Source organism: Pseudarthrobacter scleromae, from assembly GCF_014644515.1.
In the GTDB taxonomy this organism is placed as follows: Bacteria; Actinomycetota; Actinomycetes; order Actinomycetales; family Micrococcaceae; genus Arthrobacter; species Arthrobacter scleromae.
This window is the reverse complement of record NZ_BMKV01000003.1, coordinates 285,370-514,899: the sequence shown is the minus strand read 5'-3', so window position 1 is coordinate 514,899 and position 229,530 is coordinate 285,370. Positions and strand designations below refer to the sequence as shown.

General features: G+C 65.5%; 211 protein-coding genes, 1 tRNA gene and 1 pseudogene (2 of these 213 cut by a window edge). 118 read left to right on the top strand and 95 right to left on the bottom strand.

Annotated elements, in window-relative coordinates:
• The 10 genes from IEX33_RS10470 to IEX33_RS10425 form a co-directional block, all read right to left on the bottom strand.
• Nucleotides 1–223, bottom strand: partial view of an ABC transporter permease gene (locus IEX33_RS10470; RefSeq protein WP_188729899.1) — the beginning only. The gene continues 716 nt to the left of window position 1, outside the view; only the first 223 of its 939 coding nucleotides appear in the window; its start codon is at nt 221–223; its stop codon lies off the left edge, out of view.
• Nucleotides 224–234: 11 nt separating this feature from the next.
• Nucleotides 235–1,212, bottom strand: coding sequence for an ABC transporter permease (locus IEX33_RS10465; protein WP_188729897.1), 978 nt, complete (start codon nt 1,210–1,212; stop codon nt 235–237).
• A gap of 169 nt (nt 1,213–1,381) precedes the next feature.
• Entirely contained in the window at nt 1,382–3,058 is a 1,677-nt protein-coding gene (locus tag IEX33_RS10460) for an ABC transporter substrate-binding protein (protein ID WP_188729895.1), read from the bottom strand.
• Nucleotides 3,059–3,136: 78 nt separating this feature from the next.
• Nucleotides 3,137–4,207 (bottom strand): LacI family DNA-binding transcriptional regulator, encoded by a 1,071-nt coding sequence (locus IEX33_RS10455; RefSeq protein WP_188729892.1) that lies wholly within the window; start codon nt 4,205–4,207, stop codon nt 3,137–3,139.
• Between the two features lie 153 nt (nt 4,208–4,360).
• Nucleotides 4,361–5,317 carry a carbohydrate kinase family protein gene (locus IEX33_RS10450; RefSeq protein ID WP_188729890.1) on the bottom strand — a complete coding sequence of 319 codons (957 nt, stop codon included), beginning with the start codon at nt 5,315–5,317 and terminating at the stop codon, nt 4,361–4,363.
• A gap of 28 nt (nt 5,318–5,345) precedes the next feature.
• The gene (locus IEX33_RS10445) at nt 5,346–6,863 is read right to left on the bottom strand and encodes a glycoside hydrolase family 32 protein (RefSeq protein WP_188729888.1); all 1,518 of its coding nucleotides are present in this window, start codon (nt 6,861–6,863) and stop codon (nt 5,346–5,348) included.
• Nucleotides 6,864–6,886: 23 nt separating this feature from the next.
• Nucleotides 6,887–7,798, bottom strand: a complete 912-nt coding sequence (locus tag IEX33_RS10440) for a carbohydrate ABC transporter permease (RefSeq protein WP_188729886.1) — start codon at nt 7,796–7,798, stop codon at nt 6,887–6,889.
• Between the two features lie 8 nt (nt 7,799–7,806).
• Nucleotides 7,807–8,736 carry a carbohydrate ABC transporter permease gene (locus IEX33_RS10435; protein ID WP_188729884.1) on the bottom strand — a complete coding sequence of 310 codons (930 nt, stop codon included), beginning with the start codon at nt 8,734–8,736 and terminating at the stop codon, nt 7,807–7,809.
• Entirely contained in the window at nt 8,733–10,193 is a 1,461-nt protein-coding gene (locus IEX33_RS10430; protein ID WP_188729882.1) for an extracellular solute-binding protein, read from the bottom strand. The genes IEX33_RS10435 and IEX33_RS10430 overlap by 4 nt, the downstream gene beginning before the upstream one ends.
• 201 nt (nt 10,194–10,394) lie before the next feature.
• Nucleotides 10,395–11,438 (bottom strand): LacI family DNA-binding transcriptional regulator, encoded by a 1,044-nt coding sequence (locus IEX33_RS10425; protein WP_188729881.1) that lies wholly within the window; start codon nt 11,436–11,438, stop codon nt 10,395–10,397.
• Nucleotides 11,439–11,699: 261 nt separating this feature from the next.
• Here IEX33_RS10425 and IEX33_RS10420 point away from each other — a divergent pair, with 261 nt between their 5' ends.
• Nucleotides 11,700–12,416 (top strand): HNH endonuclease family protein, encoded by a 717-nt coding sequence (locus tag IEX33_RS10420; protein WP_377089476.1) that lies wholly within the window; start codon nt 11,700–11,702, stop codon nt 12,414–12,416.
• 29 nt (nt 12,417–12,445) lie between these two features.
• On the opposite strand, the gene IEX33_RS10415 is transcribed toward IEX33_RS10420, so the two are convergent.
• The 3 genes from IEX33_RS10415 to IEX33_RS10405 form a co-directional block, all read right to left on the bottom strand.
• Nucleotides 12,446–12,832, bottom strand: coding sequence for a hypothetical protein (locus IEX33_RS10415; protein ID WP_229675322.1), 387 nt, complete (start codon nt 12,830–12,832; stop codon nt 12,446–12,448).
• 276 nt (nt 12,833–13,108) lie between these two features.
• Complete coding sequence (locus IEX33_RS10410) at nt 13,109–15,325, bottom strand: DNA/RNA non-specific endonuclease (RefSeq protein WP_188729877.1); 2,217 nt, start codon at nt 15,323–15,325, stop codon at nt 13,109–13,111.
• A 65-nt stretch (nt 15,326–15,390) separates the two neighbouring features.
• Nucleotides 15,391–16,620, bottom strand: a complete 1,230-nt coding sequence (locus IEX33_RS10405) for a S8 family peptidase (protein WP_188729876.1) — start codon at nt 16,618–16,620, stop codon at nt 15,391–15,393.
• A 255-nt stretch (nt 16,621–16,875) separates the two neighbouring features.
• On the opposite strand from IEX33_RS10405, the gene IEX33_RS10400 reads away from it, so the two are divergent.
• The 5 genes from IEX33_RS10400 to IEX33_RS10380 all read left to right on the top strand — a co-directional run bounded on the left by IEX33_RS10400 (nt 16,876) and on the right by IEX33_RS10380 (nt 21,214).
• Nucleotides 16,876–17,766: an SMP-30/gluconolactonase/LRE family protein gene (locus IEX33_RS10400; RefSeq protein WP_377089453.1), complete on the top strand. Its 891-nt coding sequence runs from the start codon at nt 16,876–16,878 to the stop codon at nt 17,764–17,766.
• 16 nt (nt 17,767–17,782) lie between these two features.
• Nucleotides 17,783–18,814 (top strand): aldo/keto reductase, encoded by a 1,032-nt coding sequence (locus IEX33_RS10395; RefSeq protein ID WP_188729875.1) that lies wholly within the window; start codon nt 17,783–17,785, stop codon nt 18,812–18,814.
• A gap of 108 nt (nt 18,815–18,922) precedes the next feature.
• The gene (locus IEX33_RS10390; RefSeq protein WP_188729874.1) at nt 18,923–19,564 is read left to right on the top strand and encodes a dihydrofolate reductase family protein; all 642 of its coding nucleotides are present in this window, start codon (nt 18,923–18,925) and stop codon (nt 19,562–19,564) included.
• A gap of 77 nt (nt 19,565–19,641) precedes the next feature.
• A complete protein-coding gene (locus tag IEX33_RS10385) occupies nt 19,642–20,301 on the top strand; it encodes a cyclodeaminase/cyclohydrolase family protein (protein WP_188729873.1) in 660 nt (219 codons plus the stop codon).
• Nucleotides 20,270–21,214: an alpha/beta hydrolase gene (locus IEX33_RS10380; RefSeq protein WP_188729872.1), complete on the top strand. Its 945-nt coding sequence runs from the start codon at nt 20,270–20,272 to the stop codon at nt 21,212–21,214. Before IEX33_RS10385 ends, IEX33_RS10380 begins: the two co-directional genes overlap by 32 nt.
• A 257-nt stretch (nt 21,215–21,471) precedes the next feature.
• On the opposite strand, the gene IEX33_RS10375 is transcribed toward IEX33_RS10380, so the two are convergent.
• Nucleotides 21,472–22,293 carry a glycosyltransferase family 2 protein gene (locus tag IEX33_RS10375; protein WP_188729871.1) on the bottom strand — a complete coding sequence of 274 codons (822 nt, stop codon included), beginning with the start codon at nt 22,291–22,293 and terminating at the stop codon, nt 21,472–21,474.
• Between the two features lie 87 nt (nt 22,294–22,380).
• Between IEX33_RS10375 and IEX33_RS10370 the strand changes: the two genes are divergently transcribed.
• From IEX33_RS10370 to IEX33_RS10340, 7 genes are all read left to right on the top strand, one after another.
• Complete coding sequence (locus IEX33_RS10370; RefSeq protein WP_188729870.1) at nt 22,381–23,769, top strand: sigma 54-interacting transcriptional regulator; 1,389 nt, start codon at nt 22,381–22,383, stop codon at nt 23,767–23,769.
• Nucleotides 23,770–23,822: 53 nt separating this feature from the next.
• A complete protein-coding gene (locus IEX33_RS10365; protein WP_188729869.1) occupies nt 23,823–25,829 on the top strand; it encodes a vWA domain-containing protein in 2,007 nt (668 codons plus the stop codon).
• 68 nt (nt 25,830–25,897) lie between these two features.
• Nucleotides 25,898–26,836 carry a 5'-3' exonuclease gene (locus IEX33_RS10360; protein WP_188729868.1) on the top strand — a complete coding sequence of 313 codons (939 nt, stop codon included), beginning with the start codon at nt 25,898–25,900 and terminating at the stop codon, nt 26,834–26,836.
• Between the two features lie 118 nt (nt 26,837–26,954).
• Nucleotides 26,955–27,308: a hypothetical protein gene (locus IEX33_RS10355; protein WP_188729867.1), complete on the top strand. Its 354-nt coding sequence runs from the start codon at nt 26,955–26,957 to the stop codon at nt 27,306–27,308.
• Nucleotides 27,298–27,924 carry a hypothetical protein gene (locus tag IEX33_RS10350; protein WP_188729866.1) on the top strand — a complete coding sequence of 209 codons (627 nt, stop codon included), beginning with the start codon at nt 27,298–27,300 and terminating at the stop codon, nt 27,922–27,924. The genes IEX33_RS10355 and IEX33_RS10350 overlap by 11 nt, the downstream gene beginning before the upstream one ends.
• Nucleotides 27,925–28,006: 82 nt before the next feature.
• Nucleotides 28,007–30,661, top strand: a complete 2,655-nt coding sequence (hrpB, locus tag IEX33_RS10345) for an ATP-dependent helicase HrpB (protein ID WP_188729864.1) — start codon at nt 28,007–28,009, stop codon at nt 30,659–30,661.
• Nucleotides 30,662–30,816: 155 nt separating this feature from the next.
• Nucleotides 30,817–30,969, top strand: a complete 153-nt coding sequence (locus IEX33_RS10340) for a hypothetical protein (RefSeq protein ID WP_181038138.1) — start codon at nt 30,817–30,819, stop codon at nt 30,967–30,969.
• Between the two features lie 43 nt (nt 30,970–31,012).
• Here the strand turns inward: IEX33_RS10340 and IEX33_RS10335 are convergent, their stop codons facing one another.
• Nucleotides 31,013–31,690, bottom strand: coding sequence for an alpha/beta hydrolase family protein (locus tag IEX33_RS10335; protein ID WP_188729862.1), 678 nt, complete (start codon nt 31,688–31,690; stop codon nt 31,013–31,015).
• A gap of 68 nt (nt 31,691–31,758) precedes the next feature.
• Between IEX33_RS10335 and ligD the strand changes: the two genes are divergently transcribed.
• Nucleotides 31,759–32,781 carry a non-homologous end-joining DNA ligase gene (ligD, locus tag IEX33_RS10330; RefSeq protein WP_188729860.1) on the top strand — a complete coding sequence of 341 codons (1,023 nt, stop codon included), beginning with the start codon at nt 31,759–31,761 and terminating at the stop codon, nt 32,779–32,781.
• A gap of 63 nt (nt 32,782–32,844) precedes the next feature.
• On the opposite strand, the gene IEX33_RS10325 is transcribed toward ligD, so the two are convergent.
• Entirely contained in the window at nt 32,845–33,465 is a 621-nt protein-coding gene (locus tag IEX33_RS10325; protein WP_188729858.1) for an L-threonylcarbamoyladenylate synthase, read from the bottom strand.
• A 131-nt stretch (nt 33,466–33,596) separates the two neighbouring features.
• Here IEX33_RS10325 and IEX33_RS10320 point away from each other — a divergent pair, with 131 nt between their 5' ends.
• The 6 genes from IEX33_RS10320 (at nt 33,597) to IEX33_RS10295 (ending at nt 37,646) form a co-directional block, all read left to right on the top strand.
• Nucleotides 33,597–34,037 (top strand): VOC family protein, encoded by a 441-nt coding sequence (locus IEX33_RS10320; protein WP_188729856.1) that lies wholly within the window; start codon nt 33,597–33,599, stop codon nt 34,035–34,037.
• 77 nt (nt 34,038–34,114) lie between these two features.
• A complete protein-coding gene (locus IEX33_RS10315; protein ID WP_188729854.1) occupies nt 34,115–34,801 on the top strand; it encodes a hypothetical protein in 687 nt (228 codons plus the stop codon).
• Between the two features lie 18 nt (nt 34,802–34,819).
• Nucleotides 34,820–35,326 carry an HAD domain-containing protein gene (locus tag IEX33_RS10310; protein ID WP_188729852.1) on the top strand — a complete coding sequence of 169 codons (507 nt, stop codon included), beginning with the start codon at nt 34,820–34,822 and terminating at the stop codon, nt 35,324–35,326.
• Between the two features lie 153 nt (nt 35,327–35,479).
• Nucleotides 35,480–36,733 (top strand): inorganic phosphate transporter, encoded by a 1,254-nt coding sequence (locus IEX33_RS10305; RefSeq protein WP_188729851.1) that lies wholly within the window; start codon nt 35,480–35,482, stop codon nt 36,731–36,733.
• On the top strand, nt 36,730–36,951 hold the full coding sequence (locus IEX33_RS10300; RefSeq protein ID WP_104187371.1) for a hypothetical protein: 222 nt from the start codon (nt 36,730–36,732) through the stop codon (nt 36,949–36,951). Before IEX33_RS10305 ends, IEX33_RS10300 begins: the two co-directional genes overlap by 4 nt.
• Nucleotides 36,952–37,085: 134 nt before the next feature.
• Nucleotides 37,086–37,646, top strand: coding sequence for a dihydrofolate reductase family protein (locus IEX33_RS10295; RefSeq protein ID WP_188729849.1), 561 nt, complete (start codon nt 37,086–37,088; stop codon nt 37,644–37,646).
• Between the two features lie 53 nt (nt 37,647–37,699).
• On the opposite strand, the pseudogene IEX33_RS10290 reads toward IEX33_RS10295, so the two are convergent.
• The 3 genes and pseudogenes from IEX33_RS10290 to IEX33_RS10280 all read right to left on the bottom strand — a co-directional run bounded on the left by IEX33_RS10290 (nt 37,700) and on the right by IEX33_RS10280 (nt 40,461).
• Nucleotides 37,700–39,281: pseudogene (locus IEX33_RS10290) on the bottom strand (DUF222 domain-containing protein).
• A gap of 197 nt (nt 39,282–39,478) precedes the next feature.
• A complete protein-coding gene (locus tag IEX33_RS10285; RefSeq protein WP_188729847.1) occupies nt 39,479–39,781 on the bottom strand; it encodes a hypothetical protein in 303 nt (100 codons plus the stop codon).
• A 161-nt stretch (nt 39,782–39,942) separates the two neighbouring features.
• Entirely contained in the window at nt 39,943–40,461 is a 519-nt protein-coding gene (locus tag IEX33_RS10280; protein ID WP_188729845.1) for a hotdog fold thioesterase, read from the bottom strand.
• A 193-nt stretch (nt 40,462–40,654) separates the two neighbouring features.
• Here IEX33_RS10280 and polA point away from each other — a divergent pair, with 193 nt between their 5' ends.
• Nucleotides 40,655–43,339 (top strand): DNA polymerase I, encoded by a 2,685-nt coding sequence (gene polA, locus IEX33_RS10275; RefSeq protein ID WP_188730148.1) that lies wholly within the window; start codon nt 40,655–40,657, stop codon nt 43,337–43,339.
• A 109-nt stretch (nt 43,340–43,448) separates the two neighbouring features.
• Here polA and IEX33_RS10270 read toward each other — a convergent pair whose 3' ends face one another.
• Nucleotides 43,449–44,906 carry an APC family permease gene (locus IEX33_RS10270; RefSeq protein ID WP_188729843.1) on the bottom strand — a complete coding sequence of 486 codons (1,458 nt, stop codon included), beginning with the start codon at nt 44,904–44,906 and terminating at the stop codon, nt 43,449–43,451.
• 231 nt (nt 44,907–45,137) lie between these two features.
• On the opposite strand from IEX33_RS10270, the gene IEX33_RS10265 reads away from it, so the two are divergent.
• Nucleotides 45,138–46,454: a GNAT family N-acetyltransferase gene (locus IEX33_RS10265; protein ID WP_188729841.1), complete on the top strand. Its 1,317-nt coding sequence runs from the start codon at nt 45,138–45,140 to the stop codon at nt 46,452–46,454.
• Between the two features lie 219 nt (nt 46,455–46,673).
• Nucleotides 46,674–48,152, top strand: coding sequence for a 30S ribosomal protein S1 (rpsA, locus tag IEX33_RS10260; protein WP_013600871.1), 1,479 nt, complete (start codon nt 46,674–46,676; stop codon nt 48,150–48,152).
• A gap of 114 nt (nt 48,153–48,266) precedes the next feature.
• Here rpsA and IEX33_RS10255 read toward each other — a convergent pair whose 3' ends face one another.
• Both IEX33_RS10255 and IEX33_RS10250 read right to left on the bottom strand, forming a co-directional pair.
• Nucleotides 48,267–48,785, bottom strand: a complete 519-nt coding sequence (locus IEX33_RS10255) for a GNAT family N-acetyltransferase (protein WP_188729839.1) — start codon at nt 48,783–48,785, stop codon at nt 48,267–48,269.
• Entirely contained in the window at nt 48,769–49,458 is a 690-nt protein-coding gene (locus IEX33_RS10250) for an IMPACT family protein (protein WP_229675320.1), read from the bottom strand. Before IEX33_RS10250 ends, IEX33_RS10255 begins: the two co-directional genes overlap by 17 nt.
• Before the next feature lie 142 nt (nt 49,459–49,600).
• Here IEX33_RS10250 and coaE point away from each other — a divergent pair, with 142 nt between their 5' ends.
• From coaE to IEX33_RS10230, 4 genes are all read left to right on the top strand, one after another.
• Nucleotides 49,601–50,815: a dephospho-CoA kinase gene (gene coaE / locus IEX33_RS10245; protein WP_188729835.1), complete on the top strand. Its 1,215-nt coding sequence runs from the start codon at nt 49,601–49,603 to the stop codon at nt 50,813–50,815.
• Nucleotides 50,816–50,895: 80 nt separating this feature from the next.
• Complete coding sequence (uvrB, locus tag IEX33_RS10240; protein WP_188729833.1) at nt 50,896–52,992, top strand: excinuclease ABC subunit UvrB; 2,097 nt, start codon at nt 50,896–50,898, stop codon at nt 52,990–52,992.
• 203 nt (nt 52,993–53,195) lie between these two features.
• Nucleotides 53,196–54,224, top strand: coding sequence for a TerC family protein (locus IEX33_RS10235; protein ID WP_188729831.1), 1,029 nt, complete (start codon nt 53,196–53,198; stop codon nt 54,222–54,224).
• 105 nt (nt 54,225–54,329) lie between these two features.
• Nucleotides 54,330–55,724, top strand: a complete 1,395-nt coding sequence (locus IEX33_RS10230) for an MFS transporter (RefSeq protein WP_188729828.1) — start codon at nt 54,330–54,332, stop codon at nt 55,722–55,724.
• On the opposite strand, the gene IEX33_RS10225 is transcribed toward IEX33_RS10230, so the two are convergent.
• Genes IEX33_RS10225 through IEX33_RS10215 form a run of 3 tightly spaced genes read right to left on the bottom strand, consistent with a single transcriptional unit; the run spans nt 55,710 to nt 60,145 of the window.
• A complete protein-coding gene (locus IEX33_RS10225; RefSeq protein ID WP_188729827.1) occupies nt 55,710–57,065 on the bottom strand; it encodes an alpha/beta fold hydrolase in 1,356 nt (451 codons plus the stop codon). The two genes, IEX33_RS10230 and IEX33_RS10225, sit on opposite strands and share 15 nt — an antisense overlap.
• Entirely contained in the window at nt 57,058–57,558 is a 501-nt protein-coding gene (locus IEX33_RS10220) for a GNAT family N-acetyltransferase (protein ID WP_188729824.1), read from the bottom strand. Before IEX33_RS10220 ends, IEX33_RS10225 begins: the two co-directional genes overlap by 8 nt.
• Before the next feature lie 43 nt (nt 57,559–57,601).
• Nucleotides 57,602–60,145: a DEAD/DEAH box helicase gene (locus tag IEX33_RS10215; protein ID WP_188729822.1), complete on the bottom strand. Its 2,544-nt coding sequence runs from the start codon at nt 60,143–60,145 to the stop codon at nt 57,602–57,604.
• Nucleotides 60,146–60,242: 97 nt separating this feature from the next.
• Between IEX33_RS10215 and IEX33_RS10210 the strand changes: the two genes are divergently transcribed.
• The 17 genes from IEX33_RS10210 (at nt 60,243) to IEX33_RS10130 (ending at nt 79,651) form a co-directional block, all read left to right on the top strand.
• Entirely contained in the window at nt 60,243–61,022 is a 780-nt protein-coding gene (locus tag IEX33_RS10210) for a trans-aconitate 2-methyltransferase (RefSeq protein WP_188729820.1), read from the top strand.
• Nucleotides 61,023–61,186: 164 nt separating this feature from the next.
• A complete protein-coding gene (locus tag IEX33_RS10205; RefSeq protein ID WP_188730147.1) occupies nt 61,187–62,932 on the top strand; it encodes an ABC transporter ATP-binding protein in 1,746 nt (581 codons plus the stop codon).
• Nucleotides 62,929–64,749 carry an ABC transporter ATP-binding protein gene (locus tag IEX33_RS10200; protein ID WP_229675319.1) on the top strand — a complete coding sequence of 607 codons (1,821 nt, stop codon included), beginning with the start codon at nt 62,929–62,931 and terminating at the stop codon, nt 64,747–64,749. Before IEX33_RS10205 ends, IEX33_RS10200 begins: the two co-directional genes overlap by 4 nt.
• Entirely contained in the window at nt 64,746–65,126 is a 381-nt protein-coding gene (locus IEX33_RS10195; RefSeq protein ID WP_188729819.1) for a GntR family transcriptional regulator, read from the top strand. The genes IEX33_RS10200 and IEX33_RS10195 overlap by 4 nt, the downstream gene beginning before the upstream one ends.
• A gap of 47 nt (nt 65,127–65,173) precedes the next feature.
• On the top strand, nt 65,174–68,098 hold the full coding sequence (uvrA, locus tag IEX33_RS10190) for an excinuclease ABC subunit UvrA (RefSeq protein ID WP_188729817.1): 2,925 nt from the start codon (nt 65,174–65,176) through the stop codon (nt 68,096–68,098).
• Nucleotides 68,099–68,167: 69 nt separating this feature from the next.
• Nucleotides 68,168–68,884, top strand: coding sequence for an HAD hydrolase-like protein (locus IEX33_RS10185; protein WP_188729815.1), 717 nt, complete (start codon nt 68,168–68,170; stop codon nt 68,882–68,884).
• Nucleotides 68,871–69,539 (top strand): lysophospholipid acyltransferase family protein, encoded by a 669-nt coding sequence (locus IEX33_RS10180; protein WP_188729813.1) that lies wholly within the window; start codon nt 68,871–68,873, stop codon nt 69,537–69,539. The genes IEX33_RS10185 and IEX33_RS10180 overlap by 14 nt, the downstream gene beginning before the upstream one ends.
• A 60-nt stretch (nt 69,540–69,599) precedes the next feature.
• Nucleotides 69,600–71,645, top strand: coding sequence for an excinuclease ABC subunit UvrC (uvrC, locus tag IEX33_RS10175; RefSeq protein WP_188729811.1), 2,046 nt, complete (start codon nt 69,600–69,602; stop codon nt 71,643–71,645).
• A gap of 90 nt (nt 71,646–71,735) precedes the next feature.
• Entirely contained in the window at nt 71,736–72,659 is a 924-nt protein-coding gene (gene rapZ / locus IEX33_RS10170) for an RNase adapter RapZ (protein ID WP_104187314.1), read from the top strand.
• Nucleotides 72,659–73,675 (top strand): gluconeogenesis factor YvcK family protein, encoded by a 1,017-nt coding sequence (locus IEX33_RS10165; RefSeq protein ID WP_104187311.1) that lies wholly within the window; start codon nt 72,659–72,661, stop codon nt 73,673–73,675. Before rapZ ends, IEX33_RS10165 begins: the two co-directional genes overlap by 1 nt.
• Before the next feature lie 9 nt (nt 73,676–73,684).
• On the top strand, nt 73,685–74,665 hold the full coding sequence (gene whiA, locus IEX33_RS10160; protein ID WP_015937022.1) for a DNA-binding protein WhiA: 981 nt from the start codon (nt 73,685–73,687) through the stop codon (nt 74,663–74,665).
• Nucleotides 74,666–74,765: 100 nt separating this feature from the next.
• Complete coding sequence (locus tag IEX33_RS10155; protein ID WP_066280635.1) at nt 74,766–75,392, top strand: superoxide dismutase; 627 nt, start codon at nt 74,766–74,768, stop codon at nt 75,390–75,392.
• Nucleotides 75,393–75,654: 262 nt separating this feature from the next.
• Nucleotides 75,655–76,665 (top strand): type I glyceraldehyde-3-phosphate dehydrogenase, encoded by a 1,011-nt coding sequence (gene gap / locus IEX33_RS10150; protein ID WP_104187307.1) that lies wholly within the window; start codon nt 75,655–75,657, stop codon nt 76,663–76,665.
• A gap of 10 nt (nt 76,666–76,675) precedes the next feature.
• Nucleotides 76,676–77,902 (top strand): phosphoglycerate kinase, encoded by a 1,227-nt coding sequence (locus tag IEX33_RS10145; protein ID WP_188729809.1) that lies wholly within the window; start codon nt 76,676–76,678, stop codon nt 77,900–77,902.
• Between the two features lie 116 nt (nt 77,903–78,018).
• Nucleotides 78,019–78,834 (top strand): triose-phosphate isomerase, encoded by an 816-nt coding sequence (gene tpiA / locus IEX33_RS10140; RefSeq protein ID WP_188729807.1) that lies wholly within the window; start codon nt 78,019–78,021, stop codon nt 78,832–78,834.
• A 50-nt stretch (nt 78,835–78,884) separates the two neighbouring features.
• A complete protein-coding gene (gene secG, locus IEX33_RS10135; protein WP_104187299.1) occupies nt 78,885–79,139 on the top strand; it encodes a preprotein translocase subunit SecG in 255 nt (84 codons plus the stop codon).
• A gap of 119 nt (nt 79,140–79,258) precedes the next feature.
• A complete protein-coding gene (locus tag IEX33_RS10130) occupies nt 79,259–79,651 on the top strand; it encodes an RNA polymerase-binding protein RbpA (RefSeq protein ID WP_104187296.1) in 393 nt (130 codons plus the stop codon).
• Here IEX33_RS10130 and pgl read toward each other — a convergent pair.
• From pgl to tkt, 6 genes are read right to left on the bottom strand one after another with little or no spacing between them, the layout of a single operon-like run.
• The gene (pgl, locus tag IEX33_RS10125; protein ID WP_188729805.1) at nt 79,604–80,422 is read right to left on the bottom strand and encodes a 6-phosphogluconolactonase; all 819 of its coding nucleotides are present in this window, start codon (nt 80,420–80,422) and stop codon (nt 79,604–79,606) included. The genes IEX33_RS10130 and pgl overlap by 48 nt on opposite strands.
• Nucleotides 80,412–81,353, bottom strand: coding sequence for a glucose-6-phosphate dehydrogenase assembly protein OpcA (locus tag IEX33_RS10120; protein WP_188729804.1), 942 nt, complete (start codon nt 81,351–81,353; stop codon nt 80,412–80,414). Before IEX33_RS10120 ends, pgl begins: the two co-directional genes overlap by 11 nt.
• Nucleotides 81,350–82,909, bottom strand: coding sequence for a glucose-6-phosphate dehydrogenase (gene zwf, locus IEX33_RS10115; protein WP_174174572.1), 1,560 nt, complete (start codon nt 82,907–82,909; stop codon nt 81,350–81,352). Before zwf ends, IEX33_RS10120 begins: the two co-directional genes overlap by 4 nt.
• 15 nt (nt 82,910–82,924) lie before the next feature.
• Nucleotides 82,925–84,559, bottom strand: coding sequence for a glucose-6-phosphate isomerase (locus IEX33_RS10110; RefSeq protein ID WP_188729802.1), 1,635 nt, complete (start codon nt 84,557–84,559; stop codon nt 82,925–82,927).
• Nucleotides 84,560–84,565: 6 nt separating this feature from the next.
• A complete protein-coding gene (gene tal / locus IEX33_RS10105) occupies nt 84,566–85,681 on the bottom strand; it encodes a transaldolase (protein ID WP_188729800.1) in 1,116 nt (371 codons plus the stop codon).
• Nucleotides 85,682–85,708: 27 nt separating this feature from the next.
• The gene (tkt, locus tag IEX33_RS10100) at nt 85,709–87,826 is read right to left on the bottom strand and encodes a transketolase (protein ID WP_188730143.1); all 2,118 of its coding nucleotides are present in this window, start codon (nt 87,824–87,826) and stop codon (nt 85,709–85,711) included.
• 543 nt (nt 87,827–88,369) lie between these two features.
• Here tkt and IEX33_RS10095 point away from each other — a divergent pair.
• Together IEX33_RS10095 and IEX33_RS10090 are read left to right on the top strand one after the other, a co-directional pair.
• The gene (locus tag IEX33_RS10095; protein WP_174174566.1) at nt 88,370–89,329 is read left to right on the top strand and encodes a heme o synthase; all 960 of its coding nucleotides are present in this window, start codon (nt 88,370–88,372) and stop codon (nt 89,327–89,329) included.
• Nucleotides 89,330–89,533: 204 nt separating this feature from the next.
• Nucleotides 89,534–91,867, top strand: a complete 2,334-nt coding sequence (locus tag IEX33_RS10090; RefSeq protein WP_188729797.1) for a SulP family inorganic anion transporter — start codon at nt 89,534–89,536, stop codon at nt 91,865–91,867.
• Nucleotides 91,868–91,939: 72 nt separating this feature from the next.
• On the opposite strand, the gene IEX33_RS10085 is transcribed toward IEX33_RS10090, so the two are convergent.
• Genes IEX33_RS10085 through IEX33_RS10075 form a run of 3 tightly spaced genes read right to left on the bottom strand, consistent with a single transcriptional unit; the run spans nt 91,940 to nt 94,654 of the window.
• Nucleotides 91,940–92,884, bottom strand: coding sequence for a COX15/CtaA family protein (locus tag IEX33_RS10085; RefSeq protein WP_188729795.1), 945 nt, complete (start codon nt 92,882–92,884; stop codon nt 91,940–91,942).
• Nucleotides 92,885–92,891: 7 nt separating this feature from the next.
• Complete coding sequence (locus tag IEX33_RS10080; protein WP_188729792.1) at nt 92,892–93,689, bottom strand: ABC transporter permease; 798 nt, start codon at nt 93,687–93,689, stop codon at nt 92,892–92,894.
• Entirely contained in the window at nt 93,686–94,654 is a 969-nt protein-coding gene (locus tag IEX33_RS10075; RefSeq protein ID WP_188729790.1) for an ABC transporter ATP-binding protein, read from the bottom strand. The genes IEX33_RS10080 and IEX33_RS10075 overlap by 4 nt, the downstream gene beginning before the upstream one ends.
• A gap of 105 nt (nt 94,655–94,759) precedes the next feature.
• On the opposite strand from IEX33_RS10075, the gene IEX33_RS10070 reads away from it, so the two are divergent.
• The 6 genes from IEX33_RS10070 (at nt 94,760) to IEX33_RS10045 (ending at nt 99,952) form a co-directional block, all read left to right on the top strand.
• Nucleotides 94,760–95,602, top strand: a complete 843-nt coding sequence (locus tag IEX33_RS10070; protein ID WP_377089429.1) for a helix-turn-helix transcriptional regulator — start codon at nt 94,760–94,762, stop codon at nt 95,600–95,602.
• The gene (gene sufB, locus IEX33_RS10065; protein WP_104187272.1) at nt 95,602–97,065 is read left to right on the top strand and encodes a Fe-S cluster assembly protein SufB; all 1,464 of its coding nucleotides are present in this window, start codon (nt 95,602–95,604) and stop codon (nt 97,063–97,065) included. Before IEX33_RS10070 ends, sufB begins: the two co-directional genes overlap by 1 nt.
• A gap of 2 nt (nt 97,066–97,067) precedes the next feature.
• Complete coding sequence (gene sufD, locus IEX33_RS10060; RefSeq protein ID WP_188729788.1) at nt 97,068–98,354, top strand: Fe-S cluster assembly protein SufD; 1,287 nt, start codon at nt 97,068–97,070, stop codon at nt 98,352–98,354.
• 22 nt (nt 98,355–98,376) lie between these two features.
• A complete protein-coding gene (locus tag IEX33_RS10055; RefSeq protein ID WP_104187267.1) occupies nt 98,377–98,736 on the top strand; it encodes a non-heme iron oxygenase ferredoxin subunit in 360 nt (119 codons plus the stop codon).
• 80 nt (nt 98,737–98,816) lie between these two features.
• A complete protein-coding gene (gene sufC, locus IEX33_RS10050) occupies nt 98,817–99,605 on the top strand; it encodes a Fe-S cluster assembly ATPase SufC (protein WP_188729786.1) in 789 nt (262 codons plus the stop codon).
• Nucleotides 99,606–99,619: 14 nt separating this feature from the next.
• Nucleotides 99,620–99,952: a metal-sulfur cluster assembly factor gene (locus IEX33_RS10045; RefSeq protein ID WP_066275677.1), complete on the top strand. Its 333-nt coding sequence runs from the start codon at nt 99,620–99,622 to the stop codon at nt 99,950–99,952.
• 164 nt (nt 99,953–100,116) lie between these two features.
• Here IEX33_RS10045 and ypfJ read toward each other — a convergent pair whose 3' ends face one another.
• Complete coding sequence (gene ypfJ, locus IEX33_RS10040; RefSeq protein ID WP_188729784.1) at nt 100,117–100,995, bottom strand: KPN_02809 family neutral zinc metallopeptidase; 879 nt, start codon at nt 100,993–100,995, stop codon at nt 100,117–100,119.
• Between the two features lie 59 nt (nt 100,996–101,054).
• Between ypfJ and IEX33_RS10035 the strand changes: the two genes are divergently transcribed.
• The gene (locus tag IEX33_RS10035; protein WP_188729782.1) at nt 101,055–102,461 is read left to right on the top strand and encodes a class I adenylate-forming enzyme family protein; all 1,407 of its coding nucleotides are present in this window, start codon (nt 101,055–101,057) and stop codon (nt 102,459–102,461) included.
• Complete coding sequence (locus IEX33_RS10030; RefSeq protein ID WP_229675317.1) at nt 102,451–103,629, top strand: thiolase family protein; 1,179 nt, start codon at nt 102,451–102,453, stop codon at nt 103,627–103,629. Before IEX33_RS10035 ends, IEX33_RS10030 begins: the two co-directional genes overlap by 11 nt.
• 20 nt (nt 103,630–103,649) lie before the next feature.
• Here the strand turns inward: IEX33_RS10030 and IEX33_RS10025 are convergent, their stop codons facing one another.
• From IEX33_RS10025 to IEX33_RS10010, 4 genes are all read right to left on the bottom strand, one after another.
• Nucleotides 103,650–104,273 (bottom strand): energy-coupling factor transporter transmembrane component T family protein, encoded by a 624-nt coding sequence (locus IEX33_RS10025; RefSeq protein ID WP_188729780.1) that lies wholly within the window; start codon nt 104,271–104,273, stop codon nt 103,650–103,652.
• A complete protein-coding gene (locus IEX33_RS10020; protein ID WP_188729779.1) occupies nt 104,270–104,995 on the bottom strand; it encodes an energy-coupling factor ABC transporter ATP-binding protein in 726 nt (241 codons plus the stop codon). Before IEX33_RS10020 ends, IEX33_RS10025 begins: the two co-directional genes overlap by 4 nt.
• A gap of 10 nt (nt 104,996–105,005) precedes the next feature.
• Nucleotides 105,006–105,650, bottom strand: coding sequence for a biotin transporter BioY (locus IEX33_RS10015; RefSeq protein ID WP_188729776.1), 645 nt, complete (start codon nt 105,648–105,650; stop codon nt 105,006–105,008).
• Between the two features lie 181 nt (nt 105,651–105,831).
• Nucleotides 105,832–107,619 carry a multicopper oxidase family protein gene (locus IEX33_RS10010; protein WP_188729774.1) on the bottom strand — a complete coding sequence of 596 codons (1,788 nt, stop codon included), beginning with the start codon at nt 107,617–107,619 and terminating at the stop codon, nt 105,832–105,834.
• 290 nt (nt 107,620–107,909) lie between these two features.
• Here IEX33_RS10010 and IEX33_RS10005 point away from each other — a divergent pair, with 290 nt between their 5' ends.
• From IEX33_RS10005 to IEX33_RS09995, 3 genes are all read left to right on the top strand, one after another.
• Nucleotides 107,910–109,445, top strand: a complete 1,536-nt coding sequence (locus IEX33_RS10005; RefSeq protein WP_229675316.1) for an alkaline phosphatase — start codon at nt 107,910–107,912, stop codon at nt 109,443–109,445.
• An 84-nt stretch (nt 109,446–109,529) separates the two neighbouring features.
• Nucleotides 109,530–110,072, top strand: a complete 543-nt coding sequence (locus IEX33_RS10000; RefSeq protein ID WP_188729772.1) for a hypothetical protein — start codon at nt 109,530–109,532, stop codon at nt 110,070–110,072.
• Nucleotides 110,073–110,207: 135 nt separating this feature from the next.
• Nucleotides 110,208–111,581, top strand: a complete 1,374-nt coding sequence (locus IEX33_RS09995) for a right-handed parallel beta-helix repeat-containing protein (protein ID WP_188729770.1) — start codon at nt 110,208–110,210, stop codon at nt 111,579–111,581.
• Between the two features lie 390 nt (nt 111,582–111,971).
• Here the strand turns inward: IEX33_RS09995 and IEX33_RS09990 are convergent, their stop codons facing one another.
• Nucleotides 111,972–112,664, bottom strand: coding sequence for an LmeA family phospholipid-binding protein (locus tag IEX33_RS09990; RefSeq protein ID WP_188729768.1), 693 nt, complete (start codon nt 112,662–112,664; stop codon nt 111,972–111,974).
• A 69-nt stretch (nt 112,665–112,733) separates the two neighbouring features.
• Entirely contained in the window at nt 112,734–113,543 is an 810-nt protein-coding gene (locus IEX33_RS09985) for an alpha/beta fold hydrolase (RefSeq protein WP_229675315.1), read from the bottom strand.
• Nucleotides 113,544–113,705: 162 nt separating this feature from the next.
• On the opposite strand from IEX33_RS09985, the gene IEX33_RS09980 reads away from it, so the two are divergent.
• On the top strand, nt 113,706–115,304 hold the full coding sequence (locus IEX33_RS09980) for an ABC-F family ATP-binding cassette domain-containing protein (protein ID WP_188729765.1): 1,599 nt from the start codon (nt 113,706–113,708) through the stop codon (nt 115,302–115,304).
• A gap of 129 nt (nt 115,305–115,433) precedes the next feature.
• On the opposite strand, the gene IEX33_RS09975 is transcribed toward IEX33_RS09980, so the two are convergent.
• Genes IEX33_RS09975 through IEX33_RS09960 form a run of 4 tightly spaced genes read right to left on the bottom strand, consistent with a single transcriptional unit; the run spans nt 115,434 to nt 117,490 of the window.
• Nucleotides 115,434–115,910, bottom strand: coding sequence for a YbaK/EbsC family protein (locus tag IEX33_RS09975; protein WP_188729763.1), 477 nt, complete (start codon nt 115,908–115,910; stop codon nt 115,434–115,436).
• 3 nt (nt 115,911–115,913) lie between these two features.
• Nucleotides 115,914–116,789: an SURF1 family cytochrome oxidase biogenesis protein gene (locus IEX33_RS09970; RefSeq protein ID WP_188729761.1), complete on the bottom strand. Its 876-nt coding sequence runs from the start codon at nt 116,787–116,789 to the stop codon at nt 115,914–115,916.
• Nucleotides 116,790–117,059 carry a hypothetical protein gene (locus tag IEX33_RS09965; protein ID WP_188729759.1) on the bottom strand — a complete coding sequence of 90 codons (270 nt, stop codon included), beginning with the start codon at nt 117,057–117,059 and terminating at the stop codon, nt 116,790–116,792.
• Complete coding sequence (locus IEX33_RS09960; RefSeq protein ID WP_188729757.1) at nt 117,056–117,490, bottom strand: DUF3099 domain-containing protein; 435 nt, start codon at nt 117,488–117,490, stop codon at nt 117,056–117,058. The genes IEX33_RS09965 and IEX33_RS09960 overlap by 4 nt, the downstream gene beginning before the upstream one ends.
• A 154-nt stretch (nt 117,491–117,644) precedes the next feature.
• Between IEX33_RS09960 and IEX33_RS09955 the strand changes: the two genes are divergently transcribed.
• Together IEX33_RS09955 and IEX33_RS09950 are read left to right on the top strand one after the other, a co-directional pair.
• Nucleotides 117,645–118,370: a beta-ketoacyl-ACP reductase gene (locus IEX33_RS09955; RefSeq protein WP_066275721.1), complete on the top strand. Its 726-nt coding sequence runs from the start codon at nt 117,645–117,647 to the stop codon at nt 118,368–118,370.
• Nucleotides 118,371–118,497: 127 nt separating this feature from the next.
• Nucleotides 118,498–119,262: an SDR family oxidoreductase gene (locus tag IEX33_RS09950; RefSeq protein WP_104187223.1), complete on the top strand. Its 765-nt coding sequence runs from the start codon at nt 118,498–118,500 to the stop codon at nt 119,260–119,262.
• 142 nt (nt 119,263–119,404) lie between these two features.
• On the opposite strand, the gene serB is transcribed toward IEX33_RS09950, so the two are convergent.
• Complete coding sequence (gene serB / locus IEX33_RS09945; protein WP_188729755.1) at nt 119,405–120,298, bottom strand: phosphoserine phosphatase SerB; 894 nt, start codon at nt 120,296–120,298, stop codon at nt 119,405–119,407.
• Nucleotides 120,299–120,398: 100 nt separating this feature from the next.
• Between serB and map the strand changes: the two genes are divergently transcribed.
• From map to IEX33_RS09915, 6 genes are all read left to right on the top strand, one after another.
• Complete coding sequence (map, locus tag IEX33_RS09940; protein WP_188729753.1) at nt 120,399–121,169, top strand: type I methionyl aminopeptidase; 771 nt, start codon at nt 120,399–120,401, stop codon at nt 121,167–121,169.
• A 91-nt stretch (nt 121,170–121,260) separates the two neighbouring features.
• On the top strand, nt 121,261–122,046 hold the full coding sequence (locus IEX33_RS09935; protein ID WP_066275729.1) for an ABC transporter ATP-binding protein: 786 nt from the start codon (nt 121,261–121,263) through the stop codon (nt 122,044–122,046).
• An 18-nt stretch (nt 122,047–122,064) separates the two neighbouring features.
• Complete coding sequence (locus IEX33_RS09930; RefSeq protein WP_188729751.1) at nt 122,065–122,850, top strand: sulfite exporter TauE/SafE family protein; 786 nt, start codon at nt 122,065–122,067, stop codon at nt 122,848–122,850.
• A gap of 7 nt (nt 122,851–122,857) precedes the next feature.
• A complete protein-coding gene (locus IEX33_RS09925) occupies nt 122,858–123,667 on the top strand; it encodes a TrmH family RNA methyltransferase (RefSeq protein WP_188729749.1) in 810 nt (269 codons plus the stop codon).
• Nucleotides 123,668–123,819: 152 nt separating this feature from the next.
• A complete protein-coding gene (locus tag IEX33_RS09920) occupies nt 123,820–124,077 on the top strand; it encodes a type B 50S ribosomal protein L31 (protein ID WP_066275740.1) in 258 nt (85 codons plus the stop codon).
• Nucleotides 124,078–124,189: 112 nt separating this feature from the next.
• A complete protein-coding gene (locus IEX33_RS09915; protein WP_188729747.1) occupies nt 124,190–125,281 on the top strand; it encodes a lipoate--protein ligase family protein in 1,092 nt (363 codons plus the stop codon).
• A 102-nt stretch (nt 125,282–125,383) separates the two neighbouring features.
• Here the strand turns inward: IEX33_RS09915 and pepN are convergent, their stop codons facing one another.
• Nucleotides 125,384–128,080, bottom strand: coding sequence for an aminopeptidase N (gene pepN, locus IEX33_RS09910; RefSeq protein WP_188729745.1), 2,697 nt, complete (start codon nt 128,078–128,080; stop codon nt 125,384–125,386).
• A 20-nt stretch (nt 128,081–128,100) separates the two neighbouring features.
• Nucleotides 128,101–129,156, bottom strand: coding sequence for a YeiH family protein (locus IEX33_RS09905; RefSeq protein WP_377089418.1), 1,056 nt, complete (start codon nt 129,154–129,156; stop codon nt 128,101–128,103).
• 113 nt (nt 129,157–129,269) lie between these two features.
• Between IEX33_RS09905 and IEX33_RS09900 the strand changes: the two genes are divergently transcribed.
• The 3 genes from IEX33_RS09900 to IEX33_RS09890 are packed head-to-tail and all read left to right on the top strand — an operon-like array spanning nt 129,270 to nt 132,661.
• Nucleotides 129,270–130,826, top strand: coding sequence for a circularly permuted type 2 ATP-grasp protein (locus tag IEX33_RS09900; RefSeq protein ID WP_066275748.1), 1,557 nt, complete (start codon nt 129,270–129,272; stop codon nt 130,824–130,826).
• A gap of 60 nt (nt 130,827–130,886) precedes the next feature.
• On the top strand, nt 130,887–131,813 hold the full coding sequence (locus IEX33_RS09895) for an alpha-E domain-containing protein (RefSeq protein WP_066275749.1): 927 nt from the start codon (nt 130,887–130,889) through the stop codon (nt 131,811–131,813).
• Nucleotides 131,810–132,661: a transglutaminase family protein gene (locus tag IEX33_RS09890; RefSeq protein ID WP_174174509.1), complete on the top strand. Its 852-nt coding sequence runs from the start codon at nt 131,810–131,812 to the stop codon at nt 132,659–132,661. The genes IEX33_RS09895 and IEX33_RS09890 overlap by 4 nt, the downstream gene beginning before the upstream one ends.
• A 49-nt stretch (nt 132,662–132,710) precedes the next feature.
• Here the strand turns inward: IEX33_RS09890 and IEX33_RS09885 are convergent, their stop codons facing one another.
• The 6 genes from IEX33_RS09885 to glgC form a co-directional block, all read right to left on the bottom strand.
• On the bottom strand, nt 132,711–133,364 hold the full coding sequence (locus tag IEX33_RS09885) for a hypothetical protein (protein ID WP_188729743.1): 654 nt from the start codon (nt 133,362–133,364) through the stop codon (nt 132,711–132,713).
• Nucleotides 133,361–133,966 (bottom strand): RNA polymerase sigma factor, encoded by a 606-nt coding sequence (locus IEX33_RS09880; protein ID WP_188729740.1) that lies wholly within the window; start codon nt 133,964–133,966, stop codon nt 133,361–133,363. Before IEX33_RS09880 ends, IEX33_RS09885 begins: the two co-directional genes overlap by 4 nt.
• 152 nt (nt 133,967–134,118) lie before the next feature.
• Entirely contained in the window at nt 134,119–134,379 is a 261-nt protein-coding gene (locus tag IEX33_RS09875; protein WP_229675314.1) for a hypothetical protein, read from the bottom strand.
• A gap of 267 nt (nt 134,380–134,646) precedes the next feature.
• Nucleotides 134,647–135,114 carry a pyridoxamine 5'-phosphate oxidase family protein gene (locus tag IEX33_RS09870; protein WP_188729736.1) on the bottom strand — a complete coding sequence of 156 codons (468 nt, stop codon included), beginning with the start codon at nt 135,112–135,114 and terminating at the stop codon, nt 134,647–134,649.
• Between the two features lie 15 nt (nt 135,115–135,129).
• Nucleotides 135,130–136,581 carry an SDR family NAD(P)-dependent oxidoreductase gene (locus tag IEX33_RS09865; protein ID WP_188729734.1) on the bottom strand — a complete coding sequence of 484 codons (1,452 nt, stop codon included), beginning with the start codon at nt 136,579–136,581 and terminating at the stop codon, nt 135,130–135,132.
• A 71-nt stretch (nt 136,582–136,652) separates the two neighbouring features.
• Nucleotides 136,653–138,059 (bottom strand): glucose-1-phosphate adenylyltransferase, encoded by a 1,407-nt coding sequence (glgC, locus tag IEX33_RS09860; RefSeq protein WP_188729733.1) that lies wholly within the window; start codon nt 138,057–138,059, stop codon nt 136,653–136,655.
• 102 nt (nt 138,060–138,161) lie between these two features.
• On the opposite strand from glgC, the gene glgA reads away from it, so the two are divergent.
• Nucleotides 138,162–139,367: a glycogen synthase gene (gene glgA / locus IEX33_RS09855; RefSeq protein WP_104187191.1), complete on the top strand. Its 1,206-nt coding sequence runs from the start codon at nt 138,162–138,164 to the stop codon at nt 139,365–139,367.
• A 94-nt stretch (nt 139,368–139,461) separates the two neighbouring features.
• Here glgA and IEX33_RS09850 read toward each other — a convergent pair whose 3' ends face one another.
• Nucleotides 139,462–141,573 (bottom strand): acyl-CoA dehydrogenase family protein, encoded by a 2,112-nt coding sequence (locus tag IEX33_RS09850; RefSeq protein WP_188729731.1) that lies wholly within the window; start codon nt 141,571–141,573, stop codon nt 139,462–139,464.
• Between the two features lie 105 nt (nt 141,574–141,678).
• Nucleotides 141,679–142,263, bottom strand: coding sequence for a TetR/AcrR family transcriptional regulator (locus IEX33_RS09845; RefSeq protein ID WP_377089472.1), 585 nt, complete (start codon nt 142,261–142,263; stop codon nt 141,679–141,681).
• A 163-nt stretch (nt 142,264–142,426) separates the two neighbouring features.
• Here IEX33_RS09845 and IEX33_RS09840 point away from each other — a divergent pair, with 163 nt between their 5' ends.
• Genes IEX33_RS09840 through IEX33_RS09830 form a run of 3 tightly spaced genes read left to right on the top strand, consistent with a single transcriptional unit; the run spans nt 142,427 to nt 146,046 of the window.
• Entirely contained in the window at nt 142,427–143,788 is a 1,362-nt protein-coding gene (locus IEX33_RS09840; protein WP_188729729.1) for an acetyl-CoA C-acetyltransferase, read from the top strand.
• Nucleotides 143,789–143,797: 9 nt separating this feature from the next.
• Nucleotides 143,798–145,138: a 3-oxoacyl-ACP reductase gene (locus tag IEX33_RS09835; protein ID WP_188729727.1), complete on the top strand. Its 1,341-nt coding sequence runs from the start codon at nt 143,798–143,800 to the stop codon at nt 145,136–145,138.
• Nucleotides 145,135–146,046, top strand: coding sequence for a MaoC/PaaZ C-terminal domain-containing protein (locus tag IEX33_RS09830; RefSeq protein WP_188729725.1), 912 nt, complete (start codon nt 145,135–145,137; stop codon nt 146,044–146,046). Before IEX33_RS09835 ends, IEX33_RS09830 begins: the two co-directional genes overlap by 4 nt.
• Here IEX33_RS09830 and IEX33_RS09825 read toward each other — a convergent pair.
• The 5 genes from IEX33_RS09825 to IEX33_RS09805 all read right to left on the bottom strand — a co-directional run bounded on the left by IEX33_RS09825 (nt 146,043) and on the right by IEX33_RS09805 (nt 150,705).
• A complete protein-coding gene (locus IEX33_RS09825; protein WP_188729722.1) occupies nt 146,043–147,161 on the bottom strand; it encodes an FUSC family protein in 1,119 nt (372 codons plus the stop codon). The genes IEX33_RS09830 and IEX33_RS09825 overlap by 4 nt on opposite strands.
• 80 nt (nt 147,162–147,241) lie before the next feature.
• Nucleotides 147,242–148,351: a serine hydrolase domain-containing protein gene (locus IEX33_RS09820; RefSeq protein ID WP_188729720.1), complete on the bottom strand. Its 1,110-nt coding sequence runs from the start codon at nt 148,349–148,351 to the stop codon at nt 147,242–147,244.
• A gap of 41 nt (nt 148,352–148,392) precedes the next feature.
• On the bottom strand, nt 148,393–149,493 hold the full coding sequence (locus IEX33_RS09815) for a glutathione S-transferase family protein (protein WP_188729718.1): 1,101 nt from the start codon (nt 149,491–149,493) through the stop codon (nt 148,393–148,395).
• Between the two features lie 9 nt (nt 149,494–149,502).
• Nucleotides 149,503–150,243, bottom strand: coding sequence for a M50 family metallopeptidase (locus IEX33_RS09810; protein ID WP_188729717.1), 741 nt, complete (start codon nt 150,241–150,243; stop codon nt 149,503–149,505).
• A gap of 159 nt (nt 150,244–150,402) precedes the next feature.
• Nucleotides 150,403–150,705, bottom strand: coding sequence for a DUF4193 domain-containing protein (locus IEX33_RS09805; RefSeq protein ID WP_066275770.1), 303 nt, complete (start codon nt 150,703–150,705; stop codon nt 150,403–150,405).
• A 209-nt stretch (nt 150,706–150,914) separates the two neighbouring features.
• Between IEX33_RS09805 and IEX33_RS09800 the strand changes: the two genes are divergently transcribed.
• The 4 genes from IEX33_RS09800 (at nt 150,915) to IEX33_RS09785 (ending at nt 154,679) form a co-directional block, all read left to right on the top strand.
• On the top strand, nt 150,915–152,060 hold the full coding sequence (locus IEX33_RS09800) for a glycosyltransferase family 9 protein (protein ID WP_188729715.1): 1,146 nt from the start codon (nt 150,915–150,917) through the stop codon (nt 152,058–152,060).
• On the top strand, nt 152,057–153,028 hold the full coding sequence (locus IEX33_RS09795; protein WP_188729712.1) for a glycosyltransferase family 9 protein: 972 nt from the start codon (nt 152,057–152,059) through the stop codon (nt 153,026–153,028). The genes IEX33_RS09800 and IEX33_RS09795 overlap by 4 nt, the downstream gene beginning before the upstream one ends.
• A 74-nt stretch (nt 153,029–153,102) precedes the next feature.
• Nucleotides 153,103–153,327: a hypothetical protein gene (locus IEX33_RS09790; RefSeq protein WP_188729710.1), complete on the top strand. Its 225-nt coding sequence runs from the start codon at nt 153,103–153,105 to the stop codon at nt 153,325–153,327.
• Nucleotides 153,328–153,692: 365 nt separating this feature from the next.
• Nucleotides 153,693–154,679, top strand: coding sequence for a metallophosphoesterase (locus IEX33_RS09785; RefSeq protein ID WP_229675313.1), 987 nt, complete (start codon nt 153,693–153,695; stop codon nt 154,677–154,679).
• 281 nt (nt 154,680–154,960) lie between these two features.
• Here the strand turns inward: IEX33_RS09785 and IEX33_RS09780 are convergent.
• Nucleotides 154,961–155,043 (bottom strand) — tRNA-Leu (locus IEX33_RS09780).
• A 171-nt stretch (nt 155,044–155,214) separates the two neighbouring features.
• On the opposite strand from IEX33_RS09780, the gene IEX33_RS09775 reads away from it, so the two are divergent.
• Both IEX33_RS09775 and IEX33_RS09770 read left to right on the top strand, forming a co-directional pair.
• On the top strand, nt 155,215–156,519 hold the full coding sequence (locus IEX33_RS09775; protein ID WP_188729708.1) for a M20/M25/M40 family metallo-hydrolase: 1,305 nt from the start codon (nt 155,215–155,217) through the stop codon (nt 156,517–156,519).
• A 10-nt stretch (nt 156,520–156,529) separates the two neighbouring features.
• A complete protein-coding gene (locus IEX33_RS09770) occupies nt 156,530–157,690 on the top strand; it encodes an acyl-CoA dehydrogenase family protein (RefSeq protein ID WP_188729706.1) in 1,161 nt (386 codons plus the stop codon).
• Here the strand turns inward: IEX33_RS09770 and IEX33_RS09765 are convergent.
• On the bottom strand, nt 157,687–157,920 hold the full coding sequence (locus IEX33_RS09765; RefSeq protein ID WP_009358575.1) for a DUF5703 family protein: 234 nt from the start codon (nt 157,918–157,920) through the stop codon (nt 157,687–157,689). The genes IEX33_RS09770 and IEX33_RS09765 overlap by 4 nt on opposite strands.
• A gap of 39 nt (nt 157,921–157,959) precedes the next feature.
• Between IEX33_RS09765 and IEX33_RS09760 the strand changes: the two genes are divergently transcribed.
• A complete protein-coding gene (locus tag IEX33_RS09760) occupies nt 157,960–158,226 on the top strand; it encodes a hypothetical protein (RefSeq protein ID WP_104187157.1) in 267 nt (88 codons plus the stop codon).
• A gap of 10 nt (nt 158,227–158,236) precedes the next feature.
• Here IEX33_RS09760 and IEX33_RS09755 read toward each other — a convergent pair whose 3' ends face one another.
• The gene (locus IEX33_RS09755; RefSeq protein WP_188729704.1) at nt 158,237–159,172 is read right to left on the bottom strand and encodes an aldo/keto reductase; all 936 of its coding nucleotides are present in this window, start codon (nt 159,170–159,172) and stop codon (nt 158,237–158,239) included.
• Between the two features lie 52 nt (nt 159,173–159,224).
• Between IEX33_RS09755 and IEX33_RS09750 the strand changes: the two genes are divergently transcribed.
• Both IEX33_RS09750 and mshC read left to right on the top strand, forming a co-directional pair.
• Nucleotides 159,225–160,058: an undecaprenyl-diphosphate phosphatase gene (locus tag IEX33_RS09750; RefSeq protein WP_174174468.1), complete on the top strand. Its 834-nt coding sequence runs from the start codon at nt 159,225–159,227 to the stop codon at nt 160,056–160,058.
• 15 nt (nt 160,059–160,073) lie between these two features.
• Nucleotides 160,074–161,351, top strand: a complete 1,278-nt coding sequence (gene mshC, locus IEX33_RS09745) for a cysteine--1-D-myo-inosityl 2-amino-2-deoxy-alpha-D-glucopyranoside ligase (protein ID WP_188729702.1) — start codon at nt 160,074–160,076, stop codon at nt 161,349–161,351.
• A 49-nt stretch (nt 161,352–161,400) separates the two neighbouring features.
• Here mshC and IEX33_RS09740 read toward each other — a convergent pair whose 3' ends face one another.
• A complete protein-coding gene (locus IEX33_RS09740) occupies nt 161,401–162,306 on the bottom strand; it encodes a PAC2 family protein (protein WP_104187148.1) in 906 nt (301 codons plus the stop codon).
• Nucleotides 162,307–162,457: 151 nt separating this feature from the next.
• Between IEX33_RS09740 and IEX33_RS09735 the strand changes: the two genes are divergently transcribed.
• The 18 genes from IEX33_RS09735 (at nt 162,458) to IEX33_RS09650 (ending at nt 182,969) form a co-directional block, all read left to right on the top strand.
• On the top strand, nt 162,458–163,195 hold the full coding sequence (locus IEX33_RS09735; protein ID WP_188729700.1) for an HAD family hydrolase: 738 nt from the start codon (nt 162,458–162,460) through the stop codon (nt 163,193–163,195).
• Nucleotides 163,192–164,358 (top strand): site-2 protease family protein, encoded by a 1,167-nt coding sequence (locus IEX33_RS09730; protein WP_188729698.1) that lies wholly within the window; start codon nt 163,192–163,194, stop codon nt 164,356–164,358. The genes IEX33_RS09735 and IEX33_RS09730 overlap by 4 nt, the downstream gene beginning before the upstream one ends.
• 93 nt (nt 164,359–164,451) lie before the next feature.
• Entirely contained in the window at nt 164,452–165,519 is a 1,068-nt protein-coding gene (locus IEX33_RS09725) for a tRNA (adenine-N1)-methyltransferase (RefSeq protein ID WP_104187144.1), read from the top strand.
• Between the two features lie 82 nt (nt 165,520–165,601).
• Nucleotides 165,602–167,353, top strand: a complete 1,752-nt coding sequence (gene arc / locus IEX33_RS09720; RefSeq protein WP_104187141.1) for a proteasome ATPase — start codon at nt 165,602–165,604, stop codon at nt 167,351–167,353.
• Nucleotides 167,350–169,020, top strand: coding sequence for a depupylase/deamidase Dop (dop, locus tag IEX33_RS09715; protein WP_188729696.1), 1,671 nt, complete (start codon nt 167,350–167,352; stop codon nt 169,018–169,020). The genes arc and dop overlap by 4 nt, the downstream gene beginning before the upstream one ends.
• Before the next feature lie 85 nt (nt 169,021–169,105).
• On the top strand, nt 169,106–169,309 hold the full coding sequence (locus IEX33_RS09710; RefSeq protein ID WP_104187137.1) for a ubiquitin-like protein Pup: 204 nt from the start codon (nt 169,106–169,108) through the stop codon (nt 169,307–169,309).
• An 81-nt stretch (nt 169,310–169,390) separates the two neighbouring features.
• On the top strand, nt 169,391–170,212 hold the full coding sequence (prcB, locus tag IEX33_RS09705; protein ID WP_188729694.1) for a proteasome subunit beta: 822 nt from the start codon (nt 169,391–169,393) through the stop codon (nt 170,210–170,212).
• 1 nt (nt 170,213) lies between these two features.
• Nucleotides 170,214–170,924 carry a proteasome subunit alpha gene (gene prcA / locus IEX33_RS09700; protein ID WP_104187133.1) on the top strand — a complete coding sequence of 237 codons (711 nt, stop codon included), beginning with the start codon at nt 170,214–170,216 and terminating at the stop codon, nt 170,922–170,924.
• A 13-nt stretch (nt 170,925–170,937) separates the two neighbouring features.
• A complete protein-coding gene (gene pafA / locus IEX33_RS09695) occupies nt 170,938–172,302 on the top strand; it encodes a Pup--protein ligase (protein WP_188729692.1) in 1,365 nt (454 codons plus the stop codon).
• 111 nt (nt 172,303–172,413) lie between these two features.
• On the top strand, nt 172,414–173,370 hold the full coding sequence (locus tag IEX33_RS09690) for an FKBP-type peptidyl-prolyl cis-trans isomerase (RefSeq protein WP_188729689.1): 957 nt from the start codon (nt 172,414–172,416) through the stop codon (nt 173,368–173,370).
• Between the two features lie 108 nt (nt 173,371–173,478).
• Nucleotides 173,479–173,874, top strand: a complete 396-nt coding sequence (locus tag IEX33_RS09685; protein WP_066275847.1) for an FKBP-type peptidyl-prolyl cis-trans isomerase — start codon at nt 173,479–173,481, stop codon at nt 173,872–173,874.
• Between the two features lie 110 nt (nt 173,875–173,984).
• A complete protein-coding gene (locus tag IEX33_RS09680) occupies nt 173,985–175,964 on the top strand; it encodes a helix-turn-helix transcriptional regulator (protein WP_188729687.1) in 1,980 nt (659 codons plus the stop codon).
• 10 nt (nt 175,965–175,974) lie between these two features.
• Nucleotides 175,975–176,319, top strand: a complete 345-nt coding sequence (locus IEX33_RS09675; protein WP_188729686.1) for a hypothetical protein — start codon at nt 175,975–175,977, stop codon at nt 176,317–176,319.
• Nucleotides 176,320–176,351: 32 nt separating this feature from the next.
• Nucleotides 176,352–176,624 carry a Sec-independent protein translocase subunit TatA gene (tatA, locus tag IEX33_RS09670; protein WP_104187125.1) on the top strand — a complete coding sequence of 91 codons (273 nt, stop codon included), beginning with the start codon at nt 176,352–176,354 and terminating at the stop codon, nt 176,622–176,624.
• A gap of 48 nt (nt 176,625–176,672) precedes the next feature.
• On the top strand, nt 176,673–177,467 hold the full coding sequence (gene tatC, locus IEX33_RS09665; protein ID WP_104187123.1) for a twin-arginine translocase subunit TatC: 795 nt from the start codon (nt 176,673–176,675) through the stop codon (nt 177,465–177,467).
• 20 nt (nt 177,468–177,487) lie between these two features.
• The gene (locus IEX33_RS09660) at nt 177,488–180,421 is read left to right on the top strand and encodes a DEAD/DEAH box helicase (RefSeq protein ID WP_188729683.1); all 2,934 of its coding nucleotides are present in this window, start codon (nt 177,488–177,490) and stop codon (nt 180,419–180,421) included.
• A 54-nt stretch (nt 180,422–180,475) separates the two neighbouring features.
• Complete coding sequence (locus IEX33_RS09655; protein WP_188729681.1) at nt 180,476–182,131, top strand: amidohydrolase; 1,656 nt, start codon at nt 180,476–180,478, stop codon at nt 182,129–182,131.
• Nucleotides 182,132–182,225: 94 nt separating this feature from the next.
• On the top strand, nt 182,226–182,969 hold the full coding sequence (locus tag IEX33_RS09650) for a polyprenol monophosphomannose synthase (protein ID WP_188729679.1): 744 nt from the start codon (nt 182,226–182,228) through the stop codon (nt 182,967–182,969).
• Nucleotides 182,970–183,079: 110 nt separating this feature from the next.
• Here IEX33_RS09650 and IEX33_RS09645 read toward each other — a convergent pair whose 3' ends face one another.
• From IEX33_RS09645 to IEX33_RS09625, 5 genes are all read right to left on the bottom strand, one after another.
• Nucleotides 183,080–183,427, bottom strand: a complete 348-nt coding sequence (locus IEX33_RS09645; protein ID WP_013600997.1) for an RNA polymerase-binding protein RbpA — start codon at nt 183,425–183,427, stop codon at nt 183,080–183,082.
• A gap of 260 nt (nt 183,428–183,687) precedes the next feature.
• Nucleotides 183,688–184,629 carry an SPFH domain-containing protein gene (locus IEX33_RS09640; protein ID WP_188729678.1) on the bottom strand — a complete coding sequence of 314 codons (942 nt, stop codon included), beginning with the start codon at nt 184,627–184,629 and terminating at the stop codon, nt 183,688–183,690.
• Between the two features lie 33 nt (nt 184,630–184,662).
• Nucleotides 184,663–185,127 carry an NfeD family protein gene (locus IEX33_RS09635; protein WP_188730123.1) on the bottom strand — a complete coding sequence of 155 codons (465 nt, stop codon included), beginning with the start codon at nt 185,125–185,127 and terminating at the stop codon, nt 184,663–184,665.
• 124 nt (nt 185,128–185,251) lie between these two features.
• Nucleotides 185,252–186,136, bottom strand: coding sequence for a putative RNA methyltransferase (locus IEX33_RS09630; protein WP_188729677.1), 885 nt, complete (start codon nt 186,134–186,136; stop codon nt 185,252–185,254).
• A gap of 98 nt (nt 186,137–186,234) precedes the next feature.
• A complete protein-coding gene (locus IEX33_RS09625) occupies nt 186,235–186,909 on the bottom strand; it encodes a peptide deformylase (RefSeq protein WP_188729675.1) in 675 nt (224 codons plus the stop codon).
• A gap of 60 nt (nt 186,910–186,969) precedes the next feature.
• Here IEX33_RS09625 and IEX33_RS09620 point away from each other — a divergent pair, with 60 nt between their 5' ends.
• Nucleotides 186,970–187,392, top strand: coding sequence for a nuclear transport factor 2 family protein (locus IEX33_RS09620; protein WP_188729673.1), 423 nt, complete (start codon nt 186,970–186,972; stop codon nt 187,390–187,392).
• Here the strand turns inward: IEX33_RS09620 and IEX33_RS09615 are convergent.
• The 4 genes from IEX33_RS09615 to IEX33_RS09600 form a co-directional block, all read right to left on the bottom strand.
• Nucleotides 187,389–188,564 carry an FAD-dependent oxidoreductase gene (locus IEX33_RS09615; protein ID WP_188729671.1) on the bottom strand — a complete coding sequence of 392 codons (1,176 nt, stop codon included), beginning with the start codon at nt 188,562–188,564 and terminating at the stop codon, nt 187,389–187,391. The two genes, IEX33_RS09620 and IEX33_RS09615, sit on opposite strands and share 4 nt — an antisense overlap.
• A gap of 1 nt (nt 188,565) precedes the next feature.
• On the bottom strand, nt 188,566–189,261 hold the full coding sequence (locus IEX33_RS09610; protein WP_188729669.1) for a class I SAM-dependent methyltransferase: 696 nt from the start codon (nt 189,259–189,261) through the stop codon (nt 188,566–188,568).
• Between the two features lie 5 nt (nt 189,262–189,266).
• A complete protein-coding gene (locus IEX33_RS09605) occupies nt 189,267–190,463 on the bottom strand; it encodes a type III polyketide synthase (protein ID WP_188729667.1) in 1,197 nt (398 codons plus the stop codon).
• Between the two features lie 497 nt (nt 190,464–190,960).
• Nucleotides 190,961–192,544 (bottom strand): esterase/lipase family protein, encoded by a 1,584-nt coding sequence (locus IEX33_RS09600; protein ID WP_188729665.1) that lies wholly within the window; start codon nt 192,542–192,544, stop codon nt 190,961–190,963.
• A gap of 329 nt (nt 192,545–192,873) precedes the next feature.
• Between IEX33_RS09600 and IEX33_RS09595 the strand changes: the two genes are divergently transcribed.
• Nucleotides 192,874–193,800, top strand: coding sequence for a M12 family metallopeptidase (locus IEX33_RS09595; RefSeq protein ID WP_229675312.1), 927 nt, complete (start codon nt 192,874–192,876; stop codon nt 193,798–193,800).
• 382 nt (nt 193,801–194,182) lie between these two features.
• Here IEX33_RS09595 and IEX33_RS09590 read toward each other — a convergent pair whose 3' ends face one another.
• Entirely contained in the window at nt 194,183–194,995 is an 813-nt protein-coding gene (locus IEX33_RS09590; protein WP_229675311.1) for an AfsR/SARP family transcriptional regulator, read from the bottom strand.
• An 818-nt stretch (nt 194,996–195,813) separates the two neighbouring features.
• Between IEX33_RS09590 and IEX33_RS09585 the strand changes: the two genes are divergently transcribed.
• A complete protein-coding gene (locus IEX33_RS09585) occupies nt 195,814–196,050 on the top strand; it encodes a hypothetical protein (protein ID WP_188729662.1) in 237 nt (78 codons plus the stop codon).
• 90 nt (nt 196,051–196,140) lie between these two features.
• Here IEX33_RS09585 and IEX33_RS09580 read toward each other — a convergent pair whose 3' ends face one another.
• Together IEX33_RS09580 and IEX33_RS09575 are read right to left on the bottom strand one after the other, a co-directional pair.
• Nucleotides 196,141–196,290, bottom strand: coding sequence for a hypothetical protein (locus tag IEX33_RS09580; RefSeq protein WP_181038246.1), 150 nt, complete (start codon nt 196,288–196,290; stop codon nt 196,141–196,143).
• A gap of 33 nt (nt 196,291–196,323) precedes the next feature.
• Nucleotides 196,324–196,797: a VOC family protein gene (locus IEX33_RS09575; RefSeq protein ID WP_188729660.1), complete on the bottom strand. Its 474-nt coding sequence runs from the start codon at nt 196,795–196,797 to the stop codon at nt 196,324–196,326.
• A gap of 73 nt (nt 196,798–196,870) precedes the next feature.
• Between IEX33_RS09575 and IEX33_RS09570 the strand changes: the two genes are divergently transcribed.
• Nucleotides 196,871–197,272 (top strand): DUF3054 domain-containing protein, encoded by a 402-nt coding sequence (locus IEX33_RS09570; RefSeq protein ID WP_188729658.1) that lies wholly within the window; start codon nt 196,871–196,873, stop codon nt 197,270–197,272.
• Nucleotides 197,273–197,380: 108 nt separating this feature from the next.
• Entirely contained in the window at nt 197,381–197,662 is a 282-nt protein-coding gene (locus IEX33_RS09565) for an Lrp/AsnC family transcriptional regulator (protein WP_104190065.1), read from the top strand.
• Between the two features lie 11 nt (nt 197,663–197,673).
• On the opposite strand, the gene trpD is transcribed toward IEX33_RS09565, so the two are convergent.
• Nucleotides 197,674–198,729: an anthranilate phosphoribosyltransferase gene (gene trpD, locus IEX33_RS09560; protein WP_188729656.1), complete on the bottom strand. Its 1,056-nt coding sequence runs from the start codon at nt 198,727–198,729 to the stop codon at nt 197,674–197,676.
• Between the two features lie 148 nt (nt 198,730–198,877).
• On the opposite strand from trpD, the gene ctaE reads away from it, so the two are divergent.
• The 7 genes from ctaE to IEX33_RS09530 all read left to right on the top strand — a co-directional run bounded on the left by ctaE (nt 198,878) and on the right by IEX33_RS09530 (nt 204,999).
• Nucleotides 198,878–199,516, top strand: coding sequence for an aa3-type cytochrome oxidase subunit III (gene ctaE / locus IEX33_RS09555; protein ID WP_188729654.1), 639 nt, complete (start codon nt 198,878–198,880; stop codon nt 199,514–199,516).
• Nucleotides 199,517–199,602: 86 nt separating this feature from the next.
• A complete protein-coding gene (gene qcrC, locus IEX33_RS09550; protein WP_104190054.1) occupies nt 199,603–200,391 on the top strand; it encodes a cytochrome bc1 complex diheme cytochrome c subunit in 789 nt (262 codons plus the stop codon).
• Between the two features lie 96 nt (nt 200,392–200,487).
• Nucleotides 200,488–201,561 carry a cytochrome bc1 complex Rieske iron-sulfur subunit gene (qcrA, locus tag IEX33_RS09545; protein ID WP_188729652.1) on the top strand — a complete coding sequence of 358 codons (1,074 nt, stop codon included), beginning with the start codon at nt 200,488–200,490 and terminating at the stop codon, nt 201,559–201,561.
• On the top strand, nt 201,539–203,209 hold the full coding sequence (qcrB, locus tag IEX33_RS09540; RefSeq protein ID WP_188729650.1) for a cytochrome bc1 complex cytochrome b subunit: 1,671 nt from the start codon (nt 201,539–201,541) through the stop codon (nt 203,207–203,209). The genes qcrA and qcrB overlap by 23 nt, the downstream gene beginning before the upstream one ends.
• A gap of 255 nt (nt 203,210–203,464) precedes the next feature.
• A complete protein-coding gene (locus tag IEX33_RS19335) occupies nt 203,465–203,791 on the top strand; it encodes a helix-turn-helix domain-containing protein (RefSeq protein WP_229675310.1) in 327 nt (108 codons plus the stop codon).
• Between the two features lie 38 nt (nt 203,792–203,829).
• Nucleotides 203,830–204,642, top strand: a complete 813-nt coding sequence (locus IEX33_RS09535; RefSeq protein WP_229675309.1) for an IS3 family transposase — start codon at nt 203,830–203,832, stop codon at nt 204,640–204,642.
• A gap of 72 nt (nt 204,643–204,714) precedes the next feature.
• Complete coding sequence (locus IEX33_RS09530; protein ID WP_188729648.1) at nt 204,715–204,999, top strand: hypothetical protein; 285 nt, start codon at nt 204,715–204,717, stop codon at nt 204,997–204,999.
• Between the two features lie 260 nt (nt 205,000–205,259).
• Here IEX33_RS09530 and IEX33_RS09525 read toward each other — a convergent pair whose 3' ends face one another.
• Complete coding sequence (locus IEX33_RS09525) at nt 205,260–206,030, bottom strand: GntR family transcriptional regulator (RefSeq protein ID WP_104190057.1); 771 nt, start codon at nt 206,028–206,030, stop codon at nt 205,260–205,262.
• Nucleotides 206,031–206,192: 162 nt separating this feature from the next.
• Between IEX33_RS09525 and IEX33_RS09520 the strand changes: the two genes are divergently transcribed.
• Entirely contained in the window at nt 206,193–206,486 is a 294-nt protein-coding gene (locus IEX33_RS09520) for an HPr family phosphocarrier protein (protein WP_188729646.1), read from the top strand.
• Nucleotides 206,487–206,570: 84 nt separating this feature from the next.
• Here IEX33_RS09520 and IEX33_RS09515 read toward each other — a convergent pair whose 3' ends face one another.
• The 5 genes from IEX33_RS09515 to IEX33_RS09495 all read right to left on the bottom strand — a co-directional run bounded on the left by IEX33_RS09515 (nt 206,571) and on the right by IEX33_RS09495 (nt 211,803).
• The gene (locus IEX33_RS09515; RefSeq protein WP_066275919.1) at nt 206,571–206,972 is read right to left on the bottom strand and encodes a cytochrome c oxidase subunit 4; all 402 of its coding nucleotides are present in this window, start codon (nt 206,970–206,972) and stop codon (nt 206,571–206,573) included.
• 2 nt (nt 206,973–206,974) lie between these two features.
• A complete protein-coding gene (gene ctaD / locus IEX33_RS09510; protein ID WP_188729644.1) occupies nt 206,975–208,696 on the bottom strand; it encodes an aa3-type cytochrome oxidase subunit I in 1,722 nt (573 codons plus the stop codon).
• A gap of 10 nt (nt 208,697–208,706) precedes the next feature.
• Complete coding sequence (gene ctaC / locus IEX33_RS09505) at nt 208,707–209,579, bottom strand: aa3-type cytochrome oxidase subunit II (protein ID WP_188729642.1); 873 nt, start codon at nt 209,577–209,579, stop codon at nt 208,707–208,709.
• Nucleotides 209,580–209,765: 186 nt separating this feature from the next.
• On the bottom strand, nt 209,766–210,155 hold the full coding sequence (locus IEX33_RS09500) for a HesB/IscA family protein (protein ID WP_188729640.1): 390 nt from the start codon (nt 210,153–210,155) through the stop codon (nt 209,766–209,768).
• 205 nt (nt 210,156–210,360) lie between these two features.
• Nucleotides 210,361–211,803, bottom strand: a complete 1,443-nt coding sequence (locus IEX33_RS09495) for a dipeptidase (RefSeq protein WP_188729638.1) — start codon at nt 211,801–211,803, stop codon at nt 210,361–210,363.
• A gap of 93 nt (nt 211,804–211,896) precedes the next feature.
• Here IEX33_RS09495 and IEX33_RS09490 point away from each other — a divergent pair, with 93 nt between their 5' ends.
• Entirely contained in the window at nt 211,897–212,499 is a 603-nt protein-coding gene (locus tag IEX33_RS09490; protein ID WP_066275932.1) for a DUF3043 domain-containing protein, read from the top strand.
• A gap of 88 nt (nt 212,500–212,587) precedes the next feature.
• Here IEX33_RS09490 and IEX33_RS09485 read toward each other — a convergent pair whose 3' ends face one another.
• A complete protein-coding gene (locus IEX33_RS09485) occupies nt 212,588–213,658 on the bottom strand; it encodes a quinone-dependent dihydroorotate dehydrogenase (RefSeq protein WP_188729636.1) in 1,071 nt (356 codons plus the stop codon).
• A 74-nt stretch (nt 213,659–213,732) separates the two neighbouring features.
• Between IEX33_RS09485 and IEX33_RS09480 the strand changes: the two genes are divergently transcribed.
• Together IEX33_RS09480 and IEX33_RS09475 are read left to right on the top strand one after the other, a co-directional pair.
• Nucleotides 213,733–214,734 carry an alpha/beta hydrolase gene (locus tag IEX33_RS09480; RefSeq protein WP_188729635.1) on the top strand — a complete coding sequence of 334 codons (1,002 nt, stop codon included), beginning with the start codon at nt 213,733–213,735 and terminating at the stop codon, nt 214,732–214,734.
• Nucleotides 214,731–215,762 (top strand): alpha/beta hydrolase, encoded by a 1,032-nt coding sequence (locus tag IEX33_RS09475; protein ID WP_188729633.1) that lies wholly within the window; start codon nt 214,731–214,733, stop codon nt 215,760–215,762. Before IEX33_RS09480 ends, IEX33_RS09475 begins: the two co-directional genes overlap by 4 nt.
• Before the next feature lie 41 nt (nt 215,763–215,803).
• On the opposite strand, the gene IEX33_RS09470 is transcribed toward IEX33_RS09475, so the two are convergent.
• From IEX33_RS09470 to leuA, 3 genes are all read right to left on the bottom strand, one after another.
• Nucleotides 215,804–216,631 carry an isoprenyl transferase gene (locus IEX33_RS09470; RefSeq protein ID WP_188729630.1) on the bottom strand — a complete coding sequence of 276 codons (828 nt, stop codon included), beginning with the start codon at nt 216,629–216,631 and terminating at the stop codon, nt 215,804–215,806.
• A 2-nt stretch (nt 216,632–216,633) separates the two neighbouring features.
• A complete protein-coding gene (gene recO, locus IEX33_RS09465; RefSeq protein WP_188729629.1) occupies nt 216,634–217,386 on the bottom strand; it encodes a DNA repair protein RecO in 753 nt (250 codons plus the stop codon).
• An 88-nt stretch (nt 217,387–217,474) separates the two neighbouring features.
• Nucleotides 217,475–219,214, bottom strand: a complete 1,740-nt coding sequence (leuA, locus tag IEX33_RS09460) for a 2-isopropylmalate synthase (protein ID WP_188729627.1) — start codon at nt 219,212–219,214, stop codon at nt 217,475–217,477.
• A gap of 252 nt (nt 219,215–219,466) precedes the next feature.
• Between leuA and IEX33_RS09455 the strand changes: the two genes are divergently transcribed.
• Nucleotides 219,467–221,419, top strand: a complete 1,953-nt coding sequence (locus IEX33_RS09455) for a M13 family metallopeptidase (RefSeq protein ID WP_188729625.1) — start codon at nt 219,467–219,469, stop codon at nt 221,417–221,419.
• An 86-nt stretch (nt 221,420–221,505) separates the two neighbouring features.
• On the opposite strand, the gene IEX33_RS09450 is transcribed toward IEX33_RS09455, so the two are convergent.
• From IEX33_RS09450 to IEX33_RS09430, 5 genes are all read right to left on the bottom strand, one after another.
• Nucleotides 221,506–222,957: an LCP family protein gene (locus tag IEX33_RS09450; protein WP_188730119.1), complete on the bottom strand. Its 1,452-nt coding sequence runs from the start codon at nt 222,955–222,957 to the stop codon at nt 221,506–221,508.
• Between the two features lie 216 nt (nt 222,958–223,173).
• On the bottom strand, nt 223,174–224,133 hold the full coding sequence (era, locus tag IEX33_RS09445; RefSeq protein WP_188729623.1) for a GTPase Era: 960 nt from the start codon (nt 224,131–224,133) through the stop codon (nt 223,174–223,176).
• Nucleotides 224,117–225,448, bottom strand: a complete 1,332-nt coding sequence (locus tag IEX33_RS09440; RefSeq protein ID WP_188729621.1) for a hemolysin family protein — start codon at nt 225,446–225,448, stop codon at nt 224,117–224,119. Before IEX33_RS09440 ends, era begins: the two co-directional genes overlap by 17 nt.
• Nucleotides 225,445–225,918, bottom strand: coding sequence for an rRNA maturation RNase YbeY (gene ybeY, locus IEX33_RS09435; RefSeq protein WP_174174373.1), 474 nt, complete (start codon nt 225,916–225,918; stop codon nt 225,445–225,447). The genes IEX33_RS09440 and ybeY overlap by 4 nt, the downstream gene beginning before the upstream one ends.
• Nucleotides 225,915–227,003, bottom strand: a complete 1,089-nt coding sequence (locus IEX33_RS09430; protein ID WP_188729619.1) for a PhoH family protein — start codon at nt 227,001–227,003, stop codon at nt 225,915–225,917. Before IEX33_RS09430 ends, ybeY begins: the two co-directional genes overlap by 4 nt.
• A 369-nt stretch (nt 227,004–227,372) precedes the next feature.
• Between IEX33_RS09430 and IEX33_RS09425 the strand changes: the two genes are divergently transcribed.
• Nucleotides 227,373–228,320: a GerMN domain-containing protein gene (locus IEX33_RS09425; protein WP_229675307.1), complete on the top strand. Its 948-nt coding sequence runs from the start codon at nt 227,373–227,375 to the stop codon at nt 228,318–228,320.
• Between the two features lie 27 nt (nt 228,321–228,347).
• On the opposite strand, the gene IEX33_RS09420 is transcribed toward IEX33_RS09425, so the two are convergent.
• Together IEX33_RS09420 and dnaJ are read right to left on the bottom strand one after the other, a co-directional pair.
• Nucleotides 228,348–229,127, bottom strand: coding sequence for a 16S rRNA (uracil(1498)-N(3))-methyltransferase (locus IEX33_RS09420; RefSeq protein WP_188729615.1), 780 nt, complete (start codon nt 229,125–229,127; stop codon nt 228,348–228,350).
• Between the two features lie 2 nt (nt 229,128–229,129).
• Nucleotides 229,130–229,530 carry the end of a molecular chaperone DnaJ gene (gene dnaJ / locus IEX33_RS09415; RefSeq protein WP_188729614.1) on the bottom strand. It continues 727 nt past the right edge of the window, so only the last 401 of its 1,128 coding nucleotides appear in the window; its start codon lies off the right edge, out of view — the gene reads right to left on this strand; it ends in the stop codon at nt 229,130–229,132.

Genomic DNA, 229,530 nt, shown 5'->3' with positions numbered 1-229,530 from the left:
CGGCTGATGGTTCCAGGGAGGCCATGGCGGTGATCCGTGATGGGTCGCCGGGAAAAAGTACCGGTGCCAGCAGGGCAAGTGCGAGGAAGACGAGCATCACGGCCATGCCTGCCAGGGCTTTTTTGTTGGTGAGGAGGCCGTGGACGAAGCTGCGGTTCGGCTTGCGGGCAGCTGGGGTTTTGTCGGCCGTTGTGCCGGGTTGCTGCAGGATTGCGGTTGTCATGATCGCTCCCTCTAGTTGCTGCGCACGCGCGGGTCGAGGCGGACGTAGAGGATGTCCACCAGGAAGTTGGCCAGCAGCACGGCGGCGGTGATGGTCAGGAACAGGCCCTGCATGAGCGGGTAGTCGAGGCCCTGGACGGCGTTGAGGAGTTGGTATCCGACGCCGGGGTAGGCGAACACCACCTCGGTGAGCAGCGCACCGCCCACCACGAACCCCAGTCCCATGCCGAAGCTTGTGACCGAGGGGAGCATGGCGTTGCGTGCTGCGTAGCGGAGCATGATGCGGCCCGGGCGGAGTCCCTTGGCTTCGGCCATGGTGATGTAGTCCTCGGAGTTGGTGGCGATCATGGTGTTCCGCATGCCCAGCATCCAGCCGCCGATGGAGACCAGCACGATGGTCAGGGCCGGAAGCACCAGGTGCGCGCCGACGTCGCCGATGAACTCCCAGGTGACCCCGGGCTCCAGGCCGGCGGTGAAGGCGTGGCGGATGGGGAACCAGTTCAGTACGACGCCGAAAAGGTACAGGGCGCCCATCGCGAGCCAGAAGTACGGGAACGAGCCGATGAACACGAGCAGCGGCGGAAGCGCGGAGTCGATCGCGCCCCCGCGCCGCCAGGCGGCGAGGACACCCAGCAGGTTGCCCACGACGGCGGCAATCACCAGTGCAGTCCCGCCGAGCAGGAGGGTCCAGCCGATCTGGGACGCAATGACCTCGGTGACCGGGGTGGGGAAACGGGAGATGGAAACGCCCATTTGCCCGGTGAAGATGTTGGTCATGTAGCCGATGTACTGCTCCCAGAGGGGCCGGTCATCGACACCGAGCAGCTTGCGCAGGGCCTCGATCTGTTCCGGCTGCATTCTGTCCTGGGTGCGGGCGAACATACGCGAGACGGGGTCCCCGGGCATGAAGCGGGGGAGCAGGAAATTCAGGGTGATGGATGCCCAGAAGGCGATCAGGTAGAAACCCAGGCGGCGCAGGATAAAGCGCACGGTTTCCCTCCATTTCGGGAATTGCGGAAAGTTTGGGGGCTGGCCGCCGGATGATCCGGCGGCCAGCAGTGGTGCGTGATGGGCCCACGCCGCCGCGAAGCGGTGGATTGGCCCACGCCGCCGAGGGTTCCCTAGCCGCCGCGAAGCGAGGCTGGGGCGGCGGTGGGGACTACTTGCGCGGTTCCAGCGTGGTCAGCACCAGTACCGTTGAAGGTGAGCGGACCGAAAGGGTGGCGTAAGGGTTGTCCTCGGTGGGCCAACCTGTGAAGCGGGCGTCGTTGAAGGCGCCCCACTCCGGGCCGGAGAACAGCGGCACCAGCGGTGCGGACTCGTCGTACTCTTCCTGCAGCTTGTTGGCGATGTCCTTTTGCTTGGCCTCGTCGGCCTCTGCAGCGAACTCAGCCAGCAGGGCGTCGGCTGTGGTGTCGCCGAAGCGGTGGTAGTTGTCGAACGTCTTGGTGCCCACGGGCTTGACGGTCGCCGTGCCCATGGAGGAGTTGAAGTACTTGTACGGGCTGGGGTCGTTGGCGCTCCAGACGATGCCGGAGTCGAAGTCGCCCGTCTCGTAGCCGGCAACCACGGCAGCCCAGTCCGGGGACTCCACCTTTGCCGTGACGCCGACCTCTGCCAGGTTCTGCGCGATCACGTTGGCCACGGACAGCCAGTCGGAAGAAGACGCGCCCACGGAGATCTTGAATTCGAACGGTTCGCCGTCCTTGAGCGTGCGCTTGCCGTCAGCACCCTTCGGGTAGCCGGCCTTGTCCAGCAGCTCGTTGGCCTTTTGGACATCCAGCTTGGTCCAGGTGCAGTTGTCCTTGACCTCGTTGTTCTTCCAGGTCTCGTAGTTGCCGGACAGTCCGGTGCAGTCCGCAGGCTCGGCGTAGCCGCTCATGCCGATCGTGGTGACCTGCTCCCGGTCAACGGCCATGCTCAGGGCCTTGCGGACCTCGACGTCGTTGAAGGGGGCCTTGGTGGTGTTGAGCTGCCAGTTGATCATGGCGCCCGTGGCCGGGAACCAGTAGTGGCGGTGTTCCTTGTCCTTGGAAACGAACGTCTTTTCGATGTTCGGGATGTACTGCGGGGCCCAGTCCACGTCGCCGTTCACGGCGGCGAGGTTGGCGCCGTCGTTTCCTGCGAAAGCGAGCATCTTGATACCGGCGATCTTCTGCTTTTCCGGCTGCCAGTAGTTGGGGTTCTTCTTCAGCACAAACGACTGGGCCTGGAAACTGTCAACCTCGGTGTAAGGGCCTGTGCCGACGGGCTTTGCGTTGGCGTCCTTTTCCGGATCGGCAAGGGCGGACCATACGTGCTTGGGCAGGATGGTGAGGTGTCCGATGTCGTAGAGGGCCGGGGACCACGGCTTGTTGAAGGTGAAGGTCACTTTGTTGGTGCCTTCGGCGCTCACGGTGTCCAGGTACTCGAAGCCGCCCTTGATCTTCTTCTGGAGCTCAAAGGTGTAGGCGACGTCCTCGGCCACGAAGGGCTGGCCGTCGGACCACTCAACGCCGTCGCGCAGGGTGAAGGTGATGGACCTGCCGTCGTCGGCGGCCTCCCATTCAGTGGCCAGCCACGGCACGGTGTCACCCTTGGCCGGGTTGAAGATCAGCAGGGATTCGTAAATGGACTGCTGGACCATCGGGTTGACGGTGGGCGCGAACGGGTTGAAGTTCTGGACAAACGTGCCCATGTCCTCCCGCGGGATGGTGAGGAAGGCGCTGGCGTTCGCTGCGGCGTCGGTGCCGGCAGACTTGTTCTCAGTGGCTGCACAGCCGGTCAGCAGCAGTGCGCCTACCGCCAGCCCGGCCGCCGTGGTGCGGGCAGCCCTCAGGAATCGGGGTTGTGTCATGATGGTTATCTCTTTCCTATCTTCATCAGCAAGGTGAAGGGGTGGGGGAGGGGTGGCTCTTCGCTAGTGATTTCGCGGTCAGACCGAAGAGCGTTCTAGCAGCGGACAGCCGACTAATTGCTGGTCGGCAACAATCGGCTGTCCTGCTGTCAGAGCTGCGAGCGTCTGGACTCCCAGGGCGCCCATTTTTTCAAACGGCAACGCAACCGTGGTCAGCTTGGGCCTGAGATAGGCCGCAATCAGTTCCTGGTTGTCGAAGCCGATCACGGCGATGTCTCCGGGGATGGTCAGGCCCCGTTCCTTGATGGCGTCGTATGCGCCCATCGCCATGCGGTCGTTGAGGCAGAACAGCGCGGTTGGCCTGTCCTCCTGTGGGTAGCGGTCCAGGATGTGGCACGCGGCCTCATACCCGCCGTCCGCCGTGGCGTATCCGGGGACCACGAGCTCCGGGTCCAGGTCGAGCCCGGATTCGGCGAGTGCTTCGCGTGCACCCTCCAAACGCCCGACTGCTGCGGGAATGGCCGGGTCCAGGTTGATGACACCGATCCTGCGGTGGCCGGCCTGGAGCAAACGTTCGACGGCGATGCGGCCCCCGGCGCGTTCGTCCGGGACGATCGAGGGCAGCTTCCCGTCGGCGTCGAAGCAGTTGATCAGGACGGTGGGTACTTCCTTGGCGCTTTCGGGCACGTGCACGCCACGGTGGAATGTGGCTGCGTACAGAAGTCCTTCCACGCGCTGCTCCAGCAGCTTTTCCGTTGCGGCGTCTTCCAGGCCCTGGTTGGGTCCTACGGCATCGGCCTGGTCAGAGGGGGCGATGAGCAGGAACTTGCGGTCGAGCCAGGCCTGGTCTTGTGCACCTTTGATGATGTCGACGGCGAACGGTGCCGTGACGATCTCGGTGACAATTCCGTACCAGTCACTGCGCTGGGATGCCAGTGCACGTGCTCCGGCATTCGGGCGGTAGCCCAAGGCCTGGACAGCGTCGTTGATCCGGGTGCGGGTTTCCTCGGAGATACTGGCATTTTCGCGGTTGCTCAGCACGAACGAGACTGCGGTCCGGGAAACCCCCGCGTGCTTGGCAACATCATTCATGGTGACACCCCGCTGCCGCGCAGCCCCGGCATGGTTCGAGGTGGTGGTTTTCGCCATTGAATGCTCCGGTGATAGTCGGTGGTGCTGCCTCATAGGTAACGCGCGTTACTTGCGCATATAGAAGAGGTTACGCGCGTTACTAGATCTGTGTCAAGGGTTACATTTCCGGGCGTGACGTCCCGTGCGCAGGGCGCCGCACGGAGGTACGTGCTACGCGTGCGAATGCAGCTGGGGCTGATGCTGAAGCTGTGTGCGGAGTTCGTCTTCGGTGGGGGGCCGGGCGCCGGCCCGGGATACGGTGATCGCGGCCGCAGCGGCCGCCGTGCACCCCAGCTGGTGGAGGACGGAAGGCGCCAGGCCGCAGGTTCCGCGGGTGAGGAGTCCCAGGATCAGGGCCGACATGTAGGAGTCGCCGGCGCCGATGGTGTCAACCACGGAGGTCTTTTCTGCAGGAATGCTGAGGGTGGTGGTGGATGTGGCAAGCAATGAGCCCGATGAGCCCCTGGTAATGACTGCCAGCTCCGCCCCCAGACCCAGGATGTGCGTGGCGGTTTCCTCCAAGGCGTTCCTCGGGTAAAGCCATGCGGCGTCCTCGTCACTGAGTTTGACGACGCTGGTGAGGTGCACCAGTTCCTCGAAAGTGTGCCGTGCCTCGGCTTGTGTTCCGAGTAGGGCTGGCCTGATGTTGGGATCGTAGGTGATGATGCACTCGCTGCGGAGTTCCTCGAGCATGGCTTTGACGCCGACGGCGCCCGGTGACAGGAAACTCGCGATCGAACCGGTGTGGACGAGCTTGGGCGGAGTCTGGGTAAGATCCAGCGGTTCCACATCCCAGGTGATGTCGAAGGAGTAGCTCGCCGAGCCATCGCGGGCGATGGTGGCGGTCGCCGTCGACGTTCTCTCCAGCGACCGGGAGCCGGGCAAGAACATCACCCCGGCACCGGAGAGGTGCTCCTCGAGTGCATCACCACGGTCGTCAGTGCCCATGGACGTGAGCAGTCCGGTGCTCACCCCCAGGCGGGCCAGGCCGTAGGCGACATTGGCCGGTGACCCGCCGGGATGTTCATTGGTCCCCTCAGGCGTGGCGACGACGTCCATCAGGGCTTCCCCGATAACGACGACGTCCAACGCCTGCCCGGGAGCGTTCGGGTTCCCGTTGTTGTGCATGTCTGTTGTTCCTTGCTTTGGCGCTGCCCTACCCGAGCTGCGTGGTCTGGAGGCTGTTCATGGTCGCCGTGCCGCCGACGGCGTATACGGCGACGTCGGTGCTGTTCTCCGCCGGGAAGATCAGTTCGGTCATGGTGACCTGGCCGTCCTGGGCAAAGACTTCAACGGAACAGCGATCCACGTAGATGGTGAGGTCGTAGGTGCCCTGCTTGGCCAGGATGGGAGCGGTGTCAATGGAGCTGAAGGACGTGTGGAAGTCTGTCCTGCCGGATTCGCGCCGGTCCACGAAGAGTGTGGCCTGCCCGGGCCGGATACCCACGCGGGTTCCCTTCGCACCGTCTCCACGCAGGATGAGGCCGAATTCCTCTGCGCTTCCGGGGGTGAAGCTGACGTCGATGCGCTGGACGGCGCCGAACGCGCCCGCCAGGACCTGCGCGCCGTCGTGGATGGTGGTTCCGGAAAGGTGGAACGGCTCCGCGCCAGCCAGGTCATTCCAATCGCCCGCGGGCTGCTGGACCAGGCACAGTTCTCCGTCGCGGGCCTGGAGTGTAATTTCGCGGGCGAGGCTCATGGGGCTGCGCCAGGGCGTGGTGGGGATGTGGTTGGCGTATTCCCAGTTGTTCATCCAGCCGATCATGAGGCGGCGGTTGTCCGGAGCGTCGCTGAAGGAGACGGCGGCATAATAGTCGCGGCCCCGGTCCAGCCACTGGTATTCGCCGAGCCGGGCAGGGTCCTGGGTGCCCTCGGTGACGGTGCTGGCGGAGGTGAATGTGGTTCCGTCGAAGTCACCGATGAAGTATTGGCCGGCTGAGCCGTTGTTGGGACCGCCGGGGTTGAGGTTGACGGTGAGGACCCACTTAACGTTGTCCTGGTCGCCGTCCACGGGCAGGGGAAACAGGTCCGGGCATTCCCAGACCCCGCCGGTGGCGTTTGCCGGCCCGAAGGTGCTCAGCAGTTCCCAGGACTGCAGGTCGCGGGATTTGTAGAGCACCACCTGGAAGTCTGTGGCTTCGACGGCGACCATCACCCAGTAACTGTCCGCGCCGCCGTCGTACCAGATGACTTTGGGGTCCCGGAACTCGGCGGACCCGCGGTTAAGGACGGGGTTGCCCCCGTGTTTTGTCCAGCTGTAGCCCCCGTCCAGGCTGTAGGCCAGGGACTGGGCTTGGACGCCCTCGTGCAAGGAGCCCGGTTTGAAGGCGCTGGTATAGATCGCCACGAGGGGTCCAATGGATCCGTTGCCGAATCCGCTGGTGTTGTGACGGTCATGGACGATGCTGCCGGAGAAGATGTCTTCGTTTTCGTCGCAGGCGATGGCGACGGGGTGTTCGGTCCAGGTCAGCAGGTCGGTGGAGGTGGCGTGGCCCCAGGACATGTTTCCCCAGACGTTTCCCAGTGGATTGTTCTGGTAGTAGAGGTGGTAGACGCCGTCGTGAAAGATCAGGCCGTTGGGGTCGTTGAGCCAGGTGTCCTTGGCTGTGTAGTGCAGGACCGGGCGGTAGCTGTCTGTTGTGGCTGCCGTGCTGGTCGAGGTGAGTGTATCCATGGGGTTCCTTTTAGAAGTATGTGTTATTTGCTCGCGCCGGCCGTGAGGCCTTCGCGCAGGGTGCGTTGGCCGAAGATAAACACGACCAGTGCGGGCAGCATGGACAGGATTACGCCGGCGAGGACCACCGATATGCTCCCGGTGCCGAGGTTGCCTTGGAGCGTGACCAGGCCGAGGGGGAGGGTGAAGTTCTGTTCGCTGATAGTGAGGATCAGCGGCCGGAAGAACTCGTTCCAGTGGAAGTTGAAGGCGAGGATCCCAACGATGGCCATGCCCGGGACCGCCAAGGGTGCGTAGACGGAACGGAAGATCCGCCATGGTCCGGCACCGTCCAGGGCGGCCGCCTCCGCAAAGTCATTTGGCAGGCCCAGGAAGTATTGGCGCATCAGGAAGGTGCCGAAGGCGGTGGGAATGGCCGGCAGGATCAGGGCCAGCAGGGTATCGGACAGGCCCATCCCACGGATGAGTATGAACACCGGAACGATGGTGACCTGCACCGGAACCATCATCGTGGCCAGCACCAGCGAGAAGATGGCCTTCCTGCCGCGGAAGTCCAGGCGGGCGAAGGCGTAGCCGGCAAGCGTGGCGGAAGCCATCTGGCCAAGCGCGATCAGACCGGTCACCAAGGCGCTGTTCAGGACCAGGAGGCCGACGTTGATCTGCTTGAACACCTCCTGGTAGGCGGTGAAGTCAGGGTTGATGGGCAGGAAGGACGGTGGCAGGTTGAAGGATTCCGACGGCGTCCGCAGCGAAGTGGACAGGGTCCACAGGACAGGGCCGAGGGTCAGCGCCGCAGCCACCGCTAACGCGGCATACCTGCCGACGGTTCCTGCCGCGGGCAGGCGGCGGTTGCGGTAGGGCTTGCGGGTGGCCGGTGTGCCGGAGCTGGAACCCGAATGCGCGTCGGTCCCGGTGTGAAGGGTCTGGCTGGACATAAGGGACCTCACTGGTAGAAGACGAAGCGGCGGCTGAGGCGGAATTGCAGGGCGGTGACGGCAAGAATGAGCACGGTCAGGACCAAACCGATGGCCGAGGCTTCGCCGAATTCCAGTTGCTGGAAGGCGGATTCAAAGATCACCATGACGGCGGTGCGGGTGGAATCCCCTGGACCGCCGTTGGTCAGGACGTACGGCTGGTCGAAGACCTGCAGGGCACTGATGATCGCCATGACGGAGGCGACCAGCACGGTGGGGCTGATCAGCGGAAGGGTGACGTTGCTGAACTGTTTCCAGCCCGTGGCGCCGTCCAGGTTTGCTGCCTCGTGCAGTTCTTTCGGAATGTTGCTCAGGGCGCCGAGGAAGAGGAGGAAGGAGAACCCGAAGTTCTGCCAGACGTACACCAGGACGACGACGGCGGCGGAGGCCACGGGACTGGTCAGCCATGGGACGGCGGGAATGCCGATGAGCGACAGGAGCCAGTTCACCACGCCGAACTGTTCGTTGAACATGTACCGCATGAAGATTGACACCGACGCGGCGGACAGCACCAGGGGAAAGAAGAAGGTGGAACGGAGGAAGACCCTGAGCCAGGACGGCATCCTGGCCTGGAGCATGGAAGCCAGGCTGAGTGCGATGCCGAGTTGAAGGATTACTGCGACGACGACGAACATGATGGTGTTCACGAAGGACACCCGGACGGTGGGGTCCTGTGCCAAAGAGGCGAAGTTGGCGAAACCGACGAACTGGGGTGCCGAAATGATGTCCCAGCGGAAGAAGGCCAGGACCAGCGAGCCGATGATCGGCAGGAAGGTGAACAGGGCCATCCCCAGCAGCGTGGGTGCCAGGAAAATCATCGCCAGCCATCGCTCGACGAACGAGCGGCGCGCGGCCGGTGGCTGTACGGTGTGGCGCGTGGCGGCGGAAGTGGTGGTCATGTGTTCCTCCTGAGGGCCAGTTCGAGATCACGCTGCAGGGTGCCCATCGCTGTCCGTACGCCGGCGGAGCTGCCGCTGACAGCGGTGGAAACATTCTTCATCAGGGCAGTTTCCACGGCGGCCTGCTGCGGCGGCGCGGGGATCGGACCGGAGGTGGGGAACCTGTCCAGGGTGTCGTAGAAGACCTTCCAGTGCCGGGGCCCGGTGGCGGCATAAAAGGACTCGTTCACCATCGAGCGGCGGGTGGGAGTGGTGTTCGGCTTGGGAATGGCCAACTGCATCGCTTCGCGGCTGGAGCAGAACTTTACCCATTCCCAGGCTGCGTCCTTATCCTTCGCCGTGCGCATGATCGCATAGCCGGCAGCGCCGAACTGGTGCCGCTGGGTCCGCCAGCGGGGGAAGAACTGCACATCGAACTGATCGGCCGTCATGCCCGCATCATGCAGGCCCTGAGCCCAGTAGCCACCCGCCGGCGTGGTGCCGATGCGGTTGTTCCCGAACAAGCCAACCAGGGCGTTGCCGCCCCCGGATTCAGGCCGCACGCCCAGTCCTTCGGCAACAAGTTCGCGCAGGTAGTCGAAGGTCTCGACAACCCGCCCGTCCTCGGCGTTGGGGGCCAGCCACTGGTACCCGCCACCGCGGGTGGCCCGGGCAGGGTCCTTGGGGTAAAAGCGGTCCCACAGCCAGTCCCCGCCGGAAGCCTTGCTTTCAGTGAGGAAGCTGGTGTCGTTGGCGTACAGCCACGGCACTACTCCGCCAAAAAGACGGTTGGTCCAGTAGTACGGGGTGAAGTCCGCCGGCCGTGCTTTCCGCAGGGCGCGCAGGGTGGCGCTGAAGTCATCCTGCGTCCAGTCGTCCTTCGGCCGGTCAAGGCCGGCCTGGGCGAAGGTGGTGGTATTCAGGTACATGTTCGCTGCGTTCCAGTCCAGCGGAAGCTGGTACAGGCTTCCCTGGTACATGAAGGCTTCCAGCAGGCTCGGATGAACGTCATCAAAGTAGTCGCTCATGTCGGCTGCGTCCCGGCGGACATAATCATCCAGCGGCTCGGCGAGCTTGTCGGCGAACAGCTGTGCACCCTCGGTGGCCACGTAGACCACGTCCGGGGGCGTGCCGGCCGCCACCATGGTGAGGATTTTGGAAAAGAAATCCTTCCAGTCCGCGCCCTGGATGGCCTGCACCTGGACCGGGATATCCGGATTGGCGGCGGTAAAGGCCTGGACCAGGCCTTGGCGGGCCGCGGCATCCGCAGCGGTTCCAAGGATGGCGATGTTCAGGGCATTGCTGCCACGGCCCGGTATGTCAGTCCCGGTAAGTCGGGGCCAGGCCCCCATGGTGGCTCCCGCCACGGCGAGTCCCGTAAGGCCCAGCATGGAACGCCGCGTGATTTGTGAAAGCCCGCTGCGGGACCGCGGCGCAAACGAGGGGTCCGGCTGCCCCGGTGTCTTTTCAGACGTCATTGTCGGTTCCTCCTAACACGTGCTAAGTAGGGTAAATACCCGACCTAACACGTGTCAAGTAGTTCGGAGGCTGTTCCTGCGTGTCATCGGAAACATGCAGGAAGGGCAGGCAGTGTTAGGAAAAGAGAGATACAGGCCGGGGCTGGGAGCGGCCGTTCCTGCCGGGTTCAGCTGCGTCCTGGTTGTGGAAGCGTCCGCCGCTTAGCCGGCCGGGACGGCAGCGGTGGAAGCCCGAGGGATGATCCGGCAGGGCACGTGGAGCGTTCCTGCTTGCCCGCTGCCCGCTGCCGAGGCGGTCCCTTCGACCGCATCCAACAGCATGGACATGGCCATTTCTCCGATTTCAGCGTGCGGAAGTGCCACGGTGGTCAGGGCGGGAACCAGGTTCGCAGCCAGGTTCTGCTGGTCGTCGTAGCCAACCACGGACAGATCTTGCGGTACACGCAGCCCTGCGGCGGCCGCGTACAGCAGTACGCCGGTGGCCACCCTGTCGTTCGAGCAGACGATCGCCGTCGGCCGGTTGTTGCCGCCCAGCACGCAAGAAGCTGCCCGGTAGCCCTCATCGATGTCCCATCCGGTCGCGTGGACGTGCTGTTGTTCACGGCCCAGCCCCGCTGCTTCCATCGCCTCGCGGTAACCCTGTTCGCGCTGAGGGGCGGCAGGGGAGCTGAGGGTTCCGGTCAGCAGCGTGATGCGGCGGTGGCCCAGGTCGATCAGCAGCTGTGCCGCAGCCCGTCCACCTTCAACCTCTGCCGGTATAACCGACTGGAGCCGGGAGGCGTCATCCGTGCAATTGGCCAGAATGGCCGGCAAGGTAAGCATCGCCGGCGGGGCGGTGACTTCGCGCAGGCTGCCGGTGGCGTACATGATTCCGTCTACCTGCCGGTGGACGAGCTGCTGGGCCGCGGCGCTCTCGCGGGCCCGGTCATGTTCAGTGTCCACCACCAGGACCATGTATCCGCGGGCCAAGGCCGTGCGTGATGCGCCGCTGATCAGCCGGCCGGCGAAGGGGCTGGTGACGATGTCATCCGTGATGATGCCGATCGTTGATGTTTGCTGGTTGCGCAGGCTGAGGGCAACCGAGTTGGGCGTGTAGTCCAGCTCTGCCGCGGCGCGGAGCACGCGCTCCTGGCGTTCTGCGGTGACATTGCCGGTTGCCCTGCCGTTAAGCACCAGTGATACCGCACTGCGGGACACGCCCGCCCGCCGTGCCACGTCCAACGCCGTGGCTTTACGTTTGACCATACCGGGCCCCCTTGCTTTTCGGCCTAGCATACCTAACTCGTGTGAGGTGGGGGGTGCCTTGCTTGGGTGCTGCAGCTACCAGCAGGCTGATTCGTCAAGCGGCAATTGAAACCGAAGTGGTAATGACTTGGATTCATCACACGGCGCGGCCGCTGTTTCCAGGAGCGCGGCGTGTGGCTGGCACCACGGGCACGCCTCCCGGCCGCAGGCGATGGTCGAAGCTAGCGTGGAACAGCCCGCTGCAACAGAAGGACCGTTCACATCATCCGCTCCGCCGCCCAGACCCTAACCCTTTTAGCCTCCCTACTGCTGGCCGGCTCCCTCGTCAGTTGCGACGCTGCAGCCAGCGCCCTTGAGGTTCTTGAATCCGCTCAAGGCAGCGCAGCCGAGGCCCCAACCGACCCGTCCCTTGCCGTTGATGTTGCCCACGCCCTTGAGCAGCTGCAGGGCATCCCGGTGAAGGGCCGGGCCCCTAAGACGGGCTACAACCGGGACGAGTTCGGGCCAGCCTGGGCTGACGTCGACCGCAACGGCTGCGACACCCGCAATGACATTCTTGCCCGGGATCTGACCAACGAAACGTTCAAGCCCGGCACCAACAACTGCGTGGTCACCGCCGGCACCCTGGCCGATATGTACACCGGCGCGACTATCAATTTCACCCGCGGCCAGGACACCAGCTCCGACGTGCAGATTGATCACATCGTCCCGCTCAGCGACGCCTGGCAGAAGGGTGCGCAGCAGCTCAGCGCCGGCCAGCGCAAGGAACTCGCCAACGACCCACTGAACCTCATGGCTGCCGACGGGCCAACTAACAGCGCTAAGGGCGACAAGGACGCCGCCACGTGGCTGCCTCCGAACAAGGCCTTCCGATGCCAATACGTGGCACGCCAAACAGCCGTCAAGGCCACGTACAAACTCTGGGTCACACAAGCCGAACACGACGCGATCGTCAGCATCCTTGAGGGCTGCCGGTAGATCCCTTGGTGTTGGCTGCCTTCCAATTGCTATTCGGTGGGGAAGTGCTGGCGGATCCCATTCAGCGTGTCACCGGTTCCCGCCGGATACCCTATGTCGCTGGGCCCTATTCCAACGGTGTCATCGGGGGAGAAGATACTGATGGAGAACGTACCGCCGTCGAGGTCCCTGGCTTTGTTAAGGATCACCGGCAGGGCTTCCTTCAGGGATTCACCGAGAACGTCCGGATCCGCGCTCGTCCCAACCAGCTTTATTGTGATGAAGTTTCCCGAGGTGTTCATGTTCACATGGGCATTGGCTGACTGAACTCCAGGGATAGTGGTTGCGGCTTCCTCCATCTCAGTTTCCAGGGTGTCTGACTGGGCTGTCTGATCCAGCCCACAGGATGCTAAGGAGACCATGAGCAGGCCTGCCATGGTTGCTCCAGCGACTGACGTGAGGATACGGCTCATCTGACTGCTTTCATTTGAGGGTCTGAGCCGGGCAATCGCCCGATTCGATCCCAGTACCAGGCACCGTTGGAGCCTGCTGCGATGGAGATGCCGATGAGAGAAAAAATAACTGCCCCCAGCGACCAAATGAGCGTTGCTCCTCTGGTGTTATTCATAACCTCAGCCTAAAGGACCCCTGTGGGAAGGCCGCCGGAGGTTGACGGCTGAACCCGGCCCGCGCCAATTGGAGAGGCTGCGCGGCTACAACTGCACGTCCTCCAACGTACGGAGTTCACGGGCGGGAGTTGGTGTGGCCAGCGCTTCCTGGGCCCGGGGGAGCGGTTCGAATTCGTCGTTCATCGGGTCCCAGCCGAAGAGGTGGCCGAAGTCCAGTCCGGTGAGTTCGCTGATCCTGCGGATGGGTACCTGGAAGGTGACCGGTGTGAAGGCCTCCCTGAGAATGCCCTCCACCAGTTCATGCTGGCTGATCATGTAGGCGCTGGCGGAATGGCTGCCGTCCGGACGCTGGAAGACGGGGACCTTCCAGAACGACAGCGGGATGCGGGTGCCCTGGAACTTCGGGTCTCTGGCCGTGAAGACCGGGCCGGTGAACACAGTGAGCCGCAGCTTTTCAGCTTTCGCCGTGTCCAGCAGGTAGTCTTCCAGGCCGGCCCACAACGACGCCCCCTGGTTGAACTTCTTGTGCTGCGGGGAGCAGTTGGTGAAGTGGAACGTATCGTCGTTTGCTGCGCGGGCAACGGCGTCGGGACCCCAGGCCGGATCCAGGCGGCGGACGAGGTGGCCGCGGTCAAAGTCGTTGCCAGCGTAGAGGTCCCCGCCGGTCTGCTCCAACCGGTCCAGCCGGGGGTCGAAGTACCACTTGTCGCGGTCCCGCTTGGGGGACTGGCTGAGCCGGCCATCGACGTTCACGGCTGTGTAGAGGGCCAGCCGCCTGCTGCGGTTCATGACGAGGCTGAAGTGATGGTAGGTCAGCACTGTCGGGTCCTGCCCCTGGGCCGGGCGGCGGTTCTGCGCCGCCTCCGCACGTTGTTCCGCCGTGAGCACCGGCAGCGGAACAGGCACATCCAGGAAGTCGGGGTCGTAGCCCTTTCTTCCTTCGTAATCGGGGTCTATCGCCACGGCTTCCTCGACTACAGCGCCAGCCGTGCCAACCGCGTCCCCGCTCCCCGGGCCCGCGGTCCGGCCTGCGGACGAGGGGGCCGGTTCGTGTGCCGCCTGCACCGCACCGAGCCGGACTGTGATGTGCAGGGGGATGGTGAGGGACACGGCCCCCTCCGCCGTGGCGACTGGCTGCTTTACCGATTGAGGCAGTTGGACCTCCACCGGGCCCTGCCGTTCCACCACCGGGTCCAGTTTTACCGGGTCCAGAAGTTCCACCGGGTGGGGCGGGTCGGCCGGGAAGGCAGGCGGGTTCAGTGCTTCCTCCAGAAGGGCCCGTTCTTCGTTGGTCATGCCGTCGGCGTTCGCTCCCAGCCAGGCCAGGATGCTGCTGATCCGGATCCCCTCATTCGCCACCCACTGGATGCGCAGCTCATCCTGCGTCCTGTCCCACACGGTGCCGTCCACGGTCAGGATGTCTCCTGCCGCATTGCGGGCAGGGACGCCGGAATGGTGCAGGCCCAGGACTTCCCACTGGTTGTTGAAGAGCGGTGACCCGGACGAGCCTGGAGAGGTGTCCGTGTGGTAGTGCAGGAACTGGTCAAAGCGGTCAATGAGTTCGTTCTGCTGCAGCGCGAGCTGTTTCTCCTGGCCTTCCGGGTGCTGGATGATGTTGATGGACTCGCCCAGCAGGATCTTGCCCTGCTCCTTTGACGTCCGGTTGAAGCCGAAGCCGGCCAGCGGAACCGAGGCACCCGCCCCGTCGGGACGTGATGTCGCGGCCACCGCCACCACGGTGACATCCAGTCCGGCGTCCGTCCGGAAGAAGGTGTCCGGCTCCAGGTCGAACTGCGATGCAGCCAGGGGAAGGCCGCTGACGCCGTTCTGGAAGTTGAATTCCAGCCGGGAGAAGCGGGCGGACTGTGCGTCTGCCAGCACGTGGTTGTTCGTCAGGGCCAGGCGCGGCGAGATCATAAACCCCGTGCCGAAGGATCGGATCTGGAACCGGTCACGGACAATAACCCTGCCCACACTGCGTGCCACCGCCGTGCCTAACTCCAGGAAAGCGATGCCCAGCAGGTTGTTCCCGCCGATAATCCGCTCCAGCACCAGCTCGTCCCGAACCTGGCCCCGCACTGCCGGCGAGGTGTCCGCTGTCGCCTTGAGCGCGTCCATCACCATCGGCTGGCGCATGACCCGCCGGCTGCGCAGTTCCACCCGTTCCGGAGCGTCCACGTTGAGGATGCTTCCCTGCGGGGTATGTGCCTCCGCGATCTTCTCCTCCGTTCCCCGGCGTGGACCCTTGCGGGCCTGGAACCGCGCCTGGGTGGCGGTGAGCACGTCGTCCGGGATGACCATGTGTCCGCTCCTGGGGGGGATTTCAAGCCGGTCAATGACCGGCTCGGCCAAAGCTCCGGGCTGACCTAGTTTGCATTGGTGGGTGCCTGGACGAGGCCCGCCCCAACGTCCACGGGGTCCGTGCCGGGCTTGAGGGGCTTGAACGTTCCGGAAGCGATGAGTTTGGCCTGGAGGAGCACGGGGCTGAGGGGGCCCTGCGCCAGGAGCCGTTCAGCCCACAGGGCCGCCACGCCGGCCACGTGCGGGGTGGCCATGCTGGTGCCGCTGATCGTTTTCGTTCCGCCGTTGAGCCAGGCGCTGAAGACCCCGACGCCGGGACCGGCCACAGTCGCCATGGTGTTTGAGAAGGGGGCCACAGTGAGTCCGCCTCCGCCGTCGGCCAGGGCAGCCACTGACGTGATCCCGAACGCGGCAGCTGGAGGCGCCACGTTGATCTCGTATGCGGGGTTGCCGTTGCGTTCACTCTCATTGCCGGCGGCTGCGACCACGATCGTCGTCTGGGCGACGGAGGCCCGCGCATTGAGAAGGTTGGCGAGCTGTTCGAAAAGCCGGACGTTGGCGCGGTAGCCTTCGAGCGCTATGGACGTGGCGGCGGGGATGGTCAGGCCGTGCACGTTCACCAGCTCGTCCACCCATCCGGGGAAGTCAATGCCCAGCGACATGGAGATGACGTGGGCGCCGTTGTCGGTGGCCCACAGCATTGCGGAGGCAAGAATATCGCTGCTGCCGCCGTTGGGGCCTCCGAGGACTTTGCCGATGACCGCTTTCTGGACGCCGAGTGCGACGCCGATCCGCTGGCCTGAGAGGTCGCGGCCAAAGATCGTGCCTGCGCAGTGGGTGCCATGGCCGTTGTCGTCTTCTGCGCTGCCCGCGCCGGTGAAGTCTTTTGTGACCAGGTTGACGCCGGCGAAGGCCGGGTGGGTGGCCGCGATGCCGGTGTCCAGGACCGCGACTGTCACCCCGGCGCCGGAGAAGGGAGAGGTGTCTGCGCCCACAGCCTTGACGCCCCACGTTGCCGCAGCGGACGGTGCAGCATCGGCATCGAAGGGTTCGATGAGTTTCATGGGCATGGCGGGAGCAAAGCCAAGGACCGTGGGGTCGTTCCGCAGGGCGTTGAGGGTTGAAGCGGAGGGGTTCTCATCGCTCTCCACCGTCATGCTGACAGCGCGTTCGGCGATGTTCTGGGCGGTGCTTTCGAGCCCCGGGGACGCCCCCGGTCCATCGAACGGATCACGGGTGGCGCCGAGGGAAGGCGCACGCAGAATCATGATTTTCTGGTTGAACAGCTTGGACATCCTGGGCTCCTTGGCCTCTACACGAAACGGTCTGCGCCATTGGCGCAGCTGCGGCAGTGAACGTATCAGCGGCGTGGTGGTCCCACACGTCGCCAGTTCTACGCCCGGAAGCGTTACATCAGCGTTACTGCGTGCACGGCATGGACCGAAAATCGTCCACTCCGCGCTATCGTTTTCCGTAATGCGCGGGCCGGGCGGCGCGCCAGGCATTGGGCACTGCAACGGCTCCACAACCTGAATCGTGAAGGGACTCTGGTGGGCGTACTGACGGAAGGCCGGCTGGAGTGCCTGTCCACGGGCTCGGTGTGGGCGGAGGGGCCCGTGTGGGTTCCGTCCTCGCAGACCGTGCGGTGGAGCGATATTCCCAACAACCGCATCCTTGAGTTCGAGGCGGCCACGGGTACCACCCGTGAATACGCCACCGGAGCCGGGTTCACCAACGGCCGGACCCTCGACGCCGACGGCAGCGTGGTGCAGTGCAGCCACGGGCGCCGCCGCGTCGAGCGGGACGTCGAGGGGACCGTGACAGGACTCGTTGACTCCTTCCAGGGCAGGCGGCTGAACTCACCCAACGACGTCGTGGTTGCCCGCGACTCCAGCATCTGGTTCACAGACCCGCCCTACGGGATCCTTCCGGGAACACGGGAAGGGCACGAGGGGGAGCAGGAGTACGGGGGCTGCTCCGTGTTCCGGTTCGAGCCTGGCTCCGGGTCCGTCACGGCTGTGGTCACGGACCTCGTGTATCCGAACGGGCTGGCGTTTTCGCCTGATGAGGCGGTCCTTTACGTGACGGACACGGCCGGTCCGGACCATGGAGTGCCACTGCGGATCGCCTCCTACGACGTGCGGGGCGGCGCGTGCACACGCCGTGCACCCGCCGTCGAACTTGACGAAGACCATGCTGCCGACGGCTTGCGCGTGGACGTCCAGGGCCGGATCTGGACCTCAGCCGGGCCGGAAGTGCGTATCTATTCACCGTCATTCGAACTCCTGGACACGGTAGAAGTGCCTGAAAAGGTATCCAACGTGTGCTTCGGAGGTCCGGACGGCCAGGACATCTACATCACCGCAACCACCAGCCTCTACGGGATCCGCACCACCACCCGGGATGCAGCCGCCCGGGCCGCCACTCCCGCCGCCAACTGACCAAAAGAGGCCAACCATGCACTACAGAACCCTGGGAAACAGCGGCACCGTCGTGTCCACCCTCGCGCTCGGAACCATGACGTTCGGGGCGGAGGCCACCGAGGAATCGTCACACGCCATCCTGGACAGCTATTTCGACGCCGGCGGCAACTTCATCGACACCGCCGACGTCTACAGCACGGGAGTTTCGGAAGAGATCATCGGACGCTGGCTGGGCAGGCGCCCGCACCTCAGGGATACGGCGGTGATAGCTACCAAAGGCCGCTTTCCAATGGGGACGGGACCGAACGACGTCGGCACGTCCCGCCGGAGGTTGACCCGCGCCCTGGACGATTCGCTCCGGCGCCTGGGCGTGGAACAGATCGACCTGTACCAGCTGCATGCCTGGGACCCGATCACCCCGCTCGAGGAGACGCTGCGCTTCCTTGACGACTCGGTCAGCCGCGGAAAGATCGCCTATTACGGCTTCTCCAACTTCCTGGGGTGGCAGCTGACCAAGGCCGTCCACCTTGCCCGCGCCCACGGCTGGACTCCGGCGGTGACCCTCCAGCCCCAGTACAGCCTGCTGGTGCGGGACATTGAATCCGAAATCGTCCCCGCCGCGCTCGACGCCGGTATCGGGCTGCTGCCATGGTCACCCTTGGGAGGCGGCTGGTTGTCCGGCAAGTACAAGCGGGACCAGGCCCCCAAGGGTGCAACGCGGCTCGGCGAGAACCCCGAACGCGGCATGGAGGCCTGGAAGGCACGCAACAGCAATCCCGGCACCTGGGAGGTCATCGGTGCCGTGGAAGACATTGCGGCCGCCCGCGGAGTGAGTCCTTCCCAAGTGGCGCTGGCGTGGCTGCTGGACAGGCCGGCGGTGACCTCGGTGATTTTGGGTGCCCGCACCACGGAGCAGCTCGCCGACAACCTTGCCGCAGCGGGCCTGCAGCTCAGCCCGGAAGAGGCTGGCCATTTAACCCGGGTCAGCCAGCCCCGGACAGGGGTCTATCCGTACGGCCCGATGGCTGACGAGCAGCGCACCCGCAGGATCGAGGGTGGACGGTAGCGCCCGGCGGACCGTCTTGTAGCGCACGTGTGTCACCAACCGCGTGCCTTGAAGGTCCTGCCGGCACGGGGCTACGATTGCCGGCACCTGCCACCAAAGGAGACGGCCATGGGCGTGGCATCTGAACGGGAACCATCCCCGGTTGAGCTGATGGTTGACCTCATCATTTCCCTTGACGGCTGTGCCTCAGCGGAGGGATGGCCGGGCTGGTGGGGGCTTGAAGGGCCGGAGTACCTGGCCTGGCTCGAGCAGGAGGGCCACAAGGAATGCACGTACCTTCTTGGCGCGAACACCTACCGGCTGATGTCCGGCATGTCGGAGGAAGCCGCTGCAGAAGGCGCGGGGTTTTCCGAGGAAGAAGGGGCGAGCCTTACCGGCCTCGCAGCGGTGCCCAAGGTCGTCTTTTCCTCCACGCTGCAGGGGCCGCTGGGCTGGCCGAACTCGACGCTGGTCAGCGGGGACGCCGTGGAGGCCGTGAAGGACATGAAACGGAAAGGTACCGGTCGCCTGAGCACCCTCGGCAGCCTGAGCCTGTGCCGGTCGCTGCTGAACGCCGGCCTGGTGGACAGGTTCCGGTTGGTGGTCTTCCCCGTCATCACAGGCCGCACCGGCAGGGAACGGATCTTCGACGGCTATCCGGACGTTGCGCTCGAGATGGTGGACAGCCGGACCTTCGACGGGAGGCTGCAGCTGCTCGACTACGTCCCCACCGTCCTTGATGGGCCTCGACGGTCCGGGGGCAGCGCCTGACCCGCGGAGTGCCCCGGAGGCGGATGCCCCGCCAAATGAACCACGATGACGGGCCGGCACCGGGCACACTTGATGGCATGACTGATACCGATGCCGTGACCACCCAGCGCTCAACTGTTGAGGAGTGGACGCGTGCCCTGGCGGAGTCCAAAGGTTCACCGGGCGGAGGCGCCGGGACGGGCGTGATGCTTGCCATTGCCGCTTCACTGGCATCAATGGTTGCCGGCTACACGGAACCGCAGGAGGACCAGGGGGCAGAACTCGCCTCCCTTCATGCGCGTGCCCGTGCGCTTCGGGAGGCCGCCCTTAGATTGGCCGACGACGACGCTGCCGCCTCCGAAGCGTTCGGCGCCGCCTTTCGGCTCGAAAAGGGCCCGGAACGGGATCAGGCGATCCACCGCGCCTCCGTCGATGCAGCCAAGGCATCGGCCGTCCTGGGGGAGCGGGCTGTCGCTGCCATTGACGACCTTGGTTGGCTCGCCGGCAACGGCAACCCGGCCCTCATCGCCGATGTCGTCGTCGGATTCGGCGCCCTGAGGGCGGCAGTGGCGGGGGCGCGCACGAACGTCAGCTTCGACCTTGCCACCCTCAGGTCTGCCGGGGCCACGCTGGAGCAGATCAGGGAACAGCACCCGGGCCTGTGGTCGGCCGTTGAGCAGTTGACCGCAGCCCTCGAGCGCATTGACCACCTCACCGCAGCCGTGGATGACCGGGCAGCGCCCACCGACCTGGACTGACTTCCCGCACCACTGCCAGGCCGCTTGTGAAGGGTCCCGCCCGGTACCGGTGTGGAGCTGGCGGCTCCACGGCGGAGGGTGGACATCCGGGGATAAATCGGCCGTCACCAAGTACTGCGCCAACCAGGCGTCGGGCGGAATGGTGGTGGTCAACGTCAACTACCGCAGGCCGCCCCGCTTCCACATGGGCCATGTGCTCCATGACGCCAACGCCGCGGTAGCGTGGGTCCGCAGCAACATCGGGCGTTACGGCGGTGATCCCGAATGCGTGGTCCTGGGTGGCGACTCCGCCGGGGGACAGATCGCCGCTTTGCTCAGGGCTGCCACGTTGCGGCCCGAGCTCGCAGCACACTACTCCCTCCGCCCTGCCGTGGCCGGGCATCACCTGAAGGGCTTTGTGCAGCACTGCAGCGTGGTTGATTTTTCCGTGTTCTTCAAGAGCGGCTTTATCACGAGCCTGAACTTTGTCCGCATGCTGCTGCCTCCGGCAGGCACGTCACGGAGCCGGAGCCGAAACCCCTTCACCACGCCGGAAGCCATCGAACGGCTGAAGGCCCAGGCCGGCTTCATGTCCCCCATCGAGCGGCTCGACGGCCGGTTCCCGCCGGTATTCGTCACTACCTCGGAACGTGACTTCCTGTATGAGGCCAACGTCAATTTCATCAGCAGGCTCAAATTCCACGGCGTTCCGGTTGACACCCTGATCTACCAGTGGTCCAACGCCAACACCGAGCACACGTGGCAGCAGGACTACCGCTATCCGGAATCCCAGGAGGTGTACCTCCAGCTGCACGCCTTTGTCCGGAAGGTCTCGCAGCGCCCCGCGGCGCACGCCTCTCATGAAACGCGGGCCTCGGGGCTATCTTGGGACGATGGGAGCCCAGGACCAGCCGTCGTTGGGGGTCAGCCCTGACGAGTTCGGTTCGGCCATGGGCGACCCCTTGACCCCTGGATCTTCATGGTTCCGGGCGCCACGGGCTCCAAAGAGGACTTTTCGACGCTCACGCTCCTGAGCTGCCGGCCGTTGCAGCTGCACCGGCTGTTCGCGCAGGCCATTGGTGCCAGATCGCCGTTTACCGGGGCGGGCACAGTCCGTGCGAGACGTCGCCGCACCAGTTCAGCCGCGATCTTCTTGCCCTGTACGCGAAGGACAGCGGGCCTGCGTGAGTGCTATCCGCCGTCGCCTGTTCCTGCCCGCCTGCGCCGGGCCTCCCGGCTGCGCCGCGCCCGTGCCCGCTTCAGGCGGCGCCGCAGCGGCGGCTCTTCCTTGAACTCCACGCGGAAGGTAACCAGCGACATGCGGATATGGCGGCGGAAGGACGGCCAGCTGGTGAGTGGCCGGGCAGAGACGCCCATCGGCAGGGTGGGGTCGTAGATGACCGTCATCTCCGGGCGGAGGTGGTACGAGATGTCAAGGTCGTCGTGCACATCGGCGTTGTTCCTCACCACGCTGCCGCCGATCTCCTGCCACACTGCCCGCCGCAGCGCGAAGTTCGACCCGTAAACGGGCGTATGGCCCAGGAGGAATCCGAGCACCCTAAAGTAACCGCCCAGGAAGACATGCCTTCCGGCCCACCGGACCCAGCGGCGCCCGCCATAGAACTCGCCGGGTCCAGTCACCAGGGACAGCGGGCGCGCGGCGCCAAGGACGGCTTCCACCCGTTCCAGCCAATCTGCCGGGGGCCTGGAGTCCGTATCCAGCCGGGCGATGATGTCCCCCGCCGCCGCATCGAAGCCGGCAGCGGTGGTGGCCGGAATGCCTGGCACGTCCACAGGAATCCGCCGTACGCCGGCTGCGCTGCAAACGGCGGGGGTATCGTCGCTGCTGGCATTGTCCACCACGATGATCTCGTCCGCGGGCCGGGTTTGCCGGGACAGCAGGTGCAGGCACACCCTGAGCATTGCGGCGTCATTGCGGGTGGGAATCACCACCGAGACCGTTAACGCGCCCCCTGCGGGTTCCCCGGACACGCCATCACCTCCATGTTCCATGCGCCATCCTCTGGACCAATGCTGGTGGACGGAAGCACGGAACGGCAGGGGCTTTTGTCACCCATGGTGCGGGGCTACGGTGGAGGGGTGACTGATCGTCCCGATATCTTCACCGTTGGTGAATTGCGTGCCTCCGGCCACGTCCTCAAGGACCTGCGCCAGGAAATCCGCGGAAACCTGCTCGCCGCGCTCGCGGCCGGCAAGGATCCGTGGCCGGGGATCTACGGCTTCGGCCGGACGGTGCTTCCCCAGCTCGAGCGTGCGCTGCTTGCCGGGCATGACGTGGTCCTGCTCGGCGAGCGGGGGCAGGGCAAGACGCGGCTCCTGCGCACCCTGGCCGGGCTCTTGGATGAATGGTCACCCATCATCGAGGGGTCCGAACTGAATGAACACCCGTTCGATCCGATGACCGAGCATTCCCGCGCCCTTGCCCTGACCGAGGGCGACCGGCTGCGGGTAGCCTGGCGCCACCGGTCGGAACGCTACGTGGAGAAACTCGCGACGCCGGACACCTCCGTTGCGGACCTCATTGGCGACGTCGACCCGATGCGGGTGGCCGAGGGACGGCGTCTCGGGGACCCGGAAACCATCCACTACGGCCTTGTCCCGCGCTCCAACCGCGGCATCATCGCCATCAACGAACTGCCGGACCTTGCCGAACGGATCCAGGTGTCCATGCTCAACGTGATGGAGGAGCGGGACATCCAGATCCGTGGCTACGTGCTCCGGCTTCCGCTGGACGTGCTCGTTGTAGCGTCCGCCAACCCGGAGGACTACACCAATCGCGGCAGGATCATCACGCCGTTGAAGGACCGCTTCGGCGCGGAGATCAGGACGCATTACCCCATAGAGCTCGACGACGAGGTGTCCGTGATCCGGCAGGAGGGCCAGTTGGTGGCCGACGTCCCGACGGTGATCCTCGAAATCCTGGCCCGCTACACCCGTGCGCTGAGGCAGTCCCCGGCGATCAACCAGACCTCCGGGGTCTCGGCACGGTTCGCCATTGCCGGCGCAGAAACAGTGGCCGCCGCGGCCCTCCGCCGAGCCAGCATGCGCGGCGAAGCCGAGGCCGTCGCGCGGATCGTGGACCTGGACACCGCCGTTGAAGTCCTCAGCGGCAAGATCGAATTCGAATCCGGTGAGGAAGGGCGTGAACAGGCCGTCCTTGACCACCTCCTGCGCACGGCCACGGCCGAAGCCGTGCGGGCGCATTTCCAGGGCCTTGACCTGGGCCCGCTGGTGGCAGCGCTGGACGGGCACACCACCGTGACCACCGGGGAGCACGTGACAGCACGTGAATTCCTCCGGAACCTGCCGTCCTTGAATGGGTCCGGGCTCTACGACGAGATCGGCAGCCGCCTCGGCGCCGGGAACGAGGGCCAGCGGGCCGCCGCCATCGAACTGGCGCTGGAAGGGCTCTACCTGGCCCGGCGGATCTCCAAGGAGTCCGACGACGAAGAAACGGTGTACGGATAGGGCGCCACCGTGCGTGGCCGGGCAAATGGCTGAAGCGAGGGACGGGCGGCACCATGAACATCCATAACCATTCCGCGAGGTACGGCCGGTACACGGGCGGTCCGGATCCGCTTGCGCCGCCGGTTGACCTCTCCGAGGCGCTGGACGCCGTCGCCGAGGACGTCATGGCCGGGTACTCGCCCCGCCACGCCCTGCAGGAGTTCCTCCGGCGCGGCGGGCGGAACCGGGAAGGCCTGGACGACCTCGCCAGGCGCGTCCAGCAGCACCGCAATGACCTGCTGGCCCGCCACAACCTGGACGGCACCCTCAACGAGGTGAAGAAACTCCTGGACACTGCCGTCCTTGAGGAACGCAAGCAGCTGGCCCGCGATGCCATGATGGACAACACGGAGCGCGCCTTCCGGGAGCTGCAGCTGCAGAACCTGCCCACATCCACAGCTGCGGCGGTCAACGACCTGGCATCTTATGATTGGCAGTCCGGCACGGCACGGGAAGCCTACGAACGGATCAAGGACCTGCTGGGCCGCGAGGCCCTGGACCAGCGGTTCGCGGGCATGAAGCAGGCGCTGGAGGGTGCCTCGGAGCAGGACCGGGAAGCCGTCAGCGCTATGCTGCGCGACCTGAACACGCTGCTGGACAAACACCGGCGCGGCGAGGATACCGATGAAGACTTCCAGGAGTTCATTGCCCGCCACGGCGGCTTCTTCCCTGAAAACCCACAGTCGGTCGAGGAACTGATTGACGCCCTCGCCACGCGGGCCGCTGCTGCCCAGCGGCTCCTGCAGTCCATGTCCCCCGAGCAGCGGGAAGAGCTGATGAACCTCTCGGCCCAGGCCTTCGGATCGCCGGAACTCATGTCCCAGCTTGACCAGCTCGACGACAGCCTGCGCGCCCTGCGCCCCGGTGAAGACTGGACAGGCTCGGAACGCTTCGAGGGCCAGGAAGGGCTGGGCCTCGGCGACGGCACCGGCGTGCTCCAGGACATCGCCGAACTGGACGGGCTGGCCGAACAGCTTTCCCAGTCCTACAACGGCTCAACCCTCGGCGACCTGGACCTGGATGCCCTGGCGCGCCAGCTGGGACAGGACGCCGCCGTCACGGCCCGCACGCTGGCCGACATCGAACGGGCCATGCAGGACGGCGGGTACCTGAAACGGGGCGCGGACGGGGACCTGCGGCTCTCACCGCAGGCCATGCGGCGGCTGGGGAAGTCCCTGCTGCGGGACACTGCCAAGCAGCTGTCAGGGCGGCAGGGACGCCGGGATACCCGGGTCGCCGGCGCGGCAGGGGAGCAGACCGGATCCAGCCGCCAGTGGGAGTTCGGGGACGCCGAGCCCTGGGACGTCACGCGCACGCTGACCAACGCGATCAGCCGCACCGCAGCCGGCGGCGGAACCCCGGGCAGCAGCCTGCGCCTCACCCCGGCGGACATCGAAGTGAGCGAAACGGAAGCGCGCACGCAGGCCGCCGTCGTCCTTCTTGTTGACGTCTCGTTTTCGATGGCTGCCGAGGGGAGGTGGGTGCCGATGAAACGCACTGCCCTGGCGCTGCACCACCTGGTTTCCACCCGTTTCCGCGGCGACAGGCTGGAACTGATCACGTTCGGCCGCCATGCCCAGGCAATGGACATCGAGGGACTAACCGCCCTCCCGCCGCTGCGGGAGCAGGGCACCAACCTGCATCACGGATTGCTGCTTGCCGGCCGTTTCTTCCGCAGGCACCCGTCCATGCAGCCTGTCCTCCTGGTGGTGACCGACGGCGAACCTACAGCCCATCTGCTGCCGGAGGGCGAGGCGTGGTTCTGCTGGCCCTCCGACCCGGAAACCATCCGAGTGACGGTCGCGGAGCTCGACCGGCTGGGCAGGGCCGGCACGCAGGCCACATTCTTCCGGCTGGGGGCCGACCCCAGCCTGGAACGGTTCGTCCAGCGCATGGTGCGCAGGGTGGGCGGCCGGGTTGTCGCTCCCGAGGCAGGGAATCTTGGCGCCGCGGTGGTGGGGGAGTACCTGCGGGCACACTTCCGGGGACAGGCCTTCGGGGACTCCGACTGGGCCTCCTAGCCGGGGCAGCCTGCAAAGTGCCGGAGCCGTTGCCCCGTTACCGGGCTGATTCATGTGAGGATCGAAGCATGCCTGACCGCCTCATGCTGCTGGACACCGCATCGCTGTACTTCCGCGCCTACTACGGACTGCCGGACACGATCCGCCGCGGGGACGGCACACCGGTCAACGCCGTCCGCGGCCTGCTGGACATGATCGCCCGGCTCACCACGGACTATGGGGCAACGCACCTCATTGCCTGCTGGGACGACGACTGGCGGCCGCAGTGGCGGGTGGAGCTCCTGCCCACCTACAAGGCCCACCGGGTGGCGGAGGCCGTGGCGGGTGCCCCGGACGTCGAAGTTGTCCCGGACGCGCTGGAGGCGCAGCTTCCCATGATCCGCCGGGTTCTTGAGCTCGCCGGCATCGCCATTGTGGGCGCCCCCAACCATGAGGCCGACGACGTCGTGGGCACCTATGCGAGCCACGCGGACCTTCCCGTCGACGTGGTCACCGGCGACCGCGATCTCTTCCAGGTCTGCGACGACGAACGCCAGGTCCGCGTGATCTACACAGCCCGCGGCATGAAGAACCTGGAGGTCATTACCGAAGAAGTGGTGGTGGGCAAGTACCGGGTACTGCCGCAGCAGTACGCCGACTACGCAACACTGCGGGGTGACGCCTCCGATGGCCTGCCCGGGGTTGCAGGAATCGGCGAAAAAACCGCGGCCTCGCTGCTGCTGAAGTACGGCACCCTGGAGGGCCTGCTGGAAGCGGCCGGGCATCCCGGCAGCGGCATGGCTGCCCCCGTGAGGGCCAAGCTGGCCGCCGCCGCGGACTACCTTTCTGTGGCGCCCGCCGTGGTAAGGCTGGTGCGGGACCTGGACCTGCCCAGTCCCGAACAGGCGGGTGCGGAACTGAATCCCGTGCCGGACGAACCACGGGCCGAACTAGAACGGCTCGCCACCGAGTGGAACCTGGGCGGCTCGGTGAGGCGGCTCCTGACGGCCCTCGACCTGCGGCAGTAGGCCCGGCGGGTTACTGTTTTCCCGCCGCGTCACGCTTGCAACATCCAATTCAAGTAGTAAGCTTGCTGACCATTAGTACTAAGCTTGCTGATTAATTGGAGTGGCGGGAGCGGGTCGAATGAGTGCAGTTGTTGTTGCCATCTGGTCCCTGGTGGCCGCGGCCGGAGCGGCCCTGGCCGCCAGCGCCCCGTACGGCGCCGTGGGCCACGGGGGCCAGTACCTTGCCGGCCATGTGCTTCTGGGCCTGGGGCTTGGCCAGTTGCTGGCGGCTGTAGTCCGGTATGCCGTTCGGCGGATGGTTGCCGGAGCAGCCTGGACGACACCCGCGCCCCTCGCGGCGGTCCCGGCAGTGCAGACAGTTGCCGCGGCCGCGCCTGCTGGGGACAGACCTGCTGGGGACATTGCCGCCGTGACCGTTCTTTACCCCCGGCCTGCCGCCGTCGTTCCCTTGCGGGGCAGGCATGCCGCCTGACCATCTCCAGCCGGGTGGGGCGCAAGGCTCCCCGCCAGGGCGCCCGCACCGGAGGTCCTGGGCCGGACTGGCCGCGGCAGTGACGGCGGCCGCCCTTGTTACAGGCGCAGTCAGCATCTACCCGGGTCTAGGCACTGCCGGTTCAGATGAGGCCACCCTCCGCGGCTTCCAGATTCGCGTTCTCAACGTCACCCAGGCCGCCGCTGAGAACAGGCTGGACGGAGTCCTCGATGCCCTTGAGGCGCTTGAACGGGACCTCGACCTGGCCGCCGGCCAGGGTTCAATCTCAGCGGCCCGGTACCGGGGGATCGATGCGGCCCTGGAAGCGGTCCGGGCAGATGTCACCCGCACCATCACGGCCCAGTCAGCCTCGGCCGCGGACGCAAAAGCAGCTGTCACCACGGCGGAGGCGCCTGCGGTGATCGCGGCCACCCCTGAACCGGCGCCGGCGCCGGCGCCGGAACCGGAATATGTGCAGTCCCAGCCGGTCCAGCTTCAGCCGGAGGCACCTGCCGCCGCTCCGGGCCCGGCACCTGAACCCGCCCCGCAGCAACAGAACCTTCCAGACGCCGCCAAGGAAGCCAGGGAAAAAGGCAAGGGCGCCGGAAAGCCCTGACCCTTCGCTTTACAGGCCCGGAACCTGTGCCTGGCGGGGCTCGTCGTCCGCAGCTAACCGAAGGGCCGGGCAAAATGGAGGAATGACTTCCCTCAGCGGCCGGCAGGTGCCCCAACCTGGCCGGGCCTTCGATCTCCCGGCCATCGGCGCCGGCCTTCCCTTTGCCGGCTCGCTCGCGGCTTTGGCCGAAGCGCTGGGCGATGGCGTGACGGGAGGAACGGCGGTAGTCCAAGCGCCGCCGGGAACGGGCAAGACCACCCTGGTTCCACCACTTCTCGCCACCCTCGAGGCGCACCTGAAAGCCGGCGCCCCCATCCGGCCGCGCAGGATTGTTGTCACCCAGCCGCGCCGTGTAGCCGCCCGCGCCGCAGCCCGCCGGCTCGCTGACCTGGACGGCAGCCGTTTAGGCAGCCGTGTGGGTTATACGGTGCGGGGAGAGCGCCAGGCCGGCCCCCAAACGCTCATCGAATTCGTCACGCCCGGCATCCTGCTGCGCCGCCTGCTGGCCGATCCGGACCTGACGGCCGCAGGCGCAGTGGTTCTGGACGAGGTCCACGAACGCGGCCTGGAAACGGATCTCCTGTTTGGCATGCTCACCGAAGTCCGCCAGCTGCGCGGCGACCTCACCGTCGTCGCCATGTCCGCCACCCTGGACGCTCCCAGGTTCGCTGCCCTGCTGGGAGGCCACGACGGCGGCGGGCCGGCTCCGGTCGTTGGCTGCCCCTCGGCGCTCCATCCGCTGGAGACGGAGTGGCGTCCTGCCCCATTCCCTCGGCTGGACGGCAGGGGAGTGACGCGTCCTTTCCTGGATTTCATCGCAGACACCGCCGCAGGAGCCCACCGGCAGGCACTGGCAGCGGACGGCGCTGCCGACGCACTCGTCTTCGTTCCGGGGGCATGGGAAGTTTTACAGGTTGCGGCGGGGCTGCGACGCCGGGTGGGCCCGGGGACTGACGTGCTGGAGCTCCACGGCAGGGTAGGCCCAGCCGAGCAGGACCGGGCGGTATCCGGGCGCCGGCCGGGGGAGAACGCGAGGATCATCGTTTCCACGGACCTGGCCGAGTCGTCGCTGACCGTGCCGGGGGTCCGGCTGGTCGTCGACTCGGGGCTGTCCCGTGAGCCGCGGCGCGACGCCGCCCGGGGAATGAACGGGCTGGTAACGGTTTCCTGCTCCCGCGCCTCTGCCGACCAGCGTGCGGGACGCGCGGCCCGCCAGGGCCCCGGGACAGTGGTCCGCTGCTACAGCCAGCAGGCGTTCGGCGCCGCCCCGGCCCACGTGACGCCGGAAATCTCCGTGGCGGACCTTGCGGGCGCCGCCCTGGTGATGGCGTGCTGGGGGTCACCGCGAGGGAAGGGCCTCGCCCTGCCGGATGCCCCGCCGGAGCAGGCCATGGAAGATGCCATGGAAGTCCTGCACGAACTGGGTGCCGTGTCCGGGGATGGCCACGCTACCGCTGCCGGCAGGACCCTGGCGGGCCTCCCGGTTGATCCGCGGCTGGGCCGCGCCCTGCTCGACGGCGCCGCTGCCGCCGGTCCCAGGGCGGCAGCCGAGGTGGTGGCCGCCGTGGCCAGTGATGCGCGTGCTCCCGGTGCGGACCTGCCGCGCCTCCTGTCCGACCTCCGAAGCGATAAGGGACCTGCCGGCCGGCGCTGGGCTGACGAAGGCCGCCGCCTCCAGGTCTTGGCGCAGCAAGCAGGGCCACTGCCCGACGCTCCCGCACTCCCGTCCCTCACCGGCGGGAGCGCACTGGTGGGTGCCGTCGTCGCCCTTGCCTTCCCAGACCGGGTGGCACGCAGGGTTCCCGGCGACGGGCCGGAGCGGTATCTGCTGTCCTCCGGAACGCGTGCCGGACTCCCCGCCGGAAGCAGCCTTGCCGGGCACGAATGGCTGGCAGTGGCTGAGGTGTCCCGAGGCGAGGGCAGGGACTCGGCCGGTACCGGTGCCGTGATCCGCGCCGCCGCCCCGCTCTCCGCCGGCCTCGCCGAATCAGCCGCATCCCACCTCCTCGTCGAGACGGTGGAGGCGGCCTTGACCCAGGGCCGGGTCACCGCGCGCAAGGTCCGGCGGCTGGGCGCTATTGTCCTCGCGTCCACCCCCGTGCGGCCATCGCCCGCCGAAGGCCGGGCCGCGGTGGCAGCAGCGCTGCAGCAGGAAGGACTCGCCGTACTGGCCTGGTCGACGGCGGCAGAGGCCTTACGCAGGCGGCTCGCCTTCCTGCACCGCGAGCTGGGGGAGCCGTGGCCGGACGTGTCGGAGGCCGGACTCCTCGGCAGGCTGCAGGACTGGCTGGGACCCGAACTTGAGTCGCTTGCCGCCGGCGCTGACGTCAACACGATTAACCTTGCTGAGCCCCTTCGGCGGCTGCTTCCTTGGCCGGAGGCAGCCAGGATGGACGAGCTCGCGCCCGAATTGCTGGAAGTTCCCAGCGGCTCCAGGGTACGGATTGACTACCCCGAGTGGTCTGATGTGACGGCGCCGCCGGTAGTGGCCGTCAAACTCCAGGAGTGCTTTGGCCTGGACGCGACGCCCCGCCTGGTCAACGGCCGGGTGCCGGTGCTGTTCCATCTGCTCTCACCGGCCCGGCGCCCGCTGGCTGTCACCGGCGACCTGGCGTCATTCTGGTCCGGACCCTACGCCCAGGTCCGCGCCGAAATGCGGGGCCGCTACCCTAAGCATCCCTGGCCCGAAGATCCCTGGTCCGCGCCCGCCACTGCACGGACCAAACAGCGGAAATAGCGTCCCGCCGGGACGGCCTCCCCGCCCCGTGAACCGTGCGTGAGATGTCCGATACACGCTTGTTACTTCGCGTCGACGCGCTGAAACATGCGCCGCATAGGCTCGGTTCCACCTGGACAGAGTGGTCCACACGCAGACATGGAAGGACCTACAGAATGTTTCTCCTCAACAATCTCAATCTCCTGCTCGACGGCCGCCGGAGCGATGACAGCCGGTTCCACACAGGCGGAACCGGAAGCACGGAATTCCCCGAAGGGCAGCTCACCTCCGCAGCCTGGGAAGGCTGGTGGCACGAAGAAGCAGCCTGACAGCCGGTCTTCGGCCGGCCCGGCCCCTGGAACCCCTCCGGCGTCAGCCGGAGGCGCGGACAAAGCGGGCCACCGGCTCCGCCAGGGAGGCGCCCACCTCTGCCGCGGAACGCTTGAGGCCTGCCACCGCAAAGGAATGGTCACCGCCGTCCACCCACTGCAGGACGGCTGAGGGTCCGATCCTGCCCACCACATCCTCCAGAAGTTCGGGGGTAGCGAACGTGTCCCGGCTGCCCTGCAGGAAAAGCATGGGCGCGGTGATGCCGTAGAGGTGTTCGTCCCGGAGCTTGTCGGGCTTCCCCGGAGCATGCAGGGGGTAACCCAGGTACACCAGCCCGGCGGCTTCCATCCCCTCCGCCACGGCCATGGATGCCATCCGTCCGCCGAACGATTTGCCGGCCGCCCAGAGGGGGCCGGTGTCGCCGTGGTCCGCCGCCCGCTCCGCCGCAGCCGCAATCGCGGCCCGCCAGGCGGCAATGGCGGCAGGCGGACGGTCCGGAAATTTGCGCCCCGCCTCCCGGTAGGGGAAGTTGAAGCGCAGGGTGGCAATGCCCAGGGAGTTCAACCCATCGGTGAACCCGCGCAGGAAGGGGTGCTCCATGCCTGCGCCGGCACCATGGGCCACCACCACGGTGGCGGACGGACTGTCGGGGCGGGCGTACGCGGCAGACACCGTGCCCTCGCCCACAGCGATGGAAAAGTCTGATTCTGAAACGGACATGCCTCCATCTTGCCGGACCGGCTGCGCAAATCTGCCGGGCCTCCGATGCAGGGGTGTACGTTGTCCCCATGGCGAGTGAACAGACCACCCTGACAGTCCCGGGCCCGCACGGCGAGCGCGAAATGCGCATCTCGAGCCCCAGCAGGGTGATCTGGCCCGAACCCGGAATCACCAAACTCGACCTGGCGCGGTATATCACCGACGTCGGGGAAGCGTTCATCGCTGCCAACGGCGGCAGGCCGGTGGCGCTGCAGAGGTTCTCGGGCAGCATCGAGGGGGAGATGTTCTTCTCCAAGAACCCGCCCAAGGGTGCCCCGGAGTTCATCCGGTCCACCCCCGTGGTGTTCCCGAGTGCCCGGTCGCACCCCATGCTGATACTTGACGAACCTGCCGCTGCGGTGTGGGCAGTACAGATGAACACCATCGTGTTCCACCCCTGGCCTTCACGCGCGGACAACACGGACAACCCCGACCAGCTCCGCATCGATCTTGACCCCCAGCCTGGAACAGACTTCGACGACGCCGTCCCGGCTGCCCTGGCGCTGAAGGAGGTGCTGGCGGAGGCCGGGCTGGAATGCTTCATCAAGACCTCCGGCAACCGCGGCCTGCACGTCTATGCGCCCGTTGAACCCACCAGGGAATTCCTTGACGTCCGGCATGCCGTGATCGCCGCGGCCCGGGAGCTGGAACGCCGCATGCCGGACAAGGTCACCACGGCCTGGTGGAAGGAAGAGCGCGGCCAGCGGGTGTTCGTGGACTTCAACCAGGCGAACCGGGACCGGACCATCGCCGGCGCCTACAGCCCGCGGCCGCTGGCCCATGCTCCGGTGTCCTGCCCCATCACCTGGGATGAACTGGAACGCGTCGACCCGAAGGACTTCACCATCCTGACCGTGCCGGACCGGCTTAAAACGGCCGGTGACCCTTGGGCTGACATGCACAGCAAGCCGGGAACCATTGACACCCTGCTCGGATGGTGGGACCGCGACCTGAAGTCCGGGCTGGGAGAGCTCCCCTTCCCGCCGGATTACCCCAAAATGCCCGGCGAGCCGCCCCGGGTGCAGCCCAGCAGGGCGCGGAAGCAGGACTAGCCCACCCCGCAAGGGGCGGGCCGCCGTCGATATACCTGCGGCCTGACCGGAGAATCGGGCCGGCTATTCGAAGCGGGACGGGTCGCCGGTTCCGCGCCGGACCACCTCTGCCACCCCGGTGGAGTAGTCGACCACGGTGGTGGGTTCGGAACCACAGTCGCCGGCATCGATCACGGCGTCCACCTGGTGGTCCAGGCGTTCCTTGATTTCCCACCCCTGGGTCAGCGGGTCCTCCTCGTCGGGGAGCAGCAGGGTGCTTGAGAGCAGCGGCTCGCCCAGTTCTGCCAGCAGCGCCTGGACCACGCGGTTGTCCGGGATCCGCACACCCACGGTCTTCTTCTTGGGATGCAGCAGGCGCTTGGGAACTTCCTTCGTTGCCGGAAGGATGAACGTGTAGCCGCCGGGGGTGACGGCCTTGATGCTGCGGAAGACATCGTTCCCGATGTTCACGAACTGTCCCAGCTGGGCAAAGTCCCGGCAGACCAGCGTGAAGTGGTGCTTGTCGTCCAGACGGCGGATGCTCCTGATCCGGTCCAGTGCGTCCCGGTTGCCCACCTGGGCGCCCAGCGCGTAGCAGGAATCCGTGGGGTAGGCGATCAGTCCGCCGTCGAGCACTATCTTCACGGCCTGGGTGATGGCACGCGGCTGGGGGTCCTGGGGGTGAACGTCAAAGTATCTGGCCATGACCCAGAGCCTACGGCCCAGCCGGACACTTGTGCACCACCCGCCCCGTTTCCCCTACCACCTGCCCCTGCTTTGAGGCAGGATGGTGACTGGTTCCACCATGTTCCGTCCCCACGCCAAGGAGATCCATCATGCCGACCACCCTCAATCCCTACCTCAGCTTCCGCGACAACGCCCGCGAAGCAATGAACTTCTACCAGTCCGTCTTTGGCGGCGAGCTGACCCTGAGCACCTTCGGGGAGTTCCAGGCCAGCGATGATCCAGCGGAGTCGGAGAAGATCATGCACGGCATGCTCACCACCAGCAAGGGGATGGTGCTGATGGGCGCCGACACTCCGAACAGCATGGGGTACACGCCGGGGGCGTCCATTTCCATCTCCCTCAGCGGCGACGATGAAGCGGAACTTCGCGGCTATTACGAGAAGCTCAGCGGCGACGGCGGGACGATGACCGTGCCCATGGAGCAGTCACCCTGGGGTGACATTTTCGGCATGTGCACGGACCGCTTTGGCGTGGCCTGGCTGGTCAACGTCAACAGTGCCCAGGGCGCCGCGGGAACTCCCCAGGGCTGATCCGCCTTCTGGCGTGCGGCTTCCTGGGGTGGATGCGGGTTCTTGAGGAGGGTGCCCGGCGGTGCGAGGATTGAGGCGTGGAATCCCTCTTTGAGTTCCTTGACGACAAATGGTGGCTGGTCTTCCCCGCGATCGCCTTTGCCGGGCATTGGACCAACTCGCTGCGCAAGGCCGGCGAGCGGCGGCACCAGCGAAGAGTGGAGCTGTACACGCTCAAGAACCAGTCCCGCGAACTCGAAAGGGCCTCCGCAGCGGACGTTGAAGCGCTTGTTGCCACCCACGACGCCATCAACAAGCGCTGGCTGGACTACGAGCTGGACGTTGGGAAGCTCATCGATTTTCCGCTCATGACCGACGTCCGCGAACCGCTCACCGTGGCCTTCCTCCGGGCGAAAAGGGAGGCGGACGGCCAGCGCCCGGATTCCCCGGCGGACATGGCCTCGCCCTCGCGGCTGGAGGCCTACCGGAAGGCAGTCAACAGCTTCGCGGTGGCGCTGGACGTGGCAGAACGTGAAGCCCGCCGGATCCGGGACAGCAAGTTCACCGGCCCGGAACGCGAACGCCTTGCCACTGCCCGGCAGCTGCTCAGGATCGCCGGGGACCATGCCGCCACGCCAGCCGAACGGCAGGCGGCCTACAAGCGCGCCCGCCGTGAACTCGATGGCCTGATCGTCCTGCCGGATGCCACCGTTGCTGCCCTGGAGGGGCAGGTAGCGCCAGGGCTTGACGCCGGACGGGAACCGTCGGACTTCCGGCACCACTAGGTTTTCTGGACCCCGGCCGTGACACGCACCGTCTATATCGACGTCGATGGCGTTATTTGTCCCTTCGGACCGGAAGGCCCCACCGGCTGGGGAACCGGCTGGAAACATTCCAATGCGGGACTCCTGCCCGTCGCCTACGCACCGGAACTGGTGGACGCACTGAACGGAATCGCCGCAATGGCAGGGGTACGGTGCGTCTGGCTCACAAGCTGGGAAGAACTCGCCCCGCAGTATCTATGCCCCGCCATCGGCCTGGACGGCGCACGGTGGCCATACCTGACGGCGGATGGGGCAGGCGCGGGCGCCGGCTGGTGGAAGCTTCGGGCCATTCAGGATGATGTGGAAGATACCGGTCCGGAAGCCGTGGCCTGGATCGATGACCAGCTCGCGTTCGAGGCGGAAGCCCAGTCCTGGGCCAGGCTCCTTGGCCGCCGGATCCTGGCATTGTCCCCGGAACCGAGGCGCGGAATCTCGCCTGCCGAACTGCAGCGGGTGCAGTCGTTTCTGGTGCTGCCGTTGTTTTGACCTAATGCCGGGGACGCGTACGATCGATAAGGTTTCACGCCGGTTGTGTTAACGCCACAGGTCATTCCAAGCGAACAGCTGGTGAATTATGCTGTGCAAGGCAGCCGGGGGAGATGAAACTGCTGAACGTCGACTCTGCAGATTGGGCAACAGGTGGATATCACCTTCATGGTGGCGCTGGTCATCGCACTGGCACTATTTTTCGACTTCACGAACGGCTTCCATGACACCGCGAATGCCATGGCCACGCCCATTGCAACCGGCGCCATTAAGCCGAAGACAGCGGTGACCCTGGCGGCCATCCTGAACCTCGTGGGCGCCTTCCTCTCCACCGAGGTGGCCAAGACGGTCTCTGGCGGAATCATCCGGGAAGGGTCGGACGGGATCCAGATCACCCCGGACATCATTTTCGCCGGCCTCATGGGTGCCATCCTCTGGAACATGATCACGTGGCTCAAGGGCCTGCCGTCGAGTTCCTCGCACGCGCTGTTCGGCGGTCTGATCGGCGCCGCGATCGCCGGCATCGGCTTCAACTCGATCAACCTCGAGGGCCTGATGCAAAAGGTCATCCTCCCCGCCATCTTCGCCCCGCTGATCGCGGGCATTGTCGCCTACATCTGCACGCGCCTGGCATACGCCCTGACGTCCCGGCATGACCCGGAGACCGGCAGCAAGCTCACCCAGAAGCGTGGCGGCTTCCGGACCGGACAGATCTTCACCTCCAGCCTGGTGGCCCTGGCCCACGGCACCAACGACGCCCAGAAGACCATGGGTATCATCACCCTGGTCCTGATCGCCGCAGGCACTCAGGAGGCCGGATCCGGCCCCCAGTTCTGGGTCATTGCCGCTTGTGCCTTCGCCATCGCCATCGGCACCTACGCCGGCGGATGGCGCATCATCCGCACCATGGGTGCCGGCCTCACCGAGGTGAAGCCCGCCCAGGGTTTCGCGGCCGAGACCAGCACCGCGTCCGCGATCCTTGCGTCCTCGCACCTCGGCTTTGCCCTCTCCACCACCCAGGTGGCGTCCGGTTCCGTTATCGGATCCGGCATGGGCCGGAAGGGGACCAGCGTCCGCTGGAGCATGGTGGGAAAAATCGCCCTGGGTTGGCTTTTCACTCTTCCGGCAGCGGGCATTGTGGGGGCCCTGACCGCCCTGCTGGTGAAGACCGGTGTCATCGGCGTCCTGATCGCCGCCGTCGCCGGCACGGCAGCTGTCCTCTTTATGTTCTTCTACTCACGCAAGTCCGCCGTCGGCCACCACAACGCCATCGAGGTGGAGGAAGCCGGCCAGGCCGTGCGCTTCGCCAAGAAGAAGGCCATGGCGCGTGCGCGCGCCCACGCCAAAGCCAAAGCGCAGGCAGAGGCTGACGCTGACGCCAACAACCAGAAGGAGACTCAGCGATGAAGTGGTTGGAACTCCTGACCGTTGCCGGCGCCACCCTGACGGCCGCAGTAACAGTTGTAGTGCTGTACTCGCTCGGCGTGCGGCTCACGGCCATTGCCGCGGACGTCCAGCAGACGTCCCCGGGCATCAAGCGGTCCCTTGCCTACATCTGCTTCGGCCTGTGCAGCCTGGCGGTTCTCTTCGGGCTGTACCTGATCATCCCGTACTTCTCCGGCTGACCAGGCCCCCTGTCGCCGCGCCAGGTTAAAGCCGGCAAGCCCGTCACTGTCTTCGCTTGAGGCAGTTCCTGCTCCCCCTCCTCGGGTCCAACCAGTCTCTGGCAGGGGCAGGTGCGGTTGGCTAGGCTTGGCCCATGCCTCACATCCAGTACTACGTTGCCGCATCCCTGGACGGCTTTATTGCCACCCCCACTGATGACCTGGACTGGCTCCTGCAGTTCGACGGATTCGAAGGCGGTAAGGAAAGCTACGAGTCGTTCATGGCGGATGTGGGCTGCATTGTCATGGGTGGAGAAACCTATTCCTGGCTTCTGGAACACGAATCGGACAACTGGCCTTACCCCGCCACGCCGTCCTACGTGTTCACCCACCATGAGTACCCGGCCCCGGCAGGTGCTGACATCACGTTCGTCCGCGGGGATGTTACCGAGTTCGCAGCGGACTTCGAACGCGACGCGGGCGGAAAGAACGTCTGGGTGGTAGGCGGCGGCAACCTGGCCGCGCAGTTCGCCGGCGCCGGTCTGCTCCACGAAATCATCTTGTCCGTGATTCCCGTGGTGTTGGGAAGCGGCAAGCGGCTGCTCCCGCTGGAAGGGCCGACGCCGCCTCTCGAGCTGGTTGCCTCCCGCACCATGGGCAGGGGCATCGTTGAGCTGCGGTACCTTTTGGATGGCAGCGCGGCCAGCGGCACATAGGTCAACGGCGTAAAACGGTCGGCATGCAGATCAATGACCGCGCAGCCGCATGGTCAGCCGCTGCCATAGAAGAACTCCTCCAGCTCGACTTCTGCCTGGGATAGCCCGCGATGAAGCAGATCCGCGGGGCGGTGTGCCTGCCCCCTGTGACGTTCCCGGCGCTGCTCACCGGGTTTCAGGTTCGCGGGCATGGCGGACAGGGCAGACTCCGGCCAGTGGGGTGGTTGCCAGTCTTGGTGTTCGCTTTTGTAGTGGCGGCCGGTGGGTGAGGTCCAGCCGGGTGGCTGGTGTTGGTGTCCAGCCGGTGGTGTGCCGGAGTTTGTGGTGTTTCGGGCAGGGTTGTCCGAGGTTGCTGATTCCGGTGGTTCCGCCGTGGTGCCAGGCGAGGAGGTGGTCTGCCTCGTTATCCAGGGAGGGGTTGCTGCAGCCGGGGAAGGGGCACTGGCCGTCTCGCAGCCGGAGCCAGTTCCGCATGGCTTTGGTGACCCGGTAGCTGGTCCGGCCGATCTCCAGCGGGGCCCCGTCCCGCGGATCGACCAGGACGCGGTGGAACGAATCGGCCCCGTTGGCGACCAGGTCCCGTGCCATGGAGGCTGGGATGGGTCCGTATCCGTCGAGCATGGCTGGCTCGTCGGTCAGGCCCATGAGGGCGAAGACCGGGACGGTGACGAGGACCTGGGCCCGGATCGACGACGACGGGGCGGGATCCGTTCCTGCATCTGCCCCGCTGCTGGTATCTGCCGCGGCGCTGGTGCCCGCCGCGACGCTGGTGTCTGCAGGTATGCCGGGACTGTCGGCTCTCCCGTGGTTGCTGCCACTGTTGGTGCCGCTGGTGAGGATGGCGTCGGCGAAGTGGTCGGCGCGGAGTTGGGTGAGGGTGCGGGGTTCGTGGGGTCCTTGTGCGGCGCGGGCGAGGGCGTTGAGCCGGTTCCAGCCTGCCATTGCCTGGTGGGCCGGGAGGCAGGCGGAGAGCCAGGCCATGCCGTCCTGGTCCGGCCTGTAGTCGACCCGCCGGTCTGCCGCGGCGTTGGTATGGCGTTTCTCGAGGGATTCGGGATGGTGGCGTTCGCGCCAGGTGCGGGCTTTGTGCCGGAACCGGTGCGCGGGCATCTCCCCGATCGTGGCTGCGGCGGCTGGTCTTGGTGTGTCGGGGTCCAGGAAGTGGGCTTCCAGGGCGGTGGCGGCGGTGGGGTCGAGGGTGGCTGCCTCGTCTGCCATGACCTGGGCGTGCTGCCAGGAGAGCGTGCCGGCCTGCAGGGCAGAGAAGGTCAGGGGCAGGGTGGTGGTCAGGGCGTGGGATACGGACAGGAAGGCGCTGGCGGTCCGCGGCCCGATGGCCAGCACGCACCCGATCTCGGCGGCCACAGCCATTTCCTGCGCCTGCACCGGCATCCCGGGAGGGACCAGGGCATGGGCGGTGCCGGCGTACTTCATGGCAGCTCGGGCCTTCAGGCCCGCCACGCCGGCCTCCACAGCCGCCGCGCCGGCGAGGATGTCCAGGCTCCCGTCCGCCAGCCCGGCCAACGGATCAGCAGCAGAGAACGGCTCCGAACCGCACGCGTCCACCTCAGCGTTGAGCACGGCAAGGGCGGCCCTGATATCCGCAAACGCCCTCGCCACCGCTTCCCTGCCCATAAACCCATCATGCCAAGGGGGTCCGACAATGAGGCGGACAGCCCCCACGGCGGAGATTTTCTCAGCGGCGTTGCCACCGGAAATCGCCAATCCTGCCCCGCCTGCTGGCGCCCAGGTGACCCTGGCGGACCCTGATTGAGCCGGGAGCCGGGAGCCGGGAGCCGGGAGCCGGGAGTCAGGGGTCGGGAGCCGGTCGGCTACAGCGGCGGCAGCGCCACGGTGGTTTCGCCAAACAGGAGTGTCACCTGACGCGAACTGTCTATATCGGAAGGCGTCCTGATGATGTAGGTGCGTGGCGCCATGTCGGCTGTGCAGGCGGGTCCGCCGCGGGTGTCGAGGCCAAGCTTAATGGTGTAAGCATCGGCAACGTCGATGGAGGACGGAAATGCAGGGCAGCTCGAACTGCCGGCCAGCACAACGGCGAACCTGGCGCCGCCGTCCAGCCAGCCTGCCGTGGGAAAAGGGTATGCAAGGTCTCGGCCGGAGGAGTCTTGAGTCACGGTAATTGCTTCAGCAGGGAGCCCGCCCGTGTGTTCTGATTCAGCAATTGACGCCGGTGCAGCGGAACACGCGGTCAGCAGCAATGAGACACCGACAATCCAGATTCCGCTGATCCTTCCCATGGGTTGAGGTTACGCGGCCGCCGTCGGCATCGTCACTGTCAGCCGTCGTCAGTCGTTCCCTGCGATGGACTGATCGACCCCTTTTGGGCCGGGCTCGGGACGTTGTCCCGGATCATGTTGGTGATGCGTGCCGTGGACAGCCGCCTGCCCTGCTCGTCAGTCATCACGATCTCATGGGTGGCCAGGGTCCGGCCCAAATGGATGGCTGTGCACGTTCCCGTCACGGTTCCGGTGGAGATGGAGCGGTGATGGGTGGCGTTGACCTCGATGCCCACCGCATGGCGGCCCGGCCCGGCATGCATCCCGGCGGCGAAGGACCCCAGTGTTTCGGCGAGCACCACGTGTGCCCCGCCGTGGAGGATTCCCGCGACCTGCGTGTTGCCCTCCACCGGCATGGTGGCAACGCTGCGCTCGGGGCTCATCTCCTGGAACCGGATCCCCATTTTCACCACCAGGGCGCCGATCCCGAACCGCCCCAGCCAGGCGTGCAGGTGCTCAGGGATGCCGGCGGCGGAAAGCTCTTCGGCGAAGGGGCCGGGCGTGAAATTGTCCATCATGGCAACTAGGCTGGCACCTGTGAGTGAAACAACCAAACCGGCCCCTTTCCCGTCCCAAACCCTGCAGGAGGACAACGCCCCGCAGGGCTCAACCGCCCTCCAGGACGCTGCAGTCGGGGAAGGTGCAGGTCAGGACAACGCTGGGGTCCCGGCCGGCGGGTCCGTTTCAGCGACCGCCGCCCCCGTAGTCCCCATGACCGGCCAGCCGCGGCTGCTCGTCCTGGACGGCCACTCCATGGCATTCCGCGCTTTTTTCGCGCTCCCTGCGGACAAGTTCTCAACCACCAACGGGCAGCACACCAACGCCATCCACGGATTCACCTCCATGCTGATCAACCTCATCAAGGAGCAGCAGCCAACCCACATCGCCGTGGCCTTCGACGTCTCCGACGAGTCCACCCACCGCAAGACCGAATACAGCGAATACAAGGGTGGCAGGAACGAAACCCCCCGGGAGATGAACAACCAGATTGACCTCATTGGGCAGGTCATGGAGGCCTGGGGCATCAAGACCATCAAAATGCCCGGTTATGAGGCTGACGACATCCTGGCCACCCTCGCCGCCATGGGTGAAAAGGCCGGGTACGAGGTACTGCTGGTGTCAGGGGACCGGGACGCGTTCCAGCTCATCACGGACAACGTCTTTGTGCTTTACCCCAAAAAGGGCGTTAGCGATATTCCGCGGATGGATGCCGCCGCCATCGAGGCAAAGTACTTCGTCAGCCCCGGCAGGTACTCCGACCTCGCCGCACTGGTGGGCGAAACCGCGGACAACCTCCCGGGCGTGCCCGGCGTCGGGCCGAAGACCGCGGCAAAGTGGATCAACCTCTACGGGGGGCTCGAGGGCGTCCTGGAACACCTGGATTCCATTGGCGGGAAGGTGGGCGACGCGCTGCGCGAGAACGTCGACGCCGTGAAGCGGAACCGCCGGCTGAACCAGCTCCACACGGACCTTGAACTCCCCGTCACACTCGATGACCTGTACCAGCCGCGCCCGGACCAGGCAGCACTTGAGGACCTCTTCGACAAGCTCGAATTCAAGACCATCCGCAACAGGCTCTTCGCGTTGTACGGCGATGAGGACAAGCCCGCCGCCGAGCGGGAGAGCATCGACACTCCCGAGTACGTCACCCCGGCTGACGCCGCGGAACTGTCCGCATTCCTGGCCGCAGGCGCCGGACAACGCTCCGCCCTCGCTGTGGACCTCATCCCTGGCCGCATCGGCGAGGACGCCGCAGCGCTGGCCATCGTCCGGGACGGCGCCGCCGCCTACATTGACCTGTCCGGACAGGACGCCGACACGGAGAACGTCCTGGCTGCCTGGCTGCGCGACCCCGGCGCTCCGAAGGTCATGCACGGCTTCAAGGCCGCCCTCAAGGCCCTGACCTCCCTTGGGCTGGAGCTGGAAGGCGTCGTGGACGACACCTCCATCTCCGGCTACCTGATCCAGCCCGACCGGCGCACCTATGAACTCGCCGAGCTGGCCCAGCACCACCTGAACGTGGGCATCCCGGGCGCAACAGCCAAGGCAGGGCAGCTGGAGCTCTCCTTCGACGGCGAGGACGATGCCGCCGCCGACGCGCTGGTCCAGGCTGCCGCCGTCGTCCTTGCCCTCAGCGGCTACTTCGAATCGGAACTGAAGGAGCGCCGGGCCGAGGAACTCCTGTCCACCCTGGAGCTGCCCGTCAGCCGGGTCCTGGCGGACATGGAACTCGCCGGCATCGGCATCGACATGGCACGCATGGACGACCAGCTCGCCGACCTTGCCAGGGTCATCGACCAGGCGCAGGAGCAGGCGTTCGCGGCGATCGGCCACGAGGTCAACCTGGGCTCGCCCAAGCAGCTCCAGACGGTCCTGTTCGAGGAACTCCAGCTGCCCAAGACCAAGAAGATCAAGTCGGGCTACACCACGGATGCGGCCTCGCTGAAGAACCTGCTGGAAAAGACCGGGCACGAGTTCCTGGTGCAGCTGATGGCCCACCGGGAGGCCGCCAAGCTGCGCCAGATGCTTGAATCCCTGAAGAAATCGGTGGCAGAGGACGGCCGCATCCACACCACGTACGCACAGAACGTGGCAGCAACAGGCCGGATCTCCTCCAACAACCCCAACCTGCAGAACATCCCCATCCGCAGCGAGGAAGGCCGGCGCGTCCGCGGCATCTTCGTGGTGGGGGAGGGCTATGAATGCCTGCTGTCCGCAGACTACTCGCAGATTGAGATGCGCATCATGGCGCACCTGTCCGGCGACCAGGGCCTCATCCAGGCCTACAAGGACGGCGAGGACCTGCACCGGTTCGTTGGCTCGAACATCTTCCACGTGCCCACCGAAGAGGTCACCAGCGCCATGCGCTCCAAGGTGAAGGCCATGTCCTATGGCCTGGCCTACGGCCTGACGTCCTTCGGCCTGTCCAAGCAGCTGGAGATCTCCGTGGATGAGGCACGCACCCTCATGAAGGACTACTTCGACCGGTTCGGCGCCGTCCGGGACTACCTCCGCGGCGTCGTCGACCAGGCCCGCGTGGACGGCTACACGGCCACCATCGAGGGACGCAGGCGGTACCTGCCGGACCTGACCAGCACGGACAGGCAGCTGCGCGAAAACGCCGAGCGCATCGCACTGAACAGCCCCATCCAGGGCTCGGCGGCGGACATCATCAAGCGTGCCATGCTCGGTGTCCACGCTGAACTGAAGGCCCAGGGACTGAAGTCACGGATGCTGCTCCAGGTCCATGACGAACTCGTCCTGGAGGTCGCCACGGGCGAACGCGCAGCCGTGGAGAAACTGGTTACCGAGCAGATGGCCGCCGCGGCGGACCTCAGCGTTCCGCTGGAGGTCCAGATCGGCGTCGGACCCAGCTGGTACGACGCCGGGCACTAAGCCACGCGCAACGCGAAAGAGGTGGGACGGATAACCGTCCCACCTCTTTCGCGTTGTCAGCAGGCCCCCGGGCGGGGACAGTCTGGCAGGGACAACAGGGCAGGGATACTCAGCTGTTCCTTGCCGACTCCCGCCGCTGCCTGAGCCGCTCCAGCAGGTCGTGCTCAGCATCCGCGCCGGGCGTGATGCCGGACGGGATGCGGAACAGCAGGACCGCTCCGAGCACCCACCAGAGGCCGAACAGGATCCACGGCGGCGGGGTGAGGGCTGCGGGCATGCCGGGCATGTAGAGGCTGAGCAGTCCCAGGCAGAGGACCACCGCGGTAACGCCGATTATGACGCCGCCGTTGCCCTGGCCGCCCACGCGGAGCGGCCGGTCCATCCCGGGCTCGCGCCGGCGCAGGATCACAAACACCACGGCGACCAGGATGTAGGCAATAACGATGCTGGGCGCCCCCGAATCCACAAGCCAGCCGAGCATCGATACGCCGAAGAACGGCGCAACGAAGGACAGCACGCCAATGAACAGGAGCGCGTTGACCGGAGTGCGGTACTTCGGATGCAGCTTGGCGAACCACGCGGGCAGCATGCCGGAACGCGCCATCGAGAACATCAGGCGCGAGGCGCCCAGAAGCAGCGAGTTCCATGAGGTCAGGATTCCCGCGATTCCACCGGCAATCAGGATCTTCGCCATCACGTCACTGCCGAACAGCGCACCCATGGCATCGGCTGTTGCAATATCAGCCTGTGCGATCTCTCCCGCGGGCATCGCAGAGGACGTGGTCAAAACAGTCATGACGTACCAGATGGTTGCGAGGATGACGGCGACGACGACGAGCCTGCCTATTTGCCGGGCGGGGATGTTCACTTCTTCGGCTGACTGGGGGATGACGTCGAAGCCCACGAACAGGAACGGAACCACCACCAGGACGGCGAAGTAGCCGTTCAGGCCGCCCGTGAAGAAGGGCTCCATGTTCGTCGCCGAACCTCCAACGAAGGAACCGAACACCAGCATCAGGCCAATGACCAGCAGGAAGACCACCACGAACGTCTGGGCCACACCGGCAAGCTTCACACCGAGGATGTTGATTCCAGTGATCACTACCGCTGCGACAGCCCCCACCAGCGCCCAGGTCAGGTGCACCTGGTAGCCCGCCACTTCCCACAGCGGGATCTGGCTGAGGTTCGGGAAGAGGTATTGCGCAGTCCGGGGCAGGGCCACGGCCTCAAAGGCAACAATGGTGATGTATCCGCCGGTGATGGCCCAGGAGCCGATGAAGGACCACCGTGGGCCCATCCCACGGAGCAGGAAGTTGTGTTCACCGCCCGCCTTCGGCATGGCCGCAGTCAGCTCGGCGTAGGTCAGACCCACCACGCCCATGATGGCGCCACCGGTGATCATGGCCAGGACGGCCCCCATAGTGCCGGCGGACGCGATCCAGCCGCCGGTGAGGACCACCCAGCCGAAACCGATCATGGCTCCGAATCCGAGTGCCAGGGCGTCCCAGTTGCCCAGGACTTTCAGTAGGGATGCGTCCGGTGTTTGTTCCGCTTGGGAAACTTGCATGTGTCCTCGCTAGGGTCAGGTACTGCGGGCAGAAAATTTGCGTGGGCGCAGACCGCTTGTCCCACGCCTGTGAAGCGCGTCACGTCCTGCTCTAACTTAGACCCCCAAGGCTGACCGCGCACTGTGCATTGGCCCAGGATGCTGCAGCCCTGTTTGAACAGGATGCCGACGACGGTGCCTGTGGCGGAGCTGCGGATGGGGTGCGTGTGTGACTGGTGAAGGCCGCCGGCCATGACTAGGCTCGTAACCGTGGCTGAACTGAGTGGCAACTATGAAATCCGGCGCTTTGGCGCTGTCTCCGAGGGCAAGGACGGTTACGCGGAGGCGGAAGCCTGGTCGCGTGCTGTGTCCTTTGGCTTCCACGAATCCACCAGGACTCCTGAGCACGTGGCAAAAACGCTCGCCACATATGAAGCTGACGGCCGGGCGCTCACCGGCGTTTACCAGACCGGGGCGGTGGCGCCGTCCTCCATGCCGGCAACGGTGCCGGTGGCCACCTTCGCAACCTTCCGCAAGACCCTCAATATCGGATTTGGCCGGATGCTCGAATCCCAGATGGTCACGTCGGTGACCGTCCGCACGTCGCACCGGCGGCGGGGCCTCCTGCGGACGATGATGAGCGAGGACCTTCGCCTCGCCAAGGATGACGGCATCGCCATGGCCGCCCTTACCGCCTCGGAAGGGACCATTTACGGCCGTTTCGGTTACGGCGTGGCCAGCTTTGAACGCACCGTCAAGGTGGACACCACCGCGCGCTTCAACCTCCGCCACCAGCCTGCCGGAAGCGTGGAGATTGCCGATCCCAAAGCCCTGCTGCACCTGGCGCCGGAGGTCTTCGAGCGTGTGCACCGGCTTACCCCCGGGTCCCTGGGCAGGCAGGACTGGTACCGGCAGTTGGCGTCCGGGTCCTTGGGCCGTGACGGCAAGGAGGACCCTGCCGTCAAGGTTGCGCTCCACTACGGTCCGGGCGGCGACATTGACGGCTATGTCTCCTACAAGTTCCTGGGCTGGGATACGGAGCCCTACACCGTGGAGGTCGTGGACCTGGTGGCAGCCGGCAATGACGCCTACCTGGAACTGTGGCAGTTCCTCGGCGCCATCGACCTGGTGGAACGCGTCTCGTGGGACGAAGCGCCGGTTGACGACCCCCTGGCGTGGGCGCTCGACGACCCGCGCTGCATCGATTCGTCGGACAGCCGGGACATGCTGTGGCTCCGCCTCCTCGACGCCGGCAAGGCGCTGGAAGCCCGGCACTACCCGGCGGACGGCCGGCTTGTTTTCGGCATTGCGGACCCGCTGGACCTGACGGCAGGCAAGTACGCCCTGGACGTCGACGGCGGCCAGGCCGCCGTCGAGCGCTTGCCTGACACCGCCCCGGCGGACCTGGCGCTGGATGTCTCCGCCCTGTCCTCGATCTACCTGGGCGGGGTGTGTCCCGTCACGTTGGCCGCGGCGGGGCGGATCACCGAAACCACGCCCGGCGCCGCACTGAAAGCGCGGCAGATGTTCGCGGTGGAGCGGGCAACGCACTGCCTCACCCACTTCTGAACTGCAAGGACACGTCAAGCCCGCGTGCCTCGCTTTGACCCTCGTAACGGGCAACGACTAGAATGAACAGGCGTGTGTTACGTGTGCCCAGCTTTGGCTGCACGTAAACGCCGCGCAATCAGGATGACCCGGCAAATCCGCCGCGCTCCGCCTCCAGGTCAGTACCCGGAAGTGGTGGTCGCCTGATCAACTAACTATCCACAACGGAGCCCCTACTACATGACCATCACCTCCACCGAGAAGCCCGGTACCCCCGTAGTCGCTATTAACGACATCGGTACCGCTGAGGACTTCCTCGCAGCTGTCGACGCCACCATCAAGTACTTCAACGACGGAGACCTCGTCGAAGGTACCGTCGTCAAGGTCGACCGCGATGAAGTCCTGCTCGACATCGGTTACAAGACCGAAGGTGTCATCCCCTCCCGTGAGCTGTCCATCAAGCACGATGTTGATCCCGGAGACGTCGTCTCCGTTGGCGATCAGGTCGAAGCCCTGGTGCTCACCAAGGAAGACAAAGAAGGCCGCCTGATCCTCTCCAAGAAGCGCGCTCAGTACGAGCGTGCCTGGGGCGACATCGAGAAGGTCAAGGAAGAAGACGGTGTTGTCACCGGTACCGTCATCGAGGTCGTCAAGGGTGGTCTTATCCTCGACATCGGCCTGCGCGGCTTCCTGCCCGCATCCCTCGTCGAGATGCGCCGTGTGCGCGACCTGGCTCCGTACATCGGCCAGCAGATCGAAGCCAAGATCATCGAGCTGGACAAGAACCGCAACAACGTTGTGCTGTCCCGCCGTGCATGGCTCGAGCAGACCCAGTCCGAGGTCCGCTCCACGTTCCTCAACAAGCTGGAAAAGGGCCAGGTCCGTCCCGGCGTCGTTTCCTCCATCGTCAACTTCGGTGCCTTCGTGGACCTGGGCGGCGTAGACGGCCTGGTTCACGTTTCCGAGCTGTCCTGGAAGCACATCGACCACCCGTCCGAGGTTGTCGAAGTTGGCCAGGAAGTCACTGTCGAGGTTCTCGAAGTGGACCTGGACCGCGAGCGCGTTTCCCTGTCGCTCAAGGCTACGCAGGAAGATCCGTGGCAGACCTTCGCCCGCACCCACGCCCTGGGCCAGGTTGTTCCGGGTAAGGTCACCAAGCTGGTTCCGTTCGGTGCGTTCGTCCGCGTCGAAGACGGCATCGAAGGCCTGGTCCACATCTCCGAGCTGGCTGTCCGCCACGTGGAACTGGCCGAGCAGGTTGTCTCCGTTGGCGACGAGCTGTTCGTCAAGGTCATCGACATCGACCTGGAACGCCGCCGCATCTCGCTGTCCCTCAAGCAGGCCAACGAGGGCGTCGACGCCGACAGCACCGAATTCGATCCCGCTCTGTACGGCATGGCCGCAGAGTACGACGAAGAGGGCAACTACAAGTACCCCGAGGGCTTCGATCCCGAGTCCAACGAGTGGCTTGAAGGCTACGAGAACCAGCGCGCCGCCTGGGAGCAGCAGTACGCTGACGCCCAGACCCGCTGGGAAGCCCACAAGAAGCAGGTTGCCCAGCACGCTGCCGACGACGCTGCTGCTGCAACGTCCGGTGACAGCGATTCCGGCACCACCAGCTACTCCTCGGAGCCGGCTGCTGAGTCCAACGCCGGTGCAGGCACGCTTGCATCCGACGAGGCTCTCGCCGCCCTGCGCGAGAAGCTGACCGGCAACTAATTGCCACCGGCCCGGTTTTCCGGGCCCACGCAACAGACCCCCTGCCCACAAGGCAGGGGGTCTGTTGCTTTAACCCAACTGTTGGCTACAGTCGGTCAGGCGTCACCCAGCGCCTTAAAGTTCGACGACGGCGCGGACCGTCCCGTCGTCGTCGTGCGTCAGGACGGCCCCGGCTGAGGCCAGAATGCGCTGGGCGCCCACGTTTCCCGCCAGGGTGCGGGCAATCACCCGGGAAAGTCCCGCCCTTCGGGCCTCATCCAGCACCAGCCGCAACGCGGCGGCGCCAATGCCCCGGGACCGAAAGCTCCGGCCAAGCCAGATACCCGTATCGGCCGCCGCTCCGGCGGGTCCGGCTGCCGTGGTGCCGGATGCGATGCGGCGCAGCCGGATGGATCCGGCGAGGCTGCCATCGGCGAGAATTCCCCACGTCTTCTCCCCGGCAAGGCCGTCCAGGCCGTGGGCGGCGGCGCGGTGGTAACCGAAGAACCAGGCAGTCCGCTCAGGGTTCCAGCCCGGCCCGCCCAGCGGGGGAGCCACCTCATCGGGGGAGGCATCGCGCTTAGCGAGGGCAAGGAGCCCGTCCAGCACCGCCTCATCCACGTCCACCAGGGACACCTCAGGTGAAGGGGACATCCACCCACTCCGTTCCCTTCGCCACCAGCGAGGCACTGCCGGCCGTCAGCAACTGCACCCGTTCTGCGGCGTCCGCTATTGCGCCGGCGTTGTCCGGCACCGCCACCTGCAGGACGGTGTGCCGGGATCCGTAGCTGGTTCCGGCCATCACCAGGTTTGCGGCCCGCAGGTCGTTTTCGAGCTTCCCGGCCGCAGCATGCGGCACTTCCACCGAGCAGATTCGCAGGCGCCTGCGGCGCACCAGCGGCACAAGGGTTAGCGCCGAGGACACGGACTCGGAGTATGCCCGCACCAGTCCGCCCGCCCCGAGCAGGACACCGCCGAAGTAGCGGACGACGACGGCGCTTACGTCGCTGAGGTCGGCGGCCCCGGGCGTCGTCTCCCGTTTGGCCAAAGCTTCCAGCATGGGAAGGCCCGCTGTTCCGGACGGTTCGCCGTCGTCGTTGGAGCGCTGGATGCTCCGGTCGGGTCCGATGATAAACGCCGAGCAGTGGTGCCGGGCGTCGTGGAACTCGCGGCGGAGGCCTGCCACCAGGTCCCGTGCAGCGTCCTCGCTGTCTGCCCGGCGCAGCACAGTGATGAACCGGGAACGCTTGATCTCCAGCTCGTGGCGGAAATCGGAGCCCGCCGCCAGTGTGGTGTAGCTGGTGGCCCTGCTCTCTTCCCCTTGCACCCGCCCAAGTCTAGGCCCAGGCTCCCATGACCCGGCAAGCCATGGGCTGCCGCGCGTACTCGTCGTCGCCCGCGCTCTTGCGGCCAGCATGTGGCATTTAGGAGATGCACGTGGACCTGGGCCGGGCGATTAGGGTGGGGGGATGCTCAAGATCGGGTTGACGGGCGGCATCGCCTCCGGGAAGTCAGTGGTGGCCTCGCGCCTGAAAGAACGCGGCGCGGTGCTCGTGGATGCTGATGCGTTGGCCCGTGAAGTGGTGGAGCCCGGCACCGAGGGCCTGGACCGCGTTGTGGCGGAGTTTGGCAGAGATGTCCTTGGCGCCGACGGCCGGCTGGACCGCCCCAAACTCGGCACGTTGGTGTTTGGCAGCCCCGAGCGACTCGAGGCCCTCAACGGGATTGTCCACCCCCTGGTCCGTGCACGGGCCGCGGCTATTGTGGCGGGTGCGGCAGAAGATGCCGTGGTGGTGCAGGACATCCCCTTGCTTGTGGAAACCGGGCAGGGGAGCGACTTCCACCTGGTGGTGGTGGTGGATGCGCCGGACGACGTGCGGCTCCAGCGGATGCTGGAGCACCGTGGGATGACGCGGGAGGCTGCACTGTCGCGGATGGCCGCGCAGGCAACGCGGAAGGATCGGCTGGCTGCGGCCGACGTCGTCCTGGACAATTCTGCCAGCGTGCAGCACCTGCTGGTCCAGGTGGACCGGCTCTGGGACGACCGGCTGATGCCCTTCGCCCGCAACCTCGCTGCAGGCAAGCGTGCCGCGAGGAACTGCGGACCTGTCATGGAGCCGTATCGGGAGGAATGGGCCAAGGACGCGGCCCGGATCTCGGCAAGGCTGAAGTCCGCAGCCCACGGGCTCATCCTGGCGGTGGACCACATTGGCTCCACGTCCGTCCCCGGCCTGGCCGCCAAGGACGTCATAGACCTGCAGGTTGCCGTTTCCGGCCTGGACGCAGCAGACAGTGCGGCACCCCTGCTGGCGGCAGCCGGGTTCCCCCTGGTGCCCGGTGCCGGGTCCGATACGCCTAAACCTGGTGCGCCGGATCCCGGGCAGTGGCAGAAACGGTTCCACGCCAACGCGGACCCCGCGCGTCCAGTCAACATCCACGTCCGCGTTGCCGGCTCGCCCGGATGGCGCTATGCCCTGATGTTCCGGGACTGGCTGCGGGCCAACCCGTCCGCACGCATGCTTTACGCAGGGCATAAGGCAGACCTTGCGGGGCGCTTCGCCAGCTCGGCGGGTACGAGGGCATATGCGGAGGCCAAGGAACCGTGGTTCACGGACGTTGCATGGCCCCTGATGTCCGCCTGGGCTGACGAGACCGGCTGGGCGCCGCCGTCGTACGCGTCGTGAAGCCGGTTCCGCGGACCGGAGCTGTTCGCCCGTAACGGACGGGCCCTTATAGTGTCGGTGCCCGGTTGTAGATTAGATCCATGAGCCTTGCGCAGGATATCAACCGTGTTGTGGCGCCCTTTGAGGTCATCAGCGAATTCAAGCCCGCGGGCGATCAACCCGCCGCCATTGCCGAACTGACGGAGCGCATCAAGAACGGCGAAAAAGACGTGGTGCTTCTCGGCGCCACGGGTACCGGTAAGAGCGCCACCACGGCCTGGCTGATCGAACAGGTCCAGCGCCCCACCCTGGTGATGGTCCAGAACAAGACCCTCGCGGCACAGCTGGCCAACGAATTCCGCGAACTGCTGCCCAACAACGCGGTGGAATACTTCGTGTCCTACTACGACTACTACCAGCCCGAAGCGTATGTGGCGCAGACGGACACCTTCATCGAGAAGGACTCCTCCATTAACGAGGAAGTTGAAAGGCTCCGCCACTCCGCCACAAACGCCCTGCTGACCCGGCGGGATGTGATCGTCGTGGCTACAGTGTCCTGCATCTACGGCCTGGGTACGCCGGAGGAATACATCGCCGGCATGGTCACGCTGCGCAAGGGCGCGGAGATGAACCGGGACGACCTCCTCCGGAAGTTCGTGTCCATGCAGTACGCCCGCAATGACATGGACTTCCACCGGGGCACGTTCCGGGTCCGGGGGGACACCGTGGAGATCATCCCGATGTACGAGGAACTTGCCATCCGGATCGAGTTCTTCGGTGACGAAATCGAGAACATCCACACGCTCCACCCGCTCACCGGCGAGGTGATCCGGGACGAAGAGGAAATGTATGTCTTCCCCGCCTCCCACTACGTTGCCGGGCCGGAGCGCATGTCCAGGGCCATCAAGCGGATTGAGGACGAGCTCGCCGACCGGCTGAAGGTGCTGGAGGGCCAGAACAAGCTGGTGGAGGCGCAGCGCCTCCGCATGCGGACCAACTACGACCTCGAAATGATGCAGCAGATGGGCTTCTGCAACGGCATCGAGAACTACTCCTCGCACATTGACGGCCGCGCCCCCGGCACGGCGCCGCACTGCCTCCTCGACTACTTCCCGGACGACTTCCTGCTGGTGGTGGACGAATCCCATGTGACCATCCCGCAGATCGGCGCGATGTACGAGGGCGACATGTCACGCAAGCGGAACCTGGTGGACTTCGGCTTCCGGCTGCCCTCAGCCATGGACAACAGGCCGCTGAAATGGGACGAGTTCCTTCAGCGCGTCGGCCAGACCGTCTACCTGTCGGCCACCCCCGGCAAGTACGAGCTCGGCAAGGCCGACGGGTTCGTCCAGCAGATCATCCGGCCCACCGGGCTCATCGATCCCGAGGTGGTGGTCAAGCCCACCAAGGGCCAGATCGATGACCTGCTGGGGGAGATCAAGACCCGTACCGCCAAGGACGAGCGCATCCTGGTCACCACCCTCACCAAGCGGATGGCGGAGGACCTCACCGACTACCTCCTGGGCCACGGCATCAAGGTGGAGTACCTCCACTCCGACGTGGACACCCTGCGGCGCGTTGAGCTGCTGCGCGAACTCCGGATGGGAAAGTTCGACGTCCTGGTGGGCATCAACCTGCTTCGTGAGGGCCTGGACCTCCCGGAAGTGTCCCTGGTCAGCATCCTGGACGCGGACAAGGAAGGCTTCCTGCGCTCCTCAACCTCACTGATCCAGACCATCGGCCGCGCCGCCCGTAACGTCTCGGGCCAGGTGCACATGTACGCCGACCGCATCACGGACTCCATGGCGCATGCCATCGACGAGACCAACCGGCGCCGAGCCATCCAGGTGGCCTACAACACCGAGCATGGGGTGGACCCGCAGCCGCTGCGCAAGAAGATTGCGGACATCACCGACCAACTGGCCAAGGAAGATGCCGACACCCAGGAGCTGCTCAACAACAGCCGGCTGGCCAAGGGCGGCAAACGGAAGTCCGCGGCGAAGGGTGCCGCCCAAGTGCGCTCAGACGGCCTCGCAGCAGCACCGGCGGAGGATCTGGTGGGGCTGATCGAACAGTTGACGGAGCAGATGCACGGTGCTGCCGCCGAACTGCAGTTCGAGGTGGCAGCCAGGATCAGGGACGAAGTGGGCGAGCTGAAGAAGGAACTGCGGCAGATGCAGGCGGCCGGGCACGCCTGACACAAAGGTAACGGGGGGACGGGCGGCCTGGGTGACTGCGGTACAGTTAAGGTCACGTAGGGGAGTATCCCGAGCGCTACGATCGTCAACACGCAGGGCATAGTTGCCCGGCCGGGCGTAGCGGGCCGCCATTTCAGCACCAAGTGCACAGGCAGGCCGGAGAGACTTACACCGCATCTCTGTACCCTGCGAAAGGCTACCCTGTGCTCGAATTGCCCGTGTGGTTCGAAGTCGGCTCACTTGTCGTCCTCGGCCTGATCCTCCTGATCGACCTTCTTTTGGTGGTCCGGCGTCCCCATGAACCTTCCATGAAGGAAGCCGGACTGTGGGTAGCGTTTTATGTCAGCCTCGCCCTGGTGTTCGCCGGCGCCATGTTCGCCTTCACCGGCCCTGAGTACGGCGGCCAGTTCGTCGCCGGCTGGGTGACGGAATACAGCCTCAGCATCGACAACCTGTTTGTCTTCATCATTATCATGGCCCGCTTCTCCGTGCCCCGGAAGTACCAGCAGGAAGTGCTGATGGTGGGCATCATCATCGCCCTGATCCTGCGCGGCATCTTCATCCTGCTCGGCGCCATCGTCATTGAGCAGTTCAGCTGGGTGTTCTACATCTTCGGCGCGTTCCTGCTGTGGACTGCCTGGAAGCAGGCCCAGGACGAGGGCGAAGACGAAGAAGACCGGGAAAACCCGCTCATCGCGAAGATCCGCAAGGTCTTCCCCATGTCGGAGAACTTCGACGGCAACAAGCTGCGCACCACCGTGGATGGCAAGAGGGTATTCACCCCGATGCTGATCGTGTTTATCACCATCGGCCTGACGGACCTGCTCTTCGCCGTCGACTCCATCCCCGCAATCTTCGGCCTCACCCAGAGCCCGTTCATCGTGTTCACGGCCAACCTGTTTGCCCTGATGGGCCTGCGCCAGCTGTACTTCCTGCTTGGTGGCCTGATGAACCGCCTGATCTACCTGAAGCACGCGCTGTCCTTCATCCTGGCCTTCATCGGGGTCAAGCTGGTCCTTCATGCGATGCACGTGAACGAACTGCCGTTCATCAACGGCGGGCAGCACATCGAATGGGCTCCCGAAATCCCCACGTTCGTATCCCTGGCAGTGATCGTTGGCACCATCGTGATCGCCGTGATCGCCAGCCTGGTCAGCTCCAAGGCCAAGGAAGCGCACCTGGACCCCCGCCTCGAAGACGACATCCGGAAGAGCCACAGCGACGCCGAGTAGCCCTTTCCTCCCGATACCAGCAAGCAATCCCGGCCGCCGTGCGGCCGGGATTGCCTGCTTTAAACCGTTCCTGCTGCGCGGCGCGGCGAGGACTATGCTCGGTGCATGGGTCCAATCCTGATGACGGAACAAGGGGTGCGCCAGGTGCAGCGGCGCACTGTGGCGCTGCTGGGCACGGCCCAGGTTTTCGGCGGCATTGGTACCGGCGCCACGGTGTCCATCGGATCGATCCTCGCGGTCGAGCTGTCAGGGTCCAGCGCCTGGGCGGGTGCCGTGGCCACAGTAATGACGCTGGGCGCGGCGCTGGCAGCACTGCCTCTGGCCGCCCTGGCAGACCGCCGGGGACGCCGGATCGGGCAGGTAGCCGGGCTGTCCGCGGCACTGGCGGGTGCTGTGCTGATGGTGCTCGCGGTGGTGTCCGGCCTCTTCGTGCTGCTGGTGCTGGGGGCCGCCGGCATCGGAGTGGGCAGCGCTGCCAGCCTGCAGGCGCGCTTCGCCGCGGTGGACCTTGCCGACCCCGACCACCGCGGCCTGGCCCTGTCAACGGTGGTCTGGGCGGTCACCATCGGCGCCGTCACCGGACCCAACCTGATCCAGCCCGGCACCGTGGTGGGCCAGGCGCTGGGTCTTCCACCCGTTGCCGGGCCCTTCGTGATTTCCGGTGCCGGCCTGCTCCTGGCAGCCGTTCTGCTCTTTGTTGGGCTTCGGCCGGACCCGTTGCTGCTCGCCAGGGAACTCGCCGCCCAGCGGGCGCGTGAGGGTCTGCAGGCCGCGCAGGCCGTGGAGCTGCCGGCGGCGCCGCGGGTGGACGGCCGTTCAGGTAGCGGCCCTGCCGGACAGGGCGCGCACGACGGCGGGACGCTCGCCCGGGGCCTGCGCGCCATCCGCGGCTCCCGGACCGCGCTCCTGGCCGTGGCCGCCGTCGTCGGAGCCCACGCCGTGATGGTGGGCGTGATGTCCATGACGCCCCTGCACCTGCAGGAACTGGTGGAGGGCCCGGGCGCCAGCCATGCAGGCCACACGGCGTCCGGCGACGTACTGGTGATCATCGGGTTCACCATCTCGCTGCACATCGCCGGGATGTTCGCCCTGTCGCCCGTGATGGGCTGGCTGACGGACAAAGCGGGCAGGGCCCAGACCATCATGATCGGTTTCACCCTGCTGATGACGGCCGTGGCTGTCGCCGGGTTCGGCCAGGCATCCACCGCCGCCGTGGCGGTGGGCCTGGTCCTGCTGGGCCTGGGCTGGTCCGCGGCCACCGTGTCCGGCTCCACGCTGCTGGCCGAAAGCGTGGCGCAGCAGTCGCGGGTTGCGGTGCAGGGCGTTTCCGACATGCTGATGGGTGCTGCCGGCGCCGTGGGCGGGGCAGTGTCCGGCCTGGTCCTCAGCTGGATTGGCTACCTGGGGCTCAACCTCCTGGGAGGTGCCTTGGGCGCAGCTGTCCTGGCCGCGGCGTTCCTGACCGTCATGGCCGGGCGGCGGCAGTCAGCGGCCGCCTGAGCGTGCCATGCCCAGGAGCCGGGCGAAGATCACTTCCCCGTCGTCGGCGATGCCGTCGTGGTGGAAGTCCCCGGACTCCCACACCTGCAGCCCGCGGACGGCGGACGCCGTTTCCAGGGACAGCTTCCGGTCCACATAGATATCGTCCGAGTAGACGGCGGCGGCCACGGGAACCGTGTTGGCTGCCAGCTGCCCGCGGTCGTAGAGCTGTTTCCAGTCCTCTTTGGCGGCCAGCAGTTCCGCCACCTCCCGGAGGGGCTGAAGGGCCGGGTCCTGCTCGAAATACCAGGGATAGACCATTTCGCCGGTCAGGAGCAGCGGCTCAGCGTCAGGCTTGAACTCCGGATACTCGTCCAGGACGCGCCAGGCCGCCCACCCGGTGGCCTGCCCCTGGCCGTAGATGGACTCGTGCATCAGCGCGTAGAGGGGATTGGAACGGCGGGACACGATGCCCTGCACCTGGTCCAGGAAGGCGTCGGAAAGCCGTGGGCCTGCGGCGGTTTCCGTGAAGGCATCCTCCAGCAGGTGGTGCAGGCTGTCCACCCTGGTGTTGCCGCCGAGGAAAGCCCCCACCATCTGGAAGCGCTCCACGGTGAGCGGACCGCCGTCGGGCAGGTATTCCGGGGTGTGCCGCAGGTGGCTGGCAATCCGCTCAACGGCGGCACGGTCCTCCGGGTACCAGGCGAAGTATTCGGCGTTCCGGGCGGCCACGCGCTGGAATGTGGCGCGGTAGACGTCGTCGGCCGGGCCGGCCAGGGGCGCAAGGCCGCCGGTGACCAGTACTTCCCGAAGGCCCTGCGGGGCAAAGGACAGGTAGGTCAGGGCACAAAAGCCGCCGTAGCTCTGTCCGTACACCGTCCACGGGTCCGCCCCCAGGGCTTCCCGGACCAGCTCGGCGTCGGCCACGATGGAATCGGCCCGGAAGTGTTCCAGGTACGCGGCCTGGGCCGCGGCCGGTCCGCGCAGCGGAAGCGTGCTGCGGTCAATGGGCGAGGAGAGGCCGGTGCCCCGCTGGTCCAGCATCAGGATTCGGAAGTCCCTGGCGGCCGCCTTGCTCCAGCCGCCCAGGGATCCGAACCTGTTGCCGCGCCCGCCCGGGCCGCCCTGGAGGAAAAGCAGCCACGGAAGCTCGGAGGCCTGTTCCTCGGAGTGCGCGGCCGAGACGTACTCGCGGGCAAAAACGGTGATGGTTTCGCCATCGGGGAAGCCGCCGAAGTGGTCCAGTGGCACCCTGAAGAAGTGTTCAGCGGTGCGCATGCCACGGAACTCGTGCCGTGCCCTTACCTCGTGCTGGACCCGGACCGCCGGGCTGGCCGGAGCCGGCATCCGTGCGTCAGCCATTGGCGCGGGCCGGGACGGCACTGCCGAACTGTTCGAGCGCCTGGCCGGTGAGCCGGAACGTGGACCAGCCGTCCATGGGCCTGGCACCAAGGCTGCGGTAGAAGTTGATGGAGGGCTCGTTCCAGTCCAGGACGCTCCATTCCACCCTGGCGTATCCGTTGTCTACTGCGGTGGCGGCAAGGTGCTGGAGCAGCGCCTTGCCGTGCCCTTCGCCGCGGGCCTCCGGGCTGACGTAGAGGTCCTCCAGGTAGATCCCGTGGACGCCTTCCCAGGTGGAATAGTTCAGGAACCAGAGGGCGAAACCCTGGACTTCCCCTGCCTGGTTTTCGGCCATGGCTGCGAACACGCGCGGGTTCTCGCCGAACAGCACTTCCTGGAGCATTTCCGGTGTGTTCCGGACGGCGTCCGGCTCCTTCTCGTAGTGCGCCAGTTCGTGGATCATCCGAAGGATCGCGGGTACGTCTTGCCGGGTTGCGGGGCGGATTACACTCATTGTTCGAGCTTACCGTCAGGTTCCAGCGCTGGCGTGTGACCGCTCAGAGCCGGTTGACGTCCGTCACCTTGATCACGGCGGTGCCCGTCTCGTCGGAGGCGGCCAGGTCAACCTCGGCGGAAATTCCCCAGTCGTGGTTGCCGGCCGGATCCTCGAAGATCTGCCGGACCTTCCACTGGTCCCGTTCCTCGGTGATGATGAGCAGTGCCGGTCCGCGGGCATCAGGGCCGGTTCCGATGTCATCGTGTTCATCGAAGTAGTCGTCCAGGGCGTCTTCCCAGCGCTCGGCGTTCCAGCCTGCGGCGCCGTCGAGTTCGCCCAGCGCTGCCGCGTCCTCGTCAGCAAAGAGTTCCACGCGGCGGAACATCTCGTTGCGGACCATCACCCTGAAGGCGCGGATGTTGGACGTGAGCGACGGCGGGGGAGGCGGGGGAGCGTCATGCGGTGTGGGCGCCAGGCCGGACGCAAGTTCCTCCCATTCGTCCAGGAGGCTGGAGTCCACCTGCCGGACCAGTTCGCCGAGCCACGCGACGAGGTCCTCCAGGTCATCGCGGAGCATGTCCTGCGGCACAGTCTGGCGGAGGGCCTTGAAGGCGTCCGCGAGGTACCGCAGGACGATGCCCTCCGAACGGGCCAGTCCGTAGAACTGGACGAACTCGCCGAAGTTCATGGCGCGCTCGTACATGTCCCGGACCACGGACTTGGGCGCCAGCTCGAAGTCGCCCACCCAGGGCGCCGCCTTCCGGTACACCTCGAAGGCTTCGCCCAGGATTTCCGCCAGGGGCTGGGGGTAGGTGACGCTGTCCAGCATGGCCATCCGCTGGTCGTAGTCGATGCCGTCCGCCTTCATGGCCGCCACCGCTTCGCCGCGGGCCTTCTTCTGCTGGGCGGAGAGGATCTGGCGCGGTTTCTCCAGGGTCGCCTCGATCACGGACACCACGTCCAGTGCGTACGACGGCGACTCCGGATCCAGTAGTTCCAGTGCGGCAAGTGCGAAGGGGGACAGCGGCTGGTTGAGTGCGAAGTTCGGCTGGAGGTGCACGGTCAGCCGGACCGTGCGGCCATCCGCTCCCTGCTCATCGGCTGGGATCCGTTCCACGACTTCCGCCGCGAGCAACTCCCGGTAAATGCCCAGAGCCTTCTTCATGAGCTGCAGCTGGGAGGACCGGGACTCGTGGTTTTCGGTCAGCAGGCGGCGGGCAGCGGCAAACGGGTCGCCGGGCCGCTCCATCAGGTTCATCAGTATTGCGTGGGTCACGGTGAAACTCGATGTCAACGGGTCCGGCGCCGATTCGACGAGCCGTTTGAACGTTGGTTCGCCCCAGCTCACGAAGCCCTCCGGCGGCTTCTTTTTGACCACCTGGCGGAGCTTCTTCTGGTCGTCACCGAACTTGGCGACGGCCTTGGCCATGGCCTTCACATTTTCGGTCACGTGCTCGGGCGCCTGGACCACCACGGTCCCTGCGGTGTCGTACCCGGCCCGGCCTGCCCTGCCCGCAATCTGGTGGAACTCACGGGAGTTAAGCAGGCGGGTGCGGACGCCGTCGTACTTGCTCAGGGCGGTCAGCAGGACGGTGCGGATGGGCACGTTAATGCCCACCCCCAGCGTGTCAGTGCCGCAAATGACCTTCAAAAGTCCCGCCTGGGCGAGCTGTTCCACCAGACGGCGGTACTTCGGCAACATCCCCGCGTGGTGCACACCGATGCCGTGGCGGACCAGCCGGTTCAGTGTCTTGCCGAAGCCGGCCGCGAACCGGAAGTTCGCAATCAGCTCCGCGATCGCGTCCTTCTCCTCGCGGGTGCAGACGTTGATGCTCATCAGGGTCTGGGCGCGGTCGATCGCTTCGATCTGGCTGAAGTGCACCACATACACCGGCACCTGCTTGGTGGAAAGCAGTTCCTCCAGGGTCTCGTGGACCGGCGTCTCGTGGTAGTAGTAATGCAGCGGAATGGGCCGCTCCGCGGAGCTCACCGTGGTGGTGGGCCGCCCGGTCAGATGCGTCAGGCCTTCCTCGAACCGGCTGACGTCGCCGAGCGTGGCAGACATCAGGAGGAACTGTGCCTGCGGGAGCTCCAGCAGGGGCACCTGCCAGGCCCAGCCGCGCTGCGGGTCGGAGTAGAAATGGAACTCGTCCATGATGACGGTTCCCAGTTCCGCGGCCGCCCCTTCGCGGAGTGCGGTGTTGGCCAGGATCTCCGCCGTGCAGCAGATGATGGGCGCATCCTGGTTAACGCCGGAATCCCCCGTGATCATCCCCACGTTTTCAGCACCGAAAATGTCGCACAGGGCAAAAAACTTCTCGGAGACCAGCGCCTTGATGGGCGCAGTGTAATAACTGCGGCGGCCCTGGGCCATCGCCTGGAAGTGGGCGGCGATGGCCACCAGGGACTTCCCGGACCCGGTGGGCGTCGCCAAAATGACGTTGGCCCCGGTTGCCAGCTCCATGATTGCCTCGTCCTGCGCCGGATACAGGGCCAGTCCCCGGCTTTCTGTCCACTCCACAAACCGGGTGTAGAGGTCATCGGGGTCGACGCCGGCAGGCAGGCTGGGGGCGGAAATCTGGGTCAGCTGATCAACGAGTTTCATTGATTTCCAGCTTAGTGCCCGGCCGGGCCCGGGATTCCGCCGGGCCCGGGTTAGGCTTCGCCCGTAGACGTGACGGCTTCAAGACGTGGAGATGGACATGGAATGGGATCCGGCGAAATACGTCCAGTTCGGCGATTACCGGGACCGGCCCTTTTTCGACCTGACGGGGAGGGTCCACGCGGACCGTCCGGTACAGGTGGTGGACCTTGGCTGCGGACCGGGAAACCTGACAGCGACGCTGGCGGAGCGCTGGCCCTCCGCGGACGTGGTGGGGGTCGACTCCTCTGCCGAGATGCTGTCCAAAGCGGCGGCGCTGACCGGGGCAGGCGGGGGCCTGCGATTCGAGCAGGCTGACATCGCCGGCTGGAAGCCCTCCACGGAGACTGATGTGGTGGTGAGCAATGCCGCCCTCCAGTGGGTGCCGGGCCACCAGGAGATGATGCGTGCGTGGCTGGATGCCCTCCGGCCAGGCGCCTGGTTCGCCCTGCAGGTTCCCGGGAACTTCAACGCCCCGTCCCACGCACTGATGCGCGGGCTGGCCGCCTCTGCGACGTGGGAGCCACAACTTGGCGGCGTCCTGCGAGGCGGGGAGTCGGTGGGCGAGCCTGCGGACTACCTGCGTATCCTGCTCGACGCCGGGTATGCAGCCGATGCCTGGGAGACCACCTACCAGCAGGTCCTGCCGGGCAGGGACGCTGTCCTGGAGTGGGTCCGCGGCACGGCGCTGCGCCCCGTCCTGGCTGCCCTGTCCGCGCCCGATGCTGCCGAGTTCGAGGCGGAGTACGCAGCGGCGCTCCGGGAGGCCTACCCGCAGACCGGGCATGGCACGGTGTATCCCTTCCGCAGGGTTTTTGCCGTGGGCCGCAAGAACCCGTGACCAGGATCCAGCCGTATGAGTACCTCGACAATGCAGTCACGTGGTGTGACAACAGCAGAAAGTGATCTGGCTTACAATAACGGGGTGGCTGATGGGGGAGAGGCTACCGCCGGCTGCCCCCTCGGCTGACTGACCTGAGTGGAGGTACGTTGCTGATCGGACTAATGAGGCGGCTGCTCGGGGCCCACAAAGCCCCTGTGGTTGCCATCGTTGTTCTCCAGTTGGTCCAGGCGGCCGCCACGCTGATGCTGCCTACGGTCAACGCCGCGATCATCGACGACGGGATCGTGGCCGGGAACAATGCGGTCATCACCCGCCTGGGCGCCGTCATGGCGGCCGTGGCCGTCGTCCAGGCAGCGGCTGCCATAGCGGCAGGCTACCTCGCGGCCGTGGTGGCAATGAGGATCGGACACCAGCTTCGGGGCGAAATCTTTACCAAAATCCAGTCACTGTCCTCGCAGGAAGTGGCAGCCTTCGGCACCCAGAGCCTTACCACCCGGGCCACCAACGACACCCAGCAGATCCAGGCCTTCTCCGTGCTGGTGTTCACCATGCTGGTAGCGGGACCGGCAATGGGCCTGGGCGGCATCGTCCTTGCCCTCCAGCAGGACGTGGCACTGTCTGCGGTGGTGATCGTCATCGTGCCGGTGCTCCTGCTGATCATGTACCTCATCGTGCGGCGCCTCATTCCCCTCTACCGGGAGGGCCAGGACCTCCTGGACCGCGCTGGGGGCATCCTCCGCGAACAGATCATGGGAGCCAATGTCATCCGTGCCTTCGTCCGCCAGGACCACGAGGTCCGGCGCTTCGCCCGGACCAACAGCAGCCTGACGGCCAACAATCTCCAGTCAGCCCTCCTGGTGGCAGGAATGCTGCCGCTGATCATGCTCGTGGTGAACCTCTCGTCCGTGGCCGTTGTGTGGTTGGGCGGCCACCGGATCCAGGCGGGCCTCATGAACATTGGGGCGCTGGCCGCTTTCATCGCCTATATCCTGCAAATCCTGCTGGCCATCATGATGGCGATGTACGTCCTCATGACGGCGCCGCGGGCGGCAGTCTGCGCGGAGCGTATCGGAGCGGTCCTCACCACTGAACCTTCGGTACGCGATCCGCAGGACACCGGAGCCGGGCTACGGACGGCGGGCAGCGGCTTCCTGCAGGACGCCCGAGGGGTTGTGAAGTTCAATCGGGTGGGTTTTTCCTATCCCGGCGCGGAAGAGCCAGTCCTGGCGGAGATCACCTTCACTGCCGGGCCGGGAACCACCACGGCCATCGTGGGCTCTACAGGCAGTGGTAAGTCCACGCTGCTCAACCTGATTCCCCGGTTCCTCGATTCCACGGCAGGAACCATCAGCCTGGATGGTGTGGACATCAAGGACCTGCCGCTGGACACGCTGCGCGCAGCCATGTCGATAGTTCCCCAGCACTCCCACCTGTTTTCGGGCACCATTGCCGACAACCTCCGGATGGCCGCGCCGAATGCCACGGATGAAGAGTTATGGGACGCCCTCGAGGCGGCACAGACCATGCGGTTCATGCGTGAGCTGCCGCTGGGGCTTGCCACGCCCGTGGGCCAGGGCGGAACGAATCTTTCCGGCGGCCAGCGCCAGCGGCTGTGCATCACGCGGGCCCTTCTCCGCAAGAGTCCGCTTTACCTGTTCGACGACAGCTTCTCGGCCCTCGACTACGACACCGATACCAGGCTGCGGCAGGCGCTGGCAGCCCGGCTCGCTGGCGCCACGGTCATTGTGGTGGCGGAACGGATCTCCGCCGTCGAGAACGCGGACCTTATTTTGGTCCTCGACGGCGGTCAGCTGGTGGCGCAGGGTACGCACCTGGAGCTGCTGGAAGGTTCGTCAACCTACCGGGAGATTGCAGACTCGCAGCTGGCACTGGACGGACCGGCATGACGCCGCCGGCTGCAGCTCCCGGAGCGGCTGAAAAGTTCTGGCCTTCGGCCAGACGGCTCCTGGGCCGGCTGCGGCCGTTCAGGCGTTTCATGCTCGGCGCCGTGGCGGCCACGTGCGCCTTCGCGGGACTCAACGTGGCGGCGCCGAAATACCTGGGCGACGCCACGGACGTGGTGGTGGAAGGGGTGTTCCAGGGAGCTTTGGACCACGGGCGGCTTGGATTCCTGCTGGCCGGCGTTTCCCTGATGTATGTCCTTGCTTCACTGTTCAACTGGATCCAGGGCGCGCTGACGGCCCGTTCCGTCCAGGGGCTCATGTACGGCCTGCGGGCTGCTCTGGAGGACAAGCTGCACCGGCTGCCGTCCGCCTATTTCCGGGAACGGTCCCGGGGCGACGTCCTGAGCCGTGCGACGAACGACATCGACAATATTGCCCAGGCCATGAACCAGCTCCTGACGCAGCTGATCATGTCCGTCCTGATGCTGTGCGGGTCCCTGGCCATGATGCTCTGGATCTCGCCCCTGCTCGCAGCGATCGCCATTGCCACCGTGCCGCTGTCCACCCTGATCACCGTTCTCGTGGCCCGCCGTTCGCAGGCACACTTCGCAGGGCAGTGGACGGAGACCGGCGAGCTCAATGCGCACGTCGAGGAGTTTGTCTCAGGACACGAGGTCATCAAGGCCTTTGGGCACCAGGCCCAGGCCGCAGAGACCTTCGGCCGGAGCAATGACAGGCTTGCGCGCGCAGCCACGAAAGCCCAGTACTCGGCCGGTATGGTGCAGCCACTGATGGTGCTGATCTCCAACCTCAACTACATCGCCGTGGCCGTGGTGGGTGCCCTCCAGGTCATCGCCGGCGCCATGACTATCGGCGGGATCCAGGCCTTCATCCAGTTCAGCAGGCTCTTTACCCAGCCAGTGGGACAGATCGGCGGCATGCTGAACCTTATCCAGTCCTGCGTGGCCTCCGCGGCGCGCGTTTTTGCCCTCCTTGATACGGAGGAGGATCCCCCGGATCCCCCGGAACCCGCGGAGGCCAAAGCGGTACCGCCAGGCGGACGCATCGAGTTCAATGACGTCACCTTCGGCTACCCGGAATCTGCCCCGGCAGTACACAACCTCTCCTTTTCCGTGGAGCCCGGCCAGACGGTGGCCATCGTGGGGCATACAGGGGCGGGCAAGACCACCGTAGTGAACCTCCTGATGCGGTTCTACGAGCCCGGCTCCGGCCGGATAACCATGGGCGGGACGGACATTGCCGCCATGTCCCGGGACCGGCTCCGGGAGCAGTTCGGGGTAGTGCTGCAGGATGCGTGGCTCTTCGCGGGCACCATCCGGGAAAACATTGCCTACGGACGGCCGGGGGCTACGGAAAGCTGCATTACCGCGGCGGCAGAGGCCAGTTACGTGGACAGGTTCGTTAGGGCGCTGCCCTGCGGTTACGGCACAGTCCTTGAAAACGGTGGTGAGCCCCTGAGCCAGGGCCAGCGGCAACTGCTGACCATCGCCCGCGCGCAACTGGCGGGCAGGGCGGTCCTGATCCTGGACGAAGCCACCAGTACTGTTGACTCCAGGACCGAGCTCCTGATCCGCCAGGCCATGCAGCGCCTGCGGCAGGGCAGGACCAGCTTCGTCATAGCCCACCGTTTGTCCACCATCCGCAACGCTGATCTAATTCTGGTCATGGACCATGGACGCATCGTTGAACAGGGCACGCACCACAGCCTCCTGGCTGCCAACAGCTACTATGCCCGGCTGCACAACGCCCAGTTCTCCGCGGGCCCGGGCCGGACCGACGCACTCGAGGCTGGCATTTGACGCCGGCAGCAGGCTTTCCCGGAACGTGGAGGCCCAACACCGCCAGCACCGTGGCGTTATTCGAGCAGCTCCGGTTGCACGTCATCCACCTGGCGGACAACGGATCCCTGCCGCCCGGAACCAGGCTGCCCGCGGTCAGGGCGTTGGCCGAGGTCCTTGACGTTGCTCCGCACACGGTGGCCCGGGCCTATAAAGAGCTTGAGGCGGCCGGAGTGGTGGCCACCCGCGGCAGGAACGGTACGGTGGTATGCGCACGTGATGAACGTCTCGGCGGGCTTTCCGCCGCGGCCGCAACCTACGCAGCTGCAGCCAAGGCGCAGGGCGCCACGTTCGCCGAGGCAGTGAAGCTGCTGGCTGCTGCCTACGATGTTCCCTGAGGGCGGAACCGTGCAAGTTCGAAGAAGTTTTCGATTAGCATTATGGGGTGCCTAAAGCCGTAGCTGAAGAAACCTCCGCCCCCTCCACTGCATTATCTGTCCCCCCTGCGGCTGCCCCGCAGCGCCCGGACCTTTCCCGCCTTGTGGTGAAGGGCGCCCGCGAGCACAACCTCCGCAACGTGGACCTCGATCTGCCCCGGGACGCGATGATCGTCTTCACCGGGCTCTCCGGATCCGGGAAGTCCTCCCTTGCTTTCGACACCATCTTCGCGGAGGGCCAGCGGCGCTACGTCGAATCGCTGTCCGCCTACGCCCGCCAGTTCCTGGGCCAGGTGGACAAGCCCGACGTCGACTTCATCGAAGGCTTGTCGCCGGCAGTCTCCATCGACCAGAAGTCCACCAGCAAGAACCCCCGGTCCACAGTGGGCACCATCACCGAAATTTACGACTACATGCGCCTGCTCTGGGCCCGTGTAGGCCGTCCGCACTGTCCTGTGTGCGGCGAGCCCGTGGCCAAGCAGACGCCCCAGCAGATCGTGGACCAGCTGCTGGAGCTTGACGAGGGCACGCGCTTCCAGGTGCTTGCTCCCGTGGTGCGCGGACGCAAGGGCGAGTTTGTCGATCTTTTCAAGGAACTGACCGCCAAGGGCTACTCACGCGCACGAGTGGACGGAAACCTGGTGCAGCTGAGCGATCCGCCCAAGCTGGGCAAGCAGTTCAAGCACACCATCGAGGTGGTGGTGGACCGCCTGGTGGTCAAGGAAGGCATCAGCCAGCGGCTCACGGACTCCATCGAGACGGCCCTGGGCCTGGCCGAGGGCCGCGTCGTGGCAGAGTTCGTGGACCTTGAGGCGGACGATCCCGGCCGGCTGCGCGCTTTCTCGGAAAACCTGGCCTGCCCCAACGAACACCCCCTTGCCATCGACGAGATCGAGCCGCGCTCCTTCTCGTTCAACAACCCCTTCGGCGCCTGCGCGGCCTGCAGCGGCATCGGCACAAAGCTGGAAGTGGACGAGGAACTGATCGTTCCCAACCCGGAACTCTCCCTGGGCGAGGGCGCCATTGCACCGTGGTCGCTGGGCACGGCCACCACGGAATACTGGAACAGGCTGCTTGAGGGCCTGGCCAAGGAGCTCGGCTTCTCCATGGACACCCCGTGGGAGAAACTGGGCAAGGACGTGCGCCAGACTGTCCTGCACGGCAAGGACCACAACGTGGTGGTGCAGTACCGGAACCGGTTTGGCCGGGAACGCAAGTACAGCACCGGTTTCGAAGGCGCCATCCAGTACGTCCACCGCAAGCACGGCGAGACGGACTCGGACTGGGCCCGCGACCGCTACGAAGAGTACATGCGGCAGGTTCCCTGCCCTGCCTGCAACGGTGCCCGCCTCAACCCGGCATCGTTGTCCGTGCTGATCAACGGCAAGTCGATTGCCGATGTCGCCGCCCTTCCCATGCGCGACTGCGCCGACTTCCTGAACAACCTGGTGCTGACCGGGCGCGAAGCGCAGATCGCCCACCAGGTGCTCAAGGAGATCCAGGCGCGCCTGACGTTCCTCCTGGACGTTGGCCTTGAATACCTGAACCTGGAACGTCCGTCCGCGACGCTTTCCGGCGGGGAGGCGCAGCGCATCCGCCTGGCCACCCAGATCGGTTCCGGCCTGGTGGGAGTCCTCTATGTGCTGGACGAGCCGTCCATCGGCCTGCACCAGCGCGACAACCGGCGGCTGATTGACACCCTCACCAGGCTGCGGGACATGGGCAACACGCTCATCGTTGTTGAACACGACGAGGACACCATCCATGTTGCGGACTGGATTGTGGACATCGGACCCGGTGCGGGGGAGCACGGCGGCCAGGTGGTCCACTCCGGCTCCTACGAGGAGCTGCTGGAGAACACTGCGTCACTGACCGGCGACTACCTGTCCGGGCGCAAGAAGATCGAAGTCCCCAAGAAGCGCCGCAAGTATGACAAGAAGCGCGAGCTGAAGGTTGTGGGTGCGCGCGAGAACAACCTCGTGAACGTGGACGCAGCCTTCCCGCTGGGCCTCTTCACTGCTGTTACCGGGGTGAGCGGCTCGGGCAAGTCCACCCTGGTCAACGAGATCCTGTACAAGGTCCTGGCCAACAAGCTCAACGGCGCCAAGCAGGTGGCCGGGCGGCACAAGACTGTCCAGGGCCTGGAACACCTGGACAAGGTTGTCCACGTGGACCAGAGCCCCATCGGCCGCACCCCGCGCTCCAACCCCGCCACGTACACGGGCGTCTTCGACAACATCCGGAAACTCTTTGCCGAAACCACCGAAGCCAAGGTGCGCGGCTACCTCCCGGGCAGGTTCTCGTTCAACGTCAAGGGCGGCCGCTGCGAGGCCTGCTCCGGTGACGGCACCCTGAAGATCGAGATGAACTTCCTGCCGGACGTCTACGTCCCGTGCGAGGTATGCCACGGTGCGCGCTACAACCGGGAAACCCTTGAGGTGCATTACAAGGGCAAGACCATCGCGGACGTCCTGAACATGCCCATTGAGGAGGGGGCGGAGTTCTTCGCTGCCTTCTCGCCCATTGCCCGGCACCTCAACACGCTGGTGGACGTGGGGCTGGGCTATGTCCGGCTGGGCCAGCCCGCCACCACGCTGTCCGGTGGCGAGGCCCAGCGCGTCAAGTTGGCCGCGGAGCTGCAGAAGCGCTCCAACGGACGGAGTGTATACGTCCTGGACGAGCCCACCACCGGGCTCCACTTCGAGGACATCCGCAAGCTGCTGATGGTCCTGCAGGGGCTGGTGGACAAGGGCAACACCGTGATCACCATCGAACACAACCTGGACGTCATCAAGAGCGCGGACTGGATCGTGGACCTCGGACCTGACGGCGGCTCCGGCGGTGGCCAGGTGGTTGCGTCGGGAACACCTGAGCAGCTTGCCAAGTCCACCGCCAGCCACACTGCTGCATTCCTGGCTGAAATCCTGGAGTAGGACCGCACAAGTATTCCGTTCCGCGTATGCGAGTTTCAGGCATGAGTGCTGACATGAGAAACTAACCCGGTGACTCAAACAACAGTGCCCGTGATCTTTGACCTGGACGGCACTCTTGTCGATCCGGCCGGTGGGATAACAGACGGAATTGCCTCGGCACTGCGTGCCGTGGGGCTGCCGGTTCCAGGCCAGGACCTGCTCCACTCGATGATCGGGCCGAAGCTCAGTGATGCCCTGCTGAACGTGGCACAGGTGCCGGCGGACCTGCTGGATGAAGTCATCCGCCTCTACCGCGAGTACTACGTTGCCACCGGGATCGCGCAGAGCCGGATTTACCCGGGCGTCCGCGAAGTCCTGGAGTCCTTTGCCGCAGCAGGGCTGCCGGTGGCTGTTGCCACCCAGAAACCGCAGCGCCTGGCCCGCACGGTACTGGAGCATCACGGCGTGGACGGGCTTTTCCACGGCATCCACGGTTCCGCGGATGACGAGAGCGCCGTGCAGGGGATTCCGCTGGGCAAAACCGAAATCATCGCCGCCGCACTCAAGGACCTGGACACGCAGCATGCGGTGATGGTGGGGGACCGGGCCCAGGACGTTTCCGGTGCCATCGCCAACGGCCTGGACTGCATCGGGGTGTCATGGGGATTCGCCCCGGACGGCGAACTGGAAGAGGCAGGTGCCGTGGCGATCGTGGACACCGCGGAAGGCCTTGAGGAGCTGATCGGACGGATGCAGGCTGTTCACGCGGCCGCCATGAGCGGGGTGACCAACGATGGCAATGTTTGATGCCGTACGCTGGACCACCCGCAGCCTGATCTCAGGCACATGCCGGCCCACCGTCGTCGGACTTGAAAACGTCCCAACCGACGGGCCGTTCATCGTGGCCCCCAACCACCTCTCATTCTTCGACAGCGTCATTGTCCAGGCATTGATGCCGCGTCCCGTCGCTTTCTTCGCGAAAGCCGAATACTTCACCACCGGGGGCGTCAAGGGCAGGGTCATGAAGGCCTTCTTCGAATCCGTCGGTTCAATCCCCGTGGAACGGGGCGAGCAGGCAGCCAGCGTGCAGGCGCTCAAGACGCTGCTGGACATCCTGGAATCCGGGAAAGGCATCGGCATCTACCCGGAAGGCACTCGCTCCCGGGACGGCATCCTCTACCGCGGCCGCACCGGCGTTGGCTGGCTTGCCCTGACTACCGGGGCGCCGGTCATACCCGTTGGCCTGATCGGAACCGAGAACCTCCAGCGCGCGGGCGAAAGCGGCGTGCGGCCCCAGCATTTCACCATGAAGGTGGGGGAGCCGCTGTACTTCGACAAGACGGGCCCCGACCATTCGCTGCCGGCCCGGCGCGAAGTGACTGACCGCATCATGGACGCAATCGCCGAACTCAGCGGCCAGGAACGGTCCACCAGCTACAACCAGAGCAAAACCGTGGAATAAGTCCTGCCCGCCGCCGGGCCGTTGTCCGCGGCCGGACACCCGCCTCAGTAGACTGTATAGGTGGCAAATCCAGCAAGTTACAGGCCGAAGACGGGTGAAATTCCCACCAACCCCGGGGTGTACCGGTTCCGCGACCAGCACGGCCGGGTGATCTACGTGGGGAAGGCGAAAAGCCTGCGCTCCCGCCTGAACTCCTACTTTGCCAACCCCGCCGGGCTGCTGCCCAAGACCTACGCCATGGTCCATGCGGCCAGCAGCGTCGAGTGGACCGTGGTGGGCAGCGAGCTTGAGTCGCTGCAGCTGGAGTACACCTGGATCAAGGAATTCAAGCCGCGCTTCAACGTCGTCTTCCGGGACGATAAAACCTACCCCTACCTGGCCGTGACCCTGAACGAGAAGTATCCGCGCGTCCAGGTGATGCGCGGCGACAAACGGAAGGGCACCCGCTACTTCGGCCCCTACACCGCCGGTGCCATCCGCGAAACCATGGACACCCTGCTCCGCGTCTTTCCGGTGCGGAGCTGCAGCGCGGGTGTGTTCAAGCGCGCGGAAGCCAGCGGCCGGCCCTGCCTCCTGGGCTACATCGACAAGTGTTCAGCCCCCTGCGTGGGCCGGATTTCCCCGCCGGACCACCGTGCCCTGGCCGAGGACTTCTGCGCCTTCATGGGCGGGGAAGCCAAGCGCTTCATCGTCAAGCTGGAAAAGCAGATGGCCGAAGCCGTGGCCGAGCTTGACTATGAGCGCGCCGCCCGGGTCCGCGATGACATCACCGCCCTGCGCAAGGTCTTTGAACGCAACGCCGTTGTGCTCGCAGACGAGACCGACGCCGATATCTTCGCGCTGCACGAGGACGAACTCGAAGCCGCCGTCCAGGTGTTCCACGTCCGCGGCGGCCGGATCCGCGGCCAGCGTGGCTGGGTGGTTGAAAAGGTGGAGGATTCCACCACTCCGGACCTTGTGGAGCATCTGCTGCAGCAGGTTTACGGTGAAGACGGCGACAGCCACGGAAGGCTTCCCCGCGAGGTACTGGTGCCCGTCACCCCAAGCAACGCCGACGAGCTGGCGCAATGGCTCAGCGGACTCCGGGGTGCCAAGGTTGATATCCGCGTGCCGCAGCGGGGGGACAAGGCCACATTGCTGTCCACGGTGAGGGAGAACGCCGAACACGCCCTGAAACTGCACAAGACCCGGCGCGCCGGGGACCTGACCGTGAGGTCCCAGGCGCTCCAGGAACTGCAGGAGGCGCTGGACCTTCCAGTCCCGCTCCTGCGGATCGAATGCTTCGACGTCTCGCACGTGCAGGGCACCAACGTGGTGGCCTCAATGGTGGTGGTGGAGGACGGACTGCCCAAGAAATCCGACTACCGGAAGTTCTCGGTCACCGGACCCGCCGCGGCGGACGACACCGCGGCCATGCACGACGTGCTGACGCGCCGGTTCCGCCACTATCTCCAGGACAAGTCGGCGCAGGTGGATGAGGCCGCCCTGGCCGGTGCCGCTAACGGGCCTGACCTGGGGCAGGACCCGGCCCAGGACCCGGCCCAGGACCCGGCACAGGGCCAGGACAGCTCCCTGGACACCACCACGCCGGCACCGCGGGCGAAGTTCGCCTATCCGCCCAACCTGGTGGTGGTGGACGGCGGCAAGCCCCAGGTCAACGCTGCAGCCCGCGCCCTCGCGGACCTGGGCATCGTGGACGTCTACGTGGTGGGCCTGGCCAAGCGCCTGGAGGAAGTGTGGCTGCCGGACAGCGACTTCCCGGTGATCCTGCCCAGGACATCGCAGGGGCTGTACCTGCTGCAGCGGATCCGGGACGAGGCGCACCGTTTCGCCATTTCCTTCCACCGGCAAAAGCGGGGGAAAGCGATGACCGTCTCCGCACTGGACGGGGTGCCGGGCCTCGGCGCGTCCAAGCGCAAGGCACTGCTGGCGCACTTCGGCTCGGTCAAGGGCGTCAAGGCAGCCTCGGCCGCGGAGCTGTCGCAGGCGAAAGGCATCGGGCCGGCCCTGGCCAGCGCGATCGTCAACCACTTCGCGCCGGACGGTCCCGGCGCGGCACCGGTGCCGGCCATCAATATGACCACCGGCGAAGTGATCGAAACTTAGCGGAGTTCCCTGAAACTTGGCTAGGGTAAAGAACGGGGTTTCCGCCAACGCGGCAGCCTGCGGGACAACAACAGAAACGGGGCGGACTTAATGGCAGACACGACGGCGGAATCCGGAGCCGGGGAGGACGGGCTGCAGCCCGTCAAGCCCCTCGAAGCGGAGCTGCTGGTGGTCACCGGAATGTCCGGAGCCGGGCGGAGCACAGCCGCTGACGCCCTCGAGGACCACGGCTGGTACGTCGTGGAAAACCTGCCGCCGCAGATGCTGGGTACCCTGGCGGAGCTGGTGTCCCACGCCCCGCAGTCCATTCCGCGGCTCGCAGTGGTCATCGACGTCCGCAGCAAGGGCCTGTTCGCGGATATCCGCGCCGCGCTGGGAGCCCTGGCCGCCAGCGGTGTCACCTTCCGCGTGCTCTTCCTCGATGCCAGCGACAACGTCCTGGTCCGAAGGTTCGAACAGGGCCGCCGGCCGCACCCGCTGCAGGGCGGCGGCCGGATCCTGGACGGAATCGCTGCCGAACGTGAGCTGCTGCAGGAACTCCGCGACAGCTCCGACGTCGTGCTGGATACCTCCGGCTACAACGTGCACGGCCTGGCCACCGCCATCACCGAACTGTTCAGCGAAACCGGCCCCGTAGCCCTGCGCCTGAACGTCATGAGCTTCGGGTTCAAGTACGGCCTGCCCGTGGACGCCAACTATGTGGCCGATGTCCGGTTCATCCCCAACCCTCACTGGGTGCCGCAACTGCGCCCACATACCGGCCTGGACAAGGATGTCAGCGATTACGTGCTTGAGGCCGAGGGCGTCAAGAATTTCGTGGACCGCTACGTCATGGCCCTGGAGCCTGTCCTGGACGGTTACCGCCGAGAAAACAAGCACTACGCCACCATCGCGGTGGGCTGCACGGGCGGGAAGCACCGCTCGGTGGCGGTCGCCGTCGAGCTTTCCAAGAAGCTGGCGCAGTACCCAAGGGTCACGGTGACCACCACCCACCGGGATCTGGGCCGGGAGTAATGTCGCTGTTCACCGGCGCCCTGCCTCTGGTCCCGCCCGCGGGGTCCGCAGCGGGCCAGCATGACAAGGGGCCCAACGTTGTTGCCCTGGGCGGCGGCCACGGCCTGTCCGCCTCGCTCTCTGCCCTGCGCCTGCTCACCTCCGACCTGACGGCCGTGGTGACAGTAGCGGACGACGGCGGATCCTCCGGGCGCCTGCGCGAAGAGTACGGCGTCCTTCCGCCCGGCGACCTGCGGATGGCGCTGTCCGCCCTGTGCGACGACACCGACTGGGGACGCACCTGGCGGGACGTCATGCAGCACCGCTTCCGTCCCGGCAGGGGCCCGGGCGGATCCCTGGACGAACATGCCATGGGAAACCTCCTTATTGTGACCCTTTGGGAGCTATTGGGCGACGCCGTAGCCGGGCTCAGGTGGGCAGGCGCACTGCTGGGGGCACGCGGCCAGGTATTGCCCATGTCCACCGTGCCGCTCACCATCGAGGGGGATGTGCGCGTCAACGCCCCGGACGGCGGCACCGCCCTCCAGACCATCCGGGGACAGGCCCGCTGTGCCGTGGCAGGGTCCCTGGAGCAGGTGCGGCTCCTGCCCGAGGCAGCCCCGGCCTGCGTCGAAGCCCTGACGGCCATCGAGCTCGCGGACTGGGTGATCCTTGGCCCCGGCTCCTGGTACACCTCCGTGCTGCCGCACCTCCTCCTGCCCGAGATGCGCCAGGCACTGTGCCAGACACCGGCCAAGCGCTGCCTGACCATGAACCTGGCCACGGACACGAAGGAAACAACGGGCATGACCGCCGCCGACCACCTGGACGTGCTGCGGCGCTACGCTCCCGGGTTCAGCGTGGACGTGGTCCTTGCCGATCCCGCCTCCGTCCCGGACCGGCAGGAGTTCGAGAAAGCCGCCGCGATGATCGGCGCCGAGGTGGTCTTGGGTAAAGTAGGGGCGTCGGGCCGCCGTCCCGTCCACGACCCCTTGCGTCTGGCGACGGCGTACCAGGACATTTTTGGGAACAGTTAGGAAGGTGCCATGGCACTGACAGCATCGGTCAAAGAAGAACTGTCCCGTCTGGACATCAAAAAGTCATCAGTGCGCAAAGCCGAGGTTTCCGCCATGCTCCGTTTTGCGGGCGGGCTGCACATCATCTCCGGGCGCATCGTCATCGAGGCGGAAGTGGACCTCGCCTCCACGGCGCGCCGCCTGCGGGCCGCGATCGCCGAAGTCTACGGACACCAGAGCGAAATCATCGTGGTCTCCGCCGGGGGACTGCGCCGGGCCAGCCGCTACGTGGTCCGGGTGGTCCGCGACGGCGAGGCGCTGGCACGCCAGACTGGCCTCCTCGACGGCCGCGGCCGTCCCGTGCGCGGGCTGCCGTCCGCCGTCGTCAACGGTTCCGCCGCTGACGCCGAAGCCGTCTGGCGCGGCGCCTTCCTGGCGCACGGTTCGCTGACGGAACCCGGACGTTCCTCCTCCCTTGAGGTCACCTGCCCGGGGCCGGAGTCCGCACTGGCGCTGGTGGGCGCCGCACGCCGGCTGGATATCCAGGCGAAGGCCCGCGAAGTCCGCGGCGTGGACCGGGTGGTCATCCGCGACGGCGACACCATCGCCGCCCTCCTTACCCGGATGGGTGCCCACGATGCGCTGATGGTGTGGGAGGAACGGCGGATGCGCAAGGAAGTCCGCGCCACCGCCAACCGCCTGGCCAACTTCGACGACGCCAACCTGCGCCGCTCCGCCCAGGCGGCCGTGGCGGCGGGCGCCCGCGTGGACAGGGCCCTTGAGATCCTTGGCGACGACGTTCCGGACCACCTGAAGTACGCCGGCGAACTCCGGGTGGCGCACAAGCAGGCCAGCCTGGATGAGTTGGGACGCCTCGCGGACCCGGTCATGACCAAGGACGCCATTGCCGGCCGGATCCGCCGGCTGCTGGCCATGGCGGACAAGCGCGCCCTCGACCTCGGCATCCCGGGGACTGACGCCAATGTGACGCCTGAAATGCTGGACGAGTGACAGCCCCATAGAATCAAAAAGGATTCCGGGCGCCAGCCGCCCGGATGCATAATCCGAGAGTTACCAACCGGACCGAATGTCCACGATATTGGAGGATTTTGTGACCGAGTACGTATTGCCCGAACTCAGCTACGATTACGCCGCCCTGGAGCCGCACATTTCCGCGCGCATCATGGAGCTGCACCACAGCAAGCACCACGCAGCCTACGTGGCCGGCGCCAACAACGCCCTGGCCCAGCTGGCGGAAGCCCGGGAGAAGGGCGACTTCGCCAACATCAACCGGCTCTCCAAGGACCTCGCATTCCACACCGGCGGGCACGTCAACCACTCGGTGTTCTGGAACAACCTTTCCCCGGACGGCGGCGACAAGCCCGAGGGTGAACTCGCAGCCGCCATCGATGACGCGTTCGGTTCCTTCGACGCCTTCCGTGCCCAGTTCTCCGCGGCTGCACTTGGCCTGCAGGGTTCAGGTTGGGGCTTCCTGGCCTACGAGCCCATCGGCGGCAACCTGGTCATCGAGCAGCTCTACGACCAGCAGGGCAACGTTGCGCTCGGCACCACCCCGCTGCTGATGCTGGACATGTGGGAGCACGCCTTCTACCTGGACTACGTCAACGTGAAGGCGGACTACGTCAAGGCGTTCTGGAACATCGTCAACTGGGCCGACGTCGCAAAGCGCTTCGAGGCTGCCCGCACCAGCGCCACGGGTCTCATCACCCTGCCGTAGTGAGGTGCACCGCACCACGGTGTAACAAACTTCACAATCCGGACATATAAAGGCCGGGATGTGGACGGTCCGCCCCCGCACTTGCGGGGGCGGACCCAGTTAAACGTAAGATAGGTCACGGAAGGCGGTTAGCCTTCAGCAATGAGGCTGGTCGCCCTCCGTATGTAAATCATCTCTGCCCAATGGCGTGCGGGATCTGTTAGTTGGCTTGATAGCCCGCTCAACTAGTTGTGCTTCTGAAAGCACCAAGGAGACTGAAAAAGTGACGACCCGTATTGGTATCAACGGCTTTGGCCGTATTGGCCGCAACTACTTCCGCGCAGCACTCGCACAGGGCGCGGACCTGGAGATCGTTGCAGTCAACGACCTCACCAGCCCCGAAGCACTCGCACACCTCTTCAAGTACGACTCCGTCGGCGGCCGCCTGAAGGAGACCATCGAGGTCAAGGACGGCAACATCGTCGTCAACGGCACCGTCGTCAAGGTCCTCGCCGAGCGGGATCCCGCCAACCTTCCCTGGGGCGAGCTGGGCGTGGATATCGTGATCGAGTCCACCGGCTTCTTCACCAAGGCTGCCGATGCCCAGAAGCACATCGACGCCGGCGCCAAGAAGGTCCTGATTTCCGCTCCTGCCTCTGACGAGGACATCACCATCGTGATGGGCGTGAACCACAACCTGTACGACAACGCCACGCACCACATCATCTCCAACGCTTCCTGCACCACCAACTGCCTCGGCCCGCTGGCCAAGGTGGTCAACGACGAGTTCGGCATCGAGCGCGGCCTCATGACCACGGTCCACGCCTACACCGCTGACCAGAACCTGCAGGACGGCCCGCACAAGGACCTGCGCCGCGCCCGCGCCGCGGCCATCAACATGGTGCCCACGTCCACCGGTGCTGCCAAGGCCATCGGCCTGGTCCTGCCCGAGCTCAAGGGCAAGCTGGACGGCTACGCCATCCGCGTACCCGTGCCCACCGGCTCCGCCACCGACCTGACGGTCACGGTCTCCCGCGAGACCACCGTGGAGGAAGTCAACGCCGCCCTCAAGCGCGCTGCCGAGTCCGAGGAGCTGCAGGGCTTCCTGACCTACACCGACGAGCCCATCGTCTCCAGCGACATCGTCGGCGACCCGGCTTCGTCCATCTTCGACTCCGGCCTGACCAAGGTGATCGGCAACCAGGTCAAGGTTGTTTCCTGGTATGACAACGAATGGGGCTACTCCAACCGCCTCGTCGACCTCACGGAGCTTGTCGCAGCCAAGCTGGGCTAGGGTTAGACACATGACATCAAACACCCTCAACGAACTCATCGCTGAAGGTGTCCGCGGGCGGTACATTCTGGTTCGAAGTGACCTGAATGTGCCGCTCGACGGCTCTACAGTCACTGACGACGGCCGCATCAAGGCCTCACTGCCAGTGCTGTCAAAGCTCACGGACGCCGGTGCCCGCGTGCTGGTAACAGCCCACCTCGGACGCCCCAAGGGCGCTCCCGAGGAGAAATACTCCCTTCGGCCCGCAGCAAGCCGCCTGGCTGAACTGGCCGGCTTCAAGGTTACCCTCGCCGCCGACACTGTTGGCAGCGCCGCCAGGGAGGCAGCAGCGTCCCTGCAGGACGGCGAGGTCCTTGTCCTCGAGAACGTCCGGTTCGATCCCCGCGAAACCAGCAAGGACGACGCCGAGCGCGGCGCCTTCGCTGACGAGCTGGTGGCCCTGACCGGTGACAACGGCGCCTACGTGGACGACGCCTTCGGAGCCGTGCACCGCAAGCACGCCAGCGTGTACGACGTCGCCACCCGGCTTCCGTCCTACCTCGGCGACCTTGTGCACACCGAGGTGGAGGTCCTGCGGAAGCTCACCACGGACACCCAGCGCCCCTACGTGGTGGTGCTCGGCGGCTCCAAGGTCTCGGACAAGCTGGCCGTCATCGACAACCTGCTGGGCAAGGCTGACACCATCCTGGTGGGCGGCGGAATGCTCTTCACGTTCCTCGCGGCAGCCGGGCACAAAGTGGCCTCCAGCCTGCTCGAGGAGGACCAGATTCCCGTGGTCAAGGATTACCTCAGGCGCGCAGCGGATGCGGGCACGGAGTTCGTCGTGCCCACGGACGTCGTGGTGGCGGAGAAGTTCGCGGCAGACGCTGCCCACGAGACCGTCCCTGCAGACAACATCGAGGGCAGCAGCTTCGGCGCCCAGGGTATCGGACTGGACATTGGACCGGACTCGGCGGCAGCATTCGCCGAGCGGATCAATGGTGCCAGGACCGTGTTCTGGAACGGCCCGATGGGGGTCTTCGAGTTTGAAGCCTTCTCCGCCGGCACCCGCGCCATCGCCCAGGCCCTCACCGAAACCGAAGCGTTCACCGTGGTAGGCGGCGGAGACTCGGCCGCTGCGGTCCGCACGCTCGGGTTCGCCGACGACCAGTTCGGCCATATTTCCACCGGCGGCGGTGCAAGCCTGGAATACCTCGAAGGCAAGGAACTGCCGGGGCTCAGCGTCCTGGACCGGTAGGGCCTGCCCGGTGGTTCCCTCCGGCAGCAGTACCTGACCCTTCAGTCCCTCCGGCCGGCAGGTTGCCCACGGCAGCCTGCCGGCCGAACACTTATCTAGTACTTTTTGGAGAATACGTGACAACGTCAACGAACGGCGCTTTCGACCGCAAGCCATTCATCGCGGGCAACTGGAAGATGAACATGGACCACGTGCAGGGCATCACCCTGCTGCAGAAACTTGCCTGGACCCTTTCCGACGCCAAGCACGACTACAGCCGGGTTGAGGTTGCCGTCTTCCCGCCGTTCACGGACCTCCGCGGCGTCCAGACCCTTGTCCAGGGCGACGACCTGGATGTCGCCTACGGCGGGCAGGACCTCTCACAGTTCGACTCCGGCGCCTACACCGGCGATATTTCCGGCCAGTTCCTGAACAAGCTCGGCTGCAAGTACGTCCTGGTGGGCCACAGCGAACGCCGCACCATCCACAACGAATCCGACGACGTCCTCAACGCCAAGGTCAAGGCCGCCTTCAAGCACGGCGTCACGCCCGTGCTCTGCGTCGGCGAAGGCCTGGAGATCCGCCAGGCGGGCACCCACGTCAACCACACCCTGGAGCAGCTGCGTGCCGGTGTGGCCGGGCTGAACGCCGACCAGGCCGCTGAGCTCGTCGTCGCGTACGAACCCGTCTGGGCCATTGGCACCGGTGAAGTAGCCGGCCCGGAAGACGCGCAGGAGATGTGCGCGGCAATCCGCGCCGAGCTCGGGCAGCTGTTCGGAGCGGACACCGCCGCTAAGACCCGCCTGCTGTACGGCGGCTCGGTCAAGGCCAACAACGCGGCAGCAATCCTCAAGGAACGCGATGTTGACGGCCTGCTGGTGGGCGGGGCGAGCCTCGATCCGGCCGAGTTTGCTAATATTGTCAGGTTCGAGAGTCATCTGGTGACGGACTAGTCCGTCCCGCCGCGCAAACTCCCGCAATTCCAACTTCCTGAAAGGCCGTCGTGGACGTTCTTCATGTCATTCTGCAGATCCTCCTGGGCATCACCAGCCTCCTGCTGACGCTGCTCATCCTCCTCCACAAGGGACGGGGCGGCGGGATGTCGGACATGTTCGGCGGCGGCATGAGCTCAGGCCTCAGCTCCTCCGGCGTTGCCGAACGCAACCTGAACAGGTTCACCGTCGTCCTGGGCGTCACCTGGGGAATGGTCATTATCGCGCTGGGCCTGATCATGCGCTTCAGCGGCGGCGACTCCTGACCCCCTAACCCGGGAAAAGGCACCGCGCGGGCACTGCCGCCGCGCGGGTCAGAGAACTAAACTGTGGCTGTCGGTTCCCGACAGCCACAGTTTCTGTTTAAGCAGGCAGGAGTCCTTCGATGATTCATCCGGCGTCAGGCTTCCGCGGCACCCGCGCGGGCGTCACGGAAGGGACGGGTTTCAGCTTCGAGTCCGAGGATCACGGCAAGGCCCTGCCCCGTATCCAGGTTTCCTATTGGTGCGCCAAGGGGCACGAGACCAGGCCGGTCTTCGTCAAGCTTCCGGAGGACCAGATTCCGCTGGTGTGGGACTGCCGGCGCTGTGGTGCACCCGCGTCACGGGACGGGCAGGCAGCGGCGGCCGCGGACGCCATGGACGACGGCTACAAGACACACCTCGAATACGTTAAAGAACGGCGCTCCGGCCAGGACGCCGAAGACGTCCTGGCCGGAGCGCTGGAAAAACTACGCGCCCGCGGCGTCCTTGCGGACGAGCTGCTGCGGGACACGTGACGCGGCGTTCTCGTCAATAAGCCACAGGGTCCGGGACGTCCCACGCGGTCCTGCTGCGGGGACCTGCACCGGGTTGGCGCCCGCCAGGGCCAGCCCTACCGCGCCGGCCTTGTCCTCTCCAGCCACCACCATCCACACCTCAGAAGCGGTGTTGATGGCCGGCAGCGTCAGGGAAACCCGCAGCGGCGGCGGCTTGGGTGAATTCCGGACACCCACCACCGTGCGTTCCTTTTCACGCACGCCCGCCTGCTCAGGAAACAGCGAGGCGATATGCGCGTCCGGGCCCACGCCCAGCAGGACAACGTCCAGGCGGGGCAGGGCAGCCGGTTCTTCGGGCCGGTCATCTGACATGTCCGCGGCGTGCTCGGCCGCCGCAGCTTCCCGAAGCCTCCGGGCGTAGTCGTCGGCTGCCTCTTCCGGGCCGCCGAATTCATCCGCGGACCCGGGCGCGTGGATCCGCTCGGGGTCCACGGGTATGTGCGAGAGCAGCGCCTCAAACGCCTGGGTGGTGTTCCGGTCCGGGTCCCCGCCGGGAAGGAAGCGCTCGTCGCCCCACCAGAAATTCACCTTGGACCAGTCGACGGCCGGAGCCGCCGGAGAGTCCGCAACCGCCTTGAGCGTGCCGATGCCCACGGTTCCGCCGGTCAGCACCACGGTGGCCTCGCCGAACTTATCCTGCACATCAACAAGCTTTGTGATGAGGCGGGCGGCAATGGCGGCCATCAGGACGGACGAATCAGGATGAATGCTTACTCTTGGGTCAACGCTCACTGGGTCGGACGCTCCTTAGATTGGTACGTGGCAGTCCAATAGTAATCACTTCCCCAAACACCTCGTCGGGGTCCAGGCGGCGGAGCTCCTCGGCGAGGCAGTCCCGCAGGCTGCGGCGCGGAAGCGAAATCCGCTGCGCCGGCTGGCCGGGCTGGGTCAGCTCGGCCACGGACAACCCCGGCCGGAAGAGCTGGATGTCCCCGCCGGGCCGTGTCAGCCGCACGCGCCGGATGCCCGTGCCTGCCGGGTCGGCAACGATGGTCACCGGCGCGTCCAGGGTGAGCGTCAGCCAGGCTGCGAGGAGGATGGTGCTCGGGGAGTCAGAGGCGCCCTCGACGGCGACTGCCGTTACGGGGGAGGAGTCCACCTGGTCCAGGACGGCGGCAAGCTGGATCCGCCAGTTGGTCAGGCGCGTCCAGGCGAGGTCCGTGTCACCGGCTTTGTAGGTGGACCGGATGTTTTCCAGGGCACGCTGCGGGTCAGGCTCGTTGGCGGAGTCGGTGATGCGGCGGTGGGCGATCCGTCCGATGGAGGTTTCGCAGGCGTTCTCCGGGGCGCCGTGCGGCCACCAGGCCACGATCGGTGCATCCGGGAGCAGCAGCGCGGCCACCAGGGACTCGCTCTCGTGCGCGAGCTGCCCGTAACCGCGCAGCACGATCACCTCGGAGGCGCCGGCGTCACCGCCCACGCGGATCTGGGCGTCCAGGCGGTCCGGAGCCGTAGCTCCGGCGTCGGCCAGGACAATGATCCGGCACGGATGTTCACGGCTGGCCTCGTTGGCGGCCTCGATGGCTTCTTCCTCAAGCCCGGACTTGGTGACCACCACCAGGGTGAGCACCCGGCCCAGGGCGATCACGCCGCCCTGCTCACGCAGGGACATGATCTTCTTGGAAACCGTTGAGGTGGTGGTGTCCGGCAGGTCTACAATCATGGCCTTCTCCAGGTTCGTCCGTCGCGGGCCAGCAGCTCGTCAGCCGAGGCGGGGCCCCAGCTGCCCGGGGCATAGGGTTCGGGCTGTTCGTTCAACTGGGCCCAGTATTCCTCGAACGGGTCCAGGATCTTCCAGGACAGCTCCACTTCCTCGTGCCGCGGGAACAGCGGCGGCTCGCCCAGGAGCACGTCCAGGATCAGCCGTTCGTACGCCTCGGGGCTGGACTCGGTGAACGAGTGGCCGTAGCCGAAGTCCATGGTCACGTCCCGGACTTCCATCTGGGTGCCCGGGACCTTTGAACCGAACCGGATGGTGACGCCTTCGTCCGGCTGGACACGGATCACCACGGCGTTCTGGCCAAAGTCGTCCTCGGCGTGGTCGCGGAACAACAGGTTGGGCGCCCGCTTGAACACGACGGCGATTTCCGTCACGCGCCGGCCCAGGCGCTTGCCTGCGCGCAGGTAGAACGGGACCCCGGACCAGCGGCGGGTGTGGATGTCCACCCGGATGGCGGCAAAGGTCTCGGTGGTGGAATCGGCGGGGATGCCTTCCTCCTCCAGGTAGCCCTGGACCTGTTCGCCACCCTGCCAGCCTCCGGTGAACTGCCCGCGCGCCGAGTGCGTGGAGAGGTCATCAGGGAGCTTGACGGCGGCAAGGACCTTTTCCTTCTCCGCGCGCAGGTCGTCGGCGTTGAAGGAGATGGGCTCCTCCATCGCCGTCAGGGCCAGCAGCTGGAGCAGGTGGTTCTGGATCACGTCGCGGGCAGCGCCCACGCCGTCGTAGTACCCGGCGCGGCCGCCCGTGCCGATGTCCTCGGCCATGGTGATCTGCACGTGGTCCACGTAGTTCGCGTTCCACAACGGCTCGAACAGCTGGTTGGCGAAACGCAGCGCCAGGATGTTCTGGACCGTTTCCTTGCCCAGGTAGTGGTCGATCCGGAACACCGCGTCCGGCGGGAACACCGATTCGACGATGTCGTTAAGCTGCCGGGCGGACTCAAGGTCGTGCCCGAACGGCTTCTCGATCACCACGCGGCGCCACTTGTCACCCTCAGCCTGTGCCAGGCCGTGCTTGGACAGCTGCCGGCAGACCTGTTCAAAGGCCTTGGGCGGGATGGACAGATAGAACGCGTGGTTCCCGCGGGTGCCGCGCAGCTCATCAAGCTCATCGATGACTTCGCCCAACCGCTCAAAGGCGTCGTCGTCGTCGAACTCTCCCTGCACGAACCTGATGCCCTCGGAGAGCTGGTTCCACACTGCCTCATCAAAGGGGGTGCGGGCGTAGGCCTGCACCGAGGCCTTCACTTCGGCGGCGAAGTCCTCCTTGTCCCACTGCCGCCGGGCAAAACCCACCAGGGCGAAGCTGGGGGGCAGCAGGCCACGGTTGGCGAGGTCGTACACGGCGGGCATGAGCTTCTTGCGGGCAAGGTCACCGGTCACTCCGAAGAGGACCAGCGATGACGGACCGGCGATCCGGTTCAGGCGGCGGTCACGCGGGTCGCGGAGCGGATTCCGCCCACGGCCAGCAGACTTCCTGCCGTATTCAGTTTCTGGCATGGTGCTTTTCGTGCCTTAGCTTTCAGTAACGGAGGCTGACCTGGCGGACAGCGCAGCAATGATGTCCTGCAACTGTGCCACACCGGCAGCCCGGTCAGTGAGGTGCAGCCGAAGCACGGGACGTCCGTGGTCGGACAGGACCTGGGCGTCGCCGGCGGCCTGCGCGGCGATCAGTTCACCGAACGTGAAGGGTCGGTCCGGGATGGCGAGGTCCTCCGAGGATGCGGCCGTGACCTGGAGGAACACTCCGATGGCCGGGCCGCCCTTGTGGAACTGGCCCGTTGAGTGGAGGAACCGGGGGCCCCAGCCGAACGTCACGGGACGGCCGGAGACGGCGGCCAGCTCATCGCGGATGCCTTCGAGCTGCGTAAACGCCAGCCGGTCGAAGTAGGCCTGGACGCTGAGGTAGCTGTCGTTCTCCAGAGTGTCCAGCAGTGCCTTCACGGCGTCCCCGGCGGTGCGGGCCTCACCGAGCCAGTCACCGCCGCGGACCTCGATGGCTCCGTCAACGAAGGCTGCCGGAGTGGGCTCGGGCTGGGCGTCCAGCAGGCCGCGCGCAGCCACCTTGGCGGCCTCGACATCGGGCTGGTCGAACGGGTTGATGCCCAGCAGGCGTCCGGCCACGGCAGTGGCGAACTCCCAGACCATCATCTGGGTGGGCAGCCCGCCGGCGATGGCAACCTCGTTTTCACCGAGTTCAACGTCGGCATCGGCTGCCACCAGCCGCACCACCAGGACGTCAGCCGCACCGCCGGTGACCTCGGGCGAGGTTGGGCCGGCAACCACCGGAAGCACACCGGTGCCCAGCTTGCCGGTGGACTCGGCGATCAGCTGCTCGGCCCAGTCGGCGAAGCCTGCAATGCCGGAGCCGTCCTCGGCGATGACGATCTTGTCCCGAAGGGGGCTGGTTCCGCCAAGGGCGGTTCCGAGTGCCAGGCCGATGTTTTCCGGCGCATCATCGTTGAGGATCTCCGCTGCTTCCTCGGCCTCATCCAGGAAGGCCTGGATGTCCACACCGGCCAGGCCGGAGGGCACAAGACCGAAAGCGGTCAGCGCGGAGAAGCGTCCGCCCACGTTGGGGTCGGCGTTGAAGACGGCACGGTAGTCGGCCTCGCGGGAGGCCTTGTCCAGTGGGGAACCCGGATCGGTGACGATGATGATCCGGCTCTTGGCGTCGATGCCGGCGTCGTTGAACGCCTTCTCGAAGACCCGCCGCTGGGAATCCGTTTCAACGGTTGAACCGGACTTGGACGAGACCACGATCGCGGTCTCGTCCAGCCGGTCGGCGAGGGCTGCACGGACCTGGTCGGGGTCCGTGCTGTCCAGCACTGTCAGCTCGACGCCGGCGGTGCCGGCAATAACCTCTGGAGCCAGCGAGGAGCCGCCCATGCCGCACAGCACAATGCGGGTCACGCCTTCTGACGTCAGGGCGTCGCGGAGTTCCAGGATGTCCTTGACCAGAGGCTGGGAGACGGTGGCAGCCTCCACCCACCCGAGGCGGATTGCCGATTCGGCCTCCGCATCGGGACCCCACAGGGTGTGGTCCTTGGCGAAGATGCGGGTGGCGATGCGTTCCTCCACGAGGACGGGGAGGTGCAGTTCCAATGCCTGCTGTGCGGCACCGGTGGCGTCGTAGCTGAGAGTGGTCATAGTGGGTTAGGAAGCCTTCCGTGCAGAGGCGAGGGCGCCCTCGACGTCGGCCAGCAGTTCCTTCCAGCTGGCTACGAACTTGTCCAGGCCTTCGGATTCGAGGAGTGCCACGACGTCGTTGTAGGCGATGCCGAGCTTCTCCAGCGCGTCGAGGGTGGCGTTCGCTTCGGCGTAGGTGCCGGTGACGGTGTCCCCGGTGACCACTCCGTGATCGAAGGTTGCGTCCAGGGTCTTCTCGGGCATGGTGTTCACGACGCCCGGGGCAACGAGTTCGGTGACGTAGAGAGTGTCCGGGTAGGCCGGGTCCTTCACGCCGGTGGAAGCCCACAGGGGACGCTGGGGGAGTGCGCCGGCCTCGGCCAGCAGTGCCCAGCGTTCGGTGGCGAACAGCTCCTCGTAGACCTGGTATGCCAGGCGGGCGTTGGCCAGGCCGGCCTTGCCCTTGAGTGCCTTGGCTTCCTCGGTGCCGATGGCGTCGAGGCGCTTGTCGATCTCGGAGTCCACGCGGGAGACGAAGAACGAGGCCACGGAGTGGATCCTGGAAAGATCGTGGCCGTTTTCCTTCGCCTGCTCCAGGCCGGACTGGAAAGCGTTAATAACGGCGCGGTAGCGCTCCAGGGAGAAGATCAGTGTCACGTTGACGCTGATGCCCTCGGCCAGGGTGGCGGTGATGGCTTCGAGGCCCTCGAGGGTGGCCGGGATCTTGATGAGGACGTTGTCCTTGTTGACCCGCTTGTACAGGTGCTTGGCTTCGGCGATGGTGCCTGCCGTGTCCCAGGCCAGGCGGGGGTCAACCTCGATGGAGACGCGTCCGTCAACGCCCTTGGTGGCTGCGGCCACCGGTGCGAAGAGGTCGCAGGCGTCCGCGACGTCGGTGGTGGTGATCTCGAAGATGGTGTCCTCGACGCTTGCGCCTGCTGCTGCCTGCTTGGCGATGGTGGCGTCGTAGTCGGTGCCTGCCGTGATCGCGGCGTGGAAGATGGACGGGTTGGTGGTTACGCCAACGACGTTCTTCTCTTCGATGAGCTTCGCCAGGGTGCCGGTGTCCAGGCGTCCGCGGGAAAGGTCATCAAGCCAGATGGAAACTCCGGCGTCTGAGAGCTGCTGGGTGGGAGTAGTCATTGTTCTGTATCTCCTGGAAATCGTAGGTTAGGCCTGGAGGCCTGCGAGGGAGTCCTTGGCGGCAGCGGCGACGGCCTCTGCGGTGATGCCGAACTCCTGGAAGAGGCGCTTGTAGTCCGCGGAAGCGCCGTAGTGCTCCAGGCTGACGGAACGGCCGGCGTCGCCGACGAATTCCCTCCAGCCGAGGGCAAGTCCTGCTTCGACGGACACGCGGGCCTTGACGGCGGCGGGGAGCACGGACTCGCGGTAGGCGGCGTCCTGCTTGTTGAACCATTCAACGCAGGGCATGGAGACAACGCGGGCGGCGATGCCTTCAGCCTGCAGGGCCTCACGGGCCTGGACGGCCAGCTGGACCTCGGAACCGGTGCCGATGAGGATGACGTCGGCCGGGACGGTGGCGCCGTCCTTCGATGCTTCGGCAAGGACGTAGCCGCCCTTGGCGACGCCGGCAACGGAACCGAAGGTGTCGCCGTCGGCCTCGCCGTCACCGCGCTCCCAGGTGGGGATGTTCTGGCGGGTCAGCACGATGCCGGCGGGGTTGCTGTGGTTCTCCAGCATGGTCTTCCAGGCGACGGCTACCTCGTTGGCGTCACCGGGGCGGACAACATCCAGGCCCACAATGGCGCGCAGGGAAGCGAGCTGTTCCACCGGCTGGTGGGTGGGGCCGTCTTCGCCGAGGCCGATGGAGTCGTGCGTCCAGACGTACAGCGACGGAACACCCATCAGGGCGCCGAGGCGGATGGCGGGCCGCTGGTAGTCGCTGAAGATCAGGAACGTGCCGGAGAATGCGCGGGTCCGTCCGTGCAGGCTGATGCCGTTCACAATCGACGCCGCGGCGTGCTCGCGGATGCCGAAGTGCAGCACGCGGCCGTATGGGTTGCCGGACCAGGCGTCGGTCTGCTTGGAGGCAGGAACGAACGACGGCGAGCCCTCGATGGTGGTGTTGTTCGACTCCGCAAGGTCAGCGGAACCGCCCCAGAGTTCGGGGAGGACGGGGCCCAGTGCGTTCAGGACCTTGCCGGAGGCCGCGCGGGTGGAGACATCCTTGCCGGCCGGGAAGACCGGAAGGGCTGCGTCGACGCCGTCGGGAAGTTCCTTGGCCTCGATGCGCTGCAGGAGCTCGGCGCCGGTGGGGTTGGCGGCCTGCCAGGCGTTGAAGGACTCTTCCCATTCCTTGCGGGCAGCAGCACCCCTGTCCACCACCGCACGGGCGTGGGCAAGAACGTCCTGGTCGACATCGAAGGACTTGGCGGGGTCGAAGCCCAGGACCTCCTTGAGGGCTGCCACTTCCTCGGCACCAAGGGCGGAACCGTGGATCTTGCCGGTGTTCTGCTTCTTGGGCGCCGGGTAGCCGATGATGGTGCGCAGCGAGACGATGGAGGGCTTGGACGTCTCAGCCTTGGCCGCAAGGAGTGCCGAGTAGAGTTCCTGGACGTCTTCCTTGTATTCGCCGGTCTTGGTCCAGTCGACGCGCTGGACGTGCCAGCCGTAGGCCTCGTAGCGCTTCAGGACATCCTCGGTGAATGCGATGTCGGTATCGTCCTCGATGGAGATGTGGTTCTCGTCGTAAACCACCACGAGGTTGCCGAGTTCCTGGTGGCCGGCGAGCGAGGAAGCCTCTGCCGTGACGCCTTCCTGGAGGTCGCCGTCGGACGCGATGACCCAGATGGTGTGGTCGAACGGGCTGGTGCCGGCGGCAGCATCGGCGTCGAACAGGCCGCGCATCCGGCGCTGGGAGTAGGCGAACCCAACGGACGACGCAAGGCCCTGGCCCAGCGGGCCCGTGGTGATCTCGACGCCGGCGGTGTGCTTGTACTCAGGGTGGCCGGGCGTCAGTGAATCCCAGGTGCGCAGGGCCTCGAGGTCCTTCAGTTCCAAGCCGTAGCCGGACAGGAACAGCTGGATGTACAGGGTCAGGGAAGTGTGGCCCGGGGACAGGACGAAGCGGTCACGGCCCAGCCAGTCGGGATTCCGTGGGTCATGGCGCATCAGCTTCTGGAAAAGAAGGTACGCGGCCGGCGCCAGGCTCATGGCCGTTCCGGGGTGGCCGTTGCCAACCTTCTCCACCGCGTCCGCGGCCAGTACGCGAACAGTGTCCACCGCACGCTGGTCCAGGCTAGTCCAGGACAGTTCTTGCTCTTCCAAATGTGGCACGAAAACCGGGCCCCTCTCTGTGCTGATGGCAGGTGGCACACCGGATCTGCATGAAGGCACGCTGTGTGGCGCCCGCTGCGGTGTGTACCAGCCGTTCACCATCGAAACGTTGATCTTTCACTCAGCCACTGGCAGTTGGGAATGCGTTTTCCACCGCTTCCTTGCTGCGTGCTGATCTGGTGACAGCTTAGCTCTATTCCATTCTCCGGGCGGCCCAAATCTCACGTTTTGGACGCAATTTCCGCTTATGTGAATGCGTCTGAAGTGAGGTTGAGTTAATCTGCTCGAATTGGCGCGCGAGCGATCACCACCATCTACAGAAGGCCTGGCGGGTGCCGATTGCCGGTGTCGGCGGACGGGCGGTGGCGTGGAGGCCGGCGCGGTATGATATTCGGAGGCCAGCGCCGGGTTGGGGGACACTTGCCAGCCGCCCGGACTCCCGCTGTTGCGTGGATCACTGTTCCGCGGGCGCCCGGTTTGGGGCGGGGCCGGACGACACAGCTGGACAGCCAGACAGAACTGCCAACAGAACGGGTGACTGCCACCGTGAGCACAACAGATACGACGCTGAACGCATCACGGGCTTCGCGGCCCGGGATCGCCCGTAAGGCAAAGGCGTATCTCGCCCTCACGAAGCCCCGGGTCATTGAACTGCTCCTGGTCAGCACGCTGCCCACCATGATCTACGCAGAGCGCGGCTTTCCGTCCATCGGGCTCATTCTCGCAACGCTGGTTGGCGGCGCCTTCGCGGCCGGCAGCGCCGGAGCCTTCAACTGCTATATCGACCGCGACATCGACAAACTGATGCACCGCACCGAGAACCGCCCGCTGGTCACCGGTGAGGTCACGCCGCGTGAGGCACTGATCTTCTCGTGGCTCCTGGGTGCCGCCGCCATCGCGATCCTGTGGTTCGGTGCGAACCCCTTGTCCGCCTGGCTCGGGTTGGGCGCCATCTTCTTCTACGTGGTGATCTACACGATCATCCTCAAGCGCCGGACCGCGCAAAACATCGTGTGGGGCGGGGCGGCAGGCTGCTTCCCCGTGCTGATTGCCTGGGCGGCGGTCACCAACTCGGTGGAATGGCCGGCCGTCATCCTCTTCATGGTGATCTTCCTCTGGACGCCCCCGCACTACTGGCCGCTGTCCATGCGCTACGGCGAGGACTACCGCAACGCCAAGGTCCCCATGCTCGGCGCCATCGCCGGCGCCAAGGTGGTCTCCGTGCAGGTGGTCCTCTACGCCTGGGCCATGGTGGCCTGCTCCTTGCTCATGGTTCCGGCCGGTGGAGCCGGATGGGTCTACACCGTCACTGCCGTCCTTGCGGGCGCCTGGTTCCTCTACGAGTCACACGCGCTCTACAACAGGGCCCAGCGTGAGGACATCTCGGACAAGCGGGCCATGAAGGTCTTCCATGGTTCCATCAGCTACCTCACCCTCCTGTTTATCGCCCTGGCTGTGGACCCGTTCATCGGCCCCGCCGTCATGGCCGGCTGACTCCACAATCCCGCAGACTTTGAACCTCCCCCGGCCGCGGCCGGGGGAGGTTTTTTCTTGGCCCCGGATGTGACAGAGTGCCGGGGCAAATAGACACTGCTGCATTTATGACAGAAAGTGTCATGTTGGTCACTTTAACCTGTCATGCCCCGTGACCGTGTGGTTACGGTGGAACTGGTCCTGCTCCCAAGCAAAGGAAGTTCCATGGCACAACCGCCGCACCCAGCAACAGCTGAAGCCCCAATCCATAGCCCGCCGCCGGGTGGCACAGGCAACCGGTACGGGTTCCGCCGGCCGGGCTTCGTGGCCCATCTTGCGGCCGACGTGCCTGCTTCGCTGGTGGTGTTCCTCGTTGCCCTGCCACTGTCATTGGGAATTGCCGCGGCGTCCGGCGCGCCCGTCATGGCCGGCCTTATCGCTGCTGCAGTCGGCGGTATCGTGGCGGGGAGCCTGGGCGGGTCGCCGCTGCAGGTGAGCGGCCCGGCCGCCGGCCTGACCGTCGTCGTCGCCGGCATTGTCCAGGAGTTCGGCTGGCAGGTGACCTGCGCCATCACCGCGGCAGCCGGCGTTGTCCAGCTGCTGCTGGGCATCAGCCGCGTGGGGCGTGCCGCGCTTGCCGTCTCACCCGTGGTGGTCAAAGCCATGCTGGCCGGCATCGGGGTCACCATCATCCTGCAGCAGGTCCACGTCCTGCTCGGGTCGCAGCCGGCCGGCTCGGCCCTCGAGAACCTCGGGGCCATGCCCGCAGCCATCACCGGCGTCGAACTGCACGCAGCCCTCCTGGGCCTTACCGTCGTCGCTATCCTCCTGGGCTGGAAGTACCTGCCCGCCGCGGCGCGCCGTGTCCCGGGGCCGCTGGCCGCCGTCGCTGCCGGCACGGCACTGTCGGTGGCGTTCGCCCCTGCTGTTGAACGTATCTCTTTCACCGATTCAATCTTTGACGCCGTCGCGTTGCCGCAGCTGCCCGACGGCAGCTGGCGGGCAGCGGCGTTCGCCGTCCTGACGATGGCGCTGATCGCCAGCATCGAGTCCCTCCTGTCCGCCGTCGCCGTGGACAAAATGCAGCACGGGCCCCGGACCAACCTGAACCGCGAGCTGGTGGGGCAGGGTGCTGCCAATATCGTTTCCGGATCGCTGGGCGGCCTGCCTGTCACCGGGGTGATCGTGCGCAGCGCCACCAATGTGGAGGCCGGCGCCGCGACCCGGGCCTCCGCCGTCCTGCACGGTGTTTGGGTGCTGGCCTTCTCCGCACTCTTCGCAGGGCTGATCCAGCTGATCCCGCTGTCCGTCCTCGCAGGACTCCTGGTGGTCATCGGCGCCCGCCTGATCAAGGTGGCGGACATCCGCACCAGCCTCCGGACGGGTGACCTGCTGATCTATGCCGTGACCCTGCTGTGCGTGGTCTTCCTGAACCTGCTGGAAGGCGTCATGATCGGCCTGGCACTCGCGGCGGCCAGTGTGCTGTGGCGCGTGCTGCGGGCAACAGTCCACGCGCAGGCGCCTGTTCCGCCGTCCAGGTCCTGGCGGGTAACCATCGACGGTTCGTGCAGCTTCTTCGCACTCCCGCGGCTCAACCGCGTGCTGCACTCGGTCCCGGCCGGGGAACACGTGCTTGTGGAGCTCAACGCGGACTACGTGGACCATGCGTTCCGCGAGGCCCTGCTCGCCTGGCAGCAGCAGTACCAGGCCGCCGGCGGTGCTGTCCTCCTTGAACATCACGGGAACACCCTGTTCCAGGACGCGGCGGACCGGGCGCCGAAGCGCCAGGAAGCGCAGGAGCTTCCGCTCCCACCCAGGACCTCGTGGCAGCCAGACCCGGACGAACTGGCGGAGGGAAATGAAGGACAAAGCACGCTGCCGCCATCACCGGTCCTGCTGGGCATCAACAAGTACCACCGGCGCTTCGCTGACAAGGTCCGGCCGCTGGTGCGGGACCTTGCGGAAGGGCAGAACCCGGACACCCTGTTCGTGGCCTGCGTGGACTCGCGCGTGAACCCCAACCTGATCACCAGCAGTGGCCCCGGCGACCTGCTGACGTTGCGGAACATCGGCAACGTGGTGTGCCATGACGGCCAGGCCGCCTCGATCGACTCGGCCCTCTCCTTTGCCCTGAAGGGCCTGGAGGTGGACTCGATCGTGATCTGCGGGCACTCGAACTGTGGAGCCATGAAGGCCGTCATCGCCGATGCCGAAGGTGCGGGCAATCCCGGACTTGGTGCCGGTTTTGACGCCTGGCTGGAGCATGCCCGCCCCAGCTACCTCGAATTGCTGGCGGACCATCCGGTGGCCGCCAGTGCCGCTGCCGCCGGGTATTGCCGGGTGGACCAGCTGGGCATGGTGAACGTCGCCGTCCAGCTGGCCAAGCTGGAAAGCCATCCGGTGGCAGGTCCCGCCCTGGCCGACGGTCGTGTCCAGGCAACAGGCCTCTTCTACGACATCGCCACGGCCCGGGTGGTGCTTGTGCGCCAGGAGGGCATCGAGTTCCTGGACCCGGAACAAGCCGCGGAGATGTCCACGGCCCACGCGCCTGCGGGCTGAGCGCGGCATCGGCAGGCAGGCAAAAGGGCGCCCCGGTTTACGAACCGGGGCGCCCTTGGCAGGGGAGCGGGGTCAGGCCACGGGGCTTGACCTGGCGATGTCCCAGGCGTTTGTTGCAGCGCCCATGAGCATTGCGGCGCCGAGCATGTGGGCTGCCACGAGCAGGGCCGGGACGCCGTTGTAGTACTGGGTGAATCCGATGACGGCCTGGAGCAGGGTGACGCCAAGGAGGCCGAGGACCGCCGTCCGGATGGGGCCAGTGATCCGCCGCAGAAGCACCAGCGCGAGCGCCACCAGGGTTCCTGCCGTCACCAGGTAGGCCGGGACGGCGTGGATGTGGGAGAACAGGTCCCAGTCCAGACCGTTGCGCGGTGCATCGGCGTCTCCTGCGTGCGGACCCGCTCCGGTGACCACCACGCCCAGCATGACGGCGAGGGCGGAAAAAAGCGCGACGGCGGCCGTCACCGGGCGCATGACCCCCGGCAGGGGGGCGAGGGAGACAGTGCGAAACCGGCCGGTCCGGCCGAACGCCCGGTTGACCAGCAGCGTGGCGAGCACCACCAGTGCCATGGAGACCAGGAAGTGGAGGCCCACCACCCAGGGGTTGAGGTTGGTGAGGACGGTGATGCCGCCGATCACGGCCTGGGCGGGGATGCTGGCCAGCAGGCCCAGCGCCAGCAGGAAGAGGTCGCGGCGCTCCTTGCGGAGGTTCCACAGGTACACCAGCATCAGCGCGGCGACGGCGGCCAGGGCGAAGGTGAGGAGGCGGTTGCCGAACTCGATGAACCCGTGGATTCCCATCTCGGGCGTGTTCACCAGGGACGTGTCCGTGCAGCGGGGCCAGGTGGGGCAGCCCAGCCCGGAGGACGTCAACCGGACGGCTCCACCGGTCAACACCAGCATGGTCTGCCCGATCAGGGAGGCCACGGCCAGGCGCCGAACACTTGCGTCCACGGTGCGGGGCAGCCGCGACGCGAGGCGGCCGGCGAACTGGGGAAGGCGGAAGGCGGTGCTCACGAGTATCTCAATTCCACTTGAACCAACGGATTGCTGCGGCCCCGGCAATAAGTGTCCAGAGCACCAGTATGAGGGAGGCGGCGCCATTCAGCGCACCGTGCAGGAAGGCGTCCCGCAGGGCTTCACCGAGTGCGCCCGAGGGCAGGAGTCCAACGACCTGCTGGGCCGCGGCGGGCAGGCGTTCCGCAGGAATCACGATCCCGCCCAGGGCCCCGAGGAGGATCCAGAGCAGGTTGGTGATTGCCAGGGTTGCTTCGGGTCGGACGGTTCCGGCCACCAGCAGCCCCAGGGCGGTAAAGGCCGCCGCGCCCAGCGCGAGGAGGAGCAGCCCGGGGACCCAGCCGGCCGCCGTCGGCTGCCATCCGAGGCCAAGCCCAACCGCAGCCACCACGCAAACCTGCAGGCAGAGCACCGCCAGCACGGAAAGCACCTTGCCGGCGATCAGCCCGCCCCGGCCCAGGGGAGTGGTGGACAGGAAACGCAGCACACCGTACCGGCGGTCGAAGCCCGTGGCGATGCCCTGCCCCGTAAAGGCTGTGGACATGGCGCAGAGGGCAAGGATCCCCGGGACCGCCACGTCGATGCGGCTCGGCCCCAGGCCGTCCAGGAACGGGGTCACTGTCAGGCCAACGAGCGCCAGCAGCGGCAGGACCACAGCGAGGATCAGTTGCTCGCCGTTCCGCAGCATCGCCAGCGCCTCGTATTTGCCCTGCAGCAGGATGCGCCGGAGCAGGGATGCGGGCTGCTGCCGGGCGGGTGCTCCGGCCCCTGCTGCGGGAGCGGTGCCCGCGGGGGTCGGGTTCATCGGATGTCCTTTCCCGAGATGTCCAGAAAGACGTCTTCAAGGCTACGCGCCTGCAACGACATGGCGGCGGGCATGACGTCGTGCGCTGCCCACCATTCGGCGAGCATGGCAAGGTGCCGGGGAGTCAAGGTTCCCGTGGCGGTGTAGCTTCCGGCCCGCTCCTCCAGGACCACGACGTCGGCGGGCAGGACGCCGGACAGGTCCAGTCCCGGCTTCGCGTCGAAGGTGAGGGTGCGCACGTGGTCAGCGCCGGCGTCGACGGCGGGTCCGCGCTGCAGCAGTTCCTGGACTGTTCCTTCGGCGACATTGCGGCCGCCGTCAATGATGTAGACGTAGTCAGCCAGCCGCTGGGCGTCATCCATCAGGTGCGTGGTGAGGATGATGCCCATTCCCGCATCGCGCAGCTCGCCGATCAGCTCGAACACCAGTTGGCGGGACTGCGGATCCAGTCCTGCGCTGGGTTCGTCGAGGAAGAGGACCTCCGGCCTTCCGACCAGGGCGGCCGCGAGGGCCAGGCGTTGCTTTTGCCCGCCTGAAAGCCGGCGGACGGTGGTCCGGCTGAAGGTGTCGATGCCGAGCCTTTGGATGAGGTCGTCCACGGGCCACGGGTGGGCGTAGAGGCCGGCAATGTGCCGCAGCAGGGGGACGGGCCTGGCCGACGGCGGGAGGCCGCCGTCCTGCAGCATCACGCCTACGCGGGAGCGCAGTTCCGCCCCGGCCGTTGCGGGGTCCTGGCCGAGCAGCGAGATGCTCCCGCCGCTGCGCTTCTGAAGGCCCTGCGCGCATTCCAGGGTGGTGGTTTTACCGGCGCCGTTGGCACCCAGCAGGGCTGTGACCTGCCCGCGCCCGGCTGAGAGCGAGACGCCGCTCACCACCCGGAGCATTCTTCCGTCCATGCTGGAAAGCGGGCCTACATCTTTAATGAGCCCGTTGATGGACAGGACGGGGGACAGGGGCGATCGCACCCCAGTATTCTACGGGAAGTAGTATTGCCGGCAGTCCGCTGCCTGCCGGGTCAGGTCAGCCTCGCCTTACTGGAATGCGGGACTAAATTACGACACTATTGTGTTGTGTATTCCATGACCAACGCTACTGCTGTGCCTGTTGCCCGGCACGGGGCCTCCGCTGTTACAGCGGAACGCGGCGCCCTGCCCGCCGGGCCGGTAGCTGACGCCGACGAGCGCACGCGCGACCGCGTCCTCGCTGCCGTCCTGGAACACGGGCCCGTCAGCGCAGCCGAACTGGGCGACCTCCTGGGGTTCACCCCGGCCGCCGTCCGCAGGCACCTGGACCACCTGTCCCGTGCCGGCGTCATCGAGGTCAAGCGGGTGGCAAAGTCCGGCAGCGGCGCAGGCCGTCCGGCACGGCGCTACGTGCTCAGCTCCCAGGGCCAGTCGAGCCTCGGCAACGACTACCTCGACATTGCCGCCCTCGCCCTCCAGCAGCTCCAGAAGGTAGCCGGTCCGGACGCCGTGCGGGCCTTCGCCGTCGAGCGTTTCGCCGACATGGAACGCCGGTACGCCCCGGAAATCGACCAGGCCGGCCCGGACATCACCGACCGCGCCAAGGCCCTGGCGGACGCCCTGAGCCGCGACAACTTCGTGGCATCGGCAGCCTCCATAGAAGCCAAAGCTCCGCTGCCCGCCGCGCTTTCCAGCGTCCAGCTCTGCCAGGGCCACTGCCCCATCCAGCAGCTCGCGGCCCGCTTCCCCGTGTTCTGCGACGTGGAAACCGAAGTCTTCTCCAGGCTGGTGGGCGTTGACGTGCGCCGGCTTTCCACCCTGGCCCGCGGCGGCCACGTCTGCACCACCCATATACCCACAGGCCGGCTGTCTGCCGGAGGGCCCACAACGCCCCCGGCAGCCCCCGCCAGCCTGACTGAAGAAAACAACCATCAGCAAGAAAGGCCGTGATGACGGACCAACTATCAGAGAAAGCAGTAGCCGAAAACACTGTGATCTCGGAGATTCTCGAGAAGAATCCCGAGCTTCACGGCATCGGCAACTACGAGTACGGCTGGGCCGACAAGAACGACGCCGGCGCCAACGCACGCCGTGGGCTCAACGAAGAAGTGGTCCGGGACATTTCGGCCAAGAAGAGCGAGCCGGAGTGGATGCTTGACCTCCGCCTCAAAGGCCTGAAGTACTTCGACCGCAAGCCCATGCCCACCTGGGGTGCGGACCTTTCCGGCATCGACTTCGACAACATCAAGTACTTCGTCCGCTCCACGGAGAAGCAGGCTGCCACATGGGAAGACCTGCCCGAGGACATCAAGAACACGTACGACAAGCTGGGCATCCCCGAAGCTGAAAAGCAGCGCCTGGTGTCCGGTGTCGCCGCCCAGTACGAGTCCGAGGTGGTGTACCACCAGCTGCGTGAGGACCTTGAGCGGCAGGGTGTCATCTTCCTGGACACCGACACCGCGCTCAAGGAACACCCCGAGATCTTCCAGGAGTACTTCGGCACGGTGATCCCCGTGGGCGACAACAAGTTCGCGTCGCTGAACACCTCCGTCTGGTCCGGCGGCTCCTTCGTCTACGTCCCCAAGGGCGTCCACGTGGACATCCCCCTGCAGGCATACTTCCGCATCAACACGGAAAACATGGGCCAGTTCGAGCGGACCCTGATCATCGCGGACGAGGACTCCTACGTCCACTACATCGAAGGCTGCACCGCGCCGATCTACACCTCGGACTCGCTGCACTCCGCCGTGGTGGAGATCATCGTGAAGAAGGGCGCCCGCGTCCGCTACACCACCATCCAGAACTGGTCCAACAACGTGTACAACCTGGTGACCAAGCGTGCCATCTGCGAAGAGGGCGCCACCATGGAATGGGTCGACGGCAACATCGGCTCCAAGGTCACCATGAAGTACCCTGCCGTCTACCTCGTGGGCGAGCACGCCAAGGGCGAGACGCTGTCCATCGCGTTCGCCGGCGAAGGCCAGCACCAGGACACCGGCTCGAAGATGGTGCACATTGCGCCCAACACCAAGAGCTCCATCATTTCCAAGTCCGTGGCCCGTGGCGGCGGACGTGCGGCGTACCGCGGCCTGGTGCAGGTCCGCGAAGGCGCCAAGCACTCGGCCAACACCGTCCGCTGCGACGCGCTGCTCGTTGACACGATCAGCCGCTCGGACACCTACCCGTACATCGACATCCGCGAGGATGACGTTGTGATGGGCCACGAGGCAACTGTTTCCCGGGTCAGCGAAGAGCAGCTCTTCTACCTGATGTCCCGCGGCATGCGCGAAGACGAGGCCATGGCGATGATCGTCCGCGGCTTCATCGAGCCGATTGCCCGCGAACTCCCCATGGAGTACGCACTTGAGCTGAACCGCCTGATTGAACTGCAGATGGAAGGGTCCGTCGGATAACGATGACTGAAATCACTACTGAAAAGGCACGCATCGGCGCGCCTTCAGCCCAGCCGTTCATCGACGGCTTCACCGAAGAAGGCGAAAGCCTCTCGCCCATCAACGCGGCAGGCGCCAAGGCCCCGCTGGCCGGCGCTGCGGCGAAAAGCCACTCGCACGGCGGCGGCGTCGGTGTTCCGGACAGCTCGCGCGCCGGCCGCCTGACGTCCTACAAGCTTGCCGACTTCAAGCCGCTCACCGGCATGGAGGAAGACTGGCGCTTCACCCCGCTTAAGCGCCTCCGCGGGCTGCACTCCGAGGTCCTGTCCGGCGCGGCACCCACCGTCGTCGTCACCGGTCCGGAGGAAATCACCGTGGAGAGCGTCGGCCGCGATGACCGCCGCATCGGCACCGCGGGCATCCCCGAGGACCGCGTCTCCGCCAACGCCTGGGAGAACTTCGCCGGCGCCACCGTGGTGACCATCCCCTCCGAGTTCGAAGCGCTCACGGAAGTCAGCGTCGACATTGAAGGCACCTCACTGGACCCGGCTGCCCAGCACCTGGTGATTGTTGCGGAGAAGTTCTCCAAGGCAGTTGTTGTCCTGAACCACCGGGGATCCGCCATCGTCTCCGAAAACGTCGAAATCATCGTCGAAGACGGCGCGAGCCTGACGGTCATTACGCTCCAGGAATGGAACGACGACGCCGTCCACGCCTCCTCCCAGCAGGCGAAGATCGGCCGCGACGCCAAGCTCAAGCACGTCATGGTGAGCCTCGGCGGCGACCTGGTCCGCGTTACGCCGTCGGCCCGTTTCACCGCCCCCGGCGGCGAGGCCGAGATGTTCGGCCTGTACTTCGCCGACGCCGGGCAGCACCTGGAGCAGCGCCTGTTCGTTGACCACGCAGTGGCCAACTGCAAGTCCAACGTGCTTTACAAGGGTGCACTGCAGGGCCGCAACGCCCACGCCGTGTGGGTTGGCGACGTCCTGATCCGCAAGGAAGCCGAAGGCACCGACACCTACGAGGCCAACCGCAACCTGCTGCTGACAGACGGTGCCCGTGCCGACTCCGTGCCCAACCTCGAAATCGAGACCGGGCTGATCGAGGGTGCTGGCCACGCCAGCGCCACCGGCCGGATGGATGACGAGCACCTGTTCTACCTCATGGCCCGCGGCATCCCTGAGGATGTTGCCCGCCGACTGGTGGTCCGCGGCTTCCTGAATGAGATCATCCAGCAGATCAAGGTCCCCTCCATCGAGGAGCGGCTGACCGAGGCTGTTGAGCACGAACTCGCTCTGACGGACAACTAGAAGGCACGGAGCACGGTTACAGATGACTGACCAGCCAAAGGGCGAGCTTGTCTGCAAGGCGGATGAAATCCAGCTGAAGCAGGCGCTGCGGATCCTGATTGATGACTACCCGGTGGCGATCGTCAAAGACTCCATGGGGGAGATCCACGCGATTGGCGACACCTGCTCGCACGCGGACATTTCGCTGTCCGAGGGCGAGGTGGAGGGCTGCGCCATCGAGTGCTGGGGCCACGGCTCACAGTTCGACCTGCGCAGCGGTGAACCGCTGCAGCTCCCGGCCTACGATCCGGTCCCGGTGTTCGCCGTCGAGATCGTCGGGGACGAGGTCTATGTGGACGTCACCAATGTCCTCAACGGCGCCGAGGCTCCCAACTTCAGCTAGCACCACAGAATTACGAACCAACTTCCAGACAGAGACCGCACCGCCGCCGCCCAGGCCCGGTGCAGAGGAGAACAAGACACATGTCTACTCTTGAGATCAAGGACCTGCACGTCAGCATTGAGACGGAGCAGGGCACCAAGGAAATCCTGAAGGGCGTCAGCCTGATCATCCGGACCGGCGAAACCCACGCCATCATGGGCCCCAACGGCTCCGGCAAGTCCACGCTGGCCTCCACCATCGCAGGACACCCGCGCTACAACGTCACCAGCGGCTCCATCACCCTCGACGGCGAAGACGTCCTGGAAATGAGCGTTGACGAGCGTGCCCGCGCCGGCGTTTTCCTTGCCATGCAGTACCCGGTGGAGGTCCCCGGCGTGAGCATGACCAACTTCCTGCGCACCGCCAAGACCGCCATCGACGGCGAAGCCCCCAAGCTCCGCACCTGGACCAAGGACGTCAAGGCTGCCATGGAGCAGCTGCGCATCGACGCCGACTTCGCCCAGCGCAACGTCAACGAGGGCTTCTCCGGCGGCGAGAAGAAGCGGGTGGAAATCCTCCAGCTGGAACTCTTCAAGCCCAAGTTCGCCATCCTGGACGAGACCGACTCCGGCCTGGACGTTGACGCGCTCAAGGTTGTTTCCGAGGGCGTCAACCGCGCCCACGCCGAAGGCAAGATGGGCACCCTGCTCATCACGCACTACACCCGCATCCTGCGCTACATCAAGCCTGACTTCGTGCACGTGTTCGTGGACGGCCAGGTTGTTGAGGAAGGCGGCCCGGAGCTTGCCGACCGCCTCGAAGAAGAAGGCTACGACCGCTACGCCAAGGGTGCCGGCGCAGCCGCTGCACCCGCCGTGGCGCAGGCCTAGTAAGGACTTTCGCCATGACCGAAATCAACGCGGCACGCACGAGCCTTGAGGACGTCGAGGAGGCGCTGAAGGATGTCATCGACCCCGAACTCGGCGTCAACATCGTTGACCTGGGCCTGCTGTACGGCCTGAAGTACTCGGACGACGACGGCGCACTGCTGATCGACATGACGCTGACCACCGCAGCCTGCCCGCTCACCGACGTGCTCGAGGAGCAGGTGGGCAAGGCCCTGGACGGCGTTGTTGATGACTGGCGCCTGAACTGGGTCTGGATGCCGCCATGGGGTCCGGAACGGATCACCGACGACGGCAAGGACCAGATGCGGGCCCTCGGCTTCAACATCTAGATCCCCACCGCCTCCCTAAACTCGCTTCGCTCAGTTAGGGAACCTCCCCACTACCTCCCCAATCTCGCAAGCTCGATTGGGGCCCCTCGGTAGCGTGGGCCCAGGTACGACGACGGCCGGTTACCTTCATCGCGAAGGTAACCGGCCGTCGTCGTTCTCTGGGGTTACAGGGTGGGTGCCGAGAACGTGTCGCACTGGTTGATGTCGCCGGTCTCGTAGCCCTTATAGAACCAGCGCTGGCGCTGTTCGCTGGAGCCGTGGGTCCACGCCTCCGGGGAGACCCGCCCGGTGGCCGCTTCCTGGATCCGGTCATCACCAACAGCGGAAGCGGCGGACAGGGCGTCGTTCAGGTCCTGCTGGGTGAGGGGTTCCAGGAACGGCTGGCCGTCGGGCCCGGGCTGGGTTGATGCATGCTTGGCCCAGAGGCCCGCGTAGCAGTCGGCCTGCAGTTCCACGCGCACGGCGCCGGATTCAGGTCCCTGCGGATCCTGCTGGGCCTGGTCGAGGTTTCCCAGCACGTTCTGGATGTGGTGCCCGAACTCGTGGGCCACCACATATTCCTGCGCCAGGGGTCCACCCGAGGAGCCGAACCTGTCCACCAGCTCCTGGAAGAATCCGGGGTCGAAGTACGCGGTGGTGTCGGTGGGGCAGTAGAAGGGTCCAACAGCACTGGAGGCCGTGCCGCAGCCGGTGTTGACACCCTGCTCAAAGATCACTGTCTCCGGCTGCGGGTACTGGACGTTGTACTGCTGCAGGTAGGCGGGCCAGAAGGCGTTCAGGCTGTTCACGGTGCCGGTGATGCGGCAGTCCACCCGGGCATCGGCGTCCGCTCCTGTCAGGCAGGCGGGAGCCGTGCCCTGGCTCTGCGACTCCTGCCCGGCCCCGGCCAGGCCCTCCAGCAACTGTGGATTGACACCCAGGAGTGCCGCGATGAGAAGGATGAGCCCACCGCCGATCCCGCCGCCCACTTTGACTCCCCGGCCCATGCCGCGCCGGTCCTGGACCTGGGAGGGATCCAGCTGCACATTGTCGTTGAAACTCATAAAGTCACAATACCCGCGGACCAGAAGCTCAACCGGTGCCGGCCGGTAAAGTTGATCCGATGCCTTTCCTGAACAGAATCCAGCGCTGGGCCGAGGAACGGCCCCACGACACCGCCGTCGTGATTGCCGGGCGCCGCCTCTCCTGGGCGGAGCTCCGGGACTCCGCTGCGGCACTGGTACCCCACACCAAATCCGTGACCTCCCTGTGCGAGGCCAACTCGGTTGACTTCGCGGCGAAATTTGCCGCGGCAGTTGCCGCGGGACGCCAATGCGCCGTCCTCGATCCTGCCTGGCCGCGCCCGCTGCAGGAGGACATGAAGCGGCGCGTGGACGCGTGCGCCCAACCCGCGGCGGTGTCCCCGGATGACGAGCTCGCGGACGGCGATCCCGGGTCCACCTTCCTGATCGGGCTCACGTCCGGTACCACGTCTATTCCAAAAGCCTTCACGCGGTCCCGGCGGTCCTGGCAGGAATCCTTTGAGGCCTCCATCGAATTCTTCGGGCTCCGTGCGGACGATGTGACCCTGGCACCGGGTCCCCTTGCCGCCAGCCTCAACCTGTACGCGCTGGCCGAATGCCTCTATGCAGGGTCGGAATTCCAAACCCTGGAAAGCTTTGACGTGGGCGACGTCCACGCCGCCATCACCCACGACCGCGTCACCCGGCTGGTGCTGGTGCCCACCATGCTGCGGATGCTCAGCGAACGCGGCCTGACCGGCTGCGTGGACGCCTCCGGCGTGCGGACCATCATCTGTGCCGGCTCGAAGCTGGACGCGCGGACCCTTGAGGCTGCCCGCCGCTGGGCCCCGAATGCCACCATCTTCGAGTATTACGGTGCTTCGGAACTGAGTTTCGTCTCGGGGGCGGGGCTGGCCGCCAGCCAGCCGGCAGTACTGGGTGGAACGGGGATCGGCCGGGCGTTTCCGGGTGTGGACGTGCGGATCCTCGATGACTCGGGGCAGCCGCTGCCCGACGGGGAGTCCGGAAACATCTGCATCCGCAGCGCCATGGTCAGCAACGGCTACCTCTGGGGTGACGACGGGGAGGCCCTGAAGTCCTTTGACGGCTGGTTCACGGTGGGCGACCAGGGCTACCTGGCCGAAGGGGAGCTGCACATCCTGGGCCGCCGCGCGGACATGATCCTCACCTCAGGCAGGAACGTCTACCCGCATGAGGTGGAACTGGCACTGTCGGCGGTGCCGGGCGTGTCCGCCGCCGTCGCAGCGGGAATGCCCGACGACTTGCGCGGGGAACGGGTCGTGGCCGGTGTGGTTCCCTCCCATGGCGGCATCACGGCCACCCAGCTCCGTGCCGGGCTTGAGGACCTCCTTGCCCGGGACAAGCGCCCGCTCCAGTACTACCTGCTGAGCGAACTGCCCACCACGGACCGGGGCAAGGTCAGCCGCAGCCTGCTGCTGGACTGGATCGCTTCCCGGGACCGCAGGGTGCGCAGCCTTGACAGCTGAGATGCTCCCGCCGGACCGGCAGCCTGTCATTCTTGCTGCCCGCCGCACCCCGGTGTGCCGCACCAACGGTGCCCTCCGGAGCCTGCGTGCCCACGAACTGCTTGCGCCCGTGCTCCGGGACCTCCTGGCGGGAACGGGGGTGGAGCCCGGCAGAGTCACCGACGTTGTGATCGGCAACGCCGTGGGCGGCGGGGGAAACGTTGCACGCCTTGCCCTGCTGGAGGCAGGGCTGCCCGTCAGTGTTCCGGGGATTACCGTGGACCGCCAGTGCGGCTCCGGACTCGACGCCGTGGTCCTGGCATCGCGGCTGGTGGCTGCGGGCGGAAACCCGCTGTACCTTGCCGGGGGAGTAGAGAGCACCAGTACAGCGCCGCTGCGTGCCTACAGGAACGACGACGGCGGGCCGGAGTTCTACGCGCGGGCACAGTTTGTGCCGGCCGGCTTCGGCGATCCGGACATGGGCGTGGCCGCAGAAAACGTGGCGCGGGAGTTCGGCGTCAGCCGTGAACGCCAGGACGCGTTTGCCCTGCGCAGCCACCGCCTGGCGCTTGCCGCCAGGGACGCCGGGGTGTTCGACGACGAGCTGGTCCCCTTGGATACGGGCGCAGGGACTGCCGGTGCGGACGATGGCCCCAGGCGGGGGCTCAACGCCGCCGTCCTGGCCCGGTTCGCCGCCGCCTTCGTTGACGGGGGAACTGTCACCGCGGGGAACTCCTGCTTCGACGCCGACGCTGCATCCGCCGTCGTCATCACGTCCCTGCAACGGGCACGGACCCTGGGCGCCGTGGACGGGTTGCTGGTGCTGGGCAGCGGGACGGCTGGAGTGGATCCTGAACTGCTGGGCGTCGGCGCCGCCACCGCAGCCCGGGACGTTCTGTCAGCCGCGGAGGTGTCAGCGGACCAGGTGGACCTGGTGGAGTTCAACGAAGCCTTCGCGTCGCAGACGCTTGCCTGCCTTGACCAGGTGGGAATTAATGCTGAGCGGGCCAACCTCGACGGCGGCGCGCTGGCCCTGGGCCATGCCTACGGCGCGTCCGGTGCCGTCCTGGTGACCCGCCTGCTGGCCCAGGCACGCCGGGCCGGAACACCGGGAAGCCTGGCGCTGGCCATGATCAGCAGCGCCGGCGGCATGGGCACCGCTGCGCTGCTGGAATACCAGCGGCTTTAAAACGCGGTGCCCCGGGGGCGTCAGTCTTCCGCTTCCCCGAGACCGCGGGCGGCGAGCGCCTCGCCCGTCTGGCGCGCAAACGCCACCGAGGTGATGAAGACAGGCAGGATCAGGGCACGCGGATTGCGCTCCAGCCCCCGTGCCCGGGCGGAGTCCCGGACATTGGCGAAGGTGCCGGCGATGTAGGGGATGCTCCGCAGCATGATGGCGATCGTCAGGGCGAACCGCTCGGGGTCGGCGCCGAAGCGCTTGAAAGGGCCCGCTGCCCTGACCACTCCGTCAAGGAGCCGTTGCACGGGAGTGGTGGCAGTGAGCAGGGATGCAGCCACCACGCAGACCAGGATGTTCAGGACAATCCGCGCCGCCGTAGGTGCTCCCAGCATCCACCACTGGAACACCCCGATGACTGCCAGCACGGCGGCGAGCGGCCGGATGGCGGCCCAGAGCTTCTTCAGGCCCGCTCCGGTCAGGAGGAACAAGCCGCAGAGCCCGGCCAGGACTGCCAGCGACACCCGCCAGTCCACCACAATGAACGAGGCCAGGCCGCAACCGAAGACCAGGAGGAACTTCAGCCCCAGGGGTGCCCGGTGGATGAAGGACTGTCCCGGCACGTAATTGGCCAGCAGGAAGCCGTGGCCCCTCATCGCGGTTTTCCCGCCGGCAGGCCGTCGCGGCACAACGTCCGGTAGTGGTCGACGGCCGGCGCCGCGCCGCCGTCGAACACTACCTCGCCCTTTTCGATGACCAGCACCCTGTCCATCTCCAATGCCAGCTCAAGGTCATGGGTGGACATGATGATCTGCTGGTCCAGCCCTGCCAGGGTCCTGCGCAGGAGTTCACGGTTACGGAGGTCCAGGAGGGTGGACGGCTCATCGAGGACCAGCACCGACGGGTTCACCGCGAGCACTGCGGCCAGGGCCATGAGCTGCCGTTCCCCGCCGGACAGCTCGTAGATGCTCTGGTCCGCCAGCTCCAGCAGGCCCAGCCGGTCCAGTGCCGCTTCGGCCGCTTGCCGCCTCTCCTTACCGTTGCGGACGGAGCGCCGAAGGGACAGCTCCACGTCCTCCCGGCCCGTGGGCATCACCAGCTGGGACAGCGGATCGGTGAAGACAAAACCCACGTTCCGGCGCACTGTCCGGACGTCGCGGACCGTATCCGCGCCGTCCACCGTGACCTTGCCCTCCGTCGGCTGGACCAGGCCGTTGACCAGGCGGAGCACTGTGGACTTACCGGAGCCGTTGGCGCCGATGACGCCGATTCGCTGTTCGGTGAGCTCCAGGCTTATGGCCTCGAGGAGGACTTTCATTTCCGGTGCGCTGTCCGTTTCGACGGCGACCGTCACGCCATCAAGGGTCACGGCGGGCATGGCGGGTCCCCTAGACTTTCGCGGGCCGGGCGGCACCGCGCCGGACGCGGCGCACCAGGATGTCCGGGAAGGCGCGGTGGAGTGCGACGGCGATGACGGCGGCCAGGATGTTCTTCACCATGTCACCCGGGTAGAACACCAGGTCGCTCAGGAAAGCCTGCCCGAGGGTAGCCTTGGTGTTCAGCGCGATCCCGGCGATGCCGAGGGAATGGACCACAACGGCGCTGGTGACGGCGGCAGAGACGAAGAACCACAGAGCCCTGGCCTTGGTGGTCCGCCGGATCACGATGGTGGCCAGCCAGCCCACAACGCAGGCAGCGATCGGGAAGGCGATGATGTAGCCGGCTGAAGGGCCGGCGAGGATGCCCAGGCCGCTGCGGCCCTGGCTGAAGATGGGCAGGCCGGCGAGCCCCAGCAGGGTGTAGAGTCCCACGGCGGCGAAGGCCCGTCCCGGTCCAAGAACCAGGCCGGTCAGCATCACGGCCAGCGTCTGGAAAGTGATGGGGACGCCGAATCCGTTCACGGCCAGGCCGGGGACCAGGGCTGCGCCGGCAACCAGGGCGGCGAAGACGGCGATCAGGCCAAGGTCGGTGGCGTTCCAGCGGCGGCGCCCGGTGCTGGCGGGATTCTTAAAGGCGGTGTCGGTGTTGCTCATGGCAGTCCTGTCGGGGTTGTACAAGCGGAATCTAATGTACTGCCGACGTTACTGGTGCGGAACTGCGGGCATTTTGTAGGGGGTCTACTAATCGGGTTGCCTGCAGCTACATGCTGGGCACAAAGGTCGTGGGTTTTCCCTTCCGCGTGGTGGCGAATGTGGTGCCTTAAAGGGGCAACCGTTATTCGATGACGTAGCGCTGCATCATGTCGTTGTCCTCGTGTTCGAGGATGTGGCAGTGCCAGACGTACTCGCCTGTGAACGAGGAGCCGATGGCCAAGGGTGCTCCACCCGCTGCACCCGCCCCAAACGGAACACTGATCCGTGTCACTTCTCCCGGCATTGACACTACGGTGTCCTTCCAGCCCCGCTCGTTGGCCGGTGCCGCCTTGGGGCGGCCCATCAGGAACGGCGTGACGGGCACGCTGTTGCCCTGGCCCGGCGTCACCAGCCCCGTGGCAGGATCCACGTATCCGGTGGCGGCAAGGTATTTGCCGACGTCGAAGCGCTGGCGGTTGAGGACCTGGAACTGGGTGAAATGGAGGTGGATGGGATGCGCGTCCACTGTTGTGTTGATGAGCTCCCACTCCTCAAGGGTGTCGCCCTGCACGGCGGTGATGCCGGTGGTGTGGAAGGGGCGGTTGTTCAACAGGGCCATGATGGGGATGCCCGCGGCATTGAGGACTTCCACGAGGGTCATCTGGCGGGTGGCCGCCGTGGTCAGGCCTGCCAGCCTCGTCATGGGCTTGGGCCGCAACTGTTCGGGCAGCGGCGCCGTATAACCTTTCTGGCTTTGCACGGTGAACTGCATGATTTCGCGGAGGGGAACCCCGCCTTGCTTCGCCGAGACCGGGCCGTCGGGGTAAGGGGTGGGGGCATTGTTGCCCAGGACCACCTTGGATCCGGCGGACAGGCCGGCAAAGTCCACCACAAGGTCCGCCCGCTCGCCCGGGCCCAGGACCAGTTTGTTGAGCTTTGCCGGGGCGTCGAGGAGACCCCCGTCCGTGCCGATCTGGGCGAACGCGAGCGCGTTTCCGCCCGCCACGAACTTGAGGTTGTAGAACCTTGCGTTGGACCCGTTGTACACGCGGAACCGGTATTTTCCCCGGTCCACGTCCAGGTTCGGCCAGCACTTTCCGTTGACCGTTGCCACATCCCCGAAAAACTCCGGCGCCCAGGGCCGTGGGGTGCCGTCGCTGGTCGTCAGCTCCGGATTGGGCGGGTAGGCGAAGGATCCATCGGGATTGAACATCCGGTCCTGGATGATCAGCGGCACCTCGTATGGGGGCGGCGGGAGGTGGGTTCCGTCTCCGGTGTCGATTCCGGTGCCGGACGGCCCCGGGGCATCCCGGATGAGGTAGCCGCCGGCCAGCCCGGCGTAGACGTTGAGGCGGGTGATGCCCAGCGCATGGTCGTGGTACCAGAGCCCGGCGGCATCCTGGTTGTTGTCGTAGTGGTAGGTGTAGGAACTGCCGGGGGAAAAGACCTGTTCAGGGCCGCCGTCGGACCCTGGCCTGGTGTTGCCGCCATGCAGGTGGGTCGAGGTGCGCGGGGCGTTGGCGTCGTCGCTGCCGGCCGGCACCAGCTCATTGTCGACGGCGAATGCCAGCGGGTGCTCTCCCAGCTGGTTGTGCACAGTGAGGGCGAACGGGGTGCCGCGTTGCGCGACGATGACGGGCCCGAGGTACGTTTGCGACGCGCCGGCAGCCCGGTAGGCGAACGTGTCCGTGGGGTCAAGCTTGCTGTGGAAGTTGTGCTCGGCGTTGATCATGGAGAGTTCGGTCTGGCCGCCCGCCCGCATATCGATGACCCCTAGTTCGGCCAGCGTGGGTAGCTGCTCGGAGAACATCGTCAGTGGACCGGGCTGCCGGGCAAATGTGCGGGCAGCCAGTGCGGCATCCGGGTGGACCAGGATGCCGGCGCCGGCTACTGCTCCGGCCTGCAACAGCTGGCGTCGGGTTAGATACATCGCGGACTCTTTTCGCTCGAAAGATGAGTCCCCCTTGATTGACGGTACGAGTCCGGTGCGGCCTGGAACAGGGCCGTTGGGCCCGCGGTTCACGGCACCTCAAGATTGGCTGAAGAAATCGGAAGGATGGAAACGTTTCCTTCCTTCCGCCGTCACTGCTTCCTATGGTGGTCTTACAAGCTCGTCTAGGGGGTGGATTCTTTGGTAACCGACGATGCGCCTGCTGGAAGGAGAAACGAAAAAGCCACGCCGATTTCGACTTCCGCCCCCGGCTGGGAAAGGACCCGCTCATGAGATACGTTCCGGCCGCACTCATGTCCGATGGCCCTCCGAGGAAGATACGCGGGATCGTGTGGATCGTCCTTGGCGCGGTCTTGGCGATCTCGCTGGTCGCGTACGCGGTGTTCACTGCCACCAGGCCGGCGCCCGCAGCCCTCCAATCGCCGGCGAAGAATGTCATCTACCTGCTGGGCGACGGGATGGGCCGCTCCCATGTCACGGCGGCCAGGGAACGCTACTACGGCGCCGAGGGCAGGCTGGTGATGGAAAGCCTCCCGTCCCACGGTTCGGTCAGCACCTATTCCGTGGAGAAGAACTCCGGCCAGCCCGGGCAGGCCGGCTTCGTGCCGGAGCTGGTCACCGCGTCCCCCGCTGCGGCCACAGCCTTCGCCTCGGGGGTGAAAACGTATAACGCTGCCATCGGGGTGGACGCCAAGGGTGTTGTGGTGCCGACCATCATGGAATTGGCCAAACAGGCCGGCTACCGCACAGGCAACGTTTCTACTGCCGAAGTGACCGATGCAACGCCCGCCGGGCAGATGAGCCACGTCCTCGCCCGCGGCTGCCAGGGACCGGACTACTCCGCCGATGCGTGCCAGGATACCGATGTGACCGGCGACAAGCTGCCCACCAGTGATGTCCGGGTCACCCCGATAGCGGACCAGATCGCCCGCAATGGCACCGCCGACGTCATTTTCGGCGGTGGCATGGCCCGGTTTGACGCCAAGGATGAAACCGCGCTGAAGGAGCAGGGCTACTCGATCCTGGGGTCTGTGTCGAGCCGGATCCCCGCCACACGCGCCGACCTGAACGGGGCCTCGGGTGAAAAGGTTTTTGGACTGTTCAATACCGGAAACCTGACCCTCGAAAAGGCCAAGAAGGACAACCCGGACAGACCCCAGGCGGAGGAACCGTCCCTGCAGGAGATGACACAGAAGGCCATCGAACTGCTGGACCAGGAGCAGAGCAACGGTAAAGGTTTCTACCTGCAGGTTGAAGGTGCCCTGATCGACAAGCGCTCCCACGACAATGACGCGGCCCAGACACTGGATGAAGTCAAAGCCTTCGACGACGCCGTCGCCGCTGCCCTGGACTTCGCGAAAAGGGACGGCAACACCCTGGTTATTGTTACCGCAGACCACGAAACGGGCGGTTTCAACATTATTGAAAAGGGCTCCTTCACGAACGCGGAAGCAGCCGGGCCCCCACCGAACGTCGATTTCGGGAACAGCGCCAACAGCTCCACCCCGACCCGGAACGGCGGAAACTTCAAAGACGAGGAGCGCTCGACCGGAATCATCAACGGCGAAGGTTCAGAGGATCCGAAGAACTTCGGTCCGGCCACCTTCCGGACCCCCAATGACCCCGCCGACGTCAAGGACGGTTCCAAGGAAGCCAGCCTTTGGCTGTCCTACGCCTCGGGAAACCACACGGGCGCCGACGTGCCCATATACGCCTACGGGCCAGGTGCGGAACAGTTGCAGGGCAGCGTGGACAACACCGACCTGTTCGACATCGTGGGCCAGGCCCTGCGCGTCCTGCGCTGAGATGAGCGTGAACTACCACCGCAGAATGGCCGCAATCCGGGTATCTGGCACCCCGCGGCCGCCGCAGACGCAGGAGGGGACACGATGAACCGCAAGCCCTGGATTCCCCTGATGGCAGCCCTCGCTGCTGCCTCGCTGGCTGTGCTTGCCCCCGCCGTACTGGGTGGTCGGCCATCTGCCCCTGCGCCCGGTGCGGACAGCGTCCCGCAGGCGTCCGCTGCCGCCAAAACAACCTTCCCAGGCCTGGACAGTGCCGAAGGAGAACCGGACTTGGCAGGACTCCGGACAACCCGGCCGGCCCCGGGCCAAATCCTTGGAATCCAAGGCCCGTTCGATGACAGGATCCTGTTCAAGGACCTGGCTTTTGATGGACAGGCGGCCACGGGGACAGTCAGAGTCACCAGTGATGTCAGCGACCTGCTCGAACTCCAGGTGCTCGCCGGCTTCTACGATGACCGCGGCAACCTCCTTGGCACTGCCCGGTTTGTGCACCATCTCGGCACGGAAGGCCATGCACACTCGGGACCGTCTGAAGAAGGAGAAGAGTTCAGCATCCCGGTACCGGCCGGGCTTGCCCCCCTGGCTGTCTCAGCAGCAGTAGGCGTACCCGTCCTCGTCAACGAGTAGCGCGGAAACGTGCACCGGATCGCCGATACGTGCGGGTACCAGGTATGCATAGTCCTGTTTTTCGCTGACGGCTTCCCTGCCGGTTGCAACCGGATAAAATCGCTCGTGAGATATCCGTGAGGACCATCCCCGGCAATGAAACTACCTCCGAGACCATTCAGCCGCCGCACGCTCCTCAAAGGGGCCGCTGCCGGCGTCGCAAGTTCCGCTGTGTTCACGGACGAACGCACCCCGTCCCGCGTGGGCAGGAACACCCGGTATGTGAGCGTCTTTGGTTCCGACTCGGCCCCGGGCACTGAGGCAGCCCCGTGGCGCAGCCTCGCGCGCGTCCAGGACGCCCTCGGCAGCGGGGACCTGCGCCGCGGCGACGCCGTCCTGCTCAAGCGCGGCGACACATTCTTCGGCACCCTCCACGAGCCGTCCATCCAGGGCACATCGGGAGTCTTTACGGTGGGCGCCTACGGCACCGGCCCGCGTCCTAAAGTTGCCGGCTACAAGGTCAGCAAGCCGGCCTGGGTGCAGCACGCCACCCGGGTATGGAAGCTGGACATCACCGCACGGTCCGGCCAGTACAGCGGCAACATCGCCGCTCCGTCCACCAATGTCGGTTTCCTGAAGGTGGCGGGCCTCATCCGTGGATGGAAGCGGACCAGCCTGGATGCACTGGCGAACCAGTGGGACTTCTATAGCGACGAGACCTTTGTGTACGTCAGGTCGAATTTTGACCCGGGCGACGGCGTCGCAATCGCCATCCAGCAGGACGGCATCCGGCCCGCTTCCCACAGCATCCTGGATGGCATCCATATCGAGGGTCATGGAGCACACGGTATTGCGACCGGCGGGTCGGAGAACATCCGCATCAGGAACTGCCGCCTGGAGGACCTTGGCGGATCCCGGCTGAGCGCCGACGGCACCCGGTACGGCAACGGCCTCGAGGTCTGGATCGGCGCGTCCAACATCATCATCGAGGACAACACCATCCGGGAATGCTATGACGTTGCCTTCACGATGCAGGGGACGGCAACGCAGGATGCAAAGTCGTGGACCGACATCCACTTCCGGAACAACCGGGTGGAGAACTGCAACCAGACCTTCGAGATGTGGTCTGCCGGCGATGCGACTCCAGGGTCCGGGCACATCCGCTGCACTTTCACAGACAATATCTGCACTGACGCGGGCTACTCATGGGCTGCGACTATCCGGCCGGACACGGACGGCAAGGGCACCCACATCCTCACGTATGACACCGAGCTGCCCATGGATGTAGAGGTCACGCGGAACCAGTTCATCGGCGCGCGGGACAGCTACATCAACATCAGCGGAGACAGGACGGCCCCCAAAGGGCTGAACCTGCACCACAACGTCATCAAGCTCGGGCCAGGCAAGAAGACCGACTACCAGACCGCGGAGACTATCGAGCAGGCCGCACACTGGCAGGCGCGCACCGGTAAGGAGCGCGGTTCAACGTTCGGTGTGCTCACCACCGGCCGTTGCGAAGGGCAATCATGAACACGCCGGGAAACATCCGGGTCCGATGCTCAGGATTTGATCAAGAGCATTGCCTGGATGGCTGGCGAGGCCTACGGTCAGGTGCATGACTCCAAGATCGAGCAGGCATGACGCCCGTGCGGCAGGACCCGAAGGGTAAACGGACTGATGCGGCAGCGGAACTTCCCTAGCACGGGCGGGCTCTGTGTGGGCGCCCTGATTCTCGTTATATCGCTCATCGCCCAGCCTGGTGACCCGAATTCGGTGATAGTCAGGGACCTCCTGATCACCTTCAGCGCCGTCTTCACTGGAGCAAACGCGGTCGGGCTCCTGGAACTTCGACGGCGGCAGGAAGTTCCGGACGTATTGACTAAGAAACCCACCTAGGGCCACAGGTCAGGGCGGGCGCCGTCATGGAACGAGCTTGACGTTCGCGCCGGAGAGCCTCGCACGGAAGCCGTCGCCCTGGACCGCGACGTCCTGAAGGACGAGGCCCTCGGGCAGGCCCTCAATGCTGTGCTCGATGGTCACGAGCCTTCTTACGGCGGCACCGAGGGCGTCGGAGAGGAAGCCGGGCCCGCCAATGTCGATCGAGCGCGGCTCAACAACCAGCCTGCCGGCGTCGACCCTGACTGTGCCCGTGGCGTTGACGTCCAGTCCGCGGCCCAAGACCTGGACTGTGCGGACCACCAGAACCTGGCCGCCGTCGGCGGCGCGGACCACGGTCCCATCACCGAGTTCCCCGGCAACGACGTCGAACGGAACGGTCGCGTCCACGGCGAGGCGTTCAGCAACCATCCCGCCCGGCCCCGTGACCACGCCCTGCCCTTCGGCCCTAACGTCGTGAAGCAACGAGCCCGCGATGGCCACTGTCCCGGCGTCCAGGGCAAGATCGGCGAGCCACACCTCATCCCCGCGCAGGTCGGCGGGAGGCTCGGCGCCCGCCGTGGGTTCAGCGCCCGTCGTGGGGGAGGGCGCAGGCGCTGCTGCCACCCCGCGCACCGGACTGCTCACCACCCACCACGCGATTGCAACCGCAAGACCCAGGACGATGACCATTCCAGCAGCACCGATCAGCCAGTCCTTGGCACGCGTCCACTTCATCAGGACAGTCTGAAGGCTCACCCCCGGGCCGCGAAACCCCAAACCGCACTTGCTCCTACTCGATCTGCCTCAGACCCCCATGAACTGACGGAGAGCCGCCACCCAGGAGTGGAACGCATCCAGATGGCTGTCATGGGACGCCCCGGCCAAATCCACGCGCTCGACGCTGCGGCCGCGCTCGCAGAACTCGGACTTGTCCTCCGCAACGAATATCCCGTGTTCTCCATAAACAACGAGCGTTGGCACAGCGATGCTCTCCCACTCGTCCCAGCGGGGCGCGGCCACTCCTTTGATCGCGGCCACCATGACGTCAGCCTCAAACCGCGGCCACAACCCGTCCGACCTGTCCTCCAGGTCAGCCACCCACGCCCGGTCCAAGGGTCCGTCCCCAAGAAACTCCTGTGCTGTTGTGCGGCTTCCGAAGGGCACAGGCCAGGACCGGAAGTATTCAGCCAAGAGTTCATGCTCGTCCACGCCTCCGCCGCGTGCGCCGGTCTCAAGAAGGACCAGCCGGGAGACCAGGTCAGGGCGCCCGGCTGCCACCAGCATCGCCGTGTGCCCGCCCAGAGACTGGCCAATAAGGGTCACGGGTGCGCTGACCACTGATTCGATAACACGTACGACGTCGGCAACGAAGGCTTCGCGGGAAAGGTCGCCCGGCCGGGTGGTACTTCTGCCGTGGCCGCGGAGGTCGATCAAAACGGTTCGGAATTCCGGTAGCGCAAGGGCTGTCTGGACGAACTCACCCGCACTGCCGGCCAATCCATGCAGGATGACGACAGGCGCTCCGTCGGCCGGTCCCAGTTCGAAGCCGCGGATGTGAACGCCGGGCCCGGTACTGACTCCGAAAGTCCGGGCAGGGAAGTCCATCAAGGTCATGCCGCAACGCTAGCTGAACAGGCGGCTGCAGACGGGGCGTTCTGCGTGGACGTTGCCGGACGGTAGACTTGGATGGGCCGTTCTCCGGCCACTCTGCCCCGGCTCCCTCCCAACATCGTGCGAGGGCTGCGGCGTTCCCTGTTGTGAAAGGCCTTACCTGCTGTGATTACTGTCCAGGATCTTGAACTGCGTGCCGGCGCCCGGCTCCTGATGGACCAGGTGAGCTTCCGCATCGACAAGGGAGACAAGATCGGCCTGGTGGGCCGTAACGGCGCCGGGAAGACCACCCTCACCCGGGTCCTCGCCGGTGAAGGACTTCCCGCCGCGGGGAAAGTGACCCGTACCGGCGAGATCGGCTACCTGCCGCAGGATCCCCGGACGCCGGACATGGAGCAGCTCGCACGGGACCGTATCCTGTCCGTCCGTGGCCTGGACATCGCCGTCGGAAAACTGCGCCTGGCGCACGAGGAAATGGCCAGCGAGGACGCGGCGGTCCAGCGCAAGGCGATGAACCGTTACGACCGGCTCGAATCCGAGTTCCTGGCAGCCGGCGGCTATGCCGCCGAGGCCGAGGCAGCAGCAATCTGCTCCAACCTCGCCCTGCCGGACCGCCTGCTGAACCAGCCGCTGAAGACCCTCTCCGGTGGCCAGCGGCGCCGCGTGGAGCTGGCACGCATCCTCTACTCGGACGCCGAGACGATGCTCCTCGATGAGCCCACCAACCACCTCGACGCCGATTCCATCGCCTGGCTGCGTGACTTCCTCAAGAACCACCAGGGCGGCCTGATCGTGATCAGCCACGACACCGAACTGCTCGAAGCCACCGTCAACAAGGTGTTCCTACTGGACGCCAACCGCGCCCAGATCGACTTCTACAACATGGACTGGAAGCGCTACCTCACGCAGCGCGAAACCGATGAGCGCGCCCGCAAGCGGGAGCGCGCCAACGCCGAGAAGAAGGCCCAGGTCCTTTTCGACCAGGCCAACAAGATGCGCGCCAAAGCCACCAAGGCGGTTGCCGCCCAGAACATGGCCAAGCGCGCCGAGCGGCTGCTCAGCGGACTCGAGGCCGTCCGGGAAAACGACCGCGTGGCAGCACTGCGTTTTCCGGACCCCTCGCCGTGCGGCAGGACCCCGCTCACCGCCGAGGGCCTCAGCAAGTCCTACGGTTCGCTGGAGATCTTCACGGACGTGGACCTGGCCATCGACCGCGGCTCCAAAGTGGTCATCCTGGGCCTCAACGGTGCCGGCAAAACTACCCTCCTGCGGATGCTCGCGGGCGTGGACCAGCCTGACACCGGTGACGTTATAGCCGGCCACGGCCTGAAGGTGGGCTACTACGCCCAGGAGCATGAAACCCTGGACGTGGACCGGACCGTCCTGGAAAACATGCGCTCCGCCGCCCCGGACATGAAGGACGCCGAAGTCCGCGGCATCCTGGGTTCGTTCCTGTTCTCAGGTGACGACGTCGACAAGCCCGCCGGCGTCCTCTCCGGCGGTGAGAAGACCCGCCTGGCCCTTGCCACTATCGTGGCCTCCAGCGCCAACGTCCTCCTCCTCGACGAGCCCACCAACAACCTGGACCCTGCCAGCCGCGCAGAAATCCTGGGCGCCCTCAGGAACTACAGCGGCGCCGTCGTCCTGGTCAGCCACGACGAGGGGGCAGTGGAGGCCCTCAACCCCGAGCGCGTAGTCCTGCTGCCCGACGGCGTCGAGGACCACTGGAACGAAGACTACCTGGACCTGATTACGCTGGCCTAAGCCTTTCACTCCGGCTGGCTCCGCTACGCGGCGCAGGCGATTTCCCGCGTGCTGGCTCCTTCGTCGCCTTTGACGCACGCTACATAAATCACCTACACCGCTGCGCTCGTGCCCAATGAGGCTTGAGCATTAGCGCACCTTCAGTTCCAGGGCTTCGGTCATTTTCTGAAGCTGCTTGTAGGTGATGCTGAACATGGAGTGGTGGTCGCCTGCGCCTGCCCAGAGGCGTTGGTGCTCCCGGAGGCTCGTGTCGAGGAGCGTCCTGACTTTTTCCGGGTGACCCACCGGGGCCACTCCGCCTACCGCCTGGCCGGTGTGCTGCAGGACGAAGTCGGGGGAGGCGCGGCGGATCCTGCCTGTCCCCAACTTTTCAGCAACCAGCCTGGTATCCACGCGTGCGGCCCCGCTTGCGAGGATCAGCAAGGGCTCGCCGCCGAGGTCGAAAATCAGGCTGTTCGTGATCGCCGCAAGGTCGCAGCCGAGCGCCTCAGCAGCCGCGGACGCCGTCGGAACGCCCGCGGGAAAAGTCCGCACGGTGTCCCCAACTCCGGCAGCCACCAATGCCGCGCGCACCAAGGCAACCGGGCCGTCGTCGTGCTCCGTCATCCTTCAGTACCCCTGCGCATCCAGGAGGGCGTCTTCCTCTTCTTCGGAGGTCGCTTTCTTCCGCTTCCTGGGTGGTGACGGACGACGGCGGTGCTCGCCGCCTGCCGGGCGGGCCGAGCCCTCTGGCGTCCCGTCGTCGTCCTCGGCGTCGATGGCGGCGTTGCGTGCCTGCTGGCGGGCAGCGTAGCCAAAACCAACGAACATCAGCACGCCGAACGCGAACCACTGCAGCGAGTACGAAAGGTGTGTGCCTTCCTCGGTGGAAGGCTTCGGGAACGGGAACGGCATCTCCGCTGCAGGCGGTGTCTCCGACGCGAGCTGGCCGTACGCCCCGGTCAACAGCGGATACCCGAGCTGTCCGGCATAAGCGGCAAGGTCGATGGATGCCAGCTGGCCTTCGGGGGCGCCGCGCTGGAGTTCGGGCTCGGGATGCTTCAAACGCACGACGGCGGTCACGTCACCGGCGGGGGGTTCCGGCACCGAGTCCGGGGCGCCTGGATTATCGTTGCCGATGGGCAGCCAGCCCCGGTCGATGACCACTGTCTCACCGGAGGCAAGACGGAACGGGACCACCACTTCGTAGCCCGGCTGGCCATTGAGCGGACGGTTCCGGACCACGCGCTGGCCGTCGGTGAGGTACGTGCCCCTCAGCTCCACCTGGGTCCACTCCATGGCGGGGTCCAGCTCATCAAATTGCTCCCTGGCGTCCGCGAACGCGATGGGAGTTGCCGAGTAGTTGGTCACCACGCGGTTGATTTCGGCCAGGGTCTCGGCGCGCCGGTCCATCTGCCAGCGGCCCAGGAATACGCAGGCGGAGGCGAAGATGGCAGCCAGCAGCAGATAACCCAGCCACTTGCTGGAGAAGAGGAAACGGTACATTCAGCTGTCCTGCCCTGAGCCGCCGGACGCCCGTGCGTCGTCGAGGGGCAGGGTTTCCTTCCAGAGGCCCCGCGTCTGAAGGTAGTCCTCCAGCCATTCCCGGTGGTCGGCGCAGGCAAGCCAGGTCTTGCGGCGTTCCGGTGAATGGATCTTGGGGTTGTTCCACAGGAGCTGCCAGGAAGCCTGCGCCCGGCATGCCTTGCGGGAACAGATGGCACCGGCTTCCGCCATGGCGGGATCGGTGCCGGCGGCGAAGTCGAAGATGCTCACGAGGCCTTCCTTTCCTGCCCGGACGGAGATTCGTCGTCGTCAATAATCAGCTCGCCCTGCAGGAGTTCACTGCCGGGATCCTCCCCGGCGGGCCGCACCGGCGGGCTTTCCAGCTCAGCCAGCGGGGCCGAATCCAGCAGGAGGTCGCTGTGGCCTTCGGCTTTGTCGTTCCCGTTCGCGATGATCACGGCGATCCAGGGCAGGAACACCGCGCCGGCCACCGGAATGACCTTGAACCAGCCGTCCACCACGAAAATCAGGACCAGGCACACCATGCGGATTCCCATGGCCAACGCGTACTTGATCATGCGCTGGCGCATGTCCTCCGAATGGGCTCCAGCGGCATCCGTGATGCTGTGGACTTCCGAATCACCGGAGAACCGGCCGGGTTCTCCAGGCGCGGATTGTCCCGCATGGTTTTCAAGGGTCACGGTGGTTTATCACGCTCCAAAGGCTTGCATCAATTCTCTCACCATCGGCAGTGGCGCCCAAACCCGGGCCGGGTCGGGCGCTAAGATCGAAGTCAGCCAAATCACCCCCATCTACAGCGGCCCCAGCGCGCCGCAGAATTCCGGAGCCTCCTACATGACTGAAGCAGCCACAGCCCCCCGCAGCGTCCTGATCACCGGCGGCAACCGCGGCATCGGCCTGGCCATCGCCGAGGCGTTCCTGGCCAACGGCGACAAGGTTGCCGTGACCTACCGCAGCGAAACCAAGCTGCCGGAGGGGATCCTCGGCGTCAAGGCGGACGTCACGGACGAGGCATCCGTGGACGCGGCCTTCAAGGAAGTGGAAGCTGCCCACGGCCCGGTGGAAGTCCTGGTGGCCAACGCCGGCATCACCAAGGACACCCTGCTGCTGCGCATGAGCGAAGACGACTTCACGTCCGTCATCGACACCAACCTCACCGGCGCTTTCCGGGTCATCAAGCGCGCCTCCAAGGGCATGATCCGGCTCCGGAAGGGCCGCGTTGTGCTGATCTCCTCCGTGTCGGGCCTGTACGGTGCGCCCGGACAGATCAACTACTCGGCCTCTAAAGCGGGCCTGGTGGGCATCGCACGCTCCCTGACCCGCGAACTCGGTTCGCGGGGCATCACCGCCAACGTCGTGGCGCCCGGCTTCATCAACACGGACATGACTGCCGAACTTCCCGAAGCCACCCAGAAGGACTACCTGTCCAGCATCCCGGCGGGCCGTTTTGCCGAGGCCTCCGAGGTTGCCAATGTGGTCCGCTGGATCTCCAGCGACGAGGCCGCCTACATCTCCGGAGCCGTCATCCCTGTTGACGGCGGCCTGGGCATGGGGCACTGACCGGCGCCGGCAAACTAGCAGCCAGGCGCTTCTTTGTGTAGGTCACACAAGGGAATTGTCCGGGGCCGCTGGCATGATGGACTGCAGGCCATCAGCAATTTAGACGTTTCAGACAAAAGGAGCCCGCATGGGACTGCTGGATAACAAGACTGCCATCGTGACCGGATCCTCGCGCGGAATCGGCGCGGAGGTAGCCAAGAACCTTGCCCGCGAGGGCGCCGCCGTCGTGGTGAACTACCGCCAGAAGGCACCGCGCGCCAATAAGGTTGTGCAGGGGATCGAAGCCGACGGCGGACGTGCAGTGGCCGTGGGCGCGGACCTCACCACCCAGGAAGGCGTGCAGGCGCTGGCCTCCGCGGCCATGGAGAACTTCGGTTCCCTGGACATCCTGGTGCTGAATGCCTCCGGCGGCATGGAAACCGGGATGGGCGAGGACTACGCACTCAAGCTGAACCGCGACGCCCAGATCAACATGCTCAACGCTGCCGTGCCGCTGATGAAGGAAGGCTCGCGGGTGGTCTTCGTGACCAGCCACCAGGCCCACTTCATCAACACGGTGCCCACCATGGAGGCCTACGAGCCGGTGGCCCGCAGCAAGCGTGCCGGCGAGGACGCCCTGCGCGAACTCATCCCCAACCTGGCCGAGAAGGGCATCACCCTGGTGGTTGTCTCGGGCGACATGATCGAGGGCACCGTCACGGCCACCCTGCTTGACCGCTCCACGCCGGGTGCCATCGAGGCCCGCCGGGCCGAAGCCGGCAAGCTGTACTCGGTGGAGGAGTTCGCGGAGGTTGTGGCCGGCATGGTCACCGCCGACGTCGAGTCCGGCCACACCGAATACGCCGGCGGTGCAGACTACTTCGGCAAGGGAGCCGGCCAGGCCACTAGCTAGCCCACGCTGCCCTACACGATATGGCAGCCGCGGCAATGTCCCTTCCGGACACTGCCGCGGCTGCTCCCCACCCGCACCCTAACCTCGCAAGCTCGGTCAGGGAACCCTGCGGGCGTGGGCCCATTTCGCGGTTAAGAACGAGTCACACGCCGGCGACGTACCGGACGGCGTCGAGGTACGGCATGTTAACGGCAGCGTCCGCCACAGCCCGCACCGCAGGTTTGGCGTTGAACGCGACGCCGATGCCGGCCGCCCCGAGCATGTCCAGGTCGTTGGCTCCGTCGCCCACCGCCACAGTGTGCTCCAGGGCGATGCCCTCGGCGGCGGCCCACTCTCGCAGGTACTTTTCCTTGGCTGCCCTGTCCACCACAGCGCCCAGCACCCTGCCCGTCAGCTCGCCGTCGACAATCTCCAGCTCGTTTGCCTGCCAGTAATCCAGGCCCAGTTCGCCGGCGATTGGCTCCAGGATCTGGTTGAACCCGCCGGACACCACGGCTACCACGTGCCCTGCCGCCTTGAAGGCGGCCACGAGTTCGGCCGCTCCCAGGCTCAGCTTCACTTCGTTGCGGACGGAATGGACGACGGCGGCCGGCAGCCCTGCGAGCACCGCGACGCGGGCGTGAAGGCTTTGGGTGAAGTCCAGCTCACCGCGCATGGCGGCCTCGGTAACGGCCGCCACTTCTTCCCGCTTGCCGGCGTAGGCTGCCAGGAGTTCGATGACCTCTTGCTGGATCAGGGTGGAATCAACGTCCATGATCAGCAGCTTGCGTTCTGCCGACCTGAGGACGGCCGGGACGAGCGCCGTGTCGAGTCCGGCGATGGGGGCTTCGGCAACGGCGTGGCGCAGTGCGGCGAGCCCGGCTGCGGTGGCGTCCGGCAGCTGGAGCTCGGCCACATGGACCTGGTAGCGGCCGTCGCCGGAGGAGGCCTCGGACAGCACGGCGGCGCCTTGTGCGGTGAGGGTGGAACGGAGCTGCTCCAGCCCTGTTGGAGACACATTCAGGCCATAGCTGACCGCAGTCACGTTCGAAGTCATGCCTGCCATCTTAGCCAGCGGGGGAGGGTCCCTTGAATTCATTTCACTGCTGCTGGAAGGTGGCAAGCGGATAATATTACGCCCACACCTGGAGGAACCATTGATTGAACTGCTCACACCGCGAGAGATTGACCTGGCCCGTCCCTCGGGCCAGTTCGTAGCCAATACGCTGCGGGATCTGAGGGAGCGAACCGCACCTGGAACGAATCTCCTGGAGATCAACGACTGGGCCGCTGCCATGATCAGTGCAGCGGGAGCCCGCTCCTGCTATGTCGACTACGCTCCCTCGTTCGGCCGCGGGCCCTTTGGGAAAGTCATCTGCACGTCCGTCAACGATGCCGTGCTGCACGGACTCCCTCATGATTACGTCCTCAAGGACGGGGACCTGCTGACCCTGGACTTCGCAGCCAGCGTCAATGGGTGGGTTACGGACTCCGCCATCAGCTTCGTCGTCGGGGATTCTGCTGCCCCCGAGGACACCCGCATGATCGAAACCACCGAGAGGGCATTGGCGGCGGGCATCGGTGCGGCACAGCCCGGAGCGCGCATCGGGGACATCTCCCACGCAATCGGCTCGGTGCTCAAGTCGGCTAATTACCAGGTCAACACCCAGTTCGGCGGGCACGGCGTTGGAAGCACCATGCACCAGGACCCCCACATTCCGAACACCGGCAAAGCAGGCCGCGGATATGAGCTCCGCCCCGGCTTGCTCCTGGCTATCGAACCGTGGGTCATGGACGGCACCAGCAAACTTGTCACGGCTCCTGACGGCTGGACCCTGTGCAGTTCCAACGGCCGCCGGACCGCCCACTCCGAACACACCATCGCTGTCACCGAATCCGGACCCGTGATCCTCACGCAGCCGGCCTGACGGGCGCCTGGCAAAGCTGCCCAATCAGGGTTTCACTGTTACCTTGCCCCGGTTATCAGTCGGCCTCTTTTTTGTCCTAGTGTCTACTCCTATGAGTGATGTTCTGGAATTGGCTTCCGTCAGCGTTGTCCGAGGTAAGAAAACCCTGCTGGACAAGATCGACTGGGAAGTCAACGAAGGCGAGCGCTGGGTAATCCTTGGGCCCAACGGTGCCGGCAAGACCACGCTCCTGCAGATCGCGGCCGCGCGCCTGCACCCCAGCAGCGGGAAAGCGGGCATCCTCGACGAAACCCTGGGCCGCACCGATGTCTTCGAGCTCCGTCCGCGCATCGGCCTGTCCTCCGCCGCGCTGGCCACCCAGATCCCGGAACAGGAAAACGTCCTCAACGTGGTGGTCACCGCCGCCTACGGAGTCACCGGCCGGTGGCGTGAGGGATACGAGCGCGACGACGAGCGGCGGGCTTTCCGCCTGCTCAACGACTGGGGAATGGGCCCGCTGCTCAACAGGACGTTTGCCACACTTTCCGAAGGTGAACGCAAGCGTGTCCAGATCGCCCGCGCGCTGATGACCGACCCCGAGCTGTTGCTCCTCGACGAACCGGCGGCAGGCCTGGACCTTGGGGGCCGCGAGGAACTCGTGCACAAGCTGGGAGAGCTGGCACAGGATGAGGACGCACCGGCCATGGTCCTGGTCACCCACCACCTTGAGGAAGTCCCTCCGGGATTCACCCACGCCATGCTGCTGCGCGACGGCGGAGTGGTTGCCGCAGGCCCCATCACGGACGTGCTGACCGCAGAGAACCTCAGCAAGACCTTCGGGCTGGACCTGGACATGAGCGTCAACGCCGGCCGGTACACCGCCGTCGCCCGCCGCTAACAGCGGCAGCGCAGCATCTTGGATCTTCTCAGCAGCATCTTTGTGGCCATCGCCGGCCTCTGGGCCGGCACCATCAACGCCGTGGTGGGTTCCGGCACCCTGGTGACATTCCCCGTCCTGATCGCCCTGGGGGTCGCCCCGGTGGTGGCCTCCATGAGCAACGCCATGGGGCTGGTGTTCGGCACGGCCGCCGGCGCCTTCGGCTACCGCCGTGAACTGAAGGGGCGCGGACGCCAGCTGATGCGGCTCCTGCCGGCCTCCCTTCTCGGCGGCATCTCCGGCGCCTGGCTGCTCCTGCACCTGCCGGAGGAGGTCTTCCACTACGTTGCCCCCGTCCTGATCGTCCTGGCCCTCCTGATGGTGGTGTTCCAGCCCCGGCTGCAAGCATGGGTCCGGTCCCGTGAGGAGAACCCGGAGCACGCTGTGCGCGACAAGCGGCACGGGGTGCTGCTGGTGGTGCTCGTCTATCTGGCCGGTGTCTACGGCGGCTACTTCGTGGCTGCCCAGGGGATCCTGCTGGTGGGCATCCTGGGTATCTTCCTCACCGGCACCATCCAGAACGCCAACGCCATGAAGAACATCCTGGTACTGGGCGTGAACCTCGTGGCCGCCGTGTCCTATGTGCTCTTCGCCTTCGACCGGATCAACTGGCTTGTGGTACTGCTGATCGCCGTGAGCTCGAGCATCGGCGGACTTCTCGGGGCCAAGGTGGGCCGCCGGCTCTCACCCACGGTGCTGCGCGCAGTGATCCTGGTCCTGGGCCTGGTGGCGCTGGGATTCATGATCGCGAATCTGCTGAAATAATCACCCGGTGACAATCCACTATCTTGAATCGGCCGCGGACCCCCGGGTCTCCGACTACACGCAGCTCACGGACGTGCACCTGCGCAAGCTGCGCGAACCTGCCGAGGGGATGTATATCGCCGAGTCTTCCCGCGTGCTGCGGCGTGCCCTGGCAGCAGGACACCAGCCGCGCTCGTTCTTCCTGGCGGAGAAGTGGCTCGAGGACCTCCGGGACGTCCTGGATACCTACCCGCAGGTCCCGGCCTTCATCGGCAGTGCGGCACTGCTGGAGGACATCACCGGCTTCCACCTCCACCGCGGCGCCATGGCTGCCATGCAGCGCCCGGCGCCCGTTCCGCTGCCGGAACTGCTGGCCGGGGCACGCAGGGTGGCTGTCCTGGAGGACATCGTGGACCACACCAATGTGGGCGCCATCTTCCGGTCGGCCGCCGCGCTGGACATCGATGCCGTCCTCGTCTCGCCCCGCTGCGGGGACCCCCTTTACCGGCGGAGCGTCCGGGTGAGCATGGGCACGGTGTTCCAAGTGCCGTGGGCCCGGCTCACCGGCTGGCCGGAGGACCTGCACCTGCTCAAGGACCACGGCTTCACCGTTGCCGCGCTGGAGCTCACGGACGACGCCCAGGACGTGGATGCCGTCGCCGCCCGGAACCCCGGGAAGCTTGCCCTGGTGCTCGGCACCGAGGGTGCCGGCATGAGCGCCGGGACTCTCGCCGCCGTCGACATCGCCGTGAAAATACCCATGCGCAACGGCGTGGATTCCCTGAATGTGGCGGCCGCATCAGCTGTGGCCTTCTGGGAGCTGCGGCCCCGGAACTAGGGGTGTAGCCAGCCAGGAGGTTGGTTCGCGGGCATCCGCGTTCTTACGCTATTATTGACAGCTGGCTGTAGTGCGCCCCCGGGCGACGCTGGCGCCATCCCATTCATACCTGGCAGCTGGCAAAATCCAGTTGTGCGAACAAAGGTCCAATTATGAAGTCTGATATCCACCCGAAGTACGAAGCTGTTGTTTTCAACGACCTGGCTTCCGGCACGAAGTTCCTGACCAAGTCCACCGTTTCCTCCTCGAAGACCATCGAATGGGAAGACGGCAACACCTACCCGGTCATCGATGTCGAAATCTCCTCCGAGTCGCACCCGTTCTACACGGGCAAGCAGCGCATCATGGACTCCGCAGGCCGCGTCGAGCGCTTCAACGCTCGCTTCAAGGGCTTCGGCGGCAAGAAGTAACACACTTCCGCAAAGTTCTTTTGGGAAAGCCCGCACCGGTAAACGGTGCGGGCTTTCTGCGTCCCGGCCGCCTGTTACTGGCATCCGGCACTTCTGGGGCAGGATGGATGGCATGACCGCCACACCCTCTTCAGCGAGCCTCTCCGCCTCCCGCCGCCACGGTGAATACAAAGTGCCCGGCGGCAAGCTTGTGGTCGTGGACCTGGACGTTGTTGACGGCCACCTCGCCAACGTCAGCCTCAGCGGCGACTTCTTCCTGGAACCGGACGAGGCACTCCTGGACATCAACCGGGGGCTCACGGGACTGCCGGACACCACGACGGCGGCCGAGCTGGCCGCCGTCGTATCCTCTTCGTTGCCGGCCGGCGCCGCCCTGTTCGGCTTCTCCGCGGACGCCGTCGCCATCGCCGTCCGCCGTGCCCTGGCCAAGGCAACCTCCTGGGCGGACCACCACTGGAACCTCATCGCACCCACTGTCCTGCCCACAGAAATCAACGTGGCCCTGGACGAGGTCCTCACCGAGGAGGTCGGCGCGGGCCGCCGCCACCCCACCCTCCGGTTTTGGGACTGGCAGGAGCCGTCAACGGTGATTGGCAGCTTCCAGTCCTACCGCAACGAGGTGGACCCCGGCGGCGTGGCTAAGCACGGGATCAAGGTTGTCCGGCGCATCAGCGGCGGGGGAGCGATGTTCATGGAGGCCGGCAACTGCATCACGTACTCGCTGTACCTGCCGCAGACCCTCGTTGACGGACTCAGCTTCGCGGACTCCTATCCTTTCCTGGACGCATGGGTGATGGCAGCACTGGAAAAGCTTGGCATCAACGCCTTCTACGTGCCCCTGAATGACATCGCCACGGACCAGGGCAAGATCGGCGGGGCCGCGCAGAAGCGGCTCGCCAACGGCGGCATGCTGCACCACGTGACCATGAGCTACGACATCGACGCCGATAAAATGGTTGACGTACTCCGGATCGGCAAGGAAAAGCTCTCGGACAAGGGGACCCGCAGCGCCAAGAAACGGGTGGACCCGCTCCGGCGCCAGACCGGACTGGCCCGCACCGCCATCATCGCCGCCATGGTGGACGTTTTCACCGACCGGTACGGCGCCACGCCATCACAGCTGACGGAGGGCGAGCTTGCCACCGCCCGGGAGCGCGTCGGCACCAAGTTCGGCACTGCGGAGTGGCTCCACCGCGTCCCCTGAACCCATCCATTGTCCCTGCCGGCCCCTAACCTCACAAGTTCGGCCAGGGAACCCTGCCGGCATGGGCCCACCTACTGTCGTTTTGGGGGTTCGAAACGGCACTTACGGAGCAATCGATGGTGTGCTGACGACGGCGGCCTGCGCCGTAAGTGCCCGCAGCAGGTGGCTGCGCTGCTCCACAATGATGCGCTGCAGGGCGCGGGGCGCGTCTGCATTGGCGGCCAGCCATTCGTCCGTGCGCCGGATGGCCGGGTGCGCTGCCGGGTCGGTGCCCTCGGGCAGGTCCTGGGCCAGCGGGTAGAGGCCCCGGACAATCCGGCTGGCGATCTCGATGCTGCGTTCCTCCCATACGCTGCGCAGGCACCCGAAATACGGCTCCACGTACGGCTCCAGCAGATCCGCGGGCGCCGTCACGAATCCGCTGATGGTGGCACTGAGCAGCTGGTTGGAGAGCTCGTTCCCGTCCACTGCCGCTTTCCACGCTGCCGCCTTGGCCTCCGGGTCCGGGCGGGCGGCGAGGGCTGTGGCGTGGCCGGCGCGTCCGGACGCGGTCGTGTCACGGGCGAGTTCGGCGTCCAGTTCCTCCACTGCCGCCTGGCCGTTGGCTGCCAGGGCATGCCAGAGGTGCCAGCGCAGCTCGGCATCCACCGCCAGGCCCGCCACTGGTGCTGTGCCGTCAAGGAGTCCGCGCAGCCGGGGCAGCATGGCATCATCGTGCCGGCTGGCGCTGGCGAGGGTGCGTGCCCAGGCCAGCTGCTGGTCGGAGCCGGGTGCGGCCCTGTCCAGTTCCGCCGCTGCGGCTGCCAGGAACGTGGACCGCAGCGCAGCACGTTCGCCGGCCGGCGTGTAGCGTTCGACGGCGGTGCCTGCGTTGTCGAGGATGTTCAGCAGGACGCCGATTCCTGTTTCGGCCGGACCAAACGCAACCACGGCTTCGACGTACCGCGCCGCCGGGCTTTCCCCGTCCCGGGCCGAGTTCCAGAGCGCCGTCCAGCAGAGCGCGCGGGCCATGGGGTCCCCGATCCGGTCCAGGGACGAACGGACAGTTGCCTCAGACGCCGGGTCCAGCCGCACCTTGGCGTAGGTGAGGTCGTCATCGTTGACCAGCAGGAGCGCGGGCCGGGGCTTGCCGGCGAGCTGGGGGAGTTCCGTCCGGGCCCCGGCCACATCCGTTTCGAAACTGTCGGTGCGCACCAGGGCCCCGCCGCCGTCGAAATTGTAGGAACCAACGCGCAGCCGGTGCGGCCGAAGCTCCTCCCGTCCCGTGACGGGGTCCGCGGCTGCCTGGACGATGACCGCCCTGCCCAGCACGCCGTCGTCGGCCGCGTCCGGCACATCCGCGCCCGGCACAACTGCGCCCGGTACAACCTCGCCGGGCACAGTCTTCCCGGGCACAATCTCCAGGGACAGCGTGGAGATGCCCGAGGTCTGCAGCCACTGCTGTGCCCAGCCGGCCAGGTCCCGCCCTGAGGAGGCACTCAAGGCGGCCAGCAGGTCGTCAAGCGTTGTGTTGCCGTACGCGTGCTTGCGGAAGTAGTCGCGGGAGCCGCTGATGAACGCCTCGAACCCAACGTAGGCCACCAGTTGCTTTAGAACGGAGGCGCCCTTGGCGTAGGTGATGCCGTCGAAGTTCTGCTTGGCGGCTTCAAGGTCCGGGATGTCCGCGACGATCGGGTGGGTGGTGGGCAGCTGGTCCTGCACGTAGGCCCAGGCCTTGCGTTTGTTAGCGAAGTTCACCCACGCGGTGTCCCAGTCCGTGGCGCGGTCCACGCCCAGGGTGCCCATGTAGTCTGCGAATGACTCCTTGAGCCACAGGTCATCCCACCACTGCATGGTGACCAGGTCGCCGAACCACATGTGCGCCATCTCGTGCATCAGGGTATTGGCGCGCCCCTGGTACTGGGCGTCCGTGGCACGCGAGGTGAACACGTAGCTCTCGGTGAACGTCACCAGGCCGGGGTTTTCCATGGCACCAAGGTTGTACTCGGGCACGAAGGCCTGGTCGTATTTGCCCCAGGGGTAGGGGTAGTCGAAGAGCCGGTTGAAGAAGTCCAGGCCGTTCTTGGTGAGCCGGAACAGCTCGTGAGTGTCGAAGGAGTGTGCCATCGATGCCCGGCAGTACAGGGCGAGCGGCACGTCCAGGGAGGTGCCGTCGTCGAGCGTTGCCTGCCAGCGGTCCTCGGCCTTGAAGTACGGCCCGGCCAGCACCGTGGTGATGTAGGTGGACATCCGGCCGGTGGTGGCGAAGTCCCACCGGGCGGCGGACGGGTCGCCGCTGAGGAGGGTGCGGGCCGCCTCCCGGCCGTTGGAGGCCACCTGCCAGCCGGCCGGTGCGGTCACGTGGAAGGTGAAGGAGGCCTTGAGGTCGGGCTGTTCGAAGTTGGCGAAGACCCGGCGGGCGTCAGCGGGCTCGTACTGCGTATAGAGGTAGCACTGGCCGTCGGCGGGATCAAAGAAGCGGTGCATGCCTTCGCCGGAGCGGCTGTAGAGGGCGGTGCCGGTGACGTCCACCCGGTTTTCGGACTGCAGGTTGTCCAGCCTGATCCTGGCGCCGTCCGCGACGTCCTCCACGCGCAGTTCCCTCCCATTGAGGACAACACTGTGGACCTCGCCGATGAAGTCCAGGAATGTTGATGCCCCCGGCTCCGAGGCCGTGAAGGTGATGATGCTGCGTGTCGGATAGCCCGCCACTTCCGGATTTGCCGCCTGCCGTACGTCCAGGGAGACGTCGTAACCGGTGGTGCTGATCAGGGCTGAACGGTGGGCGGCTTCATCGCGCTGCAGATTCTCATGTGACACCCAGCTATCTAATCACGTGGTTATCCGGCGATCAGCAGGGCCGCCGTCAGCCCCAGGACGGCGATCAGGAACCACGACGCCAGTGCCGCCAGCAGTGCCCGCCCGCCTGTGTGCAGGAGTGTCCGGATCCTGACGGCGGACCCCAGGCCGAAGAGCGCGGCGCCCAGCAGGATGTCCTGCAGTGCCGCCCCCGCCTCAAGCCAGCCTTCAGCCACCCAGCCTGTGGAGCGGAGGCCCACCATCGCCACGAAGCCCAGGACGAACAGCGGCACCACCGGCGGCAGTTTCGCGTTGTCGCGGTCCGCGGGGTTCTCCGCCCGTGGCGCGAACCGGTGGTGCGCACCGGCCAGTGCCGCCACCGGCGCCAGCAGGAGTACCCGGGTGAGCTTAACGACGACGGCGATGCCCAGTGCCGCTGTCCCCGCGGTTTGCGCCGTGGCTACCACCTGGCCCACATCGTGCACGGAGGCGCCCGTCCAGGCGCCGAACACGGGCGCGCTGAGCTGCAGGGGATGGGCCAGCAGGGGCAGGACGCCGATGGCAAGGGTCCCGCAAAGCGTCACGAGCGCCACCGGCAGGACGGTGTCCACGTGCCGGATCCTGCGGACGGCGGCCATGGCGCCGATGGCGGAGGCACCGCAGATCGAGAAGCCGGTGGCCACCAGCAGCGAGGTCACCGGCGGCAGCCGGAACAATCGGGAGATCAGGTAGGTCCCGCCAAAGCTGGCCGCCACCACGGCGACGATCAGGACCAGCGCCAGCCAGCCCAGTCCCAGCACGTCCATGATGCTGACTTTCAGGCCCAGCAGCACGATGCCGCCGCGCATGAGATGCTTCCCCGCGAAGTCCAGCCCCGGCCGCGCCCTGCCGGCTGTCCACACCCCGGACGCGGGAAGGTTGGCGGCCAGCACGCCCAGCACCACTGCCAGCGTCATCGCGGGAAGAGCGGGAACCAGCCGGTGAACCAGGAACGCGGCCGCCAGGGCGACGGCCGCTGTGGCCAGGCCAGGGAGAAGCCTCCCGGGCCGTCCGGGCAGGTCCGGACCGGGCTTGCGGAAGGATCTGCGGACTGGCACTCACCTACTGTGCCGGAAAAGAGGCGCAATGCACGAACCAGGGCACCGGCGCCAACACGCCAGAATGGATGGCAGTAATGAATTCGAAACAAAAAGATGGTTGGCTATTGGACATGTCAGACCTATTCCAGGATTACTCCGTGGCCGCCGGCCGGTCCGGAGCCTACGACGAGATGTTCGCTCCCGGGCAACAGGCCCGGGACTCGTACGGGCAGGTGGCGGACGCCCTCCGCAAGCTCTCCCTTGCCGATGTGAGCGCCCGCGCAGATTCCATGGCGCGTACCTTCCTGGACCGCGGTGTGACCTTCGACTTTGCCGGGGAGGAGCGCCCCTTCCCCTTGGACATCGTTCCCCGGGTCATTCCGGCGGGGGAGTGGGACGTGCTGGAGCGCGGCGTGGCCCAGCGTGTCCGCGCGCTGGAGGCCTTCCTCAACGACGTGTACGACAAAATGACTGTCGTGGCCGACGGCGTGATCCCCCGGCAGCTGGTCACCACCAGCGCGCACTTCCACCGGCAGGTCCACGGGTTTGAACCGGCAGGCGGCGTCCGTGTCCACATTTCCGGCATCGACGTTGTCCGCGACGCCGCCGGGACCTTCCGCGTGCTTGAAGACAATGTCCGGGTTCCCTCCGGCGTGAGCTACGTCCTGGAGAACCGCCGGGCCATGGCCAAGGGCCTGCCTGAGGCGTTCGGCCAGCAGCTCATCCGGCCGGTCGAGGAATACCCCCGCCGCCTGCTCTCCGCCCTGCGCAAGACCGCACCCTCCGGCGTCGACGATCCCACCGTGGTGGTCCTCACCCCCGGTGTGTTCAACAGCGCCTACTTCGAGCACACCCTCCTCGCGGGCCTCATGGGCGTGGAACTCGTGGAAGGCCGCGACCTCATCTGCCGCGGAAACCGCGTCTACATGCGCACCACGGCCGGCGAACAGCGTGTGGACGTCATCTACAAGCGGATCGACGACGATTTCCTGGACCCGCTGCAGTTCCGCTCGGATTCCATGCTCGGTTGCCCGGGCCTCGTCAACGCCGCCCGGGCAGGCGGCGTGACCATCGCCAACGCCGTGGGCAACGGCGTCGCGGACGACAAACTGGTCTACAGTTACGTCCCTGACCTCATCCGCTACTACCTCAGCGAGGAACCCATCATCGCCAACGTGGACACATACCGCCTGGAGGAGAAGGAAGCCCGCGAATACACCCTTGACAACCTGGCCGAACTGGTGGTCAAGCCGGTGGACGGCTCCGGCGGCAAGGGTCTGGTCATCGGACCGGACGCGTCCAGGGACGAACTCGATGCCCTCCGCCAGCGGGTCATCGCCGATCCCCGGGGCTGGATTGCCCAGCCGGTGCTGCAACTCTCCACGGTCCCCACGCTGAGCGGGGACAAGTTCGGCCCCCGACACGTTGACCTGCGGCCCTTCGCAGTGAACGACGGCGACAACGTCTGGGTGCTCCCGGGCGGGCTGACGCGCGTGGCGCTCAAGGAGGGGTCGCTGATCGTGAATTCCAGCCAGGGCGGCGGATCGAAGGACACCTGGGTCCTGGCGGATTCGCCCCAGGTACCGGTGGAAACCGTGCCCCGGCCCTCCATTTCCGTCCGGGAACGCGTCTCGGTATGGCCGGTGGAGAGCAACTGGCGGGACCGCCAGTCGGAGCAGCAGCAGTGAGCCGGGCCGTGACCTGGCAGTTTCCTTTTCCAGTTTCGGGCACGCAGGAGGTAGCCGCGAATGCTTAGCCGTATTGCCGAGTCCCTATTCTGGATCGGCCGTTATGTGGAACGGGCGGACGGCACAGCCCGCATCCTCGACGTCCACCTCGAACGGCTCAACCACCTGCCCATGGACGAGCGCAAAAGCGTGGCCCAGGAACTCCTGGCCGTCATGGGCGCACGCCCGCAGAGCGAGGACTTCGGCCTGCCCGAGCTTCTCCACGCCCTGGCCTATGACAAGACCAGCGCCACCTCCATCGCAGGGTCCCTGGGGGCCGCGCGGGAGAATGCCCGTCGCGCCCGGGAAACTGTCTCCTCGGGCCTGTGGGAGAGCCTGAACACCACCTACTACGGGCTGAGCCAGCACCGCAAGGACGTGGTGGGGACCTACCGGTTCTGCAACTGGACGCTGGAACGGACCGCAATGGTCAGCGGCCTGGCGGACACCACCGTCAGCCATGACGAAAGCTGGCTTTTCCTGGTGCTGGGCCGCTCCCTGGAACGCGCGGACATGACCGCCCGCATGCTCTCCACCCGGGACGTGCTGTCCGCCGGGATGTCCTGGGTCAACATGCTCCGCTGCGCCGGGGCGTACGAGTCCTTCCTGCGTACCCGCCGTGCCGCCTTCGGCGACCAGCACGCCGCCGAGTTCCTGCTGCTGGACCGGCTCTTCCCAAGGTCAATCGTCTATGCCCTGAGGGACGCAGACGAGTGCCTCGCCAAGCTGGATCCCTCCGCCCAGCGGGTCGGCTTCATCAACGACGCACGGCGGATCGTGGGCCAGGCGCGGACCTTCCTTGAGTTCCACCGGACGGATGACCTGATGTCCGAGCTCCCGGAGCACATGGAGCGCGTGCAGAAAGCCGTGGCGCAGGCGTCGGACGCCATTTCCCGTAAGTACTTCAATCAGGCGGATGAACTGGCCTGGGTGGGAGAAGTTTCATGACCCGGCTGAGCATCGTCCACAAGACGGCCTACAAGTACAACAAGCGGGTCACCCTGTCCTACAACGAGGCCCGGATGACCCCGCTCACCGATTCCCAGCAGGTGGTGCTGGAATCGGTGGTCAAGGTTTCGCCGTCGCAGGCCGCCGTCAGCACCTACCGAGACTACTGGGGCACCCGGGTCACGGCGTTCGACATGCAGATGCCGCACGACCACCTCGAGGTGGTTTCCAACATCACGGTGGAAGTCCACCGCGCCGAGAAGATCCCGGCCGAGGCGGACATTGCCGGCTGGGACGTCCTGGCCTCGCCGGAAACCCTCAACACGTTCAGCGACTGGCTGCCGCAGTCCAGGCTCAGCGGCCCGGGGGACGAAGTGCTGGGCATCATTCCCGGTGTGGTGGCCGGGAAGAACCCGCACGAGGCCGCCATGGCCGTGTTTGAGTGGATGCGCGGCGAGATGACCTACATGTCCGGTTCAACCGCGGTCACCACCAACGCAGAGGAGGCATGGGGCCAGCGCCAGGGTGTCTGCCAGGACCTGGCGCACCTGGCGATCGGTGCGCTGCGCAGCTGCGGTATCCCGGCACGGTACGTGTCCGGCTACCTGCACCCGCGGTCCAGTGCCGGCATCGGCGAGACAGTGGCGGGACAGTCGCATGCCTGGCTGGAGTTCTGGGACGGCGACTGGCGCAGCTGGGACCCCACCAACCACAAGCCCGCCGGCGACTTCCACGTCACCGTGGCCCGGGGGCGGGACTACCGTGACGTGCCGCCGCTGAAGGGCATCCTGTCCGGCGGTGGCGGTTCCGCGCTGAGCGTCAGCGTGGAGATCACCCAGCTCGCCTGACCGGCAGCCCTGTGGAGCCGCGCGCTTGCTCAGGGCTTCTGGAGAGTTCCTAACTTTCCAGAACGGGGATGCCCAGCCGGGAGCAGACATCGGCGGGCCCCGGTATCACGGCGACTGTGTTGTCCACGACGCAGGCCCTCAGTTCCGGGACGAAGTGCCCGGGACCGAAGGTGTTGGGGAAAGCAGTGGCGGGGTTGCCGTGGGCATCCGTTACGGTGCCTGTCGGGGCGGGAGCCGGGGCGGGTTCCTTGTAGCCCGGCGGAATAAGGTCGTCAGTGATTCCCCCCGGGTTCATCAGCCCCTGGTCCCAATTGAAGGCGCAAAGGCCCACAGGGTCCGCAATCTGCTGTTTTCCTGCCTGGGGGTCACCCTGCCGGGCTGCGGCGTCGTAGTCGAACCCCTCGTCCATGGCCCCGGCAAGGAGATAGGGCTGCATCCTGTCTCCGGGGGAATGGGGGGAAGGGTAGGTGGCGGTCAGGTCCGCGCGGTAATAGCACCGGATGTCGCGTTTGTCCTCAACCGGCGCGAAGGCCACGTAAGCTACGGCCGCCGTCGAGCCTGCCAACGCAAGGCCGGCCAGGGACAACGCCATCGGCCTGCGCCACGACGGACTGCGGCGGGGCTGGGCCGCGGCTTCACGGACCACCGCGTCCCGCGCAGCCTGGCGGGTTTCCGCAGGATACTGGATGTCTGAAAACTTCATGACTGCCTCGATTCCACAGGGTTGTTCTGCTCCCGCCGGAGCAAGGGTGAGACCGCAGCGGCGGCCCGCAACTTCTTCTTCGCCCGGTTCACGCGGGATCGGATTGTTCCAACGCGTACGTGGAGGGCCTCCGCTGCCTCCACGTACGAGCAGCCGTTAACTGCACACAGCAGCAGCGCATCCCGTTCGCCGCCGGTAAGGTCCGTAGCGCCCTCAAGCAGGTCCTTCACCAGATTTTCCGCATCCACGCGGGCCGCAATTGCAGACGAAGGATCGGCCTCCACAGCAGCGTGCGGCAACCTCCTCAGGAACTGCTCGTGCCGGCGCACGGAGCGGGCACGGTTCCGTGCTGAGTTGGTGGCTACGCCGAGCAGCCACGGAAGGAGCGAGTCCCGTTCCAGGACCAGCCGGCTGCGCTGCCGCCAGGCCTCCAGGAACGTGATGGAGACGAGGTCTTCGGCATCCTGCCAGGACCCGGTCCGGCTCAGGCAGTACCGGAATACGGCATCTGCATAACGGTCAAACAGCCCGCCCAGTGCTTCTGCCTCGCCCTGAATGCACCTGTCCCACAGTTCCGCATCTGTTCCCCCAAGTTGTTCCATACCTCATAGTGTCCGGGAGTCCGCAAAAAGTTCCCTGTCACGTTCTTTGGCACAACCCTGAGCGGGTTCGGCAGCGTGACGATCCTCGTGGCGACGGAGGCCGGGCCGCTACCGCGCAGCACTCCGTCTGGGCTGTTGCCATAGGACAGGCGCTAGGACCCTGTATGGAGGACCGAGCCGCCCAGGTTCTTCTGGATGAGCTTCGGGTCCTCGCTGACCACGGTCCAGTTCTTGCCGACGTTGACCGCGCGCTGCCCAACCGGCCTCCAGAAATCCAGTTGCGCCTCCAGATGGACGTCGTCGGTGTAGATCGCAAGGTAGGTGAACTCGCTGCAGCTTGCGGAGGAGGCAGAGAATTTGGAAGGAGGGGTGTCCAGCACCAGCTCCTGGCATACCATGCCAGCGGATTCCACAGCTTCCTGCAAGTCGTCTATCGACTCATAAATTCCGCCGTCTTCCGGCGGGGGCGTGGCGTCAGAAGTAGAGCATGAGGCCAGGAAGAGCACAAGGAGAGCTGCGGTTGAGCCCGCAGTGAGTCGGTTCATCTCTGGTCCCCATTCAGAATTGCCGCCGTCACCCCAGCCTACGTCGCCACACTCACGCGCCGCACGTTCAGGGCATCCCCGCGTACCTTCCGCTGGCTTCCCCGTTGGGATGCCGGCCGGGGAAGTGCGGCGGTTCTACTCCTGGGCAGTCTTGATGGCGCCGCTGAGCTGGGTCCACCAGGTCATGGGTTCCGTCACCCTGAAGCGGCGGCCCGTGATGGTGTCCGGGGTGATGCGGACGAACACGTCCTTCTTACCCGCCTGCCACGGAAAGAGGAAGAGCTGCGTGGTCTCCAGGACCTGCTCCGTGCCGGTGACGACGGCGGCCGTCCCCTTCACCACCACGCTCCAGGCCAGTCCGGTGTCAGGATCCACTCCGTCGGCTTCCACGGCCACCGCAGCGTCTTCCGAGGCTCCGGAGAGCTTGGTTCCTTCGCTCGTGCGGAACACCAGGGTGCCGCCGTCCACCGTGTAATTGATGGGGAAAATATCCGGACGCCCCGCGACCAGGATGGCCAGCCTGCCGACGGACACGTTCCGGAGCATGGCCCAGCACTCGTGGTGTTCAAGATTCTGTACTTCAGATATCGGTTCGCCGCTCATGCCGCGAGCTTACCCTCACCAGGGGCTGGGTTTGTAGTCCTTGAGGAACACCCCGTACTGGTCTTCGCCGTTCTCGCCCATAACGATGGGATCGTAAACGCGGGCGGCGCCGTCCACGAGGTCCAGGGGTGCATGGAAGCCTTCCTCCATGAGCCTGACCTTGGTGAAGTGCGGACGCTCATCGGTAATCCAGCCCGTGTCCACCGCGGTCATCAGGATGCCGTCGCTGTCCAGCATCTCCTGGGCGCTGGTGCGCGTCATCATGTTGAGCGCTGCTTTGGCCATATTGGTGTGCGGGTGGCCGGGGCCCTTGTAGGCGCGGGAGAACTGGCCTTCCATCGCGGAGACGTTCACGATGTACTTACGCCGGGCAGTGGAGCGCTTCATGGCGGCGCGCAGCCGGCTCACCAGCAGGAACGGTGCCGTCACGTTGCAGAGCTGCACCTCCAGCATTTCCAGCGGGTCAACCTCGTCCACCACCTGGGTCCAGCTGTTAATCGTGGCCAGGTCCGGAACCAGGCCGCCGGCGTCGATGGCCGTTCCGGAGGCAATCCGCTCCAATGATGCGGAACCGGTGGACAGCGCCAGGGACGTGATAGCGTCTCCGGCCAGGACAGGGTGCTCGGTGACGCTGCTGGCCAGCGCCAGGGGGTGCTTGTCGTGCGCGTGGCCGAATGTCACCAGTTCAGGGCCGCCGTTGGCCTGCTCCAGGGCTGCCGGCAGGGGCTCGTCCTCGGCGTCCACCAACGGCTTGTAGGCATTGCCGGACCGGCGGACCGTCTGGGCCGCATTGTTGATGATGATATCCAGCGGCCCGGCCTCGGAGAGCGAGTCCGTCAGGGCCATGACCTGGGCGGGATCCCGCAGGTCGATGCCAACAATCCGGAGTCGGTGCAGCCACTCGCCGCTGTCCTCCATCGCGGCGAACCGGCGGGCGGCATCCTTGGGGAAGCGGGTGGTGATGGTGGTGTGGGCGCCGTCGCGCAGCAGCCGAAGTGCGATGTACATACCGATTTTCGCCCGCCCGCCGGTCAGCAGGGCGCGGCGGCCGGTCAAGTCGGTCCGCGCGTCCCGCTTGCTGTGGCTGAACGCGGCGCACTCCGGGCACAGCTGGTGGTAGAAAGCGTCCACCTGCGTGTAGTGCTGCTTGCAGATGTAGCACGGGCGCGACCGGATGAGGTGTCCCGCGACTGCGCCCGTGGCCGAGGTGGCCAGCTTGTTGCCGCGGGTCTCGTCGTCGATCCGGTCGGGAGCGGCGGTGGCGGTCTGGGCGAGCACGGCCCGGTCCGCCTCGGAAATCAGGTCACGCTTGGTGACCCGCCGGTGCCTCTTGACGGCCTTGAACATCTTCCCGGTGGCGCGCCGCACGGAGATGTAGTCCGGGTGCTCCTCGTCGTAGGCGTGGATGGTGTTCAGGACCTTGAGGCAGGCCTGGATTTCCTCAGGGGTCAGATCGGGGGAGCTCATTGGACCGATTTTACAGCCTGGGACACTGCCGGCCGCACCTGTAGAGGCGGGCCGGCCCTGGGGACCTAAGGCTAGATCCTGGCCCCCGGTGAAGCGTCGGCGGCAGCCGCGGCGTGCGTCTCGGCCACCCTGTCCACGGATTCCTGCAGATCCGGGTGCTGGCCTGCCGCCGCCTTGACCGCATTCGGGACAAGGTGGAGGTTCCGGGCAGCAAGCTGCCGCTCCTCGTCAGAGGGTTCGGGAACGGTCTGCCCCTTGGCCAGGACCGTAATGCCGGACTCGGTGACCTTGAAGCCGCGGGCACGGTCCAGGTCCGCGTCCAGCCCGATCGCAGCCCCTGCGGGCACCTTGACGTTCTTGTCGATGATGGCCCGGTTGATAACGGCGCCCGCGCCGATCTGCACCTTGTCCATCAGGACGGAGTCGATAACCCGGCTGCTGGTGGCCACGTAGACATCGTTGGAAAGGACAGAGCCCTCCACGATGCCGCCGGAAATCACCACGCCGCTGGAAACGATCGAGTCCAGCGCGGTGCCCACCGTGTTGTTCTGGCCGCGCACGAACTTTGCCGGCGGGGAGATGCTCTGCCTCGTGTAAATGGGCCACTCGGAGTTGTAGAGGTTGAAAACCGGCAGTGGGGAAATGAGGTCCATGTGGGCGTCGTAGAAAGAGTCGATGGTGCCCACATCCCGCCAGTAGGTGCGGTCACGCTCGGTGGAGCCGGGGATGTCGTTGAGGGTGAAGTCGTACACATCGGCTTCGCCCTGGTTGACGAAGTAGGGGATGATGTCCCCGCCCATGTCGTGCTTGGTGTCCAGCCGCTCGGCGTCCACGTGGAGCGCGGCCACCAAAGCGTCGGCGTCAAAGACGTAGTTGCCCATCGAGGCCAGGAACTGCGAGGGATCGGCGGCGAGGCCCGGAGTGCTGGAGGGCTTCTCCACGAACGCCGAAATCTTCTGCGGGTTGTCCTGGTCCACCTCGATGACGCCGAACTGGTCCGCCATGTGCAGCGGCTGCCGGACAGCGGCGACCGTTGCCTTGGCGCCGCTGTTGACGTGCTGCTCCACCATCTGGGCGAAGTCCATGCGGTAGACGTGGTCGGCACCGACCACCACCACGATGTCCGGGTTGGCGTCATGGATCAGGTTCAGGGACTGGTAGATGGCGTTGGCGCTGCCCAGGAACCAGCTCTTGCCCACACGCTGCTGCGCCGGCACCGAGGCGACATAGTTGCCCAGCTGGGTGGACATGCGCCAGGTCTCCGAGATGTGGCGGTCAAGGCTGTGCGATTTGTACTGCGTCAGCACAACAATCTGCAGGTAGCGCGAATTCACCAGGTTGGAGAGCGCAAAGTCAATCAGGCGGTAGCTCCCGGCGAAGGGTACAGCAGGTTTGGCCCGGTCTGCCGTCAGTGGCATCAGTCTGTTTCCCTCGCCACCCGCGAGGACAATGGCCAGGACTTTTTTGTTCAACGGCATGATGGTCGCTCCTGTACGCCTTCGTAACTCCCCAAGACAGTCCGGTACGCCCGGACCCCTTCACACTAGAACAGTTAAGCGGGAAGGACTACCTTGGGTCTTGTGCGAATAGACATTGTGACCAAAGAGTTCCCGCCGGAGATCTACGGTGGCGCCGGAGTCCACGTGGCCGAATTGAGCAGGGTGCTTAGTAAGCATGTTGACCTGCAGGTTCGTGCTTTTGGGGCTCCCCGCGATACCGACTATCATGGCGCCGCCGTAACGTCCTACCAGGTGCCGGAGGACCTTGGCGGAGCCAACGCCGCGGTCCAGACCCTCGGGGTGGACCTGCGGATTGTGCCGGACGTGGAAGGCGCGGACCTGGTCCATTCGCACACCTGGTACGCCAACATGGCAGGGCACCTGGCATCCCTGCTGCACGGTATCCCGCATGTCCTGAGCGCCCACAGCCTGGAGCCGCTGCGGCCCTGGAAGGCGGAGCAGCTCGGTGGCGGGTATGCGCTCTCGTCCTGGGTGGAGAAGACCGCGTACGAGGCAGCCGCAGCCATCATCGCGGTTTCGGAGGGCATGCGCCAGGACATCCTGCGCAGCTACCCGGACGTCGATCCCGAAAAGGTCCGGGTGGTCCACAACGGCATCGACGTCGAGATGTGGCAACGTGACGAGAATGACGACGCCGTCCGCGCCCTGGGCATCGATCCCGCCAAGCCCAGCGTGGTCTTTGTGGGCAGGAACACACGCCAGAAGGGCGTGCCCTACCTCCTCCGCGCAGCGGCCAAGCTGCCGGCTGACGTTCAACTGGTCCTGTGCCTGGGCGCCGCGGACACTCCCGAACTTGCTGCCGAAACGGCACGCCTCATAGAGGAACTGCAAAGCCAGCGGACCGGCGTCGTGCTTATTGAACGGATGCTGCCGCGCCACGAGCTCATCCAGGTGCTCAGCCACGCGACTGCCTTCGCCTGCCCCTCCATCTACGAGCCGCTGGGCATCGTCAACCTGGAGGCCATGGCGTGCGGCGCAGCGGTGGTTGCCAGCGCCACCGGCGGAATTCCGGAGGTGGTGGAGCACGGCCAGACAGGCCTCCTGGTTGACCTCGAGCAGGTCACCGACGGCACCGGAACGCCCCTCGATCCCGAAAAATTCGTGACCGAATTCGCCGCAGCCCTTACCGAGGTGGTCTCCGACCCGGAGCGCGCCCGCGCCATGGGCCAGGCAGGCCGGCTGCGTGCCGAGAAGCACTTCTCCTGGGAATCCATTACGGAAACCACGCTCGAGGTGTACCGCTCCGTGCTTCCGGCCCGGAGCTAGCGAACCTATGTGAAGGACTGCCTCATGACGACGACGGCGCCGCTTCCCTCGCAAGGGGAGCGGCGCCGTCGTCGTTCATGGCGCCAGGGGACGGTCAGTTCCGCTTGGCCGCGGCGGTCCTGGCCAGCAGCACCTTCTCGTCCACCGGGGCCTGGCCGCTCGCCCGCTGGCTGCGGAAGTAGGCCCGTGCCTCGTCCTGCCGTTCTTTCTCGGCGCCTGTGGCCACGGCGGCGCGCACATGGTCTTCACCATAACCGAACGCTTCCACGAGGTCCAGGGCGTGCGGCCGGATCTTCACCAGCAGCCTGTTGATGTATTCGCCCACTGTGCGGCCCCGCTGCATGGAGAGGCGCCCGTTCATGAGGTACCAGGACAGGTTCTTCTCGATCAGCGACAGGCCGAAGAGGTCCCGCAGCCAGGTCAGGACCATCCTGGTCCCGGGATCTTCCACCTCGCGGAGCGCGTCCGTGAAGGCCTCCCACTGCAGGAGCTCGGCGTGCGCCTGCGCGGCGTCGATGAGTTCGTTCTGGTGCCGGTTGAACAGCGCGGCGCCCTTCTCCTGCGAGAGCCTGTTGCTGCCCCGGAGCGAGCCCGCCGCCTCCGCCACCATGGTCTGCACCCGGTCAGTGAGCAGCGCGCGCTGGCCCGCCTCGTCGCGGAGGGCGATGGCAGCCCGCTGCACCGAACCGGTGTCGGCCATGAACTGGGCAACCTGGCGCAGGCCGGTCCGGTGGATCGCGGCGCCGGTGGCCTGGCCCACCACGTAGCGTGCCATGACGCCGAAGTCCACGTTCCGGAACTCCTTGGCGTAGTCAGCCAGGAGACGCTTTGCCACCAGCTGCAGCAACACCGTGTTGTCACCTTCGAACGTGGCGTAGACGTCCAGGTCTGCCCGCAGTGAGGCGAAGCGGTTTTCGATCAGGAAGCCGGCGCCGCCGCAGGCTTCCCGGCATTCCTGCAGGGTGTCCAGCGCGTGCCAGGTGCTCAGGGCCTTCAGGGCGGCAGCCAGGGTTTCCAGGTCCTGGCGGTCCTCGTCCGTGTCGTGGGCGCCGGAGAAGACGTCGTCGAATTTCTCCAGCAGTTGTTCGTGGGCGAATCCGGCGGCGTAGGTGGTAGCGAGCCGCGTGAACAGGCGCCGCTGGTGCCGCTGGTAGTCGAGGAGGACTTCCTCGTCTGTATGAGAAGAGGCGTTGAACTGGCGGCGTTCCGTGGCGTAGCCGATGGCCGCTTTCAGGGCCACTTTGGACGCCGCCACCGCAGCGCCGTCCAGTGATACCCGTCCCTGGACCAGTGTGCCGAGCATGGTGAAGAACCGGCGGCCGGGACTGGCAATGGGCGACGAATAGGTTCCGTCAGGAGCAACGTCACCGTAGCGGTTGAGGAGGTTTGTCCGGGGGATCCGGACGTCGGTGAAGTGCAGCCGGCCGTTGTCGATGCCATTGAGCCCGCCCTTGATGCCGTCGTCCTCGCCCCCGATTCCCGGCAGGAAGTCCTTGGTCTCCGGATCCCTGAGGTCCACGTAGAAGGCATGGACGCCATGGTTTACTCCGCGGGTGACCAGCTGGGCGAACACCACGGCGCCCAGTCCGTCGGTGGCCGCATTGCCGATGTAGTCCTTCCAGGCGGCGCGGAAGGGGGTGTGCACCACGAACTCCTCCGTGGCCGGGTCATAGGTGGCGGTTGTCGCAATGCTGGCCACGTCCGAGCCGTGTCCCGTCTCGGTCATGGCGAAGCAGCCGGGAATGTCCAGGTTCATGATGCCCGGAAGCCACCTGGCATGGTGTCCGGCAGTGCCGAGGTGCATCACGGCAGAGCCGAAAAGTCCCCACTGCACCCCGGCCTTGATCTGGAGCGAGGGATCGGCCACCACAAGCTCCTCGAAGCCGGCGATGTTGCCGCCGTGGTCGTCGGAACCGCCCAGCGCTGCCGGGAATGCGCGGTGGACGGCTTCATTCTCCACCAGGTACCGCAGCTGCCCGAACACCCTTTTTCGGTGCTCGGTGTGCGTCAGGCCCTCGATCTTGTGGAGTTCGGGGCGGGCGGCCAGCTCCCGGGCCTGGAGCCGGACATCGGCCCACTTGCCCAGCAGTTGCCGGCCCAGTGCTTCCACGTCGACGGCGGGCTGGGCCCGGGAAGGGCCCGGTGCCGGTTTAGCGGCGGCGGGGCGCTGCCCCTTGCCGGCTGGACGGTCCACTACTTCAGTCATGTCAATGTCCTTCGTTGGTGCTGACAGTGCTTATTGCTACGTGGTTTCGGGTGGTTGGTTGCGTTGGCTGCGGGTCGAGCTGTTGGTCCGGCGGGCAGTGCGGGGTCATCCACGTGCCGACGGCGAGAGTTCGGGGGCGATGCCCACGCACAGCCAAGCCGTGATCTGCCGTGCCATCGCCTCCTGGCCGGGCTTGGCAGGGGAGTCCGGAGTGCTGAGCCATTGTTCCCCGGCGTTCCTTACCAGTCCGATCGCCGCCTTGGGCCAGTAGCCGATGACCGCCTGCTTGCCGTCGCCCAGGTGCGACCTCATGGGGGTGGCGATCATGTCGGCCACGGCGTCAAAGAAGTGCCCGAGGGCCCCGGACACTGCGCCCGAGGATACCTCCGGGTCGCCGCTGCCGTACCGGGTGACGAACGTGTAGACGTTAGGGCTGGTGTCCGCCATCTGGAGGTAGGCGGAGACCATGGCCAGGAGTCCTTCGCGCGGAGTGTCCGCGTTCTGGGCGGCTTCCTGGATCCGGCGCTGCATCTGGCTCAGGACAACTTCGCCCACCGCCTGCTGAAGCCCGGCCTTGTCACCGAAATAGCGGTAGAACACGGACTTCGAGGTGCCGGCGGCGGCAGCGATCTCTTCCATGGAGGCGTCGCTGCCCAGCACGTGCACTGCTCGCCGTGCGGACTTGATCAGCTCCCTGCGGCGTTCCTCCCGGTGGCTCTGCCAGCGCGAAGAGCGCCCGTCCGGGCTGCCGGGTGCAGGCGGCCCGGCTGGGCCGTTGTCGTGGTTGTTCACGATACCCAGCGTATCAGGTACGCTGGGTATCGGTAACCGCACGTGACCCGAGGAGATATCCATGTCCATTGACGGACAGTCCACCGCTGGACCCGAAGAAGCACGCAGCCTGGCTGCGAAGACCACTGACCTCCGCAGGGCAGTGATCGTCGGAGGAAACCGGATCCCGTTTGCCCGCGCCGGCAGCGCCTACGCAAAGTCCTCCAACCTGGACATGCTGACCGCGGCACTGGACGGGCTCATCGCCAGGTTCGGCCTGCAGGACGAGCGCATCGGGGAAGTGGCTGCCGGTGCGGTCCTCAAGCACTCCAGGGACTTCAATCTCACCCGTGAAGCCGTGCTGGGCTCCGCGCTCTCCGCCGAGACCCCGGCCTACGACCTGCAGCAGGCCTGTGCCACCGGCCTGGAGACCGTGGTGGGCCTGGCGAACAAGATCAAGCTGGGACAGATCGACTCAGCAGTGGCCGGCGGCGTGGATTCCGCTTCGGATGCTCCCGTGGTGGTCAGCGAGGGCCTTCGCGAAGTGATCCTGGACCTCAGCCGGGCAAAGACGCTGCCGCAGCGGCTGCAGATCCTCGGCCGGCTGCGGCCCAAGGACTTGGCCCCGTTGGCTCCCGGGACGGCCGAGCCCCGCACCGGCCTGTCCATGGGGGAGCACCAGGCCCTCACCACGGCACAGTGGAAGATTTCGCGCGAGGCCCAGGACGAGCTGGCCTACAACAGCCACCGGAACCTCGCGGCCGCCTACGAGGCCGGGTTCTTCGATGACCTCATCACGCCGTACCGGGGCCTGGCGCGCGACGGCAACCTCCGCGCCGATACGTCGCTCGAAAAGCTCGCTACCCTCAAGCCGGTCTTCGGCAAGAACCTCGGTGCCGACGCCACCATGACGGCCGGCAACTCCACGCCGCTGACGGACGGGGCCTCAACGGTCCTGCTGGCTTCCGAGTCCTGGGCGGACGCCCATGACCTGCCCAAGCTCGCGGCCGTGGTGGACGCCGAGGCCGCCGCCGTCGACTTTGTCCATGGCAAGGATGGCCTGCTGATGGCTCCCGTGTTCGCCGTGCCCAGGCTGCTGGCCCGGCAAGGCCTCACGCTTGCGGACATCGACTTCTTCGAAATCCACGAAGCCTTTGCCGCCACGGTCCTCAGCACTCTGGCGGCCTGGGAGGACGAAGAGTTCGGCCGGACACGGCTCGGCCTGGAGGGCGCCTTTGGCAGCGTTGACCGTTCGCGCCTGAACGTTAACGGCTCGTCCTTGGCCGCCGGCCATCCATTCGCCGCCACCGGCGGCCGGATTGTGGCGTCCCTGGCCAAGCAGCTCCACGCCAAAGGCAGGACGGACGGACGGCCCTCACGGGGCCTGGTCTCGGTCTGCGCCGCCGGCGGCCAGGGCGTCGTCGCCATTCTCGAATCGCTGTAGGGGACACAGATGACAGACAAGTACGCACAACTGGTACACCACGGCGTTGGCCGGAACGTGGCCAAAAAGCTCGGACTGCCCCAGCCCGCGGCTCTCCGCAGATACCAGCCCGGGCAGCCCTTGATCACCGGCCCCCTCCTGGTGCAGGGAAACACCGCCGAAGCGGACAACCTGGCTGCCGAACTACTCTCCTGGGACCTCGATGTCCGGCGGCACGCGGTACCCCGCGAGAAACTTGGTGCCATCATCCTGGCGCTGGACGAAGTAGCCGGCCCCGGGGATCTCGAAAAGCCCATTCTCACGGCAGCGGCCTCGCTGAGGGACCTCGCCCCCGGCGGGCGGGTGGTCACGGTGTCGCGGCCGGCGTCAGAGGCAGATTCCCCGTCCGCTGCGGCTGCCCGCCAGGGGATCGACGGGTTCCTGCGCTCGCTGGCCAAGGAACTGCGCGGCGGCGCCACTGGCAACGGCATAGTTCTCCGGGAAGGCGTCCCGGCAACAAGCGCAAGTTCCCTGGCCGCCCTCCGGTTCTTCCTCTCGGGCCGTTCCGCCTTCGTGGACGGGCAATTCATCACCGTGTCCAGCACCTCCGGCGAGCCCGCCCGCGACGTTGACCAGCCGCTGGCAGGCAAGATTGCCGTAGTGACCGGAGCTGCCCGCGGCATCGGCGCAGCCATTGCCCGCACCCTGCACCGTGACGGCGCCACGCTCATCCTTGTCGACGTTCCGGCCGCCGGTGACCAGCTGGCAGCCGTGGCGAACGAGGTCCGCGGGACAGCCCTGCAGCTGGACATCAGCAGGGACGATGCCGGGCAGCGGATCATCGGGCACGCGGCACAACGCCACGGCCGTCTGGACATCATGGTCCACAATGCAGGCATCACCCGGGATAAGCTCCTCGCCAACATGGACCACTCGAAGTGGAGCTCGGTGATCAGCATCAACATCACCGCGCAGCTCCGGATCAACGAAGCGCTGCTTGCGTCTGAACGCTTCCGGGAATCCCCGCGTATTGTGTCTGTTGCTTCCACCAGCGGCATCGCCGGCAACAGGGGGCAGACCAACTACGCGGCGTCCAAGGCAGGGGTAATGGGAATGGTCAGGGCCAGCGCTCCGCTCCTGGCAGCGCACGGGGGCAGCATCAACGCGGTGGCCCCGGGCTTCATCGAAACCGAGATGACGGCACGGATCCCCCTCGCCGTCAGGGAGATCGGGCGGCGGCTGAATTCGCTGCAGCAGGGCGGCACGCCAACGGATGTTGCAGAAACCATCGCGTTCCTGGCAAGCGACGCCGCCGCGGGTATCAACGGGGAGGTCCTGCGGGTATGCGGGCAGAACATGGTGGGGGCATGACCTCCGCCCAGCCGGTCATTCTGGGGGAGATGCCGTCGCTGTCCAAACTGTACGTCAACGCCGCAGCGCAGGCCGCACGCCGCCGGCTCTTGGGCGCCCACGAGGGCACTGCACTGCCGGCTGAAAGCCATGAAGTGCGGGGCGTCGCCGTCGACGTTGCCACCCTCACCGCGTACCAGCACCTGATCGGCGAAACAGCCAGCGACGTGCTGCCGGCCGGGTTCATCCACGCCCTCGCTTTTCCCCTGGCCATGAGTGTGATGAACAGGGACGATTTTCCCTTGCCGTTGCTCGGTATGATCCACCTTCGCAACAGCGTGGAGCAGCGGATTCCCGTGTTCTTCACCGACGCACTGGACATCACCGCCAGGGTGGAGAACCTGCGTGGGCACCGGTCGGGCACACAGGTGGACGTTATTGCCGAGGTCCGCCGGGCTGGAACAGCCGAGGTCTGCTGGCTGGGAATCTCCACGTACCTTGCCAAGGGAGTCTTCCTCCCGGGCATCGACAAACCGTCCCCGGCTCCCGACCGGGCGGAATTCAAGGCACCTGATCCCACGGCCCTCTGGCAACTCGGTGTTGATACCGGCCGTGCCTACGCGGCAGTCTCCGGCGACTTCAATCCGATTCACTTGAGCGTTCTCTCCGCCAAGGCATTGGGGATGCGCCGGTCCATAGCGCACGGCATGTACCTTGCCTCCAGGGCGCTCGCCGATGTAGGCCCGTCCCGTGGTGATTCCTTCGCCTGGGGCGTGGACTTCGACGCCCCGGTGTTTCTTCCCTGCCGGGTTGCCTTGGAGATCACAACAGTAGATAGCCCTGCCGGAGCGTGGGACAGGTCCGACTTCGTGGCGTGGAATCCCCGCTCAGGGAGGCGCCATTTCCACGGTTCAGTGAGCGCCCTCTAAGAAGCTGACCGGACAGCCCGTAGGATCCGGTGGAGGCTCAGGAGGACCGATTCGGACGCCGGAACCATGCCCTGGTCCGGCTGCCTCCCGGCGGTGGCTGCGAGGCAGGCTTCCACCGCCGACCTGGCCGCCCTGAGCTTCTCCTCCTGCGTGGCCGGGTCATCCTCGCTGAACGAGCGCAGAAGATCACCCGCTGACTTCAGGGCGTCAGCCAGCGGGGCGTTGTCCTGCAGCGGCACCCCGTACGGCACGTCACTCTCGTAAATGACATCCGACAGCACGTCCGTAATGTCCTGGATGTGGAAGGTCACCCGCTCCAGTTCGCGCAGGTTGCGGTAGTCGAGGTCAACATCGCGGGGGTGGAGTTTGCGCCGCGGGTTTGCCCTGCGGCTGGCGTCCGCTTCCTTGACGAGATGCCGGACTGAGCGGGCAGCGGCCGAGAGTTCGTCCGAACGGCGGGACCAGTCCTCGTGCTTGGGCGGCCACTCTTCCAGAAGTGCCTTGCCCATGTCAGTGAGCTGTTTCCCGAGGGCGATGCGCAAATCGTCCAGGCTGGCTGCCGCGGCATTGAAGTGCAGCGGTGGGAAGATCAGGAAATTGACGCCGATTCCCACAGCGACGCCGGCACCCATCTGGACGAGGTATCCGAAGGAAAAATCGTCCGGATTACTGCCGCCGATCAGCAGGACCAACAGCGCCGCCGTCGGGATCCAGTCACTGCCCTTGCCAATTCCGGGAAGGCCCCCCAACAGCACGCCGATCCCCATGATCAGGGCCACGGCAACGGGCGACGGGTCGGTGACATTAACAAGCACGAACGCCAGTCCAATGCCCATGGCAAGGCCGGCAAGGGCCTGCAGTCCCTGCTGTATGGAGCCGGCAACATTGTGGTACATAGCTACCAGCGCGCCCAGCGGTGCGTAGTAGGGATACTGGGCAGCCACCCCCGGCATCAGCGGAGCGATGAGGAACGCCACTCCGGCAGCAACGGCCGCTTTTGCCGCCAGCTGGAGCCGCTGTGTTGCAAAGGCCGCAGACAGCCCCGATACCGCCTGTTTGAGGAAAATGGTCCCCTTGGCCCAGCGGGCATCCGGGCGTACTTTCGGCTTGGTCATCCGTACAACGTTACGGGCGATTCACGGTTGCGGACAAAGCTGCTGGTCAAGCGTCCGCGCCGGCACGGGAGCAGGACGGTTCAGGACAGGTCCGCCGCCGATCGGCGTACTTCAGCTGCCAGTCGGTGTGCACGGCCCGGTGTCCGGCCGTCCTCCTGCCGCTGCGGGATGTAGCCGAACCCCAGCCCATAGACCGGGTCCGCAAACCCGAGGGCGGCGTTGGCGCCCTCATGCCCAAACGCTCGGTGGCTGCCGAAGTTACGCGACGGGTGCGGTTTCATGAAGACAACGGCGAACGCGTTGTCCAGGCCGGAGGAGCGGTCAAGGCCCCACACTTGTTCCCGGGACATGAGGTCAACGGTGGCAGCGTTGAGGAACGGTGTCCCTCCGTTGGTGCCCGTGGTGGCCGCGGCGTAGAGGCGGGCCAGGCCTTCAGCGGTTCCCACCCCTCCGGCGGCCGACATCCCTGCGGCCCGAACGGAGCGGATGTTGGGGAGTTCCATGATGGTGCTTACGGCGGCGTTGCTGTTCAGGCCTTCAAGGCTGAGTGGATCCACCCAAGGTTGCTCCGGGCCGGCCGAATAGAGGACGTTCCGGTAGCGGGATTCCTGTTCCTCCGGCAGTCCGAGGAAAAAGTCGACGCTGAACGGACCCCGGATCCGCCGCCCATACACCTCCTGCAGCGTTTCTCCGGCCGTGCGGCGGCACAGTTCCTCCATGATGATCCCGATGGTGAGCGCGTGGTAGCCGAACTGCCTGCCGGGCTCCCAGGCCGGGGCCTCTGCGGCGAGCCGGGCAGCGGCGGCCGGGGTGGTGAACTCTTCCAGGGGGAAGCCGCCTTCAACGCCCATGAGCCCGGCCTGGTGGGACAAGGCCTGCCGGACCAGGAGCCGGTCTTTTCCATGCACCCCAAACTCCGGCCAGTAGTGTGCCACGGTCTGGTCCAGGTTCAGCAGTCCGTCCTGCACCAGCAGTCCGATCACCATGGCGGCCACGCCCTTGGAACAGGAATACGCCCCTGTCACGGAGTCCGGAGCCATGTCCGGCCCGCCGGACAGCCCCACCACCTGGACGCCGTCCTTATACGCGGCCAGTTGCGCGCTGTACTGCGGGTCATCGCGAAGGAATGAGTCGAACAGTTCCAGGACGCCGCCGTATCCGGGCGCCAGAAAGCCGTGTGATGTCTGCATGGCGCAATTCTAGCCGGAAAGCGCTTACCGCCCGGTGCCGTCTATTGTCCCGGAGAAGCCCCATGGCCGGGCGCCACTTCCTCGCCCTCTTTGACAGGTCCGGGCGGGGTGCCGTCTCCAAAGGGACGGCCGCCAAGTGCTTCCCGGCCATGGGCTTCCAGCCAGCCGCTCAGGTCCGGTCCCGCAGGAACGATGCCGGTGGGGTTGATGTCCTCATGGACGATGTAATAGTGCTGCTTGATCTGCACGAAGTCGATGGTGTCCCCAAAGCCGGGGGTCTGGAAGAGGTCCCGGGCGTAGCCCCAGAGGACGGGCATTTCGTTGAGTTTCTGGCGGTTGCACTTGAAGTGGCCGTGGTAAACGGCGTCGAAGCGGGCCAGCGTGGTGAACAGCCGGACGTCCGCTTCGGTGATGGTGTCGCCCACCAGGTAGCGCTGCCCCGAGAGCCGGTCTTCCAGCCAGTCAAGCGCGGACCACAGCCGGGCGTAGGCGGCGTCGTAGGCTTCCTGGGACCCTGCAAAGCCGCAGCGGTATACCCCGTTGTTGACCTCGGTGAACACGTGCTTGTTGACCTGGTCGATCTCCTCCCGCAGAGTCTCCGGGTACAGGTCCGGCGCCCCCGGGCGGTGGAACTCCGCCCACTCGGTGGCGAAGTCCAGGGTGATCTGCGGGAAATTGTTGGTTACCACGGCGCCCCTGGACACGTCCACGATTGCCGGGACGGTGATGCCCCGCGGGTAGCCAGGGAAACGCCTGAAGTAGGCATCCTGGAGTCTTCCGATACCCAGGACCGGGTCCACGCCTCCCGGATCGAGGTCAAAGGTCCACGATCGCGCATCGTGGGTGGGGCCGGGCTGTCCCAGGGAAATAGCGTCCTCCAGGCCGAGCAGGCGCCGGACGATGACAGTCCTGTTGGCCCAGGGGCAGGCGCGTGCTGCGATCAGCCGGTAGCGGCCCGCCTCCACGGGCCAGCCGGGCTCGCCATTGCTGCCCGGGGAACCATCCTTGGTGATGCGGTCCTCGATGTAATTGGTATCACGGTTGAATTCCGCTCCACCGGTGACATAGGCGCCGCGGGTACTGTGCTCTGCGCCGCCCACCTCGGTGGGCGGCTGGGTGGTGGTGTCCGTTTCCTGGCTCATGGGACCAGCCTATGCTCCCGCGTAAAGGACTGTGGAGATGGGCTGCCAGGCCCAGAGCCAGGAACCCGCCACCAGCGCTGCGAAAAGGACGATCCAGACTGCTGAGGGAACCGACGTGGCGCGCCACAGCAGGTAGGCGTCAGAACTGGCCAGCCGCTCCCGCCGACGCAGGTGAAGGTGCGCCAGCTTGACCAGGTCGCGCACGGCGGCCACCAGCAGTGCCACACCCAGGATGACGGCCACATGCCCTACGAATGACGTCGGAACCAAAAGGATGAGAAGCACTGTCACCGCGATCGCGGTGACAGTAATGAGGATGCCGGCAAAATTCCGCAGGAACAGCAGCGAGGCGGCCAGGGCCAGGCCACCGGCCATGATGGCGGCCGGGCCCCAGCCATTGAACCCGCACCAGACAAACGCGGCACCTACGATCGCCGGGACCGGGTACCCCCAAAAGCACGACCACGCACTGGCGAGCCTGCTGCGGCTGAACGTAGTGGTGGTTCCGGAGTGGTCGAGGCGGAGCCGGATGCCCGAGAGCCGCTGGCCGCTGAGCAGTGCTGCCACCGCGTGCCCCATTTCGTGCGTTGCCGTGGCCAGCAGGCCGAAATACCTCCACGAACGCCCCGGAACTGACAGGGCTGCAGCTACCACCAGTGCCAGGACCAGCTCGGTAAGAGTCACCCTCGGGGAGTCCGCGCGGCTGAACGCGTCCAGCAGCCTGGTCCAGAGGTCGCCGGTTATGTTCATCGAGGCCAGGTGCCGGCCGGGTCATCGTGTGCCATACGCGCCACAGTACCGGGGCCTCCTGGGTGCCGCCTTAAAACCGAAAGGCACGCCAACATCAGGGCGTGCCTTAGGATCGGTGGGGCCACGGATGTTCCCGAAGCCCCACGTCGACTGAGTTAACTAGCCTTCGCACTCGGTGCAGTAGCTGTGGCCATCCTTCTGGCGAGCAATCTGGGACCGGTGACGGACCAGGAAGCAGGAGTAGCAGGTGAATTCATCTTCAGCCTGCGGGATGACCTGTACCACGAGCTCTTCGGCCACGAACTCGCCTCCGGGCACGCCTGCGCCGTCGAGCCCGTCAGCCTCATCCAGCTCAAGCACAACGCTGCGTGCATCGGGAGCATTTGCTGACTGGAGCTGCTCGAGTGAGTTGTCCTGCGATTCCTTGACGTCGGAGCGCAGTTCATCGTAATCGGTTGCCACTTTAGGTGCTTCTCTTTTCTTTGGTTCGCCTGTCGCGTATGAAACGTACAGCATCACGAGGCTATTCCCCAATAGCCAGAGTATGTTGACCGTCTGCTGGGTAAGGGTTGAACGGACGCAGTCCGCGGTTAATCACCGCAGCACGGGTGCAGGCCAGCGGAGGACGCAACGGACGGAGGCGTTCCCCACACTATGAGTAAGGGGTAAACATGGAGCAGCTCACCGCAGAGTTCGGTGGTTCCCGGCGGACAGGTACCGGCGTTGGCCCTGTCCTGGAAAAATTCCAGGACGTGACGAGGATCGCTGTACTGCGTGGCGGAGGCTTGGGCGATCTCGTCTTTGCCCTCCCTGCCATATCCGCCCTCAAAGCGGCCTATCCCGACGCCTCAATCACCTTGCTGGGTACTCCCGTGCACCAGGCACTGCTTGCCGCCACCATAAGTCCCGTAGACGAGGTGTGCATCCTTCCGTTTGCTGAAGGCGTCCGTCCGGGGCAGGAGAACGCGGACGAGTTGGAGGCGTTTATTGACGACATGCGGGGACAGGGGTTCGACCTGGCCATACAGCTCCACGGCGGAGGGCGCTACTCAAACCCGTTCCTCCTTCGCCTCGGTGCCCGGCACACAGTGGGCACACGGACAGCGGACGCCGCCAGCCTGGAGCGTACCGTTCCCTACCTCTATTACCAGCACGAGCCGCTAAGGGCACTGGAAGTGGCCGGCCTGGCCGGCGCCTACCCCGTCGACCTGGAGGCCCGCCTGGCACCCGCGCCGGGACTGGCCCGCCCCGCCGTCGTAATGGACGACGGCGGCCCGGCGCCTTTGGTGGTGGTGCATCCGGGCGCTACGGATCCCCGCCGCCGCTGGCCGGTTGTGCGGTTTGCTGAACTTGCGGCGGCGTGCGCCGCGGACGGCCTCCGGGTTGTTGTCGTCGGGGACGGGAGTGAACAGGGACTGGCCGCAGAGATCGCGGAACAGGCAGCCTCCGCCCACGTCCGTTCCCTGGCGGGGGACCTGGATATGGGCGGGCTTGTGGCGCTCCTGGCCAGCGCGGCTGTAGTTGTTGGCAACGACAGCGGCCCCCGGCACCTCGCCCAGGCACTGGGAGTCCCCACTGTGGGAATTTTCTGGGCGGGCAACGTCATCAACGCCGCGGCGCTGGGCAGGAGCCTGCACCGCATTCACGCATCCTGGGTCACCGCCTGCCCTACCTGCGGGATAGACGTCACCCAGGTTGGCTGGACGGCGCCGCGGTGCCCGCACAACGATTCACTGGTGGCCGATGTTGCAGTGCGGGATGTCTACGAGGACGTGCGGAGCCTGGCCGCCACCGAGCTGCCGGAAGGGGACGCATGAGCGGCGGGGAACTCCTCGCCCACGCCGCGCCGGGGAAACAGGGCGACGGAAGACCGGAACTCCTGGTGCTTCGGGCACTGAAGCTGGGGGACCTGCTGGTGGCCGTGCCTGCCCTCAAGGCCCTTCGCCGCGCCTACCCCGGGCACCGGCTGCGGTATGCGGCGCAGGGATGGCTGTCAGAGGCATTGGGACTGGTGGGCGGCTACGAGCTACTGCCCACCCATGGCCTGGACGAGCCGCTGGCCGTGGAACCCGGCGTGGTGGATGTTGCAGTGAACCTGCACGGCAGTGGTCCCGAGAGCCAGGGACGGATTGAGGCATTGCAGGCGCGGCGAACTATCGGGCACCGGAGCGAACACCGGGACGGGCCGCCGTGGCGTGCCAGGCTGCATGAAAGGGAACGCTGGGCCGCGCTCCTGGAGTGGCACGGCATCGAAGCTGACCCGCTGGACATCCAGCTGAACGCGCCCCAGCAGTCCAGCCCCGTTCCTGCAGCCACCGTTCTGCATGTCGGGGCAGCCTATGGCAGCCGCCTCTGGCCTGCTGAGCGGTTCGCCGCCGTTGCCTCAGCACTCGCCGTGGCCGGGCACAATGTCGTCCTTACGGGCAGCAGTACGGAACGGGACCGTGCAGCGGAGGTATGCCGGCAGTCCGGGCTGTCCCAGGACGCGGTGCTGGCCGGACGGCTGGGACTGGGGGAGTTCGCTGCCACCATCGCAGCGGCCCGGCTGGTGATCTCCGCGGATACCGGGGCCGCGCACCTGGCCTCCGCGTACGGGACGCCTTCGGTGGTGCTGTTTGGGCCTGCTCCGCCCGAAATCTGGGGCCCGCCCCCCGGGCCGCATATAGTCCTGACCCGGGCTGAGCTGCGGCGGGGTGACACGTTTGCCCACCAGCCGGACCCTGCCCTGCTGGCAGTCACCGTGCAGGATGTCCTGGAGGCAGTGGGGGTACTGGGCGTACTGTAGAGCTCCCCGGACCCGGCGAAACCGACCTGGGACTCGTCTCTCTTTGTACGCCTGCACGGCCTAAAATATTCGTTATGGGCACTGAGCTGGAAATCGCCTTGGTGTTGTCCACGGCGTTCCTATGGGTCACGGGCACATTCGCAATCCTGTCCGCGATTGACCGCCCGGAGAGGAAAGCCCGCCGCCGGGAGCGCAGGGCCAGCCGGGCCGGTGAGCGCCGCGTCCTGTACAGGCCGGCAGTCAAGGGTTCGCGGCTCGCAGAAGGCACCAGGCCCCCACGGAGACTTCATCCGCATTGACGCAGCCAAACGGTGCCGGACCTGCCGGGGCCCGCGGGCTCCGGCAGGTCCGTCACTGGGAGTGTTTCAGGGGCCTCGGCAACCCACTTAGCACTGTTACCAAATCGTTGACAAAAGCCGCGCTGCCTTGGGTGCGCCTGGTCCCGTCTCCTGGTGGGGCACGGCACAAGCCGTGCAGACAGCCCGTAGCCAACATGGAACCGGGCACCGCACCGCAGCCGCTGTGGACCTGGCCTCCGCAGACCACCTGTAGGCCGCGCCCGTGCCCATTGTCCTCCCAGTCCACACCGGTAGGATCGCTTCAAGCTACAAACCCAATACACATCCCGGGGGTTGGTTCATCCATGTTTCGTAGCACGCGATCTGTGAGGCAGCTGCTGGCCGCCGGAATGGCAACCCTGAGCCTGGTAGTCCTTGCCGCCTGCGGATCCCCCGAGGAAAAGTCCGTACACTTCACCGCCGCCGGAGACATCGGCCTGGGTGAGGGTGCCCTGGCGGTGCTGGACACGGTGGCCGAACTGAAGCCGGACTTCAACATCGCGCTGGGTGATTTCCCCTACGAGCCCGGTGCCGACCAGGAATTCTGCGACATGGTTACCGGGAAGTTGGGAGCGGACTTCCCTTACCAGCTGCTTCCTGGAAACCATGAGAGCGACGGCTCTGACGGCGACATCAAGAAGTTGGCGGCATGCCTGCCTAACAGGCTTCCCGGCCTGCAAGGCGACTACGCGGAACAGTGGTTCGTAGACGTTCCGCAGGAAGAACCCCTGGCGCGGATCATCGTGGTTTCACCTGGCATCGAATTTCCGGCTGGCAAGCTCGACTACTCAAAGGGCAGCGATCGGTGGAACTGGACGGAAAAGGCAATCGACGGAGCGCGGGCGGAGAACATCCCCTGGACAGTGGTGGCCATGCATACTCCCTGCTTCACGATGGGACGGTATGCCTGCGCAGCGGGGGAGTCACTCACCAACATGCTGATCAGCAAGAAGGTGGACCTGGTTCTCAACGGCCATGAGCACCTGTACCAGCGGACACACCAACTCGGCTTCAGTGACAGGTGCGAGTACATGACGGTCAAAACCGTTGAGAAGAGATGCGTGGTGGACACCGGAGACTCCATGACCCAAGGCAGGGGAACAGTCTTCATCACCGTGGGCATTGGCGGGCGGACACCCCGCGAGATCAATCGCGACGACCCCGAGTCGCACTACTTCGCATCCTGGTCAGCCGGTAACCACAATTCGACCCTCGGGACACTGGATGTGACCGCAACCAGCAGCCGCATGGACGTGAAACTTGTCCCGGCGGACGGCTACACCTTCTCTGATTCCTTCAGCATCCGGAAGTAACCACGGACGCAGGGTGCGCCACAAACAGCAAAGCCGGGAACTAAGTCCGGGCGGTGAGTGGAGCCGGCGACGGCTGGGGGGCGAGCACACGTGGTCTCAGGCGTGCGCTCTCGTCGCCGGCTCCGTGAACCACATTATGATCCGCGTGCCGCTGGCACACGAGTAGTTGGTACCTGCTTTGGGAGGACCCCGTACGCGGCTTCATGTGCCAGCCACCGGCGCAGTGGGCAGGGACACAAAAAAGCCCCGGAAAATCAGCGATTTTCCGGGGCTTCCCTTTGTGCGCGGAGGGGGACTTGAACCCCCACCCCCTTTCGAGGACTAGCACCTCAAGCTAGCGCGTCTGCCATTCCGCCACCCGCGCAGGTGGTAATTCGGAAACCGTTTCCGCCTTTCAGCGTTTCGCATTTCTCCGAAGCAGCGAGAAAAACTCTAACACGACTTTTCCTGAAACATCGAATCGGGCCAAGTGGGTAGGCTGAGGGCAGTGCACCAGCGCTGCACCAGCCAGTCATTTCCCAGTGAGGAGCCCTCCATGCCTGACGTCCTGCCCGAGGATGAAGTTGTCCGGATCTGCCAGGAACTCATCCGGATAGACACCTCCAACTTCGGTGACGGATCGGGCCCGGGGGAGCGTGCCGCGGCAGAGTATGCCGCCGGGCTTATTGAGGAAGTCGGCATGGAGGCCGAAATCTTTGAGTCTGCTCCGGGGCGGGCAAACGTGGTCACCCGCATGGCCGGGGAGGACCCGTCCGCCAGCGCCCTGGTGGTGCACGGCCACCTGGACGTGGTGCCGGCGCTTCGGGACCAGTGGTCTGTGGACCCGTTCGGCGCGGAACTGAAGGACGGGCTGATCTGGGGACGCGGCGCCGTCGACATGAAAGACATGGACGCCATGATCCTTGCCGTGCTGCGGGGATTCGCCCGGACAGGCAGGAAGCCCAAGCGGGACATCATCTTCGCCTTCTTCGCGGACGAGGAGGCGGGCGGCGCCTACGGTGCCCGCTACGCCGTGGACAAGCGCCCGGAGCTGTTCGAGGGCGCGACCGAGGCGATCTCCGAGGTGGGCGGATTCTCTGCCACTATCGGTGGCCAGCGGACGTACCTGCTCCAGACAGCGGAGAAGGGCATCTCGTGGCTGCGGCTTGTTGCCCACGGCAGGGCGGGACACGGCTCGCAGATCAGCACGGATAACGCCGTGACGCGGCTGGCCGGTGCCGTGACGCGCATCGGCGAGTACAAGTGGCCCATTGAGCTGACCCCCACCACCCGCCAGTTCCTGGACGGCGTGACGGAACTCACGGGCGTGGAGTTCGATGCAGATAACCCGGACATTCTGCTCAGCCAGCTGGGGACCGTAGCCCGGTTCGTGGGGGCAACACTCCAGAACACCACCAACCCCACGCTGCTCAAGGGCGGCTATAAGCACAACGTCATCCCTGAGTCCGCGGAGGCGCTGATCGACTGCCGCACCTTGCCCGGCCAGCAGGAGCACGTCCTGGAAATCGTCCGCGACCTGGCCGGCACGGGCGTCGACGTCAGCTACGTCCACCAGGACGTCTCCCTGGAGGTGCCCTTCGCAGGCAACCTAGTGGATTCCATGATCGACGCCCTGCACTCCGAGGACCCCGGCGCCAAGGTCCTGCCGTACACCCTCTCCGGCGGAACCGACAACAAATCGCTGAGCAGGCTCGGTATCACCGGCTACGGCTTTGCGCCCCTGATGCTGCCGGATGAGCTGGACTTTACCGGTATGTTCCACGGCGTCGATGAGCGGGTTCCCGCGGATTCCCTGAAGTTCGGTGCACGTGTCCTCAACACCCTCCTCACCAACTACTGAGCGGGCCGCCATGACCCCCGAGGAAGTCCTGCCCGACGCCCTCCTGGAGCGGATCCGCGGCCGTGCCGCCGGTTACGACCGGGAGAACGCGTTCTTCCATGAGGACCTTGCGGAGCTTGCAGAGGCCGGTTACCTGAAGATGTTCGTGCCAACGGACGACGGCGGCCTGGGCTTTGGCCTCGAAGCGGCGGCCCAGTGCCAGCGCAGGCTGGCAACGGCTGCGCCAGCCACGGCACTGGCCGTCAACATGCACCTGGTGTGGACCGGCGTCGCACATGTCCTCAAAGCCCGCGGTGACAGCTCCCTCGACTTCGTCCTCAAGGAAGCGGCGGAGGGCGAGATCTTCGCGTTCGGCAACTCCGAGGCCGGCAACGATTCGGTCCTGTTCGATTCGCGGACCACAGCCACGCAATTTCCCGGCGGCGGATACTCCTTCACAGGGACCAAAATCTTCACCAGCCTCTCGCCGGCGTGGACCCGGCTGGGAATTTTCGGCAAGGACCCGGACGCCCGGGATGGGGAAGGCGAGCTGGTCCACGGCTTCATCACGCGGGAAACGCCCGGATACCGCATCGTGGACGACTGGGACACCCTGGGCATGCGGGCGAGCCAGTCCAACACCACCATCCTGGATGGGGCCACTGTTCCGCCGGAGCGGATCTTCCGCAGGATCCCCGTCGGTCCCAGCAGGGACCCGCTGATCTTCGCTATCTTCGCCTGTTTCGAGACACTGCTCGCAGCCGTCTACACGGGTCTGGGGGAGCGCGCCCTCGCCGCGGGCGTGGAGACCGTGAAGCGGCGCACGTCATTCAAGAACAACGGACGCAGCTACGCGCAGGATCCGGACATCCGCTGGAAGGTTGCAGAGGCGGCCATGGCCATGGACAGCCTGTATCCGCAGTTGGCCTCTGTGGCCGCTGACGTGGACGGCCTGGTGGACCACGGACCGCAGTGGTTCCCAAAGCTGGTGGGGCTGAAGGTGAACGCCACGGAGACTGCGCGGCGTGTTGTGGACCTGGCCATCCGCGTCAGCGGGGGATCGAGCTATTTCCGCGGCTCAGAACTGGAGCGCCTCTACCGGGATGTACTGGCAGGCATGTTCCATCCGTCCGATGACGAGTCCGCCCACAACACCGTTGCCAACGCCTGGCTGGGACCGCTGGAAGGCTAGACCGTCCGCTGGACCTGCAGCACCCGCCGGCGCAGCCAAAAGCGGCGGCCCCCGCCCACGTAGAGCTTGCTGCGCTCCAGCTCCCACTTGCCGTACTCGGAATGTTCCACCAGGCGGCGCCGTGCCTCATGCAGTGAATCATCAGGACTGACCGTCAGTACGAGGTACTCGTACTGCCTCAAATAGTCCCGTTCCCGCTGGACCGAGCTGGTGAGAAATTGTTCCTTCATTGCTCTCCATTTTCGTCCTTTTCCGGCTAACGTGAAGTCATGAGCATCGATCCGCGTGTCGCGCTTCAGTCCTTGACCACCGCTATGGAAGAACACCTTATAGCAGCATCCAACCGCCGCGGAGATGGTGACCCCTCCGTGGAGGCGGCGTTCTTTGCGGTCGCAGACGCCTTCGAAGTTTATGAAGATGCGCTCTATGAGGCCTACAACGAGGTAACGCCGCTCCAGGTCTTTGATGACGAGGACGACGAGGACGAGGAAAGCGACGTGGATGACGACGAGGACCTGGAGATCGTCCAGGAATAAGTCCGCGGATTTACAGCGGCGCTGAAACATCCTCAAGGGCCCGGGCAATTTCGGGTGGCAGGGGTGTGAGCTGCGCGTCCAACAGCTCTTTCAGCTGCGCGGGCGTGCGGGGACCCACAATGGCGGTGGCCACGCCGTGCTGGGACAGGAGCCAGCTGAGGGAGACGTCCTGCGGAGTCCGCCCCAGGCCCTTGGCCGCCATGCATACGGCCTCCACGGTTCGGGACGGCTTCTCCTCCAAGTAGGGCTCCACGTACCCGGCTTCGGCCGCTGATGCGGCCCGCGATCCGGAGGGGATGCTGCCGCGGTACTTGCCGGTCAGAGCACCGCGGCCCAGCGGCGCCCAGGCCATAAGGCCCAGGCCTGCGTCTTCCGCCGCGGGGATGAGTTCAGCTTCGGGCCGGCGCTGCAGGAACGAGTACTCGGACTGGACCGCCACCAGTGGGAATCCGGCAACCGCAGCCGCCTTGGCCGTCTGCCACCCGTTGAAGTTGGAAACGCCCGCATACCGTGCCCTGCCGGTACGGACCGCGAACTCCAACGCGGACAGGGTTTCGTCCAGCGGAACGTTGGCGTCCCAGGCCTGGGCAAACCAGATATCCACGTAGTCGGTGCCCAACCGGGCCAAACTCGCGTCAAGTCCGGTGAGCATGGCATTCCGCGAGGTGTCCACGCCGCGCCGGCCATCCGGCGTCGTCATCCCCGCTTTGGTGGAGATGGAAATCTCCGTCCGCGCCACGACGTCGCCCAGCAGTGAGCCGATCATTGCCTCCGACCTGCCGCCGGCGTAGGACGCGGCAGTATCAACGTGCCGGCCGCCCGCGTTAAGGAAGGTGCGCAGGAGTTCCGAGGCGTCCTGTTCGTCGGTTTCGCCGGCCCAGCCCATGGTGCCGAGGGAAAGGGCGGACACACGCAATCCACTGTTGCCGACGTAACGCTGCTGCATAGCAGCAAGCTTACGGGCAGAACCGGCACTGCCTATGACGTAGGGTCTTAGCGTGAACTGGTTTGAGGCGGCCCTGCTGGGCCTAGTGCAGGGACTGACCGAATTTCTACCGATTTCATCAAGTGCGCATCTTCGGATTGTGGGGCAATTCCTGCCCAATGCGGCTGACCCGGGGGCAGCGTTCACAGCCATCACCCAGTTGGGCACCGAGACCGCGGTCCTGGTCTATTTCTGGCGGGACATTGTCCGGATCGTTAAGGGTTGGACTGGTTCGCTTACCGGGAAGGTATCGCGGCAGGACCCGGACGCCCGGATGGGCTGGCTGGTCATCCTGGGCAGCCTGCCGATCATTGTTCTTGGCCTTCTGTTCCAGGACCAGATCGAGTCCGTGCTCCGCAGCATGTGGATCGTTGCCACCATGTTGATCGTCTTCGGGCTTTTCCTTGCCGTTGCGGACGCTATCGGCAGGCAGGAGCGGGACCTCAGCAGGCTGACCTACAAGCACGGCATCCTCTATGGCTTCGCACAGGCCCTGGCCCTGATTCCCGGCGTTTCCCGGTCCGGAGGCACCATCACGGCCGGCCTCCTGATGGGTTACACCCGCGAGGCCGCCGCCCGCTATTCCTTTCTTCTTGCCATCCCTGCGGTGTTCGGCAGCGGGTTCTACCAGCTCTACAAGACGGTCACCAATGAGGGCATCGCCGGCCCGTACGGACTGCCGGAAACCGCCCTGGCCACGATGATCGCCTTCGTTGTGGGATACGTCATCATTGGCTGGTTCCTGAAGTTCGTGTCCACCCGCAGCTACAGGTTGTTCGTCTGGTACCGGATCTTCCTGGGACTCGCCCTGTACCTCCTGCTCGGTTTCAATGTCATCAGCGCCTAGCACTAGGCTTGGTGTGTGAAATCCTGGATATCCCGCCCCGTTCCTGACGTGCCCGGAAGCATGCCCGCCATCCGGCTGTTCGACACAGCGGTGCGCCGCGAGGTGGTACTGGAGAACGAGAGCCGGCCGTCCATGTATGTCTGCGGCATCACGCCTTACGACGCCACCCACATGGGGCACGCATCCAGTTACGTTGCTTTTGACCTCCTGAACCGCGCCTGGCGGGACTCCGGCCGGGACGTTGCGTATGTGCAGAACGTCACGGATGTCGACGATCCGCTCCTGGAACGTGCCGAGGCGACGGGGGTTGACTGGCGGGACCTGGCTGCCGGCCAGATCGAGCTCTTCCAAACGGACATGGAAGCACTCAATGTCCTGCCGCCGGACCACTATGTGGGCGCCGTGGAATCCATTGGGCTGATCGTCCCGGAAGTGGAACGGCTTGTGAGCCTGGGGCTGGCCTACACAGTGCAGGGCAGCAATGGCGAGCCTGACGGGGACGTCTATTACGACGTCGAGGCGGCGGGCAAGCAATCCGTCGCACCTGATGCGTGGACGCTGGGATGCATCTCCGGGCTGGCAGAGAGCGAGATGCTCGAGCTCTTCGCGGAACGCGGCGGCGATCCCGGACGGGCCGGCAAGCGGCAGGCACTGGACCCGCTGCTGTGGCGCGTGGCCCGTGAAGGCGAACCGAGCTGGCCCGGCGGCAGCCTGGGAGCAGGGAGGCCCGGCTGGCATATTGAATGCACAGTCATCGCGCAGAAGTACCTGCCTTCACCCTTCACCGTCCAGGGCGGCGGTTCGGACCTCATCTTCCCGCACCACGAGATGGGCGCCGGGCATGCCTACTCGCTGGCGGGTGTTCCGTTGGCCAAGCACTACGCCCACGCCGGCATGGTGGGCCTCGATGGCGAGAAGATGAGCAAGTCAAAGGGAAACCTGGTGCTCGTGTCGAAACTCCGGGCGGCGGGGGAGGACCCCGCGGCGATCCGCCTTGGCATCCTGGCCCACCACTACCGCTCCGACTGGGCCTGGACCAACGAAGGTTTCGAGGAGGCTAAGGCCACACTTGCAGCGTGGCGCCGGGCCCTGGGCCATGCCCCCAAAGACTCTGCCGCCCCCCTAGTGGCCGAGATGCGCGCAGCGCTTGCCGCCGACCTCAACGCTCCTAACGCCATTGCGGCGGTTTCCCGCTGGGCGGAGCTGGCAAACGCCGACGGCGGACCTGCAAGCCCTGCCGACCAGGCCCTGGTCAAGGATGCGGTGGACGCCTTGCTGGGCGTGGTTCTCTAAACCGCCGTCCAGAGTATGAGGCAGCGCCCGGTTTGCAGGGCGCTGCCGGTCACGGCCGGTCCTGGCCCCGACGCTTGAGGTAACGCTCGAATTCGCGGGCAATCGATTCGCCAGTGGCTTCCGGGAGATCGGCCGTGTCCTTTGCTTCCTCGAGCTGCCGGACGTAGGCCGCAATTTCGGGATCCTCCGTGGCCAGTTCGTCCACGCCCCGCTCCCACGCGTCCGCTTCCTCAGCCAGCTCGTGCGTGTCCAGGGGAACCTGGAGCAGTTCCTCAATCCGGTGCAGGAGTGCCAGCTGGGCTTTCGGCGACGGCGCCTGGGCAACATAGTGCGGGACGGCTGCCCACAGCGAAACCGTGGGGATACCTGCCAGCAGTGCCACCTCCGACAGCACGCCGACGATGCCTACCGGGCCTTCGTACTGCGAGGCTTCCAGGTTCATCCGTTCGCGCAGCGGGGCGTCGTCCGACGAGGTGCTGACCGGAATCGGCCTGCTGTGCGGAACATCCGCCAGCAGGGCCCCGACCAGGACAACATAGTCAACGTTCAGCGCCTCGGCATGGACCAGGAGTTCCGCGGTGTAGGCGCGCCATTTATAGGACGGCTCCGTGCCTTGGACAAAGATGACGTCCACGTTGGAGTCCGGAGCGCTTGCTTTATAGATACGTGTAGAAGGCCATTTGATCTTGCGTTCACCGGCTGCGTTCCGGCGCACGGTGGGCCGCGTGAACTGGAAGTCGTAATACTCGTCGGCGTCGATGGAGGCCACTTTCTTGCCGCCCCACAATTTGTTCAGGTAGCGCAGGGAGTCGCTGGCCGCTTCCCCGGCGTCATTCCAGCCTTCAAAGGCGGCAAGCATCACTGTCACGCGCTGTCCGTCAGCTACCGGCTGCAGGAACCGCTCCTGTTCGGGCCCGGCACCCGGTTCTGTGGTGTCTCCCTCGAAGCTATTCATTTCTTCACCCTACGTCCAAGGACCGCGGCTTTGCATTGAATGAAGCGCCGAAACATCATGCATAAGCAGCGGCGCCGGTGCCGGAGGGCGCGATATTCGCCGAGGGCGTAGCCATCAGCCGGCGCCCAGGCAGTCCCCGTAGACTGAGGGCATGCGATTGCCAGCCGACAGTTCCCCGCTCAAAGCCGTCCTGTGGGACATGGACGGGACAATCGTTGATACGGAGCCCTACTGGATCGCCGCCGAACACGCGCTGGTGGAAGCCCACGGCGGGACCTGGTCCCATGACCAGGCCATGCAGCTGGTGGGGCAGTCGCTGACTTTTTCCGCCGGGCTCCTCCAGGATGCCGGCGTGGAGCTGGAAATCCGGGACATCATCGATACCCTCACCGGCTCAGTGGTCAGCAGCGTCCAGCGCCAGGTGCCGTGGCGGCCGGGTGCACGCGAACTCCTTGAGGAACTCCACCTCGCCGGTGTCCGGTGCGCACTGGTCACCATGTCCGAGGGCCCGCTGGCCAGGCAGGTGGTGGCCAGCCTCCCACGGCAGTACTTCGAGGTCCTGGTCACAGGGGACACCGTAGCCCAGGGCAAACCACACCCCGAGGCGTACCTGACCGCCGTCGAATGGCTGCAGGACGCAGACCCGGACCTGGGCCTGCACCACTGCGTCGCTTTGGAGGACTCGGTGCCCGGTGTCTCCGCGGCCGTGGCATCCGGCGTGGCAACCGTGGCAATTCCCCATATTGTTCCGCTGCCCGAGGATGAGCGCTACACCCTGTGGGATTCCCTGGCAGGCCGCACCGTGACCGACCTCGAATCGCTCCTCCTCGGCGGCCCGGGGCTTCGCGGGTCCGCTGTACCGGCCAGGCCGCTTGGGGACAGCCGGTGACCGAGACCACTGTCCCGGCCAGGCGCGAAGGCATTCCGCTGGGCCGGATTGCCGGCGTCCCCGTGGTGCTGGCCTATTCCTGGTTCATCATTGCCGCCTTCACGGTCATCGTGTACGGACCCGTCCTGGCCCGGCAGAACCCGGCCCTCGGCATCAGTGCCTACATCGTGGCGTTCGCCTACGCCGTCCTGCTCCTCGTCTCGGTCCTGGTCCACGAACTCGCGCACGCCCTGACGGCAAAAATCTACGGCTGGCCCACGCAGAAGATCGTGCTCAACCTGTGGGGCGGGCACACCCAGTTTGAGAGCTTCACCGCGTCGCCGGGACGGTCCGTCCTCGTGGCCCTCGCCGGGCCGGCTGCGAACTTCATCCTGGCCGGAGGAGCCTGGCTGCTGCTCAGCACGGCAAGCATGGGCAGCGTTGCCGAGATCCTCACCAACATATTTATGTGGGCGAACTTCCTGATTGCCGTCTTCAACGTACTCCCGGGCCTTCCGCTGGACGGCGGACGGCTGGTGGAATCTGCAGTGTGGAAGGCCACGGGCAGCCAGGCCAAGGGCACGGTGGCGGCCGGGTGGGGAGGGCGCATCATCGTCGTCGCCATCGGTTACTGGTTCGTTGCCAGGCCGCTCCTTGCCGGGGATGCCCCTGATTTCAGCCTGCTGATGATCACCGTGCTGGTAGGTGGTTTCCTCTGGATGGGAGCCTCAGCATCCATCCAGCAGGGAACCCTCCGGGGTCGGCTACACCTGGTCAGCGCGGCAGGGCTTTCGACCCCCGCCGCCGGCCTGCCTTCAACGGCCACAGTGGAGGATGCCCTCCAGTACGGTGGCGGGGGAGCCACGACGCTGGTGGTCTGCGGACCGGGCGGCCGGCCGGAGGCAGTTGTGGATTCGGCCGCATTGTCCTCGGTTCCTGTCCACGCCGCGGCGTCGACCCCCATCACCGCCGTCTCCTACGCCCTGGCTCCCGGCGCATACGTCCCCGAATGGTCAAAAGGGCAGGAGCTGCTCCAGTTCCTGTCCCAGCTGGAAGGACGGCACTACGCCGTCGTAGACCATAACGGCAAGGTGACCGGGCTGCTTTCCCAGGACGCTGTCCTGGCCGCCATCACCGGAAAACCGCGTCGGCCCGATACGCGCCGGCAGGACCAAAACCGGTAGAGTTACCTGCCGGCCGGTGCATTGCCGCCGCGCACGCCGGAATGTTTCCACACCACATGCAGGCGCCACAGTTTTACAGGAGCGAGGAAAGTCATGAGCAGCGAAACCGCCGTCAACGAAGCCACAGGGGCAGCGGTCCCGGCCGGGGCTGCAACCGGCGGCTCGCAGCCGGTGGGCGCCGCCCGGCGCCGGGGTCCCTTCCGCGAAGGCGAGCGTGTCCAACTGACGGACGAACGCGGCCGCATGAACACCATCACCCTCGAAAGCGGCGGGGCATTCCACACCCACCGCGGCTTCCTTAACCACGACGACATCATCGGCAAGGTGGACGGCTCGGTCGTCGTGAACAACGTGGGGCAGCAGTACCAGACCCTGCGCCCCCTGCTGTCCGATTTTGTGCTTTCCATGCCGCGCGGCGCCGCCGTCGTCTACCCCAAGGATGCCGGGCAGATCGTTACCATGGCGGACATCTTCCCCGGCGCCCGTGTTGTGGAAGCTGGTGTTGGCTCCGGGGCCCTGTCCATTTCGCTGCTCCGGGCCGTTGGGGACAACGGCTACCTGCACTCCTTCGAACGGCGTGAAGAGTTCGCTGACATCGCCCGCGGCAACGTCGAGACGATATTCGGCGGCCCGCACCCCGCCTGGCACGTATCGCTGGGCGACTTCCAGGAAGAGGTTGTCCGGAGCGAGGCGCCAGGTTCCGTGGACCGCGTGGTGCTGGACATGCTGGCGCCCTGGGAATGCCTGGATGCCGTGGCCACGGTGCTCGCCCCGGGCGGCGTCTGGATCAATTACGTTGCCACCGTCACCCAGCTTTCACGCACTGCCGAAGCCATCCGGGCGGACGGCCGTTTCACGGAGCCCGACGCCTGGGAGTCAATGGTGCGCGGCTGGCACCTCGAGGGGCTCGCCGTCAGGCCGGACCACAGGATGGTGGCCCACACCGGCTTCCTGCTGGTCACGCGGCGGCTGGCCGACGGCGTCACCGGCATCTCCGTCAAGCGGCGCCCCTCCAAGACCGACTTCAACGAAGAGGACGTCAACGCATGGACGCCCGGTGCCGTGGGGGAGCGGCAGGTCTCCGACAAGAAGCTCCGGCGCGCAGCCCGGGACGCCATCGCCGGCACCAACGTCAAGGACGATCCCGAGGTCACGAACTAGTCCACATTTCGGGAGTCTCCATCCCTACCTGCCGTCTTGGGGCTAATGTCTTAATAGAAGCGCAGGAAGGGGCTGATACATCATGGAGACACCAAACCAGGACTCCGGACGTACACCGGCAGAGCAGTCTGCCGCCAACGACCTCTCGGTTGCAGACCGCCAGGTCAACATCCTCCGGGACAAGCTCAGGCACATAGACCGCCAGCTGGCTGCGGCAACGCAGAACAACACCAAGCTGGTCAGCATGCTTGAAACCGCGAAGGCCGAAATCCTCCGCCTGAAGAACGCCCTGGACCAGGAAGGGCAACCGCCCTACAGCTTCGGAACCATACTCCAGCTGAATCCAAAGCGGCAGCCGTCACCTGGCAGCAGCGGGCAGGCGGCCACCGAGGAATCGGTGGATATCTTCAATGCCGGCCGGAAGATGCGCGTTGGGATCAGCCCCCTGGTGAACATGAACCAGCTGGCCGTGGGCCAGGAGGTCCTCCTGAACGAGGCGCTCCTCGTCGTCGCCGGGCTTGGCTATGAGCGCGCGGGAGAACTGGCCACGCTCAAGGAGATGCTGGGAGCGGACCGTGCCCTCGTGGTGGGGCGCGCCGATGAAGAACGGGTAGTCCGGCTTTCCGGTGCGCTCCTGGCCGAAAAGCTCCGGGTGGGTGATGCCCTTTCCATTGACTCAAGGACCGGATACGCCCTCGAAAAAGTGCCCCGCTCAGAGGTGGAGAACCTGGTCCTGGAGGAAGTCCCGGACATCACGTATGAGGACATTGGCGGCCTGGGGCCCCAGATCGAGCAGATCCGCGACGCCGTCGAACTGCCATTCCTCCACCCCGACCTGTACCGCGAGCACGGCCTCAAGGCGCCCAAGGGCATCCTGCTCTACGGCCCGCCCGGTTGCGGCAAGACGCTTATCGCCAAGGCCGTCGCCAACTCACTGGCTGCCCGGGCCGCGGAGCGTTCGGGCAAGGTGGACCTCAAGAGCTACTTCCTGAATATCAAGGGTCCGGAACTCCTCGACAAGTACGTCGGTGAAACCGAGCGGCACATCCGGTTGATCTTTTCCAGGGCACGCGAAAAGGCTTCGGACGGCAGCCCCGTTGTGGTGTTTTTCGACGAGATGGATTCCCTCTTCCGCACCCGCGGCACCGGAATCTCGTCAGACGTCGAAACGACCATCGTGCCACAGCTGCTCAGTGAGATCGACGGTGTGGAGCGGCTGGACAACGTGATCGTCATCGGCGCGTCAAACCGTGAGGACATGATCGATCCGGCCATCCTCCGGCCGGGCAGGCTGGACGTCAAGGTCAAGATTCACCGTCCCGATGCAGAGGCCGCCGCCGATATCTTCAACAAGTACATCACCCCCGACCTGCCGTTCCACGAATCGGACCTGGCAGAGCATGACGGCGATGTGCAGGCCACGGTGGACGCCATGGTTCAGCGGACGGTGGAAGCCATGTACTCCACCGACAAGTCCAACGAGTTCCTGGAGGTCACTTACGCCAACGGGGACACCGAGATGCTCTATTTCAAGGACTTCAACTCCGGCGCAGTAGTCCAGAACGTGGTGGACCGGGCCAAGAAGTACGCCATCAAGGATCTCCTGACCACCCACCAGAAGGGACTGCGGATCGAGCACCTGCTGCGCGCCGTCGTGGACGAGTTCCGCGAGCACGAAGACATGCCCAACACCACCAACCCTGACGACTGGGCACGGATCTCCGGCAAGAAGGGCGAACGGATCACGTACATCCGCACCATTGTCCAGGGCAAGGCGGGCCAGGAACCGGGCAAATCCATCGAGACCATGCCGACAACAGGCCAGTATCTATGACCGCTGCACCGGAGCCCGCCGCCGGGGGAACCTTACCGGCCGGCGGGGCCATGCGGGTCATGGGCGCGGAAACCGAATATGGCATCCACGCCCCGTCCGCCCCCTCTGCCAATGCCACCATGATGAGCGCCCGGGTGGTCCAGGCCTATGCGCAGGTCACCCGCCAGCGCGCCGCCGGCGGCGCGGAGACCCGCTGGGACTACACGGACGAGGAGCCGCTGCACGACGCCCGCGGCTGGACGGTGGACCGCAGCTCCGCCCACCCAAGCCAGCTGACGGACCAGCCGCCGGTACTGGATGCGGAAGCGGTGGCGCTGGCCTACGGCCGCGAGGAACTTGAGCTGGACGGCCAGGACGAGTCCGGGACACTCCTGATGAACATGGTCCTGGGCAACGGTGCACGGCTGTATGTGGACCACGCGCATCCCGAGTACTCCAGCCCGGAGGTGACCAACCCCCGGGATGCCGTGAAATGGGACGCGGCCGGTGACCTTGTGGCACTGGCCGCCGTCCGCCGCCTGGCGGCAGATCCGGACCTTCCGCCGGTCAACCTCTACAAGAACAATACGGACAACAAATCCGTATCCTACGGTTCCCATGAGAACTACCTCATGCCGCGCTCCGTGCCCTTCGGCGATATTGTGCGCGGGCTGACGCCTTTCTTCGTCAGCCGGCAAATCATGTGCGGGTCGGGCCGGGTGGGCATCGGCCAGGACAGCTCAACGCCGGGATACCAGATCAGCCAGCGCGCGGATTTCTTCGAGGCCGAAGTGGGCCTGGAAACCACCATCCGCCGGCCCATCATCAACACCCGGGATGAGCCGCATGCCACCGCGGACAAGTACCGGCGCCTCCACGTGATCATCGGGGACGCCAACCTGAGCCAGGTCTCCAACTACCTGAAGTTCGGAACCACGGCGATGGTGCTCAGCCTCATCGAGGCAGGCCTGGCACCGAAGGTCGAAGTCTTCGAGCCGGTCGCCGCCCTCCAGGCGGTGAGCCATGACACCACGCTTACCGCCAGGCTGCGGCTGCTCGACGGCAGGCGGGTCACCGCCCTTGACCTCCAATGGATGTACCACGAGGCCGCTGCCAAGCTGGCCCAGGATACCGGCGTTGGAGACAAGGTGGACGGCGACGGGCACACGCACGATGTCCTAGAACGCTGGGCCACCGTCCTGACCCAACTCGACAACGACCGGGCCGCTGCCGCTTCCTCGGTGGAATGGCTGGCCAAGCTGTCCCTCCTTGACGGATACCGCGAACGTGACGGGCTGGAATGGAACGATGCACGGCTGGGGCTCGTCGACCTCCAATGGGCAGACATCAGGCCCGAAAAAGGACTCTATTACCGGTTCCTTGCCAGGAACCGGATGCAGCGAATCCTTGAGGACGCGGCCATCGCGGCAGCAGTTTCCGAACCGCCGGCGGACACCCGGGCATTCTTCCGAGGCAGGTGCATCAGTAGCTTCGGCAAGGATGTGGTGGGCGCCAGCTGGGACTCCGTCATCTTCGACGTTCCAGGTTACGGGCGGCTCCAGCGCGTACCCACCAGGGAGCCCCTCCGGGGAACCAAAGCCCTGACCGGAGCGTTATTCGAAAGCTACCGGGAGGCGGGACCGTTCCTGGCAGAGCTTTTGGGACATAACGCTCCGCCTGCGGCATAAACCGCCACCGGAAGCCCACACCGTGGCAGGATGGGCATATCGGAGGATCGGCCGGATCCGATGACGGATATAAGGAGGGGTAACAATGGCAGGCCAGGAGCAGCAGCAGCCTCAATCGCGCGACAGCCAGGTCGAAGAGGACATTCCCGAGGCACCGCCCGCGCCGCCGGAGGCACAGGCATCAGCATCGACTGAAGGCGTCGACGACCTCCTCGACGAGATCGACGGCGTCCTCGAATCCAATGCGGAAGAGTTCGTCCGGGCGTTCGTCCAAAAGGGCGGTCAGTAACCCGGATTCGGAGGCTGGCGGAAGCCGCGGAAGGCCCGAATCTGTACCGACGTTGAAGGACCACGTTCAAGGAGTGCATGAGTGCATGAATCAACCGCCAACCAGGTAGCCGCCAACGCCACCTCGTCATTTACCGAACACCTGCAACGGGACCGGCCGGAGCTTCTTCCGTATAACCGGTCCCTCCAGGCAGGCGTGCCGGCGGCTGCCCCCTTGCAGGTTCCGCATGCCACCACCATCGTTGCCTTGAGTTACGACGGCGGTGTGCTGATGGCAGGGGACAGGCGCGCCACCATGGGCAACGTCATAGCCAGCAGGCACATCGAAAAAGTCTTCCCCGCCGACCACTACTCCGTTCTGGGGATCGCCGGGACAGCGGGAATCGCCATCGACCTGACCAGGTTGTTCCAGGTGGAGCTCGAGCACTACGAGAAAATCGAGGGCACGCTCCTCAGCCTTGAAGGCAAGGCCAACAGGCTGGGCGCCATGATCCGGGGCAACCTTCCCCTTGCGATGCAGGGACTCGCTGTTGTGCCTCTCTTCGCCGGGTTCGACACCAGCGCCGGTGTTGGCAGGCTCTTCTCCTATGACGTCACCGGCGGCCGGTACGAGGAACGTGAACACCACACGGTGGGATCCGGTTCGGTTTTTGCCCGCGGTGCCCTGAAGAAGCTCTGGCGGCCCAACCTCACGGCCGCCGAAGCCGTCGCCGTCGCGGTTGAATCCCTCTACGACGCGGCCGACGACGACTCCGCCACCGGTGGTCCCGACACGGTGCGGCAGCTGTGGCCTGTCATCTACACCGTCGACAGTTCGGGCGCCCGGCGGGTGCCTGAGAGCGAACTGGCTGCAGCCTCGCGGAACGTGATCGAGGCGCGGACCATCGCTGGACGGGAGGCCTGAGATGACACAGCAGTTCTATGTTTCACCCGAACAGCTGATGAAGGACCGCGCGGATTTTGCCCGCAAAGGCATTGCCCGCGGCCGGTCCGTCGTGGTCATCAGCTGCGAGGACGGAATCGCCCTCGTCGCCGAGAACCCTTCACCGTCCCTGCATAAGATCGGCGAGATCTACGACAAAATCGCCTTCGCCGCCGTCGGAAAATACAACGAGTTCGAAAGCCTCCGCCAGGCCGGCGTCCGCTACGCCGATGTGCGCGGGTACTCCTACGACCGGGAGGACGTCACCGCCAGGGGACTGGCAAGCGTCTACGCGCAGAGCCTTGGAGCGGTGTTCACCGCGGAACAAAAGCCCTTCGAGGTGGAGCTGGCGGTAGCCGAGGTCGGCGCCACCCAGGCAGAAGACCACCTCTACCGGCTGACCTTTGACGGCTCCATCGCGGACGAACACTCCTTTGTTGTGATGGGCGGCCAGGCGGACAAGGTCTCCTCCGTCATTGGTCAGGGCTGGCGCAGCTCACTGAACTTCGCAGACGCAGTGCGCCTTGCCATCACCGGCCTGGTTCCCCCGGGAGAAGCGGAAGAACAGGCAAAATCACTTCCGGCAGGCGCGCTGGAAGTGGCAGTCCTGGACCGGCAATCAGAAACCACGCGCGGGTCCAGGCGCGCCTTCCGCCGGCTCAACGACGCGGACATCACTGCACTGCTGGCCTAGGAGGACTGGACGCATGGACAAGAGGATCTTCGGCATCGAAACCGAATTCGGGATCTCATACTCGAGCCCGGACTCGAGGCCCCTCGCCCCCGAGGAAGTGGCCCGCTACCTCTTCCGCAAGGTGGTCAGCTGGGGGCGTTCATCCAACGTGTTCCTGACCAACGGCTCCAGGCTCTACCTTGATGTGGGATCCCACCCGGAATACGCCACCGCCGAATGCGACGACCTGGCGCAGCTCATCGCCCACGACAGGGCGGGCGAGCTGATCCTGGACGACCTCGTGGACGAGGCGCAGGCCCGGCTCGCAGCCGAAGGCTTCAACGGAACGGTGTACCTCTTCAAGAACAACACCGACTCCGCCGGAAACTCCTACGGCAGCCACGAGAACTACCTCATTCCGCGGCGCGGCGAGTTCTCCCGGCTCGCCGAGATCCTGATCCCGTTCCTGGTTACCCGCCAGCTGATCGCCGGCGCCGGAAAGATCCTGAAGACACCCCACGGCGCAACATACGCGTTCTCCCAGCGGGCCGACCACATCTGGGAGGGCGTTTCCTCCGCCACCACCAGGTCGCGTCCCATCATCAACACACGCGACGAGCCGCATGCTGACGCAGAGTTCTACCGCCGCCTCCACGTCATTGTGGGGGACTCGAACATGTCCGAAGCCACGGCCCTGATGAAGATCGGCACAGTGGACCTCGTCCTGCGCATGATCGAGGCAGGAGTGATCATGCGCGACATGAGGATGGAAAACCCCATCCGCAGCATCCGCGAGATCTCCCATGACCTCAGCGGCCGTGCATTGGTCCGCCTTGCCAACGGACGCCAGCTCACCGCACTCGAAATCCAGCAGGAATACCTGACCAAGGTCACGGCCTTCGTGAAGGAGCACGGCCCGCACAACCCGCACGTGCCGCTCATCCTCGACCTTTGGGAGCGGACACTCAAGGCCATCGAAAGCGGTGACTTCCGCGGGATCGACACCGAAATCGACTGGGCCATCAAGAAGAAGCTCATGGACAAGTACCGTGGACGGCACGGCCTGGGGCTGGACGCACCCCGGATAGCCCAGCTGGACCTTACTTACCATGACATCTCCCGCAGCCGCGGCCTCTACTACCTGCTGCAGTCACGCGGTGCGGTGCGCCGGATCGTGGACGATACAGTCATCAAGGACGCTGTGGACGTCCCCCCGCAGACCACGCGGGCCAAGCTCCGCGGAGACTTTGTTCGCCGCGCACAGGAACTGGGACGGGACTACACCGTGGACTGGGTCCACCTGAAGCTGAACGACCGGGCACACCAGACAATCCTGTGCAAGGACCCCTTCCGCAGCGTCGACGAGCGCGTGGACGCCCTCCTTGACTCTATGGGTTGACACCCAGCTTCAGGGGCTATTCTGGATAGGGCCCTTTAGAGGGACCCCGCGATGCCGGCCGTTGCCATGCGGAACATCGCATCCACCCTGCCCCGACGAAAGTTTTCTTACGTGCGCCGACTACTAGCAATTCTTCTTCCCGGTCTGCTGCTGCTGACCGCCTGCGGCGGTTCAACCGCAGAGCCGGAACCCACCAGCGTATCCGCCGGCGAGACTGCCAAGTTCGACTCCCTCAAACTGACCGACAACGGGGACAAGAAAGCCCCCGGAGTGGAATTCACCAAGCCATTGGAAGTGGCAGAACCCACTATCAAGGTCATCACCGAGGGCAGCGGCGAGACGGTGAAGGCAAACCAGGTCGCCAACATCTCCATTCTGGCCCTCAACGGCACTGACGGAAGTACCCTTGAGGACACCTTTCCCGGCGAGCCCGAACCCCTCGAGCTCAACGACGAACTGAAGACCAGCAGCGAGGTCATCTACAACGCGTTCGTTGGCGCCAAGGTGGGCTCCAGCCTGGCCCTCGCTGTCCCCGGACAGCAGAATGCCCCGAGCCCCTCGGACGGAGCCAGCCCCAGCCCCTCCGCCGCCGCCCAGCCCACGCAGTTGCTGATCATCAAGGTCCTGTCCGCCGAGGACGTGGCGGCCGTACTGGAAAAGCCTGAGGGCGAGACCGTCACCCCGCCGGCGGGACTGCCCACCGTGTCCGAGAAGGACGGCGTCCCCGAGATCAACGTCGAGGGTGTGGCTGCCCCGACGGTCCTGGTTTCCCAGGACCTCATCAAGGGCAACGGCGCCACCGTGAAGGAATCCGACACCCTCACCGTGAACTACGTGGGCGTCACCCTTGAGGGCGGCACCAAATTCGACTCGAGCTTTGACCGCGGCGAACCCGCAAGCTTCCCGCTCACCGGTGTCATCAAGGGCTGGACCCAGGGCCTTGCCGGCAAGACAGTAGGCTCCCGCGTCCTCCTGGTCATCCCCAAGGATCTTGCCTACGGCGACGCCGGACAGGGCGAGGCCAAGGGAGATTTGGTGTTCGTAGTGGACATCCTCGGGGCTAAGTAGCAACACTTACAGGCGAAGCACCACCGGTTACCGCCCTGCCGCGGCCGGTCCGCGGCTGCATCAACCAGCCGCACAGATAAAAGCAGCACAGACATTAAAGGAGCAACCATGTCATTTGGACAGCGTGAATTCGACCGCCAGAAGCCCGAGATCGACTTCCCGGAAGGTGATGTCCCCACGGAACTGGTCATCACCGACCTCATTGAGGGCGACGGACGCGAAGCCAAGGCCGGCGACACCGTTTCCACCCACTACGTTGGCGTGGCCTGGTCCACCGGCGAAGAGTTCGACGCCTCCTGGGGCCGGGGCGCCCCGCTGGACTTCCGCGTTGGCGTCGGCCAGGTCATCCAGGGCTGGGACCAGGGCCTGCTGGGCATGAAGGTGGGCGGCCGCCGCCGCCTGGAGATCCCCTCGGAGCTGGCCTACGGCTCCCGCGGCGCCGGCGGAGCCATCGCTCCGAACGAAGCCCTGATCTTCGTGGTGGACCTGGTCGGAGTCCGCTAAGAAGGATGACCGGCTAGCTGTACAGCCAAAGCGCGGCAGCACCAGGACGCAAAATCCTGGTGCTGCCGCGCTTTCTGCGTTCCGCCGCGGACTTTAGTAACGTAGCCAGAGTGCCCGTATCCCGAACTGAACGCCTCCTCAACCTGCTGATCGCACTCCTGAACACCCGGTATGGGCTGCGCCGCAGTGAGCTGCGCGAAAAGGTCTACCACGATTCTTCCGGCAATGACGTGGCTTTCGGCCGGATGTTCGAGCGGGACAAAAACGACCTGCGCCAGTTCGGGTTCGAGGTGGAAACCCTGACGGACATGGGGTGGAGCGAGGATGATCCTGCCACCACCCGTTACCGCATCGGCAAGGAGTCCAACCGCCTTCCGGATGTCCAGCTGGGGCCGGACGAATGGACTGTCCTCCTCCTGGCCTCACAGCTGTGGGAGCGCGCCGCCCTTGGTACTGCGGCGCAGAGCGCCCTCCGGAAACTCCAGGCGTCAGGGCGCCTTGCCGACGTCGCCCTTCCCGCCGGCGTCCAGCCCCGCATCAAGCCGGCAGGACAGGCCTTCGACGACCTGGTCTCTGCTCTGCACTCCCGGCACCCGGTCACCTTCACCTACCTTGCAGGCAGCACAGGCAACGAGGAGCTGCGGACAGTGGAGCCGTGGGGCTTGGGCAGCCGGTTTGGCCAGTGGTACCTGGTAGGCCACGACCGTGCCCGGGAAGCACCGCGCCACTTCCGTCTTTCCCGCATCACCAGTGCTGTCACAACCCTGGACAGGGAGCTGTACACGCCACCGGCGCACTTCAACGTCCGGCGGGAGCTGGACCGCCTCCCTGAACTGCCGCTGCGCACCGCCGTCGTCGACGTCCGCGAAGGAAAGCTGCTGGCCCTGCGGCGGCGCAGTTCCGCGGAGGGTGGCACGGCCGGCAGGCGTGAGGCCGGCTACGAGCGGCTGTCCGTGCAGTACCGCGACCCCGAGGCACTGGCTGAGGAACTGGCCTCCTACGGACCGGACGCGCACGCCATAGCCCCGCCTGAGCTTGTGGCTGCCGTCCTCCGCAGGCTGCGCGCGGCTGCGGAGTTCAGCGCCCAGCCCGAGCCTCCGTACAGCTTCGGCACAGCCCGGGCCGCTGCTGTCCGCAAACGCACGTCCGAGGACCAGCTCAAGCGGATGCTGCAGCTGGTGCCCTTCCTGGTGCACAACCAGGGCCTGCACATCCAGGACGTGGCAGACCGGTTCGGCATTACCAGGAAGGAGCTGGAGGATGATCTGCAGATCCTGATCTGCTCCGGCCTGCCGGAGGGATACCCTGACGATCTCCTGGACATCCACTGGGACGACGACCACGTCTACATCACCCAGGACCTGGACCTGACAAAACCGGTCCGCTTCACCGTGGAGGAAGCCTGCGCCCTCCTGGCCGGGCTGGAGACCCTGAACGGGCTGCCGGAAGTGGCCGAGGGCGGCGCGCTGGAATCGGTGACCCTGAAGCTGCTGGCGGCCGCTGGTGAAGAAGGACTCCGGGCGGCATCCCTTGCCGGTCCGGAAGTGGCACCCGCCGACGCTGCCACCCACGCCACGGTCAGGCAGGCCATCGAATCCCGCTCGCAGCTCCGGCTCCGCTACCTTTCGCCCCAGCGGGACACCATCACCGAACGGGACGTGGACCCCTTCCGCCTGTATTCGCTGGACAACACCTGGTACTTCGAGGCCTACTGCCACCTGGTGCGCGGCCTCCGGAACTTCCGCCTGGACCGTGTCCAGGACGTCCACCCGAATGGTGCTTCCATCTCTGCCGGCATCACGCCCGCCGAAGGAGTCCCTGCCAGGCTCTTCACCGCCAGCGACGACGACACCACCGTCACCGTCCAGCTCACCCGGCAGGGGAGGGGGCTTGCAGACGACTACTACGCGGAACGCACTGCAGAGCTGCCCGACGGCGGGCTGGTGGCCGAGATCCGGTTCGGCACGACGGACTGGCTGCCGATGTTCGTGGCCCAGCATGGCGGTTCTGCCAGGATCCTGGCGCCAGGTGAACTGGCGGAGGCGTCCCGCAGGTGGTTAACGGCATCCTTGGCCAGGTACGGCGGCTAGACTTCTCAGCATGCCTTGGTGGTCCTGGATCCTGATATGGGTGGCGCTCGTTGCGCTCTCACTGCTCTTCTATGTCCTGTTGGGCATTCGCCTGTTCCGCCAGTTCATGGCGACCGTCAAGGATTTGGGGGCAGCCGGCGAGAAGCTGGGGCACCTGGGCCCCATGGCTATGCCGGACGCTGCAGATCCGGCAACGCCCCCGCCGGGTGCGGCGGTTTTTGCCTCGCCCACGCTCATGCGACATGATTACGAGGCATCCAAGTCGTCCCGACGGGAAATGCGCCGCCAGCGACGAGTGCAGCGCAAGAAAGACCGGGGCCAGCCGCAGGCGCTCGGCGATCTCGACTTTACTTAGAAGTAAAATGAACTTAGACGAAAGGATTTCCCGTGGGAAGACTCTTTGATGGCCCCTGGCCCATCGTAATTATCATTGTTGTTGCTTTGCTTCTCTTTGCCGCCCCGAAACTTCCGGCCATGGCGCGCAGCCTTGGACAGTCCATGCGGATCATCAAATCCGAGGTCAAGGAAATGAAGAACGACGGCAAGCCCGAGTCCACCGACCCTTCAGGCCCGGTGGAAGGAACCATCGTCAACCACCCCAAGGCGCAGCCCGGCGAGCCGACCGACGGCACTGACGTTCCGCCGTCGAACCGCGCCTGACCCCCAGTGGCACTGTCGCGGGCCCGTAAAGCCAACCCCGAGGGGCGGATGGCTCTTTGGGACCACCTCAAGGAGCTGAAGAACCGGCTGATCAAGTCGGCCATCGGCGTCGTCATTGGCGGCATCGGAGGATGGATACTTTACGATCCGCTGCTGAAAGCCCTGGCCGATCCGGTCAACCGCATCTCCCAGCAGACGGGCGGGCTTTCGGCAATCAACTTTGGGACCATCGCGTCCCCCTTCGACTTCAAACTCCAGATGTCGCTGCTGATTGGCGTGGTGATCTCCAGCCCGATCTGGATTTACCAGTTGTGGGCCTTCATCACGCCGGGCCTCACTTCCAAGGAGCGCCGGTACACGCTGGGGTACATGGCGGCTGCGGTCCCGCTGTTCCTGGCCGGCATCTGGGCAGGCTGGCTTGTGGTCCCGCAAGTGGTCAGGGCACTCACCCAGTTCACTCCGGACGGTTCGTCCAGCGTCATCGATGCGCGTACCTACATCGAGTTCGTCACCCGGATGGTCCTGGTGCTGGGCATCGCCTTCCTGGTGCCGGTGGTCCTGGTGGGCATCAACATGGCCGGTGTCATCTCGGGGCAGACCATCCTCAAGGCCTGGCGCATCACCGTGTTCCTGGTGTTCGTCCTTGCCGCGATTGCGGCCCCCGGCGCCGACGCCATTTCGATGTTCATGCTGGCAGGGCCGCTCCTGGTGCTGTTCTTTGCAGCAATCGGCATTTGCCTGATGAACGACAAGCGCCGGGCACGCCGGGAGGCGAAGCGGGCGGCTGAAACAGACGCAACAGCAGACATCGCCACCCCGGGCAGTGAGCTGAAGAACCTCTAGGCGCCCGTTAGGCTTGGGGTATGTCCTCCAACACCGGGCCTTCTTCCTCTGGACCGTTCACTCCCGGGCCCACTGACTTCGAAGAGCTTTCCCCCGCAGAGCGGTACCAGGCCAGCGCCGAACGCAGGGCCGAAGCAGCGACGTACCTTGGAGCGTTCGTCCGCACTCTCGACTTCGAGCTGGACGATTTCCAGCGGCAGTCCTGTCACTCCCTGCAGGAGGGCAGGGGAGTGCTGGTGGCGGCCCCCACTGGAGCCGGGAAAACGATCGTCGGGGAATTCGCCATCTACCTCGCCCTGGAGCGCGGCCTCAAGGCGTTCTACACCACCCCGATTAAGGCCCTCAGCAACCAGAAATTCACCGAGCTGGCCGAGAAGTACGGTGCCGGGAACGTAGGCCTGCTCACCGGCGACACAAGCATCAATGGCGACGCGCCCGTCGTCGTGATGACCACGGAAGTCCTCCGGAACATGCTGTACGCGGACTCGGCAACCCTAGACGACCTCGGCTATGTGGTAATGGATGAGGTCCATTACCTCGCCGACCGCTTCCGCGGCGCCGTCTGGGAGGAAGTCATCATCCACCTTCCCAGCGAGGTGCAGGTTGTCTCACTCAGCGCCACCGTCTCCAACGCCGAGGAGTTCGGCGCCTGGCTGGACACCGTGCGCGGCGACACCGACATCATCGTCTCCGAGCACCGGCCGGTACCCCTGTGGCAGCACGTTATGGTGGGCCGCCAGGTCATGGATCTTTTTGCCGGGGAAACCACCTTCGATGAAATCGCCCCGCCCGTGGACGGCGACGGGACGCAGCCGGTCCCGTCTGCTGACGGCACCAAGGGGCGCGGCTTCGACGTCAATCCCGACCTCCTGAAGGTGGCGCGCAGCGAAATCCAGCAGAATTTCCGCGGCCGCCAGGGAGGACCTGGCGGACGCGGCCAGCGCGGACGGCGCGGCAATGACCGGCCCGGCCGGAGCGGAGACGAGCGGGGTGTGCGCCCGGCCAGCCGGCCGCAGGTCATCGCAAGCCTTGACCGCATGGACCTGCTGCCCGCTATCACCTTCATCTTTTCCAGGGCGGGCTGTGACGCAGCGGTGGCGCAGTGCGTGGGGTCCGGGCTGTGGCTCACCACTGAGAGGGAACAGAGCATCATTGCCCAGCGCGTTGATGAGGCCGGGCAGGACATTCCGCCGGATGACCTGGACGTCCTGGGCTTCTGGACCTGGCGTGACGGCCTGATCCGCGGCTTCGCAGCACACCACGCCGGCATGCTTCCCACGTTCAAGGAAGTGGTGGAGAAGCTCTTCGCTGACGGTTTGGTCAAGGCGGTGTTCGCCACGGAAACCCTAGCCCTGGGCGTCAACATGCCTGCCCGTTCCGTGGTGCTCGAGAAGCTGGACAAGTTCAACGGCGAAGCCCACGTGGATATCACGGCAGGGGAGTACACCCAGCTGACCGGCCGTGCCGGCCGCCGCGGCATCGACGTGGAGGGCCACGCCGTGGTGCTGTGGCAGCCTGGAACGGATCCGACGGCGGTCGCCGGCCTTGCGTCGCGTCGCACCTACCCGTTGAACTCGAGTTTCCGGCCCACCTACAACATGAGCATCAACCTCCTGGCACAGTTTGGCCGGGCAAGGGCCCGCGAGATCCTTGAGTCCTCGTTTGCCCAGTTCCAGGCTGACCGTTCCGTTGTGGGATTGGCGAGGCAGGTGCGCAGCCGGGAGGAATCGCTGGCCGGGTACGCAAAGTCCATGACCTGCCATCTGGGTGACTTCACCGAGTACGCACGGCTGCGCAGGGAACTGTCCGACGCCGAAAACGCAGGCTCCCGCACCAAGTCCCGCGTCCGGAAGTCGCTCAGTGACGATTCGCTGGCCCGGTTGCTGCCGGGTGACGTGGTGGACGTTCCCGGCGGGAGGGCGCCTGGTCCGGCTATTGTGCTCAGTTCGGACCACACCAGCCGGGAGCCACGGCCGGCCGTCCTGACGCTGGACAACCAGCTGCGCAGGATTGGGACCGACGACCTGGAGGGACCCATCGCTCCGGTGACGCGCATCCGCATTCCCAAGTCCTTCAACGCCAAAGTGCCCAAGTCCCGCCGGGACCTGGCCTCCTCGGCCCGGAATGCATTGCGCGAAAACCGGCCGCCCGCACCGGGCAACAACCGCAACAACGACTTTGGCCTCGCCACCGCCCTGCCCGACCAGGAAAAGCGCATTGCGGACCTCCGCCGCGCGCTCCGCGCCCACCCGTGCCATGGCTGCAGCGAACGCGAAGACCATGCCCGCTGGTCCGAGCGCTGGTGGAAGCTCCGCCGCGAAACCGACGGGCTGGTCCGGCAGATCCAGGGCAGGACCAACACAATTGCCAAGACCTTTGACCGCGTCTGTGATGTCCTTTCCACCTACGGGTACCTTGAACAGGCAGCGGACGGGCGGCTCTCCATCAGCCCTGACGGCCAGCGTCTCCGGCGGATCTACGGTGAAAAGGACCTGCTGATTTCCCAGTCGCTGCGGCTTGGCGCGTTCGATGACCTGGACGCAGTGGAGGTTGCGGCCCTCGCCAGCGTGCTGGTGTACCAGGCGAAACGCGAAGACCGGGGGCTGAGGCCACGGATGCCCAGTATTTCGCTGGAGACATCGGTGGATATCGTCGTCCGTGAATGGTCCGCGCTTGAGGATGTGGAAGAGGACAAGAAGCTTCCGCTGACCGGCGAACCTGAACTGGGGCTTGTCTGGCCTGTCTATAAGTGGGCCAAGGGCCGGCATTTGCAGGACGTCCTCAGCGGCACGGACCTGGCCGCGGGTGACTTTGTCCGCTGGGTCAAGCAGGTTGTGGACCTGCTGGACCAGCTCGCCAAGATCCCCGGGCTGGATCCCCGCCTGGCCAGGCTCTGTGCCGAGGCCATCTCCCTGATCCGCCGCGGTGTCGTGGCTTATTCCTCCGTCCTCTGACCAGCAACGCCGGCTGCCCGCCGGCGCGCCCCAACGCCAGGAGCACTGCCCCGTATGTCCCAACCTGAACCGCTGCCCGTCCCGCGCGCAAAAACAGTCCTTTACCGGAACGGCTCCGTCTACACCGCCGCCGACCCCTTTGCCACGGCAATGGTGGTGGATGGCGGCACGGTGGCCTGGGTGGGATCCGAACAGGCGGCCACCTCCATCGCGGACAGCTCCATGGAAATCATCGATCTCCGCGGAGCCCTCGTGACGCCAGGGTTCGTGGACTCCCACATCCACCTGACCGAGACGGGCATCGCGCTGGACTCGCTCCGGCTGGGCGGAATCCGGTCAGCCAGGGAGTTGCTCGACGCCGTGGCTGCTGTCCCCGGTGACGGGCCTGTCCTGGGCCACGGCTGGGACGAGACCGCCTGGCCGGACAGCAGCCTCCCCACCGCCGCGGAACTGGAGCGGGCATCAGCGGGACGGCCGGTGTACCTGTCCCGGGTGGACGTGCACTCGGCGCTGATTTCCGGGTCACTCGCCGCTGCGGCCGGAGTCAGTCAGTTGGACGGGTTCGACGGCGGCGCCAGGGTCCGCCGGGCCGCGCACACGGCCGCCCGGCAGGCAACCCGGCGCCAGCCCGAAGAAGCGTTGAAACGCCACCAGGCGCGGGCATTGTCCGAAGCTGCAGCCAACGGTTACGTGGCAGTAGCGGAAATGGGGGCACCGCATATCGGCGGTGCGGAGGACCTCCGGCTCGCAGGGGCCTGGAACAGCGGCGCGCCCGGAACCGCAGGGGTCCCCGAGGTCCTGCCCTATTGGGGGGAACTGGCGTCCTCGGAAGAGGATGTCCGCAACCTCCTGGACCAGTTTGGCTTCGCGGTGCGGGGGCTCGCCGGCGACCTGAACATCGATGGCTCCGTGGGCTCCCGGACGGCTGCCCTGCGGTCCGGCTACAGCGATGCTCCTGAGGAGCAGGGCAACCTTTATCTCAGCGTGGAAGAGGCCGCGGCGCATCTGGCGGCGTGCTCGCTTGCCGGAGTCCAGGGTGGTTTCCACGTCATTGGCGACGCCGGGCTGGACGCCGCGCTGGACGCGCTGGAACTGGCAGCCAAGGAAGTGGGTGAGCAGCGGCTGCGCGCTGCCGGGCACCGCTTTGAACACGTGGAGATGGTTGATTCGGCCGCTGTCGAGGTGTTGTCCCGGTATGCCGTGACGGTCAGTGCCCAGCCGTCGTTTGACGCTGCCTGGGGAGTCCCGGGAGGTCTCTATGAGCAGAGGCTGGGGGAGCGGAGCCGGTCCATGAACCCGTTCGCCACCCTCTACGCAGCCGGGGTGCCCGTCTGCTTCGGCAGTGACAGCCCCGTGACGCCGCTGCGCCCCTGGTCCAGCGTGAGGGCGTGCCTGGAGCACCACAACGAGGATGAGCGGATCTCCGCCCGTGCCGCCTTCCTGGGCCACACGCGTGCGGGCTGGCGGGCAGCGAAGTACGCCGACCCGATGGCCGGCCAACTGGTACCGGGGGCCCCCGCGAGTTTCGCTGTGTGGGAGGTTGAGGAACTGATGGTCCAGGTCGCCGACGGGCGGGTCCAGTCCTGGAGCACCGACCCGCGGGCGCGAACGCCGCTGCTGCCTGCCCTGGATACCGGCAGTGATCCGGCGTGCCTGCAGACTGTCCGCAACGGCGTCGAACTTTACGCAGGCCCGGCGCTGCGGTCCTGACCGGAACGCTGCCGTCCTATACTTGATAGTTGCGCCCTCCGCCGATCTGTTCGCAGCCGGGCGCACTGACCATTTCCCCCAGGAAAGGCCCCCTGTGCGAGTCCTCACCATCATTCCCACCTACAACGAACTGGAATCGCTGCCCAAGACCCTGCAGCGGCTTCGCGCGGCAGTTCCTGCGTCGGATGTTCTGGTGGTGGATGACAACAGCCCTGACGGTACCGGCCAGCTCGCGGACCGTTTCGCCGCTGAGGATTCCCAGGTTCATGTCCTGCACCGGAAGGGCAAGGAAGGGCTCGGAGCCGCGTACATTGCCGGCTTCAGGTGGGGCCTGGACGCCGGATATGACGTGCTGGTGGAGATGGACGCGGACGGTTCCCACCAGCCGGAGCAGCTTCCCCAGCTCCTGGAAGCTGTGGAGCAGGGCGCTGACCTTGCCATGGGCTCCCGCTGGGTTCCCGGCGGGAAGGTCGTGAACTGGCCGCTGTACCGCCAGGCCATTTCCCGGGTGGGAAGCACCTACGCCCGCCTCATGCTGGGGCTGAACATCAAGGATGTCACCGGCGGGTACCGCGCGTTCCGCAGAACAACGCTGGAGAAGCTCAACCTGGACCAGGTGGATTCCGTCGGCTACGGCTTCCAGGTGGACCTCGCCTTCCGTGTGGCCCGGATGGGACTTCGCATCGAGGAACGGCCCATCACTTTTGTTGAGCGGGAACTTGGAGCCTCCAAGATGAGCGGCAACATCGTGGTGGAAGCCATGATCAACGTCACCAAGTGGGGCCTGCAGGCACGCTGGAACACGCTGACCCGCAAGAAAGCAGCCGGCCGCCCCTAAGGCTGCAGCACCGCCGCTACGGCGGACAGCCGAACCAACAGAAAAGGGATCCGCCCCGCACGAAAGTGCAGGGCGGCTCCCTTTTCTGTCAGAGCAACAGGCCATAGCCTTTAGGCGGAGCGGCGCTCTCCGCGGCGTTCGCGCAGGATGGTCAGCCGGTCTTCGAGGATCTGCTCAAGCTCGGGCAGCGAGCGGCGTTCCAGGAGCATGTCCCAGTGGGTACGGACAGCTTTGTCGTTGCTGGTGTCGGGCCGTTCGCCATCAACCAGGAGCGCTTCCTTGCCGGTCTTGGAAACCCAGACAGGAGGAATTTCCGCCTCTGAGGAGAAGGTGACGAAGACCTGCTCGCCGTCCTCGCACCGGTACTCAACACGCTGGCGCGGAGCCGGCTCTACTCCGGACTCGGTCTCCATGCTCTGTGCACCAAGGCGCATGCCCCGCAGGCTGCGATCGCTCATGATTTCTCCCTCTGGTCGGTTCGCGGTGTACAACACCGCGCTAGCCGGTGGCGGCGAAGCGCCGCCGGACTACTGTGTGCTCTGTGCTGCATCTCTAGATTCAACGCATCGCGAAGCTTTGTTGTTCCAGCGGATCTGCTCCGGCCGGACAAATACACAATTATACCGGCATCCCGGTGGAACAGCCAAAAGGAGGGACCCGCCCTGAAGCGGATCCCTCCCTCACGGCCGGCCAGGATGCTGAATCCGGGCGCCGGGTTCTAGGGTTCGGACGGCTTGGCCCCTACTTCGTCGAACAGGCCGCCTGCGGATTCAGGGGTAGTCCCGCCCAGGGCGTTGCCGATTCCCTTGAGTGCCTCGCCGACCTCACTGGGAATGATCCACAGCTTGTTCGAGGAGCCCTCAGCCAGCTTGGGCAGTGTCTGCAGGTACTGGTAGGCCAGAAGCTTCTGATCAGGATTGCCCTTGTGGATGGCGTCGAAGACCTTCTGGATGGCCTGCGCTTCGCCGTCAGCACGGAGGATTGCCGCTTTGGCGTCACCTTCAGCTGCAAGGATCGAGGCCTGCCGCTGGCCCTCAGCGGTCAGGATGGCTGACTGCTTGGTTCCCTCGGCAGTCAGGATGGCCGCGCGCCGGTCGCGCTCGGCACGCATCTGCTTCTCCATCGAGTCCTGGATGGAGTGGGGCGGATCGATGGCCTTCAGCTCCACACGGGAAACCCGGATGCCCCACCGGCCGGTGGCTTCGTCCAGGACGCCGCGGAGCTGGCCGTTGATCTGGTCGCGGGAGGTGAGTGCCTCCTCCAGGTTCAGCCCGCCCACGACGTTACGCAAAGTGGTAGTGGTCAGTTGCTCAACGGCCTGGATGTAATTGGCAATCTCGTACGTCGCCGCGCGCGGATCAGTTACCTGGAAATAGACCACGGTGTCGATGGAGACCACCAGGTTGTCCTCTGTGATGACGGGCTGCGGCGGGAACGAAACCACCTGCTCACGAAGATCCAGCAGGGGCAGGAGCCGGTCAACGAAAGGTATCAGGATGGTCAGTCCCGGATTGAGGGTCCTTTGGTACTTGCCCAGCCGCTCAACTACTCCCGCGCGTGCCTGCGGAACGATCCGGACCGCACGGACCAGAACGATAATCACAAACACGATCAGGACCACCAGCACTATGGCGAGTGCGGCTCCTCCTGCGTTATCCATACATCTCCTTTTTCCCCAATTGTTCAGGCTGTATCAGGACTTGCCGTCGGCTTCCGATGCCGCCGAGACGACGGCAGTGGCGCCGTCTATCGCGGCTACGACTACTTTTTGTCCGGCGGGAAGGACTCCCGCCGCAGAGCGTGCACTCCAGATGTCCCCGCCGATTTTCACCAGGCCGCTGTCGGACGAGACGGGTTCCATTACTACTGCCTGTTCGCCGATCAGGCGGTCCACGTTGGTCCGCTGCTCGGACGGCCCCTTCTTCAGGTGGGACAGGGCCACGGGCCGGACAAACGCAATCATGAGCAGGGAGACGACGCAGAAAACCACGATCTGGAGCCAGGGGTCCGCGCCGGCGAAATCCGCCACCATGGCGGCGAGGGTACCTCCGCCGAGCATGATGAAAAAAAGGTCAAGGGTGATCATCTCGATCACTGCAAAAGCGAGGAAAGCCGAGAGCCACAGTGCCCACCAGTTTTCGCCCAACCATTCGAACATCATGCTCCCCCTTCGCTACGGGAAGCCCCGTTTAGGGCCCGCCAGTAACTGTCCTTCCATCGTAGTGCTGGCGCCCGCCTAATGGGGGGCACTGCACTTTTGTGGGGGGATAGTGGCCAAGTCGTTACGCTGGCGAGGGTTCCGCGGGCCGGAAAACAGTGAGGCGGAACCTTGCCTCGGACTGGATTGTCTCGGGCTGGCTTTCAAGCCGGCCGGCGACGGCACTGATATCAAGGTGGTGCCCTGCGGGTCCCATGAAGGCAAGGTCGGCTGCTTCCTTGCGGGTCAGCGATAAAGGAATATCGATGTCGAGGGTCTCCGCGACCGTGAAATGGGGGGCCATCGCCGCGGCCAGCCGGCTCTCCTTGTCTTCTTCGATTCCGAGCATGCCCGTGATGCCGGCGATGGAGCCAAGGTGCCCGGAACGTGGCGTGACCATCACCAGCCGGCCCGTTGGCCGCAGCACACGGGCGAACTCCGGGGCATTGCGCGGCGCGAAAATGACCGTGATGGCGTCCACCGAATTGCCGGCCACCGGCAGCGGCTGCCACACGTCCCAGACCAGGTTCAGTGCCTCGCCGTTGAGCCGGGCAGCACGCCGCAGGGCGAACTTGGAAATGTCCATGCCCACGGCGGCTACGCCCCGGCCTCCTGCGGCCGCGTGGTCCAGCAGGACCCGCAGGTAATGTCCGGTTCCGGTTCCCGAGTCCAGGACGACGGCGGGTTCCCTGGCCAGGCAGGGAACGACGGCGGCCGCTACGGCATCTGCGAGGGGCCGGTAGTGCCCGCCCGCCAGGAAGTTGAACCGGGCCTCCACCATCCCGGCAGTATCAGCCTCGAAAGCAGTGCCTTTGCCCACGAGCAGGTTGTAATAGCCCTGGCGGGCAGCGTCGAAGCTGTGCCCGGAGCCGCAGGCAAGGCGGGTCTGCCCCGAGGCATCCGGCCCCACCCGCTCCAACGGCTGGGAACACACTGGACACAGCAGCGGGAGGTCCGCGGGGGAAGGCATAGGCTCTATCTTAGGGCTGTCTACGGGCTGCCCGGCGGGCGGAGTCAAGGGTGCTGCGCCTGGCTGCCTTCGCCGTACCTATGTCAGCCGTACCTTCATCAGGGGAGGGCGACGGGGCCGTCACCGAACCCAAGCCCCTCACGCGCTTTGCCGATTCCGGGCTCCGCCCAGCGGGCGGCGTACTCGGCGTTGCTGCTGAGCGAACGCAACTGGGCACGGTCAACGTAGAGAACGCCGTTCAGATGGTCTGTCTCGTGCTGCACGATCCGGGCCTGCCAGCCCGAGAACTCCCTCTGTACCCGTGAGCCATCCGGCGCATGGAATTCCAGCAGGACTTTTTCGGGCCGGGCAACAACTGCCTGCAGTCCGTTCAGGGATAGGCACCCCTCGTAAAAGGAGGCCTGTTCCGTGCCCAGCGGGGTGTACCGGGGGTTCAGGAGCGCCATGAACTCCAGGGGACTCCGCTTCCGCAGCGCTGCCGCCTCGGGGTCGACGTCGTACTGGTCCTCGATGACGGCGATCTGGAGCGGTATGCCGAGCTGCGGCGCTGCCAGCCCCACGCCCGGAGCTTCATGCATCACCTGCCGCATGAGCTCGATGAGCCGGTCCAGCTGATCTGGCGACAGCTGTCCGTCACAAGCGGCGGCGCGCTGGCGCAGGGCGGGGTGGCCGGCCTGGACGATGGGCGGCAGCGTGCCCGCTGACAGGAGCCGCTCCACAGCTTCCCTGATCTGTTCGTCGCTGAGGGTGGTTTCCGGCGGATTGTGGCTCATGCTGAAAAGCCTACTGGCGGTGTGGGATCCTGCCGGCCGGCCTGGGCTAGTGTCTTTTCCATGGCTGAACACCACTCCGTGAGTACCCCTGCCCTGGACTGCGTCCTGGGATTCATCCGTGTCCTGGAAGCAGGCGGAGGATCTGCTGAGATCCGGCCTTTCCTGGCGGAGTCCTTCGTGCTGGTCGAAGCGCCGCACCTCCTGGCGCCGGAGGGTTCCACCCGGACGCTGGCCTCTGTCCTTGCCGGTGCTGACCAGAGCTCGGAGGTGGTGTCGGACCAGGTGTTCAGCATCAGGCGCACCACCTGCGAAGGCGGGAGGGTGGCGGTGGAGGCGGACTGGTCGGCCACAGTCCTGCTGGACCTGCCGTACTGGGACAGGGGAGAGACCATCCGCGCCAGGACGTCGTCGGTCTTCGAGGTCAGGGACGGCAGGATTGTGAGCCAGTACAGCTACGACTGCTACTTTCGGGATGGTTCCTAACCGGCCTGCCCTTCCGGCGTTCGTGGCGGCTGCATGGTGAAGCGCCTGGCCGTCCACCGGTTAATGGCTGGAACCGAAGCGGCGGTGCCAATGGCCAGGTTTCGCAGCTGAAGGAAAGGTGACTGCAGGGGACGGCCCAGCATCATGTTGATTTCGGACTGGCGCCTGGCAACAACGGCGGCACGCAGCTGTTGGACCTCGAACTCTTTCAGTGCCCCTTCCACGGGCTCTCCCGCCACGCCCCGGCGGATCAGGGGCGACAGGGCCCGGGCAGCCATCCAGCCAAGGTTCATGCCCTGGCCGCCGATTGGGCTGATCTCGTGCGCAGCGTCCCCGATAAGCAGCGCCCGTCCTGCCACGGTGCTACGGGCCAGCGTGGACCGTACGCTGAATGCGCTCAGCATGGTGTTGGTCTGCACGTCCGGCAGGATTCCCGTCCGCTGCAGCACGAGGCCGGCCAATTGATGGGCGTCTGCTGCCTCCGCCGGCTTGCCGAGCCGTACCACCCACCGCCGCAGACCGCCCGGCAGCGGGAATGACTCGACGATTCCCTCGGATTCAAGGAACAGGACTGCCATCTGCCCGTGGCGTCCGGAGTCCGCAAAGTCGCCCATCAGGTAATGGTCCGGATAGGCCTTGGTACAGACGGGCACGCCAAGCACCTTGCGCAGGTGGGACCTCGCGCCGTCGGCGGCGACCACGAAGGACGCCGTGACATCGCGCTGACCCTCCCCTCCAGCAGAAGGTTCGACGACGACGGCGGCCCGCGCGCCGTCGTCGTGCACTCCTGTGACTCTGACGCCCGTGACGATGGCCTCGCTGTCGAGGGCACGGACGCGATCCTCCAGGAGCTGTTCCGTCCGGCTCTGGGGGAGGGCCAGCACGAACGGGAAGGCCTCCGAAACGCCGTCGAAAGACATGGTCCCCAGCGTTTTTCCGCCGCTGACCGCAAGGCCTGTACGGATCGGCACCCCCTCGTGCACCATAGCGGCTGCCAGCTGTACCTGGTCCAGCGCGTCGAGGGCAGGCGGGTGGATTCCGATGGCGCGGGTATGGATGTTCCGTTCAGTCCTTTGTTCGAGGATCCGGACCGAGACCCCCTCCTGGAGAAGTGCAGCGGCCAGGTACAGGCCCACCGGTCCGCCGCCAACGATCACCACATCTGTGGCCATGTCAGTTCCCCTGGAATTCGAGGACCTGGTGGAACGCGCTGCCGGCCCGGACGGTCCAACCCGGGGGAGCGAGGGCCTTGAGTTCCCCGCGCGTATAGCTCCGGCGGATGGAGGTCAGCCCGTCCGCGCGGATGAAGGAGTGGCGGAAAGGAAGTGCTGCAGCGCTGAACAGGGCATAGGCGGCCGGACTGCGGCGGAGGTCGTTGTGGAGCGCTGCTTTCCGGGCAAGCGTTTCTGAGTGTGCCAGCAGCTCCTGCAGCTGGCCGGCACCAAGGTGGTGGAGGACATGGTTCGAGATCACGAAGTCGTACTGCCTGCCCTCCTGTACAAGGTCGGTGCTGTGGGCCTGCCGGAAACTGACACTGGGAACGGCAGGCCTGCGGAGGGCGAAGGCGGCGGCGCGGGAATCCGGATCAATGCCCGTGATGTGGAGTGTGAGCCGGTCGCGTGCGGCCCAGCGCGCCAGCATGGTGGCGAGATCGCCGCCGCCCGAACCGATGTCCAGGAGCGTCGCCGGGCGGGAGGTGGCTGCAAGGAAGGGGCGCAGTTCCCGAATATACAGCCGCCGCCATCCGGACAGCACGCGGTTAACCACGGCAAACTGCCTGTACGTATTGTCCAGGGCCTCAGGGTCGCAGTCGGGCAGGTCCATGATCTCCGTGGCCCCGGCGTCGCGCTGCCGCAGCAGGAAGTCCACTGGGTTCAGGCCACCGGAACTTCCACCGCCAGCCGCTCCTGCCCGTTGTGCTCTTCCGGTACAGGGCGTGGGGCCTGCCGTAGTTTGGTGAACAGCGCGGTTTCCACCGTGAGCCCCGGGCCGAACGCCATGGAGCAGATCCGTTCGTCTCCCGGCTCGGGGGCCTGTTCCAGGATGCTTTTGATGACAAACAGGACTGTGGCGCTGCTCATGTTCCCGTAGTTCCTCAGGATTTCGCGGGCCGGGACCAGTTGTTCTTCCGTCAGGCCGAGCCGGGATTCGACCTTGTCCAGGATGCTCCGGCCACCCGGGTGGATGGCCCAATGGCGGATGGAGGAGTAGGGGAGTGCCGCGAGTTCCGGCTCCCGGGCCAGGAGCGGCTGGAGCGCACCAACGATGTGGTCATCAATGATGTGCGGAACGTAATTGCCCAGGACCATTTCGAATCCGTTGTCGCCGATGTTCCATGCCATGGAGTCTTCACCGACGGGAGTAAGGACGGTTTCGAAGTGATCCAGTTGCAGCAGGGCATTTTCCTCCGTGCCCGGCCTGGCTGTCACGACGGCGGCCGCGGCGCCGTCGGCGAACAGCGCCGATCCCATGATGGTGTCCGGATCGTTGGAGGTGCGCACGTGCAGCGAGCACAGTTCCGCGCAGACAACCAGGACTACCGCGGTGGGGTCGGCCTCGCAAAACAACTTGGCGGCCCGGAGGGCTGGAAAGGCCGCATAACAGCCCATGAAGCCGAGGTGGTAACGCTGGACGGCAGGATCCAGGCCGAGTTCCCGCACGATTTTGTAGTCAGGCCCGGGGTTGAAGAATCCGGTGCAGGAGACTGTTACCAGATGAGTTATGTCAAGTAAATCGAGTTCCGGGCAGGCCTCGACGGCGCCGCGGGCGGCGGCGACGAACAGTTTGGTGGCCTCGCGGCCGAAGATCTCGTTGCGCACTTTGGTGCTGGGATTCAGCAGCAGGCCCGTGGCGGCATCGTAAAACTGCGGGTCCTCAGCCTGGAAATCGTTGGTCATTTCCTCAACGGCGGTAAACCGGGTGTCGATGGCCGCCGCGTCGAAGCATGTGCCCACCAGGCGCGAACCGAGCCGGGTCAGTCCGGGCTGCGCCGCAAAAACGTCTCGGGCCTCGGACTGGATCAGCATTGTTTTCGGAACTGCAGTTTCAAGTGAACGCACGTAGACCGTCATTGGTTCATTCTTAGCGAGCGGCGGGATAAAGGCAACGGTGGACGGGGCGCTGACCTGCGGACTTGTTCGAGTGTTTCTGTGAGGCGTCCCGGTGGCGGATCAGGCCGCTTCCGGACTGACTGATGTAACGCCGATAATCTACATTATGTAAAGTAAAGCTTGGAAGCGGCTTGGGATGGGCCGCCCCCAGCCAGTTGACCTCCCCTGTTCCTGTACCTTACGGCCATCGAGGGAACTCGCTCACACGACGTGACGTGGCCGAACGCAGCCCAAAGGCGACCGCGCGCCGTCGTAATGTCTCCGGGCCAATGAATGCCAACTGATCTTGCCACAGCAATGTTTTCGCCCGGGCGCCCTTTCCGGACACAGCGGGAACACCCAGGGGCGGCGCGCCTTCGAAAGTTCTGCGGGGGCCCGCCGCTCCCCCGCAGCCGTGTCTGCCGCGGGCTGGGGTGGCCTGCGCTTCGCGTTCGGTTTGCGTTCTGTTACGGGCCGGTCTACAGGACCAGGGTCCGCGGAGTCACGGTCAGGTTGATTCCAGCATTGGCGCCCAGAAGGTCCTTCGCAAAATCCGGAACACCGATGTGCCCCCGCCAGCGGCCGGGAGTATCGTCCATGTCCCGTAACTGGTCCTTGTCCTCGGGATTCCAGTCGCGGACAGCGGTGGGAATGGCGCTGTTCCAGGCCGCCCATGCTTTGGGCAGCGGCCGGTCTTTGCCCGGAGGTTCGATGTCGACGACCAGGGTGTCCTGCCAGTCCTCGGTTTGCTCCAAATGGTCATCAAAGAAGAAGTGTCCCTCCTTTTCCCTGATCGACATCAACCGCAGCCTGAGCGCGTGACGGAGCCGGGGCACTTCCCTCCCGCCGACCCGCGGCCGCGGTGCTTTGGAGGAAAGGAAAGTGGTCAGCAGCGGCAACGGCGAGTCGATCGGGTCCCCTTCCTTCCAATGTTCGATCTGGACGGGACAGAAGTGCGCGGCACTCTGTTCGTGGACCATAACCGGCAGCCCCCGAATGGCCAGGCCAACATCAAGCTGGAACTCGACCTCAGGCGGGGCCGCTTTCCCAACAGTGAAACCGGCCAGCTCAACTTCGATCTTGAGGTCGCCGAAGAGGAAGCGCTGAAGGTTCTGGTATCCCTCTTCCGAATTGACGATGCCGTAACGGCCGCTGTGGCTTCGGTGCACCACGGCCAGCGGCGCACCCTGGACAGCCGCGTTGTCTATCTGGACCAGGCCGTCGCTCCGGGCTCCTACCGCTTTGGACGACAGGCCTAAAGCGACGTCATAATCGCCGGGATTGGAGCCTACAAGGCAGAACAGTTCATCCAACGGAAAACCGTCGTCCGGCATCTGCGTTCCTACGAATGCCTTCCGCGTCAGTCGCCGCCTGAGCGCGGGCGGGGTGAGGTACTCATACATCCTGTCCGGTCCAAAAATGTCTGCCCCTTGAACACCAAGGACGTCACGGATTTTCTCAAGCAAACCAAAGCCGACGGCGAAGCGGATTCCGCCATGCGGTGTGGCATAGGTGAACACCCGTGCCACGTACCTTGCCCCGGCGGCGGGGTCGATCTTGCCCTCTTCGGCGGCAAGGGTTTCCGGTATAACGCGCTGCAACAGCGAGCGGCAGATCAGCCCTCCCATCGAATGGGCCACCAGGAAAACCTTGGGGGCGCCGGTCTTCTCAAGCACGAGCTTGATCAGCTCAAACAGATCCCGGGCGGCGTCTTCGAAGGAGAAGCTCTCCCCTTCCTCTCCGAAGGTGTCCGCGGAGTCATCGTAAAACCGGTGGATCCAAACGGATGCCGGGTTCACGGAGCCGGACTCCACGCCGTTCAGGAAGGCCCACTGGTCGCCATGGACGGGCACCTCATACTTGTGGTCGGTGACAAGCCGCAGCATCGGGGACTCGAACTGGTGAAACTTTGCGCGCCCGTTGCCGTCGGCGCGGACATGGACGGAGCCCTGGCTGAACCCGTAAAACGGGTCATCCACTGCATTGTTGATGGCAGAGCCTGTCCCGGCAAAACCGCGGACGTAAATCACCGGCAGCCTGCCATCATCGCCGGGGAATCCCATGCCTCGTCCCTCCTGCACCAAAGAACCCGAATCATTTTTCACTAAGAGGTGCTGCCTCCTGTTCTGGGCAAGTGCACCACTTGAGCCGTTACCGGGACGTTACGGCGCTGCCCTTTTCCTTGCACCAGGGGCCAGCAGTCCGTGATAACGCGGCCGTAACGGCACCGCAGTGTACTGGTCTGAGGTGACCAGCTTTCGAGGAGCCAGCCATGGATGACCAAGTAGTCGTGAGTGACCAGCCAGCTGGGCCCCACTGCGACGTAAAGCCCCAAACCCGTCCGGTTCTCCGTCCGGATCTGTCGACCCGCAGAGAGCGCCTCATCCGCCTGTTGAGGCTCAAATGGGTCAACGGCACTGTGCTGCACTACTGGTTCCTGGCCGCGCCAGCGCCACAAAAGGAAGCAGTCCGCAAAGCCTTCAAGGAATGGAAGGACCTGGGCATCGGCCTGGAATTCTCAGAAGTGGCAGACCGCAGCGAGGCGGAAGTACGGATCGCCTTTGACCAGGGCGACGGCTCATGGTCCTACGTCGGGCGGGACGTCCTGGGCATTAGCGCGAATGAGCCCACCATGAATTTCGGCTGGGATCTCACCGACGATTACGGCCGCACCACGGCCCTGCACGAGATCGGCCACACCCTGGGCCTGCCGCACGAACACCAGAACCCCTTCTCCGGTATCGTCTGGGACGAAGCGAAGGTGTACGAATATTTCGGCGGCGCGCCCAACCACTGGCCGCCGGAGCAGACACTGCACAATGTCCTCCGGAAAATCGATACCAGTGAGGTCGACGGGTCCTCCTGGGATCCTGAGTCGGTCATGGAGTACTGGTTCCCCGCCGGACTGATCAAGGAACCTGCCCGTTTCCAGTCGGGGCTTAATCCGCCGGGAGGCCTGTCCACCGCAGACAAGGAGTGGGTGCGGAAATTCTTTCCCGCCCTGCACCCCACGCTGCCCGTTCTCCAGCCCTTTCAATCGGTGCCGCTCTCACTGGTCCCCGGCGGCCAGGCTGACTTTGCGCTGGAGCCCCAGGCCTCGCGCAAATACGAGATAAGCACCTTTGGCGCAGCCGATACCGTGCTGGTCCTGTTCGAGGAAGTGCAGGGCGAGTTGCGCTTCGTCGGCGGGGACGATGACAGCGGAGAAGACCGGAACTCACGGGTCTCCGCAAAGCTGTTCCAGGGCAGGCGGTACGTCGTGCGTGTCCGCCTGTACTGGGCCGGCGAGTCCGGCCAGTCTGCTGTCATGCACTGGTGACCGCGCCGGCCATTCTTGCGCAAAAATTTCGGAAACGCGAGCCAACTCCTGATTTTCCTCCAGCAAGATCAGAACACCTGAATACGCATCCCGCCAGGGAGAACCAGCTTCAGGCGGTAATGGATGGGCCCGGGCCATGCCCCGGCCCTCCCAGGCATTGAACTCAACCCGGGGAGGCGTGACCGCGACGATGCAAGAGCACAGCTGGTCCGAGCCCGCTGGTGAGTCCGGTGCAGATCCGGAAGTCCCCTCGACAGGCTTGTTGATCATCCGCACCTGGCACGAACCGGGCCATCCCCAGGGTTTCAGGGCAAGAATTACCTACGGACAGACAGCCGGAGGTCACCAGGACACTGTTTCCACTGCAGACCCGGCAGAAGTACTAAAAGTTGTTAAGCGCTGGCTGGCCGCCCAGCCAGGAGTCACCGGCCGGAACTAGGCGCTCCTTCACCGCGCGCTGCTGCCGTTCAAGGATGGTGGCAAGGAGCTCCCTGACTGGCTCCGCGGGCAGGAGCCCCATGTCTTCCTGCAGTTGCTGCCGGTACCGCTCATAGGCCCGCAACGCGGCCGCGGGATTACCTCGCTGCAGTTCGGCCCGAATCAGCAGCCTGACGGCATTCTCATAGAGCGGTTCGATGCCCACAGCCTCCTCAGCTGCTGCCCCAGCTGTCCCGCAATCGCCCAGCGAGAGCGACCTCGCGGCGATATCCGTGAAGATGCGCAGCCTGTCCTGCTGCAGCCGGCTTTGTTCAAAAACCACCCAGTCCTCATACCAGCCGGGAAGCAGTTGTGCGTCTTTAAGCTCGCCCAGCAGGGAGGCGGCGCCCGCCCCGATGCCGGCGTGGCCCAACACCCGCGCGTGTTCCCGGATCCGGTCCAGATCGACTTCAACCTGGTCGCTCAGGGACAGCAGCCTGCCTTCGTTGACGATCAGGCCCGGCACCTGCCGGGACGTCAGGTGTACGCTGACCCGCAGGCTTTCCAAGGCCTTGGAATCGGGATACTCGGGCCACAGCAGCCCTACGAGGTAGCTGCGGAGACGTGGGCCCTTGATGGCCAGGGCTGCGATGAGCCGCTGCTGCCGTGTTGCGACGTGGACGACAACGCCGTCCCGGCGTAGTCGCCAGGACCCGAGCAGGTCCAGTTTCAATTCTCCATAGCCGTCGTCGTCCATGGGAACCTGATTTCGGTTCAACTAAATGTGGTGGATCAGTAGAACTGAGGATCCACATTTCGATTGCCCTTGTCAATGTGTTCTGTCCTCTTTCCCCAAGGGGAGAGTGGGCTATCGGTATGGCTTCCCGGCCAGGGAGGGCCATACGCCGCACCTTGGGACTTTCGGCTCTGCATGCTGCAGCAGCAACGCTTCATGCTGAAAGTCCGTGCAACGGCATGGGATGTCCCTGAAGCATCGTGGCCAGGATGCTGTAAACGGTGCCCAGTAACGGTTCGCCGCCGAAGAGCCCAACCTCCGGGGAGCAGTTCAGGCGTGCCTCTGGGGCCCCGGCAACATCATCATGTCCGGCAGGTATACCGGGCTGGCCACGCTGTGGCCTTGGCTGGAGGATGGGGGCTCCTCTCCGGGTGGTTGATGCAGGACGCGGTTTCCACGCCCTTCTCGGTCTCAGGCCCATGATTCTCGGCGCGGCCCTTGGACCTGGGCTTACGCGGTCCGGCCAACACTTCCCCGGCCGCCACGCAGCACTTTGGCGCGGCATTCGGAGAACCGTTGCCATCGCCGTCGGCCTGGCGCTTGTTGCATTGGCTGCAGTGATTGCCCGGCCAGCATCGACCGCCCCCGCAGCAGGCCCTGACGGTCTGACTCGGCGCCATGCGCAACCATCTCCCTGCCCTCGAAGAAATACTTGTTGTGGCCACGCTTGACCAGCACAGGCACGTCCTACCCGGACCTTGACCCAACCTCCACCCTTAGCGTGGAGGGATACGTCGAGGACACTCTTGCGGTGACGAATCACCTCCGGGAGCGGGTTTGGCCAGGACCGCATATGTCTCATGGGCCAGTCCGGCGGAACCATTCACGGCGTCATTGCCGTACAGCGGGCCCTGGAACTGTACCGCGCGTCCATGGACACCTTCGCGGTCCTGTACCCGCAACTTCAGGACACCGACTTCCGGACAACAGCTGTCTCGCTGGATGTACCTGTCTTTTTCGTCCAGGGCGCGCATGAGGCGCGCGGCCGGGTTGAACCCTTCCGCGAATGCGTATGGTTCTGGCTGTGCCCGGCGTAGAGGTGGTGGAATTTGAGAACTCGGGGCACCGTGCTTGCCGGCGCACCATGACCACCTCCTGCCCGGGCGGCGGAAGGCAGCTGAACGGGGTCAGCCCTTGGATCCGATCCCGGCCCCTACCAGGGCTCCGACGCCAAGACCCAGCGCAAAACCAAGGAACGGGCTGTCGAAGACAGCCAATCCAAGGGTGATGCCCACCGCGGCGCCAAGCAGGGAGCAGATCCATAGCGGCTTGTTCACAGGGATCCTTTTGTTATTGCCGGACCGGCGGCGTCAGCCGTCATAAGCCCTTTGGAGTTCCGCGATGTCCAGCCTCCGCATACCCAGCATGGCCTGCATCGCCCGCTGAGAGCCGTGGGGGTCGGGGCCGGCGATCAGTGAGGGCAGGATCGCCGGGACAATCTGCCAGGACACTCCAAAGCGGTCCTTCAACCAGCCGCACTGGCTTTCCGAGCCGCCATCGGTGAGTGCTTCCCAGTACCGGTCCACTGAGGACTGGTCCTCGCAGTCCACCACGAACGAGACGGCTTCCGTGAAGCTCGAGCCCCGCGCACCGTTCAGCGCAGTGAATCCGCGTCCTTCGAGTTCAAAGTCGACGGCGATTGCCTCACCAGCCACACCCGGCCCGCCCTCCCCGAAGCGCGACACGTTGAGGATCTTCGAATCGTCAAAAACTGAAGAGTAGAACTGTGCCGCTTCTTCCGCCTGGTTCTCGAACCAGAGGCAGGTACCGATTTTCCGTGGCATACATGGCTCCCTTCCGGCTCGAGCCTAATGCCGCATTCCACACCGCACAACGGCTGGCATTAGGCTCGAATCCATGAGTTCCCGCGCTGCGAAATCCCTAAAGATGCCCTCCCTGCCCCTGCTGCTGGGAGCCGCAGCAGCCGATGCCGTCCTGATCCTGGTGTTCGCCGCGGTGGGACGGGATGCACATCAGCGCGGCGATATTCTGACCGGCGTCCTGCTGACGGCCTGGCCGTTCCTCGCGGGCGCAGCCCTGGGGTGGCTGGTTGCCAGGGCATGGCGCAACCCGTTGTCGGTGCGCCGGGCCGGGCTTGCCGTGTGGCTCGGCAGCGTCGCGGGCGGGATGGCACTGAGGGCCGTGACGGGGCAAACCGTAGTGCTCCCGTTCGTCATCGTTGCATTGCTCAGCCTTGGAGTCTTGCTGGTTGGCTACCGCCTGCTGCTTGCGGGCGCGAGGCGCCGCCGCCGCGCGTGAGCATCCGGACGCGGTGTGCTCCATCAGCACCCCGGTGCTGATGTAATAGGCTGGCAGCAGAAGCCGGCCGGGCACTGCCACGGCGCAACAGATCCGAAAGGGTTCAACGTGATCACCGCATTCGTCCTGATCAAGACCGACGCTGCCCGCATCCCCGAGACGGCCGAGGAGATCTCCGCGATTGAGGGCATCAGCGAGGTATATTCCGTCACCGGCGAGTGGGACCTCATTGCCGTCGCCCGCGTGCACCGGCACGAGGACCTGGCCGATGTCATCGCAGACCGGCTCTCGAAAGTGCAGGCAGTCGTCCACACCACGACGCATATTGCTTTTCGCGCCTACTCCCAGCATGACCTGGACGCGGCGTTTTCCCTGGGCTTCGAGCAGTAGGCAAGCCGCACTCAGCGGGCGGTTAGGGAAACCCACTTCTCCAGGACAGCTGCGGCGGCGCCGGAATCAATCGATTCGGCTGCGCGGGCAAAGGCCGTCTTCATCCGGTCCAGGAAGGGCCCGTCGGCGTTTTCGTCGAAGGCCACCAGTCCAGCAGCAGCGTTAAGTAAAACGGCATCCCGGGCGGGGCCTTCCTTGCCCGCAAGGACGTCCCGGACAACCGCCGCATTCACTTCCGCGTTGCCGCCGCGAAGCTGATCCACCGTTGCCAGGCTGATGCCAAGGTCCTGCGGCGAAAATGTCATTTCGCTCACGGCCCCGCCCCGGATTTCCCAGACGGTGGACGGCCCGGTGGTGGTGAGCTCATCGAGGCCGTCATTGCCACGGAAGACCAGTCCCCTGCTCCCCCGCTGGGCAAGGACGCCCGCCACCAGCGGCGCCATCCTTGCGTTTGCAACGCCGACAGCCGAGGCCTGTACTTTGGCCGGGTTGGTGAGGGGACCGAGGAAGTTGAACGCCGTGGGAACAGCAAGTTCCCGCCTGGGGACAGCGGTGTGACGGAACGAGGGATGGAACACCTGCGCAAAGCAAAAGGTAATCCCCGCCTCCTCAGCGTTGCGGGCAACCTCCTCGATGGTCAGGTCCAGCCGGACACCCAGGGCTTCCAGGACATCGGCAGAACCGGATGACGACGACGCCGCCCGGTTGCCGTGCTTGACCACCTTGGCGCCGGCTCCGGCAGCGACAAGGGCTGCCATTGTGGAGATATTCACCGTGTTTAACTGGTCTCCGCCGGTGCCCACAATGTCGAGTTTCTCGCCCGAAATACTGATCGGCTTAGCGTGCGAAAGCATGGCATCCACCAGGCCGGAGAGCTCGTCCACAGTCTCACCCTTAGCGCTGAGAGCTACGAGGAATCCTGCGATCTGTGCCGGCGTGGCCTCCCCGGACATGATGGTGTCCATCGCCCAGGACGTATTGTCAGCACTAAGGTCCGCCCCGCTGATCAGTGCCGAGATCAGGCGGGGCCAAGAGTTGCCGGACGGTGCGGAAGCCTGTGAAGTCACCTCCTGATGCTATCGAGCGTTGGCGGGGACTGACCAATATGAACCCCTGCGGGAACTTTTCCGCGCGAATTCGCGTCTTTGTAGAAAAAGTCCCCTAAAAAGGCGGTTTGCGTTGGGCAGCACGGACTTTTACAGACATAATGTCTATGTGACATCTGCGACCCATGCCCCCAGTACCCCGGCGCACCCCACGCTGAACCGCCCCAACATGGTTTCCGTTGGAACCGTTGTGTGGCTGTCGAGTGAGTTGATGTTCTTCGCCGGTCTCTTTGCCATGTACTTCACACTGCGCTCCACAAGCGCACAGATGTGGGCGGACGAGACAGCCAAGCTCAACTTCCCCTTCGCGCTCGCCAACACGATCGTCCTCGTGGCCAGTTCATTCACTTGCCAGATGGGCGTCTTCGCTGCCGAGCGCCTGCAGCCGCGAAGGACCGGGGGTGTGTTCCAGTTCTCCCGTTGGGGTATGAACGAATGGTTCACCCTGACTTTCCTCATGGGTGCCTTCTTCGTCGCCGGTCAGGCTACCGAATACGCGATGTTGGTTTCTGAGCACGTATCGCTCTCCTCCAACGCCTACGGTTCCGCCTTCTACATGACCACCGGCTTCCACGGCCTGCACGTTATTGGCGGGCTCGTTGCCTTCCTGCTCATCATGGGCCGGTCTTTCGCCGCGAAGAAGTTCGGGCATTTCGAAGCGACTTCGGCGATTGTCACCTCGTACTACTGGCACTTCGTGGATGTCGTGTGGATCGGCCTCTTCCTGGTCATCTACGTACTCAAGTAGCCAGCTTTGATTCTTTTTCTACAAGAGGCAGAATTTCAGGTAGCGGCTCCCGGAGCCGGCGCAGGATCGAATAAAGGAACCACCACGTGAAGGCACTCTCACAAAAGCGGCGTCACCCACTTGCAGCAATAGCGCTGCTCCTGATGGGGCTCCTCATCACTGGTGGGCTCTACGCCGTGGCTACCACCGTCAACGAGGCCAAGGCTTCCACTACCTCCTACAGCGCCGATGACGTTGAAGAGGGCGGCAAGCTCTTCGCCGCCAACTGCGCGACGTGCCACGGCATGGGTGCCAGCGGCACCGACGCCGGTCCGTCGCTGGTCGGCGTTGGAGCAGCCTCTGTTGACTTCCAGGTGGGCACCGGCCGCATGCCGATGCAGATGAACGGTCCCCAGGCGATGAAGAAGCCGGTCCAGTTCAACGATGAGCAGACCAACCAGCTCTCAGCGTATGTCGCTTCCCTGGGCGCAGGCCCGGCGATTCCTGAAGAAGGCCTGCTTGACGAAGGCGGCGACGCCGCTGCCGGTGGCGAGCTCTTCCGCGTGAACTGCGCTATGTGCCACAACGCCGCCGCTGCCGGTGGCGCCCTGACGCGCGGTAAGTTTGCACCCGCCCTCGCAGATGTATCGGGCAAGCACATCTACGAGGCCATGGTGACGGGTCCCCAGAACATGCCCGTGTTCAGCGACTCCAACATCACCCCCGAAGACAAGCGCGACATCATCACCTTCCTGAAGCAGATCGAGACCACCGGTTCCCCGGGCGGTGCCGACCTTGGCTCGTTGGGCCCTGTAGCTGAAGGTTTGTTTGTATGGGTCGCCGGCCTTGGCGTCATCATCGCTTTCACGATTTGGTTGACCTCCCGGACATCCTGACATCCGCGCCACCGCACACTTCTGCTGATCCGTCAGCAGCTTGATATTAGAAACTAACCCGGTATCCGCCGGGACGAGAGAAGGATGAGGCGAATTATGGGCAACCATAGTGACGGCAGTCCGAACCACTCGGGCACCGTAGCTACGGCTGGTCAGAATGAGGTGGAGAAGTTCCAGGATCCTGGAATTCCTCCGCACCGTTTGCGCCTGGCTGACACGGACCCGAAGGCCGCAAAGCGGGCAGAACGGCAGGTCGCCTTACTATTTGGCATCTCTGTTGTTGGAACCCTGATCTTCCTGGTGGCGTACTTCGCCATTGACCTGGGAGCCGAAGACTCGAGCATTGCAACCATCAGGCTCCAGAACATGCTGCTGGGGCTGGGAACCGCGTTCGCGATGCTCGGCATCGGCACCGGCATCGTCCACTGGGCCAAGGCCCTGATGCCGGACCACGAAGTTTCCGAGGAACGCCACGCGATCCGCTATGAGGAAGACCGCCAGGCGGCCGTCCGGATCGTTGACGACATCGTTGAGGAGACGGGCATCAAGCGCCGTCCCCTGATCCGGAACACGCTCCTGGGCGCGGTTGCCCTTGCACCGCTGCCGGCAGTTGCCATCTTCGGTGACCTCGGTCCGCGTCCCGACGACAAGCTTGCCCACACCCTGTGGGCACCCCAGGAGGGGAAGCTCAAGAGGCTGGCCCGCGACCCCGACGGAACGCCCATCAAGGCATCCGACGTCACGATCGGTTCGGCGTTCCACGTCATCCCCGAAGGCCTCAACGACCTCCATGAGGGGAAGCTCAACGAAAAGGCCAAGGCCGTTGTGCTGCTCATGCGCCTCGACCCGGCATCCCTGAACCCGTCCGAGGGCCGCGAGGACTGGGGATACAACGGAATCGTTGCCTACTCCAAGATCTGCACCCATGTCGGTTGCCCCGTTGCTCTGTATGAGCAGCAGACGCACCACCTGCTGTGCCCGTGCCACCAGTCCACCTTCGACCTCACTCAAGAGTGCAAGGTGATTTTCGGCCCGGCCAGCCGGCCTCTCCCCCAGCTGCCCATCGCGGTTGATGACGAGGGCTACTTGGTCGCCACCAGCGACTTCAAAGAACCTGTAGGACCAAGTTACTGGGAGCGTGATATGCATGAGCGCAGCATCGACAGCTGAGCCCGCTTTCGTCGCCAAAACCAAGACAGGCCGGGTTACCGACTTTGTCGACCAGCGTGTTGGCGGTTCCGGAATCCTCCGCGAATTCGGCCGTAAGGTCTTCCCGGACCACTGGTCCTTTATGTTCGGCGAAGTGGCGCTGTACTCCTTCGTCATCCTCCTGCTCTCCGGTACGTTCCTGACGTTCTTCTTTGATCCGTCCATGGCGGAGACGCACTATGACGGTTCTTACGTGCCGTTGAAGGGCGTGGAGATGTCCGTGGCGTACAGCTCGTCGCTGGATATTTCCTTTGACATCCGTGGCGGCCTGTTCATGCGCCAGGTCCACCACTGGGCGGCCCTTCTGTTCGTCGCTTCCATCGCCGTACACATGCTCAGGGTCTTCTTCACAGGAGCTTTCCGCAAGCCCCGCGAAATGAACTGGGTTGTGGGCGGGGTACTGCTCATCCTGGCCATGGCTGCCGGTTTCACCGGTTACTCCCTGCCGGATGACCTGCTCTCCGGCAACGGCCTGCGGATCATCGACGGTGTTATCAAGTCCATCCCGGTGATCGGTACCTACATCTCGTTCTTCCTCTTCGGCGGCGAGTTCCCGGGTACCGCCGTCATCGGCCGCCTCTACATGCTGCACATCCTGCTGGTGCCGGCCCTGATCCTGCTGATGATCGTCCTCCACCTCTTCATGGTGGTGGTCCACAAGCACACCCAGTACCCCGGCCCCGGCCGCAACGACAACAATGTCGTGGGCTACCCGCTCGGACCTGTCTACGCTGCCAAGGCCGGTGGATTCTTCTTCATTGTGTTTGGCGTCCTGGCGCTCATGGCAGGCTTCTTCACGATCAACCCGATCTGGAACTACGGCCCCTACGATCCCTCCCCTGTGTCCGCCGGTACCCAGCCTGACTGGTACATCGGATTCGTGGACGGCGCCCTGCGCCTGATGCCGGGTACCTTCGGGGATTGGCAGGTGGAGCAGACCTGGCTTGGCTTCGTCTTCTCGTTCAACGTCCTGCTGCCCGCTCTGGTACCGGCCGGAATCCTGTTCACCGTGATGTTCATGTACCCGTGGATTGAACGGTGGATCACCAAGGATGACCGTGAGCACCACGTGCTGGACCGTCCCCGCAACGCCCCCACACGGACCGCCATCGGTATGGCCGGCTTCGTCTGGTACTGCGTCATGTGGGCCGCGGCCGGCTCGGACCTCATTGCCACGCACTTCAGTGTTTCGCTCAACGACGTCACGTACTGGCTGCGGGCACTGTTCTTCATCGGCCCGATCATTGCCTTTATCGTGACCAAGCGCGTCGCCCTGGCCCTTCAGCGGAAGGACCGCGAAATCGCACTCCACGGACGGGAAACTGGACGCATCGTCCGGCTCCCGCACGGCGAGTTCATCGAGGTGCACGCACCGCTGGACGAGTACAAGCGCTACAAGCTGGTTGGCTTCGAGTCCCCTGAGGTCCTCCCTGCCGTACCCAACGAACACGGCGTGGTGACCCGCAAGGAGAAGCGCCGCGCGTTCCTCTCCAAGTGGTTCTTCGAGGACCGCGTCGCTCCGGCCACCCCAGCTGAGCTGGAAGCCGCCCATGGCCACGGCCACGAGGCAGTCGAGGCACCCGAAGCAGCAAAGAGCCTGTCCCACTAGGTTCTGCAATAAACAATGAAGGCCCGGTCCACAATGAACTGCTCCCCGAAAGTTGGACTGAAAATTCAGTTCTGACTTACGGGGAGCAGTTTCATGTTTAAGGGCAGTTCATTGTCTGAGGAACAGCGCGAGGCCGCTGTCGCGCTGTTTGAGATCGGTTGGGGCTCCAGGGCTGTAGCAACCAAGCTTGGGGTGGGTCGAAAGGCAGTCCTCCGGTTGCACGACAGATGGCGCGTTCGTGGAGATACTGCTCTTGTGACCAAACCAGTGAAGCGGCTGTATTCGTTCGAGTTCAAGCTCAACGCTGTGCAGCGATATATCGCCGGCGAGACCAGGGTCGCTCTAGCCAAGGAGCTCGAGCTGTCGTCGCCACACCTGATAGCAGTGTGGGCGGGGCAGTACCGGGCTCAAGGCGAGGAAGGCCTACGCCCGAAGCCGAAAGGCCGGCCAAGGACAAAACCAGAAGCTCCCGCGCAACCGGAACCGGAGCTGCAGCAGCTGCGGCGTGAAAACGAACGCTTACGTGCAGAGGTCGCTTTCCTGGGAAAAGTAAGGGCCTTGAGGGACGGGGAACAGCGCTAAAGGTCCGCGCTGTCATCGCTCTCAAGGCTGAGCATCGGTTGGAAGTTCTCCTGGACGTGGCCGGGCTACCCCGGTCCACGTTCTTCTACCACCAGTCCCGCCTCCAAGGCCCCGATCCACGGGCGTCCCTTAAGGCCGCTATTACAGAGATTTTCAAGAAGAACCACGGCCGGTACGGGCACCGCCGGATCCATATCGAACTGCTCAAGCAAGGGTGGACGGTCGCCAAGAAGACAGTCCTGAAGCTGATGCGTTCCCTGCAGCTGGTCTGCAAGGTCCGAAGCAGGAAGCGGTACAACTCCTACCAGGGCGAGCAAGGCGTTGTGGCCCCGAACCTCCTGAAACGCCAGTTCGAAGCAGATGCCCCAAATCAGAAATGGGTCACCGATGTGACCGAGTTCAGCGTGGGCGACCGAAAGCTCTACCTCTCACCGATCATGGATCTTTTTGACCGGCAGATCATCTCCTACGCCGTTGGGACCTCGCCCAATCTGGCGCTGACCAACGACTCGCTGCGCGGCGCCTTGGCCACGCTGGAGTACGGGCAGGCACCCCTTGTGCACTCCGACCAGGGATTCCAGTATCAGCACAACTCCTGGCGCACACTCTTGGAGAACGCCGGCGCGGTCCAATCGATGTCCCGCAAAGCCAACTGCTATGACAACGCCGTCATGGAGAATTTCTTCGGACACCTCAAGGAAGAACTCTTCCACCGTGTCCGATTCCTCAGCACCGACGCACTTGCAACAGCGCTGCACGAATACATCCGCTGGTACAACACCGAAAGAATTTCCACCAAGCTCAAGGGTTTGAGCCCGGTACAGTACCGCGCTCAAACGCTCGCGGCCTAGGCCACCCAGTCACGGCTGGGGGGTGATAGCAGCCCCGTTTCCAACTTTCGAGGTGTCGGTTAGGGTTGGGCCATGACGCGCAGCGGGCGCCGCAACTTTTGGTTGCGGATGACGGACTCGATGGGCTTGACCGAGCCCGGAAAAAAGCCTGAAATGCCTAGGCCACGTGTCCTTCTGTTCCAAGTCGTCCTGTGGTTCGCGTCGGCTCTGATCTGGTTCATGATGGTCATTCGAACCCAGGGTGAAATTCAGGTCTGGTACATAGTCCTGGTGTTGATCTCACTTGCACTGACCGTGGCCAACCTCGTCATGTTGCGTCAGTCCAAGAAACGGGCCGCCAGATCAAAGGCGGACTGAAAAGCACGCCGTAATGCCAACCATCATGGCTACCGGCAGCGGCTGTTGACGACGGCCGCGCTACTACGCACAGAAGGCTCCGTCCCAAGTGGGACGGAGCCTTCTGAAAAGAGCCAACCGCTGGGCCGCTAAAGTGGAGTCGCATAAGCACGAGTCCAACTTTTGGGGACCAGTTCACAAGGACCGGGCCTTCATTGTTTAAGTTCGAACCGGAAGCGCAAAAAACTGTGTCCGGGCATCCCCTCAACCGTCGGAGGCGCCTAGTGGTTTCGGGCCCGGCGCGCACCGGGCCGCTGCAGCGGAACCCACAGCTTGTATCTGTCAGCGCGGTAGTAGGACACGGAGTAGTCCACCATTGCCCGGGCAACAAACGCATGGCGTTGGATTTTCAGCAGGGGTGAGCCTACCTCCACATTCAGCAGGCGGGCGGTGGAGGGTGATGCTGCCGTAGCCTCGATCATGTCCTCGCCCCACTCCATCACCAGGCCGAACTGTTCACTCAGGACGTTGTAGAGCGACGTGGGCGGTTCCCCGTCCAGCAGTCCCGGCACGCGGTGCGCCGGAATGAAGTTCTCGTCGACGCTCATCGGCTCACCGTCGGCCAGGAGCAGGCGCCTGAACCTTACCAGCGGCGTTCCCTCGTCCAACTGCAGTTCCCGGGCCAGGAAGGCACTCGCAGCGATCTGCTCAAAGCTCAGTACCTTTGCGGCCGGTACCATGCCGCGTCGCTGCATCTCTTCGCTGTACGACGTCAGTTTTACCTGGAGATCGAGCTTCGGCCTGCGGACGAAGGTCCCCAGGCCCACCACCCTCTCGATGACCTCCTCGCCAACCAGGGCGTCGATGGCCTGCCGTACAGTCATCCGTGCCAGGCCAAACCGCTCGGCAAGATCGCGCTCAGAGGGCAGGGCTGACCCGGGCGGACAGGACTGCGCTATGTAGGAGCGCAGGATTTCACGGAGCTGGACATAAATCGCTGTTCCACTGGTCCGGTCGATGTCGCCGGTGATGGCTGCCGCGCTAGAAGCCATGGCGGGTCTCCCCTGCATTAAGGTTCACCCTCCAATTTTAGGACAGGTCTAGACCAGTGCGGTGCATACGCCCTCCGCTTGGTGGAGCGGGACGCCGGGCGGCTATATTTGTCAGGAAATGTCATATGGCGGCGGTGGGCCGCCACAACAAAGGAGTCCCCCTTGCCAGTACATAAGGCCGTGGTCAAAGCCTCGGTGGGGCTGCATGCCCGTCCTGCCGCCGTCTTCGTACGGGCTGTTACCGAAACAGGCCTGCCGGTGACCATAGCCAAGGACGGTGCCGGGCACGTGGACGCACGCTCACTCCTCCAGGTGATGACGGCAGACTTCCAGCACGGCTGCGAGGTGGAGCTGGGCATCAGCGATGCCGCGCTGGACGGGGCACACAGCCGCCAGGCCGCTGAGGAGGCACTCCGTGTACTCAGCGACCTCCTGGAGTCGCAGGGCGCCGCCTGAGGCCCGCTGGAGACACGGAAACCAACGACGACGGGCCCCGCCTGAAGGTGGGGCCCGTCGTCGTTAGTTTGTGCTCAGGTGCTGCTAGTGGGCGTGGTCTCCGCGGCTGTACTCGTAGACCCAGCCGATCAGCGCTACAACGGCCATGCCGGCCGCGATGTAGACGATCCAGAAGCCTACGGCAAGTCCCAGGAAGCCCGTAGCGCAGGCCAGGCCCAGGAAGAGCGGCCACCAGCTCCAGGGGCTGAAGTGCCCCTGCTCGCCGGCACCTTCGTGGATCTCAGCGTCGCTGCGGTCCTCGGGACGGAGGCCTACGCGCTTGCCGGTGAACCCGAGGTATCCACCGATCATGCCGGCAAGGCCGCCCACGAGAAGGATGCCGAGGATGCCGACCCATTCGCCCCAGTTGGTGAGGAAACCGTACACCAGGGAGATCGGAACGAAGAAGAAAACTCCGGCACCAAAAATCCAGGATTCAATTTTCATTGTCAGTTGTCCCTCTGGTCGGCGTTTCCGAGCGTCTTGGCTGCGGGAGCGGGTGACTCAACGGTGTGGACCTGGCGAAGTTCAGGGTGGTGCAGGTCCAGCGCCGGGCGTTCCGAACGGATCCGGGGCAGGGAGGTGAAGTTGTGCCGCGGCGGCGGGCAGGACGTGGCCCACTCCAGCGAAGCACCGAAGCCCCACGGATCATCCACCTGCACCTTCTCGGCGCTGCGCCAGGTGATGTACACGTTCCAGAAGAACGGGATCAGCGATGCACCCAGAACAAATGAGGCAACCGTGGAGAACTGGTTCATCCAGGTGAAGTTGTCTTCCACGAGGTAGTCGGCGTAGCGGCGCGGCATGCCCTCAACACCCAGCCAGTGCTGGATCAGGAAGGTGCCGTGGAAACCCAGGAACAGGAGCCAGAAGTGGATCTTGCCAAGGCGCTCGTTCAGCATCTTGCCGGTGAACTTGGGCCACCAGAAGTAGAAGCCGGCGAACATTGCAAACACCACGGTGCCGAAGACCACGTAGTGGAAGTGGGCCACCACGAAGTAGGAATCGGAGACGTGGAAGTCCAGCGGCGGGGAGGCCAGGATGATGCCGGTCAGGCCGCCGAACAGGAACGTGACCAGGAAGCCGATGCTCCACAGCATGGGGGTCTCGAAGGTCAACGAACCACGCCACATGGTGCCGATCCAGTTGAAGAACTTCACGCCGGTGGGCACCGCGATCAGCATGGTCATGAACGCGAAGAACGGCAGCAGCACCGAGCCGGTGACGTACATGTGGTGCGCCCACACAGTCACGGAGAGTGCGGCAATGGCAATCGTTGCGTAAACCAGGCCCTTGTAGCCGAAGATCGGCTTGCGGCTGAACACCGGGAAGATCTCCGAGACGATGCCGAAGAACGGCAGGGCGATGATGTACACCTCGGGGTGGCCGAAGAACCAGAACAGGTGCTGCCAGAGGACTGCACCGCCGTTCTCCGGATCGAAGATGTGGGCACCGAAACGGCGGTCAGCGCCGAGCGCGAACAGGGCTGCGGCCAGCGGCGGGAAGGCCATCAGGACCAGGATGGCCGTGACGAGGATGTTCCAGGTGAAGATCGGCATCCGCCACATGGTCATGCCCGGGGCGCGCATGCAAATAACGGTGGTGATGAAGTTGACCGCACCCAGGATGGTCCCGAAGCCGGACAGCGCCAGACCGAACACCCAGAGGTCACCGCCGATGCCGGGGCTGAAGGTGGTGTTGGACAGCGGCGCATAGGCAAACCAACCGAATGACGCTGCACCCTGGGGCGTGATGAAGCCCGACACCGCGATGGTGGAGCCGAAAAGGAAGAACCAGAAAGCCAGCGCATTCAGTCGCGGGAAGGCCACGTCAGGTGCGCCGATCTGCAGGGGCATGATGACATTCGCGAAGCCGGCAAACAGCGGCGTAGCGAACATCAGCAGCATCACGGTGCCGTGCATCGTGAAGAGCTGGTTGTACTGCTCCTTGGTCTGCAGGATCTGCATGCCCGGCTCGAACAGCTCAGCGCGGATGAGCAGTGCCATCACGCCGCCAAGGCAGAAGAACACGAAGGACGAGATCAGGTACATGTACCCGATGGTCTTGTGGTCGGTGGAGGTGATCCAGTTGACGACGATGCGTCCCTTGGACTTCGGAACCACGGGAGCTGGAAGGGCTCCGGCGGGTGCGGATTGAGTGTACGTAGCCACGTCGCTCCCCTTACTTAATTTCGTTCACGTTCGGGTTGCGGTCGTACTCGACGCCGAGGAGACCCGTGTTGCCTGCTTCGCGCAGTTCGTCCATGTGGGCCTGGAATTCGGATTCCGACACCACCTTGACGCGGAACAGCATTTCGGAGTGGTACTCGCCGCAGAGTTCGGCACACTTGCCGTCGTAGGTGCCCTCTTTAGTGGGGGTGAACCTGATGTAGTTGGTCTTGCCCGGGATCATGTCGCGCTTCTGGAGGAAGGCGGGAACCCAGAAGGAGTGGATGACGTCGCGTGCGTTGAGTTCGAGGTCAACCGACTTGTTCACGGGCAGGTACAGCGTGGGGAGCTGTTCCTTGTCGATGGTGTTGCCGGTGAGGTTGGTCTGCACGCCTGCTTCGTAGACGTCTTCTTCGATGACGTCGCCGGCCTTGTAGTTGAAGTCCCAGGCCCACTGTTTGCCGCGGACGTCAACAACGACGTCGGCGGGCTCTGAGCGGTTATCGATCGCCTGCTGGTCGCGGTCGGTGAAGTAGAAGAACACCACAACCATGAACAGCGGGATGGTCAGGTAAAAGACTTCCAGAGGGAGGTTGAAGCTGGTCTGCCGCGGGAACCCAACGGTGCCCTTGCGGCGGCGGTATGCGACCAGGCACCAGACGATCAGACCCCAGGTAATGATGCCCACAACCAGGGCGGCAATCCATGAGTTGACCCAGAGGTCCATGATGCGGTCGGTGTTGCTGGTGGTGCCACGTTCCGTGGGCAGCCACCCTTTCTCTACCTCTGGCGAACATCCGGTCAAAACCAACGCGCCGGCAATTGCCAAGCTTGTGATCGTTGTGATCGTTTTGCGTCGGCTGCCGGTTCGGTTCTGCGAACTCACAGACGGCCCTTCCTACTTGTTGCTGCTGTCCGGGAAGACTCGGCCGCCCCGGGCACACTAAAAGTTTTACTACTCGGTGTAGAGCTTACCGCTCCGCCGGGCGTTTCGCCCACATGTCGGCGCCGTGCCTCCGTACCGTTATTTTCGGCAGGTGGCCCGGCGCCGGCATCGGGCGAAATAACCGGCTTAGTGGAACGAATCCCCACAGGCGCAGGAGCCGCCGGCATTGGGGTTGTCGATGGTGAACCCCTGCTTGGAGATGGTGTCCTCGAAGTCAATGGAGGCACCACTGAGGTAGGGAACGCTCATCTTGTCCACAACAACTTCGACGCCGTCGTAGTCCCGGACTGCGTCTCCGTCCAGGAGCCGCTCATCGAAGTACAGCTGGTAGATCAGCCCGGAGCAGCCGCCGGGCTGCACAGCAACCCGGAGGCGCAGGTCCGTACGGCCTTCCTGCTCGAGAAGGCTGCGTACCTTCCCTGCGGCGACGTCAGTCAGTTTGACCTCGTGGACGGACAGTTCATCGCTGGCCGTGCTGGTGGTACCGGTGCTGTTCTCATTTGTTGCGGTGCTCATGGGCCTACCTTCTTAGGACGGTCTGGCGGCGCCGCGCTGGCGGAGCCTGCCCCTACGGTTTCGGTATGGGCTATAGCTACATGCTACGCGGGGCGGACGTGTAGCTCTAACTCCTGAGGTAACCATGCAAGGTCCCCGCTTGTTCCCAGGGAAAGCCTTTAATCCGATCCGGAAGCGCTTCCGGCAGCTGCCCCGCGGGAAGACCCTAAAGCCCCTGTTCATTGATCCGGGCGAGGAGCAGCGCCTCGGCAAGGATGGCTTTGCGGAAGTCGCCCAGGTGCAGTGACTCATTGGCGCTGTGAGCCCGGGAGTCCGGGTCCTCTACCCCTGTCACGAGGATCTGCACGTCCGGGTACAGCTCCGTCAGGTCGGCGATGAAGGGGATGGAACCGCCTATGCCGGTTTCCACTGCCGGTACTCCCCAGGCCTCCCCCAGTGCCCACATCGCCAGCGAGGCCGCCGGTGAGGAAGTGTCGGTGAGGAACGGGTTTCCGCTCTCCCCCGGCGTGAAGGTCACCCGCGCACCGAACGGAGCGTTCGACTCCACATGCCTGCGCACCGCCTCCATCGCTTCTTCGGGAATCTGTCCCGGCGCCAGCCGAAGGCTGAACTTCGCCCGCGCGCGGGGCAGCAGCGTATTCGAGGCAGCGTCCACGGAAGGTGCGTCGAACCCGATGATGGACAGGGCGGGCTTGGTCCAGAGCCGCGAGGCGATACTCCCTGACCCGGCCAGCCGGACGCCGTCGAGCACTGATGCGTCAGCCCGGTAGTCCTCCTCCGGAAGGTCCACGGCGGCCGTGTCCCTTGCCAGCAGTCCCTCGATGGCAACGTTCCCTTCGTCATCGTGGAGCGTGGCGATGAGACGGGAAAGCAGGGTGGGTGCATCCAGCACGGGCCCGCCGTACATGCCCGAGTGGACGGCGTGCTTGAGGACCTGGACTTCGATGGTGCCGTCCACGAGGCCGCGCAGGCTGGTGGTCAAGGCGGGAATGCCTACTTTCCAGTTGCTCGAATCGGCGACCACGATGACATCGGCGCGGAGCAGTTTACGGTTTTCCTCCAGGAATGACCGGAAGGTGGGCGATCCTGCTTCTTCCTCGCCCTCAAAGAAGAACGTCACGCCGAGGCCAAGCGCGCTGCCGAGGACCTCCGAAACTGCCGCATAGGCGGCAACGTGTGCCATGATCCCGGCTTTGTCATCCGCTGCGCCCCGCCCGTACAGGCGCCCGTCCTTCTCGACGGCGGTGAATGGTTCGGTCTCCCACAGCGCGGGATCCCCGGTGGGCTGGACGTCGTGGTGCGCGTAGAGGAGGATTGTCGGCTTTCCGTCCGCGGCGGGCCTGCGGGCGACGACGGCGGGACCTCCCGGAGTGCCGTCCGGCTTGTCGCAGGCAAGGATCTGCACGTTGTCCAGGCCGGCGCCGCGCAGCAGTTCCGCTACGGCTTCGGCACTGTGCTCCAGAGGCCCGCGGTCAAAGCTTGGCCATGCAATGCCGGGGATGGCAACCAGCTCTTTAAGCCGTTCAACGGTAAGGGCGAAGGACCTGTCGATGGCGGCACGGAGGTCCGCCGTCGAGTTGTTTCCGGCGAAGCCAGGGTTTGGGTGGGCACTGGGATTCTGCGGCGTAGCCGTGGGCGATGACGTCATGGCAAAAACATTACCCGCGTCACATCCCCCGCCATGGGGCGCCGCGAGGGCCAGGCATCAAATCCGGGGCCTGCCGCAAGGTATTCTGTTCAGGTGTTCGGACGTAAAAAGGAAGCGCCCTCGGCGCAGCAAACAGTAGACCAACAGGCTGCAGAGGCGGCGGCGCGGGCCAACGGATTGAGCGGCAAGGGGGCCCCGACTCCCACCCGCAAGGCACAGGAAGCAGCCCGTAAGCGCCCGCTGGTCCCTGAGGACCGCAAGGCATCGAAAGCTGCCGAGCGCCAGGCCATCCAGGACCAGCGCCTCAAGATGCGCCAGGCGCTGGACACCGGCGACGAGAAATTCCTGCCCCTGCGTGACAAGGGCCCGCAGAAACGCTTCGCCCGTGATTACGTCGACGCGCGCTTCAGCCTGGGCGAATACCTGATGTTCGGTGCCCTGGTGTTCGTCCTGGTGTCGTTGGTGGTCCCGGCATCCAGCGACATGATGATTTACGTCCTGGGCGGGTTCTGGGTAATGTTCCTGGCCGTCTTCGTGGACGTGTTCATCCTGTCCCGCCAGCTCCGCAAACGGCTGACCGCCAAGTTCGGCGAGGTGGAGCGCGGCACCGTCTGGTACGGCTCCATGCGGTCCCTGCAGTTCCGCAAACTCCGTCTTCCCAAGCCCCAGGTCAAGCGCGGGCAGTATCCCGCCTGACCAGCAACGGTCTTCATAAGCGCGAAACCCCGGCGGTCGATCCGCCGGGGTTTTGCGTTTAAAGGATGAGGGCGCCGCGCTCCGTCAGTCAGGACCGGCGCTTCCTCGCCAGTTCGCGGTTGATGCGTGCGGCCCAGAACGGCCCCTCATAGAGGAAAGCCGTGTAGCCCTGGACCAGTGTTGCCCCGGCGTCGAGCCTGTCCTGGACATCCTCCGCTGTTTCCACGCCGCCCACCGCCACCAGGGTGAGGGCGTCGCCCGTGACATCCTTCAGCCTGCGCAGCACCTCGAGGGATCGCTTCTTCAGCGGGGCGCCGGAGAGCCCGCCCGCACCGCACTTCTCCACCTGGTCCGCCGGCGAGGCCAAACCGTCCCTGGCGATGGTGGTGTTGGTGGCGATGATGCCGTCCAGCTTGAGATCCAGCGCAAGGCGGGCGACGTCGTCGATATCCTCGTCGCTGAGGTCAGGTGCGATCTTCACGAGCAGGGGGACGTGGCGTCCGGCAGCCCGGTCAGCTTCTTCACCCACGGCGGCCAGCAGGGGACGGAGCGACTGCACATCCTGGAGCAGGCGCAGCCCGGGCGTATTGGGCGAGCTTACGTTGACCACCAGGTAATCGGCGGCGGGTGCAAGGCTGCGGGCACTCACAAGATAGTCACCCACGGCGTCAGCCAGTTCCACTGCTTTGGTCTTGCCGATATTGACCCCGATGACGGGGCGCACGTCCGGGTGCCGGCGCTGCAGGGCGGCACGGGCAGCCTTGAGGCGCGGGGCCACCGCGGTTGCGCCGTCGTTATTGAACCCCATCCGGTTGATGACGGCGCGGTCCTGGACCAGGCGGAAGAGCCGCGGCTTCTCGTTGCCGGGCTGGGCCTGGCCGGTGATGGTCCCTACCTCAACATGGCCGAATCCGAGCTCGGTCAGAGCCTCGATGCCATGCCCTTCCTTGTCGAATCCGGCAGCGAGCCCGAACGGGGACGGGAACGTTACGCCGAAAGCCGCGGTCTGGAGGGATGGTGCGGGGGCAGTGAGCTTTTCCAGGACCTTTCCCGCGCCGGAGCGGTGCGCCAGCTTGATGGCCTTGAACCCGATTTTGTGGGCGCGCTCGGCGTCCATCCATGAGAAGGCAAGCCTGAAGAATGTGGGGTAAACGCGCATGACTCTAGTTTTCCGCCTTGGAGGGCCCAGACCAAAATGAGCTGGCCGAACTGGGAGCGGATTAGCATGAAGCCATGGAGTGGCAGCAGGACATCCTGGGCGAGGGCTTCGAGTCGCACGCCTTCCAGGCCAGGGGCCCGGACGGCGTGGAACGCACGGCCACCCTTGTCCGCTTCCGTCCTGCAATGGCTGCGTTGCCTTCTTCCCCCGGACGCCGCCGGGTGGTCCTTTTCCTCCATGGCTGGAGCGATTATTTCTTCAACGTGGACCTCGCCCGCTTCTGGTCATCGGCCGGGTACCACTTCTACGCACTGGACATGCACAACCACGGACGGAGCCTGCGGCCGGAAACCCCGGGCGGCTATGTGTCGGACCTCGGGGATTATGACGCCGAAATCGACACGGCATGCCGGCTGATCGCCCAGGACGGGGCAGACCTGTCCCTCACCCTCATGGGGCATTCGACGGGAGGGCTGGTGGCCGTGCTCTGGGCAAGCCGGCATCCCGGCAAGGTGGCACGGCTGGTCCTCAACAGCCCCTGGCTGGAGATGCACGGCAGTTCACTGGTGCGGCGTGCCACGGCGGGCATGGTGGGACCCGTGGCCCGGTTCCGGCCCGAAGCCGTGCTCAGGCTGCCGGAGCGGGGCTTTTACTGGCGGACCATCAGCAGTTCGGCCGACGGAGAGTGGACGCTGGATGACCGCTACCGTCCCCCCATGGCTTTTCCCGTGCGGGCGGGCTGGCTCAGCGCCGTCCTGGCCGGGCATTCACGGGTGGCGCGGGGACTCAACATCGAGGTCCCCATCCTCGTCCTGCTCTCCAGCGGCAGCGCCAACGGGCTGTTCTGGTCTGAGGAGATGCGGCGGACGGATGCCGTCCTCGACGTCAACATCATTGCTGCCCGTGCCCTGACCCTGGGCCGGACCGTCACCGTGGAGCGGATCGACGGCGCCCTGCACGACGTGTTCCTCTCTCCCGCCGCCGTGCGCGCCGACGCGTACGCCAGGCTTGCGCGCTGGCTCCGGGCGTACGGGGACGGGGAGCCGGACCCATCCGGCAGCGGAGGCAGCGGATGACCGGCGCACAGGTGGGCAGGGATACGGACGCAGCCCTCTGGACTGCCGACATCCTGGGGCCGCGTTTCGAGCAGCGTGTCCTTCCCCTCGCCCCGGACGATGAGGGCGACGTCTGTGCAACGCTTGTCCGCTGCTTCGCCAGGGAGTCGGCGGCATTGCCGACGACGGCGGAGCAGCCTGCGGTTAACGCGGTGTTGTACGTCCACGGCTGGGCGGACTACTTCTTCCAGGGGGAGCTGGCGGAATACCTGACCGACGCCGGGTTCCCCTTCTACGCCGTGGACCTGCGCAAATTCGGCCGCAGCCTCCGGCCCTGGCAGACGCCGGGTTTCACTGATGACCTGGCGGTCTATGACGAGGACCTCGCCGCGGCCCTCGGGGCGATCAGGGAAGACCTCAAGGAACGCCTGGGCCCGGGAGTTGAACCCACTGTCCACGTTCTGGCCCACTCGCTGGGCGGGCTCATTACGGCGCTATGGGCTGACCGGAACCCGACGGCACTGGGCACCTTGATCCTGAATGCGCCGTGGCTGGAACTGCAGGGCAGCAGTATCATCCGCACCATCGCCATGCACCTGGTGGACCCGCTGTCCAGGGCCGACCCCCGCCGTCCCCTGTGGCTCCCGGAGATGCCCGGCTACTGGCAAAGCGTCAGCAGAGAGGCCCACGGCGAGTGGCACTTCGACCCCCGGTGGCGTCCCAGGGCATCATTTCCCATCAGGGCCGGCTGGGCCAAGGCGGTCCTTGCCGGCCATGCCGCGGTGGAGCGCCGGCTGGACATCCGGGCCCCGGCGCTGGTCCTGCTCTCGAACCGTACGCGCATCCAGATCGAGTGGTCGGCGGAGATGATGGAGGCCGACGCCGTGATCGACGTCGAGGAAACAGCCCACCGTGCGCTGCGCCTGGGACGGCGGGTGGCGGTCTTCCGCTATCCTGGCGCCATCCACGACGTCTTCCTTTCCCGCCGCGGCGTACGGGAGGAGGCCTGTCGGGACCTGGCAGCGTGGCTCAGGGCCTACTCCGCCTGAATGGCACCCCCTGCTTGACCCGCGGGCGCGCCGCCTGGAGCCTAGGGACCCGCAGGTGCGGCCGCGTCCACTGCCCCGCCGTAGCGGCGGTCCCGCTGGGCGTACTCCTCCACGGCGGCCCAGAGCGTGCGCCGGTCGACGTCGGGCCACAGGGTGTCCATAAAGACGAACTCGGCGTAGGCGGACTGCCAGAGGAGGAAGTTGGACAGCCGCTGCTCCCCCGAGCTGCGGAGGAACAGGTCCACGTCCGGCAGGTCCGGCTCGTCGAGGTACTTCTGGATGGTCCGCTCGGTGATGGCACCGGGTTTGAGCCTGCCGGCGGCCACCTCGGCAGCGATGGCGGAGACGGCATCCGTGATCTCTGCCCGGCCGCCGTAATTAACACACATGGTCAACGTGCAGGTGCTGTTGCCCGCCGTGAATTCCTCCGCCTCTTCAAGCTCGCGGATGACCGAGCCCCACAGCCGCGGCCGCCGGCCGGACCACCGCACCCGGACGCCCCATTCGTCGAGCTGGTTCCGTTGCCGGCGCAGCACATCCTTGTTAAATCCCATCAGGAAGCGGACTTCCTCCGGGGACCGGCGCCAATTCTCGGTGGAGAAGGCATACACGCTGACGTACTCGATGCCCAGCTCGATGGCACCTGCCATCACGTCCAGCAGCGCAGGCTCCCCGGCTTTGTGCCCTTCAATCCTCGGCAGGCCGCGCTGGTTGGCCCAGCGGCCGTTGCCGTCCATCACGATCGCCACATGGCGGGGAATGAATTCAGCCGGGATGGAGGGCGCAACGGCCCCGGACGGGTGCGGGTACGGGGCAACCACCGGGTGGGTGCGCTTCCGGGACACGGTGTTCTTTTTGCCGAGGGCCACTGTCAGCTACGCTCCACATGTTTGAGGGACTTCAGCACCCGTTCGAGGTGCCATTGCAGGTATGCGGCCACCAGGCCCGCGGCCTCTTTCCGGTGCAAGGGAAGGGAACCGTCCGCCGTTGCCCAGTCACCGGTCAGCAGCGCCGCCAGCAGTACGACAGTCTCCGGCGCCGGAGCCGGCGAACCAGGGGGCCGGCATCCGCTGCAGACCATTCCCCCCAGTGGAGCCGAAAATGCCGTGTGGGGGCCTGGCAGGCCGCACCGGGCGCAGTCCGTGAAACTGGGCGCCCAGCCGCCGGTGGCCAATGCCCGCAAAAGATAGGAGTCGAGGATCAGTCCGGCAGCATGTTCATCCCTGCTGAGGGACGCCAGCGCGCCCACCAAAAGGTTGTACTGCGCCGTCCCCGCCTCGCCGTCCACGTCCGTCAGCTTCTCGGCCGTTTCGGTCATGGCAGCCGCCACCGTGTAACGGCCGTAGTCCGCGGCAATGTTCCCGCCGTAGGCGCCCTTGGCCACGGCCTGGGTCACGATGTCCAGGGTCTTGCCTGACACGAGCTGGAGGTCCGCCACCATAAACGGCTCGAGCCGCGCGCCGAACCGGCTGCTGGTGCGGCGGACTCCTTTGGCCACAGCCCGGACCTGGCCGTGGTGCTTGGTCAGCAGGGTGATGATCCGGTCCGCCTCGCCCAGCTTGTGGGTGCGCAGGACGACGGCGTCATCGCGGTACGCGCGCGAGGCGAAAGAGTGTTGGGCCACGCCTTCTATCTTCCCATTCTTTGCCGGCACAGCGGTGCCGCGCACTGCCGTGCCGGCGGAAGCTTCCGGCGGCACGGCAGTGCAATGCTCAGGCCTGGGCGTCCCGGATGGCGCGGTTTACGGCGGAGATGACTGCCTTCAGGGAGGACATGCTGGTGTTGGCGTCGATGCCGACGCCCCAGAGCACCCGCTCCCCCACGGCGCATTCGACGTAGGCGGCTGCCATGGCGCTGCCGCCCTCGGAGAGCGCATGCTCGCTGTAGTCGAGCACGCGGACATCCACGCCGTCTTCCCCCAGGATGCCCAGCAGCGCAGCGATGGGACCGTTGCCGGTGCCCGTACGGCTGACCTGCTCCCCGTCAATGGTGAGGGAGGCATGCAGCGTCATGCCGCCGTCGTCGTCCGTTTCCGTCTTGACGGCACCCAGGGCGTAGCGGCCCCACTGGCCGTCAGTCTTGCCGGAGGGCAGGTACTCGTCCTGGAAGACCTGCCACAGCTGGGCACCGCTGACTTCGCCGCCCACCGTATCCGTACGCTTCTGGATGACGCCGGAGAATTCGATCTGGGCGCGGCGCGGCAGGTCCAGGCTGTGCTCGTTCTTGAGCAGGTACGCAACGCCACCCTTGCCGGACTGGGAGTTGACCCGGATCACGGCCTCGTAGCTGCGGCCCAGGTCCTTGGGGTCGACGGGCAGGTACGGGACCTGCCAGGTGAAGTCCGCAACGTCCTTGCCTGCCGCAGCGGCGTCCCGTTCGAGGGCTTCGAAGCCCTTCTTGATGGCGTCCTGGTGGGAACCGGAGAACGCCGTGAACACGAGGTCGCCGCCGTATGGTGAACGCTCGGGGACGGGCAGTTGGTTGCAGTACTCCACGGTCCGGCGGACGTCGTCGATATTGGAAAAGTCGATCATGGGGTCGATGCCCTGGACGAACATGTTCAGGCCCAGCGTCACCAGGTCAACGTTGCCGGTCCGCTCGCCGTTGCCAAACAGGCAGCCTTCAATCCGGTCCGCCCCGGCCATGTAGCCCAGTTCGGCGGCGGCAACGCCGGTTCCACGGTCGTTGTGGGGGTGCAGGGAAAGGATGATGCCTTCGCGCGGGTGCAGGTGGCGGCTCATCCACTCGATGGAGTCGGCGTAGACGTTGGGCGTTGCCATCTCCACGGTGGCGGGCAGGTTGATGATGACCTGGCGGTCCGCGGAGGCTTCGAAAACGTCGGCGACGGCGTTGCATACCCGCACCGCGTACTCCAGCTCGGTCCCGGTGAAGGACTCCGGGGAATACTCGTAGGTCACGTGCGTGTCCGCGAGGGTTTCCTCGTATTTCTTGCACAGCCGGGCGCCCTGGAGTGCGATGTCCAGGATTCCGTCCTCATCCTGGTTGAAGACCACGCGGCGCTGCAGCACGGAGGTGGAGTTGTAGAGGTGGACGATGGCCTGCTTGGCGCCCACCAGCGACTCGTACGTGCGCTCGATCAGGTGCTCACGGGCCTGGGTCAGGACCTGGATGGTGACGTCGCCCGGGATGTGGTTGCCCTCGATCAGCTGGCGGACGAAGTCGAAGTCCGTCTGCGAAGCGGAGGGGAATCCGACCTCGATCTCCTTGTAGCCCATCCGGACGAGCAGGTCGAACATCTTCATCTTGCGCGCCGGGCTCATCGGATCGATCAGTGCCTGGTTGCCGTCGCGCAGGTCAACGGCGCACCAGCGGGGGGCCTTGGTAATGACCTTGTCCGGCCAGGTGCGGTCCGGCAGTTCAACCTTGATCTGGTCCTGGAACGGCGTGTAGCGGTGGGCAGGCATTCCTGAGGGCTTCTGTGCGTTTCGCATTACTATCGGGGCCTTTTCTGTGGTTCTACGTTGAAAGGGTGGCCGGGCAACACAAACTCCGCAGCGAGGGTGGGCCTTGCGCTAGATCGCGTCTGAGGCCTCGCCGCGGCAGCTAAGAAGAAGGAGCTCTGCACGCACCTTTTGAGAGTAACACGGGTGCGTAAGATGAAAGGGCACTACCGTCAGTAAAGTCCACCATGCAGACGCCGCGCGCTGTTTTCCTGCCGCCGCTCTCCATCAGAAGGAGTTTCAGTGCCCATTTCGGGGATCGACCTGTCCACCATTGATCACACGGTCCGGCCGCAGGATGACCTTTACCAGCACATCAACGGCGCATGGCTGAAGGCCACCGACATTCCCGATGACCGGCCGCTCGAGGGTACCTTCACCGCCCTCCGGGACGGTTCGGAGATCGCAGTCCGCGACATTATTGAAGAAGCTGCGGCCAAGGGCGCGGCCGCCAGTGGGATTGAACGGAAAATCGGGGACCTCTACACCAGTTTCATGGACGAGGCCGCTGTTGAAGCGAAGGGCCTTGAACCGATCCGCCAGCGCCTTGCGGAGGTGTCGGCCACCACCTCCGTGGCGGACCTCGTGTCGTTGGCAGGCCGGCTCTTCCGTGCCGATGTTGGCGGTCTCTTCTACATCTACCCTGCTCCGGATGCCGGGAACCCCGACCGGATTCTCCTGTACACAGGGCAGGGTGGCCTCGGCCTGCCCGACGAGTCCTACTACCGGGAAGACAAGTTCGCCCCGATGGTCACCGCCTATGCCGCGCACGTGAAGACGATGCTCGGCCTGGCGGGCGTTGCCGACGCGGCTGCAGCCGCCGGGCGTGTGGTTGCCCTGGAGACCAAGCTCGCGTCCCACCACTGGGACAACGTCACCCTTCGGGATCCGCAAAAGACGTACAACCTGAAGACGGCGGACGAGGCATCAGCGCTGTTCCCGCTGTTGGCCACCTGGTTCGAGGCCGCCGGCATTGATGCCGACAAGCGGCAGGAGATCGTCATGAGCACTCCTCCGTTTTTCGATGGCGCCGCTGCACTCCTTGAGTCCGAACCGCTGGCCCACTGGCAGGAATGGCTGGCGATGCGGGTGGTCAGTGCAGCAGCACCGTACCTTTCCTCGGCTTTCGTGGACGCCAGCTTCGCCTTTTACGGGACCACCATCAGCGGCACGCCCCGGAACAAGGACCGCTGGAAGCGCGGCGTGGCCGTCGTCGAAGCGGCTTTGGGCGAAGCTGTGGGGCAGATCTACGTGGCCCGGCACTTCCCCGAGACCCACAAGGCCAGGATGCAGGCTCTCGTCGCCAACCTGACAGAGGCGTACCGCCAGAGCATCACCGCAGTTGGCTGGATGGGTGACGCCACCAAGGCCGAGGCCCTCCGGAAGCTGGAGGGCTTCCGGGCGAAGATCGGGTATCCGGACCAGTGGATCGATTACTCCGCCGTAGAGATCGACCCCACTGACCTCCTGGGCAACGTTGAGCGTGCGCACAACGCCGATGTCGACCGGCACCTTGACGAGGTGGGCAAGCCGGTGGACCGCAACAAGTGGCTGATGACCCCGCAGACGGTCAACGCCTACTACCACCCCATGATGAACGAGATTGTGTTCCCGGCCGCGATCCTGCAGCCCCCGTTCTTCACGGCCGACGCCGATGACGCCGTGAACTACGGCGGTATCGGGGCCGTCATCGGGCATGAGATCGGCCATGGTTTTGATGACCAGGGATCCCAGTTCGACGGCGGCGGGGCGCTGCGGAACTGGTGGACGGAAGAGGACCGGCAGGCGTTCGAAAAGCTCACCGCGAAGCTGGTGGCCCAGTACGATGCGCTTTCGCCCTACGCGGCCCCTGGACATACCGTCAACGGGCGCCTCACCCTTGGTGAGAACATTGGCGACCTGGCAGGGCTGGCGATTGCCTACAAGGCATACCGCATCAGCCTGGACGGGAAGGAACCGGAGGTCCTGGACGGACTGACCGGGGAGCAGCGGTTCTTCGCTTCCTGGGCGGCGGGCTGGCGCCAGGTCATCCGGCCCGAGGAGGCCATCCGCCGACTTGCAACGGACCCGCACTCCCCCAACGAGTTCCGCACCAACGCCATTGCGAAAAACCTGGATGCCTTCCACGATGCCTTTGAGGTCTCGGAACAGGACGGCATGTGGATGCCTCCGGAGGAACGCGTCAGCATCTGGTAACCGGACATGAAGTGGGGCTCACCATCTGGTGGGCCCCACTTATCTCGTTGATCAGTTGTGTCCTGGCGTTCCCCTTGCGCCGGCGGTTAGCCCTGGACGATCAGCGCCGGGTTAGCCTGCTGGCAGGACGCATCCTTCGCAGTCTGGTTGACGATGTTCTCCGGGAGCGCGGCTGGAGCCCCGTACGTCACTCCGGTTGTGAAGTCGGTGCCCAGGTACACCTGGACTCCCGCGATGTTCGGGGCGGGCAGCATCTGTGCGGCCGGAATGCCGAGCACGGCGGCGACGTCCGCAGCCACGTCCGCGAAGTCCGTGCCGTAATAAACTACCGATTGCTCCACCGCTGTGGCCTCGAACTGCCCGGCCTGGGTGAAGCCGCCCGAGACCAGGGCCTGCACGATTTCCTGCGCGCGTCCAGGAACACCGGTGCCGTTGGCCACGGTGACGGGCTGAACGGCTTTGTCGTAAGGCGGGAGCCCAGGTGCCGTCTCAGTGGGGGCTGCCGTGGGGGGTGCGGAGGTTTCCGAAGGGGACGGGGAAGGTGCCGTCGGATCAGTCAGATCGACGTCCTGCCGGAGGGCTGCGAACAGCTGGGACCCGGCGGGCTCGGCGATCTGCAGCCTGTTGGGGTCGGCCAGCGCCGGTGTGGTGGGCACAGCCACGAAGGCCACCTTGCTGATGTCGATGTCCTTGAGCCGGTTGCCGATGGTGAGCAGGCTGGGCACGGAGGCCAGCCCTTCATCCACGGTCAGGTTCTGGGTGACGACGTCGGCGATCTTGAGCATCCTGCCGGGATCGGACAGCGTGCCGTCGTCCTTGATCTTGCGGGTCAGGGACGACAGGAAGCCCTGCTGGGCCTTGATCCGGCCCAAATCGCCGCCGTCGGCAAATGCGTGGCGCGTCCGCAGGAACGCGAGGGCCATTTCCCCCTGGACCGCCGACGTGCCCGCGGGCAGCCGAAGGCGTGAATCAGGATCGTAGACGGCGTCACTGATGCAGACCTCGACGCCGCCGACGGCGTTGGACAGTTCCTTCACGGCGGTGAAGTCGGCCATCATGAAGTGGTCCACTTCCAGGCCGGTCAGCTGGTTGACGGTGTCCACGGCGCAGCCTATGCCGGCTTCTGCCATGGCCTCGTTGATCATCACGCCGCTGCGGGCAGGGTAGACCTGGTTGGTTTCCTCATCCTTGCATTCGGGAAGGTCCACCAGCAGGTCGCGCGGAAAACTGATCACACTGACGCGCTTGTTGTCCTCCGAGATGTCCATCATCATCATGACGTCCGACTTGCCGTAGCCCCTGGAATCGTCCGCGGTGCCGTATTCGGCGTTTTCTCCGTCACGGGTGTCCGAGCCAAGGATCAGGATCTGCATCCGTCCGGTTGCGTCGCTCACCTGCTCGTTGTTGCCGCCGCCGGCGTTCAGCGGAGCCTTGGAAATATTGTTCTGAAGCCGAAGGAACCAGAAACCGGCGAATGCAATGCCGCCAATCATGGCAACGGAAACGATGGCGGTGACGACCTTCAGCCACACCGGCATGCCGCGCAGGGACCCAAGGTGGCGTGCGGCGCCAAGGGTGGCATCTCCCGCGTGCCGGGACACGGGTCCCCCGGTTGACACTTCAGCTCCGTCGTCGCGCTTGTCGCGGCCTAGCCCCACGTGGTGAACCTTCCTCTAAATTCGAAAGCCGGCCCATTTTAGTGGTCCAGGCTGGGAAAATGCCGGGCGGCCCAACGGCCGCGCCTTGAAATGGGCCTAGAAGCCGAGCTTCACCAGCTGTTTCGGGTCCCGCTGCCAGTCCTTCGCCACCTTTACGTGGAGGTCCAGGTAGATGCGTGTACCCAGGAGCGCCTCGATGCCCTTGCGCGCATTGGTGCCCACCTCACGCAACCGGCTGCCGCCCTTGCCGATGATGATTGCTTTTTGGGAGGGACGCTCCACGTAAAGATTGACCCGTACGTCGAGCAGCGGGCTGTCTTCCGGCCGGTCCTCCCGGGGGACGATTTCCTCCACCACCACAGCGAGGGAGTGGGGCAGCTCATCCCGGACGCCTTCGAGGGCCGCTTCCCGGATAAGTTCCGCCACCATCACAGCTTCCGGCTCGTCGGTGAGTTCACCGTCCGGGTACAGCGGCGGCGACGGCGGCATGAGGCTGATGAGCACGTCAGCGACGGTGTCCACCTGGAAGCCGTCGGTCGCGGAGACGGGAACGATGTCCGTCCAGCCTTCCTCCCCCAGCACTTCCCGGCCCAGGGCGGCCACGGCCAGGAGCTGCTCCGTCAGGGCCTGGCGGTCCACGGTGTCGGCCTTGGTGACGATGGCGATCACGGGCTTGCGGCCCACGGCGGCCAGCTGGGCGGCGATGAACTTGTCCCCGGGGCCAATCTTTTCATTGGCGGGGAGGCAGAACCCAATCGCATCCACCTCGGCCAGCGTGTCCGCAACGAGGTCGTTCAGGCGCTTGCCCAGGAGGGTGCGGGGGCGGTGAAGCCCTGGCGTGTCCACCAGGATCAGCTGCGCGTCCTGCCGGTGGACGATGCCGCGGATGGTGTGCCGGGTGGTCTGGGGCTTGGCGGACGTGATGGCCACCTTCTTGCCCACCAGCGCATTGGTCAGGGTGGACTTGCCCGCGTTGGGCCGGCCTACCAGGACCGAGAACCCGGCGCGGAAACCGCCGAAATCGTCGTGGTTTTCGGCCTTATTTTTCTTGCTCACGTGAAACTCCCTGCTGGGTTGCTTCCGCCTCTTGGAAGAGGTCCTCAAGGTCAGTGTCTTCTTTTGCCACCCGCGCCGCAATGATATGGCTGACGCGGTTGCGGCGGCCTTCCAGCCGGTCGGCCCGCAGGGACACACCCTGCACATCCACCGTGCTTCCGACAATGGGTACGCGGCCCAGCGCTTTTGCGAGCAGGCCGCCAACGGTGTCCACTTCGTCATCATCCAGTTCGATGTCGAAGAGCTCGCCCAGGTCATCGATGCCCATGCGGGCGCTGACCCGGTACGATCCGTCGCCGAGCTCGACGGCCTCGGCGCTTTCGGTGTCGTACTCGTCCACTATTTCACCCACGATTTCCTCGATGAGGTCTTCCAGCGTGACAAGTCCGGCAGTTCCGCCGTACTCGTCGATCACGATGGCAACGTGCGTGGACTCCTTCTGGAGCTCCCGGAGAAGGTCGCTGACGGGCTTCGATTCCGGTACGTACCGGACTTCCCGGGCGAGCGACTCCACCAGCGGCGGCTCCTCGTGGGGTGCCAGCTCGTGGATGACGGCGGCAACGTCCTTCAGGTAGATGATGCCAAGAATCTGGTCCGTGCTTTCGCCGATGACCGGAATCCTGGAGTAGCCGGAGCGGAGGAAGAGGGACATCGCCTGGCGCAGGCTGGATCCCGCTTCGATGGTGAGGATGTCCGTTCGCGGCACCATCACGGCGCGGACCAGCGTGTCACCGAAGTCGAAGACGGACTGGATCATTTCCGCTTCGGTGTCCTCGATCATGTCGGACTCGCTGGCGCGTTCCACCAGTTCACGGAATTCCTGCTCGCTGAAGAACGCCTCGTCCCCGCCGGGGGCGCCGGGGGCAGCCGTGCTGCCAAGCGTCACCAGCCAGCCTGGGATCGGCCCCAGGACCCAGGTCAGGAAGCGGATCATCGGAGCAGTGGAGCGGACAACGGCCGCTGAGTGGAGCCTGCCCAGCTGGCGCGGCGAAACACCCACGATGACAAAGCCCAGCAACGCCATGATGCCGGTTGCGGCAAGGCCTGCCAGCCACACGTTGTCCAGCAGGCTGTAGAGCAGCACGGCGACCGCAACGGCGGACGCCATCTCGAACCAGATACGCCAGAACCGCAGCGCCCTGATGTGCGCCACCGGGTGGGAGAGGATCTGCCGCAGGGCCGTCCCGCGGCTCTTCAGCAGGGCGTCTTCCGCGTCATGCCGCGGAATGAAGTTGAAGGCGGCCTCGGCAGCAGTCAATATGGCCGCAACAGCCAGGAAAGCCAAGGCCATTGCGACAAGGAGCAGAGGCGTCACTGGGTGGTCTCGGCGGGCGCTTCTTTGCCGGTGAAGCCGGACAGCAGCTCACGCTGGAGCCCGAACATCTCGGCCTTCTCCTCGGGTTCTGCATGGTCGTACCCCAGCAGGTGGAGGATACCGTGCGTGGTCAACAGGAGCATCTCGTCCTGCAGTGAGTGGCCGGCGTTCTTGGCCTGTACCCTGGCAACCTGCGGGCAGATGGCAATGTCACCGAGCATGCCCTGGGGGGTGGGACGGTCCGGCGTTCCGGGGGTCAGTTCGTCCATGGGAACGGAGAGGACATCAGTGGAACCGGGCTCGTCCATCAGCTCTATGTGAAGCTTCTCCATTGCGGGCTCGTCCACCAGCAGGACGGACAGTTCGGCCTGCGGGTGGATATACAGCTGCTCGAAGATGTACCGGGACAACGCCACGATTTCCGCTTCGTCCACCTGGACGCCGGACTCATTGTTGACCTCGATGCTCACGCGTGTTCCCCCCGCTTGGCGGCGCCCGCCGAATGTTTGACCCTGCTGCGCTGGGTTTCATCCCAGATGCTGTAGGCGTTGACGATGTCGCCTACCAGCCTGTGCCGGACGACGTCTGCCGCGTCCAGGACCGAGAAGCTGACGCCCTCGATGCCGTGGAGGATCTCCTCCACGATGCGGAGTCCGGAGCGGGTGCCGAAAGGCAGGTCAACCTGGGTGACGTCGCCGGTAACCACCATCTTGGATCCGAAGCCAAGCCGGGTCAGGAACATCTTCATCTGCTCCGGAGTGGTGTTCTGCGCCTCGTCAAGGATGATGAAGGCGTCATTGAGCGTCCGGCCGCGCATGTAGGCCAGGGGCGCCACTTCAATGGTGCCTGCCGCCATCAGCCGGGGGATGGACTCAGGGTCCATCATGTCGTGCAGGGCATCGTAGAGCGGGCGCAGGTATGGATCGATCTTGTCGCTCAGGGTCCCGGGGAGGAAGCCCAACCGCTCCCCCGCCTCAACGGCGGGACGGGTCAGGATGATGCGGCTGACCTCCTTTTGCTGCAGTGCCTGGACGGCCTTTGCCATCGCGAGGTATGTCTTGCCTGTGCCTGCCGGACCGATGCCGAAAATCACCGTGTTGGTGTCGATGGAGTCAACGTAGGTCTTCTGGTTCAGCGTCTTCGGGCGGATGGTTTTTCCACGGCTGGACAGGATGTCGTGGGTCAGGACGTCCACGGGGTTCTGCAGGGACTGGGTACGCAAGAGCGCCACAAGCTGCTGCAGCACCGCCGGGCTGATCACCGTACCGCGGGCTACCAGCCCGCGGACCTCGTGGAGGAGGCGCATGATGCGGGGAACGTCGCTGGCAGGCCCAGTGATGGAGAGCTCATTGCCGCGGACATGGAAGTTGACGGCCGGAAACTGTTCCTCGATGTACCGCAGTGCTTCATCGTGGCTGCCCAAGGACTGGACCATCTGGTCGGAGTTGTCGAAAAGGACTACCTCGGTACGGCTGCCGGGGAGGGAATGGGGAAATTCCCCCGCAGCGCCTTCTCCCGTGTTGAGCCGGCGCTTGCCATTCGCTGATTCAGTCATAGTGATGGCCCGCAGGCCCGTGTTCCCCTCAAAGTACCGGACAATTCCCGCTGCTGGCGGCCGGCGACAGTGCACTTGGACGATGGACCGGTTGCGCCTTGACCAGCGATCCCTCCATCTTACGCCAGGACAGCATCAACCTCTGAAAGGGGAAGGGCCGGGACAGCTCGGGAAACACGCGCAGCGCCGCCGGTTCCGCCATTAGGTATCAACTTCATATCGGCCTCATATCGTTCCCGTTGCAGTTCCGTCCGGAGGCCCGTATCCGGCCTTTCCGCTCCGGGCCCTGTGCCATGCTGGAAATCCAGCCACTGCTGGGACCGCCGCTTGGGGAGCGGCCCGCCATTCATGAAAGGACAGGCAACAAACGTGCCGGAATCTGCTGCGCCCCGCAGGGCAGGACGACGTGGCGGCATTGTGCGCCCTGGCGTCCTGGCAGTGATTCTGATGGCGGCTCCGCTCCTGACGGGCTGCCTGGCCGAGCCTGATCCCTCCCCCACCACCGCCCTGGGCTCCGGACCTGCTGCCGCCGGCTCGGCGCCTTCCACGAGCGCGCCGCTCGAAACCACGCAGTCGTCCAACAAAGCGCCGGTCTACTGGATCGGCCGGAGCAACAGCAGCATCTTCCTTTACCGGGAATTCAGGGATGTGCCTGAACAGGAAAATCCGGTGACACGGGCCTTGCGGGCCATGATGTCGGACAAACCCCTGGACCCGGATTTCTTCACCCCCTGGCAGAATCCCGGCAAGCTGGCCACGTCCATCTCCGGCAAGGACGTCATCACCGTGGACGTGTCCGAGGACGCCTTCAACAGCAACCTTGACGCCGACATGGCCGGCCGCGCTGTCCAGCAGCTTGTGTATACGGCCACCGCCGCTGCCGCCAGTTCAGGGCTTATCGATTCCGGGCAGCAAATCCGCGTGCGGATCCTTGTGGACGGCCACACGGACTACGTTGCTTTCGGCCATATCCAGCTGGGTGACCTTATGACGAGGGCCGCCGGCATGGTGGCCCCTGTCTGGATCATTGATCCGCAGGAGAACACAGAGGTTGCCGCAGGGAGCGTCAAGATCACCGGCCGCAGCACCCTTTCCGGGGGCAAGCTCCGCTGGCAGATCCTGCGGGCGGAGGAGGACGGCACCAAGGTCCCGTTCCTGACTGGGGAAACGACGGCGGCCGTTGAGCCGGGCCAGGCAGGACTGTTTACGCTTGCCCTCACGCTGCCGGCCGGAGACTACGAGTTGAAGGTGGCCCAGGCCGGCACCGGCGATCAGCCGGACCAGAATGAGGACTCGCGGGCCTTCAACGTCCGGTAGCCTGCCGGTTGGGCCCGGCCGCGACATTCAGGGCGAGGGTGCGGTCCAGCGGCCCAGGACATCGCTGGCAAGCACGACGGCGGCCGGTCCGGCGGTTGATGAGCGCAGGACATGGTGCCCCAGCAGGGCGGTGACGGCGCCCTTTCCGCAGAGCCTGGTGACTTCCCTGGGGCTGATGCCGCCTTCCGGCCCAACGATCAGCAGCACCTCGCGCGGTTCCGTTCCGTCCGCTTCCCGCCAGGATTCCAGTACGGTGCGCAGGGGGCGCACGGCGTCCTCATGGAGGATGACCGCCAGCCCCGCGGCCTCCACGAGGGCGGCCAGCGCGGCGGTGTCGACGGCGGGCCGCACCTCGGGGACCCACGCGCGGCGCGCCTGCTTGGCTGCCGCCGTCACCACCGACTGCCACTTCGCGTGGGCCTTCGCGGCGCGGTCGCCCTTCCACCGCACGATGGACCGTTCGGACTGCCAGGGTATAACGGCGTCAATCCCGAGTTCAGTGGCCGTTTCAATGGCGAGTTCATCCCGGTCGCCCTTGGCCAGGGCCTGCACCAGCACCAGCCTCGTGGCCGGCCGCTCCTCAACAGCCACGGAGGCGCACTCCACCTCGAGGCCTGCGGGTGACGCCGCAAGCACCCGTCCGCTCATCCGCGTCCCGGCGCCGTCAACGATGTCGACGGGCTCACCCGGGGCGAGGCGCTTGACCGTGACGGCGTGCCGCGCCTCGGTCCCTTCGAGGACAAAGGCCTGCCCCGCCGTCATGTGGTCAAGGGACCCGGACGGAGTGAAAAAGACAGGGTTGCTCACTGCTACAGGTTACCGAGCCTGTCCCGGAGCTTGGCGAACATGCCGCCGCTGGCTGCAAGCTTGCCCTCGGTGATCTGCTCACCGCGCATCTTGGCCAGCTGCCGCAGGAGCTCTTCCTGGGCGGCATCAAGCTTGGCGGGCGTCTCAACCTGGAGGTGGACCTTGAGGTCGCCGCGGCCGTAACCGCGCAGGTGGGTCACCCCAAGTCCACGAAGAGTGATGATCTCGCCGGACTGGGTCCCGGGCTTGACGTCGATTTCCTGTGGCCCGTCGAACGTTTCCAGGCTCACTTCGGTGCCCAGGGCAGCCGCCGTCATCGGGATGTGCAAGGTGGCGTGGAGATCGTCGCTGTCGCGCACATAAGTGGCGTCGTTGTTCACGCGGATCTCAACGTACAGGTCAC

Excerpts from the sequence above, each read along its gene's own strand:
- glgC (WP_188729733.1), bottom strand. The coding sequence starts at position 138,059 with ATGCCGTTGAACAAAAAAGTCCTGGCCATTGTCCTCGCGGGTGGCGAG.
- IEX33_RS09660 (WP_188729683.1), top strand. The coding sequence starts at position 177,488 with ATGTCCTCCAACACCGGGCCTTCTTCCTCTGGACCGTTCACTCCCGGG.
- IEX33_RS10425 (WP_188729881.1), bottom strand. The coding sequence starts at position 11,438 with ATGGTCAAACGTAAAGCCACGGCGTTGGACGTGGCACGGCGGGCGGGC.
- IEX33_RS10055 (WP_104187267.1), top strand. The coding sequence starts at position 98,377 with ATGACTGACCAGCCAAAGGGCGAGCTTGTCTGCAAGGCGGATGAAATC.
- IEX33_RS10010 (WP_188729774.1), bottom strand. The coding sequence starts at position 107,619 with ATGTATCTAACCCGACGCCAGCTGTTGCAGGCCGGAGCAGTAGCCGGC.
- tatC (WP_104187123.1), top strand. The coding sequence starts at position 176,673 with ATGGCTCTTTGGGACCACCTCAAGGAGCTGAAGAACCGGCTGATCAAG.
- IEX33_RS10110 (WP_188729802.1), bottom strand. The coding sequence starts at position 84,559 with ATGACCACTCTCAGCTACGACGCCACCGGTGCCGCACAGCAGGCATTG.
- IEX33_RS09570 (WP_188729658.1), top strand. The coding sequence starts at position 196,871 with ATGAGTTCCCGCGCTGCGAAATCCCTAAAGATGCCCTCCCTGCCCCTG.
- IEX33_RS10380 (WP_188729872.1), top strand. The coding sequence starts at position 20,270 with ATGACCGGGCAGCGCCCACCGACCTGGACTGACTTCCCGCACCACTGC.
- IEX33_RS09625 (WP_188729675.1), bottom strand. The coding sequence starts at position 186,909 with ATGAGCCACAATCCGCCGGAAACCACCCTCAGCGACGAACAGATCAGG.
- IEX33_RS09765 (WP_009358575.1), bottom strand. The coding sequence starts at position 157,920 with ATGAAGGAACAATTTCTCACCAGCTCGGTCCAGCGGGAACGGGACTAT.
- IEX33_RS10035 (WP_188729782.1), top strand. The coding sequence starts at position 101,055 with ATGCCTTTCCTGAACAGAATCCAGCGCTGGGCCGAGGAACGGCCCCAC.
- IEX33_RS10350 (WP_188729866.1), top strand. The coding sequence starts at position 27,298 with ATGCCGCCTGACCATCTCCAGCCGGGTGGGGCGCAAGGCTCCCCGCCA.
- IEX33_RS10080 (WP_188729792.1), bottom strand. The coding sequence starts at position 93,689 with ATGAACCCGACCCCCGCGGGCACCGCTCCCGCAGCAGGGGCCGGAGCA.
- IEX33_RS09630 (WP_188729677.1), bottom strand. The coding sequence starts at position 186,136 with ATGCCTTCCCCCGCGGACCTCCCGCTGCTGTGTCCAGTGTGTTCCCAG.
- IEX33_RS09995 (WP_188729770.1), top strand. The coding sequence starts at position 110,208 with ATGAAACTACCTCCGAGACCATTCAGCCGCCGCACGCTCCTCAAAGGG.
- IEX33_RS10020 (WP_188729779.1), bottom strand. The coding sequence starts at position 104,995 with ATGCCCGCCGTGACCCTTGATGGCGTGACGGTCGCCGTCGAAACGGAC.
- sufD (WP_188729788.1), top strand. The coding sequence starts at position 97,068 with ATGACTGAAATCACTACTGAAAAGGCACGCATCGGCGCGCCTTCAGCC.
- IEX33_RS10145 (WP_188729809.1), top strand. The coding sequence starts at position 76,676 with ATGACATCAAACACCCTCAACGAACTCATCGCTGAAGGTGTCCGCGGG.
- IEX33_RS09970 (WP_188729761.1), bottom strand. The coding sequence starts at position 116,789 with ATGTACCGTTTCCTCTTCTCCAGCAAGTGGCTGGGTTATCTGCTGCTG.
- prcA (WP_104187133.1), top strand. The coding sequence starts at position 170,214 with ATGACACAGCAGTTCTATGTTTCACCCGAACAGCTGATGAAGGACCGC.
- IEX33_RS10200 (WP_229675319.1), top strand. The coding sequence starts at position 62,929 with ATGACGCCGCCGGCTGCAGCTCCCGGAGCGGCTGAAAAGTTCTGGCCT.
- IEX33_RS09815 (WP_188729718.1), bottom strand. The coding sequence starts at position 149,493 with ATGAGCCAGGAAACGGACACCACCACCCAGCCGCCCACCGAGGTGGGC.
- IEX33_RS10440 (WP_188729886.1), bottom strand. The coding sequence starts at position 7,798 with ATGTCCAGCCAGACCCTTCACACCGGGACCGACGCGCATTCGGGTTCC.
- IEX33_RS09735 (WP_188729700.1), top strand. The coding sequence starts at position 162,458 with ATGCGATTGCCAGCCGACAGTTCCCCGCTCAAAGCCGTCCTGTGGGAC.
- IEX33_RS09770 (WP_188729706.1), top strand. The coding sequence starts at position 156,530 with ATGACCCCCGAGGAAGTCCTGCCCGACGCCCTCCTGGAGCGGATCCGC.
- coaE (WP_188729835.1), top strand. The coding sequence starts at position 49,601 with ATGCTCAAGATCGGGTTGACGGGCGGCATCGCCTCCGGGAAGTCAGTG.
- IEX33_RS09575 (WP_188729660.1), bottom strand. The coding sequence starts at position 196,797 with ATGCCACGGAAAATCGGTACCTGCCTCTGGTTCGAGAACCAGGCGGAA.
- IEX33_RS10205 (WP_188730147.1), top strand. The coding sequence starts at position 61,187 with ATGAGGCGGCTGCTCGGGGCCCACAAAGCCCCTGTGGTTGCCATCGTT.
- IEX33_RS10410 (WP_188729877.1), bottom strand. The coding sequence starts at position 15,325 with ATGGTCATCCCGGACGACGTGCTCACCGCCACCCAGGCGCGGTTCCAG.
- IEX33_RS09990 (WP_188729768.1), bottom strand. The coding sequence starts at position 112,664 with ATGAAGTGGACGCGTGCCAAGGACTGGCTGATCGGTGCTGCTGGAATG.
- qcrA (WP_188729652.1), top strand. The coding sequence starts at position 200,488 with ATGGGCAACCATAGTGACGGCAGTCCGAACCACTCGGGCACCGTAGCT.
- IEX33_RS10210 (WP_188729820.1), top strand. The coding sequence starts at position 60,243 with ATGGAATGGGATCCGGCGAAATACGTCCAGTTCGGCGATTACCGGGAC.
- IEX33_RS09515 (WP_066275919.1), bottom strand. The coding sequence starts at position 206,972 with ATGAAAATTGAATCCTGGATTTTTGGTGCCGGAGTTTTCTTCTTCGTT.
- IEX33_RS10015 (WP_188729776.1), bottom strand. The coding sequence starts at position 105,650 with ATGAGCAACACCGACACCGCCTTTAAGAATCCCGCCAGCACCGGGCGC.
- IEX33_RS09975 (WP_188729763.1), bottom strand. The coding sequence starts at position 115,910 with ATGACGGAGCACGACGACGGCCCGGTTGCCTTGGTGCGCGCGGCATTG.
- IEX33_RS10365 (WP_188729869.1), top strand. The coding sequence starts at position 23,823 with ATGAACATCCATAACCATTCCGCGAGGTACGGCCGGTACACGGGCGGT.
- IEX33_RS09675 (WP_188729686.1), top strand. The coding sequence starts at position 175,975 with ATGCCTTGGTGGTCCTGGATCCTGATATGGGTGGCGCTCGTTGCGCTC.
- IEX33_RS10265 (WP_188729841.1), top strand. The coding sequence starts at position 45,138 with ATGACTAGGCTCGTAACCGTGGCTGAACTGAGTGGCAACTATGAAATC.
- IEX33_RS09955 (WP_066275721.1), top strand. The coding sequence starts at position 117,645 with ATGACTGAAGCAGCCACAGCCCCCCGCAGCGTCCTGATCACCGGCGGC.
- qcrB (WP_188729650.1), top strand. The coding sequence starts at position 201,539 with ATGAGCGCAGCATCGACAGCTGAGCCCGCTTTCGTCGCCAAAACCAAG.
- IEX33_RS09615 (WP_188729671.1), bottom strand. The coding sequence starts at position 188,564 with ATGGCCACAGATGTGGTGATCGTTGGCGGCGGACCGGTGGGCCTGTAC.
- IEX33_RS10090 (WP_188729797.1), top strand. The coding sequence starts at position 89,534 with ATGGCACAACCGCCGCACCCAGCAACAGCTGAAGCCCCAATCCATAGC.
- IEX33_RS10130 (WP_104187296.1), top strand. The coding sequence starts at position 79,259 with ATGATTCATCCGGCGTCAGGCTTCCGCGGCACCCGCGCGGGCGTCACG.
- IEX33_RS10005 (WP_229675316.1), top strand. The coding sequence starts at position 107,910 with ATGAGATACGTTCCGGCCGCACTCATGTCCGATGGCCCTCCGAGGAAG.
- uvrB (WP_188729833.1), top strand. The coding sequence starts at position 50,896 with ATGAGCCTTGCGCAGGATATCAACCGTGTTGTGGCGCCCTTTGAGGTC.
- IEX33_RS10450 (WP_188729890.1), bottom strand. The coding sequence starts at position 5,317 with ATGCACAACAACGGGAACCCGAACGCTCCCGGGCAGGCGTTGGACGTC.
- IEX33_RS10395 (WP_188729875.1), top strand. The coding sequence starts at position 17,783 with ATGCACTACAGAACCCTGGGAAACAGCGGCACCGTCGTGTCCACCCTC.
- IEX33_RS09485 (WP_188729636.1), bottom strand. The coding sequence starts at position 213,658 with ATGCGCGTTTACCCCACATTCTTCAGGCTTGCCTTCTCATGGATGGAC.
- IEX33_RS09835 (WP_188729727.1), top strand. The coding sequence starts at position 143,798 with ATGACAGACAAGTACGCACAACTGGTACACCACGGCGTTGGCCGGAAC.
- IEX33_RS09725 (WP_104187144.1), top strand. The coding sequence starts at position 164,452 with ATGAGCAGCGAAACCGCCGTCAACGAAGCCACAGGGGCAGCGGTCCCG.
- IEX33_RS10120 (WP_188729804.1), bottom strand. The coding sequence starts at position 81,353 with ATGATTGTAGACCTGCCGGACACCACCACCTCAACGGTTTCCAAGAAG.
- IEX33_RS10325 (WP_188729858.1), bottom strand. The coding sequence starts at position 33,465 with ATGGCCAGATACTTTGACGTTCACCCCCAGGACCCCCAGCCGCGTGCC.
- IEX33_RS09985 (WP_229675315.1), bottom strand. The coding sequence starts at position 113,543 with ATGACCTTGATGGACTTCCCTGCCCGGACTTTCGGAGTCAGTACCGGG.
- arc (WP_104187141.1), top strand. The coding sequence starts at position 165,602 with ATGGAGACACCAAACCAGGACTCCGGACGTACACCGGCAGAGCAGTCT.
- IEX33_RS10280 (WP_188729845.1), bottom strand. The coding sequence starts at position 40,461 with ATGATGGACAATTTCACGCCCGGCCCCTTCGCCGAAGAGCTTTCCGCC.
- IEX33_RS09645 (WP_013600997.1), bottom strand. The coding sequence starts at position 183,427 with ATGAGCGATCGCAGCCTGCGGGGCATGCGCCTTGGTGCACAGAGCATG.
- IEX33_RS09790 (WP_188729710.1), top strand. The coding sequence starts at position 153,103 with ATGGGCACTGAGCTGGAAATCGCCTTGGTGTTGTCCACGGCGTTCCTA.
- ligD (WP_188729860.1), top strand. The coding sequence starts at position 31,759 with ATGGCGAGTGAACAGACCACCCTGACAGTCCCGGGCCCGCACGGCGAG.
- zwf (WP_174174572.1), bottom strand. The coding sequence starts at position 82,909 with ATGCCAGAAACTGAATACGGCAGGAAGTCTGCTGGCCGTGGGCGGAAT.
- IEX33_RS10435 (WP_188729884.1), bottom strand. The coding sequence starts at position 8,736 with ATGACCACCACTTCCGCCGCCACGCGCCACACCGTACAGCCACCGGCC.
- IEX33_RS10405 (WP_188729876.1), bottom strand. The coding sequence starts at position 16,620 with ATGTCCAAGCTGTTCAACCAGAAAATCATGATTCTGCGTGCGCCTTCC.
- IEX33_RS09480 (WP_188729635.1), top strand. The coding sequence starts at position 213,733 with ATGGAGTGGCAGCAGGACATCCTGGGCGAGGGCTTCGAGTCGCACGCC.
- IEX33_RS10415 (WP_229675322.1), bottom strand. The coding sequence starts at position 12,832 with ATGGCAGGCCTGCTCATGGTCTCCTTAGCATCCTGTGGGCTGGATCAG.
- sufB (WP_104187272.1), top strand. The coding sequence starts at position 95,602 with ATGACGGACCAACTATCAGAGAAAGCAGTAGCCGAAAACACTGTGATC.
- IEX33_RS09865 (WP_188729734.1), bottom strand. The coding sequence starts at position 136,581 with ATGAGCTCCCCCGATCTGACCCCTGAGGAAATCCAGGCCTGCCTCAAG.
- IEX33_RS10360 (WP_188729868.1), top strand. The coding sequence starts at position 25,898 with ATGCCTGACCGCCTCATGCTGCTGGACACCGCATCGCTGTACTTCCGC.
- dop (WP_188729696.1), top strand. The coding sequence starts at position 167,350 with ATGACCGCTGCACCGGAGCCCGCCGCCGGGGGAACCTTACCGGCCGGC.
- IEX33_RS09810 (WP_188729717.1), bottom strand. The coding sequence starts at position 150,243 with ATGAACATAACCGGCGACCTCTGGACCAGGCTGCTGGACGCGTTCAGC.
- IEX33_RS09885 (WP_188729743.1), bottom strand. The coding sequence starts at position 133,364 with ATGAAGTTTTCAGACATCCAGTATCCTGCGGAAACCCGCCAGGCTGCG.
- IEX33_RS09935 (WP_066275729.1), top strand. The coding sequence starts at position 121,261 with ATGAGTGATGTTCTGGAATTGGCTTCCGTCAGCGTTGTCCGAGGTAAG.
- IEX33_RS09755 (WP_188729704.1), bottom strand. The coding sequence starts at position 159,172 with ATGCAGCAGCGTTACGTCGGCAACAGTGGATTGCGTGTGTCCGCCCTT.
- IEX33_RS09800 (WP_188729715.1), top strand. The coding sequence starts at position 150,915 with ATGGAGCAGCTCACCGCAGAGTTCGGTGGTTCCCGGCGGACAGGTACC.
- IEX33_RS09840 (WP_188729729.1), top strand. The coding sequence starts at position 142,427 with ATGTCCATTGACGGACAGTCCACCGCTGGACCCGAAGAAGCACGCAGC.
- IEX33_RS09890 (WP_174174509.1), top strand. The coding sequence starts at position 131,810 with ATGACCCGGCTGAGCATCGTCCACAAGACGGCCTACAAGTACAACAAG.
- IEX33_RS09525 (WP_104190057.1), bottom strand. The coding sequence starts at position 206,030 with ATGGCTTCTAGCGCGGCAGCCATCACCGGCGACATCGACCGGACCAGT.
- polA (WP_188730148.1), top strand. The coding sequence starts at position 40,655 with ATGACCGGCCAGCCGCGGCTGCTCGTCCTGGACGGCCACTCCATGGCA.
- IEX33_RS09795 (WP_188729712.1), top strand. The coding sequence starts at position 152,057 with ATGAGCGGCGGGGAACTCCTCGCCCACGCCGCGCCGGGGAAACAGGGC.
- IEX33_RS09915 (WP_188729747.1), top strand. The coding sequence starts at position 124,190 with ATGACCGCCACACCCTCTTCAGCGAGCCTCTCCGCCTCCCGCCGCCAC.
- IEX33_RS10230 (WP_188729828.1), top strand. The coding sequence starts at position 54,330 with ATGGGTCCAATCCTGATGACGGAACAAGGGGTGCGCCAGGTGCAGCGG.
- IEX33_RS10390 (WP_188729874.1), top strand. The coding sequence starts at position 18,923 with ATGGGCGTGGCATCTGAACGGGAACCATCCCCGGTTGAGCTGATGGTT.
- IEX33_RS10220 (WP_188729824.1), bottom strand. The coding sequence starts at position 57,558 with ATGAGTGTAATCCGCCCCGCAACCCGGCAAGACGTACCCGCGATCCTT.
- IEX33_RS09655 (WP_188729681.1), top strand. The coding sequence starts at position 180,476 with ATGTCCCAACCTGAACCGCTGCCCGTCCCGCGCGCAAAAACAGTCCTT.
- IEX33_RS10295 (WP_188729849.1), top strand. The coding sequence starts at position 37,086 with ATGCCTCACATCCAGTACTACGTTGCCGCATCCCTGGACGGCTTTATT.
- rapZ (WP_104187314.1), top strand. The coding sequence starts at position 71,736 with ATGGCAGACACGACGGCGGAATCCGGAGCCGGGGAGGACGGGCTGCAG.
- IEX33_RS09895 (WP_066275749.1), top strand. The coding sequence starts at position 130,887 with ATGCTTAGCCGTATTGCCGAGTCCCTATTCTGGATCGGCCGTTATGTG.
- IEX33_RS09825 (WP_188729722.1), bottom strand. The coding sequence starts at position 147,161 with ATGACCAAGCCGAAAGTACGCCCGGATGCCCGCTGGGCCAAGGGGACC.
- IEX33_RS09500 (WP_188729640.1), bottom strand. The coding sequence starts at position 210,155 with ATGAGCACCGCAACAAATGAGAACAGCACCGGTACCACCAGCACGGCC.
- IEX33_RS09760 (WP_104187157.1), top strand. The coding sequence starts at position 157,960 with ATGAGCATCGATCCGCGTGTCGCGCTTCAGTCCTTGACCACCGCTATG.
- IEX33_RS09475 (WP_188729633.1), top strand. The coding sequence starts at position 214,731 with ATGACCGGCGCACAGGTGGGCAGGGATACGGACGCAGCCCTCTGGACT.
- whiA (WP_015937022.1), top strand. The coding sequence starts at position 73,685 with ATGGCACTGACAGCATCGGTCAAAGAAGAACTGTCCCGTCTGGACATC.
- serB (WP_188729755.1), bottom strand. The coding sequence starts at position 120,298 with ATGACTTCGAACGTGACTGCGGTCAGCTATGGCCTGAATGTGTCTCCA.
- IEX33_RS09830 (WP_188729725.1), top strand. The coding sequence starts at position 145,135 with ATGACCTCCGCCCAGCCGGTCATTCTGGGGGAGATGCCGTCGCTGTCC.
- IEX33_RS10430 (WP_188729882.1), bottom strand. The coding sequence starts at position 10,193 with ATGACGTCTGAAAAGACACCGGGGCAGCCGGACCCCTCGTTTGCGCCG.
- rpsA (WP_013600871.1), top strand. The coding sequence starts at position 46,674 with ATGACCATCACCTCCACCGAGAAGCCCGGTACCCCCGTAGTCGCTATT.
- IEX33_RS10340 (WP_181038138.1), top strand. The coding sequence starts at position 30,817 with ATGTTTCTCCTCAACAATCTCAATCTCCTGCTCGACGGCCGCCGGAGC.
- IEX33_RS09950 (WP_104187223.1), top strand. The coding sequence starts at position 118,498 with ATGGGACTGCTGGATAACAAGACTGCCATCGTGACCGGATCCTCGCGC.
- IEX33_RS09870 (WP_188729736.1), bottom strand. The coding sequence starts at position 135,114 with ATGAGCGGCGAACCGATATCTGAAGTACAGAATCTTGAACACCACGAG.
- IEX33_RS10045 (WP_066275677.1), top strand. The coding sequence starts at position 99,620 with ATGACCGAAATCAACGCGGCACGCACGAGCCTTGAGGACGTCGAGGAG.
- IEX33_RS09880 (WP_188729740.1), bottom strand. The coding sequence starts at position 133,966 with ATGGAACAACTTGGGGGAACAGATGCGGAACTGTGGGACAGGTGCATT.
- IEX33_RS10000 (WP_188729772.1), top strand. The coding sequence starts at position 109,530 with ATGAACCGCAAGCCCTGGATTCCCCTGATGGCAGCCCTCGCTGCTGCC.
- IEX33_RS09710 (WP_104187137.1), top strand. The coding sequence starts at position 169,106 with ATGGCAGGCCAGGAGCAGCAGCAGCCTCAATCGCGCGACAGCCAGGTC.
- IEX33_RS10375 (WP_188729871.1), bottom strand. The coding sequence starts at position 22,293 with ATGGAACATGGAGGTGATGGCGTGTCCGGGGAACCCGCAGGGGGCGCG.
- IEX33_RS10165 (WP_104187311.1), top strand. The coding sequence starts at position 72,659 with ATGTCGCTGTTCACCGGCGCCCTGCCTCTGGTCCCGCCCGCGGGGTCC.
- IEX33_RS09530 (WP_188729648.1), top strand. The coding sequence starts at position 204,715 with ATGACGCGCAGCGGGCGCCGCAACTTTTGGTTGCGGATGACGGACTCG.
- IEX33_RS10270 (WP_188729843.1), bottom strand. The coding sequence starts at position 44,906 with ATGCAAGTTTCCCAAGCGGAACAAACACCGGACGCATCCCTACTGAAA.
- IEX33_RS10335 (WP_188729862.1), bottom strand. The coding sequence starts at position 31,690 with ATGTCCGTTTCAGAATCAGACTTTTCCATCGCTGTGGGCGAGGGCACG.
- IEX33_RS10445 (WP_188729888.1), bottom strand. The coding sequence starts at position 6,863 with ATGGATACACTCACCTCGACCAGCACGGCAGCCACAACAGACAGCTAC.
- IEX33_RS10215 (WP_188729822.1), bottom strand. The coding sequence starts at position 60,145 with ATGAAACTCGTTGATCAGCTGACCCAGATTTCCGCCCCCAGCCTGCCT.
- IEX33_RS09430 (WP_188729619.1), bottom strand. The coding sequence starts at position 227,003 with ATGACTGAATCAGCGAATGGCAAGCGCCGGCTCAACACGGGAGAAGGC.
- sufC (WP_188729786.1), top strand. The coding sequence starts at position 98,817 with ATGTCTACTCTTGAGATCAAGGACCTGCACGTCAGCATTGAGACGGAG.
- IEX33_RS10320 (WP_188729856.1), top strand. The coding sequence starts at position 33,597 with ATGCCGACCACCCTCAATCCCTACCTCAGCTTCCGCGACAACGCCCGC.
- IEX33_RS09495 (WP_188729638.1), bottom strand. The coding sequence starts at position 211,803 with ATGACGTCATCGCCCACGGCTACGCCGCAGAATCCCAGTGCCCACCCA.
- IEX33_RS09450 (WP_188730119.1), bottom strand. The coding sequence starts at position 222,957 with ATGCCGGTGTGGCTGAAGGTCGTCACCGCCATCGTTTCCGTTGCCATG.
- IEX33_RS10180 (WP_188729813.1), top strand. The coding sequence starts at position 68,871 with ATGGCAATGTTTGATGCCGTACGCTGGACCACCCGCAGCCTGATCTCA.
- IEX33_RS10355 (WP_188729867.1), top strand. The coding sequence starts at position 26,955 with ATGAGTGCAGTTGTTGTTGCCATCTGGTCCCTGGTGGCCGCGGCCGGA.
- IEX33_RS10255 (WP_188729839.1), bottom strand. The coding sequence starts at position 48,785 with ATGTCCCCTTCACCTGAGGTGTCCCTGGTGGACGTGGATGAGGCGGTG.
- IEX33_RS10225 (WP_188729827.1), bottom strand. The coding sequence starts at position 57,065 with ATGGCTGACGCACGGATGCCGGCTCCGGCCAGCCCGGCGGTCCGGGTC.
- pafA (WP_188729692.1), top strand. The coding sequence starts at position 170,938 with ATGGACAAGAGGATCTTCGGCATCGAAACCGAATTCGGGATCTCATAC.
- IEX33_RS09685 (WP_066275847.1), top strand. The coding sequence starts at position 173,479 with ATGTCATTTGGACAGCGTGAATTCGACCGCCAGAAGCCCGAGATCGAC.
- IEX33_RS09635 (WP_188730123.1), bottom strand. The coding sequence starts at position 185,127 with ATGTTCGAATGGTTGGGCGAAAACTGGTGGGCACTGTGGCTCTCGGCT.
- IEX33_RS09920 (WP_066275740.1), top strand. The coding sequence starts at position 123,820 with ATGAAGTCTGATATCCACCCGAAGTACGAAGCTGTTGTTTTCAACGAC.
- hrpB (WP_188729864.1), top strand. The coding sequence starts at position 28,007 with ATGACTTCCCTCAGCGGCCGGCAGGTGCCCCAACCTGGCCGGGCCTTC.
- ypfJ (WP_188729784.1), bottom strand. The coding sequence starts at position 100,995 with ATGAGTTTCAACGACAATGTGCAGCTGGATCCCTCCCAGGTCCAGGAC.
- IEX33_RS10385 (WP_188729873.1), top strand. The coding sequence starts at position 19,642 with ATGACTGATACCGATGCCGTGACCACCCAGCGCTCAACTGTTGAGGAG.
- IEX33_RS09850 (WP_188729731.1), bottom strand. The coding sequence starts at position 141,573 with ATGACTGAAGTAGTGGACCGTCCAGCCGGCAAGGGGCAGCGCCCCGCC.
- tal (WP_188729800.1), bottom strand. The coding sequence starts at position 85,681 with ATGACTACTCCCACCCAGCAGCTCTCAGACGCCGGAGTTTCCATCTGG.
- IEX33_RS10300 (WP_104187371.1), top strand. The coding sequence starts at position 36,730 with ATGAAGTGGTTGGAACTCCTGACCGTTGCCGGCGCCACCCTGACGGCC.
- IEX33_RS09620 (WP_188729673.1), top strand. The coding sequence starts at position 186,970 with ATGGCTGAACACCACTCCGTGAGTACCCCTGCCCTGGACTGCGTCCTG.
- IEX33_RS09605 (WP_188729667.1), bottom strand. The coding sequence starts at position 190,463 with ATGACGGTCTACGTGCGTTCACTTGAAACTGCAGTTCCGAAAACAATG.
- IEX33_RS10025 (WP_188729780.1), bottom strand. The coding sequence starts at position 104,273 with ATGAGGGGCCACGGCTTCCTGCTGGCCAATTACGTGCCGGGACAGTCC.
- IEX33_RS10455 (WP_188729892.1), bottom strand. The coding sequence starts at position 4,207 with ATGGCGAAAACCACCACCTCGAACCATGCCGGGGCTGCGCGGCAGCGG.
- IEX33_RS09640 (WP_188729678.1), bottom strand. The coding sequence starts at position 184,629 with ATGGATAACGCAGGAGGAGCCGCACTCGCCATAGTGCTGGTGGTCCTG.
- IEX33_RS10460 (WP_188729895.1), bottom strand. The coding sequence starts at position 3,058 with ATGACACAACCCCGATTCCTGAGGGCTGCCCGCACCACGGCGGCCGGG.
- IEX33_RS09600 (WP_188729665.1), bottom strand. The coding sequence starts at position 192,544 with ATGGGATTCCCCGGCGATGATGGCAGGCTGCCGGTGATTTACGTCCGC.
- IEX33_RS09585 (WP_188729662.1), top strand. The coding sequence starts at position 195,814 with ATGGGCCAGTCCGGCGGAACCATTCACGGCGTCATTGCCGTACAGCGG.
- IEX33_RS09740 (WP_104187148.1), bottom strand. The coding sequence starts at position 162,306 with ATGAATAGCTTCGAGGGAGACACCACAGAACCGGGTGCCGGGCCCGAA.
- IEX33_RS09900 (WP_066275748.1), top strand. The coding sequence starts at position 129,270 with ATGTCAGACCTATTCCAGGATTACTCCGTGGCCGCCGGCCGGTCCGGA.
- IEX33_RS09820 (WP_188729720.1), bottom strand. The coding sequence starts at position 148,351 with ATGCAGACATCACACGGCTTTCTGGCGCCCGGATACGGCGGCGTCCTG.
- leuA (WP_188729627.1), bottom strand. The coding sequence starts at position 219,214 with ATGCGAAACGCACAGAAGCCCTCAGGAATGCCTGCCCACCGCTACACG.
- IEX33_RS09775 (WP_188729708.1), top strand. The coding sequence starts at position 155,215 with ATGCCTGACGTCCTGCCCGAGGATGAAGTTGTCCGGATCTGCCAGGAA.